A 230,686-nucleotide genomic window follows, 5' to 3' on the forward strand; every position below is an offset into this window, starting at 1 on the left:
CCTAGAAACCGAAGTAATTTTTCGTTTGATTTTGACCAGAGAATAAGTTTAAGTCTTTTGGCAAAAGTAGGAACCAGACTCCAAGTAAATGCAAACTACGACACGGAAAGCACCTTCGATTTTCAAAATCAAATAAAGTTAGAATACACACCAACCGAAGACGATATAATTCAAAAAATTGAAGTGGGTAACGTTAGTATGCCGCTCAATAGCTCGCTAATTCAAGGTGCGCAAAGCCTTTTTGGTGTTAAAACGCAGCTTCAGTTTGGTAATACAACCATTACAGGGGTTTTCTCAGAGCAAAAATCCGAAACCCGTACAGTTACGGCTGAGGGGGGTGCAACCATCACAGATTACGAGTTGTTTGCCTTAGATTATGACGATAACCGTCACTTCTTTTTAGGGCATTATTTTAGAGATAACTATAACCGTGCTTTGAAGCAATATCCGTTCATAAATAGTAATGTGCAAATTACAAGAATGGAGGTTTGGATCACCAACCGTACCAGTCGTACCGATAATGTTCGCAATATAGTGGCGTTGCAAGATATTGGTGAATCAGACCCAACAAATATTGGTTTAGACGTTCCTCCTGGTGGTTTTATACGAGCTAGTAGAAATGCATACCCAGATAATAACAACAACCTTTTTAATCCTTTCGGAATAAATGGTGGCCCCCCATCGTTGTTAAACCCATTAATCCGAGATGTTGCACGAGTACGCGACGGTTTTACGGGAGTTCAGGTAAATGAAGGAATAGACTATGTGACCCTCGAAAGTGCCAGAAGGTTAGATCAAGGGGAATATACGTTAAATTCGCAATTGGGGTATATTTCGTTAAATCAACGGTTATCTAACGATGAAGTGTTGGCGGTTTCCTATCAATTTACCGTAAACGGAAAGGTGTATCAGGTAGGTGAGTTTTCGAATGACGGGGTAGAAGCCAATGGTGGTATACAGCCCGGAAACGGTGGAGGTACAGGTAACCCGCCAGAACAAGAAACTGGACTTGCACAAAACTTAGTGGTAAAACTGTTAAAGAGTAGTATCACGAATGTAAATGAACCAATCTGGGATTTAATGATGAAAAACATCTATCCCATTGGTGGCTACCAACTAGAAAAGGAAGACTTCAAACTTAATATTCTTTATACCGATCCTTCCCCGTTAAATTATTTAACCGAAGCTGGCTCAGAACTGCCGCCAGACGTTAAAGACGAAATTCTTTTAAAAGTATTTAATCTCGATAGGTTAAACTTTAATAATGACCCACAACAAGGTGGCGATGGGTTCTTTGACTTTTTACCGGGCATAACCGTCGATGCACAAAACGGACGAATTATCTTTACAACCGTAGAGCCATTTGGAAAACACTTGTTTGATGAATTGAGCTTGCCTTCTGCACCAGCTAACTATTCAATGCCCGAAACCTATAACCCAAACCAGGCAAAGTATGTATTTAGAACGCTTTATACGGGAACAAAAACACAAGCAGAACAGGAAGAAAGTGAAAAAAATAAATTTCAATTAAAGGGAAGTTATAAATCTACGGGAGCAGATGGAATTCCTATTGGCGCTTTTAATATTCCACAGGGCTCGGTAACTGTTACCGCAGGTGGAAGAACGTTGGTTGAAGGGGTAGATTACACCGTAAACTATCAATTGGGAAGGGTTCAAATTTTAGATCCTGCCTTATTAAATAGTAACATACCAATTTCTGTAAGTACCGAAAATAATTCGTTGTTTGGGCAACAGAGCAAGCGTTTTACCGGATTGAATGTAGAGCATAAATTCAGCGATAAATTTTTAATTGGCGCTACTTACTTAAATCTTAATGAACGCCCGCTAACGCAAAAATCTTCTTATGGAGTTGAGCCTATTAATAACACTATTTTTGGAATGAATCTCAATTATTCAACCGAAGTGCCGTTTTTAACGCGTTTGGTGAATAAACTTCCAAATATAGATACTGATGTTGAATCTAATATTTCACTACGGGGCGAATTTGCCTATCTAAAACCTGGAGCTCCAAAAGTTTCGGATTTTGATGGAAAAACAACCGTTTATGTAGATGATTTTGAAGCGTCGCAAACAGGTAACGATATTAGTTCGCCTTCAAGTTGGTTCTTGGCAAGCACACCTTTAGACTATGGAGGTGAATTGGAAAATGATAATCTTCGGTATAATTACAAACGAGCCAAATTGGCTTGGTACACAATAGACCCAATTTTTTATAGTAGTCAGCGCCCCGAAGGAATTAATGATGAAGAACTTTCCTCGCCATTTACACGTCGGGTTTTTAGAGATGAAATCTTCCCGAATCAAGATATTATTCAAGGGCAAACACAAGCTTTATTTACCTTAGATTTGGCGTATTACCCTTCGCAACGTGGGGAATATAATTTTAATCCTGAGGCTGCCGGCACCAATATTCTTCCAAACCCCGAGGATAATTTCGGTGGAATTATGAGGCCACTTACCACTACAGATTTTGAACAATCTAATGTAGAATATATTCAATTCTGGGTAATGGATCCTTTTATTTACGAGGAAACGAGTGGTAATCAAGGTGGAAATATTAATTTTAACTTAGGTAGTATTTCTGAAGATATCTTAAAAGATGGTAGAAAACAATACGAAAATGGCTTGCCAGCAGATGGTGGAACAGCCAATACCACTTCAACCGCTTGGGGTAAAGTTCCTTTAAACCAATCACTGGTTTATACCTTCGATACACAAGGCCAAGAACGAATAAATCAAGATATAGGTTTAGATGGTTTAAATAATGCGCAAGAAATTGCAGAGTTTGGCGGTGAGTTTGGTGATGATCCTTCAAATGACGATTATCAATATTTTCTACAAGCCGAGGGAAGTATTTTAGATCGTTATTTAAAATACAACGGAACCGAAGGCAACTCTCCAGTAGAAGTTACCAATACAAATCGCGGAAGCACTGCACAACCCGATGTAGAAGATATTAATCGAGACAATACCATGAACACGATTAATAGCTATTTTGAATACAACGTACCTGTTTATCCTGGAATGAACAGAGATAATAACCGATATATTTCTGACGTAAAGGAATTGGAGGTTACTACACAAAATAATAACGTAATTCCAGTACGTTGGGTTCAGTTTAAAGTGCCAATTAGCAAGCCAGACCAAGCTAAAGGAGGTATCTCTGATTATAGATCTATTCGGTTTATGCGAATGTTCCTTTCACAGTTTTCAGAAAACACCGTTTTGCGTTTTGGAACCATGGAACTGGTGCGAGGCGATTATAGAAAATTCCAAAAAACTTTAGACGAGGTAACGTTTGAAGATCCCGCAAACGACGATACGCTATTTGAGGTGGAAGCTGTAAGTATTGAAGAAAACGAAAACAGAGAGCCAATTCCATACAGATTGCCTCCAGGGCTTGAACGCGAGGAATTAAACAATAATAACAATATTATTCGCGAAAACGAACAATCACTTTCGTTGCGGGTATGCGGGTTGGAACCTAATGATGGGCGAGCTGTTTATAAAAACTTTAATGTAGATATGCGCCAGTACAAAAATCTGGAAATGTTTATACACGCCGAATCTTTACAAAATGAAACCGCGCTAAGTGATGGGCAATTGGTGGCATTCATGCGGTTGGGGAATGACCTTACAAACAACTATTATGAAGTTCAAATTCCATTAAATCCGACTAATTTTGGGGCGAGAAGCGCCGAAGAAATTTGGCCAGTAGCAAATAGATTAAATCTTCCCCTGGCATTATTACAGGAGGTTAAAACTCGAACTCCATTAAACTCTACCGATGTTGTGTATTATACCCAATCGGAACTCGAGGGAGATCTGCCCGGTGGCGAAAATGAACTTACCATTGGAATTAAGGGTAATCCAAGTTTTGGAAACGTCCGTACCATCATGATTGGGGTACGAAACAGTACAAACAACGATTTATGTGGTGAAGTTTGGTTTAACGAACTTAGAATGTCTGAGCTTAAAAACGAGGGCGGATGGGCTGCGGTAGTTAGTATGGACGCTAACCTTGCCGATTTTGCTACCATTAGTGCCACAGGAAAAAGAAGTACCGTTGGCTTTGGTTCTATTGAACAAGGGCCGAACCAACGTAGCCGCGAGGATCTGCAACAGTACGATGTGGTTACCAATGTAAACCTTGGGCAATTATTACCAAAGAAATGGGGTATTCAACTGCCATTTAATTATGGTCGTTCGGAAGAATTAATTACCCCGCAATACGATCCGGAATTCCAGGATATCGAGCTCGATACCCGACTGGATAATACAGAAGATGAAGCCGAAAGAGATAGAATTAAAGAACAGGCCGTAGATTATACCAAGCGTCAGAGCGTAAACTTTATTGGGGTGCGAAAAGAGCGTACTGGTGAGGGCAAGCCCAAAGTTTATGATGTAGAAAACCTAACGGGCTCTTTCTCATACAATCAAACAGATCATCACGATTTTGAAGTGGAAGATGCTTTAGAGCAGAGCGTGCGCGCAGGTGCAACGTATAACTATAATTTTACGGCAAAGCCGGTGGAGCCATTTAAAAAGAACGACTCTCTATTTACAGGGAAGTATTGGCAGTTTTTAAAAGATTTCAACTTTAATTACTTACCGACAAATATTTCGGTTAGCTCTAATATTACGCGCCAATATAACGAACAAAAATTTAGAGAAATAAACTTACTTCCCGGAAATAAAGGATTGCCTGTTTTATATCAGCGCAATTATCTTTTTGACTGGCAATACACCATCAACCATAACTTGAGCAAATCGTTGCGTCTTAATTTTACGTCGTCTAACAATATGGTTGTCAATAATTATTTAGACGAAAATGGCGACGTTAATAATGAAATTGGCGTTTGGGATGGCTTCTTTGATGTAGGAGATCCGAACCAACATTTTCAGTCGCTTCAACTAAATTACGATTTGCCGTTTAGTAAATTTCCTTTCTTAAAATTCCTTCGAGCTACGTATTCTTATACTGGTGATTATCAGTGGGAGCGCGGTAGTATGCAATTCAACGAAATTGAAATTGAGCTAAGCGATGGTAGCAAAAATGTTTATAATCTGGGGAACTCTATCCAGAACGCAAGTACACATCAAATTAATTCTAGTTTAGATATGAACGGTTTTTATCGTTACATAGGGCTTACTAAAATTAGAAAAAGTAAGTCTAGAAGTGGCGGTGAAGAAAGAGGCGGTGCTAGCGGAGGTTCTGAAAGAGAGGGCAAAGCGAGCAGAGAAAGTAAGTTGGAGGCCGAGCAAAATAATACTCTGGCCGGCGGAAAATCGCGTGTGCCAAGTGTTTTAAGTGGTGGTGCAAATTCTGGCGGAGGATTAAATGCGGGAGATAAAGCCATTAATACCGCTATTGGTTTAGCAACAATGCTTAAGAAAGTACAATTTAATTATCAAGAAAATAACGGTATTTACTTGCCGGGTTACCTTCCATCAATTGGTTTTATTGGTACATTAAAGCCTACTGCAGGTTTTGTTTTGGGAAGCCAAGCCGAGGTAAGAGAGTTGGCCGCCCGCAAAGGTTGGTTAACTTTGTATCCCGAATTTAACGAACAATATACAGAAGTTGAAAGCCGACAAATGGATATCCAAGCTAATCTGGAGCCCATTAAAGATTTAACTATTGATGTAAATGGAAGCCGAATTTATTCTGAAAATTACTCTGAAAATTATATTGTTCAGAATGACCTCTACCAATCGTTAACGCCTAATACATTTGGTAATTTTAATATTTCGACCTTATTAATTAAAACGGCCTTTGGTTCAAGCGATGAAACAGGTTCGGCTGCTTTTGATGATTTCAGAAGTAATAGATTACTAGTTGCAAACAGGCTGGCAGAAGAGCATTATCAAGGCCGCGCAATACCGCGCGATTCGCTGGGCTTTCCTGTAGGTTTTGGTCGGAACAGTCAAGATGTTTTACTGCCTGCATTTCTGGCGGCGTATAAAGGCAGCGATGCTTCAAAAGAAAAAACCGGAATTTTTAGAGACATACCCCTTCCAAACTGGGATATAAAATATACCGGCTTAATGAACCTGCCTTGGTTTAAGAAAAACTTTAAACGTTTTTCACTAACGCACGGTTATCGCGCTGCATATACCGTAAACCAATTCCAGTCTAATTTAGATTACGATCCAAATACGCCTGAGGAGATAGATCAATCTGGTAATTTTAAGGTGAAAACATTATTGACCAATGTGAATTTAACCGAACAATTTTCACCATTATTGCGAATGGATTTTGAGATGAACAATTCGGTTAAAATACTTGCCGAAATGCGAAAAGATAGAGCCTTGTCAATGAGTTTCGCAAACAATCTACTTACAGAAATAAAAGGAAACGAATACATAATCGGGTTGGGCTATCGAATAAAAGATCTTAGGATTTCAACCAATTTTGGCGGGAAAAAGTCGGTTATTACTAGCGACTTAAACTTTAAGGTAGATCTTTCTAGACGCGATAACATAACTATCATTAGGTATTTAGATATTGAAAATAACCAAACCACAGCGGGTCAAACCATCTACGGGGCGCAACTTTCTATAGATTATGCGCTTAGCAAAAACCTAACCGCGTTGTTCTACTACGATCATACCTTCTCTGAATACGCTATTTCAACGGCCTTTCCACAAACAACCATTAGAAGTGGATTTACCTTGCGATATAACTTTGGAAACTAAGAAATAAACACTTATATATTATTATTATGAATATACCATCTAATTTAAAGTACACAAAAGATCACGAATGGCTTAAGATTGAAGGCGATGTTGCCACCATCGGAATTACAGATTTTGCACAGAGCGAACTTGGCGATATTGTATATGTAGAAGTTGAAACCGTAGGTGATACTATGGATAGAGAAGAAGTTTTTGGCACGGTAGAGGCGGTAAAAACAGTTTCGGATTTATTTCTACCACTTACGGGCGAGATTATTGAATTTAATGAAAACCTAGAGTCTGAACCCGAAAAGGTAAACACTGATGCCTATGGAGAAGGTTGGATGATTAAGCTAAAAATCGCAAACCCAGACGAGATTGACCAATTACTTGACGATGCCGCTTATAAAGAACTTATTGGCGGTTAAAACCTTATTGTTTATTGCACTATTATACAGTATTGTAATAACCAGTTTGTTTTTTCTTTCGAGTCAAAATTTACCGAAAACCCAGATTTCAGAAGCCGATAAATTAGTTCATATACTCATTCATTTTATTTTAGTGAACCTTTGGCTATTGTACTTTTTTGTAAAGAATAAATTTCATTTTAAAAAAAATTGGATTTTAATAGTAGTACTTTCGGTATTGTTTTATGGCATAATAATTGAGATATTTCAAGAGCTGTTTACAGACTCTCGCAGTGCAGATATCCTAGATGTAGCCGCAAATTTAACAGGCGCCATTCTCGGAATCTTTTTTTTCAAAAACCTAAAACATAAATTAAAACCTAAATATTTTAATTAAGTTTTAAATTGAATGATAATTTCTATATTTTAGCATCACGATAAACCCACTATTATGGAACCTAAAAAAAATCCGAAAGCAGACGTAAGCCGAAAAAGCATGTTGTTTTTTCAGCTTGGAATGGTCTTAATGCTTTTTCTTGCATGGCAAGCTATTGAATGGAAAACTTACGACAAATCTGATATCGATTTCGGAAAAGTTGACGTAGGTGACGAACTTTTAGAAGAAGTTCCAATTACACAACAATTAACTCCTCCACCACCACCACCACCGCCACCACCGGCGCCAGAGGTTATTGACGTTATTGAAGACGAAGAAGACGTTGAAGAAACTATAATAGAATCTACCGAAACCAATCAAGAAGAGAAAATTGTAGAGGTTAAGGAAATTAAGGAAGAAGTGGTAGAAGAAGAAATTGCCGATGTACCATTTGCAGTAATTGAAAATGTGCCAGTTTATCCTGGTTGCGAAGGTGAAAAAACAAATGACGCGAAGAAAAAATGTATGTCGTCAAAAATAAGCGCCTTTATTAATAAAAAGTTTAACTCTAATCTTGCATCAGATTTGGGATTGGAAGGAAGACAGCGTATAGCCGTTCAGTTTAAAATTGATAAAAGCGGTAAAGTTGTGGATGTTCGTGCTCGAGCACCACACCCAAGACTTGAAAAAGAAGCGACAGATGTGGTAAATTCACTTCCGGATATGACGCCAGGAAAACAAAGAGGAAAACCAGTTGGTGTTCTTTATTCGCTTCCGATAGTGTTCGATATTCAATAAAATTGTAAATAAAATTTTTTTAAAAGCTCCGTCTTTATCAGTAAAGACGGAGCTTTTCGTGTTTTGGCACAACAGTTGTTGATTGTAAAGTAAGAAACCATTAAAAATACTTCAATATGAAAACAACTGTAAAAAATACCCAAAGCAAAAGAGAAGATAAAAAGCGTGTAAATATTGCGTGGAACTCACGATTGTTTTTTCAGATTGGAGTTATCGTTAGTTTGTTGGCCGTCTTCTTTATCGTTCAAACTGACTTTGAAATAAGTAATCCTACAATTAGTGTAAATACTTCAAAAGGAATAGAGGAACCTTATACCATTGCCTATGAATTGGAAATTGAAAAACCAACAATAGTAGCTCCTAAAAAAGATATAGTTAAAAAACCAACCCCTGTTAAAAGAGCGGTAAAAAGTCCAGTTTTTGATGTAAAACCTAATTCGGCTTCCGTTATTGAAACTCCAATTGCAAATACCGATGGCCCAGTAGTTGAAACTCCAATATCCACAAAACCAGCACTTGAAACACCTACGACTAACGAAGGCACAAAAACTGTAATGAATGTTGAATTTGTACCTGTGTTTCCAGGTTGCGAATCGCTACCCACAAACAATGAAAAAATTGAGTGTATGTCTTCAAAGATAAACGCCTTCATCAATAAAAATTTCCGAAAGGAATATTTAGAAAACCTAAATCCCAACGAAACGTATAGAATTTATGTAAATTTTAAAATAGATTCTAACGGTTTTATTTCAGAAGTAGTGGCAAATTCGCATAACGCCAATCTTAAAAAAGAAGCGCAACGAGTAGTTAATAACCTGCCAAAAATGAAACCTGGAAAGCAAGGTGATAAAAATGTAGCAGTTATGTACACCGTGCCAATTGTATTTGAGATTCAATAAACTTAAACGTGATTTTCATACAAAGCTCTCTGTAAAAAGGGGGCTTTTTTTGATTTCTGTCGTTATAAAAAAACTGTATCTTTCGGCCTCAAAGTAAATAGTTCCCGATGAAGCAGATTCTCTTACTTCTAGTTTTTTGTTTTTCAATAGTTTCTTTGGCTCAAATTTCGACAGCGCAGTATGAAAAGTATCCTGTTTTTCCAGAATGTGAAACAGTTTCGGAAGCATTGCTGGAAAACTGTTTTACCAATACCCTGCAACAATTTATTTTCGAGAATTTTGAAGTTCCCGAAATTGTGTTTACAAAAAATTATAAAGGCGCTGTAAATGTGCTTTTTGAAGTTACCAAAGATGGAAAATTCAAAGTACTTTATACCGATGCAATCTATGAAGAATTAAGAGCCGAAACGCTCCGTGTTTTTAATTCGCTTCCCACGGTTATTCCGGCAACCCATAACGGAAGGCCTACATATATTCAATTTACGCTGCCAATTGCTATTCCCTTGGTTGCGCCGGGCGATAGTATTATTCAAACTCCAGCTGAGGCTATTAACGAAAAGGATGGACTAACAACCGAATACGATGCCCTTGTTAACCTTCCCTATTTAAATGAAGAATATAATAGCAATATTAACATTCCGTTGTCGCACCATAATTATAGCGTATTCGACCCCGCATTAAACAGGGTGGGATTAAACAATCACACTGCGCAAAAACCATATATTTATTCCGAAGTAAATAGATATTACGATTTTCAGGCGGCGAATGCAGAAATAGCAAAAAGCGGAACTTCGTGGTTTAGCCGTAAATTATGGAACGAACATTTTGTTACCATAAAAGGAAAGGATTATTGGATTACACTAGACCCGGGTGTAGACCTGCAATTGGGTAAGGATTTAGATGCAGATATTAACACCTACAATAACACAAGACTGGTTTATCTTCAAGGAGGGCTGGGCGATAAAATTGGCTTTTTTGGAGTTGTTTATGAAAGTCAAGGACGTTTTGCAGATTATTTTAACCGCTATGCAGAATCCATGCGCCCCGATGGCGGTAATCCTGCAATAATTCCCGGACGGGGTATTGCGAAGGAATTTAAAACAGATTCCTACGACTATCCAATGACTACGGGTTACCTATCTTACACACCATCAAAATATTTCAATTTGCAGCTTGGCCACGGAAAATCATTTTTGGGCGATGGGTACCGATCGTTGTTAATGAGCGACAATGCAACTTCGTATCCATATTTTAAATTAAACACCACCTTCTGGAAATTAAAATATACCAATACTTGGATGTCTCTCCGCGATGTACGTCCGGAAGTTACAGCAGATGGTTCGTTTAGAACAAAATATGTTGCAAACCATTATTTAAGCTACAACATTACCAAAAAATTGAATGTGGGTTTTTTTGAATCTGTTGTTTGGGAGAACGACAATAATCGCGGCTTTGATATGAATTATTTAAACCCGATTATATTTTACCAAGCCATTCAATTTTCAACGGGTTCGCGTGGTGGCAACGCATTAATCGGACTTGCTTCAAAATATAAAGTGAACGATCGGGTCAACATTTATGGACAATTAATTATAGATGAATTTTCTAAAAGTGATGTTTTTGGCGGACAAGGAAGTTATAAAAACAAAACGGGCATTCAACTCGGTGTAAAGTATTACGACGCTTTTGGAATAAAGAATCTCTACCTGCAATCTGAGTACAATCGTGTACGGCCTTATACGTATTCGCACAATACCGTTGTGCTAAATTACGGGCACAACAATCAGGCGTTGGCACATACTTTGGGCGCTAATTTTTCAGAATTTATAGGAATTGCCCGTTACCAAAGGGGAAGGCTCTATGGCGATGCCAAAGTTATTGTCGCAAAGCGCGGTTTTGAGTTTAATACGCCGGAAGATTCCTTTTTTTACGGCGGAAATATTTACGGCACCGAAGATGATCGTATTTCGGACAATGGCAACGAATTGGCCCAAGGAAACACAACCAATTTCTTCCACGCCGAACTACAGGCAGGCTACATTATTAATACTGCCACGAATTTGAAGATCTACGGAAATTTTATATTTAGAAGTTTTGATCCCACGTTAAATACCCAAAGCGTTTTTAAAAATGAAACTACTTGGCTAAATTTTGGAATACGAACAGATTTATTTAACTGGTATTACGATTTTTAGAAGTAACTAATCCTTTTGTTTTTCTTCTCTATCCTTCATCATTTTATCGTATTTTTCTCTTGCGGCTTTGTTGGTTTCTTCAATTTGATCTATTGATGCGCGCTTCTTTTCAACTTCACTATAAAGCATTTTCACAAAAGCTTCGGTACTAATAAAACCATCGCCATATCCTTGGTCGTCATACATTTTAGTAATGTCGGACATGTTTAAAACTTCGGCTTCGGTTTTTCTGTTTACATAAGCGGTTGCAACACGGTTATAAAGCGTTTGGAGCATAATAATCGTGTCTTTCAAATCTTTAAAGGTTCCTAAATTTCCATGGCCAGGTATTATTTTTGTATCCTCATTTATAATTTTGGTTGCCATTTCCAGGGCAGCGATATAGCCTTTAACACTTCCTCCGTTCTCTGTGTCAATAAAAGGATATTTTCCATTAAAAAAAACATCTCCGGTGTGTAAAATGTTACTGTCGGTAAAATACACCATGGCATCGCCATCGGTGTGTGCATTGTGTACATGGAACACATAAATTTTTTCTCCGTTAAAGTGAAAGGTAAGGTCATCGTTAAAAGTAACCACAGGTAGGGCCACTTCCGATATTTTTGTGCTTTCTCTTTTAAGCATTTTTTGCAAGCGATCCCGTACGTTCAATTGCGAAAAAATAACCGTTCCAGTTTCAGCTAGTGCGGCGTTACCGCCCGTATGATCTCCGTGAAAATGTGTGTTTACCAGAAACCGGATGGGTTCTTTACTTATTTTTTTAATATCCTTTTGAATTTCTTCGATATCTTCCGCATATTGGTCGTCTATCATAAAAATGCCATCATTGCCAAAGCTTAGCCCAATATTACCGCCTTTGCCTTGCAACATGTATATTTTACTGGTTATTTTTAAAAGTTTTGTGTTGTTTTTCTCGCCGGTATCACTTTGTGAATACACGGTTAGCACCGAAAATAAAAGGAAGGTATTTAGAAATATTTTTGAGATCATATTTTTTAAATTTTAAATATTGGTTGAAATTACTAAAATTGCCGAAATAATGGCACAAGATTGTTTAAAATATATTGTAAAGAAAATACAGGAAGCGTATCTTTGCACCGCCTAAAAATAAGAACTTGTCTGTTTCTAATTCAAAGTCGATTCCCAACCAATCCCTCATTGGTACTTTCACCGAAATTACCAAATTTCGGCTTTCCGTAAGTGTCGTTTTTTCTTCGGTGGCTGGATATTTATTGGGTGCAGATTCCATTGATTTTTTCGTGTTATTTTTATTATGCGTTGGCGGCTATTGCATGGTGGGGGCTTCTAATGTTTACAATCAAATAATTGAAAAAGATTTAGACGCATTAATGGACCGTACCAAAAACAGACCCTTGCCGGCGGGGCAAATGACTGTTCGTTCGGCATTTATATTGGCTATTGTTTTAACCGTACTCGGTATTGCTGTATTGTACTCTATTAATCCAATAACGGCAATGTTTGGCGCCATATCTATTTTTATGTATGTAAGCCTTTATACTCCTTTAAAAACTAAAACTCCGCTTTCGGTTTTTGTAGGAGCTTTTCCGGGAGCCATTCCCTTTATGTTGGGGTGGGTTGCGGTAACTGGTGAATTTGGGATTGAACCTGGAACTTTGTTTATGATTCAGTTTTTTTGGCAATTCCCGCACTTTTGGGCAATAGGGTGGTTTTTATATGACGACTATAAAAAAGCGGGATTTTTTATGCTTCCAAATGGAAAACGCGATAAGGGAACAGCCATACAAGTAATTTTATATACAATCTGGACGGTATTAATTTCTTTGATTCCGGTATTAGGAATTACGGGAAAACTATATTTAACGCCCCTTTCGGCAAGTTTAATAGGTGTATTGGGCGTTGGATTACTGTATTATGCAATTAGATTGTATAAAGAAAAAACTTCGGTAGCTGCTAAGCAGCTCATGCTTGCAAGTGTAAGTTATATTACATTGTTGCAAATAATTTATGTGGCCGATAAATTTTTAAGATAACCGAAACAATATTGGTTTCGGAAAATATAAAAGAAATAAATAGGATGGATTTAACACAAGGTAATCAAGAGCTAAAAATAAACAGAGCGAAAAAAAATATGCTCTGGTTTGGCATTATAAGCTTAACAATGAGTTTTGCTGGCCTAACAAGTGCGTATGTAGTAAGTAAAGAACGCCCAGATTGGGTTGCATCTTTTGAAATACCTCCGGCCTTTTACATAAGCCTTGTGTTTATAATTGTTAGTAGTATTACAGTACATTTTGCACTTAGGGCGATAAAAAAGGAGAAAAGCGCGCGTGGTATGGTTTTATTGATTACCACTTTTGTTTTAGGACTTTTATTTGTAATTTTTCAATTTGTTGGCTTTGCGGAAATAATTAGAGAAGGTTATAATTTTACGGGGCCTACCAGTAGTATCACCACATCATTTATTTATTTAGTGGTGCTATTGCACGTTGCACACGTTTTTGCGGGGTTGATAACCCTTTTAATTGTAATTTATAATCATTATAAACAAAAATATAAAAACGGTAAAACCCTTGGCGTTGAACTGGCTGCAACTTTTTGGCATTTTATAGATATAGTATGGATTTACCTCTTTTTATTTTTATATTTCGTTAAATAAAAATTAAACGTATTTTTGAACCTTTATTTAAAACCAAACACTTTTTATGGAAGCTACTGTTGTTAAAACAGGTACCGAAGGAAAAACCTGGGGCGGCGGAAACGAACCCTTGAAAGCCAGTTATGGCAAAATGATGATGTGGTTTTTCATCGTTTCCGATTCATTGACGTTCGCAGGATTTTTATCTTCCTACGGAATGTCCCGTTTCAAATTTATAGACGCTTGGCCAATTGCCGATGAAGTCTTTACCCACTTTCCATTTTTACATGGGGTAGAAGCGCCCATGTATTATGTGGCATTTATGACCTTTATTCTTATCTTTTCTTCCGTAACAATGGTATTGGCGGTAGATGCTGGTCATAAAATGCAGCAAAAGAAGGTTATTTTCTATCTATTTTTAACCATTATCGGAGGTTTAATCTTCCTTGGCTCGCAAGCGTGGGAGTGGAATACATTTATTAAAGGCGATTATGGTGCCGTGGAAACTCACGGAGGGCAGATTATTCAATTTTTAGATAAAGATGGAGATCGTGTAGCACTAGCAGATTTTGCAGCGGTTGATAATGGAGCGCGTGTTGAGCAGACCAAACAACTTGGGGTTTGGTATCAGCAAGAATCAGAATACTTACCCACCGTTTCTTTTGAACAAGTAAAAGAAGGATTTTTAGCCAACGACAATCTTTTAATTAGGCTTCCGTACAAAGATGAGCACGGAAAGCATATAGTTTTAGGTAGAGAAGAGTCTATCACTAAGCTAGTAAACGATGGTAATCTGGTTGTGGAAGGGGCAAACCTTCGCCATAACGAATACGGCCATCCTTTGTTTGCAGATTTTTTCTTCTTTATAACAGGATTCCACGGATTTCACGTTTCCATTGGGGTATTACTTAATATTATTGTATTTTTTAATGTAATTATAGGTACATATGAGCGCCGCGGCCATTATGAAATGGTAGAAAAAGTAGGTCTCTACTGGCACTTTGTAGATTTGGTTTGGGTATTTGTATTTACATTCTTTTATCTTGTATAGATTTTCAATATTTAAAAAATGGCACACGAACAAGCACATAAACTAGCAATATTTAGAGGCAATCTAAAATTTAAATCCAACGTTAGCAAAATCTGGGGGGTATTTGTTGTACTTTCAATTATCACTATTATTGAAGTTGCTCTGGGTATTCTAAGACCGGATTTTTTGGTTACTCATAAATTTTTATCGCTAAACTTACTCAACTGGATCTTTATCCTGCTTACTATTTGTAAAGCCTATTACATTACTTGGGACTTTATGCACATGCGCGACGAAACCGTTGGTCTGCGAAGAGCTGCAGTATGGACAGGCGTATTTTTAATTGCCTATATGGTGCTACTTATACTTATTGAAGGCGATTATATTTATGAAGTATATAAAAACGGATTTATAAAATTCAACTTCTAAGTAGAAAAATTAAGTTATAAAAATGGCCCTCCTTGTGAGGGCTTTTTTTATGCGTGATATCTATAAAATTAACACCCAAAACATTGTCCAACCCCCTTTTACCCTGTATTTTTGCAAACTAGCAATACACGCTTTTTAAAAGGTGTAAAATTTGTAATAATGAAGAAGTATTTGGTTCTTGGCATCCTGTTTATTCTACCCATTACGGTGTATATTTTTTTCGCAATGAGTACCAGTTATTTTAAACCTTTGCCCATTTTAACCCCCTCGGTGGCCGAGCTGGATGGTTTTAAGGATCTCGATGGGAACTCCGTTCAACTCGAAAATAGAATATCGGTTTTAGGTTTTTTTGGAAGTAATCTGGAAGCACATAGAGCGTATGCCTATAATCTTGCCCAAAAAATATACAGCAAAAACCACGAGTTTAAAGAATTTCAATTTGTAATTCTTTTACCAGAAGGCACAGAAAAACAAGCCGAAAAAATTGAAGAAAAACTAAAGCAAATAGCACCCACAGATGCTTGGTTCTTTGCTTTTGGCACTACTGAAAATATTGAAAGGGTTTTTCATTCGCTTAATTCCAATCTGGTTTTAAACTCAGATTACGGTACTCCGTATGTTTTTATAATTGACAAAGAACGAAGCCTTCGCGGCCGAAAGGAAGATGAGGAAGCGGGTGTTATGTATGGTTTTGACGCTAGCAATATTGCCGAGATAAACAACAAAATGAGCGATGACGTAAAAGTACTTTTGGCAGAATACCGAAGAGCTTTAAAAAAGTACAACTCAAATAGGGAAATATAACCCGCTGCCAAGAATCCAGTATATTAGCGAGAATTAACAATAAATAATATTAAAAGTGAACAAGAATTATTCATACATAGGTATTTCATTTATCATCTTAGTTTTTGGTATTTGGGCAGTTCCTAAAATTGTAAAAACAATTTCAGAGCCAGATCTTGCTACCATTGGAACAGTGCCATCTTTTAATTTTACAGATCAAAACGGAAAGGAAATTACGAACAACACCTATAAAGACAAGGTTTATGTAGTTGAATTCTTTTTTACTACCTGCCCGTCTATTTGCCCAATTATGACCGAAAATATGATAAAAATTCAAAAGGAATTTTTCGGAAATCCAAAGGTAGGCATTGCGTCTTTTTCCATAGACCCCGAACACGACTCCGCTGCGATCTTAAAAGAATATGCCGAAAATAAAGGAATAACTAAGCCACAGTGGCATTTGTTAACGGGTGATAAAGAAAAGATTTTTAAATTGGCAAACGAAGGGTTTAACCTCTATGTTGGCGACGCTCCCGAAGTTGAAGGTGGTTTTGAGCATTCGGGCTATTTTGCACTCATTGATCAAGATGGAAATATCCGCTCTAGAATAGACGAACACGGCAACCCAATTATTTACTACGATGGGTTAGACGACAAGAACATTCAAATGCTAAAAGAAGATATTAAAAAACTATTGTAAGCCATGCAATCTTCTCCGCAAACCCCTAAAACTTACAATGTGTGGATATGGATACTCTCCATTGCTATTCCGGTGGCAGTGGCGGTTTTATTCACCGTAAAAATTCCGGGAGTAGAGCGTTTGGGTTTTTTACCACCCATTTACGCAAGCATTAATGCACTTACCGCAGTTATATTAATTACCGCCGTTTTTCAAATTAGAAAGGGAAATAGGAAACTGCACGAACGCCTTATGAAAACTGCGATTGTGTTTTCGGCATTATTTTTAATAATGTATATGGCGTATCATATGACCTCAGATTCAACGCCCTTTGGTGGGGAAGGTTTTATTAAATATGTATATTATTTTATACTTTTAACACATATTTTGCTGTCTATTATCGTTATCCCTTTTGTACTGATAACCTTTGTGAGGGGCGTTACAGGACAGTTTTATAAACATAGAAAAATTGCGCGAATTACATTCCCGCTTTGGTTGTATGTTGCAGTTTCCGGCGTTGTTGTTTACCTATTGATTTCGCCTTATTATTAAATAGAAAAATACAACGGGTGAATTTTTTTCACCTATAATTTTTCAGAATTTGTTTTAACATGAATACAAAAATTCTTCTCATAATATTAGTTGCCTTTCTGCTTATTGCAACTCCTGCCGAAGCTCAATGCGCCATGTGTCGCGCAGTTTTGGAAAGTGAAGAAGGCGGTCAAGCAGCAAAAGGTATTAACAACGGCATAGTTTATCTAATGATTTTTCCGTATTTGTTGGTGGCCGGTATTGGTTACGCAATTTACCGAAGCCGCAAAAAAGCCCGCGCAGAAAATACACTCTAGATTTTTAAAAGAATTTGTAACACTTTCCCACAAATTGAGTCTTATAAAAAACTGGTATTACTTTATTTTTAAGTCTTAACAAGAATTTCACATTTGGGAGAGGATTCCCTTGTAATTTGCAAATCAACAATTTTCAGAATGATAGAGATTAAAAATCTGCACAAATCGTATCACATGGGCAAAAATTCGCTTCATGTTTTAAAAGGAATAAATTTCTCGGTTTCTGAAGGCGAAATGGTTTCCATTATGGGGTCTTCCGGCTCGGGAAAATCAACCTTGCTAAATATACTTGGTATTTTAGATGAAGCAGATGAGGGAACTTACAATTTAGACGGCACGCTTATTAAAAATTTAAATGAAAAAGTAGCCGCCCGATATCGTAATAAATTTCTTGGTTTTATATTTCAATCTTTTAATCTTATAAATTATAAATCTGCCATAGAAAATGTGGCGATGCCGCTATACTATCAAGGTGTAAAACGAAATATTCGAATAGAAAAAGCTATGCATTACTTAGAAAAAGTGGGCTTGGCAGATTGGGCTGCGCACCTTCCCAACGAACTTTCTGGAGGACAAAAGCAACGAGTGGCAATTGCGCGAGCCCTTGCTAGCGACCCCAAAGTGCTATTGGCCGATGAACCTACCGGAGCTTTAGACACTAAAACGTCGTACGAGGTAATGGAACTTATTCAAGGCATTAACGACGAAGGAAAAACAATACTCATTGTAACTCACGAGGAAGATATTGCGCATATGACCAAACGTATTGTAAACTTAAAAGACGGCCTAATTATAGACGATTCGGTTGTAAATCAAGTTAGAGCAAAAAGCGAAGTTTATGTTTAGTCTCGAGCGCTGGCAAGAAATTTTTGAAGCGATTCGTAAAAACAAATTGCGTACTTTTTTAACAGGGCTTTCCGTGGCTTCGGGAATTTTTATTTTGGTTATTCTTTTGGCAATTGGGCAAGGCATGTCTAATGGTGTCGCTAAGCAATTTGAAAGCGATGCAACTAATCGTATTAGTGTTTGGACAAATGTTACTTCAGTAGAATACAAAGGAATGAACCCAGGCCGCAGAATAGAAATTGACAATCGCGATTTTGATATGGCGGTTAAAAAAAACAGCGAGAAAATAGAACTTAAATCTGGAGTGTACAGCAGATGGGGGCAATTAACTACATATAAAAAGGAAAGCGGAAGTTACCGAATTGAAGGCGTTGGTGGCGATTATCAATTTCTTGAAAACGCAACCTTGGTGGCGGGTAGATATATTAACCAAATAGATATAAATGCTTTCGAAAAAAACGCCGTAATAGGAAATCAAGTTTATTTAGATCTGTTTAAAGGAAAAAATGCCATTGGCGAATACCTTGATATTACTGGAATTAAGTTTAAAGTAGTAGGAATTTACACCGATCCAGGAGGAGAGCGCGAAGAAACGCGAATCTTTATTCCATTAACAACGGCACAACGTGTTTATAACGCAGGCGATAAACTTAGATCTATTGCCTTTACCCTTCAAAAGCACGATAAATACGAAGATGCACTAGCGGCTTCTGAAGCTTTTTCGGCCTCATTAGAAGCAGATTTAAAGGCCAGACATACAATTGCACCCGGTGATACCAGAGCAGTAAACGTGAATAACACTTTAGAACGAGCTAAGCGTTTTTACGACCTTAACAATATGATCCGATGGTTTTTCTGGGGAGTGGGAATCTGTACCATCATTGCTGGTGTTGTGGGGGTAAGTAATATTATGTTAATTATTGTAAAGGAACGCACCAAAGAAATCGGAGTTCGTAAAGCAATTGGCGCCCAACCCTGGTCTATTATTGGTATGATTCTTCATGAGTCTATTTTTGTAACTGCAATTGCAGGTTTTGTTGGCTTAATTTTTAGTCTGGTACTGTTACAAATAGTGGGGCCCTTTATTGAAACGGAATACATTAGAAATCCGTCCGTAGATTTTTCGGTAGCAATTACCACCGTAATTATTCTTGTAGTGGCTGGGGCCGTAGCTGGATTCTTTCCCGCCTACCGAGCTGCAAATATTAAACCCATAGATGCTTTGCGCGATGAGTAAACTATTTAGTAGAGACAGTTGGGCCGAAATAATTGAAGCCCTTAGCAGCAATTGGTTCCGGACCGTAATGACGGCTTTTGGAGTGCTTTGGGGGATTTTTATTTTGGTGATTTTATTGGCTGCAGGTAATGGTTTGGAGAATGGTATTAAGCAAGGATTCAACGGAATGGCTACTAATTCAATGTTTATGTGGTCGCAAACTGCCTCACAACCCTATAAAGGTTTGCCTAAAGGGCGCAGATATAACTTTAAAACAGACGATATTGCTGCTATAAAACAAAATGTGCCAGGCTTGCGCTTTGTTTCGCCCAGAAATCAATTGGGAGGTTTTCGCGGAAGTAACAATGTTGTGCGCGGACTTCAAACGGGGGCATTTAATGTTTATGGCGATTATCCCGAAATAATTGAGCAACAACCCATGGACATCACTTCCGGCCGATTTATAAATTATTCAGATATAAACGAAAAACGCAAAGTGGCAATTATTGGCAGTGGTGTTCAGAGCGCATTGTACAATCCCGGAGAAGAAGTTATTGGCTCCTACCTCAAGATAAATGGTGTAAATTTTATGGTAATCGGCACCTACAAAAAGAAAGGCAATAACGGTGATCCCGAAGAAATGCAAAAGGAAATTTATGTTCCGTTTACTTCCTTCTCCCAAGCCTTTAATATGGGCGATATTGTAGGATGGATGGCTATTACTGCTCAAGATGAATTTTCTATTACCGAATTAAAATCGCAGGTTTTTGATGTTATTAAAACCCGGCACACTATAAATCCGAACGACGATCGCGCCATAGGAAATTTTGATTTGTATCAAGAATTTAGCAAGATAACTGGGCTGTTTACCGCACTTAACTTTGTTGCCTATTTTGTTGGTATTTTAGTGCTGCTTTCAGGAATTATAGGCATTAGTAACATTATGCTAATTGTTGTAAAGGAGCGAACAAAGGAAATCGGTATCCGCCGTGCACTGGGGGCAACACCGTGGAGCATTCGATCGCAAATATTATTGGAATCTATTTTCCTAACCATCGTTTCGGGTATGGCAGGCATTGTATTGGCCTCGGGTGTACTATGGCTTGTAAATTATAAATTGAATGAGATGGACACCAGCGAAATGATGTTTATTAATCCATCGGTAAATATTGGCGTTGTATTTATTGCGCTAACAATATTAATTGTATCAGGACTTTTGGCGGGTTTAATTCCGGCACAGAACGCTATTAAAATTAAACCCGTAGAAGCATTACGTACAGAATAAAACTATTTGAAAACTGAATATTTCTTATAAAAATGAAAAAAACAAAAACCATAATCATTCTCGCCACAATTGCAGTGCTATTTACAGTTTCTATGTATTGGCTTTATTCAAAAAATATTGAAGATCCAATTGTTTACGAAACACAAACCCCGGCAATGGGCACGGTTGTAAAAAAAACAGTAGCCACCGGAAGTATTGTACCAAAAGAAGAAGTACTTATTAAACCAAATATTTCGGGAATTATAGACGAAATATTTGTAGAAGCTGGCGAAATTGTAAAAGCTGGTGACCTTATTGCTAAAGTAAAAGTGGTGCCCAATGTTTCCTCTTTAAATAGTGCCAAAAACAATATTAATAGTGTACGTACTCAAGTAGAAACTGCGCGACTAGCATTCGAAAATCAAAAAAGCATTTACAACCGCCAAAAGGAATTGTTTGAAAAAGGAGTAATTTCTGCCAATGAATTTGATAATGCCCAACTGTCTTACAATCAAGCCGAACAACGATTAAAGCAGGAGAAGGTAGGGCTTACAGCTGCCAGCCAAAATTACGATATCGTAAAAACCGGAACCACCAGTGGCATGGGTGCATCGGCAAATACCGAAATTCGGGCCACAGTATCTGGAATGGTACTCGACGTTCCCGTTAAAACCGGAAACCAAGTAATTGAGGCAAACAATTTTAACGACGGTACTACCATTGCAACCTTGGCCGACGTAGATAAAATGATTTTTGAAGGGAAAGTAGATGAAAGCGAAGTGGGCAAAATAAAAGAAGGCCTTCCGTTAGAAATAACCGTGGGTGCGCTGCCAGATAATTCATTTAATGCCCAACTGGATTACATTGCGCCAAAAGGAGTGGACGAAAATGGCGCAATCCAATTTGAAATAAAAGGGACGATGAAAAATTTAGATACCACCACTACTTTTATTCGTGCGGGGCTTAGTGCCAATGCTTCTATTATTTTGGCAAAAGCCGAAAACGTATTAACCATTAAAGAAGCACTGGTGCAATTTGATCCAAAAACCCAACAGCCTTTTGTTGAAATTTTGGTTGGCGACCAAAAATTTGAAAGACGAGATATAACATTGGGCGTAAGCGATGGAATAGACGTTGAAGTAAAAAACGGCATTTCTAAAGACGATAAAATCAAGGTATGGAACCAATTGAAACCGGCAACTGCAACTAGTAGCAGAGGCTAGCACATTTTTTTAAGTAGCGAACAAGTTTCAATTAAAAATTAAAATTCTAAAAACTTGTAACGCAACCACAAAGCAAAAGACTTATTCAATAATAGTAAAACGTATGAAGAAGCTAATAATTCCTTTCTTTTTTTTAATACTAAGTGTTTCCTTACACGCACAAACTAAAAAGTGGACCCTTCGAGAATGTGTAAATCACGCCTTGGAGAATAATATTTCGGTAAAACAGAGCGAATTAGATTTAGAAAATAGCGAGATAGATAAAATGGAAGCCATTGGTAATTTTTTACCTTCCATTAACGGAAACGCGAGTGCCTCAAAAAATACCGGTTTAAGTTTAAACCCTACAAACAACCAGCTGGAAAACACAACTTTTGGATCTGCTTCAGGATCAATTAATGTAGGATTAACGCTTTTTGACGGGCTAAGAAATGTGCGCCAATTGCAGCGATCTAAGTTATCGCAACTGGCAGCCCAATACCGTTTAGATAAAATGAAGGACGATATTGCACTTGCAGTAGCAAATTCGTATTTGCAAGTTTTATTGAATAAAGCAAATTTAGAAGTTGCTCAATCACAAAATTTAGTAACCCTGCAGCAATTAGACAGAACAAATGATTTGGTAGATGCCGGAGTGCTTCCGAGGGGAGATCTTTTAGAAATAAAGGCCACGGACGCTGGCGAAAAACAACGAATTGCCGTAGCCGAAAACACAGTAAAAATATCACTAATTAGCTTGGCACAGCTATTATTAATTAAAGATTATGCAAATTTTGACATTGCCGACGAAGAATATAATATTATAGACGGTGGCATTGCAGAAAAGGATGTTTCTGAAATTATAGCTAGCGCAAAGGAAACGCGTTCGGAAGTAAAAATAGCGCAGGAAAACGTGGCTTTGGCCCAAAAGGATTTGCAGATTTCACGCGGGGCATATTATCCAACACTTTCAGCATTTTTTGGCTACAACACCCGGTATGCAGATAACGATCCGCTGGATAGAGAATTTGTTGAACAACTGTATTTAAATGATGGTATTGGTTACGGTTTACAGTTAAATGTGCCTATATTCAACGGTTTTGCAGTTCGAAGCAGCGTAAAGAGAAACAAGATAAATCTAAAAAATACCGAGTACCAACTTGAGCAAGCACAGCTCGATTTAGAATCAAATGTTTATCAAGCATACGTAGATGCTAAAGGAGCATTAAAAGCATATGAGGCGGCTACCGTTGCGCTTGAATCACAAGAACTCGCATATCAGTATGCCAAAGATCGTTACGATGTGGGACTTACAAATGCTTTCGACTTTAGCCAATCAAAATTGCGCTATGACAATGCTAAAATTGAAGAAAACAGAACTAAATTTGAATATATTTTTAAATTGAAGGTTTTGGAGCTATATTTTGGTGTTCCGGCGAGCGAATTAAAATTTTAAATATGAAGAAAAAAACACTCCTTTGGGTTATAATTGGCTTTGCGTTGCTAATTGTACTATTGATTGTGGGAAAAAAAGCGGGCTTGTTTGGCAAAACGGGCGATTTTAAAGAAGTTGAAATCACCCAAATTGCGCCAATAACTATTATTGAAACCGTTGCCGCTACCGGAAAAATTCAACCTGAAGTTGAAGTTGCCCTTTCTTCTGAAGTTTCGGGTGAAATTATTGAACTTCCCGTTAAGGAAGGTCAGACGGTACAAAAAGGCGATCTTTTGGTAAAGATAAACCCCGATCTTATTCAAGCGGCAGTTAGCCAATCTCAAGCTGGTTTGCAAAACGTTCGTGCTCAATTAACACAAGCAGAAGCCAGTGAGCAAAACGCAAAACAAAATTTTGAACGCAACAAAATACTTTTTGAAAAAGGGGTTATTTCTAAAGCCGAGTGGGATAAATCTGTCACCGACTACAATATGGCCAAAGCAAACTCAAAAGCGGCCTACTTTAACGTTCAGAGTGCTTCGGCAAATGTAAAACAGTCTGTAGATAATCTTGCACGAACTACTATTTATGCGCCAATGAGCGGTACTATTTCAAAACTTTCGGTAGAATTGGGCGAACGTGTGGTAGGAACTGCACAAATGGCGGGAACCGAAATTGTTCGTGTTGCAAACCTTCAAAATATGGAGGTTGAAGTTGATGTAAACGAAAACGATATTGTAAAAGTAGCCGTGGGCGACTCTACTATTGTGGAAGTAGATGCGTATTTAAAACGCGAATTTAAAGGAATAGTTAGCGAAATTGCAAACAGTGCCGAAAGTGCATTAACCGCAGATCAGGTTACGAACTTTAAAGTAAAGGTGCGAATTTTGCCCGATTCGTATAAAAACTTAACCGAAGGAAAACCCGAGAGTTATTCGCCGTTTAGACCAGGTATGACCGCTACTGTGGATATTATTACCAATACCAAAAAAAATATTATCGGTGTGCCAATCAGCGCCATCGTAATTAAAACAGATACCACAGATACTAAAAAATCGTACCTGAGTGAAACCACAACCGCCACGGACCAAAAATTTGAAGCCGTTTACCTAAAAGAAGGCGATGAAGCCAAGTTACGCGTCGTAAAAACTGGTATCCAAGACGATTCCAATATTGAAATAATTTCTGGTTTAAAAGAAGGCGAAACAGTTATTATCGGTCCTTACAACACTGTAACAAAACAGCTTAAACAGGGCGATAAAGTAGAAGTTATCGAACCTAAAACAGATAAAAAATAAGACAATGGCTGTAATTCTTTGCCTTGAAACGGCTACCACCAACTGTTCTGTTGCTATTGCAGTTAATGGGGAGGTAAAGGCTATTCGCGAAGAGAACAATAAAAAGTTTTCACACGCCGAAAAGCTTCACGTATTTATTGAAGAAGTTTTAGCAGAAGCCAAAATAGATAAAAACACATTAGACGTTATAGCCGTTAGCAAAGGACCGGGGTCATATACTGGGCTCCGAATTGGCGTTTCGGCTGCAAAAGGACTGTGCTTTGCTTTAGACATTCCGTTGCTTTCAATTTCAACATTAGAAATACTGGCGCGACAAGTAAAACAATCAGATTGCTATATAATTCCGCTATTAGATGCACGACGGATGGAAGTGTATGCCGCGGTATTTAATTCTGAAAAAAAACAAATAAGGGATATAAAGGCTGAAATTGTAAATGAAAATTCTTTTAGTGAATATTTGGAAGAGCGCAAAACCATTTTTCTCGGCGATGGCGCTACTAAGTTTAAAGAACTAACGAGCCATAAAAATGCATTTTTTTTAGAGAATAATTATCCTTCGGCTGCTGGAATGGCAAGTTTGGCAGAAGCCAAATACAAAATAAGCGACACAGAAAATGTCGCTTATTTTGAACCTTTTTATTTAAAGGAATTTATGTTGGGATAATTACAGAATTGAGTCAAAATAGCTAATCGTTTTTATTAAATCGGCTTCTTTGTCTAAATCAATATCATTGTCTTTAATAAAACGTTTCATTTCGCTTTTCTTCTTATCCATCATCTTTAAAATTTTAGACTTGCTGCTTGGCATTTCTAAAAAAGCACCATTCTGAACTAAGTAGTAAGTTACGGTTTTTGGAAACGATGGCGGAGAATCTCGTTGATAGCTAGTCTTTGCTTTTTGTGGTTCTCTAAAAACCGCTTTCGTTTTCTTGTACAGGTCGTATGTTTTTCCATCGGTGAGTACATTAAAATAGCCGCCTTTTGCATTGCTTCCTTCAAAAGGGATAAAAACGTAAATATCTCTAAACATTTTCACATAAATGTCTGGAGATTTCATCAAGGCGCCATAGCTTACATCGGATGCAGATTTCTTTATTTCTATTTCATCTGCAAAGGCATTATACCGCATTGGAACGTCGTCTTTTATTAATTGATCGTCCTGAAAAATCTTTCCTTGTACAAAATTAGGGTTTGCATAAGCTTCATCCTTAATAGATTCAAATTGTGCTTCCGTAAGTCCGAATGCCAAAGATTTTTGGTTTAAATCTATGGTACGGTCGTAAATACTGGTATAAGAGCTTTGTCGCTCCTGAGAAAATAGCGAAACCGTTATTAGGGCAAATGCCGCTGTAAATATTAATTTTTTCATCGCATTTATTTTTTTGTTAAAATAATTATAATTTCTACAAATTTAAGAAATTATTTTTGGAGTTTTTCCAAATTGAAATGGTGAACATCACGCTGTGGAAATGGTATTGAAATACCTGCAGCTTCAAGCCTTGCTTTCCCTTCTTCCAAAATTAACCATCGGAGCGTCCAAAAATCTTCATTTTTGGCCCAATAACGCAGGCTGAGGTTTACCGAACTGTCGCCCAATTCGGCAACGACAATCATTGGGAGCTTATCTTCAATTTTAAGTACTGGTTCCTGTTCATTCACTAAATTTAAGAGTATATCTTTTGCCAGCTTAATATCATCATCATACCCTATGCCGAAAGTTAAATTTTCTCGGCGAATGCCTTCAACTGTATAATTAATAATATTGTCGTTACTCAATTTCCCATTGGGAATAATAGCCAGCTGATTGCCAAAAGTGGTGAGTTTTGTATTAAAGATTGAAATATCCTTTACAGTTCCATCTACGCCTTGGGCACTGATAAAATCGCCAACTTTAAATGGTTTAATGAGTAAGATTAAAATACCTCCTGCAAAATTTGCAAGCGAACCCTGCAAAGCCAAGCCCACCGCTAAACCAGCTGCACCAATAATCGCAACCAACGAAGCAGATTCTACGCCAAGTTGGGTAATTACCAATACAAAGAGCACGATTTTTAATCCCCAGTTTATAAGGCTCGCAACAAAATTTTCTAAAGTGGGATCGTAATCTTTTTTGTCGAAAAACTTTCTTGTATATCTATTTATGATTTTAATTAACCACCAACCAAGTACCAACATTAAAACTGCGGCAATTACGCTTGGTAGAAAATCTATTAATTTTTGACCATATTCTTCAATATAAATATCTAAGTCACTAAATTTATCCATAAAAACTTATTCTTTTTTGTTTATTAATTCAATTGCAATTTTTGATTCTGTTACGGGTAATTTGCAAGTGTTATTCTCGCAAACGTAAATAAGGGTTTCGCCGGACACAAATCTGTTTGTGAAAAGCGGGTTGTTTTTTTCGGTTTTGGTGCCAGCTATAATACAATTTGGCAAATAGTTGGTGTTGAGCTCTGTTACTATTTTTGGTGCATCTGCGCCCACAACCACAACTTCATAAAAGCTGTTTTTAAAGTTGAGCAACAAATCTAACCAATTTGAAAATCCGCTAGGATACTGTTCTATTTCTCCAGAAACGTTTTTCAACATTTGATGCGAAATTTCAGCATAGCCCGTTTCTTCAAAATATTTTGAAAGCAGAAATAAATTTTTTGCCATTACAGAATTTGAAGCGGGAATTACATTGTCGCGGTATTCAAAATTTCGGGAAACGATGGCCGGATCTTTTTTGGATGTAAAATAAAACATGTGTTTTTCCGAATCGAAAAAGTTGTTAATTGTATATTCTGTCATTTTTTTAGACAGAAGCAACCATTTTTCATCCAGTGTTATTTGGTATAAATCTATAAATGCTTCAATAGTGAAGGCGTAATCTTCCAAAAAGCCGTTAATGCTGCTTTTTTCGTTTTTATAATTGTGAAATAATGCTCCGTTTTTTTGAAGTTGTTTATTAGCAATAAACGTTGCATTTTTTACGGCCGCATCTAAATATTTGCGAGTGCCAAATGCTTTATAAGCATCGGCATACCCTTTTAGCATTAGCGCATTCCACGAGGTTAGGGTCTTGTCATCAAGCCTAGGTTTATCTCTTTTATTGCGATAGGTAAGCAGTGTTTTTTTCCAACCTTCTTTTTTCTGCCGTAACGTTTCAGTAGTAAGATTGAATTCTTTTTCAATTTCAGCATCCGTTTTCTTCCGAATTAAAACATAGTGGTTGTTTTCCCACTTTCCGTAGCTGTTTATATTGAAATATTCCTTAAAAATATTAAAGTCGTCTTGTAATAATTCCTGCAACTCTTCCAAAGTAAAAATATAAAACGCTCCTTCCTCAAGTTTGCCGTTTTCATCTAGGCTATCGGCATCGAGCGACGAGTAAAAACCGCCTTCTTCATTGGTTAAATCTGTTGCTATAAAATTTAAGGTTTCTTCTACTACTTCTTTATAAAGTGGATTTTTTGTAATTAGAAAAGCGTTGCTGTACAGACTAACCAGTTGCGCGTTATCGTAAAGCATTTTTTCAAAATGTGGCACGTGCCATTTTTCGTCTGTACTATAGCGAGAAAAACCACCGCCAATTTGATCGTAAAGCCCTCCATAGGCCATTTTATCTAAGGTTAAGGTTACAAACTTTAGCAGTTCGGTGTCGTTTTCTACCACTGCTTTTCGTAATAGAAACTGCAAGTTATTGGGCATCATAAATTTTGGAGCGCCACTAAAACCGCCATTTTCTGTATCGAATTTCCGCGCCCACGCTGCGACGATTTTTTCAGTAGGAAAATCTTTAAAGCTTATATCTTCGGTGTTTAGATTAATTAAATCCATGCTTTTAATTCCTTCTTCCAATCGGTTAGCGTAAGCAATTAATTTTTCTGGCTCGGAGCTGTAAACTTCCTGAATTTGTTCCAAAGCATTTATCCAATCGTTTTTTCTAAAATAGGTGCCGCCCCAAACTGGGCGCCCATCGGGAAGCGTTACTACATTTAATGGCCAACCCGCACTACCTGTCATTAACTGTACGGCATTTATATAAGTTTGATCTACATCGGGTCTTTCTTCGCGATCTACTTTTATTGAGATAAAATTTTTGTTCATTACCGCTGCAACGGTGCTGTCTTCAAAACTTTCGTGTTCCATAACGTGGCACCAATGGCATGCAGCATAGCCAATACTTATAATTACAAGTTTTTTTTCTTTCTTAGCCTGCTGAAGGGCAGCCTCGTTATAAGGTTTCCAATTAACTGGATTGTGGGCGTGCTGCAATAAATACGGGCTGGATTCAGTGATTAAATCGTTGGTGAAGCTGTGTGTTTCCAAAGTATTTTTTGTTGAAGAATTACAACATATTAAAATTTGTAATGTAAAAAGTGTAATTAATAATCGCATAGTTAGGCTTCCGGAAAACAAAAATACGCTTTTGAGGTGCCAAAAGCGTATTTATTGTACATTCTTAATTATTAGTTCACTTCAAAAGTGATTTTTACATTTACGCGAAATTGGGTAATATTATCGCCGCCATCTACAACGCAACTCTGCTCGTTAACATATACTGAACGAATATTTTTCACACTTTTAGATGCTTCTTTAACTGCGTTTCTGGTGGCGTCTTCCCAGCTTTTAGGTGAGCTTGAGAGTACTTCAATAACTTTTAATACTGCCATAATTTTTAGATTTTAAATTAAAAAAATGATTAACCCTCAAAGTACAACTATTAACGGTCAATTTTCTGAAAATTAAGTTAAAAGGAATTATTGATGTGTGTTCTGAACAGTTTATCCATTAATTGCAACTACCTCGTTTATTTGATCTGGAATCATTTGCTTTAACATAGTTTCAATGCCGTTTTTCAAGGTAATGGTAGACGATGGGCAGCCGCTGCAAGCACCTTGCAAAATTACCTTAACCGTCTTGGTTTCGCTGTTAAACGATTCAAAGCGAATGTTTCCTCCGTCTTTGGCAACAGCCGGTTTTACGTACTCGTCTAAGATTGAAATTATTTCCTTTTCAAGTGCTGAATAGCTATGTGTGCTGTTTTCTGAATAGTTTTCAGATAAATCATTATTTACTGCGGGATTTGCAGTGGCTGCGGTTTCTTCGTTTAAAACTGGTTTCCCTTCGTAGAGGTAAACTCTAATAAAGTCGCGCATTTCTGAAACGATGTCTTGCCACTCAACCATATTGTATTTCATTACTGAAATATAATTGCCGCTAATAAAAACTTCTTTTACAAAAGGGAAGTTAAATAACGATTTTGCCAAGGGCGAATTTGCTGCTTCGTCTATGTTTTTAAACTCTAAAATTTCAGATGATAAAGATTTATTTGCTACAAATTTCATTACCGAAGGATTTGGAGTGCTTTCGGCGTAGATTGCAACGGCAACTTTTTTGGGAGTGCTATCTTCAACAATTACTGATTTTCCCGTATTGAGGTATTCCAAAATAGAGTCGGCAACCTCTTCTTGCACATCTTGCCACTCAATAATATTATATTTTTCAATTGCGACGAAATTTTGCGAAATATAAACAGTTTTTACAAAGGGCAAGTAAAATAGCTGTTGGGCCAAAGGGCTCGGTTTTGCCTCGTCTATATTTTTAAATTCGTAGCTGGTAGAGCGGGTTAAGAAGGAATTTGCAACAAATTTTATGATATTTGGATTCGAGGTTTCTGAAATATCTATGTTAAATTGGGACATTAAGCTGTTTTTTTTGCGAAAATATAAAAAGAAAAACAATGTATTCAATATATTTGGCACTGTAATACCCAGATTTATGAAAAAATTAATACTTTTCTTTACTATAATTTTTCCCCTTTTTGTTTTTTCACAACCCATTGATCTATTTCAGCAATTTAATGGGAGGTATGATTTTACAGCTGTAGGAAATACCTTAAATGAATTCCCAAACTTTCCGGATAACAATGGTAATGTTTATTGTGGGCAGTTGTTACAGAGCAGTGCCACGTTAAATCTGAATCCGGGACAAACGTTTGTTTCTGCACATCTCTATTGGGGGTCTATTGGAACTGGCGATTTTGATGTTGCTTTAAACGGAACTGCTATTTCTGCCCAGCGAATTTTTAGCCATACCTTTAACGGCAATCCATATTTTTCTGCCTATGCGGATGTAACTGCCTTGGTGGGTGCTACTGGAAACGGCACCTATACCTTTTCTGATATGGATGTGCAGGCATTGCTTCCTCAGTATTGTGGTACTAATTTTGGTGGTTGGGCTATCTATGTAATTTTTGAAGATCCATCGCTTAGATTAAATCAGATAAGTCTTTTTGATGGTTTGGAAAGTGTTTCGGCTAATAACAATAATTTAAATATAACTTTAACCAATATTGAAGTAAGTTCCGATGTTTTGTCAAAGATCGGATTTTTGGCTTGGGAAGGCGAGGAAGAAATTGCAAATGGTGAAAGTCTGTTCATAAATGGAACTTTAATTTCAAATGCTTTAAATCCTCCAACCAATGCATTTAATGGTACAAATTCTTACATAGGACCGCCAGGTAATGCCCAAAACTATAATATGGATTTGGATTTTTACGATTTAACAGGAATCGTAGCCCAAGGAGATACGAGTATTCTCATTGAATTGGAATCTCACCAAGATTTTATAATGGTGAATAATATTATCACCAGCGTAAATTCTGAATTACCAGATGCTACCATAGAAATTGATGATCTTGGCGTACTTTGTGAAAACAATGATATTGATGTTGAATATACAGTTTACAATGTAAATAGTACGAGTCCGTTACCTGCCAATGTACCTATCGCATTTTATGCCGATGCAGTATTGATTGGCCAAACCACTACAAACAACATTATACCGATAGGTGGCTCTGAAAGCGGTACTATTACACTTAATATTCCCGTTGCCACCCCGAATAACTTTAATTTAAGAGCTGTAGTTGATGATATTGGGAATGGAACTGGTATTGTTTCAGAAACCAACGAGAGTAATAATGAAGACGTTTACCCCGTTGATCTTAGTGCAGCTGGTATTTTACTTAACCCAGGCCCAGCCTGTTTGGGGAGACCGGTTATTTTAGATTCTGGGGTTACAGATCCACCATTTAATATACAGTGGTTTAGAAATAATATTGCTATTCCTGGTGCTACAAACTCAACATTGGTGGTTACTACAGATGGTATTTATAGAGTGGAAGCGGTAGATGGTATCTGTAGGGTGGATAGTAATTCAGTGGTAATTACTTTTAGACCCCAGCCCACGGCCAACCCCCCGGTAGATCTCTACCAGTGCGACGATGGCACCACGGCAGGCGTTTTCAATTTAACGGACAACGACGCGAACATATTGGGGGCGCAGGACCCGGCGCAGTTCACGATAAAGTACTACCAGAGCTACCAGGACAGTTTTGACGACACCAACGAGATCCTTGGCGGGGTACATATTATAGTTCCCCCTTCGCCTCAGACGATCTATGCCCGTATCGAGGACAACAGCGGGAGCTGTTTTGACCTGACCGATTTTGAGATCTACTTCAGCCGCGCCATTGCCGGTCTGGTGCCCGCCACGGCCAGTTATTGCGATTCCGATGGCGATGGCGGGGAGTTCGTGGACCTTGCCACGGAGTTCAATTCCCTTGTCCTTGACGGCGAGCCCTCCTCGCGCTACAACATTACCTACCACGGCAGCCAGGCCGATGCGGACAACGATGCCAACCCGCACCCGAACCCGTATTTTGTAACCGCACCGGGCGAGACGGTCTATATCCGTTTGGAGAACCGCCATGACGCCAGCTGTTTTGACACCCGCCGCAGTATAGACCTGATCATAGACACCCCGCCGACAGTTAATGCGGCACCGGAAAACCTTGTAGAGTGCGATGTGAACAACGACGGCTTCGCGGCCTTTGACCTGACCCAGCAGGACCTGGTGATCACCCTTGGCGATCCCACATTGACGGTCACCTACCACGGCACGTTGTTGGATGCCCAGAACGGTGTACTGCCCTTGCCCAACCCCTATGTGAACGACCAGATCTATCTGGACGCCCCCATTACCGATCCCTTGGACCCTAACTATGGTACCGGCGGTGTTTGGGCGCGCGTTTCCAGCAGCACCAATAGCTGTACGGTCGTGGTCCCCTTTGCCCTGGAGGTGCGTTTTTCGCCCGTGGGCACGGAGCCAGCGGAGCCCCTGCGCCTGTGCGACGATGCAACGGCGGACGGATTTACGTTCTTCGACCTTACGGTAGTCGCGGCGGAAGTACTGGGCACTTTGGACCCGGCCGGTTTTGATCTTTATTATTACGAAAGCCTTTTGGACGCTACCATTGCTGGCGACAATGCGATGGACGCCCCGGACTTCTCGCAGGCCATCCCGGACCCGACGAACTTTTTGAACAGCACCAACCCACAGGACATTTACATACTGATAGTGGGCAACGGCACGGGCACCATCCCCCCGAACCCGAACATCAGCGAGGGCTGTTACGACATCGTGACCCTGACCCTTATCGTGGACCCGCGCCCTGCGGACCTGGGCCCCTTTGAGATGATGCTCTGCGATGATGAGCTGCAGGGCAGTACCCCGACCGATGAGATCTCCACTTTTGACCTTACCAGCCAGGACATTCTGGTGAGCGGCGGCGATCCCACCATTACGGTGGAGTGGTTTTTAAATCCGGCCGATGAGGCCGCGGGCATCCCGATCCCGAACCCGACCACCTTCCAGAACACGGCCACCCCACAAACGGTGATAGGGCGTGCGACCTCGGAGTTTGGATGCAGTACATTGGTCACTTTAACATTAACGGTATTGCCGAACCCGAACCCGAACACGGCCCCGGACCCGTTGGAACTTTGTGACGACGACGACGACGGTATCGTTGGCGGATGGGACCTGACCCTTGCCGATAGCGATATCATAGCGGGGGAGCCAGACGTATCCGTGACCTATTACGAAGATATGGGCGATGCCATAGCGGGAATTCCGGGCACGGAGATAACGATGCCCTACACCAATATAATACCCTTTGTTCAAACGGTATATGCCCGAGTAGAGAAGAACGTCCCCCCATCTACGGTAGGATGCTTTACTGTCGTTGAGTTAGAGCTCCACGTAATAGACCTTCCCGATATGCCCCTTATGCCGCCGTTCGCGGACCCCTTTATAGGTTGCGACGAGAGCGGCAGCGGTACGGCCATCTTCGACCTGACCCTTCAGGACGACGGTGTGCTTGGCACCCAGAACGCTGCGGACTTTTTGCCCATTAGATATTATGAGCTTGAGGCCGATGCCGATGCGGGCAATGCCAACTTCATACCCAATCCGGCCACCTATATAAGCGGGGGCGGCACAACGATCTGGGTACGCCTGGAGAGCCGCATCACCGGTTGTGCGAGGGTTACACCATTTGAACTGGAACTGGAACTGTTCCCAACCATTGGTGCAGGAAACGATCTGTCCAAGTGCGATGATGAAATAAACGGCAGTACGCCTACCGACGGGCTATCCACGTTCGACCTTACGGTAAACACGCCCTTGATCACCCTTGGCGACCCGGGCCTTGATATATTTTACTACGCTTCGGCAGCAGATCAGGTAAACAACAACCCGATTGCAAACCCTGCGGCCTATCAGAACGTGATCAGCCCACAGCAAGAAATATTCGTGACCGTCTACAGCGAGAACGGCTGTAGGGCGACCGGTAGCTTCTTTATCATCGTGGAGCCATTGCCGGTGGCGATATCGCCGGACCCATTTATCGCCTGCGATGCGAACAACGACGGTTTTGCACAGTTTGACCTGAGCACCCAGACCCCGATCATCACGGGGGGGGATCCGAACCTTTCGGTAACCTACCACCCAACGTTGACCGAGGCGCAGAACAACGGCATCCAATTGCCCAACCTGTACACCAACGACCAGATCTATCTCGACGTGCCGATCACCGATCCCGCGGACCCGGCCTATGGTACGGGCGGCGTTTGGGCACGGGTAACCTCTACGGCCAATGTCTGCGAGACCGTCGTGTCCTTTGCGCTGGAAGTGCATGCTTCCCCGGTGGCCACCGAGCCCGAGCCCTTTAGGAAGTGCGACGATGCGGTTGCCGATGGCTTCACCCTTTTCGATCTGACCGAAAAGGAGGCGGAGATATTGGGCACCTTGGACCCGAACGGATTTGACCTCTATTACTATGAGGACCTTGCCGATGCGCAATTGGCGGGCGACCTTGCGCTGACCGCACCGGATTATTCAGCTGCCATCCAAAACGCGGCGGCGTATACCAATACCGCCAACCCACAGGATATTTACGTGCTTGTGGTAGGGAATGCCAACAGTAGCATCCCGCCGAACCCCAACGGGGCAGAGGGCTGTTACGATATTGTTACATTAACCTTGATAGTAGATCCAATTCCGCTGGACCTTGGGCCTTTTGAAATGGTATTGTGCGACGACGAACTGCAGGGCAGTACCCCGACCGATGAAATCTCGACCTTCGATCTTACCACCCAGGACATTTTGGTCACCGGCGGCGACCTTACCTTAAGCGTACTTTGGTTCGAGACCCCGGCGGATGAAGCGGCGGGCAACCCGATCCCGAATCCGACAACGTACCAGAACTTTGCGACCCCGCAGACGGTGATCGGAAGAGTGACTTCAGAATTTGGCTGTTCCAATACAATTACCCTGACCCTAACGGTACTTCCAAACCCCAACGCGAACCCGGACCCGGAACCGATCGTTATCTGTGATGACGATGATGACGGAATCGTGAGCACCTTCGATTTAACGGATCGCGATGTTGAGATATTAAATGGCGAGACGGACGTTACCATTTTCTATTACGAAACCATGCAAGCGGCGATTGATGCTGCACCAGGAACCGAAATTGTAAGCCCGTATACAAACATAGTACCTTACAACCAGATTGTGTTTGCCCGCGTTACCAACCAAGTACCGCCAGAGCAACTACCGTGCTATACTATTGTAGAGCTGGAACTTGTTGTAGTAGCCTTGCCAGATGCGCCAGACGCTACCTTCCAAGACCCACTCTTTGCCTGTGATGAAGACGGCGATGGCACAGCCATTTTCGACCTTACCGTGCAGAATGATGCAGTTTATGGCGTACAGGACCCGGCGGACTTTGAGCCGGTCACCTATTACGAGAGCCAAGCAGATGCGGACCTCGGTATCAATGAAATAGATCCAGCGGATGCCTTCCAGAGTTCCGGACAGACCATCTGGGTCCGTTTGGAGAGCCTTGGAACGGGATGCGCGAGGGTAAGCTCCTTTGAGATAGAGATGGGCGACTTCCCGGGAACGGGTACTGCAGACGACCTGGTTCTTTGTGATGATGAAGTGAACGGCAGCACCAATGACGATGGTCTCTCAACCTTCGACCTGACGGTGAACACCCCTGTAATTACAGGAGGCGATCCCACGTTAACGGTGTACTATTACGCATCGCAGGACGACTTGGATAACGATATCCGTATAGCCAACCCTTCAGCGTACCAGAATATCATCAGCCCACAGCAGGAGATTTTTGTGGGCATAAGCGGGCAGAACAGTTGTGGGGCGGCATTGAGTTTCTTTATAACCGTTAACCCGAACCCGGAGCCCGTGGAGCCTACCCCATTGGTAGCCTGCGATGTGGACAACAACGGATATTCTTCTTTTGATTTGGAAAGTAAGACGGCAGAGATTCAAGGAGGCGATCCAACACTTATAATTACCTACCACGAAAACCTATTGGATGCCAGAACGGGCAATTTTCCATTGGCCAGTCCGTATGAGAATATAGTTGCCTTTAACCAGACACTCTATGTACGTGCAGCATACGATAGCCCACCAAATGGAACAGGATGTTACACGATTGTAACCTTGGAGCTACTGGTAAGAGAGTCTCCAGTAGTACCACAAGACCTACCAGATTTAGTAGCCTGTGACGACAGTGGTTTTGCGGAGTTCGACCTTACCCAGCAAGAAACCCTAATTTATGGCAACCAGTCTCCAGCGGACTATACCCTTACCTACCACCTGAACCAAAATGATGCCAATACGGGACTGAACTTTATTGTACGGCCGGAAGCCTATACCAATATCAGCAACCCACAGACCATCTGGGTCCGTTTGGACGACAACGCTACGGAATGCTATGCCGTTGGAAGCTTTGACCTGGTGGTGAACAGTGGCCTTCCGATAACCGATCCCACGCCATTGGAGTTATGTGATGATTTAGGTGAGGAAAACGATGGGATGACTGCTTTTGATCTTACCCAGAAAAACTCGGAGATAACCAACGGCGTGCTTACCCAGGGCGTAACCTACTTTTTAACCGAAGAAGACGCGCAAAACAACGAAAACCGTATCGATCCCGATACCGCTTATGTGAATGTGGACCCCAATGGCAACCCTGTTAATCCGCAGGTGCTTTACGTACGCGTGGAGGACGGCAACAGTGCCTGTGTTTCCTTTACCACCCTTACCATAAGGGTGATCAGCAATCCGAACCCGGTAACGCCGGACCCTATTGTACTGTGCGACTATAATGTAATAGTACCCCCGGGGCCCTATGACGAAGTGGAGCTGTTCGACCTTACGGTCCGCGAGGCACAGATACGCAACGGGAACAACTGGACCCTGGATTATTATGAGAGCTATGGCGATGCGGTAACGCAAACGGATGCCATTCCGGCAGCGGATGTTACCGCCTACCAGAACACGGGCAATCCACAGGTTGTGTACGTACGCGCCACGAGCCCTACGACAGGCTGTTTTGAGATAGTGGAACTGGAATTGATTGTGGAGCCATTGCCGGACGACAGTGCGACAGTGGAACCTTATGTGTACTGTTCGACCGATGGCACCGAGATAGGGGTCTTTGACCTTACCACCAAGATCGGCGAGATATTGGGCGGCCAGCCGGCCCCGCCGATGGAGGTGAGCTTTTACCTGACCGCGATCGATGCTGAGAACAGCACCAATGCCATCACCAATGTTACGGGCCACCGCAATATGGATGCGGGCAACAACCCGATAAACCCACAGACCATCTTCACGGGCATCACCAATACCGAGACCGGATGCTATATCGGCGGGGTGCAGAGCTTTGAGTTGATCGTCCAGCCGGGAGCCGTTGCGGTAGCGCCTGCGGAACCCTTTGTGATATGCGACAACCTGATGCCCAGCGACGGCTTTGCTGAGTTTGACCTGGAAGATATGAGCGACCAACAGGTCGTTGACCTTCGCGCGGGGATCTTGGCTGGGCAGGACCCGGCGGACTTCGGCATTACCTTCCACGAGACATTGGAGGGCGCTGAGGCGGGCACGGGGGCCATTGTGTTCCCGTACGTGAACATCATCAACCCGCAGCGCATTTATGTGCGCGTGACCAACCAGACGAACATCTATGAGCCGAGCTGTTATTCTGTAGTGGAAATGATATTGAAGGTAGAGCAGCTTCCCGATGTGGTGCTGGCCGACCAATACCGTCTCTGCGTGGACGGGAACGGCAACCCGATAGCGGCTGAGGAGGGCGGGCCCTCGCCACCGGTCATAGACACGGGCCTTGACCCGGCGCTCTTTACCTTCCAATGGGAGCTTGACGGGGTGATCGTCGCGGGGCAGACGGGCCCATCGATCATAGCGCTGGTACCGGGCACCTATACGGTGACCATCACCGAACTGTCCTCTGGCTGCCAGAGCACGGCCACCACCACGGTGATCGTTTCCTCGCCGCCCGAGACCTATGGGGCGGTCCTTGTGAACGGCGCCTTTGCGGAGGACCACACCATCGAGGTGACCGCCACCGGGCAGGGGACCTACCAGTACCAATTGGACGACGGCCCCTTCCAGGACAGCAACATATTCGAGGACGTGTCCCCGGGCAACCATACGATAACCATCCGTGATGCCAACGGCTGTGGCAGCGTGACCTTCGATGTGGGGGTCATAGACTACCCGCTGTACTTTACCCCCAACGGGGACGGCTACCACGACACCTGGAACATCATCGGCATAGCCAGTGGCGACCCTACGGCAAAAATATATATCTTTGACCGCTTCGGAAAACTGCTCAAGCAGCTCAGCCCGTTGGGCCAGGGCTGGGACGGTACCTTCGGGGGCAGGCCCATGCCATCGAGCGATTACTGGTTCCGAGTGGAGTACACCGAGAACGAGATCCCAAAGGAATTCAAAGGACATTTTACCCTAAAACGATAAATAGAAATTATGAACATTAAACAAATCTCCCTCATCCTACTTTTGTTTTCATCCATATATGGATATTCACAAGACGGAATACCTATATATTCAGATTATTTTTCAGATAATTTGTATTTGCTGCACCCTTCAATGGCTGGGGCAGCTACGCATAATCAAATACGTTTAACGGCGCGCCAACAATGGTTTGATCAAAATGAAGCACCAAATCTTCAAACGCTCAATTTTAATGCTCGTCTGGGCGAACAATCTGGCGTTGGGGTAATTGTATATAATGATAAAAATGGATATCATTCCCAAACAGGTGGTTATCTTACATATGCTCACCACATTATGTTTTCAAGAAGTGAAGCAGATTTAAATCAGCTGTCTTTCGGTTTAAGCGCTGGTTTAACTCAATCGCGTTTAGATGAAACCCAGTTTGATCTTTCGGATTTTGATCCAGTAATAGGGGGGATTATTCAAAGTACTTCATATTTTAATGTAGATGTTGGTCTGTCTTATAACTTTTTAGACTTTTCAGGACATTTCACCGTTAAAAATGTAATATTTCAGAATAGATCTATTTATAGTGAAGAGTTTGAATCTAATAACCAACGGAAGTATTTGCTTTCGGCTGCATATGCAATTGGACAATATGGGCAGGACTGGAGTTATGAACCATCGTTCCTCTTTCAATGGAGCGAGCGTACGGGAGAACAAGCAGTGGATATAAATTTTAAGGCTTATAGAAATATGGAATTCGGTAAATTATGGGGTGGGTTGTCCTATAGAAGAAGTTTAGATGGAGCCGAATTTCTTAACGGACAAGAAATTAAAGTGCAAAAACTGCAATATGTTACTCCGGTTTTGGGAATAAATTACAATAATTTTATGTTTGCTTATACATACTCCTATCAAGCTGGAAATGTAAAATTTGAAAGCGGTGGGTTTCACCAAATTACTTTGGGTTACGACTTTTTGGGCGGTAGAAAAGAACCGTACGATTGTAATTGCCCAGCAATTAATTAATGCGTTACAAAGAATAAAAATAGAGACTGTTTAAAAGGTGTAGTTTAGCAATGGCGCTAAATTTTTTAAACAGTCTTCTTTTTTAAATTTGGATTTACTGCCAAGTATAATTCTTTTTTTCAGCCTGTTTTTTTATGGCTTGTATCATGGCATTCTCCAATTCATTAGGTGCTTCTTTTGTGTTTTCTGCAAGATACTTTCGGCGTTGTTCGTTTAATGCTTTAATTTCACTTTGAATTGCCGCTCTTTCATTGCGTTTGGCTTCGAGATACTTCTTTATCTGCGTAGTTGTTTTGCCTTTTAACTCTTGGGGTAGGTCGTCTTTTTTCAACTGCTTAAAACTAAAATTGGCATCTTCTTCAGCATCTACCAAATCCCAAGTACTGTTATTGTAAAGGTGGCTTCCTTTTGAAACGGTTCGGCTAACGGCATTTGCTTTACTGTATTCTGCGGCATTATTGTCCTGAGTTTGTTGAATATGTCTTTTCGCAATTCCGTTGCTTCCGTAGGGTACATAGGTTTTATTTAGCTTACTGTTTAATTGGATTATAACGTCGTCGTACGGCGAAGAAACATATAAGGTTTGTTGGTTTTGATTTATTGCCATATAATCGCCCTTGGTTAGTTGGGCGCCGTCTTTCCAATAGCTATCTATACCGTGACTATAATTACCACAGAAAATAGTATTTACCACTACGCCGTTCTCCAGAGCATTTGCGGCAGCATCTTTGTAATTAATTGCACCCTGGTTGAAGGGTTCGTTGCCAGCAATAAATATTATTTTTAAATAGCGGTCTTCATTTCCCCAATCTAATTTGTTTAGCGATTCCTGAATAACGGCACCGCAATATTCGCTTCCCCCATTGGTTGTAAGTGAAAAAAGCTCTTTGGAAACATCGTCTAAATCTTCGGTAAACCCTAGGATTTTCCGAATGTAATTATCGCCGGCGCTCAAATTGTCATTGCCGTATTCATATAGAGCAATTTGCAGTTTCGGGCGCTCGTTTTGGCATTTGGCGTAGCTAAGCTCATTTACAATTTCCCAAAGCTGCGCCTTTGCTTGATTAATTAAGCCGTCCATGCTATTGCTGGTGTCCAATAGTAACGCTACTTTTATAAAATACTCGGCTTTAATATTGGACGCATCTACGGTCGCCAAAAATTTATTAGTGTGCTTTTTATTGTCTGCTTTACAAGCGAAGGTGGAAGTAAGAATAATTGCTAGTAACAATATTTTAAAAGTTTTCATGGCTTTATTTTTATGTAAACCTATGACCAACTTTTTTTAAATAAAACCTTGATTAAGTAATCGCTACGTTTCAGTTAGTTAAGGTTACTTTTGGATGAGCCAACTATTAATTTTGCGCTTTTTTTGAAACCTATTTCAGAAAAACGTAATTTTAGCTTCGCCTCAAAGTGCGTATGTTTACGGTTTTAAAATACAAAATGAAAAACCTTTTCTTTTTATTTTTAGCAGTTGCTTTTTTATGTTCAGCAAATAGCTTTTCACAAGTAAGACGGCAGTCGGAAAGCACCACATTTATGTTACGCGGTGAAGTAATTGACGGCGAAACAAATATGCCTATTCCAAAGGTAAATGTTGAAATTTTAGGCGGCCAATACACCACTACAAACTTGTCCGGAAGATTTGCAATTACCGCCCAAATGGGTGACGAACTTGTTATAAAAAGCGATGATTTTGTAACGGTTTATTATACTGTTTTAAAAACTGATTTTGTAACGGTTAGGGTTGAAAAAGCACCTGGACAAACTGCAGTGCCACTATCTAAAAACGCACAAAAAAGCGAACCTAATAACTTCAAAACTTATTTAGATTCGGCAAAATTCTTTTTGAAAAAGGACGCCCAAAAAAGTATTGAATTTGTAACCCGTGCATTGGAGCCAGGACATAATAAAAACATTTCTAAAAGTGAAAATAGTTTGGCTTTTGAAACGCTGGGCGATATAAATTTATTTTGGAACCAGCCCGATCTGGCTATAGACAATTACAAACGCAGTCTTCAAAATGCATCAAATCCTAATATTTCAATTAAATTGGCCAAGGCTTTTGCGCAAAATAAAAGCTATCAAGAAAGTATTGCAGCCTATCTTAATTTGCTGCAGGGCAGGCTGTCGCCGTATCAAAAAGTAGCTGTTTATGAAGGTTTGGGAGATACTTACAAAGCCATTGGCGATGGCGTTAAAAGTGTGTATAATTATCAAAAAGGGTTAGATGTTGCCAAGGAGAATAAAATCACACCAAAAATAACTAATCTAAATTCGAAAATTGGCGAGGCATACGCGCAAAGTGGGGCGCTAGTTGAAGCCGAAGTGTATTTTGACAATTCGCTTAAACTTGCCAAAAAGGAAAATAAAAAACGCGCTGTTTCAGAAAAAAATAAAGTTGCAGATTTTTACAATCAAAATCGCGAATACGAAAAGGAAATTAAGCTTCGCGAAGAAACGTTGAAAGAGTTGAACGCCATGGGAAAAGTGGTTACTGTAGAAGACGAAGCCTTGACTTCACAACGACAAAACTATAAAATTGCCAATGCTTTTGTAGCGCAGGAAAAATACAAACAAGCCATTCCCTATCTTGAAAAAAGTATTGCTGAAGCCAATAAAGCCGAAGATTTAGTAGTAAAAAAAGATGCGGTGCGAAAGCTTTCAGAAATTTATCGCGACATTGGTGAGTTCGATAAAGCTACCGAAAGCTATCAACGCTATGTAGAGGTAGTAGATGAGCTCTATGTAAAAAAAGAGCAGGAAATAAGTCAGGCGGCCCGTTTTAGTAAAGAAATTACCCAAAAACAAAATCGTATTGTAAGTCTTGAGAACGATCGAAAACTAAACGAGAGCAGATACAAGCTTGCTTTCGAAAATCAAGAGCTAATAGAAAGAAATAGCCAAATTCAAAAAGGGGTAATTATTTCATTGGGCGTGATAGTTTTACTGCTAATTTTTGCTGCTTATTCGCAGTACAAAAGTGTAAAGCAGCAAAAGTTTGCCAATAATGTTTTGGCGCTAAAATCGCTGCGGTCGCAAATGAATCCACATTTTATTTTTAATGCTTTAAATTCTGTAAACAGCTTTATAGCAGTGAATGACGAACGTGCCGCGAATAAATATTTAACCGATTTTTCACTTTTAATGCGTTCCGTTTTAGAAAATAGCGAAGAAGATTTTATTCCACTGGAAAAGGAAATAGAGTTGCTGGAGCTTTATACAAATCTTGAACATTTTCGGTTCAAGGACAAATTTGATTATACTATTTCAGTAGATGAAAATATAAATTTGAACAATTTTGTAATTCCGCCCATGTTGCTTCAGCCGTATGTTGAAAACGCAGTTTGGCACGGGCTTCGCTACAAGAAAGAAAAAGGTTTGCTTGAGATTAATTTTGAAAAAATAGATTCAAAAACAATTAAAATTTCAATTATCGATAATGGAATTGGCCGCGAAAAGTCAAAACAGTTTAAAACCGAAAACCAAAAGAAACAAAAATCAAAAGGGATGGGTAACACCCAACGGCGCATTGGTATATTAAATGCTATGTATAACGACAAAATAACTGTAACAGTGAAGGATGTTTTTGAAAATAATGAAGGCACCAAAGTAGAACTAATTTTGAAAAGAGACTGATGAAACTAAACGCAATAATTGTTGAAGATGAAGAAACAAGCCGAGAAATTCTACGAACATATTTGGCCAAATATTGTCCGAATATTCTTTTAAAAGGAGAAGCGGCAAATGTTGACGAAGCATTGCTATTAATACAAAATACTAATTTAGACGTAGTTTTTCTCGATGTTGAAATGCCTTATGGCAATGCCTTCGATTTGCTTGATAAAGTGGGCGACAGACAATTTGAAACTATTTTTGTAACGGCATATAACCATTATGCGATCGATGCGCTAAATGCCCATGCTTCGTATTATTTATTAAAACCAATTTCAATAGATAAACTTATTGAGGCTGTAGCCTATGTTACCGAAATAAAGGAAAAGGAAAATTCGCTTCAAAATTCAATTTTAAAACCCTTGCAGACTCAAGTAGCTGGAAAAATTACCATTCCGCTTCAAAATGGATTTGAGGTGCTTGAAATGGACGCTATCCTGTATTGTCAAGCAGATGATAATTATACGCAGATTTACTTAAAAAAAGGAAAGCGTTTGGTGAGTAAAACCTTAAAATATTTTGAAGATTCCCTTTCGGAATACGGCTTTGCGCGCGTGCATAAATCGTATTTGGTAAATGTGAACGAAATTACCGAATACAAAAAGGGAAAGGGAGGTAGTATCGTGCTTTCCAGCGGAAAGGAAATAATGGTTAGCCCTTCGCGAAAAAAGGAATTATTGGCTTATTTTGGGTGATTATAAAATATGAGACATTAGACGTGAAATTTTAGATATGAGCCCTTACTAAATTTTAATTCTAAACCTTGAAACAAGAAACCTGAAAAAACAAACTATGATTATAAAAGCTGTAAATGGAAAACATCCGCAGATTCCCGAAAATTGCTTTGTTGCCGAAAATGCTACCATCGTAGGCGATGTGGTAATGGGCAACGAATGTAGTGTTTGGTACAATGCGGTAATTAGAGGCGACGTTCATTTTATAAAAATGGGCAATAGGGTAAATGTGCAGGATGGAGCTGTAATTCACGCAACTTATAAAACTTCTCCTACCACTATTGGCAATAATGTGTCTATTGGTCATAATGCAATTGTGCACGGCTGTACAATACAAGACAGCGTTTTAATAGGTATGGGAAGCATTGTTATGGACGACTGTGTTGTGGAAAGCAATTCAATTATTGCCGCGGGCGCCGTAGTTGCAAAAAACACCCGTGTTGAAAGTGGAAGTATATATGCGGGCATTCCGGCGAAAAAAATAAAAGACATCAGTCCCGAACTCACAAAGGGCGAAATTGAACGCATTGCGAATAACTACGTAATGTATTCTTCTTGGTTTAAATAAATTTAAAACAGATTATAGGGGTTTTACATGTTTGAATTTTGGTAAATACTTCAAAAATCACAATATTCAACTACGATATTTGCACTGTATTTTTTCAAAAGAAATTTTAATGTATCGGTTTTTGAATTTGTATAAAATTGAAGTTTAGGTTGGGTGTTTTCTTCACGCAATAAATCTAAACTTTGTAGTACCGTTCTAGTTTGTCGGGCTACTGCTTCGCCAGAATCTATAATTGTTACATTTTCCGGGAGTATTTTTCGCAATTGCGGAATTATGTACGGGTAATGGCTACAGCCCAAAACCAGATAATCTATATTCGCTTCGAGCATGGGTTTGGTGTGTTTTTTTAAAAGTGAAGTAATTTCGGGGCCATCCAAGTTTCCTTCTTCAATTAAAGGAACGAGTCCTTCACCAATAATTTCTACCACACTTATATCTTTAGTAAATTCTCTTGCTGTAGCACTAAAAAGTGTGCTGCTCAACGTTCCTTTTGTCGCTAAAATACCGATGCTTTTGGAGATGGTTTTTAAGGCTGCAGGTTTAATAGCGGGCTCGATACCTATAATGGGAATATTGTAGTTTTGCCGTAGGATAGCTATGGCATTTGTAGTAGCGGTATTGCAAGCTACTACAATTAATTTGGCTCCAAAATCTAAAAGTTTTTGAGTGTTTTTTATACTGAGCGCGGTAATTTCTTCGGCAGATTTATTGCCATAGGGAGCGTTTTTGCTATCGGCTAAATAGATAGTGTGTTCGTGGGGTAAATGTTTGTGGATTTCTTGCCAAATGGAAGAACCGCCAACACCAGAGTCAAAAATACCTATGGGATTGTTTTTTTTCATCACGTAAATGTAGCCAAATACTTGAAATTAGGGTAAAAAAAAACTGCTCGTGTTAACGAGCAGTTTTTAGATAATTTGTTTTTAAAGAATTACATTCCTAATTCTTTTTTTACATCTGCCATTAGATCTTTACCGTCGGCAAGGATTACACCGCTACCCATAGTAGAATCTAAAACATATTGGTAACCTTGGGCTTTGGCCACTCTCTGGATTGTATTTTGTGCTTTTTCAAGAATAGGTTTAAAGATATCTGTTCTTTTCTTGTCTAAATCCTGAAGCGCTTGTTGTCTGTATGCCTGAATGTTGTTCTGCATTCCTTCAACTTCAGTAAATCTCTTTTGGTTTTCTTCGTTTGTTTTACTTGGAGCTTCACTGTCGTATAATTTCATTTTGGTTTCTAGCTCTTTTGCCATTGCCTTAATTTCAGTGTCATACGTTTTCTGCACTTTTTCTAATTGGCTTTGTGCCGCTTTGTATTCTGGCATTGCTTCAATTAATTCTTGTGCGTTAATATGTGCAATTTTAGACTGTGCGTTTACGAAACTTGTAGCTCCTACGAAAAGCGCCATTGCAACTAAAACTATTTTCATTTTTTTCATTGTAAGTGTATTTAATTTAAGTGTTATTCTTTTAAGCATTATTATTTATTAAAGTATGGTATTATTGTCCGTTGCCTTCTTCGCCTTCAGGTTGGTTATTTCTGTTTTGGCGTGCGTTCATTATCGAATCTCTTCTGCGCTCTCTTTCTTCTATTAAACGTTGTCTGCGAGCTTCGAATTCAGCTTTTTTAACTGCACGGATGGAGTCGCGTTCTTTTTGACGTTGTGCCATCATTTCTTCTCGTTCCGTTTTTTTGGCTTCTACTATTTTTTCGCGCTCTTCCTTCTTTTCCTCTATTGCTTTTTCTCTTTCTGTAATAGCTCCTTCTTCTTCCATTGAAAGACTTTCGCGTTTTTCAATTTCGCGTTTTTCTTTCTTATCTGCGGCTTGCACTCTTCTGCCGGCGCGCTCAATACTTCTTAGAACAATATCGCTGATGTCGTTTCTTTTTGCGGCGAAAAGCATAACCACGTCTGCAGATTTATCAAAAATGAAATCGTATTTTTTGTTTTCTGCAACTTCTTGTACAATATTGAAAACTTGATCTTGAATAGGCTGCACCAACTGTCTTCTTTGAATTATTAAATCGCCATTGGGACCAAAACGGTCTTGTTGGTATTGAAGCATTTCGTCTTCTTTAATTTTTATTTCCTCTTCCCTTTCATCTATAAGTTCTTTTGTAAGAAGTACTCTTTCGTTAGCGAGGTTTAATTTCATCTGATCTATCTCCTTCTGCTTTTTTTCGATGTCCTGCTTCCAACGTTGTACTTTGCCTTCCAATTGTATGGAAGCTTCTTTGTATTCAGGTACACTTTCCAGGATATATTCCATGTCTATATATCCAATTCGAACGCCTCTTTGCGCTTCAGCCATAAAGGTGAAGCAAAAAAGGGAAAGGGTAAAAAATAGTATTTTTTTTGTCTTCATATTAGTTGGTTGTTGTTTAAGAAAATATCGTGCCAATCTTTAAAATTGTTGTCCAATTATAAAATGAGTTTCCCATCCGTTCTTAGTAGTTCCACCCAAAACAGGATCAAAGCCATATCCAAAGTCTATACCTAGAAGTCCGAATGCTGGCATAAATATACGTAATCCTGCGCCAGCCGAACGTTTTAATTCAAAAGGATTATAGTTTCTAAATCCATCATAAGATGCTCCACCTTCTGCAAAGCCCAGTACATAAATAGATGCCATTTGTGCCAAAGTTACGGGATATCTTACCTCTAACGAAAATTTATTGTAAATCGTATTTCCGTCTTGATCTGAAAGCGATTGATTGGGGTACCCACGCATTTGGATTACTTCACGGCCATCTAAACTATACGCGCCAAGACCATCACCTCCAACAAAAAACCTCTCAAACGGCGGTACGCCACGGTCTTGGTTGTATGCTCCAAGAAATCCGAATTCGGTATTGGTGCGAAGTACCATTTTTCCAATAAGTCTGGTGTACCAGGTGCCTTTAAATTTTACTTTGTAGTATTCTAGCCATCCAAAACGTTCTTGATCTATTGCTGAAATTCGCTTGTTGTTATCTATATATTCGGGATCGTCGGGAAGTGTTTGCATTAATTCTGCTCTTTCCTCAGCTAATCCTTTGTAGTTTACACTATTAAAAGCAGAGTAGGGCAGTGTCATTTTTGCGGTAAGGCTAAATTCTGAACCTTGGGTTGGATAGATTGGGTTAGTTGCTGTATTGTTTCTGCTAATGCCAATAGTGTATGCCAAGTTGTTGGAATAGCCATCTCCGAAAGTAAACAGGCCCGTGTTATAATTATTTAAGTTGTAATGTTGAAAACTAATGGCATTAGACCATATAAAATAATCGTCCGGCCACTTAACTTTTTTGGCAAGACCTATAGATCCTCCCGTAATTGTAAAACTTCTTGATTTATCTGCCCGTCTATTTCTATAATCGTAGAAATTTTGAATTGTATGCGAAAAAGAAGTTGAAAATTGAACAGGCTTTTTACCTCCCAACCAAGGTTCAGTAAGCGATAAGCTATACGTTTGATAATAGCTACTTGCTTGGGCACGAATAGATAGTTTTTGGCCATCGCCCATAGGTAATGGTTTGTAAGAATCTAAATTAAAAATATTTCGAAGTGAAAAATTATTGAAGGAAAGACCCAATGTTCCCACGAAGCCACCGCCGCCATAACCTCCTTGTAGCTCAATCTGGCTGGAACCTTTTTCCACAACGGAGTATTCCAAATCTACCAAGCCGTTATTTTCGTCTACGGTTTTAAAATTTGGCGATAGTTGTTCTGGGTCAAAGAAGCCCAGTTGTCCTAATTCGCGGATGGTTCTTACCACATCTCTTTTGCTGTACTTTTGTCCGGGACGTGTTCGTAATTCGCGATATATAACGTGGTCGTTCGTACGGTCGTTTCCTACTACGGTAACATGATCAAAATAGAAAAGGTTGCGCTCCATGATTCGTATTTCAAAATCTATGGTGTCGTTGCGAACAGCTACTTCTACGGGGTTTATACGTGCAGCAAGGTATCCGTTATTTTGGTACAAGTTTGTAAGATCGTTCGCTTCGGGGTCGGTTTCGTCTGCAATACGTTCCTCAAGTAAGATGCCGTTGTAAACTTCCCCACTTTTAATACCGAGAATTTGACGTAATTGACTATCGGTAAATACACTATTTCCAATAAATTTAATATCGCCAAAGTAATATTTATCGCCTTCTTCAAGTGTTATATTAAGCGCCACATTTTGATCGTCTAAAACACGGAGGGTATCTTCAATGATGCGCGCATCTCTAAAGCCATTAGCTTTGTATTTCGTTAAAATAGACTCTCTGTCTTCTTCTATTCCTTCTTCAGTGTATTTAGAGCGTTTCCAGAAGCGAATGAAGTTTTTTCGTTTGGTTTTTTTCATGGCGCGGCGCAATTTGCTATCGGCAAAATGTTCGTTTCCAGTAAAATTTATTTCCTTCACCTTTACTCTATTCCCTTTATTGATGGTAATGGTCATATCTCTGGATATCTCGGTTCCCAGCGAATCGGTAACGGGTGTGGTGCTTATAATTACATCTGTATTAAAAAACCCATCTTTTTTATACTTGTTTTTAATGTAATTTTTAGTGGTTGCAATCAGGTTCTTGGTGATTTTCGTACCAGTTTTAAGGTCGTTGTCCTTAATTATTTCTTTTCTTTTAGATTTTCTAATCTTATCGCCTTTTAAGGTAACTTCGTTAAGTTTGGGCAATTCAACTATATAAAGCTCTAAATCTACATTGTCTCCCTCTATATTTGTAACATAGAAAGCGATATCGCTAAATAGGTTCTGTTCCCAAAGTTTCTTTGTTACTTGGCTGAGTTTTTCGCCGGGAATATAGATTCGGTCTCCTTTTTTTAAGCCGGTAAAAGCAATAACCGTTTGCTCATTAAAGTTTTGAGCTCCGGTAACGGTTATTTGGTTTATGGTGTATTTTTTACCGCTATCAAGTTCTTTTTGCTGCGCTTGTATTGTAAAGACGGAAAGTATTGTAATTAAAAAAATACAACAAGATTTTCTGTAAAGTTGCAATAGGAAACTATTGTTTAAGTTGTTCACTGGTTTTTCCAAATCTTCTTTCTCTGTTTTGATAATTTATTATTGCTTCAAAAAGATGGTTTTTAGTATAATCCGGCCAAAGTGTTTCAGTAAAATACAATTCGGCGTAAGCTATTTGCCAAAGTAGAAAATTACTAATGCGCTGCTCGCCACTGGTGCGGATCAATAAATCTACATCTGGTAAATTTTGCGTGTAAAGATGATTATTTATTACCGTTTCATCAATATCGTGCGGCGAAATTAGGTTATTTTTAACTTTAAGACTAATCTCTTTTATTGTTTTTATGATTTCTTCCCTTGAACCATAACTAAGTGCAAGGGTAACGGTCATGCGCTTGTTGTTTTTTGAAGCGTCTATAACATGGTGCAATTCTTTTTGCGCTTTTTTGGGTAAAGCTTCTATGTTGCCAATGGCGTTGAGTTTTATATCGTTGTCCTGCAACGTTTTTATTTCTTGTTTTAATGCCGAAACTAAAAGCTTCATTAATAGGTCTACCTCTAATTTTGGTCTGTTCCAGTTTTCGGTTGAAAAAGCATAAAGAGTTAAAAATGGAATGCCAATCTCGGCACAGCCTTCAATTATTTCACGAACCGATTTCGATCCATTTTCATGACCCTTGTACCTAAATAGACCTTTTTGTTTTGCCCAGCGTCCATTGCCATCCATAATAATGGCCAAATGTTGCGGCAGTTTGTTTGGGTCTATTTGGTTTTTGTAATCCATTTGTAATTTAAAAATTGCAGTAGCATGGCTTTCTTCCAAATGCAAAAGTAACAGTTATGCCAGTGAATACATACCAATCGTCGCTATTTGTGTTGCCAAACTTAAGGCTTTGGTCGTCGGCTAGATCTTTTACTGGGTTGCTACCGTCTAGATTATCTGTAAACGTATAGCGTGCGCCAATTTCAAAACCTACCATTGCGTTTACGCCCAAATTTGCCTTATACCCTACTACCATTGGTATTGCCACAGAGCCGGCGCCATCGTAATCGGTAATTCTATCACCTCTTTTATAGAGTGCATCGTACCAAAAGTAAGTAAGACCGGTATATAAATAAGGCGTAGAAATAGATCTTTGGCTATGAACATTAAACTCCCAAAAGGTGTATTCTATTCCGAGTGAGATTTCTTTAATAGTATTCTCAAAAGAATAACCGCGTTGCTGTCTGCGGCTGTTGTTGCTTTTTGCGTCGTCTCCTTTTATCCTAGCAATCATCACGGAGCCTCTAAAAGCGTGGCGCGTGCTTCGGTTCCACTTTATAACGCCGCCTAGTGAAAGGCTGTTTGGGTTAATATAATTGGTTTTTCCGATATCGCCAATATAATTAGTTCCCCCAAGCATTCCGCCTATTTCATAGGTTTGTGAATGCGCGTAGTACGCTGTGGAGAGTATAAGAAATACGGTCGCGAAATACTTCATATAATTTTAAAGTTTGCAAATATAACAATAAACTTGGCTTGACATTGTGAGATGGTAATTTGTCTCAGTTGATTAACAAAATTTAAGTAGATTTATTGTTTAGTTCCGCTTGTCTTCACCCCACAATAGTTTTTTGCGAAGCGTTTTAATAAAGCTGTCATCGTGCAGCTGAAGTAGTTTTATGGTAAAAGGAGCTTTCTTTATAATTATTTCGGTTTCGTTTTCTAAAGTGGCAATACGCGAATCCATAGACACTAAAAACGTATTTTCCCTACCCGAAACTTTTAGTGTTACAGTACTGGAATCTGGTATTACCAAAGGGCGTGCATTTAGGTTGTGCGGTGCAATCGGGGTGAGTAAAATGCTGTTGGTTGCTGGATCTATCACAGGTCCGCCACAACTTAAGGAATACCCGGTAGAACCCGTAGGTGTTGCAACAATAAGGCCGTCGGACCAGTAGGAGGTAAGGTATTTATCGTTTACGTGTGTTTCTACTTTTATCATAGAAGTAGTATTCCGACGGTTTACGGCAACTTCATTCAATGCAAAATTTAAAGGCTGAATTTCTTCGCTGTGCGGAGTTGTTTCTACGGTAAGCAAGCTTCTTTCAGAAATAGTGTATGCACCTTCTAAAATTTGATTTAGGCTTTCGGTAATTTCTTCTTTTTGAATTGTTGCCAAAAAACCGAGTCGCCCCGTATTAATGCCAACAATAGGAATACCCAAGTCTCCTACAAATGTTACAGACTTTAAAATGGTTCCATCGCCTCCTATGCTGAAAAATAGATCAAAGCTTTTATCTAATGTGGTAAAGGTAGAACAGCCAGAAAAGTTTTTTGTGATGTCTTGATTTCTGTTAATAATTTCCAGAAAATTTTTTTCTATTAAAACTTCGGCCTCGCGTTTTTGAAGCGCGTCCAACAACATCTGAATATAGATTTCTGCATTTTCGTGATAAAACTGTCCGTAGATTCCTATTTTCATAGTTGTTGTTTCTCTAATGTTGAATAGTTAAAATGAAAGCGAGCGGCAGGGAGTTATTTTTTAAATATTAAGGTACTTATCTAAATATTCCGATCGGTCTTTTAAATCTTCCATAAATTTATCTTCCTCGTGGTGGCTTATCACATTATAATTATACCTTCTAAAAGTTTGAACAATACTATTTAAAGCACTATGCCCAATTTTTAAGGTTATTTGCACGATTTCCTTTTCAATTTTTGAAATAAAAATCCCGAAAATTCGCGAACCGTTAGATTCTACTATTTGGCATACTTCACTAAAAGAATAATCTTGAATGTCTTTTTCAACTACTATTATACCACCCGCTTCATTTAAAAAAGGTGTATTGTTGAAAAGGCTCATAATATCGCCCAATTCATAATACCCTAAATACTTGTTTTCGGCACCTAATACCGGCATAATATTACTGTTGTTTAGGGCAAAGGCTTCCAAAATATCCAGCCAATTGGTGTCTTCGAGAACGTGAAATGGCTCCAAGGCATATTGAAAATCTACCAACAATTTTGTGTTGTCAAAACAATACGAATCGTTTTCGGAAACACAGCCTATATAATGGCCTTCTTTTTTAACGGGTACGTGCGAGTAGGTAAGCTGGTTGAAAACGGTTTGCACATCCTTTACTTTAGCCGAAATATCAAAGGGTTCAATATCGTTTATGATGTAATTAAGAGTTTGCATAGCAAATTATTTTTATCGCAAATTACTTAAAATAAAGGTTCATTTGCATCATGAAGGTTTGTATTTTTGTTAAAAATATAGCCGCTCTTGCTTCCATAGATGCAATTGGATTACATTTTTTGCCGTAGTAACGAATGGATTTATCGTACTGTTGCGATTTCCGAATAAACAAAAAATAATGACAAAACTAAGCGTAAACATTAATAAAATAGCCACTTTGCGCAATGCACGTGGTGGCAATGTGCCGGATCTTTTAAAGATGGCGAAGGATATTCAAAATTTTGGGGCGCAAGGAATCACAATTCATCCAAGGCCAGATGAGCGCCACATTCGTTACCAAGATGCATACGATTTAAAAGCTATTGTTACTACCGAATATAATATTGAAGGTAACCCAATGGATAATTTCACTAAAATGGTTTTGCAGATTAAACCTACGCAAGTTACGCTTGTGCCCGATGCTGTTGATGCAATTACTTCAAACGCTGGGTGGGATACCGTGAAACACAAAGATTATTTAAAGGAAATTATTGCCGAATTTAAACGAAACGATATCCGCACTTCAATATTTGTAGATCCAACTTTAAAGATGATTGAAGGCGCCGCCGAAACGGGAACAGATAGAATTGAGCTTTACACCGAAGAATTTGCCGATCAATTTACCTTAGGAAACAAAGAAGCCATTAAGCCATATACCGAATGCGCCATCCTTGCAAATAAACTTGGCCTCGGCATTAATGCGGGTCACGATCTTTCGCTGGATAATATTGAGTTTTTTAAAGAAAACATTCCAAATCTTTTGGAAGTTAGTATAGGGCACGCGCTTATTAGCGAATCGTTATATTACGGATTGGAAAAGGTAATTGCAGGCTATTTAAAAAAACTTAGTTCATGATTTTACACTCACAAATACTCGGCTCCGGCAAACCCTTCGTGATTCTTCACGGTTTTCTAGGTATGAGCGATAACTGGAAAACCCTCGGAAATCAATGGGCGGAATCGGGATATGAAGTTCATCTAATAGACCAACGCAACCACGGGCGCAGTTTTCATAGCGAAGAATTCTCGTATAATATCATGGCTCAGGATTTAGTGAATTATTGCGAAGAATACAACCTTACAGAAATAATACTGCTAGGCCATTCCATGGGCGGAAAAGTGGCGATGCAGTTTGCGGTTACCTACCCCGAAATGGTTTCGAAGTTGATTGTTGCAGATATTGGCCCAAAAGCATATCCGTCGCACCACCAAGATATTTTAAAAGCACTATCCTCTTTAGATTTTAAAAAAATAGATTCGCGCGGTGATGCGGAGGCTGTTCTTTCAGAATTTATTAAAGATAAAGGTACGCGGCTATTTCTTTTAAAAAATTTATATCGAAAAAATAAAAATGAATTTGCCCTTCGTATAAACCTTCCTGTACTTTCCAAAAAAATTGAAGAAATTGGTGTCCCGCTTCCTGAAGACACCATGTATAAAGGCGATACGTTGTTTTTAAGTGGCGAAAAAAGTGGCTATATCGAGCCAATGGACGCTATTTTAATTGAAAAACATTTTCCGAAAGCAAAAATTGAAATTATTTCCGGAGCCGGCCATTGGCTACACGCCGAAAATCCCGAAGAATTTTATGATAATGTTATGATTTTTTTATAATATTGTAGGAAAGTATCTTATGCGCGCATAATAAATTTTGTGTAAAAGACATAAATATCCTTAATATCTGAAATTAACTCTAAAGAAGTAAACTATGAAGAAAGTATTAGTACTCGCCGTTTTTGCACTTGCAAGTGCGGTGACTTATGCAGGCGGTTACCGTGTAAGCTTGCAGGGCAATAAAGCCTTAGCGATGGGCCACACCGGGGTCGCGGTAATAAATAGCAGCGAATCGGTATTTTTTAATCCTGCCGCTATGGTGTATTTGGAAGATAAATTTAATATCTCTGTTGGGGTGCATGGTGTATTTTCAAACATTGCCTATCAGGATACCCAAACTGGGGCCAATGCTCGCACCGATAGTCCAGTAGGAACGCCGCTTTATTTATACGCTTCGTACCAAGCTACAGATTGGTTGGCCTTTGGTCTTGGAGTTTACACGCCGTACGGAAGTTCGGTGGAGTATGAAAAAGATTGGGAAGGTTCGCATTTAGTTAATACAATTGATTTGCAGGCAATCTATATTCAGCCAACCGTATCGTTTAAAATAAACGATAAATTGAGTTTTGGAGGTGGTCCTATTTATGTTACGGGTTCTGTAAATTTTAATAGAAACCTTAACCGCACTCTTACAGATATAGACGGAAATCGTGCGAATGTAACTATTGATGCCAGCGGAGTAACAAGCTGGGGATGGGTTGCAAGCTCAATGTTTAAATTTACAGACAACCTTAGAATTGGTGCAACTTACCGCTCAGAAATTATTTTAGAAGCCGAAGAAGGTACCGCAGAATTTGAAAATATTCCTAATTCGCCCTTAACTCCTTTTCAAAATACAGCTATCGATGCTGCTATGCCATTACCTGCTGAAATGACTGTGGGTATGTCATACAATTTCTGTGAGAAATGGCTCTTTGCTTTTGATTTTAATCGAACTTTTTGGGATGCCTATGAATCATTAGATATCAATTTTGAAAATCCGGCTATTCCAGATTCCAAGAATGCACGTAATTATAAAAACGCTTCAGTATATCGTTTCGGTATGCAGTACGAAGCTACTAAAATGTTCACGCTAAGAGCAGGGTACTACTTTGATGAATCTCCAGTTCGCGAGGGTTATTTCGCACCCGAAACACCTCGAAACGATAGCAACAACTTTACTGCCGGACTTACCGTAAATCTTGGCGAGCACTTACAGATAGATGCCTCATTCCTATATTCACACTTTAAGGAAATAGATGCTTCGTACAACTATTATTTCGAAAATGGTCAGGCGGTTCCATTTAAAGGAACGTACAAAACCAATGCTTTTGTTCCGGGATTAGGGCTTACATATAAATTATAATCGAAAAAAATCTTAAAGATGAAAAATATACTTAAATATACATTCGCAGTTTTGGCCGTAGGCTTCGTAAGCTGCGAACCAGAATTTGATACGCCTGTAACAGACGAAGGTTTTTACACGAGCGGAATGGCAGATCTTTCAAAATATGTTTCTGTCGGAAACTCGTTAACTGCGGGTTATGCGGACGGTGCACTTTATATTACCGGGCAGGAAAATAGCTACCCAAATATTATGGCTCAGCAGTTTTCTTTTGCCGGTGGAGGTGAATTTAATCAACCATTAATGAATGATAATTTGGGCGGGTTGCTATTAGGCGGAACTCAGATTACTGAAAATAGATTAGTGCTTGCCGTAGATGCCAATGGAAATCCAGGACCCGTGCGTTTGGCCGGAACGCCAACAACCGAAATAACAAACAAATTAACTGGTCCGTTTAATAACATGGGGGTTCCCGGTGCAAAAAGTTTTCATTTGGTAGCACCAGGTTACGGAAATGCTGCGGGAGTACCAACAGGTGCGGCAAACCCTTATTATGCGCGTTTTGCAAGTAGTGAGAGTGCTACGGTTATTAGCGATGCTGCTACTCAAAATGCAACTTTTTTCAGTTTGTGGATTGGTAATAACGATATTTTAAGTTATGCAACTTCTGGTGGTTCTGGGGTTGATCAAACAGGTAATTTTGATCCAGCTACCTACGGAGGTAACGATATTACAGATCCAAATGTGTTTGCATCTGTTTACAGCCAACAAGTTGATGCCTTAACCGCAAATGGCGCTAAAGGTGTTTTGGTGAATATTCCTGAAGTTACATCTATTCCATACTTTACAACTGTGCCTACTAACGCAATTCCTTTAGATGCAGCTACTGCCGGTGCACTAAACGCGCAGTTTGCCGGTTATAATACGCAGATTTTGCCTGGCTTAGCGGCCATGGGCGTAATAACGCCCGAAGAAGCTGCCATGCGAATGATAAACTTTTCTGCAGGTCAAAACTTCCCAATTATGACCGATGATGATCTTACAGATCTAACGGTTATTTTACAAGGAGCTCCCTTTAGTTTACCGCAGGAATTGGCTGTTTTATTAGGGCAATTACGTCAAGTTAAATCTGACGATCTAATCGTACTAACCGCTTCTTCGATATTAGGGACTACGCCAGATCCAAACAATCCACAAGGAGTAATTGGGGTTTCCATTCCGTTAAGCGACCAATATGTTTTGGCCGTTTCAGAACAGGCTCGCATTACTGCGGCAAGTACAGCATATAACGCAACTATCCAAGCGTTGGCTGGGGCAAAAGGCTTGGCTTTTGTAGATGCCAAATCGGCATTGGCTAGTCTTGCCAATGGCGGAATTGCTTATGATGGTGGAGTTCTTACATCACAATTTGTAACAGGTGGCGCGTTCTCTTTAGATGGAGTTCACCCAACGCCTAGAGGTTATGCCTACACAGCCAACCTTATTATTAGAGCAATTAACAATACGTACGATGCAACAATCCCAACAGTACACATTGGCGATTACGGTACCATAACCGCTACGAATAATTAGTATTTTTTAAATTTAGTTAGTTTGTAAACCGCTCTCGCCTGAGGGCGGTTTTTTAGTATATTTACGTAAACTAATTTAATTTCTTCAAAAATGAAACTCATCATTAAATTACTTCTTACCGCGCTAGCAGTTGTTGTTCTGGCAAAAATTCTTCCGGGTGTTGCGGTAGCTGGCTACGGATCGGCAATAATCGTTGCTATTGTTATAGCTTTATTGCGATTGCTGGTTAAACCAATTTTAGTAGTATTAACGCTGCCAATAACAATTGTAACTTTCGGACTGTTTTTGCTTATTATAAATGCGGTTATTATTCTAATGGCGGCTTATTTTATAGATAGTTTTGCAGTTGCATCTATTTGGTGGGCACTACTTTTTAGCCTGTTGCTTTCACTTTTTCAAGCTGTGTTGTTTTCGCTCATAAAGGAGGACTAGCAATTTGTAGAACAACAGTTTATAAATGTTTGTTGGGTTGTGCAAAAAGCCGTACTTTTGCATCCCGAAATTCAGGAGAAAAATGAACATTACAAAAAAAGACATTGATAAACTAAATGCTGTTCTTACAGTTGAAGTTGCAAAGGAAGACTATTCTGCCAACGTAGAAAAAGTACTCAATAATTACAGAAAAACCGCGAATATCCCTGGTTTTAGAAAAGGCCACATCCCAATGGGAATGGTGAAAAAACAATACGGAAAGGCGGTTTTGGTAGAAGAAGTAAACAAATTACTTCAAGATGCGCTTCACAAATATCTTAACGAAGAAAAATTAGACGTTCTCGGAAATCCACTTCCAAAGAACGAAGCAGAAATTGATTGGAATGCAGATAACTATTCCTTTGAATTTGAATTGGGCCTTGCACCCGAATTTACCGTAGATGTAAACAACAAGGAAATTGTTCACTATAAAATTGTAGCAGACGACGAATTGCTAAACAATCAAGTAAAAACAATCCGCAAGCAGTACGGTAAATTAATTTCAAAAAACGAAGTTGAAAAAGGCGATGAAATCACCGGGACTTTTACTTCCGAAGAAAAGGAAATTGAAAAGAAAACAACCATTACCACTGAAGATATCGCAGGTAAAAAACAATTGGAAAGCCTACTTGGCGCCAAGGTTGGCGACACGGTAACCTTGAAAACAAAAGGAATGTTTGCCGATGATCACGACAATCAGAAATTTTTGGGTGTTGCGCACGATGAGGCCCACGGGTTGGATATTGAAGTTTCTCTAAAAATAGAAGAGGTAAATAAGCGCGAAATGGCCGAATTGAACCAAGATCTTTTCGATAAATTATTTGGTGAAGGCGTTGTTACTTCCGAAGCCGAATTAAAGGCTAAAATTAAGGAAGATGCCGAAGGACAATTTGCACAACAAAGCGACCAAAAATTGTTGAATGATGTAGTTGATTCGTTAATTGAAAATACAAAATTTGATCTTCCAAAAGAGTTTCTACAACGTTGGATTGCAATGACCGGCGAAAAGAGACTTTCCGAAGAAGAGGCAAAAGCCGAATTTGAAAGAAGTGAAAAAGGGCTTCGCTATCAGTTAATCGAAGGCAAACTTCGCACTGAAAATAATTTGCAAGTTACTTTTGATGAGTTAAAAGACCATTCAAAAAATATGATAAAAGCACAAATGGCGCAGTTTGGGCAAACAAACCCAACAGAAGAGGAATTAGAGTCTATCACCGCCCGTATTCTTTCTAATAAGGAAGAAGTAGAGCGTTTAAGCGAACAACTTAACTCGGCCAAATTGCTTAACTACTTTAAGGAAAACGCAAAGTTGAAGACTAAAGAGATTGCGTACGATAAATTCATTAAAGAAGCCTACGCATAATTCAGCAAAGAAATAGTTATCTTTAGGCGTTGAATTATTATAATTTAACGCCTTTTTAATTCGGCTTAAATAGTAGAACCACAAGTGAATTTTCGTAACGAATTTTCAAAAACTATTAAATTGAAATTTAAATACATTTATGAACTACAGTAACGAATTTAGAAACTTCGCCATAAAAGATCAAGGAATAAACAATATGTACTACGATAAAATTATCAGTAGTATGTATCCCACAAACTTGACACCAAATATTATTGAGGAACGCCAAATGAACGCAGTAGCGATGGACGTTTTTTCGCGTTTAATGATGGACCGCATAATTTTTCTCGGCACCGGAATTAACGATCAAGTTGCAAACATAGTGCAGGCGCAATTACTGTTCTTGGCCAGTACCGACGCATCACGCGATATACAAATTTATATTAATTCGCCAGGTGGTAGTGTTTATGCAGGTTTAGGAATTTACGATACAATGCAATTTATAAAACCGGACGTTGCAACTATTTGTACTGGTATGGCAGCCTCCATGGCCGCAGTACTATTATGTGCTGGCGAAAAAGGAAAACGCAGTGGCTTAACGCACTCACGCGTTATGATTCATCAACCTTTGGGTGGAGCACAGGGCCAAGCGAGCGATATTGAAATTACGGCCCGCGAAATAATTACCTTAAAAGAAGAGCTTTATAAAATAATTGCCAAGCATTCCGGTCAAACCTATGAAAAGGTTTATGACGATAGCGACCGCGATTATTGGATGAAAGCCGATAAAGCTTTGGAGTACGGAATGATTGATGAAATATTGACCCGAAGCTAAAAAAAACAGATTTTTTGAAAAAAAATAATATGTCGAAAGAAGATTTAGAATGTTCCTTCTGCGGTCGTAAAAAGGCTGAAACCAATTTGCTCATTGCAGGATTGGACGCTCATATATGCGATCGATGCATTGAGCAAGCCCACGGCATTGTGGTAGAAGAAGCCTTGCACTCAGGCAATACGGAACTGTCCAAAGATTTAATGCTGAAGAAACCAAAATTGATAAAAGCCTTTTTGGACGAATACGTTATTGGACAAGAATTTACCAAAAAAGTAATGTCCGTGGCGGTTTACAATCACTACAAACGATTGCTTCAGCCAAAAAGCGATGACGATATTGAAATACAAAAAAGTAATATAATTATTGTAGGGCAAACAGGAACGGGAAAAACATTAATTGCAAAAACAATTGCAAAAATGCTAAACGTACCTTTAGCCATTGTAGATGCCACTGTTTTAACCGAAGCTGGATATGTAGGCGAAGACGTTGAAAGTATTTTAACACGCTTGTTGCAAGCTGCAGATTATAACCTTGAAAAGGCAGAAAACGGAATTGTATTTATTGACGAAATAGATAAAATAGCCCGTAAAAGCGACAACCCATCTATCACACGAGATGTTAGTGGTGAAGGTGTACAGCAAGCCCTTTTAAAACTTTTGGAGGGAACTACGGTAAACGTACCGCCAAAAGGGGGTAGAAAACATCCCGATCAAAAATTTATTGAAGTAAATACCGAAAACATTCTCTTTATTGCTGGGGGTGCTTTTGATGGTATTGAGCGGCATATTTCAAAACGATTAAATATGCAAGCCGTTGGATTTACAGCATCTTTAAATGAAAATCAAGTGGAGCGCGAAAACATGCTTCGCTATATTATCCCGAAAGATTTAAAGGATTTTGGCCTAATTCCAGAAATAATCGGTCGTCTTCCGGTATTAACCTATATGAATCCGCTGGACAAGGAAACGCTTCGAGCTATACTTACAGAGCCTAAAAACGCAATTATTAAGCAGTACAAAAAACTGTTTGAAATGGACGGGATTGATTTTGTGATAACTGATGAAGCGCTAGATTTTGTAGTAGAACAAGCTATAAATTACAAACTTGGCGCACGTGGACTTCGATCGTTGTGCGAAGCCGTTTTAACCGATGCTATGTATGAAATGCCTGGCACAGACGAAAAAACCGTTCGCGTCACCAAACAATATGCCGAAGAAAAACTTAATAAATCATCCCTTAAAAAGTTGAAAGCGGTTTCTTAAGTTATACCTTCCTAAAAAGTAAAAACCTCGAGAGTATTATTCTCGAGGTTTTTTTTATGCGGGTTAGTTAGTCTTCTATGGAGATGCAATAATCGAATTATTCTTAGTATGTAGAATCTTATTTTGCATTTGTTCCTTTTTACATTTCAGATTGTATCCAGCTACTTCACCTTCGTTATTAACTGCGGTTGTGGTCGCGCAAGATGAAAGCGCCACACTAAAAATTAAAAGGATAACTATGCAAAAATTATTTTTCATTTTAAACCAATTTATTTGATTGACACAAAAATACGGGCAAAGCGCGACGCAAAAAAAAATTTTAGCCGAACGTCGAGGATAATCGATGAACTACATTTAAACCGATAAAATTTCGGTAAAACGCATTAAATCAACTATTTAAATTTGATTGAAATTCTTTATAGAAAGGCAGGTGGATTAGGTTATTTTATTTAATTGTAAAAGTTCTTCCAGTAGATCGCGTGTATTTGAAAGTCTCGGCACCTTGTGTTGCCCACCTAATTTGTTTTTATGCTTTAGCCAATCATAGAAAAGATTTTCTCTAGCATGATGCACTTTTGGCGCATTTAAGGTTGTATTGTTAAAGCGTTTTGCTTCATAATCGCTATTTAAATCTTGAAGCGCAGAATCTAAAAGTTCCGTAAAAGTATTTAAGTCTTGCGGAGGATTTTTAAATTCAATAATCCATTCGTGAGCCCCTTTGTCTCTACCATTCATAAAAATGGGCGCTGCTGTATAATCTACAATTTCGGCATTGGTTAGATGCGAAACTTTGCGGAGGGCAGTTTCGGCGTTTTCAATAATTAATTCTTCACCAAATACATTTATATGGTGTTTTGTTCTTCCGGTAACTCTTATTCGGTAGGGATTTGTAGAGGTAAAGCGAACGGTATCACCAATTTTATATCGCCAAAGACCTGCATTAGTAGTAATAACAATGGCATAATTTTTACCCTGTTCCACCGCACTCAAAGGGATTACCGTTTCATCGGAGCTTCCGTAACCATCCATTGGTATAAATTCATAAAATATTCCATAGTCCAGCATTAATAGCAATTCCTTATTCTCGTTGCGATCTTGTATAGCAAAGAATCCTTCGGAGGCATTGTAAATTTCGTAATATCGAAAATCGCTTTTTGGCAGTAAGTTATTGTACTGCTCTATATAGGGGTCAAAATTTACTCCGCCGTGAAAATAAACTTCCAAATTGGGCCAAACTTCAAAAAGATTATTTCTTCCGGTAGTTTCAATAACTTGGTTTAATAAAACTAGCATCCACGAAGGCACTCCGGCAAGACTGGTTACATTTTCTTTTATAGTTTCATTTACAATGGCTTGCATTTTTGTTTCCCAGTCGCCCATGAGCGAAACTTCGTTGCTAGGTGTACTGCTGTATTCGGCCCAAAACGGCATATTATCTATTAAAATTGCTGAAAGATCGCCAAACACGGTGCCATTTTCCTCGTACAATTGTTTGCTTCCACCAAGCCTTAAACTTTTGCCCAAAAACAAATTGGCATCGGGATTATTGTTTAAATACATACACAGCAGGTCTTTGCTGGCGGCATAATGACAGTTTTCTAAAGAATCGTTGGTAACGGGTATAAATTTACTTTTGGCATTTGTAGTGCCGCTAGATTTCGCAAACCACTTAATGGGTGTGGGCCAGAATATATTAGATTCTCCTTTGCGCGCACGTTCTATTTGTGGTTCGAAGTCTTCGTACGTAGTAATAGGGACTCGCGCCGAAAATTCGCGATAGGTTTTTATAGATCCAAAATCGTATGCTTTGCCAATTTCGGTATATTTTGCTTTTTGCAATAAATTAAATAGTAGTTCTTCCTGCACTTCAATAGGATACTTCAAAAAAAGGTCTATTTGATGAAATCTTTTTTTTAGAAACCACGAAGCAATAGAATTAACAATGGGGATTGGCATATTTTTCTGCTATCTTTATGCTATAAAAATAACCATTTTATAATTACGATTTCCTCTTTTTTTGAAGTGATATTTTACAAGATTTCTTTGGAAATGATTTCGACTTAACTTTTTTTAAATAAATGAATTACGAAGGCCTACTTACAAAAATGCAAACTGAAAATGGATCTCCCATTCAATACTACCTCGTTTTTGACAATGATTTTTTAAATGTAAACCAATTATTGAATAAGTTGGTAACTATTAATTTTCTGAATTATCAATGTTTAAATTGTGGCCTTCAAAAGAAAATCTATCGCCAAGGGTTTTGTTACGATTGCTTTTTTAAAATTCCACAAGCGGCAGATTGGATTATTAGTCCCGAAAAAAGCAAGGCGCATTTGGGCATCGAAGAGCGCGATTTGGCATACGAAGAAAAGGTACAATTACAACCCCACGTTGTGTATCTTGCCAATAGTAGTAGTGTAAAAGTTGGGGTAACGCGCAGATCGCAAATCCCCACACGTTGGATTGATCAAGGAGCGCACGAAGCAATTGAAATAGTAGAAGTGCCCAATAGATACCTCGCCGGAATTACAGAGGTTGCCCTTAAAAGTTTTGTTAGCGATAAAACCAACTGGCGGGCTATGTTAAAAAACGATATAAAGGACGAAGATCTAGTTGCGTGGCGCAACAAGTTAAAGCAGTACATTCCCGTGGAAGCTGCCGAATATTATTTGGAAAACAATACCGAAATAAATCTTGAATTTCCGGTTTTAACCTATCCCGAAAAGCCAAAATCATTAAACCTCGAAAAAAATCCTTTTTTCGAAGGCACTCTTAAAGGAATAAAAGGACAATACTTACTTTTTGAAGACAATACGGTATTTAACGTTCGCGGTAATGAAGGTGCGGTGGTGCGTATTACAGTAAACTAAATTCTAATTCCCAACTTTAGGGGTTTGGGATGCTTTGGTAGAATCTGCTCTCTTTTTTCTTCCGCCCAAAATTCCGCCCAGTACATCTTTAATTATTTGTGTGTTTTGCTGCTGGGTAGTTTGTTGCTGATTGTTAGTGTTCGTATTGTTTTTTGTAGAATCAGTCTTCGTTCCGCCAGAAAATACTTCTTCTAATAGTCCAGTTCCCTTATCTATCAATTTGTCTTTTTGCTTTGCTAAGATTTGCTTGGTTAGTGTATTTATTGCGTTTTCAGGATCAAGTGAAACTTGCGGATTTGTAAAGGTTCCTTTTAAACCAATGGGTAGCGCAACGCTCATGGCATCGGCTTCCTGCGGATTCAAATTTTGAAGCAGTTTTGTAACATCACTTCCCAAATATTTTGCGGGTACATCCATCGTTAGGTTGTAATCTATAGATTTGTCCAGCCCATGGGTTCCGGCCACCGCAACGTTAATTCCTTTAATATCAAAATCAAATGGTTTTACTTCTATTTTACCATTATTGAAGGTGAAATTTGTGCTCACGTCTCTTAAACTCAACCTGTCTAAATTTAAAAATGAAACTTTTTTGCCTAGGGCTGAAAGTAAGGGTGTTTGTTGCGGATCTACTTCGGCAGTGATGATTTGGGCCAGAGCAGTCCCCGCCAGTGTAGTTAATTTTGGTGAAAGATCGTTTGTAAGTTGGCCGTTTAATTCAAATTTTGTGTTTAAACTGCCTTGCAATGCTTTTGCAATTGGCACTAAATACTTAAACATTTCCAACTTTTCGAAAGATTGTTCAATGTCAATTTTGCTTAAATCCAAAACCATTGCGAAAGATGGAGTTTCACTTTTGGTAGAAACATTTCCTGAAAGCGCAATGTTTCCACCAAAAATATTTGAGGTAAAATTGCCGATGGTTATGGCTTCATTTGCAATTGTGGCAGTGCCTTTTGCATCTTTTAATTCCAAGTTGTCATAAATTAAGTTATTGGCCTTAAAATTTATTGAAGCATTCAAAAAATCTGGAATTTTTACACCGTCCGACCTTGCAGTTTTTTGAGAATTATCGCCGCTTTCTTCTAAATTATTTTTAGATGAAGAGGAATCTGAAGCCATAAAATCATTCACATTAAAAGTGTTTGATTGCACGTTAAACTGACCTTTTAAATCTTGTTTGCTCATTAAAAATGGAATGAGGTTTTTAATATTTCCCGAAGCTTTAATGTCAGTTTGGCCGGTTGATGCGTTTAATTCTTTTAATGTAAAAACACCTGGTTGTAGCGACAAATTTGCGTTGGCCACATTTAATTTGTTTTTAAAACCTGCATCGTATTTAAAATTATTCAGGCTCGCGGTTCCGCGGGCATCTATCTTATCATAATGCTCCTTTTCAACCGATTCCATATCAAAATTCGCGATAATATCTGCTTTAAAAATGCCGCTGAGTTTTTGTTCCATTTCAACAGGCAGGACCTTTTCAATATTCGCTAAATTAAGTGTGCCCTGCATTTCTAAATTAACTAGTGGATTTTCGACCATATTTTTTATACTTCCCTTCAGTCTAAAAGGTTCGCCATCTATCATAAAGTTGAAGGTTGAAATATCTAAAAAAGTATCTTTTAGTAATCCAGTTTCGTTTTTTAATTGTACGTCTATGGTTATGTTTTCAACAGTTTTTGGCAGCTCTGGATATTTAAAGGAAGCGTTGTTGCTCGCTATTTTTATATCCATTGTCGGAATGTGTGTGCTATCAACAATTCCTTTTAACATACCATTTACGGTGAAATTCCCTGTAGTTTTTACATGGCTTATTTGCTTCACATACGTTTCTGGAATAACGGCCAGGAAATTTTTAAAGTCGGAAGACGGCGTTTTAAAAGTGAGATCTATTTGGTTGTTAGCCTCGTTCACTTTTACAAAACCGTTAAAAGTTAATGGCAGCTCATTGATTTTGGCTTCGTTTTCAAGAAAAGTGTATTTCAGGTTTTTTAAATCTATTTTAAAGATGGCGTCGAGTGAAAGTCGGTTTTTAGTCAAATATTCGGTATTGTCCATCCGGAACGAGGCAAAAGCTTCAGTCTGGGTATCTAGATTGCTAATTTCCTGCGAAAGATCGCCGCGGCCCGTGTGTTGTACGTTGGTGAGAGTTAAAAAAGTTTTGTTCCCCACATCGGCATAATGAACACGTGAGTTTTTTATTTCGTATTTTTTTAAATCGAATGTAAATCCACCATTTGTTTCTTCTTCGCGCGTAGTTGCCGGTGCATCTTTTTTAATGGCGATATCGTAATTGGTATTTCCGAGTGAATCAATTTTAATGTTTACAAAAGCTTCATCAAGAAATAGGGCGTCCACTTTAATGGTTTCAGTGCTGTTTTTAAAGAGTTGCATAATGCCCATATTCAGGGAAAGCGATTTGCCACTCGCCAAGGTATCGCCTTTAAATGGTGCGTTATTAATAATGCTGAAATTATTTACTTGCAACGAAGCATCGGGAAAACTGCTAAAAAAACTCAAATCTAAATCACTCCACGATACTGTAGCGTTGAGGTTTTCATTAATAGTACGCTTCAACATTTTTTCAAGACTGCCTTTAAAAATAAATGGTGCCGCAACTAACAATAACAGTAAAATACCGAGTATAATTCCTATGATTTTAAACGCTTTCTTCATAAAAGATTTTGAAAATTTATTTTTGATAATTGCTTTTAAAACAACTTCTTAAAAAGCCGCTGTCACGCAAAATTTATATCTGGACGCAAATTTACTTGGTAGTCTTTTTCTTTTCCTTAATTTCGTCTTAAATGTTAAAATTTGGAACCAATTAAACCTTTGCTAAACGTTTATCTTTCCCTTGGCAGCAACATGGGCAATCGTTTTGAGAATCTTCAAAACGCGGTTAATTTATTGTTTGAAGAATTGGGAAGTATCGTAAAGATTTCTTCAATATACGAAACGCCCGCAATGGGTTTTGACGGCGACCCATTTTTAAACTGTGCGGTGTGGATGCAAATAGATTTAAAACCTATCCAGATTTTAAAATCAATTCTTGAAATTGAAAAAAAATTGGGCCGAAAGCGAAACACTTCAAAAAGCTACACCGCTCGCCCCATAGATATAGACATTGTTTTTATTGACAATTTAATAATTGCAACAGATAAGCTTACCGTGCCGCATCCTGAAATGACAAAACGGAACTTTGTATTACAGCCCTTGGCAGATTTAAATTTGCATTTGGAGCACCCAATTTTGAATAAAACTATTGTTGAAATTCTGGAAGATACAACAGATACGAGCGAGCTTCAAAAACAGTCAAAATGGTTGAGCAATCCAATGCGCGAGTTTAATATTTCGCAATACAATTATATTGCCATAGAAGGTAATATTGGGGCAGGGAAAACAAGTTTGGCAAGTAAAATAGCAAACGATTTTAATGCGAAATTAATATTGGAGCGGTTTAAAGACAACCCGTTTCTTCCTAAATTTTATGAAGATGCTGCGCGTTATGCCTTTCCTTTAGAAATGTCCTTTCTCGCCGATCGCTACCAGCAACTGGTTGATGATATAACGCAATTCGATTTATTTAAAGAATCGGTAATTGCCGATTACGATGTAAACAAAAGCCTGATTTTTGCGAGTATAACGTTGCCTGAAGAAGAATATGCCTTGTATAAAAAACTTTTTCAAGTAATGCACAAAGATGTGCCAAAGCCAGATATGTATATTTATTTATATCAAAATACCGAGCGATTGCTTGCAAACATAAAAAAGCGCGGTAGAAAATACGAGCAAAGTATTGCGGCAGAATATCTTCAAAAGTTAAATGCAGGGTATTTGGAATTCATTAAAAACCAACATTCCGAAAACATAAAAATTATTGATATTTCTGAAATGGATTTTCTAAAAAACCGAGCAGATTATTTAAAGATTCTATCCGAAATAGTTTCATAAAAATGAAACAGTTAGCCGTTGCAATTGTCGAAAGTGTACAACATTTTATAAACTGCAAATGCCTACATTATTTCATTACCTTTGCAAAAAATTAATTATGAGCAGACAAGATAATAAAAGTAGTGGAAAAGCTTCGGGGCGAGGTGGAAATAACCAGCGTAATAGAAGTAGTGCAAGAGGAAATGCTCCATTAAAATCAGATTCTTCACCTAGAAAAACGGCTAGACAAGCAGATCCTTCGGCAAAACCAAAGTTGAGGTTCGATAAATCTGGAAAAGAAATAGGCCGAAGAGAAAGACCGGTAAAAGAAATAAAAAAGAGCAATCCTGAAGATGGAATTCGTTTAAATAAATACATAGCCAATAGTGGGGTTTGCTCGCGTCGAGAAGCCGATACATTTATAGCCACGGGCTTGGTTACCGTAAACGGAAAAATTATAAATGAAATGGGATATAAGGTTCAGTTATCAGACGACGTTCGTTTTGACGGTCGCCGCTTGAATCCGGAGCCAAATACTTTTGTTTTATTGAACAAACCCAAAGGCTTTGCCACAACAGACAGTAACTCCAAAGGAATGACAGTGATGGATTTGGTTGCCAATGCAACTACCGCTAAAATTAAACCTTTTGGTAGATTGGGAAGAAATGCCACTGGATTATTGCTCTTTACAAACGACGATGAGTTTGTACAAAAATTCTTGAAAAAAGGAATTCCAAGACTTTTTCATATTGAATTGGATAAAAATTTGAAAGCCGAACATCTGCAAAAAATTAAGGACGGTCTTACCATTGGGGGTAAAGAAATAGCTGTGGACCAAATAAGTTATGTTGACAATTCGCCAAAAAGTGAAATAGGTTTAAAAATCAGACATACTGGAAACAGTGTTATCCGAACGATCTTTGATCATCTGGGCTACGATGTAGTTCGTGTAGATTGTGTAACGCTTGGCCCATTAACAAAAAAAGATTTACCGCGCGGCCGATGGAGAACGCTTACTGAAAAGGAACTCAACATGTTTAGCATGTTATAAGCTAAAGTGAAAATTTTTCAGGTTTTGTAAATTATTAAACTTTTTTTGGCACATTTGTACTGTAAATATTTAGCAGATAGTATCTTTAAAATAGTTGGTTTTTGAATAATTTCAGAAACAAATTTATAAATGAACAACACCTTAGCGCTTTTAATTGCTACTTGCCATCCTGTTAAAGGTAAAGAACATACTTTACACACTTTGCCTATTCACATATAAAACTTCACGTTAATATTATGTTATACCTTCAGTTTTTTGGAGCATACGTAAGGAGATTTTTTTAATTTACACAATAGAACCAAAACTAAATAATGAATACTAAGTATATAGATTTAATAGACCAAACGTATTATTTTCCACAGGAAGAGTTTAAATTGGGCGACAATGGCCTTGAATTCCACGATGTAGATTTAATGGCGCTGGTAGAGCGTTATGGGGCGCCCTTAAAGTTTACCTATCTTCCAAAGATTTCGGAAAACATAAATTTAGCCAAAAATTGGTTTGCAAATGCTATTGAAAAAAACAATTACAAAGGCAGTTATAACTACTGCTACTGTACAAAAAGTTCGCATTTTAAGCACGTTTTAAACGAAGCCCTAAAAAATGATATTCATATAGAAACTTCTTCGGCTTTTGATATTGATATTGTAGAACGATTAAAGAAAACCGGGAAGATTACAGATAAAACTTATGTTATCTGTAATGGCTTTAAGCGCGAGCAGTATATTGCCAATATTGCACGACTGATTAATGATGGTCACGAAAACTGTATTCCTATTATTGATAATTACGAGGAGATTGAATTGCTTACTGACAGTATTGATAAACACTTTAGCGTAGGTATTCGCATTGCTTCGGAGGAAGAACCTAAATTTGAATTTTATACTTCCCGATTAGGAATTGGGTATAAAAACATTATTCCTTTTTACGAAGAGCAAATTAAAAATAACGAGCACGTAGATTTAAAAATGCTTCATTTCTTTATCAATACGGGTATTCGCGACACGGCTTATTATTGGAACGAATTGGTAAAGTGCTTAAAAGTGTATGTTCGACTTAAAAAAATCTGTCCATCGTTGGATAGTTTGAATATCGGTGGTGGTTTTCCTATAAAAAACTCGCTGCATTTTGAGTACGATTATCAATATATGGTAGATGAAATACTCAACCAAATTAATATTACCTGCGAAGAAGCAGATGTACCTGTACCGCATATTTTTACTGAATTTGGTAGTTTTACCGTTGGGGAAAGCGGTGGCGCTATTTATGAAATTCTCTATCAAAAACAACAAAACGACAGAGAAAAGTGGAATATGATAAACTCTTCATTTATTACAACTTTGCCAGACACTTGGGCAATCAGTAAAAAATTTATTATGCTGCCCATAAACCGTTGGAACGACGAGTATGAAAGAGTATTGCTGGGAGGGTTAACTTGCGATAGTGATGATTACTATAACAGCGAACAAAACATGGCGGCTATTTACCTGCCAAAGTTTAAAAAGGAAAAACCTTTGTATATTGGCTTTTTTAACACTGGGGCATACCAGGAAACCATTGGAGGTTTCGGGGGCTTACAGCACTGTTTAATTCCACAGCCAAAACATATTTTAATAGATAGAGATAAAAACAACACTATAACAACCGAACTTTTTTCTGAACAACAAACAAGCGAGCAATTGCTAAACATTTTAGGTTATGAGCACTAAGACGTATGCAGGAATCCCGCAAAAATATGCGGCCCTAGAAACATCAAAAATTGTATTGATCCCAGTTCCGTACGATGGAACCAGCACTTGGCAAAAAGGGGCCGACAAAGGTCCAGAAGCATTTTTAGATGCTTCGGAAAATATGGAGCTTTATGATATTGAAACCCAAACAGAGGTTTATAAACAAGGGGTTTACCTTGCCGATGCCATTACAGAAAATTCATCGCCCGAGGCTGTAGTTTCGGAGGTGCATAAAACCACGAAAGATTATATTAAACGAAATAAGTTCGTAACTATTTTTGGTGGCGAGCACAGCATTTCCATAGGAACTATTCGCGCATTTAACGAATGTTTCGATAATCTTACTGTCCTGCACATTGATGCACATGCAGATTTGCGAAAGGATTTTCACGGAAGCACTTGCAATCACGCCTGTGCAGTGTATGAAGCTAGCCAAACAACAAATTTGGTGCAGGTAGGTATTAGAAGTATGGATGTTGCCGAAACCCGTGTAATGGACGAAGAAAAAGTTTTCTTCGCCCATGATATGGCTAAGGATGAATACTGGATGGATAAAGTTATTGAAGCTTTAGGTGAAAATGTATTTATCACTTTTGATCTTGACGCTTTGGACCCTTCAATTCTTCCTTCAACCGGAACACCAGAACCGGGTGGGCTATTTTGGTATGAAACGCTCGATTTTTTAAAACAAGTATTTGAAGATAGAAACGTGGTAGGCTTTGATATTGTTGAACTTTGTCCGAACCCGGAAGAAAAAGCTTCCGATTTTGTTGCGGCCAAACTTTATTATAAAATGTTGACCTATAAATTTTCGGGAACTGAAGAAGGCGACGAATACGAAAGTAACTTTAACCTTTCCGCGCCACTCGATACAGGCAAAAAAGGAAATTCAAAATTTAACACAGAAGAAGATGAGTACTAACAAAGGATCCATTTCACAATTTATTGAAAAATATTACCTTCACTTTAATGCCGCAGCCCTTGTAGATGCTGCGAAGGGTTATGAAGCGCAACTTGCAAAAGGTTCAAAAATGCTCGTTTCTTTGGCTGGTGCAATGAGTACCGCCGAATTAGGGAAGATTTTTGCCGAAATGATTCGCCAAGATAAGGTGCAAATAATCTCTTGTACGGGCGCAAATCTCGAAGAAGATATTATGAATCTTGTAGCTCATAGTCATTATGAACGTGTGCCACATTACCGCGATTTAACTCCGCAAGACGAATGGGATTTATTGGAAAGAGGAATGAACCGGGTAACAGATACTTGTATACCGGAAGAAGAAGCTTTTCGAAGAATTCAAAAACACATAGTTAAACTCTGGAAAGATGCTGAAGCAAAAGGCGAACGATACCTCCCGCACGAATATATGTACAAGCTACTTTTAAGTGGTGTTATGGAGGAATATTACGAAATAGATTTAAAGGATTCTTGGATGTATGCCGCTGCCGAGAAAAATCTTCCGATTATCTGCCCAGGATGGGAAGATAGTACAATGGGTAATATTTTTGCGAGCTACGTTTTAAAAGGTGAACTGAAGGCTTCAACCATGAAAAGTGGGATTGAATACATGACATTTTTGGCAGATTGGTATACCGAAAACTCAAAAGACGGAATTGGTTTCTTCCAAATTGGCGGTGGTATAGCTGGCGATTTCCCGATCTGTGTGGTGCCAATGTTATACCAAGATATGGAACGCCCAGAAACGCCATTTTGGAGTTATTTTTGCCAAATAAGCGACTCAACTACTAGTTTTGGTAGCTATTCCGGGGCCGTACCTAACGAAAAAATTACTTGGGGCAAACTGGATATTAATACTCCAAAGTTTATAATTGAAAGTGATGCAACTATCGTAGCGCCATTGGTTTTTGCCTATATTTTAGATATGTAATCCAGTTAGCAAAATTAAATACGGCAATCCGCAGTTAATATTTCCCTACCAAATGATTAGGAGATTGGCTGCGGATTTTTCGTTTGATTCTCAAAAGTTAGGGAAGAAAGGCAACTTGCTTAAAAACTACTCACAAAATTCTTCATTTAAAAAACAATAAGCTTAGTTAAAAAACAAAATAATGGATCCACAGAAGATTGATAATATAGAACTAAAGTTTTTAACTCTTAAAGACTACGAAGCATTAAAGAATGCAACCATACAATCCTATGGCGGTATGCCAAATAGTTATTGGAAGATCAATGAGATTGGTAATCTGATAGATATTTTTCCCGAGGGGCAGGTGGTTATTATGGCCGATGGCGAAATAGCTGGCTGTGCCCTTTCCATTATTGTAGATTTTGATGAATTGGGTGAAAAGCACACATATCAAGATATTACAGACGATCCAACTTTTAAAATTCACGACCCCGAAGGCGATGTGCTTTATGGAATAGACGTTTTTATTCGTCCAGATTTTCGTGGTTTGCGTCTGGGTAGAAGATTGTACGATTATAGAAAGGAACTTTGCGAAAACTTAAATTTAAAAAGCATTGTTTTTGGGGGTAGAATGCCGAATTATCACTTACACTCAGATAAGCTTTCACCTAAACAATACATCGAAAAAGTAAAGCGCAAGCAAATTGACGATCCTGTACTGAATTTTCAAATTTCGAACGATTTTCACCCGGTGCGTGTGTTGAAAGGTTATTTGGAAGGCGACAAAGCCTCTGGCGAGTTCGCGGTTTTAATGGAATGGGACAATATTTATTATACAAAACCCGAAAAAAAACCAAAGCCTTCTGCTATTAAAAGTATAGTGCGGCTTGGACTTATTCAATGGCAAATGCGGAGCTATTCCGGAATGGAAGAATTAATGCACCAAGCCGAATATTTTATAGATAGCGTTGCAGGATATCGTTGCGATTTCGCAATGTTCCCTGAGTTTTTTAACGCACCACTTATGGCAAAATACAACCACATGAGCGAGCCAGATGCCATCCGCGAATTGGCTAAATACACTAAAGAAATAACCGAAAGATTGTCACAGCTATCTATTTCATATAATATAAATATCATCACGGGTAGTATGCCCGAAATGGTTCGTGGCAAACTTTATAACGTAGGTTATCTTTGTCGTCGCGATGGAAGCGTGGAGCGTTACGAAAAAATACATGTAACCCCGGATGAAGAGCGCGTTTGGGGAATGGTAAACGGAAATTCCCTAAAAACATTCGATACAGATTGCGGAAAGATTGGCGTATTAATTTGCTACGATTCTGAATTTCCCGAACTTTCCCGGTTGCTTTCTGATGAAGGAATGGATATACTTTTTATCCCCTTTCTTACCGATACTCAAAATGGTTATTCCCGAGTGCGTCTTTGTGCGCAGGCCCGGGCCGTTGAAAATGAGTGTTATGTTGCTATTGCAGGAAGCGTTGGAAACCTACCGAAAGTACATAATATGGATATTCAGTATGCTCAAAGTGCTGTGTTCACTCCATGTGATTTCTCCTTTCCAAACAACGGAATTAAAGCAGAAGCAACCCCAAATACTGAAATGATTTTAGTGGCCGATGTGGATATAGATTTGCTTCGTGAATTGCATACTTTTGGTGCGGTTCGAAATTTAAAAGATAGAAGAAAGGATTTTTATAGATTAGAACGGGTAAAAAAGTAATATTTTTAAATTATCACTGTCGTAAAATATATGCTGCTTATTGTTCTGTTCAATTTGTTTTAATCCTTAGGTCAAAAACAAAATCTTTAATCTCCAGTATTTTAAAACAGCTAATTTCGGCCAATGGATTTATAAGATAGTTAAATTCCTGCGGAATAATAATGGAAGGAATTTTTATGATTGGGTGTTTATCCTCTAACAATTTTGACCCAAAATCTTTAGTAGATTTCGGTGCTGGAGTTTCGCTCCAATTTCCTGGTAAATCTTTTATTTGAAGGGTATGAATTTGTGTTTCGTCAATTTCGAAAATGCAAAGGCTTAAAGCTCGTGGAATATAATCTAAATCTATATTAACAGCATATTCCAACACAGAGAGAGCCCGGCTCTCTGAAGTATATATACATGGCGTATCAACATGGTTCCAGCGGCCGCCAAAAAGTTTGGAGCCTGTTCCGTTTAAATCTTGGGCATATTGGGTTTTACCAATTCGAAAAACTTTCATCTTTAAGAGTAAACGCCATAAGCAATGCGGCCGATTAAATTTCTTATTTCCTCACGGCCAAATTGATTGTCCATAAGATCAAATGGCTTGGCCCCAGCAAGTGCTTGGTTGGGAGCGAACATCCAACGGTTGAACTTTTCCTTATCTTCAAAGACTCCATATCCAAAGGAATAAATTTCTGCTACCGCAATTATTCCTTCACTAATATGATCATTAAATTTTTGTTCGCCCCTTTTATTAATAAGCGTAGCTCGCGTAACGGAAAGTGCCTGCGCCAAAGCCTCATAATCTAGCGCGGTTTCTTCCTTTAGTTTTTTTAAATAGGCTTTGGTAATACCGCCACGCACAATTCGCATTTTTTGAATGGAAGTCATTTCTACCAATGGAACTGCCAAATTACCATCATAAAAATGGGTTGGCGCCTCTTCGGCAAAATGAAGGGTGGTAGGGGAATTATACTGCTTTTTCATGATAGTTTAAATTTATACTTACAATAGTATAAAAATAATCATTTTAAATTAGGTTTCAAAATATTTGGCCGCTTTTTTAAATTGAAAAGATCATTTTTAATTATTTCGAAAATGGCAAAACCAAATACCAAAATATATTCAACAGCCACCAGCCAAAGCTTTTCATCAAAACCGTTTTTTCCATAAGCGGAGTAACTTAAAACAATTAAAAAACTCCATACAATCGGGAATTTATATTTGGTAAAAACCGAAAGCAAAAGCGGCGTGGCAATGTACCAAGGATGAACGGTGGTTGACAGTAAAAAGTACACTGAAATTGCAAAAAGCATTGCGGTAATTAATTGTTGCGGTGTTTTATTTTTTCTGAATAGAGCAACCGCCAAAATATATAGTAAAACCAAAACTGGAAGAATTTTCCCCGCAGTTCCAATAATATTCCAACCCACAATTTGGAAACCAATCCAACGGATTATGTAATACACGCTCGCATTAAACTCAAAACTCTGAAACCAAAGAGAAATGGTTGCAGAGAAGTTTTGAATGAATTCCCAAGAAAGAAAGGGAAGAAAAGTTATTAAAATAGTTAAACCTATTACAGCATAAAAACTTAGGAGAGATGTTAGGTTGAGCGCAGTTGGAACCTCTTTTTTTGAAAACCATTTAAAAAACAATGGTAAGAACAACAAGGGAATCAACTTAACCGAAACTGAAACCGCTATTAAAACTGCGGCCCAAAACCATTTTCCTTTAAAAAGTAAATAAAGTGCCCAGATAAAAAAGAAAAGCATTACCCCTTCAAAATGCAGATTTCCTGTTAGTTCAATAATTATAAATGGATTGAGAAAATACCAAAAAATGTTCTTTACCGGAAGATTTATTTTCTCTAACAATCTTTTTCCGAAGTAAAGTATACCAATATCTGCTAGAATCATAATTACTCGAAAAACAATAACAGAGCCCAAAATACTCTTGCCTGAAATTAACGCTGCAACTGTATATAAGAATTGGTTTATTGGTGGGTAATTACTGAAATGACTTGCATTAAGCGAGCCCATCCCGTTAATCAATTCGGTTGATTGTTCTATTGTCACTCCGAGCGCAATCGAGGAGGCTGGTGTAAAAAGATACGGGCTTATGCCTTGCGCCAACAAGCGGCCATCCCACAGAAAGCGATAAAAATCCTGCGAAAGATTTGGGATTGTGGCCATAAAAACCAATCGAAAAATTATTCCTAAACAAGCTAAAAACCAAAAATTAAGTTTTAATCTTTCAATAAAAATATAGGCTATAAAAAATAGGGTAACGTATAGCGAAATCAATTTTAGAAAATCACTGCGCTCTAGATGGTATCCAAAACTGATGTAGAATACGATAGCGGCTATCGAAAAAAGTAAAGGAATTTTATAGCGTTCAATGAAATTCACAAACCGTAATAATTAATCGTTAAATAGAAATTCATGAAATCCAAAATCGTCAATCACCAATCATCAATCATCAATCGTTAATCAACAATCGTCAATCTCTTAATCCTGCCATTCCGCAATAAATAGATTGGTGTCGCGGCCGCCGCCATTGTTTCTATTGCTCGAGAAAGCCAATTTTTTTCCATCATTGGAAAAAACGGGAAAAGCATCAAAGGTTCTGCCGTGCGTAACACGCTCTAAGTTTTTACCGTCAATATCAATTAAATACAAATTAAATGGAAATCCTCTTTCGGCTTCAAAATTACTGGAGAACAAAATCTTTTCGCCCGATGGATGGAAAAATGGCGCCCAGTTTGCATTTCCTAAATGTGTTAATTGACGCAATTCGCTACCGTCGGCATTACAGATAAACAATTCCATTTCGGTAGGTTGTACCAATCCTTGCGCAAGCAAATCTTTGTACTCTTTAATTTCATTTTCAGTTTTTGGTCGCGATGCTCGGAAAATTAATTTTGACCCGTCTGGAGAGAAAAATGCCCCTCCATCGTATCCCAACTCATTGGTTATTTGTTTTACATTTTTTCCATCAATATCCATGGTGTAAAGCTCCAAATCGCCACTTCGCATAGAGGTGAAAACAATTTTATCTCCTTTGGGCGAAACGGTTGCTTCGGCGTCGTAACCTGGTTCATCGGTAAGTTGGGCGGTAACATTTCCTTCTAAATCTGCTACAAAAATGTCGAAGCTATCATATACCGGCCAGACGTATTTACCGTCTTTTTTCACCGGTACTTCCGGACAGTTTTCATCTTTTAAGTGGGTGCTTCCGTAAACAATATGTTTTCCGTCTGGCAGAAAATAGCTGCAGGTAGTTCGGCCTTTTCCGGTGCTTATCATAGGTGGTTGCTTGTCTTTAAAAGTTTCATCGGCATTCATTAAAAACATTTGGTCGCAGTTTACGCCCCAATTTTTAAAATTGCTTTGAAAAATTAATTTGCTGTCATCAAAACTCCAGTAGGCTTCGGCATTATCGCCGCCAAAAGTTACTTGCCGGATATTTTTAAAATGCTTTTCTTCAGAATAAATTAAGGTGTCTCCCGTTTTTTCATCCAGCACCGCTTCGTATTGGGCCGTGGCTTTCAGGGTTTCTGAAGTATTTTTGTCGCTATTCTTGCAAGCTGTTAACAGACAAAAGAGAAGGAGTAGATAAATGAATTTCATTTGTATTTAATTTTATTAGAAATTGAAATAAGAATCGTTACTATTAATATGCCATCGCAAAGCGCGGGTTACACCAAATGTTTCAATTTAATGTATTTTTGTGCAAAAATAACGATATGCGAACAATATTGATAGTATTTCTGGCACTTCTGGTTTTTTCGTGCAAACAAAACACATCTGTAAAGAAAGTTAGCATGCAGGAAGACGTTGCCATTTTAGCCAACGATAGTTTAAACGGAAGAAAAACAGGATCTGAAGGCGAAGGGAAAGCCGCAAAATATATTGCAAACAGGTTTGAAACTTTGGGATTACAACCGAAAGGAACTGAAAGGTTTTATCAAAAATTTACGTATAAGGCAAGTAAAAACCCACATCAAGAAGCGGAATTCACTACCGAAAATAACGATAGTACCCAAACGGGTAAAAACGTAATAGCATATTTAGACAACAATGCTGAAAACACGGTTGTTATTGGCGCGCACTACGACCATTTAGGAATGGGCGGTGAGGGTTCGCTTTACCGCGAGGGCGAGGCGATCCACAATGGAGCCGACGATAATGCCAGTGGTGTGGCGATGATGCTGCATTTAGCCGATTCGCTTCAAAAAAGGAATTCTCCAAAAGAAAATAATTATCTTTTTATTGCTTTTTCGGGAGAAGAGGAAGGTTTGTTGGGCTCAAATTATTTTGTGAAAAACCCAACAATCAATACAAAAAAGGTGACGTATATGATTAATATGGATATGGTGGGGAGATTAAATTCTGAAAAAACTTTGGCAGTTTATGGCATTGGCACTTCTCCTGTTCTAAAGCAAATAGTGAATGCAAATGCTGGCGATTTAAATATTGCCGAAAATGAAAGTGGGGTTGGCCCCAGCGATCATACCTCGTTTTATTTGGCCGATATTCCGGTGCTTCATTTTTTTACTGGGCAGCACGAAGATTACCACAAACCGAGCGACGATACCGAAAAGGTAAATTTTGAAGGAATGAAATTAGTTTCAAATTACATTTTCAGCATTATTAAAGATTTGGACAGCCAACCAAAACTTGTATTTAGAAAAACTAAAAATGAAAGCGAAGTGGTACCGGATTTTAAAGTAACTTTAGGAGTAGTACCCGATTATCTTTTCAGCGGCAAAGGCATGCGAATTGATGGCGTAAGCCAAGACAAGCCTGCCCAAAAAGCCGGTCTGCAAAAAGGCGACGTGGTAGTAAAAATGGGCGAGCACGACGTAACCGATATGATGAGCTATATGAAAAGCCTTTCCAAATTCGATAAGGGGCAAACGGCTACCGTAACCATTGATAGAAAGGGAGAGTTAGTAGAGGTTGAGGTTACGTTTTAAGAAATAAAAAAACCTAACAGGTCTCCAGTCTCGGGGACCTGTTAGGTTTAATTAAGTACTGAGTACAGACAAGGCATGCCTTATTCTGGGTTGAGACAAGGCATGCCTTATTCTGGGTTGAGACAAGGCATGCCTTGTCTCAACGATATCCTACATCATACCGGGCATTCCGCCACCCATTGGAGGCATTCCGCCACCGCCTGCATTCTCTTCTTTAATATCAACCAGAGCACATTCGGTAGTAAGAATCATCCCTGCAACCGAGGCAGCATTTTCAAGTGCTATACGGGTTACTTTTTTAGGATCTATAATTCCTGCTTTTAGCATATCTACATACGATTCGCTTTTAGCATCGTAACCAAAGTTTTTCTTGCCTTCCAAAACCTTGTTTATTACAACGGAGCCTTCACCACCAGCATTTTCAACAATTGTGCGGAGTGGAGATTCAATTGCTTTACTAACAATATTTATACCTGTTGCTTCGTCCAAGGTTTCAGTAGTAAGCTTTTTAAGCACTTCAATTGCGCGAACTAAAGCTACACCACCACCGGCTACAATGCCTTCCTCAACAGCTGCTCGGGTTGCGTGAAGCGCATCGTCCACACGATCTTTTTTCTCCTTCATTTCTACTTCGGAAGCAGCACCTACATAAAGAACCGCTACACCGCCAGCCAATTTAGCCAAGCGCTCCTGTAATTTTTCTTTGTCGTAATCGCTCGTTGTAGATTCTATTTGCGATTTTATTTGATTTACACGGCCTTTAATATCTTTTTTGTCACCGGCACCATTTACAATTGTAGTATTGTCTTTATCAATTGTTACGGTTTCCGCAGAGCCCAACATTTCGATAGTAGTGTTTTCCAAAGTGAAACCGCGCTCCTCCGAAATAACTGTACCACCTGTTAAAATTGCGATATCTTCAAGCATTGCTTTTCTTCTATCGCCAAAACCTGGTGCTTTAACAGCTGCAATTTTTAACGAACCGCGAAGTTTGTTTACTACTAAAGTAGCCAAGGCTTCGCCATCTACGTCTTCAGCAATTATTAAAAGAGATTTTCCTTGTTGCGCCACTGGCTCAAGAACAGGGAGTAAATCTTTCATTGATGAAATTTTCTTATCGTAAAGCAAAATCATTGGATTTTCCAATTCAGTTTGCATTTTTTCTGTGTCGGTTACGAAATACGGAGAAAGGTAGCCGCGATCAAACTGCATACCTTCCACAACATCAACGTAAGTTTCGGTTCCTTTTGCTTCTTCAACAGTGATAACGCCTTCTTTTCCAACTTTTCCGAATGCTTTAGCAATTAAATCGCCAATTACATCGTCGTTGTTTGCTGAAATTGAAGCTACTTGCTTTATCATTTCAGAAGAATTGCCAACTTTCGTAGTTTGCTTTTCAAGATTTGCAACAATGGCTTCAACGGCTTTATCGATACCGCGTTTCAAATCCATCGGATTTGCGCCAGCAGCAACATTTTTTAAACCTTCTTTTACAATTGCCTGAGCAAGAACGGTTGCAGTTGTTGTTCCGTCACCAGCAAGATCGTTGGTTTTTGAAGCTACTTCCTTCACCATTTGTGCGCCCATATTTTCCAGCGCATCTTCCAATTCAATTTCTTTTGCAACGGTTACACCATCTTTGGTTACTTGTGGCGCACCGAAAGATTTGCTAATAATTACGTTACGACCCTTTGGGCCCAAGGTTACTTTTACTGCGTTTGCCAATGCATCAACACCACGCTTAATACTGTCGCGGGCTTCTACATCAAATTTTATATCTTTTGCCATAAACTTTTGAATTTTATTATTTCCGCGAAAGCGGAAATCTCGTTATTAATATTTATAAATTTTAAATTTTTGCTTTTAAAGAAATTCCAAATTACAAGCACCAAATTCCAAATAAAATTCAGAAATCAATTTTAAAAAAAGTTTCGTATTGGGATTTATTTCTTTGGGATTTGGATTTTGCAATAATTGTTAAATTATTGCCAGAATGTCGTCCTCGCGCATAATTAGGTAGTCTGTACCGTCAAATTTCAATTCGCTTCCGGAATATTTTCCATAAAGAACAGTATCACCAACTTTTACGGTCATTTTGTGGTTTTCTTTTCCTTTTCCCACGGCTACTACTTTACCTTGTTGTGGTTTTTCTTTTGCCGAATCTGGAATGTACAATCCCGAAGCTGTTTTTGTTTCTGCCTCTTGAGGCTGAACCAATACGCGATCTGCTAATGGTTGAATTTTTAATGCCATATTAAAATTTTAATTTTATAATTCCCGTGAAGACGGGAATCTCGTTAAACTTATGTTTAAATGTTTTGTTTGCTAATTGGCAGAAATTGTGCCACTGCCCATAAACTGACAGTTTACAAAACAAAAATGTCAGCTTGTCAGAAGTCCGGAATAAATAGCCGAAAAATTAATAGGTTTATCTTTCAATATTGCTACCATCTCTATTATAAAAGGAAGGAGATTTTACTTTGTAAAGTGCTATTTATAGCTTTATATAATAGTAACACATTTAGAGTAATACAATTAGTTTAATGCAATAGTTATTTCCATACTTCAGCAATAAATTGAATGTAATTTAATTTTATAACTTTGATAGCGAAATCAAATTAAAGTAAATTTATGAGAACACATATTCAATTTTATATAATGGCACTAACTGTAATGATTTTACTATGGGGTTGCAAAAATGAAATGGTTTCTTCGCATTTTAAAGAAAATGCCGAAGATTGGACTATTATGGGTGATGCCCAAGGCGATATGGTTCAACCCACTTACACATCACAGGGTGGGGCTGTAGATGGTTATATACAAGCCAAGGACGATGCAGCAGGTGGTGTTTGGTATTTTTCAGCGCCAAAAAAGTTTTTAGGAAATAAAGAAAGTTACTACGGACGCACCCTTAATTACAGTCTATATCAAAAACCAGAAAAGAACAAACAATTTGATTCTCCAGACATTATCCTTGCCAGCGGGGAAAATCAAATTTTTTATTTGGTTGAAGATTCTCCAGATACTACTTGGACACAATATAGGGTGAAAATTGGCACGGATACAAATTGGTTTTATGGAAATTATAAGGATAAAAGTGAAGCTACGGAAGCGCAGATTAAATCGGTGCTATCTAATTTAGATAAATTTTGGATACGAGGTGAATATAGAACGGGGGATGATTATGGAGGTCTTGATGAAGTGGTTATTGAATAGCTAAACTATTCAATTCTAAAAATAGCTATTATTAAGAAATAAAAAATGCCAGCTTTATTGAGCTGGCATTTTTACATATATTTTAAAGAACTATTAGTTAGCCTCTTCTGGATTTTCCGTTGGCGTATCTGTAGTTGTAGGTACTGCTGGAATTGTATTTTGGATTGCATTTTCATCAAAAGTTTTTGATTGTAAACTATTGCCGCCCATAATAAAAACGTTAGATCCCAAAATAAGTGCAAGCATAATAGCAGCGAGGGTCCAAGTACTTTTATCTAGAAAATCACTAGTATTTTGTACACCACCAATTTGTGCACCACCGCCACCGCCAAATGATGAGGAAAGTCCTCCGCCTTTTGGGTTTTGTACCATTATAACTACGACCAATAAAAAGGCCACTATCATTATTAAAACTAAAAATATTGTAAACGTACTCATGATTGTTCTGTATTAATCAATTTTTCTATTGCCCGAATTTGGTCTGCAAAGAAACCACTTTTTTCGGGATTTTTCAAAATTAATATTTTATATGCTTGAATTGCTTTTTTATAATTTTTTTGTTGCAAATAAACTTTCGCCAAAGTCTCCGTCATCAGTGAATCAGAAGGTTGTGGTTGGGTGTTTTCTAAGGTAACATTTTCCTGTTTTGGTGCCTTTTTTTCTATTTCTGAAGGAATAATTTTAGGTTTTTCTTGAATAAATTTATCTATTAATTCAAATTTTCTTTCGCGTTCATCTTGATCGGTGATGTTTTCAGAAGTAAACGTTTTTTCCTTTTCGGAATCATTTTCAGCACGATTAATGGGTTTTGCCTTTGTAAGTTTTAACCATTCGGCAAACGAATGTGTGTCGTTTTTTGTAAACGCTAATGGTTTATTAGTATGCAAAGTTTCTTCGGCATTTTCGCTGTTTTGTTCGTCTTTCTTTTCAACTAATTTTGAAACAGAAGTTACTTTTCTTTGAAAAAGTTCGGGGTTTAAAATATCTTCGGCCTTTTGCATTTCGGCCTTTAGTTGTTTGTCTATTTCGAGACTAATTTGTTCTGAAACATTTTCGGCTTCAACTTTTATTTCGGCTACCGAAGGATCGTGCTGCAAAATGGTTTGCGAAATTTCATTTTGAATAAATTTTTCCGAAGTAATATATTCAAACAAAATATCGCGATCGGTTGTGTGGGCGGCAGTAAGTTTTAAAGCATCGTTGTATAGAAAGCTATCTTGATTTTTTAAACCTTTTAGCTGTAAAGCCCGTGCACTTTGAAAATATGGGTATTTTTTTATCAGTACACTTAATGCATTTAAATCCTCAGAAGTAACTTTCTGTGGATTGGCTAGGAGATATGTGTAATTTTCAATTTTCAAATTATATCAGGGTCTTTTATGTTTTTAAGACGTACTTTTTATTTGAACAGTTAAATAGTTACCAATTTGCAAGCGATTTATTAAAAATGTCTTGCGTTAAACGTTCAAAGATAATATCTACCGCGGCGTCTAGTTTTGAGCCAGTTAATTGTGTCTGGCCGTCGTAATCATAATAAAAGCTAAAGGGTTGCTCAAAATCTTTTAATGGTTCTTTTGTATTGTAAAAGCGTACGTTTACGGCAATTGTTAATCTGTTTTGCGCTGCGGTGCTGGTAGAAGTGGCGGTAATTGGCGCTATATAAAATTGGATGATTTCTCCTTCGTAAACCAGATCGCCGTTGCTGTTTACCAAATCTAAACTGGTTTGGTTTAAAAGCAAGTCCTGCAGTTTTTGCGTAAAATCGCGTGCAATTCCGGGTTCGACAATGGGAGCGTTATTCTGAAAATAATTAACCTGAACGGTTTTTGTGGTGCTGTAATTAATATCGGCACCGGTAAACGAATACGGTCCACAAGCTTGTAACGTAACAGTAAGCAAGATTACTACTAAAGCTGAAAATATTTTTGGCATTTATATTAATTTATTTTTTGCTATTGCTGGGCGCTATAGATCGTACTGTTTAATCTTTCGGTATAACGTTCGTTCGCTAATACCCAACTCGTCTGCGGCATCTTTTCGTTTTCCGTTGTACTTTTCGAGCGATTTTTTAATGAGTTCCAATTCTTTTTGCTGAAGCGATAGATTTTCTTCTTCTTCAATATCTTCGGCGTATTCGTACTTGTCATTTCGTTGTTCCGATGCGTGTTCCGGAATGCTAAAAACTTCTACGTCGTTTTGTGAATTGTTGTTTTCCTCTTCAATTATTGAAGCCAGTTCCTCTTCGGCATCATTGTCTTCGGCATAAATTTTATTAATGAGCGACGATTGCTCTTCTTTAACCTTTGCCGTATTGCCAGTTTTCATTAATTCTAAAGTAAGCTTTTTAAGATCATTTACATCTCGTTTCATATCAAAAAGCACTTTGTAAAGTATTTCGCGTTCGCTGCTGAAATCGCTTTCCGCTTTTTTCGCATTTATAACTGCCGGCAAATTACTGCCCATGTCTGGCAAATAATGCTTTAAAGTATTGTAATTAATTTCGCGATTTTGCTCTAAAACTGAAATTTGTTCGGCCACATTTCGCAACTGGCGTATGTTACCGCTCCATCTATATTGCAGCAGTAATGCCGTAGCGCGTTCGTCTAAGCGAATGGTTGGCATTTTATATTTCTGTGCAAAATCTGCCGCAAATTTTCGGAAGAGCAAATGTATGTCTTCTTGCCGTTCCCGTAAAGGTGGCAAATTAATTTCTACGGTACTCAATCTGTAATAAAGATCTTCGCGAAACTTTCCTTTTTCAATAGCTTCCACCATTTTTACATTTGTGGCGGCCACGATGCGAACATCGGTTTTTTGCACTGCGGAAGAACCAACTTTCATAAACTCGCCATTTTCCAAAACCCGAAGTAGTCGTACTTGCGTTGGCAATGGTAATTCGCCAACTTCATCTAAAAAAATTGTACCCCCATCGGCTACTTCAAAATACCCGCTACGGGTAGCGGTTGCGCCGGTAAAAGCACCTTTTTCGTGACCGAAAAGTTCGCTGTCAATGGTTCCTTCTGGAATGGCACCGCAGTTAACGGCAATATATTTACCGTGTTTTCTGTGGGAAAGCGAATGTATTATTTTTGGAATACTTTCTTTCCCCACACCGCTTTCGCCTGTAACCAATACCGAAATATCTGTTGGCGCAACCTGAATTGCTTTTTCTACGGCACGGTTTAATTTTGGATCGTTGCCTATTATTCCAAATCGTTGTTTTGTTGCTTGTATGCTTTCCATATTGTTATCCCCGCAACCGCGGGGATCTCATAATTTTAGTTTTAATAATACTCGTAGGTTAACTCTTTAATAATTACATCGTTCTTCTTAATTTCTGCACTTGTAGGATAACCCTCAGAATTATAAATTGTGGTTTTGGTCTTTACATAGTTTGAATCTGGCACTGAGCTATTTACAGTAACACGTGTGTAATTGTTTTTTGAAAAATAATTATGTCTGTTGAACAAACTAAGATGATCGCCAATGGTGGCGTTAAAATAATTATTTTCAACACATTCGTAGAGTGGGTTTATGCCTTCATCATATTCAAAAACATAAGTTTTTTCAAATCCATTATTTAGAGTTTCATTGATAGATTGAATGTTATCGCCGCTATATTCAATAATTTGGGTAGCTATTCCCGTATCTGTACTAACGTAGTTTTTTACAATCTTTCCCTCGGCATTGTAATAAATTTCGCCATACATAGAAGATTGCTGAAATGTAAGTTTTGTTGGTTCCATAGAATAATCACGAATTCCCACAACATCGCCGGTGCCACTCAGAAAAGTGATTTTGTCAATGTTGTTGTCTTGATCATACGCAAAAACATCTTGTCTGCCTAAAACATCATCCCCGTAAATAAAGCTTTTCTCGCTAATTTGTCCAGAATTATTGTAGTTGTATAACCAATACAAAGTCATATCTGAATGAATCGTGCTTTCGTGCGTAGTTTGTCCAGATTCATCAAACAGTCTTTCTAAGGTGTAATTGTCTGTACTTTGATCAAAAAAGAAATTTTGACTAAACTTCTTGATTTTAAATTCCTGAATTTCTTCAGGTGTGTTGTCATCGTTATTAGAGCAAGCTAAAAACAACAATGTTGTTGCAAATAAAAATAAAATACGTTTCATAACTTTTGATATTAAGATTAATAATATTCGTAGGTTAATTCTTCAATTAGAGTTCCGTCTTTTTTAACAACCGCACTGGTTGGGTAGCCATCTGTGTTATATTGAAATATTTTTAAAAGCGTATAATTATCCTCTGGGAATTGTGAATTTGTGTAAACCTCGCCCGTAAAATTATTAGGTGATAAAAATGGTTTCCAATAATTTAAGTTGAACCAATATTGCCCTAATAAATCCAAATGATTTTCATTAAAGGATGTATGGAGCGGATTTATTTTAGTATCGTATTGGTAGGTGTATTCCGATAAAATATCGGGTTCGCCGTAAATTCCGGTGTTACTTATACTAGGTCTTTTCATTATATTATTTACAGCATCATAGTATAAACTTTCAGTTGAAAATCCGCCCATGTCAATTTCGTTGTGTATAGAGGTAAGTATATTACTGTTATAATTTAATGTGGTATAAAAACCAGGGGATCTGTGTTCTATTGAAATTTTATTGGGCTGATGTGTCAATTGAAAATATATATCGGGAGTTCCCCCATCAAAAGATTCGGATATAAAGTCTAATTTATTTTCTGAATCATAGGTGTACTCAAGGGATCTATTTCCGTTAACTCCTTCAAAAATCATCACACTTTCCGTTAATCGTCCAAGTTGATTGTAGTTATAATTAATAATTCGGGTGTAATCTGAATTTGCTTCATCCTCTTTTTTTTGTGATAATCTGCCGTTTTCATCAAAAAAATATACAGTGCTGTTTCCTGTTGGATTTCCGTTGAGATCCACCGAGACCTTTGAAAATTTTTTGATTTTTAGTTCTTGTGGGTTTTCTGAACCGTTATTATCGTCATTGGAGCACGCCAAAAACAATAAACTTGCTGTAAAAAGAAATAGAATGCGTTTCATATATATTGGTTTTATGAGTATCCAACTGCTTCGCCAATAAGCGTTGCCGTAGTACAATCGGTTATTTTTACGTTTACAAAATCTCCCGCTTTATAATTTTTCTTCGGAAAAACCGCAACATTATTATGCTCGGTTCTTCCGCTCCATTCGTCTTTGTTTTTCTTCGATTCTTTTTCAATTAAAACGGTTACTGTTTTGCCTAAAAAAGAAGCCGTGCGAATAGCGCTATGACTTTGTTGAAGATCTACAATCTCTGTCAATCTTCGGCTCTTTGTGTCTTCCGGCACATCGTCTTCCAGTTTGCGGGCAGCAGCTGTTCCAGGTCGCTCAGAATATTTATACATATAACCATAACTGTATTTTACATATTCCATAAGGCTTTTTGTGTCTTCGTGATCTTCCTCAGTTTCTGTTGGAAAACCAATAATCATATCCTGCGAAATGGCGCAGCCGGGAATAATTTCCCAAATCCTGTCTATCAATTTTATATATTCTTCCCGCGTATGCTGACGGTTCATTTCTTTTAGAATTCGGGTGCTTCCACTTTGAACCGGAAGGTGAATATGGTTGCAGATATTTTTGTGTTTTGCAACAACGTGCAAAACTTCTTCGTGCATATCCTGCGGATTGCTGGTTGAAAACCGAATGCGCATTTTTGGATGTGCCGTCGCAACCATATCGAGCAATTGTGCAAAATCAGTCGCAGTTGCTTGTTGCATTTCCGAAGCATTTTTGAAATCTTTTTTCAGTCCGCCACCATACCAAAGGTAGCTATCTACATTTTGGCCTAGCAGCGTAATTTCTTTATAGCCTTTTTCATCCAAATCTCTCACCTCTTCCAGAATGCTCTGTGGGTCTCTACTGCGTTCGCGGCCTCTTGTAAAAGGCACTACGCAAAAGGTGCACATATTATCGCAACCGCGGGTAATGCTAACAAAGGCGGTAATTCCGTTTCCGCCTAAACGCACGGGCGAAATATCGCCATACGTCTCTTCTTTTGAAAGAATTACGTTTACGGCGTCGCGACCTTCCTCCACTTCTTTCAGCAAATTAGGGATATCTTTGTAAGCATCTGGGCCAACAACTAAATCTACTATTTTTTCTTCCTCAAGAAATTTTTCCTTTAAACGCTCAGCCATACAACCCAGAACGCCAACTTTCATTTTTGGATTGGTCCTTCTCTTTACAGCGTTGTATTTTTCTAAACGTTTGCGAATGGTTTGTTCAGCTTTATCGCGAATGGAGCACGTATTCACCAAAACCAAATCGGCTTCCTCAAGTATATTTGTTGTGTTGTAACCTTGGTCTGAAAGTATGGAAGCCACTATTTCGCTGTCACTAAAATTCATGGCGCAGCCGTAGCTTTCAATATATAATTTTTGAGAATTATCTGTGCGCGCCTCAAGTGTTAGCGTGTTGCCTTGCGTGCTTTCGTCTATTACTTTTTTCATAAAAATCAATCTACCTTCTAAAATTTGAAATCTTAGTTCTTGAATTTGCAAAGATACAATTAATTGCGAGCGGTGACAAAGTGGCAGATTGCTTTTAATAAAAATTATTTTAATTTTAAAAATTACACGAATGTGCTATTAAAAATATAGAAAAATTGGCGTTTTTGAATTGAATATCGGGGCGGTAGTTTTCAAATTTCACACCCGAAACCTTTGGTATTAAAAAATTCATATACTTTTGCACTCACAATAATAAAGGATATGGCAAAGAATTTAGTGATAGTTGAGTCCCCCGCAAAAGCAAAAACCATTGAAAAATTTCTTGGGAAAGATTTTAAAGTTTCTTCGAGTTTTGGGCACATTGCAGACCTTCCGTCCAAGGAATTGGGGGTAGATGTAGAAGGAGATTTCACACCTAAATATATAGTGAGCAGCGATAAGAAAAAGTTGGTCGCAGAATTAAAGGCACTTTCCAAAAAAGCCGATATGGTTTGGCTAGCAAGTGATGAGGATCGCGAGGGTGAGGCAATTGCGTGGCATTTGGCAGAGGAGTTAAAGTTGGATGATGCCAAAACAAAACGGATTGTTTTTCACGAAATTACAAAGTCGGCTATTTTAAGGGCTATCGAAAATCCGCGTCAAATAGATTATAATTTGGTAAACGCACAGCAAGCACGACGGGTTTTGGACCGTTTGGTAGGATACCAACTTTCGCCCGTACTTTGGAAAAAGGTAAAAGGAGGTCTTTCTGCAGGTCGTGTGCAATCTGTTGCCGTGCGATTAATTGTGGAGCGCGAGCGCGAAATTGAGGCTTTTTCACCTGTTGGGTCTTATAGGATTGATGCTGAATTTACTACGCTAGATGGCAGTAAGTTTAAGGCTAAACTTCCAAAGAATTTTGAAACAGAAGAAGAAGCCCGCGAGTTTCTTCGGAAGAATTTGGGCGCCGATTATAAAATTTCAGATTTAACAAAAAAACCAGCAAGCAAAAGTCCGGCGGCACCGTTTACCACTTCAACCTTACAACAGGAAGCCGCGCGAAAATTATATTTTTCGGTAGGAAAAACAATGACCATTGCGCAACGGCTTTACGAAGCAGGACTTATAACCTATATGCGTACCGATAGCGTTAACCTAAGTAAGGACGCTAAAAATGCGGCTCAAAAGGAAATTGAAAAATCATACGGGAAAGAATATAGCAAGCCCCGCGATTACAAAGGGAAAAGCAAGGGCGCGCAAGAAGCTCACGAGGCCATTCGCCCTACAGATATGACCCAGCACACTATTACGGGCGATCACGACCAAGCCCGCTTGTACGATTTAATTTGGAAACGAACCCTTGCTTCGCAAATGAGCGATGCGCAATTGGAGCGTACCAATGTGAAGATTGATGTAATTTCCAAAGAAAAAGTTTCTGAGAATTTTACCGCAAATGGTGAAATGATAAAATTTGATGGGTTTTTAAAAGTGTATTTGGAAGGAACCGATTTTGAGGAGGAGGAGCAAGAGGGAATGTTGCCAAATATGAAAAATGGCGATTCGCTCCAAAACAACTATATTACCGCTACAGAACGATTTACACGTCCTCCGTACAGATTCACGGAAGCCTCATTGGTAAAACAATTGGAAGAACTTGGCATTGGCCGACCTTCTACTTATGCACCTACTATTTCAACAATTATAAGTAGAAATTATGTAGAGAAGGGGACCGTGGAAGGTGTGGAGCGAAAATATTTGCAGCTTACCCTTCAAAAGGAAAATGTAAAAGACAAAACGTTGACCGAGACCGTTGGATCGGATAAAGGAAAATTGGTTCCCACCGACATTGGGATGATTGTAAACGACTTTTTGGTAGAGCATTTTGAAAATATTCTCGATTATAATTTCACTGCCAAAGTAGAGCAAGATTTTGACGACATTGCCGAAGGAAAGGAGGAGTGGACGAAAATGATGAAGGATTTTTACGACAAATTTCACCCGCAAGTGGAACATGTGGAGGAAAATGCAGACCGGGAAAGTGGCGAGCGTATTCTTGGCGAGGATCCAGAAACGGGCCGAACCGTTCTAGTGCGCTTAGGTAAATACGGGCCCATGGCACAAATTGGCGCGCCAGACGATGAGGAGAAAAAGTTTGCCAGCTTACGTCCAGATCAGCAATTGCATATGGTAACCTTTGAAGAAGTGATGGATCTGTTTAAACTTCCAAAAACGCTTGGCATTTACGATAATGAAGAAGTTGAGGTTAACAATGGACGATTTGGACCTTATGTTCGTTTTGGTAAAACCTTTATTTCACTTCCAAAGGGGATGGATCCGCTGGATGTAGATATGGCTTTCGCAAAGAAATTAATTGAAGAAAAAAAGAAAGCCGACGCACCTATATATATGTATGAAGATTTGCCCGTTCAAAAAGGGGTGGGGCGTTTTGGTCCATTTATAAAATGGAACAACATGTTTATTAACGTAAACAAAAAATACGATTTTGATAATCTCTCCGATCAAGATATTGTACAACTTATTGAAGACAAAAAACAAAAGGAAATTGATAAGTTAATCAACGAATGGCCGGAAGAAAAAATACGTATTGAAAAAGCGCGATGGGGCAGATTTAATATTATAAAAGGAAAAACTAAGGTGGAATTGCCAAAAGGCACCGAGGCCGACAAAATATCTTTAGAAGAAGCAAAAGCTTTGTTGGAGAAGAAAAGTCCAAAAAAGAAAACTGCAGCAAAGAAGAAAACCGCCGCAAAAAAGAAAACCACCACTAAGAAAAAAGCTACAGCTAAGAAAAAATAATGATAGCATTTTTATCTCCAGTTTCAAAAAAGGTGTTGGCACATCGCGAAATTCTACCTTTGGGAACCTTAGGAAAACAAATTGACCCCCATGCCGAAAAGGAGGAGCTGCCCAATTTAAAAGGTGTAAAGTTTGCCATTGTTGGAATTAAGGAAAATCGTGGCGATGTAGATTATATTGGCGAAGACCTCTGTTTTGATCGGTACCGGAAAGCATTGTATTCGCTTTATCCTGGCAATTGGAATTACAAAATAATAGATCTCGGCGATATTGAAAAGGGCAACACAGTAGAAGACACGCGTTTTGCAGCAAAGGAAGTTATTGCTGCCCTGTTAAAAAAACATATTGTGCCATTGGTGCTCGGTGGAAGCCAAGATTTGGCCTATGCACAGTATCGCAGCTACGACAATTTGGGGCCGATGGTAAATGTGGTTAATATAGATAATAGATTTGACCTCGGAAATGCTGAATTGCCAATTTCGAACAAATCGTATGTAGGAAAAATGGTAGTAGACCAGCCGTATAATCTTTTTAATTATAGTGCTCTCGGTTACCAATCGTTTTTTAATGCGCCGCAGGAAATTGCATTAATGGACAAACTTTTTTTTGATGCTTACCGCTTGGGCGAAATCACTGCTGATTTAACTACGGTAGAGCCTATTATGCGCGATGCAGATTTGGTAACTCTAGATGTTACAGCAATAAAAAGTTCAGAATTAAGTTATAAAAATAATGATAGCCCAAATGGTTTTGACGGCCGCGAAATTTGTGCAATTTCGCGATATGCCGGTATAAGCAATAAAGTTAAATCTTTTGGCGTTTATGAATTAAGTAATTCTATTGAAAGTAAGAGCGGTGCAATGCTTGTGGCGCAAATACTTTGGTATTTTATTGAAGGCTATAATTTTAGGGTTGCCGATGATGATTTTGACAACGAAAGTCTTTTTACCACCTATAAAGTACCCATTGAAGACCAAGTTTTAGAATTTAAAAAAAGTAATAAAACAGAAAGATGGTGGATTGTTTTGCCTTTTCTTTCAAATGTTAATAATAAATTAAAAAGGCGTACGTTATTACCTTGCACTTATGGCGAATATTTGGGTGCATGTAATCAGGAAATTCCTGAAAGGTGGTTGAAAGCCCGCTACAAGAATGAAGTATAACTTAAGTAAACAAGTAAAGGTAGGTATCAATGAATTTTCAAAAAAAAAAATTGTTTTTTTGGATTTTTATAGATACGTTTACGCCCTTGAATCTCAAAATTTAACCAAAATACCTATGAAGAAGTTTATTGCATTAACTGCGATCGTTGCCTTTTTATTCAGTTGTAACTCTGGAGACCGAGGCGAATTGGTTGGAGTAAAAGGTAAAAAATGGTATCCTCAAAAACCTTATGGAATGACTCTTATACCTGGTGGATCCTTCATTATGGGTAAAAGTGATGACGATTTTGTTGCGGTAAATGATGCCCCAACAAAAACGGTTACCGTTCGCTCATTCTATATGGATGAAACCGAAATTACAAATTCGGAATACCGTCAATTTGTAAATTGGGTAAGAGATTCTACCGTACGATTACGACTTGCAATTCAGGCAGACATGGTTGGGGCAACTCCTGGCGATGGCGGAATTGGTGAATTTGCATTTGTTGATCAGGAAAACGAAGAAATGACGCCGTACCAACAATATATGTACGATAATTATTTTGGGATGGGTGAAGATTACTACGCCGGTAGAAAACTGAATGATAAAATAGATATTATTTGGGATACTTCGGAATATCCAGACGAATACTATTCAGAAGTGATGGATACCATGTATATTCCAATTGAAGAATCGTACAACGGACAGCGTACTATAGATGTTAGCAAACTGAAATTCCAATATACTTACATGGATATTCAGGCTGCCGCAAGAGACAAAAGCAAACGAAGAAAAGATTTTATTAAAAAGGAAGAAATAAACATTTATCCAGATACAACCGTTTGGATTAGAGATTTCAACTACTCGTATAATGAGCCAATGCACAACGATTATTTTTGGCATCAAGCTTATGGCGATTATCCAGTTGTTGGGGTAAGCTGGAAACAAGCGAAGGCATTTACCGCTTGGAGAACATTATATAAAAACGCGTATCAAAAATCTAAAAACAAGAATTTCGTAAATTCATTCCGCCTCCCTGGAGAAGCAGAGTGGGAATATGCCGCTCGTGGCGGTCTTGAATCTGCAACCTATCCTTGGGGTGGTCCTTATGCAAAAAACGACCGCGGTTGTTTTATGGCAAACTTTAAACCATTACGCGGAGATTATGCTGCAGACCAAGCCTTGTACACCGTAGAGGCTAAAAGTTACGAACCAAACGATTTTAACCTCTATAATATGTCCGGAAACGTGGCAGAATGGGTGGCTTCTTCTTACGACCCCGCTTCCTACGATTTCAGTTCAACTATGAACCCGAATGTAAATGACGATGATAATATGCGTAAAGTGGTGCGTGGTGGTTCTTGGAAAGATGTAGCTTACTTTCTTCAAGTAAGTACCCGTGATTACGAATATGCAGACTCGGCAAGAAGTTATATAGGCTTCAGAACTGTTCAAGATTACATGGGAACAGACGTAGTTTTAAATCAAAACTTTGGCGACGCGCGCTAATACCCCATATTTACTAAACTCAATCAACCTTAACTAAAAACTCTCAATTAAAAATTAAGCATTATGGCACAATCAAAATCATCTAAAAAACTATTTAATATGGCCTATGGCCTTGGAGCATCCGTTGTTATTTTAGGAGCGCTTTTTAAAATTCTTCACTGGGAAGTAAACCTTGGGGTTTTTAATCTAGACGGAGGTCTTCTATTGGCAATCGGACTTATTACTGAAGCAATTATTTTCGCAATCTCTGCATTTGAGCCTGTAGATGACGATTTGGATTGGTCTTTGGTTTATCCTGAATTGGCTGGTGGTGCTAGTGCAAATAGAAAAGCTGTTGCAAAGGAAACCGAAGATGCGCAAGGGCTTTTGTCTAAAAAATTGGACGATATGCTTAAAGATGCGCGTATTGATTCAGAATTAATGAACAGCCTTACTACAAGTATCCGTTCTTTTGAAGGTGCCGCCAAAGGAATGGCTCCAACTGCTGAAGCAATGAATTCAACTAAAAAGTACAGCGAAGAAATGGCGCTTGCAGCTGCACAAATGGATTCATTAAATAGCTTGTATAAAGTTCAGATAGAGTCAACAAGCCGTCAAGCTGAAGCAAACAAAGAAGTTGCTGAAAATGCAGAACAATTAAAACAACAAATGCAGCACCTAGCTACCAACCTTTCTTCATTGAACGGCGTTTACGGAGGTATGCTTTCTGCAATGGGTAGTAAAAACTAAGATAGGGTTTCACCTTAATTATTAATCTTTAAAAAGGAATAAAAATGGCAGGAGGAAAACTATCCCCAAGGCAACGAATGATTAACCTGATGTATCTGGTTTTCATTGCAATGCTAGCACTTAACATGTCTAAAGAAGTATTATCGGCTTTTGGACTTTTAAACGAAAAAATATCCGAGGCGAATGTATCAACATCGCAGCGTAACCAACAATTTATGGAAGGTCTGGCTGTAAAAGCAGCTGACGAACCAGGTCAATATGCCGCAGTTGAAGCAAAAGCTAAGGAAATCTCACAAATATCGGATGAGCTGGATACCTACATTGCTAGTCTTAAATCGGCTTCAATGGAAAAAGTAAAAGATCCATCAGATTACGAAGTGATGGATAAACCAGATTATTTTAACAATCTGTTTTTTACAGGAGATAAATACAAAAAAGGCGGACAAGAATTTATTGATCAAATGGATGCTTACCGTACCGAAATGATTAAAATTCTATCAGATCCTGCCTTGGAAAAAGTTGCTGGTATTGAGGAAATAAAAAAATCTATTGAAGCTAACTTTTCAACCGCGGAAGAAACCAATCGCAATGGTAAAAAAGTAAAATGGTTAAATTATAACTACGAAGGCTTCCCATTGGTAGCTTCAATTACTAAGCTTACTCAGATACAAGCTGACGTTAAAACAACTAAAAGTGAAGTTTTACAAAGAATGTTGGCAGGACAACAAGCTGCAGCATTGTCTTTTAGCAACTACTCTACATTAATGGAAACTTCAAAATCTGCCTATTATGCAGGCGAAACTTTTGATGGAGCCATTGTTTTAGGACGTACAGATGAAAGCACTAAGCCAAAGAGAGCCGAATTAACCTTAGACGGAAGAAAACTTGAAGAAGGCAAAGATTATACCTTCGAAGGAGGTAAGGTAAAGCTAAGCGTTAGTGCAGGTTCTCCAGGTGATCATAAAATAGAAGGAACCTTATACTACGGTGAAGGTGGTGAAGAAACAGAAGTAGCGGTAGATAGATCTTTCGCTACAATTTCAATGCCTAACTCTGCAGTAATTGCTGCAGATAAAATGAATGTTGTTTATCGTGGTGTAGATAACCCAATGACGGTTTCTATTCCAGGTATTCCGGACAATAAAGTAAATGCCTCTGCACCTGGCTTATCTAGAGTATCGGGTAGTAAATATGTTATGCGTCCTGGTTCTGGTAGAACGGTTACAATTTCGGCAAACGGAACATTGCCAGACGGCAAGCCAGTTGGCTCTAAATCTGAATTCCGTATAAAGGATATTCCTGCGCCAGTGGGTGCCATTCGTGGCGAAACCGGAATTGTGCGTATGGAACGCGGCGGTCTTGAAATTTCATCGGTATCGGCAGTATTGCCAGATTTCGATTTTGATGTAAACTTAAATGTTTCCGGCTTTAGTTTCAAAGTTTCTGGGCAACCAACAGTACGTGTAAACGGAACCAAATTAGATGCAGCTGCAAAAGGCGCTCTAAGAAGAGCGGGAAGAGGCGAAACCGTACAAATTTTCGATATAAATGCGAAAGTATCAGGAAGTGGCGTTATACTTAAGAAAACTTCGCCAGTAATTATCGAATTGACAAACTAATTTTAGAATAAAACCCCTATAGGTATGAATTTGAAAAATGTTGTTTTATGTGTTTTGGGTTTAGGAATGGCAGCTAGCGCCTCTGCGCAAGTAAATATTCTTAATGCCAAAACCCCAGAGGATATAGGCAAAAAGACCGAATCGCAAATTGCTTATGATAATGATAAACCGTTACCGTATGGGTACACGGACGAGCGTGATGTGTTATGGTCTAAAACCACGTGGGAAATTATTGATCTAGACGAAAGAGTTAATTTTCCTTTGTACTACCCTATAGATACAAACAATATTGGCGCAGATAGACGTTCGCTTTATGATGTTTTAGTGAAAAACATTAAAAACGGAAAGATTGATGGCGTTTATGCCGATTCATATTTTACCGAAAAAAGAACCTTAAAAGATATTGAAGCTTCTTTGGTTTATAGCGATACTACAGATTTAGGTATTGAGCAATACAATGCCGAGGGTGTAGTAGATCCACAATATGTACGTCGCTTTGCACTAAACGCTGGCGATATTGAAGCTTGGCATATTAGAGGCTATTGGTACTTAGACAAGCGCCAAGGCGAATTAAAATACCGTTTGCTCGGTCTTTGTCCTGTGGCAAACGAAGCGCGTTCTAAAGCTTTTCCAGAAGATGGAGTTGATGCTAAAGTGGAACTTTTTTGGGTATGGTTTCCGGGAGCTCGGGAGGTTTTACACGAAGCAAAAGCCTTTAACCGAAAAAATACTTCGCAGCCAATTTCATACGATCATCTACTAAATTCAAGACGCTTTAATGCCGTGATTTACAAAGAAGATAATGTATATGGCGATAGAGGTGTTGATGATTACATTAGCGACAATGCACTTATGCAATTGCTTGAGTCTGATAGAATAAAGGAACAAATACGTAATATAGAAATTGATTTGTGGAATTATTAATAATTCAATAAATCTAAAAATTGAAATAAAGCCCTTCAAGTTCCATTTTGGAATGTGAAGGGTTTTTTTATTGCTAATTGTAAATTATTAAACCAAAGAATGTCATTTCACAAAAAATTGAAACGTACAAATGAAAAAGGTTGATTATATTGTTGTTGGTCTTGGAATAGGTGGCATTTGTTTGTGTGAGCAGCTTAAAAAGCAAAACAAAAGTTTTGTAACTATTGACGGAGGGAGTAAAGGGGCAACCGCAAAATCTGGGGGCGTTTTTAATCCAACGGTGCTTAAGCGCTTTACCGCAGCTTGGAATGCTACAGCTTTTTATCCTGCGGCTATTGATTTTTATACCGACCTCTCAAAAGAATTAAATGTTGAATTTTTTACCAAAACACCAATATTTAGAATTTTTAAAAGTATTGAGGAACAAAATAATTGGTCCGTAGCAAGCGACAAAATTGAATTACGGCAATTTCTTTCTTCAAATTTTTTAAAAAATACCAACCCATCTATTAATGCTGCTTTTGGTTTTGGTGAAGTATTGGGAACCGCAATAATAAAAACCGAAATATTACTTTCGCATTACCGTGATTATTTGCAGGCTGAAAATATATTGCTATCTGAAAATTTTCAATATCAATTATTGGAGCAGCAGGAAAATGGGGTTTGCTATAAGAACATTTCAGCTAATAAAATAATTTTTGCGGAAGGTGCCAGCGCAATTAATAATCCATTTTTTCCGAAACAAACAATTGTTGGCAATAAAGGCGAATACCTGTTAATTCAGGCGCCGGAATTAAAGTTAGATACGTTGTTAAAGGGCGCATTTTACGTAATTCCCCACGGAAATGGTATATATAAGGTGGGTGCAACTTTTAACCGAGATGACTATACAGACCATCCCACAGAAACGGCAAAGGCAGAAATTCTGTCAAAATTAAAAACCTTTATAAACTGTCCGTTTAAAGTAGTCGAGCAAACCGCGGGGGTTCGGCCTACCACCAAAGATCATAGACCTATTTTAGGAAGTTTAAACAATCATCCAAACCTTGTGTTTTTTAATGGCTTGGGCTCGCGAGGTTTTTTGATGGCACCTCTGCTTTCGGAAATACTTATTAATGTGCTGGAAAAGGAACAACCCCTTCCTAAGGAAATGGACATTAAAAGACTCTTGTAAGTTCAATAGCCTATTATTTTGCTTTTTCTTCGTTATAATCTACAAAAAAATTAATCCAGATATTTCTTGAAACCCTTACAATGGGAGGATAGAGTATTACTAACAAGAGAATTATGACCCCAAACGTATAATTTCTGTCTAACCCAATAATAAAATAGGTTATAATAAAGGCGGCAATTGCCAAGGCACAACCCACGCCGTAACTAACGTACATTGCACCAAAGTAAAACGACGGCTCTATTTTAAATTTTTGCCCACAATGACTGCAAGTATCGTGCATTTTCATGATTTTGGAAACTTTATACGGATTTTTTTCCAGATACATTTCGCCTTTATGGCACACCGGGCAAGTGCCGGTAAAAATACTATAGAGTTTAGAACCTTTGAGGAATTGCATTATAGGCTTTTTTAGCACTGCAAAAATAAGCATCTTTGCAGATATTTCAGCGGTAATACACAAATCATCATTCCGAATTTATAAATGATAAATATCCACAATCTTTCGGTTTCCTTTCAAGGCGACTATTTGTTCGAAAAAATTACATTCCAGTTAAAGCCGGGGGATCGCGTGGGCTTGGTTGGTAAAAATGGTGCAGGCAAATCTACCTTGCTCAAAATTATTGCCGGAGAACAGGAATATGACAGCGGCCAAATTGCAACCGATAAAGAAATTTCCATCGGCTTTTTAAAACAGGATATAGATTTTGAAAAAGGTCGTTCGGTTTTAGAAGAATCTTACGAAGCCTTTACCGAAATAAAAAAACTTGAAAAAAAGCTTGAAGAAATAAACATTCAACTCGCTGAGAGAACAGATTATGAGAGTGATGGCTATCATCAACTTATGGTAGATTTAAATGATGTCCAGCATCAGTACGAAATTCACGGTGGATATAATTACCAAGGAGAAACCGAACGTATTTTGCAGGGGTTAGGTTTTCAAAGAGAAGATTTTACCAAGCGTACCGAGACTTTTTCCGGTGGTTGGCGGATGCGTATTGAATTGGCAAAATTGCTGCTTCAAAATAACGATATTCTGCTGCTGGATGAACCTACCAACCACTTAGATATAGAGTCTATTCTTTGGCTCGAAGAATTTTTAAAAAGCTATGCAGGGGCTGTTGTTATCGTATCGCACGATAAAATGTTTTTAGACAATGTTACGAACCGAACTATTGAAATTTCCCTTGGAAAGATCTACGACTTCAATAAGCCATATACGCAGTATTTAGTTCTTCGGAATGAATTGCGCGAACAACAATTGGCATCCCAAAAAAACCAACAAAAACAAATTGAACAAACTGAAAAGTTAATAGATAAATTTCGCGCTAAGGCCAGTAAGGCAACCATGGCGCAATCGCTGATAAAAAAACTAGATAAAATTGATAGAATTGAAGTAGATGAAGACGACAATAGTGTAATGACACTGCGTTTTCCCGTTTCAATTACTCCCGGAAAAGTAGTAATTGAGGCTGAAAATATTTCAAAAAGTTATGGAGACAATAACGTTTTAAACAGCGTAGATTTATTGGTGGAGCGCCAGAGCAAGATAGCCTTTGTTGGTCAGAACGGTCAAGGTAAATCTACATTGGCAAAAATTATTGTTGGCGAAATTGAACACGACGGTAAAGTGCTTTTGGGCCATAATGTGCAAATAGGATACTTTGCCCAAAACCAGGCCGATTATTTAGATGGCAGTAAAACGGTGTTGGATACAATGATAGACGCTGCCAACGAAAAAAACAGAAGCAGAGTACGCGATATTTTAGGATCGTTCCTTTTTCGTGGCGATGAAGTTGAAAAATATGTTCGTGTACTAAGCGGTGGCGAGCGCAACCGTTTGGCCTTGGCTAAGCTATTGTTACAGCCGTTTAATGTTTTGGTTATGGATGAACCCACAAACCATTTAGATATAAAATCTAAAAACGTTTTAAAAGATGCTTTAAAAAACTTTGAGGGAACGTTGCTTTTGGTTTCCCACGACCGTGATTTTCTACAGGGATTAACCAATAAAGTTTACGAATTTAAAGATCATCACATCAAAGAATACTTGGGCGATATTGATTATTTCCTCGAGCAACGGAACCTTGAAAACCTGCGCGAAGCCGAAAAACGTACAGTAGTTGCCGAAACCAAAGTGAAACGAACGGCGGGCGAAGAATACGAAATTCAGAAAAAATTGAAATCGGTTAAAAATAAATTGAGCAATGTGGAATCTACCATTTCTTTTTTGGAAAAGGAGATTGCGAATATAGACACCGAGCTTCTAATTAATTATGAAGAAACCATTGCTAAGCCACACTTTTTCGACAAGTATCAAGAAAAGAAAAAGAAGCTTAAAAATTTGATGGAAGAATGGGAACTGCTTCAAGAAACGCTAGATTCTTTATCATAAAAACCATAAAATTTCTGAAAATTCGCTACATTTAGTATATGCACGAGCACTTTTTTCAATGCCCACATTGCTGGGAAGAAATTTCGATGTTGCTGGATACTTCTGTGCGGCAGCAAACCTATATTGAGGATTGTGAAATTTGTTGTAATCCAATTGAAATAGCCGTTAGTTTTCAAAATGCCGAATTAACTGCATTTACAGCGCACCCAATCGGACAGTAAGTTTGAAGAGGACGTAGCTCTGCAATTATAAAAAATTATTCACAACGTAAAATAGTTTGTGATATAGGAAATTCCAAACTGTAGTTTTATTAGCTCACATTCAAAATTTTAAATCATAATTTTGGTTAGTGCAGCTTTTATGCTAATCCAAAGAAAATTAAACACCGATTTAGATTTATCTCTCTTTGCTTCGGCTACCCCTTTCTTGTAGGAATCTCCATTTTCAGTACTGTTTTTTGATATAAATATATTGGCAATTGCCGAGAGTACTGTGTTCTTTTTTCTTCCGTCTTGCTGAAGAATTTTCACCTTAAAATCAGAATAACTAATTTTCATATTAGTGGTAGAAGTACTGTTGTTGCCATCAATGGTAAAAAAGGTTTTATTGGTTTTTCCTTCCAGTCTCACTTTTAAATTTGGTTCGGTAAAGTTGTTCATTTTATTTGCTGCAAGTGTTCCTAAGGTTCCTTGAAACAAAAATGCGTCTTGTTTATTATTAACGTCAAAACTCCAATCTACCGAAATGGGCGTACTATCCATAAAGTTTGCTTCAATTTTAATTGTGGTTTTTTCAGGACTTTTATAGGTGTTGCTCAAGTTGGAAATGGCGGCGTTTAAATTATTAAAAGTAATTGAACCGCCCATGTTTTCGGCTTTTACGCGTTCTTCATATTTAATTTTTGCATCTTCAATTCTTAAGGAATTTACCGTTAATTCAAAAGGTAGCTCACGTAGCATTTTACTGTAAAGTGGTTTTGTTTTTAAATCGTCAGCTGCCAATTTATCGCGATATATTTCTAATGAAGGCGCAGTTAAAGACACTTTTTTGCTTTGTGCAAAAAACTGGCGATTATTAAATCCGAAATTAATTCCCTCAACGGTTACTTTTTTTAAAGTAAGGTCGTAGTGATCTCGTTCTGTGGTTATAATTTTTGAAAGTTGCGTTTTTGAATACTTCGTGTGCAGTCTAAGATTTTTAAAAATGGCAACTGTATTTTCTAGGGCAAAATCCTTTACGGTTAAATTTTCATAAGGACTCACTTTTACAAATACGGAATCGCTGGTTGCTTTGTAATTGTCAAAAATCATGGGGATTTTTCTCCGTACGGTATTCTTGTCTATTTTAATTCCCGTAACCGCTACGGACAGTCCTTTGGTGTATAGTTTTGTAGAATCTTTACCTTTTTCATAAATAACAAACTTACTATTGTCAATTCGAATATTTTTTACAAAAATGGGTTTGTAGATATCAATAATTCCTTTGTTAACCGTATCGGTACTTGGCACAACACGATCTTTATAATAAGCCATTATTGGGTTTTCAACAGAAATAGTTTCAATGTGTATTTCGTCTTTAAACAAATAATCCCAATAGCTAATGTGTGAAATTTTCAGCTTTTCAACATTTATAAATGTGTGTTTTAGACTATCTGTTTTATTCTTTATTATAAGCGAAGCATTGGTTATTGATAGCGAGCCCCCAAAAGATTCTACGGTAATGGCATCGTAGGAGCGAATCATGTTTTTAGGTAAACGTTCATTTACAAATGATTCCAATTTATTTTTTAAGAAAATATTTATGGAGATGGTAGCAATAATAAAAACGATACCTAAAGTAAATACAATATAGAAAGCCCTCTTTATTTGTTTGTTCATAAATTAAAGATAGGCAAAGATAATAACGCAAAAACAACTTTATATAATACTTTGCAAAATTTAATGAAGGAGCGCTTGTGGAGTCGAAAAAGCTTCTTATCTTTGCAGTCCAATATTTCTGTCGGCATTATGAACCGAAAAGTTAAAAGCTACAGTTGAAATATTAAAAACCCATATCGCGGGATAGAGCAGTAGGTAGCTCGTCGGGCTCATAACCCGAAGGTCACAGGTTCGAGTCCTGTTCCCGCTACTAGGAAAATCAAGCCTTCACAGAAATGTGGGGGCTTTTTTTATGGAGTGGGTACAGAATAGGTACAGAATATAAAAATGGATCAAGACCAATTGTTGTGTTTATGCAAAAATTGTGGTTAATCTATAAAGGAAGAATTCTACATTTTTGACTCCTCTAAACTGCGCTCTAAAAGCTTTTATTTTTGCATTGAATGATTCTGCTGATGCATTTGTACTTCTGTTTATAAAATAGTTTAAGATTGATCTATAATTGAGTGTTATGGTATTTGCAATTGTGTTGAACGCTCTAAAGCCTGTGTTTTCTACATCTTTGTACCAATGAGCCAGTTTTGTATAGGCTGTTTCTATGGATGTTGCCGTATTGAATATATTCCGAAGTCCTTGAACTAGGTCAAAAGCAATTTTTATATCGGGATATTGATTGAACAATATCTTACTTCTGCGGTACTGATTTTCAGTCCAGTTTGATGGCGCTTTGTATAGTAAGTACCTACTTCTGGCCAACAGTTGTTATGCCCAGTTTTTATCTTTTCTTCGTGTAGTTAAAGTTTAATCCAAGCGAGTAATGGCGCTACTCTGTAACCTATCAATCTAAATACATTAACTTGGCTGCTTCTTCAATTTCCTTATCTATATCTGAGTCAAATTTAAAGCTGTAAAGAATCCAGGTTTGGTCTGGTTTATAGAATTGGAATGTATATCGAATGGGTTGCCGGTCAAATTTTACTAGATAGCTTAATAGTACATAGCTTTCCGCGAGTTTTTTCTCGCCTATTAGCTCATAGCCGTAATATTGTCCCACATAATTTTCGTTTAAGCCCTCCAATTTATTTTTTAAATTGGTAATTGCCTCTGTAGCCTGTTCCATCCATTTGTTGCTGGAATACAATTTATCTATTGCTATGGAAGCTCCTTCGTTTTGGTAATTCACAAAAAACGTTGCGGCCATTTCTTTAGGCGAGTTCTGGGCTACCATAAATTGTGATGCCACCAATACTAAAATAATTAAGCTCTTTTTCATCATTTTTCTTGAAATTTTTATTTAAAATTATGTGTTTTAACGATATCTAGTTTCTTAAGTTTTAACGCAAATTAGTTTATTTTAAATTTGGGAATGGCAATCGATACGAAACTGAAAATTTTTTACCGTTCAATACCACTGCTTGATTTTCTTCTAGTGAATTCAATAAGGTTAAAAATTCTTCAAAATTTGATTTTGATAAATAAACACTGTATAGAAATTCGCTTCTTCTAATTGTGGTTTCACTATCTAAATTAGGCCAGTTTTCGGGCCAATTCTTTGGTGTTTCAACAGAGTGGTTGTAATCTGTTAAAAGCACTTCAATTGTTTCGGGGAGCCATTCAGTAGCTTTTTTATTTTTGTAGTTAATTAATTTGTCGAAAACGTTTAAAAAGTAGCTTGGAGTTTTTGCTCTAGCTGCATTACTGTTTCTTAAATCGCCATACACCCCTTTTGTGTTGGGCTGATCAAAATTTAGAATTAATTCGTTTGTAGGTTGATCCGTTAAACTCGTTGTTTCTACATATGCTGTCATTTTAGAAAGACTATCTGTTATTCCCAAACTATTGATTAAGTTTTGAGTCTGAATTGAATCTAAGTTTACCGTATAAAATTTTGACATTTTCTTTTTTGGTAATTGATATATAATATTACCACTTTTGTAAATGGCTATGGTAGGTACATCAGAACCAATAACCATTTCCCAAGGGTTATATTCGGTTAAAACCACCACGGGCGATCCAAATTGGCTATTCCATTCTTGCGCGAATGAGAGGTTTAGCATAAAAATTAAAAATAGCGGAATTAAAGTTTTCTTTACCATCTTATTATGTTTAAGGCTTATATTGTATGCGTTATTTATTGCGTAAACCGCTATTTTGGGATAATACAATTGAAAATTCTTTTAATAAATACAGGCATTGTAAACCTCCATGAACCAAACATGGCCTGAGGATATACAATGTAGTGGGGAGGGTAAAGCACTAAGCTTCATTCCAAATGTATTAAAAATGGCTGAGTTATCTTTATTTATTGTTAAAAATTATTAAGGGTACCAATGGGTGCATTTTACCATGAAGATTGGGTAGCAACCACGTACTTTCACGATTTCGCTATGTTTTAAAAGTTTTAATATGTTTTTTAGTTAAAAGCGGCCTCGGAAAGAATACGCTAGAATAATCCCACGGCGATAATAAAACTTACGGTGCAGAAAATTAACCGTATCTTCGCCCCTTATTAAAACCGTCTTCTTAGTTTTAATGGTTTTTAAAAAGACCGAATTCTAAAAGCGCCGCGATATACTATCTCCAAGCGCAGCGGTCTACATCTTAAAATAATTTATGACATTTAAATCTCTTGGGCTTTCCGATGCCCTGCTAAAAGCAATTAGCAAAAAAGGATATGAAACGCCTTCGGCAATTCAACAAAAAGCAATTCCCTTAATTTTAGAAAGCAAAGATGTGTTGGCATCGGCACAAACGGGAAGTGGAAAAACCGCTGGTTTTGCATTGCCCATTTTACAAATTTTAAATAGTGAACCCGCTTTTCGGAAAAGACCCGTTAGAGCATTAATACTTACCCCAACGCGCGAACTTGCGGCGCAAGTGCAGGATGAATTTAAAGAATATAGCGAATATACAGACCTGCGTTCTACCGTTATTTTCGGTGGCGTGGGTGCAAATCCACAAATTAGGGCATTGCGAAATGGGGTGGATATATTGGTAGCCACACCCGGTAGATTGCTGGACTTGGAAAATCAAAATGCGCTTTCCCTTTCAAAAGTAGAAATTCTTGTATTGGATGAAGCCGATAGAATGCTCGATATGGGTTTTCTGCGCGATATTAAAAAAATTCTGGCGCTACTTCCTTCTAAAAGACAAAATTTGCTTTTCTCCGCAACTTTTTCAAAAGAAATAAAAAAACTGGCAAATGAATTTCTTCATCATCCTGTTTTAGTTGAAGCTACTCCAGAAAATACAACCGTTGAAAAAATTGATCAGACCGTATATCGGGTAGATAAAGCACAAAAAACAGAATTAATCATAAAATTAATTTCGGAAGGAAACTGGAAACAAGTACTCGTTTTTACACGAACCAAGCACGGTGCCAATCGTTTAAGTGAAAAACTTGAAAAGGTGAAAATTACTTCTGCCGCTATTCACGGTAATAAAAGTCAAGGCGCGCGAACACGAGCGCTTTCTGGATTTAAAGAGGGAAGAATACGCGTTTTGGTAGCAACCGATATTGCAGCTAGAGGGTTGGATATTCCATTGTTGCCACACGTAATTAATTATGAATTGCCAAACGTTTCCGAAGATTATGTGCACCGTATTGGCCGTACCGGAAGGGCAGGGGCCAGTGGTGAAGCACTTTCATTGGTAAGTCTAGATGAGGTTGGCTATTTAAAGGATATTGAAAAGTTGATTGGCGAACGGCTGCAGCCCAAAACCCTTCCCGACTTTCAACCCACAGAAACCATGGCCGATGTAAAAGCTGCTGAGGAAGAAAAGAAACAACAAAGGGCAAATCGTCACAGTCGTGGGAGGAATGCACAATCTAAAAAATCCGCCCAAGGCAAGAAACAGAATAGTGGCAGAAATAGAGGTAGAAGGTAGTTCAATCTGCCTTTAATCTGAACCCAGTTTAAAATGAAACCGTCTATTTACGCGCAATTGATACAATTGAACACGTAAATAGACGGTCTTGTTTTTTTAAATTTTAGCGAGTGTAGATAAATAGTTTGTTTATTTCTTCGGTGGAATTGGTGGCGGTACGAGATTTTTCACGGGTTTTATCGTTTGTAAATATGCAAACATTGCTTTTAAATCAGATTCAGGTAATTGTGAAATGGTTTGCCATGGCATTGGAGGTAAAAGGTTTCTCCCGTTTTCCATGCCTTTGTACTTACCGTGTTTGATTGATGTTAAAAACTCCTTTTCCGTCCACCCTCCAATACCAGTATCGTCCGGAGTTATATTTGCTGCAAAAGAGGTGCCCCAGGGTCCCACGGATGCAGTAAGACCAGGTGTAAACAATACAAAGTTTTTAGCGGTTTCAAGGTCATAGTTTGGTATTGCCTCATCTGCGGGATGCCCCGAAAGAAGTAGATCTGGATGGAGAATGGGGCCGCGATCGGTCATTTTTTTAGGCGAATGACAATCGTGACAACCCACTGCACTTATTAAAAGTTCGCCCCGTTTTATAGCAGATTCTATAATTTCTGTTTCTTGGGCTTCGTACAATTTGGGTTCAGCCTCGTCCTTTTTTTTGTCGCAAGCAGTAAGCATGCAAATCAATGCTAGACTTAAAAATTGATTTTTCATAATGTTTGTTGATTTGATTAAGCAATAAAATTAAGAAATATTCTTTTTCAATTTTTAAAACAATCGCTATTTTAATCTGATAATTAATGGGTTACATCTATTTTTCTATTTAAACACATAGTAGATTACTGTGCAAATTTATGGCGCAATATCTCAACCTAAAATGAAACGCTGTACCGTGCTTATGCGTAACTTTGCGCTTCATTAGGTATGAAAAACAGCATTATTAAATTTATTGATTCCTTCTATTTTTTGTTTCGGTGGTTGTTACCTTTAAAAACTTATAGATATGCAGCTTGTGGTGGTGGCAACCTTGTTTTCGATACTTTGCTGTATTTTATTAGCTACAATTTCATCTTTGCCAAAAAGAATCTGGATCTGCATTTTATAGTGCTTAGTCCACATATTGCCTCCCTGTTTTTGGTATTTCCGATAACATTCGTTACGGGTTTTTTGCTTCAAAAATACGTTACTTTTCAAGCTTCAAATTTACCTTGGAAAACTCAGTTTATTAGATATTTTATGGTAGGTATGGGAGCTCTGGTGCTAAACTATATCTGCTTGAAAATTTTCGTAGATGGTTTTGGTTTTTATCCTACGCCGTCAAAGATTTTAACAGCTTTTATTGTTGTAGCCTATAGCTATTTACTTCAAAATAAATTTAGTTTTAAAAGAATTTGATATTTATTGTTCGCGCAATTCACGCCGATATTCTTCACTCTTAGCTTCCAAAAAGTCTATTATTTCTATAGTACTTTGTTTCATGACTGTTTGATATTTGGGATCGTCTTCACAGAAAAAAATAAATGAATAGATGTTGAGTTTTCCTATTTTTAATCCATCGATAAAATAACTTTCGGGAAACTTTTCCAATAAACTTAGGGTCAACGCGGCAGTTTTTTCAAATTCCAAATGTTTTTTCAGCATTTTGGTTCGCCCAGAAATCATATTTAAAAGTGCATCTACTGGCCCGGAGGTTGCGGCGTATAATTGGCGTCGGGTTTTGGAGAGCTTTGGCAAATCTGCATTTGGCAAGCCAATGGAGGTGGCGGTTATAGGGGCTTCAATGGGTATTATATTCGCGTCGCTGCCTATATAGCCGGTGAGTGGGCGCCTTAGAGTTACGGTACTTAGTTGGTTCATTTTTTCGCTCAGATTAATGCTGATTTTTTTGTTGAGTAGTTGCTCTTCCCCTATAACAAGCGTTGTGTTTTCAATCTGTACAGCCGAAACCGAAAGGGTATCGTTTACCGCAACCGCAATTTTAAAGTTTCCAGCCGCATCACTTATGGTACCTTTGTTTGAAGATATGTTAAAAACAGTAACTCCTTCAACATCAATTGCGTCTGCGGTGCTAATTTTTCCGTCCAATAGCAATCGTTGCGAAAACATATTACTGGAAAGTGAAATGGCAACAAGTGCCAAAAGCGTTTTTAAAATTTTAGTTGAATCGCGGAAGCGATATGTAAATAAAAGTTGCGCCATTTTTAATTTTAACCAAGTGTAGAAAAAAAGCGGCATATATAAATATAACTTGACGTAACCTTAACATTCATGATTGCAAAATTTACCTTCCGGACTACCTAATAACCTCGGAATTATAATTTTCTGAAATTATCACAATTCACTTTTTGTAAAATATTTCTTCCGTAACCAAAAAGAAACCCGAACTAATAAAATAAGTGCCGGTACTTCTACCAAAGGCCCAATTACTCCCGTAAATGCTTGCCCCGAATTTAATCCGAATACAGCGATAGCCACGGCGATTGCCAGTTCAAAATTATTGCCGGCAGCCGTAAAAGCAATTGACGCAGTTTTGTTATAAGTGGTTCCTATTGCTTTAGAAAGGAAAAAACCAATAAGAAACATTATTATGAAATAAATTAATAGTGGTACTGCAATTAGGAGTACATCCAAAGGAATTTCTACAATCAATTCACCTTTTAACGAAAACATTACAATGATTGTAAATAGTAAGGCTATTAGTGTAAGAGGCGAAATAGCAGGAATAAATTTGGTAGTGTACCACGTTTCTCCTTTCCATCGCACTAAAATTACCCTGCTCAATATGCCAAGTAAAAATGGAATTCCTAAATAAATAGCGACACTTTCGGCTATCGTAGCTATTGAAATATTTACAATGGCACCCTCAAAACCAAAATATGGTGGCAGTACAGTAATAAAAAGCCAGGCATAAAAGCTATAGGCAAATACCTGAAAAATACTGTTAAGCGCTACCAATCCTGCTCCGTACTCGCTACTTCCTTCCGCTAGATCGTTCCAAACCAATACCATTGCGATGCACCGTGCCAGACCAATTAATATAAGCCCTACCATATATTCTGGATAATCGCGTAAAAATGTAATTGCTAAAACAAACATTAAAACAGGACCGATAATCCAATTTAATATTAATGAAATTGAAAGCACTTTAACATCCTGAAAAACCTTGGGCAAAAGGACGTAATTAACCTTTGCCAATGGCGGATACATCATTAAAATTAAACCGATTGCAATAGGGATATTTGTACTGCCACTATTGAAAGAATTCAAAAAATATGGAAAATTTGGAGCAAAATAGCCAATGCCTACTCCTAGGGCCATGGCAATGAAAATCCAAAGGGTGAGGTAACTGTCTAAAAAATTTAATTTCTTAGGATGGTTCATTTTATAAAGCGATTTTTGAAAATATATATTTCATCTCTGTAGCAATCTGCTCGCTGCGTTCTTTATAAACTCGCTGTTGCTGCGGTGTGCCATCAGAAATTTTCGGGTCTTCATATAATAGCGGAAATCGCTTTTCCGATCCTGCTACAAAGGGACAACCAGCATCGGCTTGCCCACAGGTCATTACCGCCGCAAAGTGGCTTTTGGGGTTAGGAGCATCACTGTATTTTTTCGAGAACGCAAAAATAGGTGGCGCAGTTTCAGAATAGGTAATTTTAAAAAGTGGATTACTGAGCTTATTTTCTTTAGAGATTTTAAAACCTGCATTTTCTAAGGTAGATATCACCATGGGATAAACAGCGGTGACTTCCGTACCTCCAGAATAACAAAAAACCTCGTCTATATTAAAATAGGCTGCCGCAGTTTGCGCCCAGATTTGGGCCAAATGGCTCCGTCGCGAATTGTGCGTACAGATAAAATTGAGCCGAATAGCGTAGTTTGCGGCAGCCTTACTTGCAATATATTCCGTTATCGGGTTTAAAAGCAATTTGCGTTCTTCAGAGAGGTTTGCTGTCTCTAACTTTTCGAAATACTCCTGAAGCTCCCAGAATAAGCCTGTGTTTTTATGTGTTAGCAACACCCGGAATTTGGAGTACAGCTAGAACCTTCTTCCTGCAAATCAACCATTTTTAATTTTGGTTTTTCGGTTTTTGTTCCAGGCTTTTCGGCATACACTGTAATGCTAAAAATACCTGTGCCAGCATTGTTAAAACCCTTTACTTCTTCAGCAGAGAGATATTTTTCAAGAATGTCATTCGGAATTACGATTGGCTTCTCTTTTTGAATAACAATGTTTTGAAACCCTGCTTCTTTAATGTATTGTAAATATTCGGTTTTTTGAATGGCCCCTGCCACGCATCCGGCGTACATTTCGGCGTCTTCTTTTAGGGCATCGGGAAGGTTTCCTTCCAAAACAATATCAGAAATACTAAAGTGTCCGCCTGGTTTTAAGACTCGGCTAATTTCGGTAATAACTTTTTGTTTGTTCGGAACAAGATTTAAAACACAATTGCTCACTATTACGTCTGCAACGTCGTTGCTTACGGGCATTGCGTCTATGTCTCCTTCGCGAAATTCTACATTGTTGTACCCCAATTTTTCGGCATTTGCTCGCGCTTTTTCAATCATTATTGGTGTAAAATCTATACCAATTACTTTTCCTTCAACGCCAGTTTCGTGTCTTGCAACAAAGCAATCGTTACCGGCGCCGGAACCCAAATCTATTACGGTATCGCCTTTATCAATCTTGGCAAATTGCGTCGGCAGGCCACAACCCAATCCTAAATCGGCGTCTTCCATATATCCGCTCGTTTCCGAATAATCGTCCATCATTATGTTATAAACTTTATTCGAAGGAGTAGTTGCACCACAACAGGAAGCTGCATTTTCAGCCTTTCCCTGCTCGGCTATTTTGGCATATCGGTTTTTTACGATATCTTTTAATTCTTGCTCGTTTTTCATTTTGAATTTCTTTAAATTGAATTTTTCAGTTAAAACTTAGCAGCATTTTTCAGTAGAAACATCTTGGTCCAAAAACTGAAGCATTACTTCCTTCATATTTGTCCAATTATCTGTATTAATACAATAACAAATACTGGTGCCTTCAATACTGCCTTTAATTAAACCTAGGTTTTTAAGTTCCTTTAAATGCTGACTGATGGTGGGTTGCGCCAAGCCAATTTCTTCTACCAAATCGCCACAAATACAAGCGTTTATTTTAAATAAATGTTGAAGAATAGCCACTCTTGCCGGATGCCCGAAAGCTTTGGCAAAGGTTGCAATCTGGTTTTGTTGCTCGGTAAATATTTCAGTTTTTGTAATTCCCATGATAGCTTTATAAGTTCATTGCAATATTACGATTAAACATTTAAAACGCAATAGATTTTAAAAAAAAATTGATATTTTATTAATTGGTTTTTGAAACTTTCTTTTTATATAGCCATTCTGCTATAAAGCAGATACAGATAATTGTCAAGGAAATAGACACACCCAACAAATTAGAATTACTTTGCTGGATTATCAACACTATAAAAGCAATGGCAGAGAGGATGGCTCCTATTAAACTAATGGTTTTGCTGGCATTTATTTTTCCGGCTTTTTTAAAACTCACATAATTTACAACAGCAAAGATTAGCAGAAAACCAGCACTGCCTGAGGTTGAAATACTTTCAAGATTGAGAAAGTTGGCGGTTAAAAGTGTAAGTATAACTGTAATTAATAGGCCAATAGGCTTATTCCAAAATTGGTCTGTAAAGGAGTGCGGCAATTCATCGTCTTCCGCGAGTTCATAGCTCACGCGACTCCCTCCGTATAAGCTGGCATTAATTGCTGAAAATGTTGAAATCAATGCTGCAATGGTCATTATGGTAAAACCAATTTGGCCAATCATCGGTTTCGCCGCGGCTGCTAAAACGTAATCTTCTGCAGCTGAAATTTTATCAAAACTCAAAGAACCTACGGTTACTATAGCAATAAGAATATATAATAAAACCACAAATCCCACAGAAATAAAATATGCGCGGGGAACATTTTTCTCGGGACGTTTTAAGTTGGGAACGGCATTGGCAATTAGTTCGAAGCCTTCGTAGGCTACAAATATTACCATTCCTCCGGTAAGAAGCTGCAACGGTCCCTCCCAATTTGCGGGGTTAAGTTGACCGAGGTTTACATTGCCAAAAAGTCCGTAAACTCCTAAGCCAGCAAAAGCTAAAAGGATAAATAATTTTACAAATACCGCGAGACTTTCAATCTCACCCACAACCTTTAAACTATAATAATTTATTATCGTAGCCAATAAAACAACACTACTTATAAAAATATGGGTGTCTATCTCTGGGCTGCCAGTTACAGCGATTAAATTTGGCGCGTAAGACCCAAACGCACTGGCGTACAACGAAAGCATAATAATATAGCTTATCCAGAGTACATTGTTAATGCCGCCGCTAAAAATACTTCTACCAAAACCCTCGTTTACAAAACGCACAGTACCGCCTCTGTCGGGAAATGCCAATGATAATTTAGAATAGCTGTAAGCGGTAAATAGCGCTATAATTCCGGCAAAAAGAAATGCCACGGGCGTACCTCCTTTTGCTAAAGAAACAGCCAAGCCTAAAACTGCAAAAATTCCACCCCCAACCATTCCACCAATTCCGATGGCTACGGCATCTTTTAATTTTATGGAATCGTTTGAGTTTTTCATTCCGGTTTATAAATTTAATAGTTTTTCAAAAATTTCGAAATGGTGTTTATCGGTTCGTAAGGAAATTAGAAGGCTGTCATTTTTAATATGTATTGAATAAACTTCTCCAGAAATAAAGAGGGGCTCTAAGTTTGTATAGAGTTTTTTTAGAAGTGTTGTATTCGATTCGCCATTTGTGATAATATATTTATTTGAATAGAGAAAGTCATTTGTATCACGATTTAATGGTTTTTTTAAAAAACTTCCACTGTTTTTTCTATTAATTGAGAAATTGGAACTTGTCGATAACTGCCACGGAGAGGACCATTCAACCATTGTTAGCAAATTTTGCTTTTTTGAAGAAAGCAACAGGTTGCCAGCAGAAGTGTATGTAGCTTTTTTATATTTTAAATACCAAGACTTTGGACTCGTAATTTTGCCTTCAACTAAATAGGACCACGCATTGTAGTTGCCTTTTACTTTACCATTTTTTGTGGCAATGTATTTTTCAAATTCGCTACAGAATTCTGCATTTATTTTATAAAACGGCGATGAAAGCTCGTTGGATGTTGCGTTCGATTTTATTTTCATTTGTATAGCTTAATTCAGGATTTTTTCAAAACAGATACTTGTAGCAACCTTACTGTATTGCCCGTAATTTTCGGTTATGGTATAGTTGCATTTTTTGTACAGGGCAATGGCTTCGGGTTGGTTAATACCCGTTTCCAAAATACATTTTTTATTGCCCAATGCAGCTGCCCAGATTTCCAGATGGTTTAAAATTTTGCCCGCAATTCCTTTGCCCCGTTGCTCCAATAAAACAAACATGCGTTTTACTTCCATTACATTTGGAGCATATTGTTTGATAGCGCCACAACCCACGGCTTGCCCATCTTTATTAAAAGCAACAACGGTGTGCTTTATTGCGTCTAATTTATTGAATTGATCGTAAAAGGCGTGATCATCGCCATCGCGAATAGAAAGTTCCTTATCGAGCAATAAAATTAATTTAATAAAATCCGGATTGGTGGAATTTGTGCGTAATAGATTCATTCGGTTTAAAAAATATACCAAGTGAAGATAGCAAAAACGTGCTGAAGTTTCATATTAAAAATTCAACACGTTTACTAATAAACCAACATTTAGGAACAGAAGGTTTTTAATTAATTATTACTTTTTGCGAAGTAATTTTACCATTGTTACTAATTTTTAAAACATATGTTCCGGGGCTTATATGGCTAATATCCATTTCTATAGAAGCTGCACCTGAATTAAATTTTTCCTTTACTTTTCTTGCGTTTATATCGAAAATTTCAACCTTTGAATAAATTTCATCTTTTCGAAAATTGATAACCAAAACATCATTTGCCGGCGTGGGATAAATAACAAAACCGTGTTTTAATTGCGTGTTTGTTCCTAACTGAATTCCATTGCCTTCAATTACTAAGTACGTGTTGTTTTCGTCAATATCGGTAAAAGTTTCCACGGCTCCCGATGGCCAATATATTTCAATTTCATCAACATTTATTGCATCCCCCAAACCAAAATGATTTGTAAAACTGTTTTGACTGCAATAGCCACTTGCAGCTTCAATTTGGCGGGTTTGCCATACTTGGGTGCCGTTTATTGTAGCTTTAATGCGAACTTTTGCCCCCACTGCCGAATTATTTGAAGGGCTACCAACACAGCGAATTTTAATCCAGTTATTGCCACTTCCCGTATTCGTAAATACCGAATTGTTTTGGTTTTCGTTTAAAGTATTCGCCAAAATCACATCTAGCCAACCATCGTTGTTGTAATCGCCAAACGCACATCCAAAAGTATTACCTTGATGGTTTGCCAAACTGCTGCTCGTATCTTTGTGAAACGTACCAGTTCCGTCATTTATAAAAAGCGAATTTGTTTCTTGCCCCGAAAAATAGGCGTTGCATACTAAAAGATCCAAATCGCCATCGTTGTCAACATCGGCGAAGGCAGAACCAAAGGAGCTTCCCATTTCCAAAGCAATCACAGAACTTGTTTGCTCTATAAAAGTTCCGTTTTCATTTATAAAAAGCTGGTTATTCTGTCCGTTCCAATTGGCAATAAACAGGTCGAAATCGCCATCGTTGTCAATATCTGCCCACGAGCTACCTGCAGAATTTTTGCCATTTTGGGTAATGGAAAGATCTGTAATTTTTGTAAAATTATCGGGGCCATCATTTCTAAAAAGTGAATTGTTTGCATTATTTTCATTCGCTACAAATAAATCGCTGTCGCCGTCGCCGTCGTAATCTATCCAATTTATAGATCGTGAGGCAAGCGTTTCGCTGGTTATAGATAAGCCGGTAACCGCTTCAAAAGAACCATTTCCTTGGTTTTCAAAATACAGATTTCGAGTGGAAACCACACTATTTGTAATATAAGTATCCAGGTATTGGTCGTTGTTGAGGTCTATCCAATTCGCCATTTCAGAATACGTTAGCGGAATTCCGATGGCGTTATCAGGCTCGTAGGTAAAAGTGCCATTGCCATTGTTTCGGTAAAAATAGTTTTTCTTGCCCGTGCCGTTTCTTCCGTACGTTACAACCAAGGCATCTAAATCGCCATCATTGTCAACATCGGCAAAACTCGCTCCGTCCGAGCGGTCGTTGTCCAAGACAATATCATCGGCGGTTACCGTGGTAAACGTATTATCGCGGTTATTTAAATATAGCATATTATTTTGCCCAGCAGTTGGCCCATTGGTAAAAAATATATCGTCCCAGCCATCGCCGTTTACATCAATAAAATTGGCACTTCGCGAGGCGGAAGGCGTTGTGGTAATGTCTGGAAAAGTGGTTTCTTCAAAAGACTGCGAAGCGCTTTTTTCAATAACTAATATGGAAATGAAAATACTGAGAAATTGTAATGATTTTATCATACTATTGAATTTTTAAATTTGGTTTTCAAGCTGAAAATTAATTTAAAATAGTGCTGAATTGGTCGGAAATGTGTTGAATGAAAGAATAGTGTTTTGAATAACCTAAATTCTGCTTTGGAATGATTGTTTTCCAAATTTTTTATTCGGCAGGCATAAAACCATTTTTTGAATTGAAGCCAACTTTGGAATTACACACGGGTTAAAATTCAAAATAACTATATTACAGAACCAGCAGTAGTATATACATGGAACTGCGAAATATGATTGCCAACACACAGGATTATTACGCGAATTTGCAATGTTGAAGTTGCACTGCTGCCAAATCAAAAAAAGTTGAATTTCTTTTTACATTGATTATCGCGTATGGTCAAAAGTTCCTTTTACAGTCTTAAACCGAAGAATACTAAACCCAATAATTGCGGAAAGAAAGGAGCCTATTAAAATACCGATTTTAGCCGAATCTATATACTCGGGGCTACTGTTAAATGCGAGTCCGGCAATAAATATGGCCATTGTAAAACCTATACCGGCCAAGAAGGACACCCCGATAATTTGTTTGTTGGTAATATCTGCGGGTACTTCTATAATTTTTAGTTTTCTGGCAACAAAAATAACTGTAGAAATACCTATACTTTTCCCTAAAATTAAGCAAATAATAATGTTAATAACGAGGGCAGATTCTAAATCCATGCTGCCATTACTATTAAGTGCCACACCTGCATTGGCAAGCGCAAAAACAGGAATTACTAAATATGCCACCCAATTGTGAAGCTTGTGTTCTAATACTTGTAAGGGAGAGCGGTACTTATCGGACCAGTCTTCTAAATCGTCAATTAAATCTAATTGCTCTGCCGAAAGCACAGGTTTTTGAAGAATGTTGCTCTTTTTTAAATTACCCACAATACTGTCTAATTGATCGGTAAATTCAAATGTGCTAATTTTTTGGCGCACCGGTACGGCAAAGGCCATTAAAATTCCGGCCAGGGTAGGGTGAAGGCCAGCTTTCAAAAATAAAAACCAAACCACAAATCCTGCAATAATGGTTAAAAACTCAAAGTATAAACCTTTATAGCTTAAAAAGTAAACAATTGCGAGCAATCCTAAGGCGGAGCCCAGCATTAGCATATCTAAGTCGCCGCTATAAAATACAGCAATTACCAATACCGCGCCCAAATCGTCTACAATTGCAAAGGCTGTTAAAAATATTTTTAAGCTTAAGGGCACTCTATTTCCGAGAACTTTTAAAATTGCCAACGAAAATGCAATGTCTGTGGCCATCGGAATTCCCCAGCCTTTTAGCGTTTCGGGGTTTTGGTTTAATACAATATATAAAATTACAGGAAGTGCAATCCCACCAATGGCGCCAAAAAGAGGAAACATTACTTTTTTGGTAGAATTGAGCTCGCCAATTAAAAATTCACGTTTTATTTCTAGTCCAATCAAGAAAAAGAAAATGGCCATTAACCCATCGTTCACCCATAGTAGAAGGGGTTTTCTCAATTCAAAACCGTCTGTAACAATTCCGAGTTCGTATTGCCAAAAATCTTGGTAACTATCGGCAAATGCCGAATTTGCCCAAACTAATGCAATAATGGTGGTTGCCAGCAATAAAATTCCTGTGGAACTTTGAAGGTTGACGAACTTCTGAAACGGAGAGAGTATTTTTGATTTTACCATATAATTTTTAAGAGCTGGCAAGATACCAAAACCATGACATAATTTAAAAGGCACAAGATACTTACCATCTCGTTTTATGAAATATTTGTGAAAATTGAACTTTTATCGATAAATTTTCCCACTATAGAAGGGGTGTTTTACTGAATGGTAAAAAAACACTTTGTAGAGCGTAGCTAATACAATGATTACTGCCTTCTTTTTTTTATCTTTGCACCTCGTAAAAAGAAAGGAAGATTATGTTCGACAATTTAAGCGATAAGCTAGATAAAGCACTGCACGTACTAAAAGGTCACGGCAGCATTACCGAAGTTAACGTAGCCGAAACTTTAAAGGAAGTACGCCGCGCACTTTTAGATGCCGATGTTAACTTTAAAACTGCTAAGGAATTTACCAATACTGTAAAGGAAAAAGCATTGGGTCAAAACGTGCTTACCACCCTACAGCCCGGCCAGCTAATGGTAAAATTGGTAAAGGACGAATTAACCGAATTAATGGGCGGTGAAACTGCCGGCATCAATTTAAGCGGTACACCAACCGTTATATTAATGTCTGGTTTGCAAGGTAGTGGTAAAACTACTTTCTCTGGAAAGCTTGCGAACTACCTAAAAACCAAAAAAACAAAAAAACCACTTTTGGTTGCCTGCGATATTTATCGTCCTGCGGCAATTAACCAATTGCACGTGGTGGGCGATCAGATAGGGGTTGAGGTTTACAGCGAACCCGAAAATAAAAATCCAGTTCAGATTGCACAAAATGCAATTGCACACGCTAAACAGAATGGTTTTAATGTGGTAATTGTAGATACCGCCGGACGTCTTGCCATAGATGAAGCGATGATGACCGAAATTGCAAACGTACATAAGGCAATCAATCCGCATGAAACATTATTTGTAGTAGATGCCATGACGGGGCAGGATGCTGTAAATACGGCAAAAACCTTTAACGAGCGATTAAATTTTGACGGAGTTGTACTTACAAAATTAGATGGTGATACCCGAGGTGGAGCTGCAATTTCAATAAAAAGTGTTGTAGATAAACCTATTAAATTTATTGGTACAGGCGAAAAGATGGATGCGATTGATGTATTTCATCCCGCACGTATGGCAGACCGAATCCTTGGTATGGGAGACGTTGTTTCGCTTGTAGAAAGGGCGCAAGAACAATTTGATGAAGAGGAAGCGCGAAAACTTCAGAAAAAAATTGCAAAAAACCAATTCGGTTTTGACGATTTTCTGAGCCAAATTCAACAGGTGAAGAAAATGGGTAGCATGAAAGATTTGGTGGGAATGATTCCCGGAGCTGGAAAAGCATTAAAAGATGTTGACATAGACGATGATGCTTTTAAAGGTATTGAAGCCATTATTCATTCTATGACTCCCACTGAAAGAACGCAGCCGTCAGTAATAAATGGCAGCCGAAAAAAGCGAATTGCCAAAGGTAGCGGTACGAGCGTTCAACAGGTAAATCAGCTTCTTAAACAATTTGACCAGATGAGTAAAATGATGAAGATGATGCAAAGTGGCGGCGGAAGAAAGATGATGCAGGCAATGGGGAAGATGCGTTGAAATAAGTAGCAGTATTCAGTAGTAGTAGGCAGTTGTTTCAATTTTAAGTTTAGTTAAACTTGAGTTTCAAAACTTTATTGGCGTATCAAAAAGGATTTGCACTTTCAATGGAAATTTTTGAAATCTCCAAAACCTTTCCCAAAGAGGAAACTTATTCACTTACTGACCAAATTCGAAGAAGTTCACGTTCTGTCTGTGCCAATATTGCTGAAGCTTACCGAAAAAGAAGATACGTAAAGCATTTCATCAGTAAGTTGACCGATAGCGATGCAGAGAATTCTGAAACACAAGTTTGGCTACAATTTGCTATGTCTTCAGGCTATATTTCAGTTGAAATAGAAACTGATCTCAATAAAAGAAGTGAAGAAATAGGCAGGCTAATAAATTATATGATTGATAATCCTGGCAAATTTGGAGTTTGAATTTCTGCAAACTGCAACTGCCACTGAATACTTTTACAAATGACAATACTAGACGGAAAAAAAGTTTCAAACGACATAAAAAATGAAATTGCTGCAGAAGTAGATAAAATGAAGGCCAACAGCGAAAAGGTGCCTCATCTTGCAGCAGTTATAGTAGGTAACGACGGGGCTAGCCTTACTTACGTTGGCAGTAAAGTTAGAGCTTGCGAACGTGTTGGTTTTGAATCTACCCTTATTAATTTGCCCGAGACTGTTAGCGAATTGGAGTTGTTAAAAACAATTAAAGATTTAAACGAAGACGATGCAATAGATGGTTTTATTATTCAGCTTCCATTGCCGCCTCAAATTGATACACAGAAAGTACTTTTAACTGTAGATCCTTCAAAAGATGTAGATGGATTTCATCCCGAAAACTTCGGCAAAATGGCTCTGGATATGAGTACATTTATTCCCGCAACCCCTTTCGGGATATTAGAATTGCTTCAACGATACGAAGTAGATACCAAAGGCAAACACACGGTTGTTATCGGGAGAAGCCATATTGTAGGTCGCCCCATGAGTATTTTGATGAGTCGTAGAGGGTGGCCGGGAAACAGTACTGTAACGCTTACCCATAGCAATACAAAAAACATTGCGCAGATAACTACGCAAGCAGATATTATTATTTCGGCATTGGGGGTTCCCAATTTCTTAAAGGCCGAAATGGTCAAAGACGATGCAGTTATTATTGACGTTGGAATTACGCGAGTTGAAGATCCAACGCATCCAAAAGGGTATGTAATTACTGGCGATGTAGATTTTGAAAATGTGAGCAAAAAAGCGTCTTTTATAACGCCCGTTCCGGGTGGCGTAGGGCCAATGACCATTGCCATGCTTTTAAAAAATACATTGCTTGCAAGAGAACAGCGAAAGGCTTAAGCTTCTTTTTCTTCAGCTAAGCGCCAATCTAGATACTTGTGTAAATCGGTTTCTATCCATCCCATTCCAATAGAAAGAACAGCCAAATCGTCAATATAACCAACGCCTGGAATAAAATCTGGAACTAAATCCATTGGGTTTAATATGTAAAGTAAGGCTACCGCTACCGTTGCAATGGTAAACCAAGGCATATTTGGATAGGTGCCGTTTTTTACGTCTTTTAACATTGCGAACATGATTTTTCCAAGTTCTTTATATTTTTTCAACGGACTGGCGCTACTCAATTTCTTTGAAATGGCTTCTTCATTATCCATTACCAATTCAACATCTTCATCTTTTATTTTTGTGACTTTTTCTTCCACAAAATCTTCGTTTACCTTAGAGTCCATCATAGCAATGTTAGACGATTTCTTATTTTTCTTTTTTCCGAAAAGCATACGTTTTTATTTTTTCTGTTTTAAAAGTAATTAATTGTAAACCGAATACTTTTAAAATTTTGTTATAAATACTTTACGAGCAATTATATTTTAAAAATTGTGACTTAAAATGAAATTTTAGAGTTTTTCTTCTGAATCGTAAACATCGGTTTTTCCGTATTCTGTTCTGTAAATTCTAACGATAACCATAAAGAGGCTTATGAGCAGTGGCCCAAATATTAACCCGATGAAGCCAAACAATGGAACGCCCACAATTACTCCTATTAAGGTAACTAAAGGATGTACATTATCTAACTTTTTGAGTACATAAAGACGAATAATGTTATCTGTTGAACCTACTACTACAAAGCCATAAACAAGTATCCCCCATGCCTGAAAATCGTGGCCGGTTGAAAGTGTAAGAACGAAAACCGGAAGAATTCCCACCAAAGTTCCAACAAAGGGAATCATACTGCCAATAGTAACAATTACGAACCAAAAGAAAGGATCCGCAATACCAAAAATCAAAAAGCCTATTAAGGCTACGAATCCCTGTGCTATGGCAACCAACGGAATTCCCAAGGCATTTGAACGCACCATGGCCTGAACTTCTATGCCTATCTCTTTTAAGTTGCCCCTGTCCATTGGGATGTATTCTTTTAAAGAAGCTCTTAAATCTTTGCGATTGGTTAGCATGTAATAGAGCATAAAATACATAAGCCCGATGGCGATAAACGCATTAAAGGTACCTCCTGCCAGACTTTGTAGATTTTCTGAAAGCCAACCCGTTATGGCAGAGGGGTCTATTTGTGAATTAAGATCGTAACCTACGCTGTCTTCAATCTTGCCTAATTGTTCCTTTAGTGCTCTGATTACGGCTGCCGAATTTTGTACGGCATCGCCAATTTTATTTGTAAGCATTAAGATTATACCTGCAATGGGTATAAGAATGCCAACAAACGATAAAAACATTAAAAATGCGGCGGCTAACGAAGAATTCCACTTTTTAACTTTCACCAACTTGGTCATCCATTTGCGCATTAAAACATAAATCGTGATAGCTCCTAAAACCCCCGTTAGATATGGTAATAGCTCTCTAAAAATAAGACTGCCCATAAATAAAATGAGCAGGATTACAAATATTTGACGAATAATTTGTGGTGGTATTTGCTTGTTCATTTTGCGAATAATTGGGTTGCGTTTGAAAAAGCTTTAAACTCCAAAGCATTTCCTGCAGGATCTTTAAAAAACATGGTGGCCTGTTCGCCAACTTGTCCTTTAAATCGTATATATGGTTCAAGGATGAAGGTAATGTTTTTTTGAATTAGTTTTTCAGAAAATACCTTAAAGGTTTCCATATCCAGCACAACCCCAAAATGGGGAACGGGCACTTGTTTACCATCAACAGGGTTTGCCGATTTGTATTCCTGGACGACCGTATCCTTTAAATGAATGACTAGCTGATGTCCGAAAAAATTGAAATCAACCCAATGATCGCTACTGCGTCCTTCAGTAAGTTCTAGTGTATTTTTATAAAAGTCGCGACAGCGTTCTAGATTATCTACCGGAATTGCGAGATGGAAAGGCCGTAGTGTATGGGTCATTAATTGTTTCTTAATGCGTGGATTAATTCTTTTTTATTCATCTTTGATCGGCCTTCAATTCCAACATTCTTAGCCTGTTCGTACAGCTCATTTTTGGTCCATTCTTCATAGGGTTCAGATTTTCCGCCCTTTTTTCCGGCATTTTCAGTATTAGCAATACGAGCGGCTTTTTCTTTACTATACCCTTTATCGCGAAGTGCTTCGTATTGGTCTTCGTTTTTAATTCTTGAATCTGGCATAACAGTTTTTTTAAAAAATAAAACCTTTTGCACAGCAAAAGGCTTTTAATATTTATTGATTATTATGTTTGGTCTGTGTCTTTTTTATTTTTTAGCAAACCAATTCCGGCGAAGAAGAAAACTATTCCGAGAATAATTAGTGCCCATGGGCTCATGCCAACTTCCATACTGCCAAATACGCTCAGTATCCCTAGAATAAGGCCTATTCCGCCTGCAATGGTTAAAATAAATCCTAAAATCTTAATCATAATTTAATTGTTTTGATGGTTAACTAGATTAAAATTAAAGGAAAAGGTTTGTTCAGTAATGAACCTTAACAAAATCTTTGCAGGAAAATCTATTCGGTAGAAGGTTCCCAGCCAATCATAAAATATTTAATTGGAGCCTCATCAGGAATTTGATTAGCTTCTACTTCTAGATTCATATCGTAACGGAGTTCTTCCGAAAGGCTTTTTTTATCAATGGTTAAATACACGTCAGTTTCCTTTAAAAATATAACCACAGCGTTAATTGTTGTTTCTATATTGTCTATGGTGTAATTGGCCTTTACATCTTTAAAAGTACTTGCGGTAGATAAGCCTTTATCAGTTTTATAACGAGGATCCAAAACCTGAATATTGGTTATGGGTGAATTAGGATCGTTTTCCTTTTGAGGTGAAAGCAGTAATAATTGTTTTCCGCCATTTTCATAAATTGCAACTTCACCTTGAGTTTCGAGAGCATTGGGCGAGGAATTTATCTTTACAATAGAATCTGAGGCAAAAATTGAATCTACCTGCTTTATTTTAATTTCCTTGGTTAAATTGCCAATGGCGCCATTTTGAATTAAAAATGGATCACTGTCTTCTCCACATTGAATAAAAGCGAGGCTAACAAGGGCTATAATCAGTAGTTTTTTCATTGTATTTTTTATTTCTATTAATTGTTAAATATTTGATTGATATGTGTGGATAAAACGACGTAAAGTTACCGCATCATTTTCCCCAATATCCCTAATACACTACGTATTACGGTAGGACTGGAGAGGGTTTTTATCCACGGATTTACAGTGCTTCGTCGGCGAGAGGTGCTTCGTCTATTGCTAGAAGTACTTTTTCTGGCGGCTTCTTTTTCTTTTTCAGCTTTTTCTTTTGCTTCTTCGCGATTTGCTTCTTCAATTTTCTCTGTTAGCATTTCATAGGCGCTTCTGCGATCTATAACTTCGTTGTATTTCGGAATTAATTTCGACGTATTTAATAGGCTTTTTAATTCCGTATCTGTTAAAATATCCATACGGCTCATGGGTGCCCGGAGCATAGTGCGTGCCAGAGGCGTTGGAATTCCCTTTTCGTTTAGGGCGCTAATTAATGCTTCTCCAATTCCCAAAGAAGTTAAAACTTCGTCGGTTTTATAATATTCTGAAATAGGATAGTTCTCGGCAGTAAGCTTAATTGCTTTTCTGTCTTTTGCCGTGAATGCGCGGAGGGCATGTTGAATTTTTAACCCGAGTTGACTCAGCACTGCGTCTGGAACATCTGTTGGGTTTTGCGTTACAAAATAGAGCCCCACACCTTTAGAACGTATAAGTTTTACAATACTTTCAATTTGGTCCAGTAACGAACTGCTCGCTTGGTTAAATATTAAATGGGCTTCGTCTATAAATATAACGAGCTCTGGCCTGCCGCTATCACCCTGTTCGGGGAAAGTTGCATAAATTTCTGCCAACAGGCTGAGCATAAATGTTGAAAAAAGTTTTGGCCTATCCTGGATATCGGTTAAACGAATAATGTTTATAAAGCCTCTTCCGTTTTCATCTATTCGAAGCAAATCGTCCGTATTAAACGATTTTTCGCCAAAAAACAAATCGGCGCCTTGCTGTTCTAATTCAACTATTTTTCGAAGAATTGCACCGGTGGAAGAAGATGAAATCCTGCCGTATTCGCTCGCAAATTCTTCTTTGCCTTCATCGGTGGTGTACTGTAATATTTTTTTGAAATCTTTTAAATCCAGTAACGGCATTTTGTGGTCGTCACAATATTTAAAAATTACCGAAACAATGCCCGATTGTACGTCGCTCAAATCTAAAATTCTGGAAAGTAAAACAGGGCCAAATTCACTAACGGTTGCACGAAGGCGAACGCCATCTTGGTCTGACAGGGTTAATACTTCAACTGGAAAGTTTTTTGCTTCAAACGGAAAACCTATTGCATTATGGCGCTCCTGGATTTTTGGATGGTCTGCACCCGGTTGCGCAATTCCGCTAAGATCGCCTTTTATATCCATCAACAATACTGGAATTCCTTTGTCAGAAAGGTTTTCTGCAATAATTTGAAGGGTTTTGGTTTTTCCAGTTCCAGTAGCACCCGCAATGAGCCCGTGACGGTTTAAAGTTTTTAACGGAACTTTTACATAAGCATCTTTTACAGTTTCGCCGTTGAGCATTGCGGCACCGAGATTTATGTAGTCTCCTTTGGTTTTATAACCATCGTTGATATAATCAAAAAAAACCTGTTTGTCTGCCATGGAATTAAGTTTTGCGCAAAAGTAACGAAATATAAATTCCAAATCTCTAAATACTAAATTTGAAATAAAAAACAAATTGAAATTTTTTTGAATCAGGTTACTTGTAACCAGCATTGAATAAATGTAACTGGCGTTTGTTTTTTAACTTTTTGCATATTCAAATTAATTTGCAATTTGGTGCCTGAGTTTCTGAGTTTTCAATTACAATTAAAGTATTTTTGCAGCGATGACAGAAGAAGTTCAAAAATTGGTAAATAAAGGGGTTATGCTTCCGTTGATGGAAGAATTTTACACCATTCAGGGCGAAGGTTTTCACAAAGGAACCGCCGCGTATTTTATTCGTGTTGGTGGTTGCGATGTAGGCTGCCATTGGTGCGATGTAAAAGAAAGTTGGGATGCGGAATTACACCCGCCTACGCCCATAGGTCAGATTGTTGAAAATGCAGCAGAATATTCAAAAACAATTGTAATTACGGGAGGCGAGCCGCTTACTTGGAATATGGACCCACTAACTAAGATGCTAAAAGCACAGGGAATGCAAATTCATATTGAAACTTCTGGCGCCTATAAATTAACAGGTACCTGGGATTGGATATGCCTTTCTCCCAAAAAAATGAAACTACCCACAGAAGCGGTCTATAAAGTTGCGAACGAACTGAAAGTAATTGTTTTTAACAAAGATGATTTTCGGTTTGCGGAAGAACAAGCTGCAAAAGTAAATGAAAACTGTATTTTGTACTTGCAGCCAGAGTGGAGCAAACGCGAAAAAATGAGTCCGTTAATTGTAGATTACGTCATGCAAAACCCAAAATGGAAGGTTTCGTTACAAACGCATAAATATTTGAATATTCCGTAAAAAACATTTAATTCCCAAAACACAAATCCCAAATTTATAATTTCGTGAATTTAGAGATTGTAATTTCTTTGGAATTTGGTGCTTGTGATTTGGAAATTGAAATTCCTTTTAAGAAAGTCCTCAGGCTTTTTTGAAAGGAATTTCCACATAATGGTCGTCCCAACCAATTAATAGGGTTGTTCCGTTATTTTCGGGCCTAAATATCATAGATAATGATTCAATAGGGGCGGCGGCATCTTTGCATTCAACTGTTATTCTAGCCACGTCTTTTTCTTTTTTATAGCTATACGCACCCCAAACATTGGTGTCGCTATTAACAATAATAGTCCATTGGTCTTCGCCGGGTATGGTATAAAGTGTATATGTGCCGGGGGTTAAAGTGGTTTTACCAAATTTTAGCGGGGTATAAATAGTAAGTTCGGTAGCCTCATTTGCACCTGTTCTCCATACCTCATCATACGGTACCAAATCGCCAAATACATCACGTCCCTTTTTCTGGGGGCGGCTGTAAATTACTCTTGCAATTGGCGGACTATTTTTGTCGGGTCGTGCCATTGCAAGATCCATTGGCGAGGCGTCCATTTGTGGAAAACTCTGTGCATTTAGATTTTGAAAGGCGATAGAAAAGATTGCAAAGCAACTAAATAGAAATATTTTTGTCATTGTTATTTGGTTTAAGAATGTTAGAAAAATACAACTTTATTGGAAATTCAAAAAATGAAATGTAATCCAATACTTGTCTTTTTAATTTTTAAATATTTTAAGTTAAAAACGTTTAATTGGTCGAAAATAATACACAACTATTACACCAAAATATGAAGCCGGTGCGAACCGCTTAAAAAAAGGCGTTTTTTCACAGATATTTGTTAATAACTTATCGCTTATAAATTACGCAAACCCTTAATTTTATTGGTGATTTGGTTATATTTGTTCGTTACGAAAAATACTGAAAATCATTCAAATTAATATATGAGCGAAGAACAGAAAAAAGGTAGTTACGGCGCCGATCAGATTCAAGCGTTAGAAGGAATGGAGCACGTGCGCATGCGCCCCTCCATGTATATTGGCGATGTAGGCCCACGCGGGTTGCACCATTTGGTTTATGAGGTGGTAGATAACTCTATAGATGAAGCTATGGGAGGTTATTGCGATACCATTGAAATGTGGATAAACGAGGATAATTCAATTACCGTAAAAGATAACGGTCGTGGAATACCGGTAGACACTCATAAAAAGGAAGGCGTTTCGGCACTGCAGGTGGTAATGACCAAGATTGGAGCAGGTGGAAAATTCGATAAAGATTCGTATAAAGTTTCTGGTGGATTGCACGGAGTTGGAGTTTCTGTTGTAAACGCACTTTCTGGACATTTGACCGCAACAGTGCATCGCGATGGCAAAATATGGCAGCAGGAATACGAACGCGGTAAGGCTATGTATCCTGTAAAATCTATTGGTGAAACCGATTTTAGAGGAACCATAGTTAACTTTAAGCCAGACCCCGAAATTTTTAAACAAACACTCGAATTTAGTTACGATACACTTGCGAGCAGAATGCGCGAGCTTTCGTTTTTAAATAAAGGCTTGACCATTTATCTAACCGATAAGCGCCAAACAGATGATAAAGGCGAATTTGTTAGCGAGAAATTTCACAGTAAAGAAGGTTTAAAGGAATTTATCCGCTTTTTAGATGGAAACCGCGAGCCCATTATTGCCGAAGTAATTTCAATGGAAGGCGAAAAGAATGATATTCCTGTTGAGGTTGCTATGGTTTACAATACTTCTTTTAACGAAAATCTTCATTCGTATGTAAATAATATTAACACTCACGAAGGAGGTACTCATCTTTCTGGGTTCCGTGCTGGGCTTACGCGAACTTTAAAAAAATACGCCGATGCTTCTGGAATGCTCGATAAATTAAAATTCGAGATTGCGGGCGACGATTTCCGTGAAGGCTTAACGGCCATTATTTCGGTGAAAGTTCAAGAGCCACAATTTGAGGGACAAACAAAAACCAAATTAGGTAACCGTGAAGTAACTGCAGCTGTAAGTCAAGCAGTGTCTGAAATGCTCGAGAATTATTTGGAAGAGCATCCTAACGATGCAAAAACCATAGTCCAAAAAGTAATTTTAGCGGCGCAAGCGCGCCACGCAGCGCGGAAAGCACGCGAAATGGTACAGCGCAAAACTGTTATGAGCGGTGGTGGTTTGCCAGGAAAACTTTCAGATTGCTCCGAACAGGATCCTGCAAAATGCGAAGTATTTCTCGTAGAGGGTGACTCTGCAGGGGGAACGGCCAAACAAGGTCGCGATCGTAATTTTCAGGCTATTTTACCGCTTCGAGGTAAAATTCTTAACGTGGAAAAAGCAATGCACCACAAAGTTTTTGAAAACGAAGAAATCCGAAATATTTATACTGCCCTCGGGGTTACTATTGGAACCGAGGAGGATAGTAAAGCGTTAAATCTTGAAAAATTACGATATCATAAAGTAGTAATTATGTGTGATGCCGATGTGGATGGTAGTCATATTGCAACTTTAATTTTAACGTTCTTCTTCCGTTATATGCGTGAGCTGGTTGAAGCGGGTTGTGTTTATATAGCTACGCCGCCTCTTTATTTAATAAAAAAAGGTGCCAAAAAAGCATATGCTTGGAGCGATAAAGAACGCGATAGGCTGAACGAAGAATATGGAGGTAGTGCTTCCATTCAACGTTATAAAGGTCTGGGTGAAATGAACGCAGAACAACTTTGGGACACCACAATGAATCCCGAATTCCGCACATTACGCCAAGTTACCATTGATAACGGAACTGAAGCGGATAGAATTTTCTCAATGCTTATGGGCGATGAAGTTCCACCGCGACGTGAGTTTATTGAGAAAAATGCAATTTATGCGAATATTGATGTGTAACTAAGTATATATACTTTTAAAGGCCCATTTCTGAATTATTTAGAAATGGGCTTTTTAGTTTTTAACCCTTTATTTTCATTATTTTAAGTAGATAATAGTACTTTTGTGCTAAGCTTAAAATGAGCTATTAAATAAACAATAACAGATTCCCGCCTTCGCGGGAAATACTTTAAACAATAAACATTTATTATGAAAGTAACAGTTGTAGGAGCAGGTGCTGTTGGCGCAAGTTGTGCTGAGTACATTGCCATCAAGAATTTTGCAAGCGAAGTAGTTTTGTTGGACATTAAGGAAGGATTTGCCGAAGGAAAGGCGATGGACTTGATGCAGACTGCTTCCTTAAACGGGTTCGACACAAAAATAACGGGCGTAACCAATGATTATTCAAAAACTGCAGAAAGCGATATTTGTGTAATCACTAGCGGAATTCCGCGAAAGCCGGGGATGACACGCGAAGAATTGATTGGAATTAATGCCGGCATTGTTAAGGATGTTTCTTCAAGCCTGGTTAAGCACTCTCCAAATACTATTATAATTGTAGTGAGCAACCCGATGGATACTATGGCATATTTGGTTCATAAAACATCCGGATTAGATAAAAATAAAATTATTGGAATGGGTGGCGCATTAGATAGCGCACGTTTTAAATATCGTTTAGCAGAGGCCTTGGGCGCTCCAATTAGTGATGTGGACGGAATGGTTATCGGTGGCCACAGCGATACGGGAATGGTTCCTTTAACGCGTTTGGCAACTAGAAATAGTGTGCCCGTTAGTAAATTTATTTCTGAAGAAAGATTAAATCAGGTAATGGAAGATACCAAAGTGGGTGGAGCTACGCTTACTAAATTATTGGGAACTTCGGCCTGGTACGCTCCGGGAGCAGCGGTTTCTGGTTTGGTACAAGCTATTGCGTGCGATCAAAAGAAAATGTTCCCTTGCTCGGTAATGCTTAATGGCGAGTACGGTTTAAAAGATATTTGTATTGGCGCTCCAGTTATTTTGGGTCGAAACGGTATTGAAAAAATAGTAGAACTTGAATTAAGCGATGCTGAAAAAACACATATGAAACAAAGTGCTGAAGGCGTTCGTAAAACGAATGATTTGCTGGAACTTTAATTTCAAGTTTAATTGAAAAATAATCAGACCTGTCAGGTTTTCAAAACCTGACAGGTCTTTTTTTATTCAAGGCACATCTTGCTGTCAATCCTTTGTATTTCTCCATTTACATTTAGAGTTGATTTTATATACATACATTTTCCATCTATTTTAATAAGCTCAGTTAAAATACCATTATTATCATTTAAGAATTGCTGATAATCAGAAAGTTTCATTTTTGTTTCGTCGTATTTTAATCTGTATGTGCAATCGTCAATCCATTCAATAATTTCATAGGAGGTTTTATTAAAATCTTCTCCTAATTTATTTTCTGGATCTTGCACAATTTCAATTTGGCTCGTTCCCTCTCTAATAATTTTATAGCCAACCGGGATATATTCGTCAGGATCAACATAAAACGTTCCATTTTTAAAATCTGAACAAGTTAAGTCTTGTGAAAAACTACAGAAACTAATTAAAAGGGATATTATTAAAATTACTATTTTCATATGTTAAATTTAACAATAAAACCCCAACGATTGAAAAAAAGTCATTGGGGTTTTCAGTAAAAATCTAAAAGCGAAACAGTCTCACGCCTCACCTCTCACGTCTATCTACCCACACTTAGAAGATCCACAATCTTTGCAAGTCAGGCAGCCTTCTTGGTAAATAAGCGAAGTGCTATTACAGTTTTCACACTTTTGTTTTTTTGCTTCGGTGCCATCGGCAACGTAGCGCTTTAATGCTCGCGCAACTCCGTTTTTCCAAGTGTTGATGCTTTCGCTGTCAAGTTGCAGGCTGTTTATCAAGTCTACCACTTTTTCAATTGGCATGCCGTGGCGGAGCGTGCTGGAAATCAGCTTCGCATAATTCCAAAACTCTGGGTTGAATTTGTGCGAAAGCCCTTCAATAGTGGTTTTGTAGCCTCTTTTGTTTTTATACTGAAAATCGTAACGCGAGGTTCCGTCTTCATTCCGGTTTTTAATAATTAGTCCTTCATTTACCCAACGTGGAATTAAAATTCCATCCTCGTCATCTGCAAAACCTGTGAAAATTTCATAAGGTTTTTCGTCAATCAATCCAATAAAAGCAATCCATTTGTCTTTGCTGTTTTGAAAGCGTACTACGTCGGCTTCCAGAATTTCTGGACGTTTTGTAGGGAAGGCGGTTAAGGTTTCGTTTTCTTCTTCTTTCTTTTCTTCGTTAGAGATTAAAACGCCCGAGCGTGAGCCATCTCGGTAAACAGTAACTCCTTTGCAACCCGCTTGCCAAGCTTCTAAGTAAAGCTTGCCAACCAACTCTTCGGTAGCGTCATTTGGTAAATTAATAGTTACCGAAATAGAATGGTCTACCCATTTTTGTACTGCGCCTTGCATACGTACCTTGCTCAACCAATCTACATCGTTAGATGTGGCTTTAAAATACGGCGATTTCTTAACAATTTTATTCAGTTCTTCTTGGCTGTAATTTTTGTCCGTAGCAATGCCATTCACCTCCATCCACTCCTTAAAACGGTGGTGGAACACTACGTATTCTTCCCAACTATCGCCTACTTCATCAACAAAATCAACGCGTACATTTTTATCGTTGGGGTTTACTTTTCTTCTTCGTTTATATACTGGAAGAAACACTGGTTCAATTCCCGAAGTAGTTTGCGTCATTAAACTGGTGGTGCCGGTGGGCGCAATGGTTAAAAGTGCAATATTTCGTCGGCCGTATTCTAACATGTCATAATACAGCTTTTCATCGGCTTCTTTAAGGCGTAAAATAAATGGATTGTTTCGCTCTCTTTCGCTGTCGAAAATTTTAAAGGGACCTCTTTCCTTAGCAGCATATACCGATGCTCGATATGCTTCTAAAGCAAGTGTTTTATGAATTTGTACTGAAAATTCTGTACCTTCCTTGCTGCCGTACTTAATGCCTAGCGCAGCAAGCATATCGCCTTCTGCGGTAATTCCAATACCGGTTCTTCGGCCTTCTTCGGCCTTGTGTTTTATATTTAACCAAAGGTTTTTTTCAACAGATTTAACCTCGTCGCTCTGTGGGTCGGCATCAATTTTAGCGATGATGGCATCTACTTTTTCAAGTTCTAAATCTATTATATCGTCCATTATTTTTTGAGCAATACCGATGTGTTTTTTGAAAAGTTCAAAATTGAAAGAAGCGTTTTTGGTGAAAGGTTCTTCAACATAAGAAAACAGGTTTATCGCCAATAAACGACACGAATCGTAAGGGCAAAGCGGAATTTCGCCACACGGATTTGTAGAAACGGTTTTGTAGCCTAAATCGGCATAGCAATCCGGAACCGATTCTTTAATTATGGTGTCCCAAAACAGAATGCCGGGTTCGGCAGATTTCCAGGCATTGTGTACTATTTTTTTCCAAAGTTTTATCGCTTCAATCTCTTTGGTGTTTTTCGGATTTTCACTAAAGATTGGGTATTTCTGTATATAGTTTTTTTCATCTTTTACCGCTTGCATAAAATCGTCGTCCATTCGTACAGAAACATTGGCGCCCGTAACTTTTCCCTGTTCCATTTTTGCATCGATAAAATCTTCGGAATCTGGGTGGTTAATAGACACCGAAAGCATTAAAGCTCCGCGCCTACCATCTTGCGCTACCTCGCGCGTTGAGTTTGAATAACGTTCCATAAATGGTACAATTCCCGTGGAAGTCAACGCCGAATTTTTCACTGGGGAACCTTTTGGCCGAATGTGCGAAAGGTCGTGACCAACACCTCCGCGGCGTTTCATTAATTGTACTTGTTCTTGGTCTATTTTCATAATTCCGCCGTAGGAGTCGGAATCGCCATTGTTGCCAATTACAAAACAGTTTGATAGAGAGGCGATTTGGTATGGATTGCCAATTCCCGCCATAGGACTACCTTGTGGCACAATGTATTTAAAATCTTTTATAGCATCAAAAACCTCTTGTTCGGTTAATGGATTTGCATAACGTTGCTCCACCCGTGCAATTTCCTTTGCAATGCGTTTGTGCATGTCGTTGGGTGTTTTTTCGTATATATTCCCATCGGAATCTTTTAAGGCATATTTATTTACCCAAACGCGGGCGGCAAGATCATCGCCTTTAAAATATTTAACTGAGGCTTCAAAAGCTTCATCCTGTGTGTAGGTAATTGGGGCGGAGACGGCATTTTTTATTTGCATAATCTGAAATGGGTTTTTTGGATGGTTTGAAATTCAATTTTAAAGTAGGTAAATATAACCAATTAGTAATCTCATTTTTTAATGAAAAATTAAAGTTGTCAAGAATTGATTGTTAATATATTGAAAAACAAGACTATAAAAATTTATCAACACTAAAAAGTTGACAAATTTTTAAATCTTCAGTTTTACATTATTTGTTATCGTATAGCGTACTTAAACTTATTTAAGTGGGCGAGGTAAAATGTGATAATTGTCATTTATAAAAGTTTTTTTACGGGTTATCTTTGTACTGTGAAAAACACAATACTCATACTGGCCTCTCTTATTATCCTCATAAAACCTTTGTGGCCGGTGGTAGATTATATTGCAAATTATGATTATATAGTCAATGTGTTGTGTGAGAATAAGGACAAGCCCGAAATGCAGTGTAACGGTAAGTGTCATTTATCTAAAGAATTGGCAAAAGAAGCCGGAGCCGAAGATGAAAATCCGTTTAACAACAAAACTTCCAAAATTGAAATTCAACAGTATATAATTTCAGAAGATATTTCGGAATATATATTTGCTTCCGGAAATGAGTTATATGATACCAAAATAATTGGTTACAGACCAAAATTGAATACTTCACTTTTTACTTCCAAAATTCTTCATCCTCCGCGGTTGGGATAATTTATTAGCAGGTGTTTGTTCTGAAATTTCGATTGAATATTTCAGAAGCATCAGACTTTTTTAATTATCAAAACTATTACAAAATGAAAGCATTTATAAGTGTATTTCCTGTAAAGGGAATGCGTATGGGGTGTGTTTTGGGTGTAGTGCTAGGCGGTATTTTAACTTCGCATGTTAACGCTCAGGAATATCCCGCAGATAGCCTGAAATTAATAAACCTTAACGAGGTAATTGTTATTTCAACGGCCAAACAATTAGATCATCAAAAACAGCGCAAACCGCTATCTACCTTAGACGAATTTTTAGAGTCGTCGCGCAGTATAAAAATGGTAAAACGGGGTGCCTATGCTTGGGAGCCAATTATGAACGATATGGCTTCCGAAAGATTGGCGATAACCATAGACGGAATGCAAATTTTTGGTGCGTGTACCGATAAGATGGACCCTATTACTTCGTATGTAGATGTGTCCAACCTCTCCGAGGCCCAAATAGGTTCCGGGCAACAAGGCGCAGCTTTTGGCAATACCATTGGTGGCGGTATAAATTTAAAACTAGACAAAAGTAATTTTAAATCTACTGGTTGGACCGGCTCTTTGGAAAGTGCTTTTGAAAGCAACAACGCAATGCGGGTTTTTGGTGGTGAACTAAATTATTCTGATAAACAGTTTTACCTAAACACCGATGCAATTTATAGAAAGGCCGATAATTATTCGGCTGGAGGCGACGAAGAAGTGCAATTTTCGCAATTTGAAAAATATAACTTTTCCGTTAATGCGGGTTATAAATTGGCCGAAGACAAATCTGTTGCCGCTACCTTAATATACGATGAGGCAAAAGATGTGGGATATCCTGCGTTAACGATGGATGTTTCCTTGGCACGTGCGGTGATTGGGTCGGTGAGTTTTAATCAGGATACACTGTTTGGCAATTTGAGCAATTGGGAATCTAAATTGTATTACAACACAATAAAGCATACCATGGACGATACCAAACGGCCCGATGTGCCAATACATATGGATATGCCCGGATGGAGTGAAACTGCAGGTTTTTATTCGCAGGCTAATTTTAACAGCGCGCAAAATCATTTCCTTTTTAAAATGGATGGATTTTATAACAAGAGTTACGCAGAAATGACCATGTATCCAAACAACAGCAACGAGCCGCTAATGTTTATGTTAACTTGGCCAGATGTGCGCACTAAAGATGTAGGTTTTTATGCAGAAGATCATATTCAATTTAAGAAGGCATCGTTAAAGCTATCCACGCGATTGGCATACCATTCCAATACGGTTGCCGATGATTTTGGGCTTAACAGCTTAAAAATTTTCTATCCTGAAATGCAAAAAACGAACACCCGATTTTTAAAAAGTTTTTCGGTTCAGTACCACGATATGTGGAAGGATTTTCACTTTAATACAGGTGTTTCATACGGCGAGCGCGCACCATCTGTTTCGGAAGGGTATGGTTTTTATTTGTTCAACAGTTTTGATAATCACGATTATATTGGCGATCCCGGTTTAAATACCGAAAGTTCTACCGATGTAAATCTTTCGGTAACCTTTAAAAAACCAATTTTTGAAATCGCGGCAACTGCAAATTATTTTCATATTTACAATTATATAATTGGGGTGGTAGATAGTTCGCTAAGCACTATGACCATTGGCGCCGAAGGGGTTAAAATTTATACCAATCTCGCGTACGCGCAGCTTTTTAACACATCGCTTTCTGGCCGATATAATATTTCGAACGCTTTTAAGTGGACAGGCCAAATATCGTATCACCGGGGCATTGACAACGATGGCGAAAACTTGCCATTGATTAGCCCAGTTTCGTACAGAAGTGCAATAGATTTTTATAAAAACCAGTTTTCGGCATCGCTGTCTGTAGATGGCGCTGGGGAGCAGACCAATTATAATGCTGCGTATGGTGAAACAAAAACCGCTGCATATGCAACGCTTTCGGCGAGTTTTGGGAAACGTTTCTTCGTAAATGAAAACGACCTTTTTGTAAAAGCCGGAATTGAAAACCTGCTCGATACCAAGTATTCTTCGTACACCGATTGGAATAATATTCCGAGAATGGGGAGAAACTTTTATTTAACTATTTCTTATTCAATAAATTAATTAAAAATTATAAAAATGAAAACACTAACATATATATTTACTATTCTTTTTCTTTCAGTTTCATTCGTAAGTTGTTCGGACGACGACGATAATACACCGGTAGAGGTAAATCCGGTTGAGGGTTTAGCCATGCTTTATAAAGTTGAAGCTGCAGACCATACAGTGCAATTCTATTCAGAAAAACAAAATCTTGAAGTAGGGTACAATGAAATTTATATCAGAATAAAAGATTTGGCAGGCAACACCTATGTATCAGATGCTGCTCCAAGTTGGATGCCTATGATGCATATGGAAACAATGGAGCACAGTGCGCCGCATACTTCGTTAAACAATACCGAAGAAAGTAGCGTTTATAAAGGTCATATTGTTTTTCAAATGCCAAGCAACGAAACAGAATATTGGGACCTAACGCTAAACTACACTTTGAAAGGTGAGGCAAAGCAAGAAGTGTTGCGCGTAACGGTAGCGCAACCTGCAGACGGTTTAAAAAAAACAAGCGTTTTTACAGGAAGCGATGATGTACGTTATATTTTGGCGTATGTAAATCCGAAGGAGCCTAAAGTTGCAGTAAACGATATGCAGGCCGTATTGTATAAAATGGAAAATATGATGAGTTTTCCTGTCGTGGAAAATTATACCATTACTGTAGATCCACGAATGCCGGGTATGGGCAATCACGGTTCTCCGAACAACGAAGATTTAGTTTACATGCCGTCATCAAAATTGTACAACGGAAAGCTGTCGTTAACCATGACGGGCTACTGGAAAATAAATTTAAAATTACTAAATGCCAATGGCGAGGTTTTAAAGGGCGAAGACGTAACGGAAGCCAACCCAGAGAGTAGCCTATATTTTGAGCTGGAATTTTAAACCAACAGATTTTTACATATTGTTTAAAGACTGTAGCGATACAGTCTTTATTTTTTTTATATTTGGCGCGTGAATTGTAAATGGTACATTCCTGTTTTTATTCTGGCCCTGGCTTTCTTTGGAATAAGCTTGGAGCAAACTACTTTGCCCAATCAGGAAATTGTAGTTGAGTTTAATACAGATAGCGTAAGTGCTTCTGAAGCAGAGCAAGCAATTGCAAGTGTTACCTCCCAATTAAAATCTATAGGAATAGCCCATATTTCTGTATCTGAAATTCACGACGGAAAACTAAAAGTAACATATTATAGCGAAACCGATGTTGCCACAGTAAAAGGACTATTTAGTAAGCAACACCAATTTCAACTTGCAGATACCGGGTTAAATACAACCGATACTTCGTCAAAAAATCCTGTAAGTAACGATTCGCATATTTATAAACTGAACGTAGTAACAATTCAGAAAGACTCTGGTGCCAATCTTGGTTTAAAAGGTGTATTAGTAGTTGTAAAATCTGCAAAAGATCAATACTTAAAACCGTTTAGTACAGTTGGTGTTTCTGAAACCAATATTGCTTCAAATCAATTTTTTGAAATAGTTGTGTATAAAAACTATCGCACTGTTTCGCTTTTAATAGATCACACTTCCTATAAAATTCCCGAAGTAAGAGCGGGGCCTATATCTTAATAAATACTTCGCAATAAATTTTTAAGGTGAAATACTTCGCTTTAAAAATGGTTTTGGAATATTCAAATATCTAAAACTACTAAAAACATATTTTAATAACCTCGATAATTGTTAGATAGAGCGGCAAATGATATATTTGCGCCCCCATTGCGAAATTTCGAAATTGGGATTAAAAAATCTGACCAAAATAATTAAACATGCAAAACAAAGGACTAGTAACCGTATTTGCCATCCTCTTTGGATTGGTAAGTATTTACCAGCTTTCATTTACGTTCGTAGCGAACAAAGTAGAAAGCAGTGCAAAGGAATTTGCGCAAAGCAAATTTTCTGAAAATGAACCTCACAAACGCGACGCAGCAGAAAATCGCTATCTTGACTCTGTAGCAAACAATCCTGTATTTTTAGGAATTGACTACAAAACAGCTAAAGAAAAAGAGCTTAACAAAGGGCTTGACCTTAAAGGAGGTATAAACGTAATCCTGGAAGTGTCTGTAAAAGATATTTTAAAAGGGCTTGCAAACAATACAAAAGACCCTGCGTTTAACCAAGCTTTGGAGAATGCAAAGGAACTTCAAAAGACGAGCCAAGACACTTACTTAGAGTCTTTCTTTAAAGCATTTGAAGCGCTTCCGGGCGAGAACGAACTTGCTTCGCCAGACATCTTCTTCAACAAGAATTTGGAAGACGTAATTAACGTGGGAATGACCAACGCACAAGTTAAGCCAGTTATTGAGAAGAAAATTGACGAATCTATTACTTCGGCTTTTGAAGTATTAAGAAAGCGTATCGATAAATTTGGTGTAACGCAGCCAAACATTCAGCGTTTGGGTAAATCTGCAAGAATTCTTGTAGAACTTCCCGGAGCAAAAGACGTTGATAGGGTTAAGAAACTACTCCAAAGTACTGCCCAATTAGAATTCTGGGATGTGTATAAGTTTGAAGAAGTAGCAGGTTTCCTTCAAGCTGCCGATACAAAAGCAGGTGAAATAGCAATGGCGAAATCCTCTTCTGAAACAACCGAAACAGAAGCTGCTACAGAAGCAACGGAAAAAGTAGCCGATTCTTCAAAAACCGAAGAAGATGACGTTAGCAAACTTTTGGGCGGGCAGGATGTTAGTGATTCATTAGTAGAAGATAGTAAGGCAAACCCAATACTTTCAAAAATGATTTCTTTGGGGAACCAAGGAGGTCCTGTAATTGCTACTTTTAGATTAAAGGATACTGCGGCCATTAACGGCTATTTGCGCAATCCGCAGATAAAATCGTTGTTGCCAAATGATATGCGATATGCAAAATTTGTTTGGGGTTTACCAGAAGTGGCGCCAGATTTAAACGGAGAAGAAATAACAGCACTTTACGCGCTTAAAGGTAACCGTGGTAATATTCCACCACTTGGAGGAAGTGTTGTTGTAGACGCCAGACAGGAATACGACAACTTAAGCCGTGTAGTGGTGGCTATGCAAATGAACGGTCAAGGCGCCAAGGTTTGGGAGCAACTTACAGGAGCTGCCTACGAAAACCAAAGCCAAATAGCAATTGTGCTTGATAACATTGTGTATTCTGCGCCAGGTGTAACTTCAGGGCCTATTGCAGGTGGACGTAGCCAGATTTCTGGAGACTTTACCGTAAATCAAGGGCAGGATTTGGCAAACGTACTACGTGCAGGTAAACTTCCGGCATCTGCAGAGATAATTCAAGGAGAGGTTGTTGGGCCAACATTAGGGCAAGAGGCCATTAGCAGTGGTATTATGTCATTTGGAGTGGCATTGTTAATTGTTCTTTTCTGGATGATTGGTTACTATGGAAGAGCTGGAGCCTATGCAGATATTGCTTTGCTGGTTAACATTCTTTTTATCTTCGGTATATTGGCCGGTCTGGGAGCCGTGCTTACATTGCCCGGTATTGCAGGTATTGTGTTAACGGTAGGTATGTCAGTAGATGCTAACGTACTAATTTTTGAACGGATTAAAGAAGAACTCGCTAAGGGCAAGGCACAAAAAGATGCTGTTAAAGATGGTTTTAATAATGCGTTGTCTTCTATACTTGATGCCAACATTACAACGGGTCTTACCGGTTTAATACTATTAGTTTTTGGAACTGGCCCAATTCAAGGTTTTGCAACTACATTGTTAATAGGTATTGCAACTTCGTTATTTACGGCAATTTTTATTACAAGATTGTTTATAGATAAATATACGCGTAACGGAAAATCATTACCGTGTTCTACATCTATTACTAAAAACTTATTTACCAATGTACACGTTCAGTTCCTGAAAAAGCGCAAAGCAGCTTATGTGTTCTCTGCAATTATGATTACTATAAGTTTAGGGTCATTATTTGTAAATGGTCTTAACCAAGGTGTAGATTTTGTGGGAGGACGAACATATACCGTGCGATTTGCAAAAGATGTTAATTCAGTTGAAATTCAGGACGATTTAATTGAAACCTTCGGAAGTGCCGAAGCCAAAACCTACGGCGGCGAAAATCAGTTAAAGATTACCACTAAGTACAAAGTAGATGAAACTGGAACTGATGTTGATGAAGAAATTGAACAAATGCTTTTTGAAACTGTTAAAAAGCATTATCCAGCTGGAATGACTTACGAAGATTTTGTTGGCGACGGCGAAGGTAAAACCATCGGAAGAATGGAGTATTACAAAGTAAGTCCTACCATTGCAGACGATATTAAAAAAGATTCGTTCTGGGCGGTATTTGGTTCTTTGGCAGTAGTATTCCTGTATATCTTACTTAGATTTAGAAGATGGCAATTTAGTTTAGGTGCTGTAGCTGCAGTATTCCACGATGTACTTATAGTATTGGGTGTGTTTTCACTTACGTATAAATTTATGCCGTTTAGTATGGAAATAGACCAAGCGTTTATTGCGGCAATACTTACGGTTATTGGATACTCACTAAACGATACCGTAATTGTATTTGACCGTATTCGCGAATACTTTGGCGAACACCCAAGTTGGAAAATGAATAGAATTATAGACTTAGCTTTAAGTAGTACCCTAAGTAGAACGTTAAATACCTCTTTCACTACTCTTATAGTATTGTTGAGTATGTTCTTCTTTGGAGCGGAATCTATTCGCGGACTATTATTTGCAATTATTGTAGGTATTGTTGTAGGTACGTATTCATCTTTATTTATTGCTACACCTATAATGTACGATACGGTAAAACGTAAAAAACTAGAGGATTTAGTTGGTAAAAAAGAAGAAGAGGCAGCTTTAGAAGCATAATATCTCGCAATTCTTAAGTAATAAAAAAGACCTTTCCAGATACGGAAAGGTCTTTTTGTTTTTAAGCATCCTTTAAAGTTGTTTATAACTCTAAATATTGGTTATTCTTGGTTTGTAAATTTTATGAAATCGCCTTTTTTAAGCGCCCATTTGTCTGCCAAGCCACCGTTTACTTCCAGCACATATTGCGAAGGAGCTTCCGAGGGCAGCGAAGTTTCGTTTAAGGGTTTCGCGTTTTTTTGAATGCTAACAATTTTTTTATCAGAATTCAAATAAATAATATCTAAAGGAATATACGTGTTCTTCATATAAAAAGAACGCGGCTGCATATTGGGGAATACAAACAACATGCCTTGGTTTTCGGCCATTGAATGACGGTACATAAGGCCTGTTTCAGTCTGGTATTCATCATCTGCAATCTCAATGTCCAACTTCGCGATAATAGAATCGTTTTCCGCTTTTAAAAGTTGAAGCTCACCTTCTTTGGTGAATGTAATTTCTTTGGTAAGACTTTCACCTTCAGAAGTAGTAGTGTCTTTGCAATTATAAAACGTGAACATTGAAGCAACTAAAGCTGCGGAAATAAGTATTTTTTTCATTATAAGAAATATTAAAGCCACGGCAACACGAATATTTTTTAAATATTAATTCGAGTAATCGCGGCAATTTTTTTATACAACAATAGGTTTTTTTGAAGCTTTCCACATAATGTAGATTCCGGCAATTATAAAAGGTACGCTTAGCCACTGCCCAGTAGAAAGTAATCCTAAAGCAGATTCAAATCCGCCTTGACTTACTTTTACAAACTCTACTAAAAAACGAACTGTGAAAAGTAGTATTAAAAACACGCCAAAAATGTAGCCTATTTGCCTTCTGCGCTCGGTTTTCCAATACAAATACCAGCACACCAAAAATACAATTACATAACCTGCGGCTTCATAAAGCTGTGCCGGATGACGAAAGGGAACGCTGTTGAGGAAATCTACGAACTGTGGGTTGTGTATAATTGCGTCATAGGCAGCTTTCGGATTTTGAATTCCTGTTACGTTCACTGCGTCTTGTTTGTCAATTCCATCGTGCAGAAACCGAACCCCCAATGGAAAATCGCCAGATGGTTTCCCGATGATTTCAGAATTCATAAAATTGCCGATTCGTACAAAAATACCGCCCGCGGCAACGGCAATTACTATGCGGTCCATAATCCACAAAAACGGTTTTTTGATAACATTTTTTGTGTAATAATACATAGCAATTAAAATAGCGATTGCGGCACCGTGACTAGCCAAGCCCTGAAATCCCGTGAATTCAAACTCGGGAACCGTGCTTATAGGTAGAAATACCGAAAGTGGGTCCTCTGCAAAAAGCTCGGGTTGGTAAAAAATCACATGACCCAAACGCGCACCCACTAGTACGGCCACAACCATATAAATAAAAAGACTGTCCAGTTTTTCCTGCGACAGTTTTTCGCGTTCGTAAATCTTTTTAGTGAGTATCCAACCCAGCGTAAATGCCACAACAAACATTAAACTGTAGTAACGGATCATAAAAAAGCCAAGATCAATCCCTTCAGAAGGATTCCAGGTAAAACTTAAGTAGTGCATAGTGGGAGTTTTATTAAGCAGCGTAAAGATACTAAAAGCGAAAAAGTATAAAGTAATATAGTATTAATTCTTTTTTGGAGGAACTGGGTCATAACCAGAGCCGCCCCACGGATTACAGCTTGCAATTCGTTTTACGGCAAGCCAACCTCCTTTTAACAAGCCGTGTTTTTGCAAAGCTTCTACGGCGTAATGCGAACAAGTGGGGGAGTAGCGGCAGGTATTGGGCGTAAAAGGCGAAATAAAATTTTGATATCCCTTTATCAATAAAACAAAAGGATATGTAAGTATTTTTTTCAAACTTAGATATTAATTAAGTGAAAAAGTTGTTCCTTCTTTTCCGTCCTTTAACTGAATTCCTTTGGAGGCAAGCTCGTCTCTAATTTTGTCGCTCATGGCAAAATCTTTGTCTGCGCGCGCTTTATTTCTTAATTGAATAAGAAGTTCCACCGCAGCCGAAAGTTTTTCGCCATCCTGTGAATTTTCTGAAATGCTATCTTCCAATCCCAGAACATCGAAAAGAAAATCTTCCATCGTTTGTTTTAGCAATTCCAAATCTTCTGCGGAAATGGTTTCTTTTCCCTCTTTTATTGTATTTGCAAATTTTACGGTTTCAAAAAGATGCGCAATTAAAATGGGGCTATTAAAATCGTCGTTCATAGCGTCGTAACACGCTTTTCGCCAGTTTTCGACATTTATGCTGCTTTTTTCGGAAATGTTTAAATCCGCCAGCATTCGGTACGCGTCCATCAATCTGTTAAACCCTTTTTCTGAAGCTTCCAACGCATCGCTGCTAAAATCTAAAATACTTCGGTAGTGCGCCTGATACATAAAAAATTTGGTAACCGTAGGCGAAAAGGGCTTGCTTAAAATATCGTTTTTACCCGAAAACATTTCATCTGGAAGAATATAGTTTCCGGTAGATTTCGACATTTTTTTGCCGTTGAGTGTAAGCATATTGGCGTGCATCCAGTAATTTACTGGCGTTAAATTATTACAGGCTTCGGCTTGTGCAATTTCGCATTCGTGGTGCGGAAATTTTAAATCCATTCCCCCGCCGTGAATATCAAACTGGTTGCCTAAATATTTAGTGCTCATTGCGGTGCACTCCAAATGCCAGCCCGGAAAACCGTCGCTCCACGGCGAAGGCCAGCGCATAATGTGCTGCGGTTCGGCTTTTTTCCAAAGTGCAAAATCCTGTGGGTTTTTTTTATCGCTTTGAGCTGCAAGTTCGCGCGTATTGGCGATCATATCTTCAATTTGCCTACCGCTTAATTTTCCGTAATTGTTTGTTTCGTTAAACTTTAAAACATCAAAATATACCGAGCCGTTTTTTTCGTAAGCAAAGCCTTCGTCAATAATTTTTTCAACTATAGCAATTTGTTCGTAGATATGCCCGGTAGCCGTAGGTTCAATGCTTGGAGGCAAGGCGTTGAATTTTGCCATTATGGTATGAAAATCTACCGTGTATTTTTGAACCACTTCCATAGGTTCCAATTGCTCCAATCGTGCTTTTTTCAAAATTGGATCATCTCCGCTCTCGCCGTCGTTTTCCAAATGGCCAGCGTCAGTAATATTCCGAACATAGCGCACTTTGTAGCCTAAATGTTTTAAATAGCGAAAAATTAAATCGAAAGAAAGGAAAGTTCGGCAGTTTCCCAAATGTACATTGCTGTAAACAGTTGGGCCGCAAACATACATGCCTACTGCACCTTCGTGAATGGGGGTAAATTTTTCTTTACTTTTTGAAAGAGAATTGTAAATGTATAAATCTGACGATTTCAAATTTTTTAATTTAGATGGAATAATTACTCATTTTGGAAATTGTTCTTAGCGCAGAAATATCAGAATTGAAATTTCTTATCAAAATTCAGTGTCTAGCTTTATATAATCTAAAAACTCCCTACGCGTTTCAGAATTTTTAAAAGCCCCACCAAATTCGCTGGTAACAGTGCTGCTGTCAATATCGCGAATACCCCGGGAATTTACACAAAGGTGTTTGGCATCAATTACGCAAGCTACATCTTCGGTGTTTAAAACGTTTTGTAATTCTTTTACAATTTGCATTGTTAAACGCTCCTGAACTTGTGGGCGTTTTGCGTAATAATCTACAATGCGGTTCATTTTTGAAAGTCCAACTACGGTGCCGTTAGAAATGTACGCAATGTGTGCCTTTCCGACAATGGGAAGCAAATGGTGTTCGCAAGTAGAATAGAGCGTAATATTCTTTTCCACGAGCATTTCCTGATATTTATATTTATTTTCAAAAGTAGAGGCCTTAGGTTTTCTATCTGGATGAAGTCCGCCGAAGATTTCCTGAACAAACATTTTTGCCACACGCGTGGGAGTGCCTTTTAAACTATCGTCATTAAGATCGAGACCCAAGGTGTGCATAATATTCTGAACGTCCTTTTTTATGCTTGCAATTTTTTCTATATCGCTAAGCTCAAAAGCGTCAGGACGCATGGGAGTTTCTGTTGAGCCGGCTATGTGATCAATGCCCATAGCTTCTATTTCCTTAAGTTGTTTTTCTAAATCCATTTAATAAAATATGTAATAAGGCTGCAAAGATACGCAATAGGTTGGTGGTACTAAAAAAGGAATGTTCTTATTTTGGCAAATAGAATCGGGATGTTTCATAAAATTTTCTTAATTTTCGCCGCAATTATTTCCCAAAAACTATGAAAAAGAATTATTCCCCAAGCATTTTATATTTTATATTTTTAGTATTCATGCTTCCGTTGTCGGGTTTTGCTCAAGGTCCGGGCTCTTTATTTGTTAATGCTGGTGCCGATGTGGTAGTAGATTGTACTACGGGTTGTACAGATTTAACTGCTACGTTTTTAGAGACCTTTGATACTTCGGGAAGCACTTACACAGTGTCGTCCATACCATTTGTGCCGCCATTTCCTTTTAATGGACTTGCCAACCCGCTAAATCCAGATATTGATGATGCTTGGTCTCCTGTAGATAACTTGCCTTTCGATTTTTGTTTTTTTGGAAATACCGAAACCCAATTTCAGATTGGGTCTAACGGCGTGGTTCGTTTTGATGTAGATCCCGGAGACACTGGCGGGGGGTCCAATGCATGGTCTTTTGATGCAAATATTCCTAATAATTTTGAAGAGGCGCTGGGGGAAGCTAACATATTATTGCCTGTTCATGATATGGATCCAACCGAATCTAATTCTGAAGAAATTGGATACGAAGTGATTGGTGCTTATCCAAATAGGGTACTTGTAGTGTCTTACTACGAAGTGCCAATGTATTCTTTTAGTTGTAACAATTTACTTGCAACACAAATGGCAGTTTTCTATGAATTCTCCAATGTAATAGAAATGTATGTTTTAAACAAACCGTCTTGTCCTTCATGGAATGATGGTAATGCAGCCATGGGGATTCAAAACAATGCTGGAACAATTGGATATGTTCCTCCGGGAAGAAACACTTCAGACTCTCCTTGGACTACGACCGATGAAGCATGGCAATTCTCACCCAGTGGTACTCCTACATATGTTTTTGAATGGCTTGATCCAGCAGGAAATGTAATAAGTACAAACCCAACCATAAATGTGTGTCCTTCAGGAACTGAAATCTATACAGCACGAGTTACCTATACTAATAGTTGTAATGGCGATGTAGTTGTTTTAGAAGATGAAGTTGAAGTTTCGCTCCAAGCCAACTTCACAGTAGATTTAGGTCCCGATGTAGAAACTTGTAACGGAGGTTCTGTTGTATTAGATGCAGATACCGGAATTCCGACTGTAACCTACGAATGGTTTCTAAATGGAGTGCTTATTCCCGGTGCAACCAATCCAACTTACACTGTAAATGCTCCAAACTCTGGAACATATACAGTTGAAGCTACAGATAATGGTTGTACGGTAGCCGACAGTGTAGATATAAACTTTTACGAGCAGCCAGTAATTGCAAACCAACCACAAGATCTTGCCATATGCGATGATGGTACAACGCCGCCTATATTCGATTTAACGCAAAATGATAATGTAGTTCGCGGTGGGCAGAATCCTTTATTTAATATAACATATCACCACAGCCAATTAGATGCAATTAATGATGCTAATGAAATTGTTCCTGCCAATGCTTATTTATTAGTTGGTACTTCTGAAATTATATGGGTGAGAATTGAAGACCAAAGTGGAACTTGTTTCGCAATTGATTTTTTTGAAATATTCTATTCATCGGCTACAGCAACGCAACCTGCTAGCCCACATAGGGTTTGCGATATCGGCCTTGATGGCGCCGAAGATTTAAACCTGAATAATGTTTTTGATGCCGTAATTTTAGGAACTCAGGATCCAACAGAATTTACCGTTACCTATCACGATAATCCTGCCGATGCTATTGCGGGTATTAATGCTTTACCACAGCCTTATACTGTTACTGGTTCGGTTTTTATTTTTGCGCGAGTTACAAATAATACTAGTTCTGGATGTTTTGCCACAACGCAATTCAATTTAATATTAACACCCCAACCCACGGCCAACCCACCTGTAGATCTCTACCAGTGCGACGATGGCACCACGGCGGGTGTCTTCAATTTAACTGACAACGACGCGAACATATTGGGGGCGCAGGACCCGGCGCAGTTCACGATAAAGTACTACCAGAGCTACCAGGACAGTTTTGACGACACCAACGAGATCCTTGGCGGGGTACATATTATAGTTCCCCCTTCGCCTCAGACGATCTATGCCCGTATCGAGGACAACAGCGGGAGCTGTTTTGACCTGACCGATTTTGAGATCTACTTCAGCCGCGCCATTGCCGGTCTGGTGCCCGCCACGGCCAGTTATTGCGATTCGGATGGCGATGGCGGGGAGTTCGTGGACCTTGCCACGGAGTTCAATTCCCTTGTCCTTGACGGCGAGCCCTCCTCGCGCTACAACATTACCTACCACGGCAGTCAGGCCGATGCGGACAACGATGCCAACCCGCACCCGAACCCGTATTTTGTAACCGCACCGGGCGAGACGGTCTATATCCGACTGGAGAACCGCCATGACGCCAGCTGTTTTGACACCCGCCGCAGTATAGACCTGATCATAGACACCCCGCCGACAGTTAATGCGGCACCGGAAAACCTTGTAGAGTGCGATGTGAACAACGACGGCTTCGCGGCCTTTGACCTGACCCAGCAGGACCTGGTGATCACCCTTGGCGATCCCACATTGACGGTCACCTACCACGGCACGTTGTTGGATGCCCAGAACGGTGTACTGCCCTTGCCGAACCCCTATGTGAACGACCAGATCTATCTGGACGCCCCCATTACCGATCCCTTGGACCCTAACTATGGTACCGGCGGTGTTTGGGCGCGCGTTTCCAGCAGCACCAATAGCTGTACGGTCGTGGTTCCCTTTGCCCTGGAGGTGCGCTTTTCGCCCGTGGGCACGGAGCCAGCGGAGCCCCTGCGCCTGTGCGACGATGCAACGGCGGACGGATTTACGTTCTTCGACCTTACGGTAGTCGCGGCGGAAGTACTGGGCACTTTGGACCCGAGCGGTTTTGACCTTTATTATTACGAAAGCCTTTTGGACGCTACCATTGCTGGCGACAATGCGATGGACGCCCCGGACTTCTCGCAGGCCATCCCGGACCCGACGAACTTTTTGAACAGCACCAACCCACAGGACATTTACATACTGATAGTGGGCAACGGCACGGGCACCATCCCCCCGAACCCGAACATCAGCGAGGGCTGTTACGACATCGTGACCCTGACCCTTATCGTGGACCCGCGCCCTGCGGACCTGGGCCCCTTTGAGATGGCGCTCTGCGATGATGAGCTGCAGGGCAGTACCCCGACCGATGAGATCTCCACTTTTGACCTTACCAGCCAGGACATCCTGGTGAGCGGCGGCGATCCCACCATTACGGTGGAGTGGTTTTTAAATCCGGCCGATGAGGCCGCGGGCATCCCGATCCCGAACCCGACCACCTTCCAGAACACGGCCACCCCACAAACGGTGATAGGGCGTGCGACCTCGGAGTTTGGATGCAGTACATTGGTCACTTTAACATTAACGGTATTGCCGAACCCGAACCCGAACACGGCCCCGGACCCGTTGGAACTTTGTGACGACGACGACGACGGTATCGTTGGCGGATGGGACCTGACCCTTGCCGATAGCGATATCATAGCGGGGGAGCCAGACGTATCCGTGACCTATTACGAAGATATGGGCGATGCCATAGCGGGAATTCCGGGCACGGAGATAACGATGCCCTACACCAATATAATACCCTTTGTTCAAACGGTATATGCCCGAGTAGAGAAGAACGTCCCCCCATCTACGGTAGGATGCTTTACTGTCGTTGAGTTAGAGCTCCACGTAATAGACCTTCCCGATATGCCCCTTATGCCGCCGTTCGCGGACCCCTTTATAGGTTGCGACGAGAGCGGCAGCGGTACGGCCATCTTCGACCTGACCCTTCAGGACGACGGTGTGCTTGGCACCCAGAACGCTGCGGACTTTTTGCCCATTAGATATTATGAGCTTGAGGCCGATGCCGATGCGGGCAATGCCAACTTCATACCCAATCCGGCCACCTATATAAGCGGGGGCGGCACAACGATCTGGGTACGCCTGGAGAGCCGCATCACCGGTTGTGCGAGGGTTACACCATTTGAACTGGAACTGGAACTGTTCCCAACCATTGGTGCAGGAAACGATCTGTCCAAGTGCGATGATGAAATAAACGGCAGTACGCCTACCGACGGGCTATCCACGTTCGACCTTACGGTAAACACGCCCTTGATCACCCTTGGCGACCCGGGCCTTGATATATTTTACTACGCTTCGGCAGCAGATCAGGTAAACAACAACCCGATTGCAAACCCTGCGGCCTATCAGAACGTGATCAGCCCACAGCAAGAAATATTCGTGACCGTCTACAGCGAGAACGGCTGTAGGGCGACCGGTAGCTTCTTTATCATCGTGGAGCCATTGCCGGTGGCGATATCGCCGGACCCATTTATCGCTTGCGATGCGAACAACGACGGTTTTGCACAGTTTGACCTGAGCACCCAGACCCCGATCATCACGGGGGGGGATCCGAACCTTTCGGTAACCTACCACCCAACGTTGACCGAGGCGCAGAACAACGGCATCCAATTGCCCAACCTGTACACCAACGACCAGATCTATCTCGACGTGCCGATCACCGATCCCGCGGACCCGGCCTATGGTACGGGCGGCGTTTGGGCACGGGTAACCTCTACGGCCAATGTCTGCGAGACCGTCGTGTCCTTTGCGCTGGAAGTGCATGCTTCCCCGGTGGCCACCGAGCCCGAGCCCTTTAGGAAGTGCGACGATGCGGTTGCCGATGGCTTCACCCTTTTCGATCTGACCGAAAAGGAGGCGGAGATATTGGGCACCTTGGACCCCAACGGATTTGACCTCTATTACTATGAGGACCTTGCCGATGCGCAATTGGCGGGCGACCTCGCGCTGACCGCACCGGATTATTCAGCTGCCATCCAAAACGCGGCGGCGTATACCAATACCGCCAACCCACAGGATATTTACGTGCTTGTGGTAGGGAATGCCAACAGTAGCATCCCGCCGAACCCCAACGGGGCAGAGGGCTGTTACGATATTGTTACATTAACCTTGATAGTAGATCCAATTCCGCTGGACCTTGGGCCTTTTGAAATGGTATTGTGCGACGACGAACTGCAGGGCAGTACCCCGACCGATGAAATCTCGACCTTCGATCTTACCACCCAGGACATTTTGGTCACCGGCGGCGACCTTACCTTAAGCGTACTTTGGTTCGAGACCCCGGCGGATGAAGCGGCGGGCAACCCGATCCCGAATCCGACAACGTACCAGAACTTTGCGACCCCGCAGACGGTGATCGGAAGAGTGACTTCAGAATTTGGCTGTTCCAATACAATTACCCTGACCCTAACGGTACTTCCAAACCCCAACGCGAACCCGGACCCGGAACCGATCGTTATCTGTGATGACGATGATGACGGAATCGTGAGCACCTTCGATTTAACGGATCGCGATGTTGAGATATTAAATGGCGAGACGGACGTTACCATTTTCTATTACGAAACCATGCAAGCGGCGATTGATGCTGCACCAGGAACCGAAATTGTAAGCCCGTATACAAACATAGTACCTTACAACCAGATTGTGTTTGCCCGCGTTACCAACCAAGTACCGCCAGAGCAACTACCGTGTTATACTATTGTAGAGCTGGAACTTGTTGTAGTAGCCTTGCCAGATGCGCCAGACGCTACCTTCCAAGACCCACTCTTTGCCTGTGATGAAGACGGCGATGGCACAGCCATTTTCGACCTTACCGTGCAGAATGATGCAGTTTATGGCGTACAGGACCCGGCGGACTTTGAGCCGGTCACCTATTACGAGAGCCAAGCAGATGCGGACCTCGGTATCAATGAAATAGATCCAGCGGATGCCTTCCAGAGTTCCGGACAGACCATCTGGGTCCGTTTGGAGAGCCTTGGAACGGGATGCGCGAGGGTAAGCTCCTTTGAGATAGAGATGGGCGACTTCCCGGGAACGGGTACTGCAGACGACCTGGTTCTTTGTGATGATGAAGTGAACGGCAGCACCAATGACGATGGTCTCTCAACCTTCGACCTGACGGTGAACACCCCTGTAATTACAGGAGGCGATCCCACGTTAACGGTGTACTATTACGCATCGCAGGACGACTTGGATAACGATATCCGTATAGCCAACCCTTCAGCGTACCAGAATATCATCAGCCCCCAGCAGGAGATTTTTGTGGGCATAAGCGGGCAGAACAGTTGTGGGGCGGCATTGAGTTTCTTTATAACCGTTAACCCGAACCCGGAGCCCGTGGAGCCTACCCCATTGGTAGCCTGCGATGTGGACAACAACGGATATTCTTCTTTTGATTTGGAAAGTAAGACGGCAGAGATTCAAGGAGGCGATCCAACACTTATAATTACCTACCACGAAAACCTATTGGATGCCAGAACGGGCAATTTTCCATTGGCCAGTCCGTATGAGAATATAGTTGCCTTTAACCAGACACTCTATGTACGTGCAGCATACGATAGCCCACCAAATGGAACAGGATGTTACACGATTGTAACCTTGGAGCTACTGGTAAGAGAGTCTCCAGTAGTACCACAAGACCTACCAGATTTAGTAGCCTGTGACGACAGTGGTTTTGCGGAGTTCGACCTTACCCAGCAAGAAACCCTAATTTATGGCAACCAGTCTCCAGCAGACTATACCCTTACCTACCACCTGAACCAAAATGATGCCAATACGGGACTGAACTTTATTGTACGGCCGGAAGCCTATACCAATATCAGCAACCCACAGACCATCTGGGTCCGTCTGGACGACAACGCTACGGAATGCTATGCCGTTGGAAGCTTTGACCTGGTGGTGAACAGTGGCCTTCCGATAACCGATCCCACGCCATTGGAGTTATGTGATGATTTAGGTGAGGAAAACGATGGGATGACTGCTTTTGATCTTACCCAGAAAAACTCGGAGATAACCAACGGCGTGCTTACCCAGGGCGTAACCTACTTTTTAACCGAAGAAGACGCGCAAAACAACGAAAACCGTATCGATCCCGATACCGCTTATGTGAATGTGGACCCCAATGGCAACCCTGTTAATCCGCAGGTGCTTTACGTACGCGTGGAGGACGGCAACAGTGCCTGTGTTTCCTTTACCACCCTTACCATAAGGGTGATCAGCAATCCGAACCCGGTAACGCCGGACCCTATCGTACTGTGCGACTATAATGTAATAGTACCCCCGGGGCCCTATGACGAAGTGGAGCTGTTCGACCTTACGGTCCGCGAGGCACAGATACGCAACGGGAACAACTGGACCCTGGATTATTATGAGAGCTATGGCGATGCGGTAACGCAAACGGATGCCATTCCGGCAGCGGATGTTACCGCCTACCAGAACACGGGCAATCCACAGGTTGTGTACGTACGCGCCACGAGCCCTACGACAGGCTGTTTTGAGATAGTGGAACTGGAATTGATTGTGGAGCCATTGCCGGACGACAGTGCGACAGTGGAACCTTATGTGTACTGTTCGACCGATGGCACCGAGATAGGGGTCTTTGACCTTACCACCAAGATCGGCGAGATATTGGGCGGCCAGCCGGCCCCGCCGATGGAGGTGAGCTTTTACCTGACCGCGATCGATGCTGAGAACAGCACCAATGCCATCACCAATGTTACGGGCCACCGCAATATGGATGCGGGCAACAACCCGATAAACCCACAGACCATCTTCACGGGCATCACCAATACCGAGACCGGATGCTATATCGGCGGGGTGCAGAGCTTTGAGTTGATCGTCCAGCCGGGAGCCGTTGCGGTAGCGCCTGCGGAACCCTTTGTGATATGCGACAACCTGATGCCCAGCGACGGCTTTGCTGAGTTTGACCTGGAAGATATGAGCGACCAACAGGTCGTTGACCTTCGCGCGGGGATCTTGGCTGGGCAGGACCCGGCGGACTTCGGCATTACCTTCCACGAGACATTGGAGGGCGCTGAGGCGGGCACGGGGGCCATTGTGTTCCCGTACGTGAACATCATCAACCCGCAGCGCATTTATGTGCGCGTGACCAACCAGACGAACATCTATGAGCCGAGCTGTTATTCTGTAGTGGAAATGATATTGAAGGTAGAGCAGCTTCCCGATGTGGTGCTGGCCGACCAATACCGTCTCTGCGTGGACGGGAACGGCAACCCGATAGCGGCTGAGGAGGGCGGGCCCTCGCCACCGGTCATAGACACGGGCCTTGACCCGGCGCTCTTTACCTTCCAATGGGAGCTTGACGGGGTGATCGTCGCGGGGCAGACGGGCCCATCGATCATAGCGCTGGTACCGGGCACCTATACGGTGACCATCACCGAACTGTCCTCTGGCTGCCAGAGCACGGCCACCACCACGGTGATCGTTTCCTCGCCGCCCGAGACCTATGGGGCGGTCCTTGTGAACGGCGCCTTTGCGGAGGACCACACCATCGAGGTGACCGCCACCGGGCAGGGGACCTACCAGTACCAATTGGACGACGGCCCCTTCCAGGACAGCAACATATTCGAGGACGTGTCCCCGGGCAACCATACGATAACCATCCGTGATGCCAACGGCTGTGGCAGCGTGACCTTCGATGTGGGGGTCATAGACTACCCGCTGTACTTTACCCCCAACGGGGACGGCTACCACGACACCTGGAACATCATCGGCATAGCCAGTGGCGACCCTACGGCAAAAATATATATCTTTGACCGCTTCGGAAAACTGCTCAAGCAGCTCAGCCCGTTGGGCCAGGGCTGGGACGGTACCTTCGGGGGCAGGCCCATGCCATCGAGCGATTACTGGTTCCGAGTGGAGTACACCGAGAACGAGATCCCAAAGGAATTCAAAGGACATTTTACCCTAAAACGATAAATAGAAATTAATCAGTAATAAAAAAGAAACCCCACATTTTTGTGGGGTTTTTTGTTTTATAGTATTGAAAACACTCAAAATACCTTAGAATCTATAGATGATTATTGATAAGAGTTATTATAGAAATTTTTAAATTAAGTTTAGGTCAAGATTGAAGGAGGGGCATTCATTCAGAATTATGTTTTTGTCAACCATTCTTTTTGCCTTTTTTTGATTTTTATTAAAATCACTCCGTTTTTTACATCATTGCCATATAAATACTTGGCGCCTAAATCATCTTTTTTAAAGACTGCATAAATTGAATCAATATCTTCTTTATATAAATTCAATTTACATTTTTTTAAGGACTCGTACGTTATGAGTTCACCGTTTAAAACCAACGAAGGTCTGCCGTTAATAAGGCCGGCTCGCTTCAAATTTTTTATATGTTCAATGAGAAAAGTTTTGTCCGGATTATTATCATTTAAAAGATATGGACTGTTGTTGCAACTCAAAAAAGTTAATAGAATAAAAACAAAGCTTAGCTTCTTCATAAGGTGCTAACATTTTAGCTTAAAATTCAACATAGATTTAAAAATTAAAGCCAAGGGACAAAACGAAATTGTTGTAAACCGAATTAATTTCAGCAGTATCGGTTAAACCAATTGAATATAATTGCTGATTTCTTTTTTGTTCAGAACGCGAGTAGGCGAGATCGCCTGTAAAGCTTCCAAAATTATATCCCGCTCCTAAGGAGAAACCGAATACATCACCCAAAATTTCAGTATTTTTGTACGGGCTTTCTTCGTAATGAATACCACCCCGCAAACTTAACTGATTAACGCGATATTCGCCACCAGCTCTGTATTCAGACGTTGCTTTTAGGGTGTTCTCAACAGTATTGTTTAAATCTCTAAAAAACGAATCGTGCGTAGGACTATATTTAATAGATCCATAGTCCTTAAAGGAATAATCGAAACTAATTAAGCCGTTTTGACCAAAAATATACGCAGCACTTGCCGTGGCCTTCGCAGGGGTTTTTAAAGTATAATCTTCAAATACATTTATTACTCTAGGATTAATAATTTGAGTGGTGGATTGTCCTTCAAAAACACGGCGACTTTCGAGGTATTGAGTAGTTTCTTCCGAAATTTGATACCACGTAGGAGTGTCAAAACTCAACCCCAAACGCAGATTGTTTGCTACTTTTGCAATGGCCCCAAATTGTGCAGAAATTCCAGCGCCATTTACCGTTAAGTTATTTTCAAAGCCAATGCTATTAATTGTTGAACCGCTATTATTGTTGGTTTCCAATAAAAACGAACTTTGATTAAAAAAGATTGTATGCGTATTTACATTCACCCCAAAATATAAATGGTCGGTAATTTGAGATGCGAGATTGACTGTAAATTTACTGTTATAACCTTCTGATAGATAGGCGTATTGCTGTTTAAAACTGCCATTTGCAATATTAGACACATAATCTGTATTGGAAGGATTATTGGGGTCTACGGCATCAAAAAGATATGCCTGATACCCAAGAAATGCATTTTGGGCGGTAGTCCCTTTAGATTCTCCCAAATATTGGTAAAGGCTAGAAATTGTTTCAATACCCTGCAATTGTAATAAGTTTAAGGGGAGTCCTTGTGCTTGTTGTAAGAAAAAATCGCCTATAGACGTATTGCCAGTTCCCTCAATATACAATTGGTTTTCGAAGTTTTTAGATATGTTATAATTGAAACCAATGGCCAACTTTTTAAAATCTGATTCTTCGTTTGAATTATTAATTATAAAAACACCGCCTAACTGATTTAACTGGAAATTATTAGCTAAACTTTTTGTGTTGTTGTTGAAATAATTAGATTCATTTTTAATATCGAATAAAGAAGCTGAAAAAGTAAGTGAAGAATTGAGAAATACCGCGCTTCCGGCCGGATTTACGTCAAGTGCCGAAAAATCGCCACCCAATGCTCCCATCGCACCACTTAGTGCGGTATAGCGGGCGGTGCCAATATTTTCCCCAGTACTGTATCGCAAACCGTCGGTTATGTTTTGGGCATTAGAAAATGCCACTGTAAAAATAGTTGCCAATAAAATGGAAATTCTTTTCATTTAATAAGTTCTTTTAAATAATTATGCCCAAAGCTATCATTTCGAATTATTGAGAAATGGCCAATGGGCACAAAGTTGATTTTTTGTAAATATAAAATTATATTATAGCTGTTAACCACGTCCTCCTCGGCCGCTGCTACTACTTCGTCCGCCGCTACTTGAGCGAACACTGCTACCGCTGGAACGTCTGTTACTGCCGGAACTTCTGATAGTGCTATTGCTATTGCTCCTTGTAGGAGAAGAATATGTACTATTTCTGGTGCTATTATTACGTGTAGGTTGTGAGCTGCTATTATTTCTAATTCGTGAGTTAGATCGGGTATTTCTAATTGTATTATTAGAATTGCTGCGTGTGTTTCGCACCGTACTACGTGTGTTTCGCGTAGTTGTATTATTGGCGCGTACATTATTTCTGTTTACACGTCTAGAAAGTTCAGACCGACTATAGGAGCTTCTGCTTGTAGCATTGTTAGATCTACCGCGGGTACTGGTTCTGGTGTAATCTGTGTTTCTTCTACCTCGATTATACGACACGTTATTATAGTGCGAATTGTAATAATAATTGGAATTGTAATAGTGGTGCGAATTGTAAAATCCGTAACCGTAATAAGGATAACCATAGCCGTAACCATAGCCGTAATATGGGTAGCCCCATCCAAAACTCATGCCCCAATACGGAGTGTAGTAATTATAATATGGGTAGCTCCAATATCCCCCATACCAGTAAGGTCTATGGTAAAATCCATACCCATAACCACCATAATTATAAACGTTTACGGTAATATCTTCAGAATTACTCCCCCATGGGCCGTAACCTTCGTCCTGATAATTTTCTTCAATTATAATGTTTCCATCCTCATCTAATCTTTCAGAGGTGGAATAAGCATCAATATCTGTAAAAATAGCGCCGTCTTCTGGGAGATCAGAATAGGCTTCAGATTTACTTCTAAAATATTGCTGGTAGTAGTTCGCTTTGTCGCTATCGGAACCGTTATCGCTGTATTCTTCTTCTGAATATGAATTATTTGAAGAAGAATAAATACCATCATTTTGATTGTAACCTTTGTTATACGTTCCACAAGACGTTAGCATGAAGACGAAAACGCCTATAAATGCTAAAGGAATGAAACGTTTTATATTTGTATTATTGGTGTACATATCTCTGGTAATTTTATTGTTGGACATCATAAAAATAAGTAGTTTTGCGGACAATAACTAATCATTTAACATAGACACAACATTTGTGCCAAAAACCCAGTATGGCAAAGAATATTACAACAAGAGCAGAAGATTATTCTAAATGGTATAACGAGCTAGTAATCAAGGCAGATCTTGCCGAGAATTCTGGTGTTCGTGGCTGTATGGTCATAAAACCATATGGTTTCGCCATTTGGGAACGTATGCAGGCTGAATTAGACAGAATGTTTAAAGAAACTGGACATCAAAATGCTTATTTTCCGTTGTTCATTCCTAAATCATACTTTAGCAAAGAAGCTAGCCACGTTGACGGATTTGCCAAAGAATGTGCAGTTGTTACTCATTACAGGTTAAAAAATGCCGAAGATGGCAGTGGCATAGTTGTAGATCCCGATGCTAAGTTGGAAGAAGAATTAATTGTGCGCCCAACCTCTGAAACAATAATCTGGGATACATACAGAAAATGGATCCAATCGTATCGCGACTTACCGCTATTAATTAATCAATGGGCAAATGTGGTGCGCTGGGAAATGCGCACCCGTTTATTCTTGCGTACAGCCGAATTTCTGTGGCAAGAAGGTCATACGGCCCACGCTACTAAAAACGAGGCAATTGCTGAAGCAGAGCAAATGATGAATATCTATGCCGAATTTTCTGAAAATTATTTGGCAATACCGGTACTAAAAGGAACAAAAACCGAGAGTGAACGATTTGCCGGCGCATTGGAAACTTATTGTATTGAAGCTTTAATGCAGGATGGAAAAGCCTTGCAGGCAGGAACCTCACATTTTCTTGGTCAGAATTTTGCGAAAGCTTTTGATGTTAAGTTCGCCGCAAAAGATGGCAAGTTAGATTACGTATGGGCAACTTCTTGGGGCGTTTCCACAAGATTAATGGGCGCTTTGATCATGACCCATAGCGACGATAACGGATTGGTTCTGCCGCCTAATTTAGCGCCAGATCAAGTAGTAATTGTTCCTATATATCGTAAGGAAGAAGAGTTTGAAAAGGTAAACGAAGTAGCTCTAGAATTGGTTAAAAAATTACGTTCTAACGGCATTCGTGTAAAATACGATAACCGCGACACGCACAAACCAGGGTGGAAATTTAACGAATACGAATTAAAAGGCGTGCCCGTGCGAATTGCTATTGGTCCAAAGGACGTTGAAAAAGGCACCGTAGAAATGGCACGCAGGGATACACTCACAAAAGAGTTTGTTTCTAACGAAAATGCAGTTTCTAAAGTGCTTTCACTGATGGAAGAAATTCAGGCCAATCTATATACCAAAGCTTCCTCATATAGATCGGAACATACTACCGAAGTTGCTTCATACGAAGAGTTTAAGGAGGTGTTAGAAGGTAAAGGTGGCTTTATATTAGCGCATTGGGATGGTACACCAGAGACTGAAGAGCGAATTAAAAATGAAACAAAAGCCACAATTAGGTGTATTCCCCTAGAAGGTGATAATACGCCGGGAAGCTGTATTATTACTGGGAAACCTTCAGAGCGGAAAGTGGTTTTTGCCAAGGCATATTAATTTATTTTTAAAAAAGTTATTTTAGATTTGCTTCATTCAAAAAATATTGTATTTTTGCATCCGCATTTGAAAATAAACAATGGTCCGTTCGTCTAGGGGTTAGGACGCCAGGTTTTCATCCTGGTAACAGGGGTTCGATTCCCCTACGGACTACAAAATTTAGAATTTAATAAAATAGAAATGGCAAATCACCAGTCAGCATTAAAGAGAATTAGAAGCAACGAGGCAAAGCGCTTGCGTAACCGTTACCAGCATAAAACTGCCCGTAACGCCATGAAGAAGTTTCAGGAACTTTCTGATAAAAAGGAGGCTGAAGCAATGTTTCCGAACGTTATTTCAATGATTGACAAATTGGCTAAGAAAAACATTATTCATTCCAATAAGGCGTCCAATTTAAAATCGAATATGGCAAAGCACGTTGCTGCGTTATAATTCTTTTTAAAAACAATTTTTAAAGCCCTTTCAGGAAACTGAGAGGGTTTTTTTGTTTGGGGCGCCTATTATATTCGTACAGACGAAGGAACCAAATAAGTGTAATCGCCCGCGTTTCGCATAACATCGCGTACAATCGTAGAAGATATATTTGAAACCTCCGGCGCACATATTAGGAAGATAGTTTCAACTTTTGCCATTTTGTAATTTGTCTGCGCTATGGGCTGTTCGTAATTTAAATCGGTGGTGTTTCGCAAACCGCGAACTATAAATTGTGCCTCTTCCGAAATGCAATACTTGGCAGTAAGACCGGTATAACTTTTCACCTTCACCTTTGCTTCATCTTTAAAGGTTTCTTCAATAAAATTAACCCGTTCTTGTAGGCTGAACATTGTTTTTTTATCGGCATTTACGCCTATGGCAATTATAAGCTCGTCGAAGAGGGGAAGTGCGCGCAATATAATATCTACATGCCCAAGGGTTATAGGGTCGAAAGTACCGGGAAAAACTGCGCGTTTCATAATTTTTTTACTTATAGGTTAAACTGTATGGTTTATTGTGGCAATAATTTGCAACCATTAAACACGACTAAGTTACTGAGTTATTGGGAATAGACGCTTCATTTTATAAAAATTTTGAAATCAATACGGCGATAGCGGCCAGTACTGTGGCCAGAACTACTCCTCGTGCTCTGTAATATTGGTTCTTTTTTAAAAATATAAAAAACACTATAAGGTTTAAAATTGCGCCTAAGGCAATTAAGCTTCCTAGTAGGTCGTTTGCCCTAGCGTCCTTTAGTGTAACCTCTAAACTGCTATCGGAAAAAAAGAAAATATATAAATAAGTCCCTGCCAAATTAGCTAAAACTCCAATTATAAATCCTTTTAAAATTTCTGCTATATGTGGCTTCATATTTATAATTTCTATTTTATTGGTGTCACTTTAAATTTGTGTGTTAACCTAACTACTTTAACTCCCAGGAATTTAATTCGTCCATAGCGCGATATGCTGTAAGGTCAAATTGCACGGGAACTACCGAAACATACCCATTGCGCAGTGCCCACTCGTCAGTATCTTCGCCTTCATCATCATTTACAAACTCGCCTGAAAGCCAGTAATAATCGCGACCCACTGGGTTGGTGCGTTTGTCAAATTTTTCTTCCCAGTGCGCATTTGCTTGGCGGCAGATTTTAATGCCATTAATTTCCGAAGCATTTAATTTTGGAATATTTACATTTAATACAACCCCTTTTGGCAATCCGTTTTTAAGTGTTTGCTGCGCAATGGCTTTTACAAACTTTTTTGAAGGTCCAAAATCTGCTTCTAAGGAATAATCTAAAAGAGAAAACCCAATAGAAGGTATGCCTTGCGTTCCTGCCTCTACAGCAGCACTCATTGTCCCGCTGTAAATTACATTTATAGACGAATTGCTTCCGTGATTAATACCACTAACACACAGGTCCGGTTTGCGTTTTAAAATTTCGTTTACTGCTATTTTTACGCAGTCAACCGGGGTGCCGCTGCAACTGTACTCTTTATGTGGAGCATCTTTAATTACATTTATACTATTGCAGTACAAAGTATCGTTTATAGTTATTGCGTGGCCCATGCCACTTTGGGGAGAATCCGGTGCTACTACCATTACATCGCCTAAAGTGTTCATGACTTCAATTAAAGCACGAATTCCAGGAGCATTGATGCCATCATCGTTTGTTACCAGAATTAACGGTCTGTTTTCTGACATATTCTTTGAATTTTAAAGGGAAACAAAAATACATTTATTAATCCTGAATACAGAATTTGCTTACGAATAACAGATTCTGCTGTTTAACAAAATATTAGTACCAGAATGCTTTAATGGCACGGTTTTTTGTATAATTTAGGCACTTATAATTAATACCACAACTATGCGAATAATGAAAAAGAATTTTAAAGTTTTGTTTTTGGCGGTTTTCGTTTCTGTGGCTTCTTGCAGTTTTACTACAAAGGAGTTTAATGACCCCAATAAAGACAAGCTTCTTTTGGACTTAATTACCTACGTTATTCAGAAAGGTCATTACGATCCTAAAGATATCAATGATGAATTTTCTATTGGCGTTTACGACAAATTTATAAAAGGTCTCGATCCGTTAAAAAGATATTTTTTGGCATCAGACATTGCTGAATTCAGCAAATATAAAACCGAGATAGACGACCAAATAAAAAACAAGGATCTCTCGTTTTTTGATTTGGTGTACAGTCGCTTTCAAAAAAGAATGGCAGATGTACAAAAGATCTATCCTGAAGTATTAGCTAAACCTTTTGATTTTACTGAAACCGAAACCATAAACGTAGATTACGATAAATTAGCCTATGCTAATTCCCCAAAAGAGTTAAGATCGCGGTGGAAACAACAATTAAAATTCACAACTCTGGCCAGTTATTACGATTCGGTAGAGGATCAAAAAAACAGGGAAAAGGGTGTTTCAGATTCTGATACAAACACAGATGAAGAGGATGAAACAGAATTTCAAGATGCTGCTAAAAATGATTCATCTAAAAAAGAAGAACCTTTTGTACGCAAGTCTTTAGCCGAATTGGAGCAGAAAGCGCGTGAAGCTGCTAAAAATTCGCTCGATGAATATTTCGACTTTACAAAGGATTTACAGCGTACGGATTATTTTGCAATTTATTTAAATACCATAGTTGAAGAATTTGACCCGCATACCAATTATTTTGCCCCACCCGATAAAGATAGGTTCGACCTAAGAATGTCTGGTAAGCTGGAGGGTATAGGAGCGCGACTTCAAAAAAAGAACGATTATATTACCGTGATTGAGGTAATTAGTGGCGGCCCAGCATGGCGTAGTGAAAAAATAGAAGTGGGCGACGCAATTCTTAAAGTAAAACAAGAAGACGAAAAAGATGCCGTTAGTATCGTGGGCATGCGTATAGACGATGCTGTTAAATTAATTAAAGGTCCAAAAGGAACTAAAGTTACCTTAACCATTAAAAATGTTGACGGCACGGTATCAGATAAAGTGCTTACCCGCGATGTGGTTGAGCTTGAGGAAACCTACGCAAAATCTTCCTTGATAGAAACATCCGATCGAAAATTTGGACTAATAAATTTGCCGCAGTTTTATTTTGATATGCAGAACTATAAAGAACGAAACGCTGCAACCGATGTTAAAAAAGAAATTATCCGTTTAAAAGAAGAAGGAATGGAAGGCCTTGTTCTGGACCTTCGCGATAATGGGGGCGGTTCTTTGAGAACAGCCGTGGATATTGCAGGATTATTTATTAAAAAAGGCCCCGTTGTGCAAGTGGCATCAAACGGAAATAAAGAGGTACTCGAAGATAAAGACAGCGAAATTGTTTGGGACGGGCCGCTTGTAATCCTGGTGAATGAGTTATCTGCCTCTGCTTCAGAAATTTTAGCCGCTGCTATGCAAGATTACAAACGCGCAATAATTATAGGAAGTGCGCAAACGTACGGAAAAGGAACTGTACAGAACGTAATAGACCTAAACCAATGGCTTCGTAAAAACGATTTGGGCGATATGGGCGCGCTAAAAATTACGTCGCAAAAATTTTATCGAGTCAATGGCGGTTCTACACAATTGGAAGGCGTAAAGAGCGATGTTGTAATGCCAGACCGATATAGCTATATAGACGTAGGCGAAAGAGATTATGACAATCCATTACCCTATGATAAAATTGATGCGGCCAAATACAATATTTGGGACGGATATATAGATTATGACGAAACAATTGAGAAGAGCAATGCACGGATGGAGCAAAACGCACATTTAAAATTAATTGACGACAACGCTCGTTGGATCAAAGAACGCAGAGACGAAAAAACGGTTAACTTAAACTATAAAATGTACAGTGCCGATATTGCTCAGCGTAAAGAAGAAACCAAGCGTTTTGATGCTATAAACGAATACGATAACAAGCTTACATTTAAATCATTGCCTTATGAAACTGCGCTGATGAAACAAGATACTACACTGTCAGAAAAACGCAAAAGATGGCATAAAAACCTGAGTAAAGACATGTATATTGAAGAAGCTGTGCACGTATTGGAAGATTTAAAACTCAGTAATATAAAAGCGGGAAAAGTTGCCGATATTAAAAATTAGTATTGCATAAACCGGATGCTTGTTTCTATTTAAAACACACTAAATTTTACTAAATTTGAAGTGTGAAAAATTCCACTTCATTAAGCAGAATAGCGCTCCAGAAGTTTAAAAAAAACTTTTGGGGCGTTTTCAGTTTTGGCTTCTTAATACTTTGTGTGTTCGTGGCAATTTTTGCATACGCTTTAGCGCCAGATAATTCGCAGAATGCCAATCAGATGCATTTATCTGTCCATTCAAAAAATCCAGGATTTTCGGCGCAAATGCTTACTATTCCTGTAGCCGTTGAAAGGCAAAATCCTGTTTCAGTTTTCTTCTTCGGAAAAAAGAATGCAGATACAGAAATTCCAATTTCGAAGTATTCTTTAACCGAAAACTCAATAGCAATAACGGAATATACCCCCGACGGAACTGATGGACTGCAGAAGGAATATGCGCTTTCGCTATTCCCCAATGTTACTACCATAGAGGAAATTCCCCAAAAATATATTTCAGGAAAAAAATTCCTACTAGGCACCGATAAATACGGCCGAGATCTTTTAAGCCGAATGCTTATCGGAATCAGAATTTCGTTGGCCATTGGCTTTGTTGCTGTATTTATTTCGTTGGTTATTGGTATAACTATGGGAGCCATTGCAGGATATTACGGCGGACGGGTAGATGCCGCAATAATGTGGCTTATTAATGTTACGTGGTCCATTCCAACCTTGCTTTTGGTAATTGCCATCACTTTGGCGCTTGGCAAAGGTTTTTGGCAAGTTTTTATAGCTGTTGGACTCACAATGTGGGTAGAAGTTGCGCGCGTGGTCCGCGGGCAGGTTATGGGCGTAAAACAGATGCAATATGTAACTGCCGCAAGAGCTTTGGGGTTTAATGATTTCAGAATAATTGTAAAACATATTTTGCCCAATAGTATGGCACCGGTAATCATTATTTCCGCAGCCAATTTTGCGGGAGCTATTCTTATTGAAAGCGGACTTTCGTTTCTGGGAATTGGAGCTCAACCCCCAATGCCCAGTTGGGGTGGTATTATTAAAGACCATTACGCATATATAATTTTAGGAAAGCCCTACTTAGCACTAATTCCCGGATTGGCTATTATGAGTCTCGTAACCGCATTTATGTTAATAGGAAATGCCCTGCGCGATGCAATGGACGTGCGGAATGATTAATAAAATTTAAATAACGAAGTATTCGTATATTTGAAATACATTAAAAATTTGCCAACGATGGATATTACGGAAAGAAAATATAGGTTGATTCAACATTGTATGGGTATTTCGACTGTTGAGGAAATAGAACGTGCAGAATATTTTTTTAAGCACGAAATAGAAACAATTGATTTTTGGGATAACTTGCCCGAACAGGTTCAAAAACTAGTACAAAAAAGCAAGGAGCAGAGTAAAAATGATTTGGTAATGCCTCACGAAACAGTTATTGAAAAAGCCCGAAAAAAAATTAAACAGTCTTGATGAAAGTGTTTTGGACACAACTTGCCGATATAACTTTTGAAGACGAAATTGAATTTATCCTGCGCAAGTGGAACAATGCCGAAGCCGAAAAGTTTATAGATTTGGTTGAGGATTTTAAAAAAGCGTTATCTACAAATCCATATATGGGCAAATTGTCTGAAAAAAGTCAAGTTAGAATGTTTGTTTTATCCAAATAAACCACTGTTTTTTACGAATTTTTTAATGATAAAAAACGTATAGACCTTCAGCTATTTTGGAACAACTCCAAGGATACAAAGGAGCTTGATAAGTATTTGTGAAAAACCATTTTACCACTTTATCACAGTGCTTGATAAGATTATTAGTCAATTTAGAGCTGATAATGTTATCAATTAGACCCGTAATCTTATGAAAAAATTATTTGGGAACTCACAAATCTTGGTTTTGGCTTTTAGTTTGTCTATGTGTAAGGGCAAAATTTCACCACAAAAAACTTATAAGTCTGAAATAGTGAATCCCTATAGATTTTCCAATTATGTTGATGGTTTTTAACAATAATGAAGAAATTAAAAATGAAGCAGTGCCGCTGGATATTGTGGAAATAAAAAACAAAAAGGCGAAGGCTACCCTTGTTTTAAAAATTGCAACTATGTTATCAAAGCGATTAACAAAAAGAATAGCTATCAATTGTTAGAAATAACGGTGGACTAAAAAATATTATTTCTACCTAAATCACTTTTTTTACTGTTGAACCATGAACCGAAAATACCTTTATCCCATCCTTATTATCCTCGTTACCGTTGTACTGTACTATGGTGATGAATATGTGGATAAACTGAACAGTCCAGCAAATAAAACACTTTCAAATCCCGAAAGAAGCGGTGCGGAATTTAACGATACATTCCTCCCCGCTTCCACCACGGGTGAAATTGTAAAGCACAATTTTTATACGCTTTCCTATTCTGAAGAACACGAACAAGCAGAATGGGTTGCTTATGAATTGAAAAAAAGTGATCTTTCAAAAAGCGAATTTGAGCGCCCTTACTTTATTGAAGACAAAAAGGTAGAAACAAGGTCTGCAGATTGGCGCAACTATAAAAACTCCGGCTACGATCGTGGTCATCTTTGCCCCGCTGGCGATAGAAGAATGTCATTTGAGGCGTATAATGAAACATTTTTAACCAGTAATATAAGTCCGCAAGATCATGATTTTAATGCGGGAATTTGGAACCGTTTGGAACAGAAAGTACGCTATTGGGCTAGAAAATATGATGGTGTTTACGTCGTGACAGGCGGTGTTTTAAAAGGCGACTTAAATACTATTGGACACGAGAATGTTTCTGTTCCCAATAAATTTTATAAAATTGTAGTAGATTTTTTAGATGAAAACTATAAAGCCATTGCTTTTTTAATTCCGAATAAACCTTCACCTGAAAGTTATTTCGAATACGCCGTTTCTATCGATGAAATTGAAGATGCAACGGGAATCGATTTTTTTCCACAATTGCCAGATTCCATTGAAAACGAAATGGAACAGACCATTAATCTAAAAGTTTGGGGAAAGAAATAAGTGTGCAATGTATGGTTTTGGGCATACGGTAGAAAGCACCGAGCTAATTAAACTAAAATTTTCATTTCAACTTCTATCTCCTACGAATAATGAAAATTTGCTCCATCTAATTTCACAAAAATAAAGAGTAAAATAGTGAAGCCCCAAAGTGCGGAACCTCCGTAACTAAAGAAGGGCAGTGGGATTCCGACGGTTGGAAAAATTCCTGTAACCATGCCAATATTTACGAAAAAGTGAAAAAATAGAATTGCGGCAACACTGTACCCATACACTCTTCCAAACTGGTTTTTTTGCTTTTCAGCCCTAAAAATAATTCGGGTTATTAATCCTACAAAGAGCAAAATAACTACCATGCTCCCTAAAAACCCCCATTCTTCGCCCACTGTACTAAAAATATAATCTGTGTGCTGTTCGGGGACAAAATTACCTTTGGTTTGCGTTCCTTGAGTCCAACCTTTTCCGAGCCAACTACCGTTGCTTATAGCAATTTCACTTTGATTTGTATTATAACCAATACCACGAGCATCAACTTCTTTTCCTAATATAATATTAAAACGATCGCGATGGTGTTGTTTAAAGACGTTGTTAAAAATATAGCTTACAGAAAATGCAAAGCCAATTGAAGCCACAACAACGAAAATATATTTAATAATATTGGGTCTTTTTTTTCTATTTCTAAAAAATAATAATCCCGCAATAAGTAAAATTCCGGCAGCTACCCAAATTGTACCAAAAGCAAGTGTAGATACAAACAAAACAATTGCAAACAGTGCTAAAAGTAAATATACTCCGTGTAAACCCTCGCGATAAAGAGGAAAAACGAATGCCGCATATATTAAAACACTTCCAGGATCGGGCTGCAATATTATTAAAATAACGGGTAATGCAAGTATAATGAATGCACCAATCTGGTGCTTAAAATCTTGCATGTTCGTTTGAATATCGCTTACATATTTTGATAGGGCAAGGGCAGTAGCCGCTTTAGCAAATTCACTAGGTTGTATGCTGAAACCACCAAAGTCGTACCAGGCAGTAGTGCCTGCAATAGTTCTTCCAAATATAAATAGCCCGACAAGCGAAATTAATGAAGCTATATAAATAACGCTCGCAAAGCGTTCGTAGAACTTAGATTCTATGGCAAGTACGAAAATTATTAAGACAATACTCAGGCCAATCCATAGCATTTGTTTGCCATAAATTTGGTTGAAATCAAAATAGCCTTTTGCTGCATCGCTTAGCGAGGCGGAGTATATATTTATCCAACCCATTGACACCAATGCAATATAGATGAATATAATTAGCCAATCAAAACGTACGTAACTTTTGGTAGCTGCCATTATCTATTAATTGAAAAAGGTTCGCCACTGTACTGTTTGGCATATTCTGCTTCGAGGCTTCCTTGCAACACAAACTTTTCCATATCGGTTCGGGTAATTTCGCCTTTAAGATATTTTTCAATCATGAGTCCGGCTATTCTTCCAGCCCAGCGGGAGCCCCAGTAACCATTTTCAACGAACACGGCAATGGCAATTTTAGGATTGTCTTTGGGTGCAAATGCTACAAAAATAGAATGATCGGTAAGCTGCACGCGTTTACCATCTATTTTTGTGTAGTTTTCTGCAGTACCTGTTTTTCCACAAACTTCAATCCCGGGAACTCTTATTGAGGCTGCAGTACCACGTTCATAAACTTGAAACATACCTTCTACTACTGGTTCAAAATATTCGGGTTCAACAGTGGTGTGGTTTTTCACTTTAAATTTTTGCGGAATGGTGTCCGGGCCAATTATATTTTTTATGATATGCGGCGTGTAATAATAGCCTCGATTAGCAATAGCCGCAGTAAAGTTTGCCATTTGGATTGGCGTTAATAAAACTTCACCCTGCCCAATAGCATTTGAGATGGTTGCCAGCGAAGACCATTTATGCTCCGGGAATTTGTGTATTTTATTATAATATGCCGATGTTGGTATGTTTCCTCTTTTACCACTCGGAAGATCGTAGCCCAAAAAATCGCCTAATCCAAAACTCATAAGATCTTTTCGCCAAGCATCTATGCCTTCTTGAGGGGTAGGATAGGTGTCCATCATCTTTTTATAAACAGTACAAAAATACGTATTACAGGAATTGGCAATCCCTGAAACCATAGCAACTGGCCCGCTATGGTGGCATCGTAAAACTCTTCTGCCAAAATGAAAGCCGCCACTACAACCTATTACGTCGTCTGTTTTAATAGCGTGTTCATGTAATCCAACCAATGCGGTTAACGCTTTAAATGGTGAACCTGGCGGATATTCACCCATTAGAACCCTATCGTATAACGGTTTGGCAATAGTGTCGTACCATAATTTTGTAAAATTTTTTGAACGTTCGCGACCCACCAAGAGTGAAGGGTCGTAACTAGGTGCTGTTACCAAAGCAAGTATTTCGCCGGTATCGGGTTCAATAGCAACTATACCACCGCGTTTATGAACCATTAATTCCTGTCCGTACTTTTGGAGCGTGGCATCAATAGTTAGTTGTATATCTAGGCCTCGTTCCGGCAAAGTATCAAAAATACCGTCTTTATACGGGCCAATATCTCTATTAAAACGATCTCTTTGAATGTATTTTACACCTTTTACACCGCGAAGAACTTCCTCATATTCTTTTTCTACACCTGCCGTACCAATGAGTTCGCCCATTTGGTAATATGGGTTTTTTTCAATGATGGCATTGTTTACCTCGGCTATGTAACCCATAACGTTCGCCGAATGGTCTACTTGATATTCGCGAAGGGAACGACGCTGAATATAAAACCCTTCGTATTTATACATTTTTTCTGAAAGGGAGGCGTAATCTGCTTTGTTAAGTTGTGGAAGTACTACCGATGGAAGTCTTGGTGAATACACCCGTGCCTTGCGCAATATTTCTTTAAAATCTTCTTTGGTTATTTTTAGCAATCTACAAAATTCTAAGGTATCCAAAGGTTTTACATCTTTTGGGATAACCATAACGTCGTACGACGGTTGGTTTGAAACTAAAAGTTTGTTGTTTCTATCAAACATGTACCCGCGCTGTGGATAGTCGTACATTACTTTTATGGCACTGTTTTGTGTGAGCGAATCTGATGAAGCATCGTACACCTGCAAATAGAAAAGCCGAGCGGCAAAAAGCACACCGCTCATCAAAACCAATGCTATGAGTACAATTTTTCTCATTGTGATTTCTTATTAAAAATTATCATTGTACAGACAATAACAATTATAGTAAACAATCCGGAAAACAGGGTAGATTTTAACAGCAACAATGTATGATTGAAGCTAAAAATTTCTAGTGAAAACATAACAAAGTGATGCATTAAAACCAAAGATGCAATGTAGGTAAGCCTCTCCATGGGATCGGCTTTTTTAATTTTCACACTGTTGTATTCGTAGCTTACACCGAAGGAATATTTTAATACTACCGGACGAATATATGCCACAAAAGCACAAGCAGCCGCATGCACTCCGCCCGAGTCTTCAAAAATATCGATGGAAAGCCCTAATAAAAAACCGAGAAAAATCAAAACACTTTTATCGCCGTCCAGTGGGTAGAGTACTATAAACAAAATATAGAGATAGGGGTTTATATATCCTCCCAAATTAATATTGTTAAGCACCAGCACCTGCAGAAAAACCAGCAGTACAAAACGACCTATGTTTATTAATATATCACTGTTCGACATCTTCTACTCCTTTCTCTAACTCTAAAATTTCTTGAGCTTCATTGTTTTTTATTAAATAAACGTTTTCCAGGCTCGTCATATCGTTAAACAAGGTTACGTTTACGTAATAATAGTTATCATCATTATCCAAATGAAAATCTTTTACCGCCCCAATTAAAATGCCTTCGGGGAAAATTGTCGAGCGTCCGCCCGTAATAATGGTATCGCCTTTTTCTATTTGCGCCAACCGCGGAATATCTATTAATTGCACCACGTTGGGATCTTTCGTATTCCAGATGAGCGATCCAAAATGACTCGATTTTTTTAGCTTTGCGTTAATGCGGCTTTTTGTATTTAAAATAGATTGTACGGTGGCGTAATTTTTTGAAACATCACTAACTATGCCCACAACTCCTTTAGACGAAATAACGCCCAAATCTATTTTTACACTATCTCGCTGGCCCTGATCTAACGTAAGTTGATTCTTCGTTTTTGAAAAATTATTATTGATTACCCGCGCCGTATAATATTGAAATTTACTTGGAAGAATAGTGCTATCTAGTTTTTCAATTGAAATGGCCTCTTCCAAATGCTCCATTTTTTTCCGAAGCATTAAGTTTTCCTGCAATAACTGTTCGTTCTCTTTCGAAAGATTAAAATAATCGGTTATATTATTTCGAAATGTATAAACACCACCCGAAATAAAGTTGGCAGAACTCACAAATTTATTGTTGTGGTAATTATGAGTTTGAATAGTAAGTGCAACGGAAATCGTGAAAAGCACGGCAAACAACAAGAAATTTTTATTCCGAATGAAGAAAAATATAATCTGCTGCATTGCTTGTTAGGGTTAAAATATTCTGTTTCTTGATGGGAGCAACGCCATAAATGGGCAACTATTCTTTTTAAATTATTTTCAGTATAATAATTTCTATCGAAAAATTACTTAATCAAAACGCTTTTGTACTTATTTAAGTTTTTTAAACAAATACCGGTGCCACGTACAACTGCCCGCAACGGATCTTCGGCAATATACACAGGCAAGTCGGTTTTTTGCGAGAGCCTTTTGTCCAGTCCGCGAAGCATGGATCCACCGCCGGCCAGGTATATTCCGGTGTTGTAAATATCGGCGGCAAGTTCGGGTGGCGTTTGTGAGAGTGTTTCCATTACCGCATCTTCAATTCTAAGAATCGATTTGTCCAATGCCTTTGCTATTTCTCTATAGGAAGTTTGTACTTGTTTTGGTTTTCCTGTTAACAAATCGCGCCCTTGTACGTCCATTTCATCTGGAGGTAACTCTAAATCTTCGGTAGCGGCTCCAATCTGTATTTTAATTTTTTCGGCGGTACGTTCCCCCACATAAAGGTTGTGTTGGGTACGCATATAATATACTATATCGTTTGTAAAAACGTCGCCCGCAATTTTTATAGATTTGTCGCAAACAATTCCGCCAAGTGCAATTACTGCAATTTCGGTAGTTCCGCCTCCTATATCTACAACCATATTTCCTTTGGGCTGCATAATATCTACACCAATACCAATTGCTGCGGCCATGGGTTCATGAATTAAATAAACTTCTTTTCCGTTAACTCGCTCTGCACTTTCTTTTACCGCGCGCATTTCAACTTCAGTAATTCCGCTGGGAATACAGATTACCATTCGCAATGAAGGTTTTAGCCAGCGTTTTTTTAAGGCCGGAATATCATTGATAAACATGTTTATCATTTTTTCACTGGCATCAAAATCTGCAATTACACCATCCTTCAAAGGCCTAATTGTTTTTATGTTTTCATGGGTTTTTCCCTGCATCATGGCAGCTTCGCGCCCTACAGCAATAATTTTGCCGGTAGTACGATCTCGTGCTACGATTGACGGGGCGTCAACAACTACTTTGTCGTTGTGAACAACCAAGGTATTTGCAGTACCCAAGTCAATGGCTATTTCTTCAGTTAGGAAGTCAAAAAATCCCATAATTTATTTTGTTGGAGTTGAAGGTTAACGTGTCTGCTTAATTTTAACAAATGTAATAAATTTTAATGCTTAAAATGGCGTGTACCTGTAAATACCATTGCCATTTTATGTGTATTGCAATAATCTATGCTCAACTGATCTTTTATAGAACCTCCAGGCTGTATTACTGCGGTAATTCCTGCATTATCGGCAATTTCCACACAATCTGGAAACGGAAAAAAAGCATCACTTGCCATAACAGCACCATCGAGATTGAACTTAAATGATGTTGCTTTTTCAATTGCTTGTTTTAATGCGTCTACTCGGCTGGTTTGGCCGGTTCCGCTAGCGCAAAGTTGTTTGCCCTTTGCCAAGACAATTGTATTGCTTTTTGTGTGTTTGCAAATTTTAGATGCAAACAACAGGTCTTCTAACTCCTGAGCACTGGGTTTATTGTCCGTAGCGTGCGTTAAAATTTCGGCAGTATCGGTAATGTTGTCTTTATCTTGAACCAAAACACCGTTCAAACATGTTCTTACGGTTTTTGAAGGTAATCCGGCTTCTTTCTGAATTAGTAAAATTCTATTTTTCTTTCCTTCTAAAATTTCTTGTGCTTTCGCCGAAAAAGAAGGCGCAATAACCACTTCGCAGAAAAGGTCGTGAATTTCGTTTGCAGTAGCTTCATCAATTTCTACATTGCTAATTAATATACCGCCAAATGCCGATACGGGATCACCTGCCAATGCTGCTAAATACGCTTGTTGTACGGTTTCGCGTTGCGCAATTCCACAGGCGTTATTGTGTTTTAAAATTGCAAAAGTGGGTGCTTCCCCTTTAAATTCGTTCATTAAATTTACGGCAGCATCAACATCCAAAAGGTTGTTATAGCTTAATTCCTTGCCGTGAAGTTTGGTGAACATTTCATCAAAATTTCCGAAGAAAAAACCTTTTTGATGTGGATTTTCGCCGTAGCGTAGCTCCTGGCCGTTAACCGCACTTATTTTATACGCTGGCAATTTTTCTTCTATATTGAAATAATTAAAAATTGCAGTGTCGTAATTAGACGAGACATTGAACGCTTTAGCGGCAAAGCGCTTGCGGTCTTTAAGGGTAACTTCTCCGTTGTTTACGGAAATCACTTTCAAAAATTCGGCGTAATCATCAACCGAAGAAACGCAAATGGTGTCTTTAAAATTTTTAGCGGCCGCGCGAATCAACGATATACCGCCAATATCTATTTTTTCAATTATATCTGTTTCCGAAGCTCCGGAGGCAACCGTTTTTTCAAAAGGATATAAATCTACAATTACCGCATCTATCTGCGGAATGTTGTATTGTGCCATTTCGGCAACATCACCTTGATTGTCCTGTCGGTTTAAGATACCGCCAAAAACCTTCGGGTGAAGCGTTTTTACACGACCGCCCAAAATTGAAGGGTAATCGGTAATATCCTCCACGGCGGTTACTTCAATTCCAAGATCTTGAATGAATTTTTCGGTACCACCGGTTGAGTAAAGTTTTACGTTTTGTTCGTGCAGTTTTTTAACAATTGGGGCGAGGCCTTCTTTGCTAAAAACAGAGATTAATGCTGAGGTAATTTTTTTGGAATTGTTCATTATTGAAAATTAAGGTGCAAAAGTACATAATTGCATAGTAAATTTGTAACATAAGCAGTGAGAAAACGTCTTACTTTTTATAAATTTATCAACCCCTTTTAATAGCGAAATCGAAATCGAAATCGAAATCGAAATTGAAATTGAAAATTTGAAATCGCCAAACCTTAACTTAAAATCATAAATGCTAATATACCTTCGCGTTTTAAAGGAAAGTTTCAATTTTGCTCTCAGTGCGCTTCGGAACAATAAATTAAGAACCTTTCTTTCATTGGTTGGTGTTACAATCGGTATTTTTTCAATCATAGCGGTACTCGCCGCAGTAGATTCCTTAAAACGCGAAATTGAAGGCAGCATTAGTGGTCTAGATAATAGCACCATAATTGTTATGCGTTTTAATTTTGGTCCGACCGATATTCCACGGTGGAAATGGCAACAATTTCCCGATGTTACCTTTGATGAATATCAGTATATTGAACGAAATACCCCAAATATTGAAGCAGCAACCTTTACGCTGAACGTTCCAAACGAAACCATAAAATACGGAAACAACCAAGTAGACAATGTTCCTATTGGTGCGGTAACCGATAGCTACTACCATATTGAGGCATTGCAGTTATCGGAGGGCAGGTTTTTTAATGGTTCCGAATCCAATAGCGGTTCTATGGTTGTGGTTCTGGGAAATGAAATTGCATTACAATTATTTGGGGGTGCTGCAAACGCTATTGGAAAACAAGTGCGTATTTACGGAAGAAAATTTAATGTAATTGGTGTTTTGGAAAAAGAGGGTGCCGGTTTATTTGGAAACTCAAAAGATACATCGGTTTGGATGCCCGTAAATGTGGTTCGCAGAATTTACGGCGACAACAATAAAACTACCTTTCCGCAAATAGTGGTAAAACCTAAAAAGGAAGTGGACCAAGCCGAATTTATTGCTACACTTACACAAAAACTTAGGTTAAAACGTGGTTTAAAACCCGATGAGGTGAGCAATTTTTTTATTAACCAAATGCAGGGTTTTACAGATTTTATTGATGAAATAACCGGTAGTATGAATATTATTGGGCTTATTATCAGTGGTTTTTCACTATTGGTTGGTGGTTTCGGAATTGCCAATATTATGTTCGTAAGCGTAAAGGAAAGAACCAATTTAATTGGTATTCAAAAATCGTTGGGAGCCAAAAATAAATTTATACTTTTTCAATTTTTATTTGAAGCTGTAATTCTCGCAATAATTGGAGGCTTAATTGGTCTGTTTTTAGTATTTATTGCTTCTCTACTTGCTTCACAATTTACGGGCGATTTCAATTTTATCCTGTCTCCGTTTAATATGTTTATCGGCACTGCAATTTCGGCGGCAATTGGTTTAATTGCAGGAATTATTCCGGCTATTTCCGCTTCAAAATTAGATCCGGTGGAGGCGATCCGCACGGGAATGTAAGCTTCGTAAATTCCAAGTTACAAGCACCAAATTCCAAATAAATCTCAAAAAACAGAAGGTAAAAGATAATAAACAGTTACTTCTTCCCCTTGAAAAGGCTGGGGTGGGACTTTTGGAGTTTGAAATTTAAAATATTGGAATTTTCGAAGAAGTGGCTGCAAAAAACTTAATTTAAAGAACTAAAGTATCTTTGCAACTTCTACGTTTACCCATTCCAAAAAGCGTTCGTCTTCCAGCGAAAAAGGATCTGCTACGTGCGAATCAATATCTATTTGGCCAATATTTTTTCCGTCTTTGAAAAGCGGGATTACAATTTCAGATTTTACGGTAATGCTGCACGCAATGTAATTGTCCTGTGCTTTTACATCGGGCACTACAAAGTTTTTGTTGCTTACCGCCACCTGCCCGCAAATTCCTTTACCAAAAGGTATAACGGTGTGGTCTGTGGGTTCGCCTGCGAATGCTTTTAAGTGAAGCGTTTCTTGAGCCGCGTTCGCAAAGTAAAATCCAACCCAATCGTAATAGCCTATAGAGGTTTGGAGAAGCTCACAAACCTCGGTTAAGCGTTGTTCGGTACTTTCGCTATTATTGGCAAGAATGGTAGTTATTTTGGGTTTCAGTTTTAAGAATGACATAATTTTACAGCTAAATATGAGTTGGCAAAAGTATTTTAAAACCCTTACAAACGCCAAAAACAAATACTGTATTTTTGTTAAATACAAAAATTTCAAATACTGTAAAAAGTTGAATATGTTTGAAACAGTAAGTAAGAAATAATTTTTGAAAGAACTTTTTAAAAAATACCGAACCGTTGTTCAATTCATCATCCTATTTTTGGGCACATATTTGTTGCTTGGCGTTGTATATTCACTTTACTTAAAGGCGTCTGCGAGTGGCTATTTTTTTCCGGATTATCTTTCAAATCTCGTTGCAAATCAAAGCAGGGCTGTGTTAGAGTTTTTGGGTTATACTTCTACTTTAAAACCCAATATATTGGAACAGGGAATTTCGCTAACAATAAACAATGCCTATTCTGTTAGTATTGTTGAGGGTTGCAATTCTGCCAGTGTTATTATTTTGTTTGTGGCTTTTATTATTGCTTTCGCAGAAAATTTCAAAAAAACGCTTTTGTTTCTTTTGGCGGGTGCGGTTTTAATTTACAGCGTTAATTTACTGCGAATCGTAATTCTTATTATCGCACTTTACAAATTTCCGCAGTATGAAAATGTGCTTCATTCGGTAGTATTTCCAGGTATAATTTACAGCGTGGTTTTCGTGTTATGGATGATTTGGGTTAAAATGCTAAAATCGAATACGCCGTAATGAAAAAGTCGTTAAACATAGTAAGTATAGTTGTTCTGGCGGGTTTTTTAGTTCTTATTCGAGCTTTTGAACATACGTTGTTTTACGATCCGCTTTTATCTTTTTTTGAAGTTGACTATAAAAGTATGCCGCTGCCACAAATGGACACGTTTGCGTTACAAACCGGGGTTGCGCTCCGATTTTTATTAAATACCATTATTTCCCTCGCAATTATATGGCAGGTATTTAAGGATAAAGAAATTATAAAGTTTTCACTCCTTCTTTACAGCCTTCTTTTTGTGCTGTTTTTTATGATCTTCAGCTTTATAATTTTTACTTCGGAAGAAAGTAGCGGCCACTTTGTATTGTTTTATGTTAGAAGGTTTTTAATTCAACCCTTATTTCTACTTTTATTAGTGCCAGCATTTTATTTTCAGAAATACAAAACTCGATGATTTTTTGATACCTTTGTCTATCTAAAATTTAACTGAAAATGAAAAAATTATCACTTATTTCCTTAGCAATTATTGCATTAAGCTTTTTATCTTGTAAAGACACGGTTAAACAGACCGAGCCCGAAGTTGTTACGGTTGATAATACTGAAACCAAGACTTACGAAATAGCCGTTCCTGAAGTAGAATTCAACGATCCTAATGTTGAAGCAATATTTAATCAATATTTACAGGTAGAAGCAGCTTTAGTAAATACAAATGCCACCAAAACGGCGGAAGAAGCTGCAAAACTTGAAAAACACTTAAAGGAAATGAATGCCGAAGAAACTGTACAAACTGCAGTTTCCGCTATGGCTGCATCTGACGATATTGCTGTGCAGCGCCAAAATTTTGAAACCTTAAGTAGTGCAATGGAAAGTATGTTGCAGGGCGCGTTAAAATCCGGAACATTATACAAACAATACTGCCCAATGGCCTTTAATAATAAAGGTGCCTATTGGATAAGCAGCAGCAAAGATATTTTAAATCCATATTTTGGCGATAAAATGTTGAAATGCGGCAGAGTAGATGCCGAGATAAATTAATTTAACAAAGCCTTCCATTTTAGTGGGGGGCTTTTTTTTGTATTTTTGCAAAAGCGTGAAAAAAACCATTTCCATATTTTTATCTATCCTAATGCTCGTTAGTAGTTCTGGAATAGCCTATGCGCAGCACTTCTGCAGTGGGATGGAAATGATGGCTGAGGTTACCTTGGGCGACAAACTTCTTTCCTGTGGAATGGAGGAAGACGCCCTCGCTACAGATTGCGACGATAAAAACTTGGCTCCTGAAGCACACGATTGTTGTAAAAACCACATTACCAAAATACAAACTGACGAAAATTTTGCCAAGGCTTCGTTCGATTTAAAATTGAATAAAACCTTTGTAGCTACTTTCGTTTCTGTTTTTGTATTGCAGGAAGTAGAAATCGCTTCCGCAGAAAAAATCTTCTTCGCGGATTACAGTCCGCCACCCCTCGAACAGGATTTGAACATTCTGTACGAGACTTTCCTGATTTGATTTATACCCCGTGTATGCGGGTATTTCATGACTTAAACCCCAAATATTTATGGGGTAAGAACTCATATTTAATCAAATTATAAAAATGAAACACACATATAAAATACACGGAATGACCTGCAATGGCTGCCGAGGCCATGTGGAAAAGACTTTAAGTGAAATTGAAGGCGTTTCCCAAGCATCGGTAAACCTTGAAAAAGCCGAAGCGGTCATCGAAATGGAAAATCACATTCCATTAAAAGTTTTTGAAAAAGCGTTGGAAGACGACGGCGGAAGCTACAGTATCTCTCTTCCCGATGATGCTGAAGCTGCAGAAAAACATCAAAAGAAAAAAGAGGAAAAACGGGCAAAACAAAGCAGTTCGGGTACGTTTTATTGCCCGATGCACTGCGAAGGCGAGAAGACTTACGACAAGCCTGGCGATTGCCCCGTTTGCGGAATGGATTTGGTAGAAGAGGCAAAAACTTCAACAAACTCGGCAACGGAGTATACCTGCCCAATGCATCCCGAAGTAATTCGCGACGAACCGGGTTCGTGCCCAATCTGCGGGATGGATTTAGTGCCAAAAGAGGCCGACGAATCTGCCGAAAACAAATCGTATAAAAAGTTGCTGAAAAAGTTTTGGATTGCCGTAGCCTTTACGCTACCCATTTTTATAATCGCAATGTCTGAAATGATTCCAAACAATCCGTTATACGATTGGATGCCGATTGTTACTTGGAATTGGATACAATTCGGCCTGTCAATTCCGGTGGTGTTTTACGCCACTTGGATGTTTTTTGAACGCGCCTATCGCTCCATTAAAACCTGGAATCTCAATATGTTTACCCTTATCGGGATAGGGGCTGGGGTGGCTTGGCTTTTTAGTATTTTTGGGTTGTTGTTCCCCGACTTTTTTCCTCCACAGTTTAAGACCGAATCGGGAACTGTGCACGTTTATTTTGAAGCGGCCTCGGTTATACTCACCCTAGTTTTAATGGGGCAGGTTTTGGAAGCGCGCGCGCACAACCGAACAAATTCTGCTGTAAAGGAATTGCTGAAACTGGCGCCAAACAAAGCAGTTCGAATTGTTGACGGAAAGGAAGAAACCATCGCCATTGATAAAATTGAAGTTGGCGATAAACTCCGTGTAAAACCCGGAGAGAAAATTCCTGTGGACGGCAGCATTTTGGAAGGCGAAAGCTCCATTGACGAATCAATGATTACCGGCGAACCTGTTCCCGTTTCAAAAGCGGGGGGCGATAAAGTAAGTTCCGGAACCATAAACGGCAAACAAACTTTCGTAATGAAAGCCGAAAAAGTGGGAAGCGATACTCTGCTTTCCCAAATCATTGAAATGGTGAACAAAGCAAGCCGAAGCCGCGCTCCAATCCAAAAATTGGCCGATAAAATTTCTAGATGGTTTGTGCCAATCGTGGTCTTAGTTTCAATAATCACTTTTATAGTTTGGGCAGTTTTTGGTCCTGAACCTGCTTATGTTTATGCCTTGGTGAATGCCATTGCCGTTTTGATTATCGCGTGTCCGTGTGCCCTTGGGCTCGCCACGCCAATGTCTGTGATGGTTGGAGTGGGGAAGGGCGCCCAAAACGGAGTGCTCATTAAAAATGCCGAAGCGCTGGAGACACTCAACAAAATAGACGTTTTGATTATTGATAAAACCGGAACAATTACCGAAGGAAAACCTTCCGTTGAAAAAGTGGGCGCTGCCGACGGTTTTTCGGAAGAAAAAGTGCTTCAATATATTGTTTCGCTCAATCAAAACAGCGAACATCCATTGGCTGATGCTACGGTTAAATACGGAAAGGAAAAGAATTCCGAAGTTTTAAAAGCTACCGATTTCAATTCGGTTACCGGAAAAGGGGTAACTGGAAATATCAATGGAGAAAAAATAGCACTCGGTAACGAAAAGATGATGCAGGAAGCAGATGCAGACATTTCCGAAGAACTTCAAAAGCAAATTTCAGAAGAACAGAAAAAGGGCAAGACCGTACCGATGCTTTCCGTAGCTGGAAAAGTGGTGGGTTACGTTGTGATTGCCGATAAAATAAAGGAAACCAGTAAAAAAGCAATCAACGAACTTCAGAAAAAGGGAATTCAGGTTATAATGCTAACAGGCGATAACCACGACACCGCAAAAGCTGTTGCTTCCGAATTAAATCTCGCCGAATTTAAAGCTGAAATGCTTCCGCAGAACAAATTGGAAGTAGTCGAAAAATTGCAATCCGAAGGCCAAAAAGTAGCCATGGCTGGCGACGGAATAAACGATGCCCCCGCTTTGGCAAAAAGTGATGTAGGAATCGCGATGGGCACAGGTACGGATGTAGCGATAGAAAGTGCCGGCGTTACCTTGGTAAAAGGCGATCTGCACGGCATTGTGAAAGCGTTCCATTTAAGCGAAAAAGTAATGCGTAACATTAAACAAAACCTGTTTTTTGCTTTAATTTATAACGTGTTCGGCGTGCCAATAGCCGCCGGGGTTCTCTTTCCAGTTTTTGGACTATTATTATCGCCGATGATTGCCGCACTGGCAATGAGTTTTAGCTCTGTTTCGGTAATTACAAATGCATTGCGATTGCGCGCTGCAAGAATTGATTAAATGAAAAATGACATAGGACTTTTAGACATAAGACGTATGAAGAATATAAAATTTTCTCCTACGTCTTATGTCCTACCGTCTTAAGTCACAGAATAAAAATTTATAACATTATATGAAAAACTACATATTTATAGCCTTTTTATTCCCACTCAGTGTTTTTTCACAGGAAAAAGTAACGGGAAAGATTACTGATAATATCAATAACAAAGAAGTTTCGTTAGCAGGTGCAAACGTTTATTGGCTAAACACTCAAGTGGGAACCGTAACAGATTTTGACGGAAATTTCGAAATTGCGTATAAGCCCGAATACAAAAAAATGGTTATCAGTTTTGTGGGTTATAAAACCGATACTATTTCGGTGAATTCGCCCAAAAGAATTACGCATTCTTTAACTTCTACCGCCAATCTTGATGAGGTTACGGTTACCGCCCGGCAGAAAGCCACGTCGCGTTCCTTCATTCAAGCAACCAATGTTCTCAATGTAAGCAGCGAAGAACTTCTAAAAGCGGCGTGCTGTAACCTCGCGGAAAGCTTTGAAACCAATCCCTCGATTGACGTAAATTTTTCTGATGCCATTTCGGGCACGCGACAGATTAAAATGCTGGGATTAACGAGTCCTTATATTTTAATTACAACTGAAAACGTACCGAGTATTCGCGGGGCTTCGCAAGCGTACGGCTTGAGTTTTATTCCCGGTACTTGGGTGGAAAGTATCCAAATTACCAAAGGTGCGGGAAGCGTTACAAATGGTTTCGAAAGTATCGCGGGACAAATAAATGCCGAACTGCAAAAACCAACATTGGATGATAAGCTTTTTGTAAATGCCTACGGCGCCGGAAATGGACGTTTTGAGTTGAATACGCATTTAAATACAAAAGTTACCGACCGCTGGAGCACGGGGCTGTATATTCACGGGAATATGCGGGATACGGAATTTGATAAAAATGACGACTCCTTTCTCGATGCACCGCTGATGCAGCAAGTAAACGTGATGAATCGCTGGCAATACACCGACACTGAAAACGGGTATGTTGGGTTTTTCAATGTTCGATTTTTAAATGATGAGAAGCAAACCGGACAGATTGGTTTTGATGAAAAGAAGGACCGAGGCACCACAAATGCTTGGGGTAGCGAAATTAATACGCAACGTTTTGACCTTTCGGGGAAATTTGGTTTCGTAAACCCAGATATTCCTTGGCGAACTGGTGGTTTGCAACTTGCTTACAGCCATCACAACCAAGAGTCTTTTTTTGGGTTGAACGATTACAATATTGAGCATAATAGTTTATATGCGAACTTTCTGTACAACTCAATAATTAGTGACTCGCGCCACAAAATTAAAACTGGGGTGAGTGCAACTTATGACGGTTATGAAGAATTGGTTTTAACTGAAAATTTCAGCAGAATTGAAAATTCGGTCGGGGCTTTTTTCGAATATAATTTTGACAATCTGGGCGATCTTAATTTTACGGCTGGTATCCGTGGCGATATTCACAATAGATTGGGAGCGTTTATCACGCCGCGTTTTCATTTGCGCTACACGCCTTGGGAAAAATCTGCCTTTAGAATTTCCGCAGGAAGAGGAAAGCGCAGTGCGAATATTTTTACCGAAAATCAGCAGCTTTTTGCTACTTCTCGCGATTTAAAAATTTTAGGCAACGGAGGCGAAATTTATGGGTTGAATCCCGAAATTGCTTGGAATTATGGGGCTTCGTATATGCAGGGTTTCAATCTTTTTGGAAGAAGGGGCGATGTTACTTTCGATTTTTATAGAACTGATTTTAAGAACCAAATTGTTGTGGATTGGGAAAATCCTTCGGAAATTAATTTTTACAATTTGGATGGAGAAAGTTTTTCGAACAATTATCAATTAGAATTTAATTACAATCCTTTCACCCATTTTGATGTGCGATTGGCATATAAATATTACGATGTGGAAACTACCTATTTAAGTGGAAAGAAGCAAAATCCGTTAACGCCAAATCACCGATTTTTTGCAAATGCTTCTTTTCAAACCCATCAAACACAAAAGGGCGGTAACTGGAAGTTTGACGCGACCTTCAACTATTTGGGCGAACAGCGATTTTCCGGCTCAGAAAATTATTTGAATACCATTGGCCTTTCAGAATTTTCACCATCGGTTTCAACACTGAATGCACAGATTACTAAAGTTTTTTCATCTAATTTTGAAATCTATGTGGGTGGTGAAAACATAACCAATGTAAAACAACCTAACCCAATTGTGGGAAGTGATACTCCGTTTGGAACTACTTTTGACACAACATACGTTTACGGCCCCATTTTTGGAAGCTCGTATTATGCGGGATTACGATATAGAATAAATTAATGATGTTGCGATTTTAATTTACCGCAAAATTAGAAGCCATAAGGCATAATTATAACCCTAGAAAATAGATAGAAATGAAAAAAGCAATTTTAATTATTAGCGTATTATTTATCGGTGCAACCGGTTTTGCCCAAAACAAAAATGCAAAAGCTACCATTGAAGTAGATGGTGTTTGCGGAATGTGCAAGGATCGAATTGAGAAGGCATCCATTCAGGCCAAAGGCGTAAAGTCGGCTATTTGGAATGTAGAAACCCATCAATTAAACTTGATTTATAATGAAAAGAAAACCGATCTAGCCACCATTCAGCAAAGTATTGCCGATAGCGGCCACGATACCCAGGACATTGCTGCCAAGGACGAAGTTTACAATCAAATAGATCCTTGCTGCAAATATCGCGACCAACAAGTAATTGACGACCACAAGCAAGGCGGACATTAATTTTAGGAGGATTTTATAATTTTCTTAATAGTTAGTACGCGTCGATTTTGGTAATTTGATTTCATAAAAACAACAATTATGAAAAACGAAAAATTAATTCACGCTTTAGGCAACTGCATTAATCATTGTAATTACTGTGCAGACGCCTGTCTTGACGAAGAAAATGTAAAAATGATGGTGAGCTGCATCCGAACCGATAGGGTTTGTGCAGAAGTCTGCAGTACGCTTAACCAACTTTTGGCCATGAATTTTGGCGATGTGGACGATCTTGTAAGGTATTGTGCAAAAATATGCGAAGCCTGTGCAGACGAGTGTTCGCAACACGAAGCGCAACATTGCCAAGATTGTGCAGAAGCTTGCAGAAAATGTGCAGCGGAATGTAGAGCGTTCCTTGCATAAAATTGGCTGTTAAATTTTAGCCAACGAGAGAATAATTTAACAGTGGCGTCTTTTACCTTTATATTGTTAATTTAAAAAAGTAATTGTTATGCCACAAAATCAGCAAAGCAAAAAGCCGCAACCTGCTAAAGGGCCACAAACCAAAAAGCAGGATAACAAAAAGGCTTCGCCAACTGCTCCTAAAAAGAAGTAGTCCGCGATTGGTTAATAAACCAAGGAAACCATCCCGCGAAAGTTGGATGGTTTTTTCATTTTGGCAACTTTCTGTTTGGAGGTAGAATTTCGGCTATATTTTATATTTTTAGCCTTTTCAAAATTCAAATAAAAAATAGATGAAACAAATTTTAGGAATAGGATCCCGAATCAACCACCCTGAATACGGGAAAGGGGTGGTTACTAATGTTACGGCAAAAATGTATTGGGTAACTTTTATTGACAATGGTCTTGAAACAATTACGCCCGACGACGATTTTGAAATTATTGAGGCTGCTGAGGATGAGGTAGATACGGTAAGCTTTTATGAGGTAGAAAAGAGCCTTCGCAACATTCTCAAGAAATGGAATGGATTTAGTGAGATAGTGCCAATTGCCGATAAATGGAAAGGCGGCACTATTGTTTTAAAACCAGGCGATTCTAATTTAGCTTCAAAGGAAATACCCATTGACACATTTTTCCATAAAATTGTAATGTTGCGTGACCGACTGCGCGTGATGGAGCAAAAAATTAATTCGAGTAAAGAATTGGGAGAACAGGATAAAATAGATTTACAACAATATATTACGCGTTGTTATGGCAGTTTAACCACTTTTAATGTGTTATTTAAAAGTACTTCGCAACATTTTAAGGGAGAGGGTTCTGCAAAATAAATAAGCAAAATACAGTTTAAGCCAGTTTGCGAAAATTTTATGATTTATTAGTGTTTTAACACCTTTTATAGTAGTGTGTTTTAACGCTGAAGAAAATGTGAAATAAAATATGTTAAAACGCTCCAAAACGCCATGGATTGTAATGTTGGGGCAATTGTTTATAAACTGTTAGAAAAAAAAGTGTTTATTTTTTAAACACTTTTTTTTATTCAGCAATAATTTCCTACGCTCCGCAAGCATAAGAAAACCAAGTCTTTGCAAATTTTTGGGTTAAATTTTAAAGAAAAACTGTTTTTTTAAAATAACTTTTTGATAATATTTTCATAATCTACTTACTATAAAAGTTGGAATTGTAAGATTTTATTGGCACTTTTGGGGTGCTAATTCAAACAAACAAAAAAATGAAAACAAAGTTTAGTGGAATTTTAACACTATTATTAGTGTTAGTTGTGCAGCTCGCTTTTGCACAGGAAAAAACAATTTCCGGGACGGTAACTGATGACACAGGTTTACCGCTTCCAGGAGTTAACATAATTATAAAAGGTACAAGTACTGGAACGCAGTCTGATTTTGATGGTAATTATACCATTGATGCTGCTACTGGGCAAACACTTGTTTATAGTTATGTAGGTTTTGAGACCCAAGAGATTGCTGTTGGGGCCTCAAATAAGATCAATGTTACTATGCAAGCTGGTTCTATGTTGGACGAGGTGGTAGTAACTGCACTTGGTGTATCTCGTGAAAAACAATCATTGGGGTATTCAACACAAGAAGTAGATGGAGAAGATATCTCTACAGTTAAGGGCAACAACTTTACAAACGCTCTTTCTGGTAAAGTATCTGGTCTACAAATTAGAAGAAACAACAACCTTGGTGGTTCTACCAACGTAGTTATTAGAGGTAACACTTCTTTAACGGGAGATAACCAAGCGTTATTTGTTGTTGATGGTGTGCCAATCAGTAACAGAAATACCAACGATGCTGCTCAAGCTCAAGCAAGAGGTAATTACTACGATTACGGTAACGCTGCTGCAGATATTAACCCAGACGATATAGAATCTGTAAACGTGCTAAAAGGAGCGGCTGCTTCGGCACTTTATGGTTCACGTGCGGCTAACGGTGTTATTATCATTACAACTAAAAAAGGTAAAAAATCGAAAGGTATTGGTGTAACTATTAATACGAACGCTACCGTTGGTTTTATTGACAAGAGTACTTTTGCTGAATACCAAACTCAATATGGTCCAGGTTATGGCGATTACTTTACGTTTGAAGATATTAACGGCGATGGTATTGACGATCAGGTAGAGAATTATGTAGATGATGCGTCTTACGGACCAGCTTATGATCCTAATTTATTCATTTACAAGTGGAATTCATTTGATCCTTCGTTACCAACATATTTGCAAAAATCTGCTTATGTAGCTGCTGCAAACGGTCCTTTGAACTTTTTTGAAACTCCTATTTCACTTACCAACTCTATCTCTATTTCAAATGGATTAGAAGGTGGTTCATACCGTATGTCTTATACAAAATTAGATCAGTCTGGTTTAATGCCAAATAGCCAATTAGATCGCCACAACTTTATTTTCAGTGGAACCTACGATGTAACTGAAAAGTTAACTGCAAGCGGTTTTGCGAACTATATTAAAACTGATGCATTGGGTCGTAACTCTACAGGTTATAACGATAACGTTGTAGGTAATATGAAACAATGGTGGTCAGTAAGTACTGATGTTAATGAGCAAAAAGAAGCTTACTTCTTAACTCATAGAAACGTTACTTGGAACCCAGGTAGCGCTACACCGGGTGCTGCTCCTCTATACTGGGATAACCCATATTGGACACGTTATGAAAATTATCAGAATGACGGTAGAAGCCGTTTTATTGGAAACTTTGAGTTAAACTACGAGCTTGCTGATTGGGTTAATGTAACAGGTAGGGTTTCTACAGATACATATAGCGAAAACCAAGAAGAGCGTAGAGCTGTTGGTTCTGTAGCAACTTCATTTGGTGTTTCTCGTGGTAACGTAGATTCTGGTTACCTAAGAAGAGATATTACTGCAACTGAAACAAACTACGATTTAATGTTTAACTTCAACACTGATATTTCAGAAAACTTAAGTTTTGCTGGTATTTTGGGATCAAACATTCGTAGAAGTGAATTTAACTCATTAACATCTTCTACTGCTGGTGGATTAGTGGTTCCTGGTCTTTACTCATTACAGAATGGTGCATCACCACTTCCAAACCCAGTTGAACAAGCTGAGAAAATTGGTGTTGATGGTGTTTACGCTAGTGCATCTTTCGGATTCGCAAACGTTGTTTTCTTAGATGGTACAGTTAGAAGAGACCGTTTTTCTACTTTACCTAAAGATAACAGTGCATTCTACTATCCTTCTGTTTCTACTAGTTTTGTATTTAGTAAATTACTAGATGTTAATGCTATTAGCTTTGGTAAACTTCGTTTAAACTACGCTGAGGTAGGTAATGGAGCTCCGTTTGATAGATTGAGAGATACATACGTTATTAATGGTGATATCGGAAACTCTATTCCTAATACTGCCAATAACCCGAACCTAGAACCAGAACGTACCAAGAGTTACGAAGCAGGTTTAGAGATGCGTTTTGCAAATAACAGATTAGGTTTTGATGTGTCTTACTACAAATCTAACTCTATTAACCAAATTGTAACTGTTCCAATTTCTCCAACTACCGGTTATACTGGTAAATTGCTAAATGCTGGTGAAATTGAAAACAAAGGTATTGAGGTTTCATTAAATGCAATGCCAATCAAGAATGACAATTTTACTTGGTCTCTTAGCGCTAACTGGTCTCAAAACAAGAGTGAGGTATTAGAATTGCCTGACGGAATTAAGAACCTACAATTAGGTAGATTCCAAGGTGGTGTTTCTATAAACGCCGAATTAGGTCAGCCATACGGTGTAATCTACGGTCAAGATTTTGTTTACTTAAACGGTGAGAAAGTTGTTGATCCAGATAGTGGAAGATACCTTAAAACTCCGGTTTCTAACAATGTACTTGGAGATACTAACCCAGATTGGTTAGCTGGTATTACCAACACATTTACTTACAAAGATCTTTCTTTCAGTTTCCTAATTGATATTCAAGAAGGTGGAAGCCTTTTCTCTCTTGACCAGTATTATGGTGAAGCAACTGGTATCTATGCAAACACTGCATTTACCAATGATTTAGGAAATCCTGTAAGAAGCCCGCTTGATGAAGGTGGTGGATATATTAACCCAGGTGTTAATCCTGATGGGTCAACCAATACAACTAGAACTGATGCAAACGGATTTAGTGGATTTGGATACGCTGCTTTACCAGCTGCTGCATTTGTTTATGATGCGAGCTACATAAAACTTCGTCAAGTTTCATTAAGCTATAATTTGCCATCTAAATACCTTGACAATACCTTTATGACTGGTTTATCTTTTACCCTTTCAGGTTCTAACTTATGGATAATCAATAAAAACTTGCCATACGCTGACCCTGAAGCAGGTTTGAGCTCTGGTAACCTTCAAGGTTATGTTACTGGTTCATTGCCAACTACCCAAGATTACGGGTTTAACATTAAAGCACAATTTTAATATATAAAAAAATGAAGAAAATATTTTTAATCCTAACTGCGGCAGTTATGGCCGTGTCGTGTTCAGACAATCTTGAGGACCTGAACCAGAATATAAAAGATCCTACTGCGGTGAGTGGCGAAAGTTTGTTCGCTTCTGCTCAAAAGCAGTTGGCCGATCAAGTCGTTACTCCGAACGTTAACCTTAATAACTTAAGGTTATGGACGCAGCAATTACAGGAAACTACGTATACAGACGAAAGTCAGTACGATCAAATTACGCGTGCAATTCCTGATAACCACTGGAGAGAAATCTACAGAGATGTACTAAAAGATCTTGATGAAGCTGCTCGAGTAATTTCCGAGACAGATAACGATCTTACTAATGCACTAAAACCTAATAAGCTTGCAATTATTGAAGTGCTTACGGTTTATGCTTATAGTAACTTAGTTGAAACTTACGGAGATGTTCCTTACAGCGAAGCTTTAGATATTGACAATTTGTTGCCAGCGTATGATGACGGACTTACTATTTATAAAGACTTAATTGCGCGTCTTAACTCTGCCATCGGTGGAATGAATACGGGTGTTGGAAGCTTTAGTAGTACAGAAGATATGATGTATAGTGGCGATGTTTCACATTGGAAAAAATTTGCTAATTCTTTAAAACTAAGAATGGGAATAATGCTTTCTGATGTAGATGCTGGACTTTCTAAATCTACTGTTGAATCTGCAGTTACAAGTGGTGTATTTACAAGCAATGCAGATAACGGAAGTTATATGTATTCAGCTGCTGCACCTAACAACAACCCTATGAACGATAACCTTGTTCTTAGTGGACGTAATGATTATGTTGCTGCTGTAACAATAATTGATATAATGAACGACCTAGAAGACCCGAGAAGACCCGTTTACTTTACTGATGTAGATGGCGAATATATTGGAGGTGAAATAGGTGAAATATCTGCATATCCAGATTACTCTCACGTTGCTGATCGTTTGGTAGATCCAACTGAGCCTGGTGTGTTACTTTCGTATGTTGAAGTTAGATTTTTAATGGCTGAGGCTGCTGCAAGAGGATACTCTGTTGGTGGCGATGCTGCAACTCACTATGCTGCTGGTATTACCGCATCATTTGATTACTGGGGTGCAGAAGATGTTGCTGCTTACTTAGCTAAACCAGAAGTGGATTACGCTAGTGCATTAGCTACAAGTACTTCTTCGCCAGCTTGGAAACAAGTAATTGGTACACAAGCATATTTGGGTCTTTACAATAGAACCTTTGCAAGCTACCTTTCTATTCGTCGTTTGGATTACCCAATTTTAGCAGAGCCAACAGGCGCTGAATCTGGTTTCCCAACACGTTACTTGTATCCGGTAGGAGAGCAAACATTAAACGAAGATAACTATAACGCTGCTTCAACTGCCATTGGTGGTGATGCTCCAGAAACTAGATTATTCTGGGATAAGTTTTATACTTTCGACTTTTAAGAAATAGCTAACAAAGCAATTTCAATTATAGAAAAATCCTCGGCCATATGCCGGGGATTTTTTTATTGGGCCATAAAAAATTAATTGGTTGTTACTACTCTATATTACTTATCTGAAGCTTGTGTTATCGTAGCACCAAGGCAATTTGCGCAGAACTACTATCTCTTAATTTGAAATAATTTTGTTGGTTGGGACCCGTATTTTAACTGATAGGAAGATATAAGTTTAAGAAACTTTATTTTTCACAATGTGTTGAATAATCATCGGGGCGTGTATTCTAGAATTTTCAATAAACCATTTGTGCGTTTCCATACCCCCACAAATAACACCTGCTAAATACAGCCCTTTTACGTTACTTTCCATAGTTTCGGTATTGTAGGTAGGAAATTTGTTTGCGTCTTCGCTAAGGGTAATGCCGAGAGTTTTTAGAAAGTCGAAATTGGGTTTATAACCAGTAAGTGCCACAACAAAATTGTTTTCGAGCGTTACTAACCCTTTTGGAGTTTTAATTTTTACGGAATCTTGAGTTATTTCAGTAATTTCAGAATTAAAGTACGCCATAATGCTGCCTTCTTCAATTCTATTTTCAATATCGGGCTTTACCCAGTATTTAACGCGATCACCTATTTTAGAACCTCTAACCACCATGGTTACGTCGCCCCCTTTACGCCATATTTCCAAAGCCGCATCAACCGAAGAGTTGCTCGCACCAACAACAATTATCTTTTGCATTACAAACGGATGCGCTTCTTTGTAATAATGGGTTACTTTTGGTAAGTTTTCGCCAGGTACGTTGAGCATTTTTGGAATGTCGTAAAATCCAGTACTTACAATTATGTTTTTTGCACTGTAAGTTTTTTTATTTGAAGTAATTTCAAAACTGCTTTCAACCTTTTCAACCGAAATAATTTCTTCGTATAAATTAATATTTAATTCATTTGAAGTTGCAACACGCCGATAATATTCTAAAGCCTCGTTTCGGGTTGGCTTGGGGTTATTACTTATAAAAGGGATACCATCAATTTCCAGTTTTTCTGAAGTGGAAAAAAACGTCATATTAAGCGGATAGTTGTACAATGAATTGGTGAGCGTTCCCTTTTCAACCACTACATAATTTAAGTTGCTTTTTTTGCATTCTAGCGCGCACGCAATACCAATAGGGCCCGCGCCAATAATTAGAACGTCTTTTGTAGAATTCAAACTTTTGCTTTTAAGGCAAATTTAAATAAAAAAGAATCGGTTATGCCAATTGAAGTTTGCAGTTTAGTTTTTTACCAACTTTATGGTTTTGCTTTTTGTGTCTGATGATAATTTGCAAAAATACAAGCCACTGCTTTGATGGGATAAATCTATTGTTATGGAATTCTTGCCTATTTGCGTGCTTTCGTGGGGAATGGTTGTAACCTTTCTCCCCAAGATATCGTATATGTTAATTGTGATAGGGCCTAAATCTTCGGAAATATATTCAATTGTAGTAGTTGTGGAAAAGGGATTTGGATGGTTATATGCCGTTAATGAATAATCTTGATTATTGTCTGAAACGCTAAGTATTCGTTCCAGCGTGTGATCTATGCATTCAAAACCGTCAATGCCGTTGGGATTATAAATACTGAAACCTTCGCTTTGGGTCAATGCCCAAATATTACCGAAACTATCTACCGCTATATCTTCAACTTGTTTATGTGCCAAAGGTGAGCTTCCGTCTAAAAAAGTTGTAAAAGTATTGCCTGTGCCATTAAAATAAGATATGCCGCCGTAATAAGGCCAAATGTATGTATTGTGGGCGCTTAGGTAGATAGTATCGTTCGCATCAATGTCTATAGCGGTAACATGATTTGCGGCTATGTTGCTGTTTGTTTCGTTCCAATTAGTCCAAGTACTACCGTCGTATCTCCATAATCCCTCCTCCGTGGCAAGCCACATAGTATTATTGCTGTCAAATTTTATGTCGAATACATTTGTGATGTTTTGGGCGGTGAGGTCCATGGTGGTCCAGATGCCATTTTCATAGATATCAATTCCTTCATAATTGCCAATGTACATTGCATTTCCATGGGCAGAAAGACATCTGGGCGGACCCGTTAGGCCGTTATTATAGCCCCATTGAGTCCAGGTATTGTTGCTTTTGTCGTACATAGCCGTATTGTATTGGCTGCCTCTTATAAATACTTTTCCATCGTTAGTGGCTTCTATCTCTTCCGGAAATTGCAGACCGGGATAACTATTGGTATTGTCCCAAATAACCCAAGAAGCATAATCTTGGTAGTTTCCATCTGGTATTTGAATGGCATAACCTGAAGTACCATCAAAAGTAAACCAAATATCGCCGTCTGCATCTTCTGAAATTGAACTGCCAATAGTAGTTTGATAAAGCGGTTGGGGGTTGGGGTAGAGGCCTTCGTTGTTGGGGCCATAAACTTCCCAATTTGGGCAGTCAAAAACTTGAATGCCACCGCTACCATTGGCGAACCACTTGCGTCCTTGGCTGTCTATAAAAATATCGTTGTTGAAATTATCCGGAAGCCCTGTGTTGTATTGGGTATATTTTGTATAATCAGTTCCGTCAAATTTTGCTACTTTGCCTGAACCCGAAACCCAATAATTATTTTCAGTATCTATATAACAATCGTACATAGAAAAGCTTGTATATTCTGAAAACCATTCTGTGCCGTCAAAATAAACAATTGTAGTATTGCTGCCCGCTAAGAGAACTTTGTCTTCCCGAATATCCATGGAATATCCATAAAAGTTTGAGATTGGCCAGTCGTTTTGGTTTACTTGAGTCCAGGTTGTGCCATCAAAAATATCGATTGCGTTTCCTACCAACGACCAGATTCTGTCTTGGTTATCTATAGAAATTTCTAAGATATTATCTTCAGAAAGGCCACTGTTTGTAGTTGTATAATGTGTCCAATCTGTACCATCGTATTGTACTAACCCGATATCTGTAGCTATCCATTTAGTATTATTGGCATCTATCTGAATATCCTTTATTTCATTTACATTGGGAAAGTTAGAATTAGCACTTGTGAAAAATTGCCAAGTAGTGCCATCAAAATGTGCTATTCCCGCCTGCGATGGATTGTTATCTGAAATAACTGCCCAAATGCCATCATTATTGTCTATTGCTAATGATGGGGTTACATTGGCTAAAATAGGTGTGTTAGAGGTGTCGTAGAGTTGCCAAACAAGACCATCTTCCGAAGTAACAATACCAAGTTCTGTTGCAACCCAAATTATTCCGGTACTGTCAAAATCCACATCAAAGATAAATCCGTTGGGAAGATAATTTTCATTATAGGTCGCCCAATTGGTATAGATTGTGTCGCTAGTTTTAATACGTACCAAACTGCCTTCATTGGCAGAAGAAGAATAACCTCCTGTCCAAATATTGTTGAAAGCATCTCCGGCAATTGTTGTGTGCTCGAGGCTACCAATACCAGTATTATCGCGCCTTATATACGTCCAGTTTGGATCCTGTGCATAGAATTGTGAACTTATTAAAAACAGAACTAGACTCGAAAGTAAGGTTATCTTCATGATTTCGCATTTTAGATATAACAAATGGAATTGGGAATACCCTACCCCAATATGTATAAATTTATCAAAAAAAATGCAAAACCTCTTATGTTTTAAGGTTTGTATTGTGCAAAATAAAATTTAACTCGTAAGTTTCACTAAATCTGAAATAGTCTGGGTTGGATTGCTCGCACTAAATACATAACTGCCCGCCACCAAAACATCGGCTCCAGCATCTACGAGCTGTTTGGCGTTTTTATTTGTTACGCCGCCATCTATTTCAATTTTGGTTGAAGCGCCATTTGCCTCAATAATTTTTCGGAGCTGCTTTACCTTTTTATAGGTATTCTCAATAAAACTTTGTCCACCAAAACCTGGGTTTACACTCATCATGCAGACCAAATCAATATCATTGATGGTGTCTTCTAAAAGTGAAACGTTGGTGTGGGGATTAATGGCAACTCCAGCTTGCATTCCTTCCGCCTTTATGCCTTGAAGAGTGCGGTGAAGGTGTGTGCAAGCTTCAAAATGAACGGAAAGCACATTTGCTCCCAAATCTGCAAACGTTTTTATGTATCTGTCTGGATCTATTATCATTAAATGTACATCCAGCGGTTTTTTGGCGTGCTGGGCAATACTTTTTATTACAGGCATTCCGAAGGAAATGTTGGGTACAAAAACACCGTCCATTACATCGAGGTGAAACCAATCCGCCTCACTGTTGTTAATCATTTCTATATCGCGTTGTAGATTTGCAAAATCTGCGGCCAGAATAGATGGGGCTATTATTGTATTTTTCATTAGCACTTAAAGTAAAAAAGGTTCAATAAGGGTTTTAATATTTTTTGAATATTTGTCTTTAAAGTTTTCGTTAGAGAGATAGGTATTTAACCGTTCAATATCTTCCTTAGACTTTAAAACACTAAAGGTTGCTTCGTAATGATTAAAAATGCGATTTTCAATTTTTTGGTTCAAGATTAATAATATGTTTTGGTGCCTTTTATCTTTTCGAATATCTGCAAATAAATTCTGTATGGTGGTTTTGTCGCCTTCTAATACTTGAAGAAAAAAATTATTGTTATGCAGCAGTACACCAGAAATATTTAATGTGGGATTGGTCTTTACAACGAACTGAAACAATTGTTTGAGCATTCTAGTGGTCAATGATTCTTCCTGCTTACTTATATAACAAATGGTGTGGTCCATACGGGTGCAAAGATAGAAAAAAACCTCCGGTAATCAGCCGGAGGTCATTCATCAATCAAAAAACGAACAGTTTCGTTCCTGTTTTAGCAGGAAACTCATACTGTAAGTTATCTTTATGGGAATATATTTTAAATAGGCTCCGCTCAACATGTTAGCTGAGCGTAGTTGAAACTATCCCAAATAGGTCATCAATATTTTACTTCGCGAAGTATGCTTTAATCTGCGGATTGCCTTCTCCTTAATCTGTCTAACGCGTTCTCGGGTAAGATCAAAGGTTTCGCCTATTTCTTCTAAAGTCATTGGGTGCTGATCGCCAAGCCCGAAGTATAAACGAATTACATCGGCTTCCCGTGGTGTTAGGGTTTCCAAAGCACGTTCAATTTCTGTACGTAGCGATTCGTGTAATAGCGTACGATCTGGGTTTGGACTTTCACCACTTCGCAATACATCGTACAAATTACTGTCCTCTCCTTCTACAAGTGGTGCATCCATGGATACGTGACGGCCCGAGTTTTTCATGGATTCCTTTACGTCATTGATAGTCATATCCAACTCCTTCGCAATTTCTTCGGCAGAAGGTGGGCGCTCATTAGCTTGTTCAAGATAAGCGTACATTTTATTTATCTTGTTGATGCTTCCAATTTTGTTCAATGGTAAACGCACAATACGCGATTGTTCGGCCAAAGCTTGCAAAATAGATTGACGAATCCACCAAACAGCGTACGAAATAAATTTAAAACCACGTGTTTCATCAAAACGTTGTGCGGCTTTAATTAGGCCCAGATTGCCCTCGTTTATAAGGTCCGGCAGTGTTAGTCCTTGATTTTGGTATTGCTTTGCCACCGATACAACGAAGCGTAAATTAGCTTTGGTTAATTTTTCCAAAGCTCTGTGGTCACCAGCTTTAATACGCTGTGCCAATTCAACTTCTTCGTCTGCGGTGATTAAGTCAACTTTACCAATTTCTTGAAGATACTTGTCTAAAGAAGCAGTTTCCCTGTTGGTAACCTGCTTTGTAATTTTAAGTTGTCTCATTTAAGGTTTGTCCTGTAGATTAAGGTTTAAACTTGTGTGTTAGGTTATACGTAACAAGTTAGAAAAAGGTTACAAAAATTTTACAATTAATTTAATACAGAACCTTTCTAAACTACAGTTTGCCTTCTTTTTTAGTTTAAAGTGTCTTTCTTATTGAGGTTTGTAGAATCAATTTCTTTTTTAAACCGTGTTGCCAAACTATCTATTTCGTTTTTATTTTCGGTTACTATTTGCTTTCCATCGCTACTGTTGTAGTAGTAATATTTTTTTGAAACCTGAAAAGTTTCATCAATAGTATTCTTTTTTGAAGCTGGAATTGGTGAATTTTCTGAAATTTTCCTTGAAATTTCTACTTGCTCAATTGAATCTTTTTCAACAGTATTTACCTCAAGCATCTTTTTGGTCTTTGTTAATTCAAGTCCTGTAGAATCTACATTTATCTTTGAAGAAGACTCTTCGTTTTTAAAGTCTTGATTATTGTTTATTTCAGTTTTTACGCTTTGTGTGCTCGGATTAATTGGCGGCATCGGGGTAGTAAATGAATTTCCAAATAGTATCCAGAAACCTATTAAACTAAAAATTCCGAGGCTCATAGTCCAATAGAAGAGTAGTTTTTTCTTTTTGCGTTCTTCTTTTTCTAACGAAGTATCTATTTTTTTCCACAGATTGCTGTTTGGCGATTGCTCTCCTTCCTTCAGCTTGTTTTCAAAAAGCGTTCCTATGTCGTTCTTTTTTGTCATTTTTTAGTGGGCTTTTGGATTAAGAGATTGATTAATTGCAATTAGTTTTTCGCGTAAAATTAGCTTTGCACGATGGTAATTAGATTTTGATGTGCCTTCTGAAATATTTAATAATGAAGCAATTTCTTTATGTAAAAATCCATCCATTTGGTACAAATTAAATACAAGCCGGTATTGATCGGGTAGATTTTGAACAAGTTGAAGAATTTCGTTTAAGGAAATATTTAACCCTTCTTCGGTTTCAACTGTATCTTCGAGTAAATCGTCGTTTATTTCGATATTAACTGGCTTATTGACTTTGTACTTATCAATTGCTTTATAAATGGTTATCCGTTTCATCCAACCTTCAAAGGAGCCTTTGCCTTTATACGTTTTTATCTTTTTAAAAATGGTAATAAAAGCATCGTGCAGATTATCTTCGGCATCTACTTCGTTTCTGCAATATTTCAGCGAAATAAAGAAAAGAGTATCCTTATACTTCCGGAATAGTTCATTTTGAGCCGTCCGGTCGTTTTTACTACACAGTTTTATTAATTCTTCTATTTTCAAATAGTTCTTTGTATTTTAAAATGATCTTATTGGCCTCACTTTGGCATCACTACCTTTACTTGTGAATAGATTTCGATTATCTGGAAATACCGGGGTGTTCGAAAAATCGTATACTTGATAGTTTAAATATAAAAATCCGCCATCTCCATCATTGGTACCCCAACCTTCAGAAGAACTTGCATAGACATAAAAGCCGTCTTCATCTGGTATATTATTTAAATCTGGAAAGCCGCCAATTAAATCTCTGTGTTCATAGATTAAAGCTAATTCATCGATGGAAGGTAAATACCAATCATCGTAATCATTTCCACTTAAATCATAGGCTAGTCTTGCGGCAATGTCTAGCTCATCGCAGTACTCCAATATAGCAAGTGTATTTTGCAAACCAAACCCTATGCCGTCATTTTGAGCAATTGGAACGGTTGGAGGTACGGGGTCGGGTTGATGAAAACAACCCCACGGCGCATCTGCTAGGTCGTTGGGATACGCTATAAGTCCGTGTTCGGAGGTATCGTCTAGGTAAAAGATTATTCCACCTTGATATTCCTGCCCTATCTCAAAGATTAAAGTTTCTTCTGGAGTGTCGTCATTACTACTGCAAGAAAGAATAAAAAAAGATGCTAAAAACATTAAGGTATTAAAGTAGTATGTTTTCATAATTTGTAAGTTTTAACAGTTAATCACTTTTAAAATTATTGGTAAAAATGCAACCATCTCTCCTGTATTTACATCGTCAAATCTAATATAAATAACTTGTGGGTTGATGGAATTTATATAAAGTAAATTTTGAATAGGGTTGGTGCTGGTCATCATATTTTCATAGGTTTCAAAATAGTGTATTTTTACTGTTGAAGGATCTTCAATTTGCGTTAAAGGAAAGAAACAGTCAAAATAGCTTTCTAAATCAAAAACAGCTGTTTGGGAATCTGGTCGTATTTCGCATTCCTCAAAAAGAAATTGCTTGCAAGGTTCAGCGCATTCTTTGGTGAGTAAAAAACGGTCAATACCGTTTGTAATTTCCATTTGCGTTTCGTCAAAACGCACCACTTTCCAATCAAAATTCCAGTGGTCGCTTACGGTCTGATGGCCAATTAAAAAAATGTTTAAATGTAATTCGTCTTCAATAAAATAGGTAACCCAAGTTCCTCCGTATGCATTGTCTTTATAATTTAAACCCACATTGCCAGTGGCGCACACTTGAAAATACGCTCCGTCATAATGACTATTGGGTCCCTCAAGGTGAGTAATGTGCCAAATGCAAGTGGTTTCTGTAAGAATGTTGTTGCAAGTGGTAACGGTATCTGCCTCTATACATCGATCTATTGCTTCTTTTAACTCTTCGTTGTTATTGATTACATACGATTCGCCGCTCTCTAAAACACTTGTAATTGGATAACTGAGACTTATTGATTGGCTTTCTTCCAGCGTGGTTAAAAACTCGCTAAATTCAAGATCGCTTTTTATAACTTGGTAACCAATTATATCCATTTCTTCATTATAAATTACTAGAGTGAAGGCGTAGTTAAAATCTATACAGGTTATTTCGTTTTTAAAATCGTTACCAGCGGCTTTTTCAATTAAATTATAAAGTTCAGAATCTACTTGAATTACCTTCGACGGATCTGCTTTTCCGAGTGATTCTGTTTCACAGCCACTAAAACAGATAATTGCGAGAATAAGCAGAAGCCAAAAATTTTTCATTGTGAAGATTATTTTAGTTGTTTCCCTATAGTCTGTGAATTTTAAAAAGGTTGCGTGTACTATTATTTAAATATTGAAATAAAAAAACGCCTTCTTCCAAAAATTTGAAGAAGGCGTTTTTTATTTTGAAATTACTACAACATTAAACGCGAACGTGCCCATCGCCATATACGTAATATTTATTGGTAACCAATTGCTTTAGGCCCAACGGCCCGCGATGGTGCAATTTATCTGTACTAATGGCCAGTTCTGCGCCAACGCCCATTTGGCCGCCGTCTGTAAAGCGGGTAGAGGCATTGTGGTAAACAGCAGCACTATCTATATTTTCCATAAATTGTGCAGCTTTTTCTGGGCTTTCGGTGAGAATTACGGTGGAGTGTCCGCCACTGTACTTATTTATTTTTGAAATAGCTTCATCCATATTGCCTGCCGCGCCAATTGCAATCTTCATGGCTAAAAACTCTTCAAACCAAGTGTCTTCATTTTGTATTAATTCCGAAGAAGTAAGTGTTTCTTTAACTTTAGAATCTACAAGAATATCAACCTTTAAGCTTTCGAGCACTTGTTTTAATTCCTTAAGCTTGGACTCGTAATTTGTAATGTTTTTATCAACTAAAACTTTATCTAAAGCGTTACAGCCCGAAATTTTATCGGTCTTCGCATTAATAATTACTTCGAGTGTTTTTTTCCAATCGGCATCTTCGGCTACATATAAAAAGTTGTTTCCGCGACCGCTTATTAATACGGCACAGCTGGCATTTTCCTTTACAAATTGAATTAATCTTTCACCACCACGCGGAACAATTAAATCGATTGATTCATCAGGATTTTTTAAAAATGCCTGTGTTTCATCGCGATTTAGTTCCAGCATTCTGATCCAATCTGTTTTAAGATTGTTTTCCTGCAAAGCTTGGTGCCAGAATTTTACTAAAATTTTATTGCTGTAATAGGCTTCTTTTCCACCTTTAAGTAGAATTTTATTGTTTGCCTTGAATGCGAGTACGGCAGCTTCAATAGTTACATCGGGTCTGGATTCGTAGATTATCATTATCGTACCAAATGGTGCGGTTTTATTAACAATGTTAAGACCGTTGTCCAAGGTGGTATTTGAGATTTCCTGATTTACCGGATCATCTTGTTGGCGGACTTCGGAGATAGCCTGAATCATTCCGTCTATTTTGGAATCATTAACTACTAATCTATCGTATAATGCTTGATCGTCTTTTTTAAAATTTTTTAAATCTTTTTTATTAGCTTCTAAAAGGGCAGCGCGATTTTGCCCTATTATATTTATCATAGAATCTAATACGTTGTTTTTTAAATTTTTGTTTATCAATTTCATAATATCTCTCTTCAATTTAAATTATTATTTATGCGTAGAATTTTGTTCCAATTTTTTTTCCGTCCAAAATATCTACAATTACATTTTTCTGTTTTCCGTTGGCGATATACGTTGGAATATTTTTCTTAGCCGTTTGTTTGGCAATTTTTAATTTAGATTTCATGCCGCCGCGTCCTTCACCTTCACCCTTATTTGAAGCTTGAACAAAATGTTCTACAGCTTCTTCGTGATGAACATTGCTGAGTCTTTTTGAATCTTCGTCATCGGGATGCCCGGTATAAAGCCCATCGGTATCGGTTAAAATTACCAAGGCATCGGCATCAATAAGTTCTGCCACCAAGCTTGCCAATTCGTCATTATCGCTAAACATAGACATTGTTAAGGACACGGCATCGTCTTCATTTGCAATTGGCACTATACCTTCGGCAAGTAAACCTTCGTAACAATTAATCATATTTTCACGATGTTTTCCAGGGGTAAAATCGCGTTTTGTTGCCAGAATTTGTGCACAACGCATGCCGTGATTGTGGAAGAGGCTATAGTAGTGCCGCATCATTCGGGGCTGTCCTACGGACGAATAGATCTGCCTTCTGGTTGCATCGTCTTTTGCCAAGCACTCTCCAAGTACTTCCATTCCTGCAATAGCAGAGCCGGAGGATACTAAAACCGGGGCATAGCCATCTTCGTACAAGGCTGCAATTTGTCTTACCAATTCGTCTAAAATTGGACCGACAATGCGATTGTCTTTATTAGTCATAACGTTGGTTCCTACTTTTATAACCACTCGTTTTTCATTCATAATTCTTTATTTTCTATTTTTATTTTCCTAATTCTGTTGCTCTGTTAAAAGCTGCGTAGGCGGCTTCTTTTATTAATTCGTTTACATTATTATCTTCCATAGAATCTAGTGCAGCTCGCGTTGTACCGCCTTTAGATGCTACCATTTCCATCCAACGGTTTGGCGAAATATTAGCTTCGGTAAATAGTTTTACAGCCCCCTCAAAAGTTTGAGTAACCAATATTTTTGAATCGTTTTGAGAGAAGCCCATTTTTAGAGCGGCTTCCATCATAGATTGCATAAAGTAGAACACATAGGCTGGGCCACTTCCAGAAATACCTGTAGAGGCATTTATAAAATTTTCGTTTTCTACGTGAATGGCTTCACCCGTTGTATCTAATAGATTGCGCACCATTAATAGCTCTACGCGGGTAACGTCTTTAGATTCGGTAAAAGAGGTTACTCCCAAACCAACTTTTGCGGGTAAATTGGGCATAGCGCGAATTACCTTTTTGGCATTTAAGCTATTTTGAATTGTTTCTATAGTAACGCCTGCCATTAATGAAATAAACACTTGGTCTGGATTGACCATCTGCTTCATTTTTACAAATAACTCGTCACTGTGGTATGGTTTTACCACTATAAAAACAATATCGGCCTGAGGGAGACAATCCTCTAAATTATCAAACACATCGAAGTGTGAAATTTTTTCTAAACTTGAAATTTTTTCTGCTGAAACATCGTAAATCATTAAATTTCTACGATTTAATAGTGGCGATTTTGCCATTCCTTCGGCATACGTCAATCCCATATTTCCTGCGCCAATAACTAGTACTTTCATAATTTGTTTTATTGTTAAGTGTTATTAGGTGCAAGTACTATGCAATGGAGCCAGAAATATGAATTAATTCTGAAATGTGAAGCAAACCCCTTTGTTAACGTACTAATGATAGTGGCTAAGGGCTATTTTGAAGTATGGAATTTTAAAATATACAAAGGTGACAGTTTTGCGTATTTTGAAAGAATTCGGTAAATATGGCATAGAATCCTAAATGCGCCTAGAAGTTTAAAGGTGTACAAATCCATCAAAATTGTACAGTTCCAAATTAAGTCCTCGCGGTGAATTGATTCGATTTAAAAAAAAAGTCAGCCGTCAATTCTTCCACTTGAATTTTTCCGAATGGACGACTTTTTTAAGTTAGATTATTTGTTTGGAAATATTGTTTGAGCAATTACATGTAGCGGTTTTGTGTATGATTTCGTTGCGTGTTGAAGCAATTGATTTTATGCTCTGTTGTGTTTGGTGCTTTTTCCGTTATTGTTAGACTGTATTTATTTTTGAATTAAAAGCGCTTTCTTGTTTACAGTCAAGTCAATTCCATTTCTTTTTTTGTAAAGTACAGTTAGGATAATAACCAGTCCAATAGTCACGAATCTGAATACATTTGCGTAAAACCCTCCGAGTGCATTGTCGCTCACAGAGAATAATTCCCACGCCAAATTCATTAGCATATGCAGAAAAACGGGAACCCAGATGTTAAAATTCCATTCTGCATACACCCAAGCAAATAAGATGCCTCCCAAAAATGTAATCAGAAATATACCCAATAACTCGTTAAATTCAGTACTTTGGTATAGATGCAAAAGGCCAAAGTATAGAGCTCCGAAGAATATGGAAAGTATAAATCCTAGTTTCGTTTTTCTAAAAGGTAATCCGAATAAGAATCCTCTGTAGTACAGTTCTTCGAAAAAGCCAGCAGCAACAACTCCAATTAAAATTGTATTTATCTTGATATTTGCATTGAATTCAAATAATATACTAAATCCAATATACATTGGCAAGGTGCAGACCAGGGCAAAAAGAAACCCTTTGATTATTGACTTGTCGAGTCCTAAATTTTGAAAAAAGTCCGTTTTTTTTCCAATAAGTAGAGTTCCTATAAATAAAGGAACACCAGTAATTAAGTATGAAATAATATGACTTGTTCCTAGTTGATTGGTGAGGTCAAAAAACCATCTTCTAATGTCTTTGAATAAAATATCATCAAAAATAAAATACAGTCCGAATGATATTAGGATAGTTATTAGGACTTTGGTTGACTTATTCATTTTAAGTTTAATTTTCGGTTCTATTTACATAGACGAAAAATTTGAATAAAAGGTTGCCTGTAGATTTTATCGATGTGATTTTACATTACACAACGGTTTGGTTAGTCTCTATTTATAATTAGTTGAGTGGTCTGGCACTTGTCTTTGCAAGTACACACCAAACTGAAAATCCGCGAGGATTTTCAGAAGTAGGAGAGAACAAGCAATTACTTATAGCTATTGTTGTGTGTAGTTTTTATTATTCGGTTATTCTCCTTTTCAAATCCATTCGTTCGTGTAAAATTCTCGTGATTTCGATTGGATTCACTTCTGATTTGCGATAGAATATTACGTGTCGATTTGCTTTTAGTCCGAAAAGGTCTGATTTAATTCCTTCATAATTTTTTCCAATTTCTGGATTGTCAGCAATGTCTTGGCAAATATCCAGAAGCATATCGTAATATCTGTCGGCTTGATTTTCAGACCAATTTTCAACTGTATATTCCCAAATTCCATTTAAGTCAGCTACAGCCTTATTGGTCAATTCATATTTAGCCATTCTGTCTGCGTTTAGCTTTTAATTCCTCAAGATTTTTTTTAGGGTCGAAATCGTGAGCAATTCCGCTATCTATTCCTTCTTGAATAGCATTTTTTAACGCAATAACTTTACTTTCTTCATTTTCCAATAAACGAAGTCCAGCTCTGATTACTTCACTTACATTTTTGTAACGTCCAGCAGAAACCTGAGTTTGTACAAACTGGTCAAAATAATTTCCGAGCGATATTGATGTATTTTTCATTCCGTTTTAATTTTAATCAAATATACCAATTTTTGGTAAAATAATTAAATTTGTAGATTTATCCTCAAATTACACCCAACGGTTTTGCATATGATTTATGGCGTATGCAAGCACTAAATTTAGCAAACAAACACCAAATAGAAAGTCCGCGAGGATTTTCGTAAGTAGGCTAGAACTAGCAATAAATTATATACGGCTTAAGTTTGATTTTCACTAAATAAGTTAATTTTAAGTATTAATCAGAAAGAACAAAAGAGCGGAGTAAGGTTACTATATACGGTGAAGCTTTAGACTTCGACAACATTGATAATCCCCGCTCTTTTACTACTTAAATCACGTTCAGTTCTGTGAGGCCTAGACCTCGTTTTCAAGTTGTTGTGACCCAAGTAGCTGGTTCTTTCATAAAATCAGTTCCTATGAATAAATATAAGGAAACTTTCGGAGTTGACATCAGTAAGAATGTCTTTGATGTATTCGGTAGTACCAGTGGCCACAACCAGTTCAATAATGATGAAAAAGGATTTAAATCTTTTTTGAAGATACTTTCTAATAATTCAATTGTAGCTATGGAAGCAACGGGTTACTATCATTATAGGCTTGCACAGTTTCTTTACAAAAACAATGTGGCGGTGTCTGTTGTAAATCCTTTATCTGTAAAACGTTTTATACAGATGAAGCTTGCCAAGGTAAAGACCGACAAGAGTGATGCAAAAGCCATTTGCGAGTATTCCCTCGCCAATGACGTTCCACTTTACAATGCCTTTACAGATGTACAGGCCGAGTGCTTGCAACTGTTTCGTTTGATGGACAGTTACCTTAAAAAACGTACCGCTACTAAAAATAAAATGCACGGTGAGGAAACCTTGGGCATCCCGTCAAAGTTCGTGTATCGTTCATTAAAGCGCGATAAAAAACACTTGGACAAAGAGCTTGCTGGAATAGAAGAACGCCTGCTTGAATTGGTGAGGCAAGAGCAGCAACACCAGCTAACGCTTTTGCAGACTGTTCCTGGCATTGGAGCCAAGACAGCTTTGTTTTTAATTGTGGTAACCGATGGCTTTTCCAAATTTGAAACGGGGGCGCAGCTTTGCAGTTATGTGGGCATCACACCTACCACTAGGGAATCTGGAAGTAGTGTACGTGGTCGTAGCAGAATTAGTAAGGTTGGCAATAAGAAACTCCGCAATCTATTATTTCTATGCGCCTTCAATGCCTGTAAGTACAACAGGGCGTGCCAAGCGCTTTATCAGCGCATCGTAAATAAAGGGAAGAGTAAAAAGCTCGCGCTTATTGCGGTTGCTAATAAACTTTTGAAACAGTGTTTTGCTATCGCAAAATCAGGCCTACCATATGATGCCGATTTTGTTTCAGTACTTGCAGAAAAATAACCAAAATCTAAATAAAAAAACAGCTTATAGATCCATCTTTCAATCTGTAAGCCTAGAATAATAATGTCAAAAATTAATGAAGAAATATGTTGTTTTTTACCTCAGTTCTTTGTTGCCAACAGTACTTATTTCCACTTTTCTATTAATTCTATCACACCTTTTTTAATTCCGCTATAAAATTCTCCGTTTTTAAATTCAGGTATTATTTTTTCTTCAATTACTTTTTTACAAATTTCATCAGTCAAAATCAATTCGGTTCCAGTTCCTGTTGCAATTCCGATTTGTCTGCAAGGATTACACACAACAATTGTCAATCCGTTATTTTTTTCGGCAGTTCCAACTCCCCAAGTTTGTCCTAAATCCGTTGCGTATTTTTGGATGTCGTTATAAGGTTTTATGCTGTCAATTGTAACCACCACAATTTGTCTTGTCGTTTCAATATCGTAATCATAAAGAATTTTTGATAGTTCAGTTCGTTCAGATTCCGTAAAAATTTGTCCGTAATCATTTATAATTCCAATTGGTTTCGGAATAGAACTTTTTTCCTTGTCCGAAAAATCAATTTCAGTTATCGGTTTTTTAGTTTCTGTTTCTTGAGCAATTCCTTTGCAAGAAAGAAAATTTAAAGTCAAGAAAAGGATTAATATTTTAGTTCCGATTTTCATTTTTCGTATTGTTGGCAACTGTTTTGTATAACGCACGATGCGTGATGCACTGACTAAATTACATAAAAAATACCTTATTTCCCGCCCGGGCGATTTTTCCGATAAGGAAAAATTGAGCATTGGGCGTTATGCGTTGTTACCTGTTTTTGCGACACACAACAGTGGCACGATCGGCTTTTCCGCAATCAAGTCGGCGTAATATTCCACGCAGTTTGTCAAAAATCGATTCGATTCGGTTTGAGTGGGCAAATCTGTCAAAATTGTTCGGTTCCGAATTAAGTCCGCGTTTTGGGTTTTTCCGCTTTTGAGCAAAAAGTCAACCGTCAATTCATCCGCTTGAATTTTTCTGAATAGACGTCTTTTTTAGTCAGATTATTTGTCTGGAAATTTCGTCGGAGCAATTACAGGTAACGGTCTCGGCTATGAGTAGTTGCGTGGTTTTGCGATTATTTTTGCAAGTACACACCAAACTGAAAATCCGCGAGGATTTTCAGAAGTAGGCGAGAACAAGCAATTACTTATAGCCATTGTTGCCAGTAGTACTTATTATTCAGTTGTTAAATATCCATTGATAATTTCAGACTTCCGCCTAATCCTTCTCGAATAATTCGCATTAAAGTCGAAAGTCGAATATCACTTGCGTTATTCTCGATTCGAGAAATATAGTTTTTAGTCGTTCCAACTTTTTCGGCAAGTTGTTGTTGGGTCAAATGTTGTTTTTTTCTCGCCTCTTGAATTAAAACTCCAATTTTAAATGTTTCAAATTCTTCTTGAAATTCATCACGAGATTCAGTTCCGATTTTTCCGTACTGTTCGTCCAAATGGTCATCAAAGGATGTAATTCTTTTATCTGTTTTCATAATATTCCTTTTTTAATCGTTCCGCTTTTTTAATTTCTTTCTTGGGTGTTTTTTGTGTTTTCTTTTGAAATCCACTCAATAGAATTATTAAATTCCCTTTGTCGAAAAAGCAAAAAATTCGGAATATTCCATTTCCTGCTGAAATTCGCACTTCCCAAAGTCCGTCAGTATTCGTAAGGTTTTTTAAAAACTTTTCTGGAACAATTCGAGTATTTCTCAAAAGTAAAAGTGTCCAGTCAATTTTCTTACGAACAACGAGCGACTGTTTTAAATAGAAATCTTTAAAGTGGTTTTCGTAAAATCCTATTTCTCTTTTAAATTCGCTCAATTGATTAGTCGTTAAATTCAGAACAAAGTTACCTAAAAAGGTAACAATCTCCAAATTTATGAATGATTTTCAATATGAAAACGGATTTTCACGTATTACTGGCAACGTGTTTGTATAAGATTAGTTGCGTGATTTAAGCACTAAAGTTAGCAAATAAATCACAGATAGAAAGTCCGCGAGGACTTTCGTAAACTGGCTAAAACTAGCAATTAATTTTATACAGTGTTGGGCGTAGTTTTTTTAATTCATTATTCCCCATACGATTCCGATTATTGTTGCAATTCCGACTATCAAAGCTATTATTACGTTAGCTTTATTCCAATTCGATTCTTTAGGCTCTTTTTCATTTCCAATCGATTGATTTTTGATTTTACTCTTTTTATTTATAATTACGTTTTCCGCATTTAGGATGCTCTTTTTTTCTTCCTTAACTTTCATTTTCTCATTTACCCAATCGATTAATATTTGTTCCAAACTTTCATAGTCAAAGTCTTTCTTTTTTGATTCCTTTCGTTTTTTGACTACAGATAAAATTTGGTATTTAATGTGTTTGTAAAATTCCGTTTTGTTTCCTTTGAAATAGTAAAGATGGTATTCAATAAAACTTGTGCATTTATATAAAGGATTAAATCTTTCTAAATAGTCAACGAATGAGCTGTCTAAAAAATCGTTTATCATTTGAAACTTCTCATTTTCTGAGTAGTTTAGTTTGTTTCCAGCGTAAATAATAGAAGGATATAAACTTATTTCAAATTTGTCGGTTTTAGGATTTTTCGGTTCGTAATCTTTTGTCCATTTTCCCTCTGAAAACAGATAAAACTCTTCCATAAGAATTTCGGCAAGTTCATTTTCGTCTTTGCCTTTATATTCTTTTTTAGGCAAGTGAACTTTAAAAAAATTATGGTGTTTTATCATTCGGATTTTCGTTTTTCAAATTACGCCCAACGGTTTTGTATAACAATCAGTTGCGGATTGTTTAAAAACTAAGATAGCTAAAATTACTGACTTTTATGCTTGCGCGGTTGTGTCCGCAGGACACAAAGCCGCAATTGTTGTTATACGGTGTTAGCAGTTGTTTTTATTCTGATGTTTTTATTTTTTTCAATTCAATTAGTAGACTGTCTTGACTTTTCGATTTAGCCAGATTACTTTTCTGTAATGATTTTATACTTTCATTCAATTCCATCAACGCATTTATTTGATTTTGTTCCCAAACTTTATCTCCTTCATAATCTTTCAGGGCGAAAAATAAAGCAATTCCAGAAATTAATGTTGAAAATATTACAAGTCCAATTGAAATTCTTGTGTTTTTAGTTGCCGAAATGGCATTGCGTTCAGATGCTGTTCTAAACAACACTATTTCTTCGTTAAGCTTGTGTATAAGTTCTCCGAGAAAATCAAGTCTAAATTCTTGTTGTTGGGAACTACCAGTTAACGATGAAACTTCAGAATTTAAAGTTTCTAAAGAGCTGTCAAGTCCTCCAAGTGAAGTTAATTGTTTATCAGAAAAGTGGGTTGTTATCTTACTTAATAAATTTATTTCTTTATTAAGTCCACCAATCAGATTATTGAGTTCGTTTTGTTTTCGGTTTTGTAATTCTGTTAATCCGATAGTAATTCGTCCAGAATATTTCGCTGCAGCAGCTGGTGTCAAATCTTTTTTCATTAAATACTTTGATTGAGAATTTATCTTTTCGATAATTTCCTCATTCGTATATTCAATAGGGTATTTTTTTTCTGACATAGGTTGGTTCAAATAACTGCTAACGTGTTTGTGTATGATTAGTGGCGTGTTTAAGCACCTAAATTAGCAAATAAAAACTGAATAGAAAATCCGCGTGGATTTTCGTAAGTAGGCGAGAACCAGCCATTAATTATACACTGTGTTGCCATTTCGTTTTTTCAGTTCCGAACGTTTTTTAATGCCCATTTTATTCCGATTATGAACAATCGAAATGGATAAGCTAATATCAATAATCCTATTATTATCGAGTAAAAAAGATTATTAATGTCTATCGAATGGTTACTATTCTTAATTTTATCGGCTATATCAATTCTCTCGTTTTTTATTTGCTCAATTTGTTCAAAATCAGATTTCTTATTTGAGGTTAATTGACTATCTTTTAATTGAATTATATTCTGATGTTTTATTGGTGTCAAATATTTTTGGTCAAGCAAAGTATCAAATCGTTTACCATATTTATCCATTAATTCCGTTGCTTTGACTTTTGAGCCATTTGGGGTTTCGTAAACATTGTTAAATCCTAAATTCTCTTCAAATTCCTCAAACGTTCCTAAATCGTAGTCTTTTTTTACTCCTTGATACAATATTTCTCTTTTGTCAGACTTATACATTTTGGTGATATATTCATCGAAAGTCCCAACATCATATTTTTGGTTGATTTTTTCATACAATTTTCGTAGTTCAACATTTGGGTTTTTTACAATAATTCCATAATCAGCATCAAATTTATTTTCTTTTTCTCTAATTTTATTTGAAAGAGATATTTCTTGTTTTTTTAAATTTTCAAATGTTTCTTGCTTATGATTTTTCCATAAGTGAAGGATTCCATAAGTTATTAGACAAATAACAATAATAGAAGATAAAATCAATATTTCTTTAGCAATTATCTTTTTCGATTTCTGTTTCATTTAATGTTCTGTTGTTCGTCTCAAAATGAATGGCAACGGATTTGTATAACGCACGATGCGTGATGCACTGACTAAATTACATAAAAAATACCTTATTTCCCGCCCGGGCGATTTTTCCGATAAGGAAAAATTGAGCATTGGGCGTTATGCGTTGTTACCTGTTTTTGCGACACACAACAGTGGCACGATCGGATTATCCGCAATCAAGTCGGCGTTATATTCCGCGCAGTTTGTCAAAAATCGATTCGAGTCCGTTTAAGTGGGCAAATCCGTTAAAATTGTTCGGTTCCGAATTAAGTCCGCATTTTGGGTTTTTCCGCTTTTGAGCAAAAAGTCAACCGTCAATTCTTCCGCTTGAATTTTTCCGAATAGACGTCTTTTTTAGTCAGATTATTTGTCTGGATATTTCGTCGGAGCAATTACAGGTAACGGTCTTGTATAACGCACGATGCGTAATGCAAAGACTAAATTACATAAAAAATACCTTATTTCCCGCCCGGGCGATTTTTCCGATAAGGAAAAATTGAGCATTGGGCGTTATGCATTGTTATGTTTAGTGCCGACGCATAACAGTGGCACGTCCGAGTCAGAAATCCAAGTCAAAATTTACAGTTTCAGTTTATGATTTTTGTCGAAATTTATTTTTTCCGCCAAACAAGTCCGATTAAAATTTTGTGCAATAATTCCGAAACTCAATTTTGTGTTTAAATAACCGATTGGTACTGTCCGATGCAAGTCCGCTGCATTTTATTCAGCTTGTTTTTTTGTCAATTGGGCTGCGTTAATTTCCAGTCATAATTCGCAAATACGCCCAAATTAAATGCCTCCGAATTAATTCGCAAGAATTCAATTCGGAGGCATTGAACATAACGGTCTTGTATAACGCACGATGCGTAATGCAAAGACTAAATTACATAAAAAATACCTTATTTCCCGCCCGGGCGATTTTTCCGATAAGGAAAAATTGAGCATTGGGCGTTATGCATTGTTATGTTTAGTGCCGACGCATAACAGTGGCACGTCCGAGTCAGAAATCCAAGTCAAAATTTACAGTTTCAGTTTATGATTTTTGTCGAAATTTATTTTTTCCGCCAAACAAGTCCGATTAAAATTTTGTGCAATAATTCCGAAACTCAATTTTGTGTTTAAATAACCGATTGGTACTGTCCGATGCAAGTCCGCTGCATTTTATTCAGCTTGTTTTATTGTCAATTGGGCTGCGTTAATTTCCAGTCATAATTTGCAAATACGCCCAAATTAAATGCCTCCGAATTAATTCGCAAGAATTCAATTCGGAGGCATTGAACATAACGTGTTTGGCTATGGTTTCGGCGTGGATAAATCCGCAGGATTTGTCCGCAGAGAAATCAGCTTGGTTAAATTAATATATTTTTCAAAATAGTTCATAAGCCACGCTGAATTATAGCCAGTGTTGTGTGCAGTATTTTTTATTCGCTAATAATTTTTTTAATCAATGCAATTTGTCCTAAATGATAATAACTATGTTCTATCATTCCGTCGATGTTTCTCAAATAATTTCCATACTTTTCATCAACGAAATTTTTATCAAGTTGTTCGTCAGTCAGTTTTTCTATTAATTCAGCAAGTTTTTCCGTATCGCTATAAAATTTATTTTGAAATTCTTTCCATTCGGTTTGGGACTTAATAGGAGGAAAGTCAAAACTATATCTATCGCTAATTTCAAGTTTTCCATTAATAATCGCGTTTTTTATTCCGTCAATATAATAATGGATATGTTGCGCCAAGTCCGAAATTGTATTTAGTGATTGGTGCTTTTTGATTGCAATTTTCCAATCCAAACTTTCTAATTGGCTTTTAAAATTCGTATTCGCAATCCAAGTTCCGTTTAATATTACTTCTCGAAGTCGGCTTGCCAATTGTTCACTTTTTGTCATTTAAGAAATTGTTTGGTGATATTGCACACAACGGTCTTGTATAACGCACGATGCGTAATGCAAAGACTAAATTACATAAAAAATACCTTATTTCCCGCCCGGGCGATTTTTCCGATAAGGAAAAATTGAGCATTGGGCGTTATGCATTGTTATGTTTAGTGCCGACGCATAACAGTGGCACGTCCGAGTCAGAAATCCAAGTCAAAATTTACAGTTTCAGTTTATGATTTTTGTCGAAATTTATTTTTTCCGCCAAACAAGTCCGATTAAAATTTTGTGCAATAATTCCGAAACTCAATTTTGTGTTTAAATAACCGATTGGTACTGTCCGATGCAAGTCCGCTGCATTTTATTCAGCTTGTTTTTTTGTCAATTGGGCTGCGTTAATTTCCAGTCATAATTCGCAAATACGCCCAAATTAAATGCCTCCGAATTAATTCGCAAGAATTCAATTCGGAGGCATTGAACATAACGTGTTTGTATAAGATTAGTTGCGTTGTTTAAGCACCTAATTTGGCAAATACAAACCGAATAGAAAATCCGCAAGGATTTTCGTAAGTAGGCTTGCACTAGCAATTAATTTTATACAGTGTTGTGCATAGTTTTTTTAATTCAGAATAAGAGGTGTCATTTCAGATTTCAATTTGTCATAATCCGCTTGAGTTATTACTCCTAATTCTAATAATTCTTTTGCTTCTTTCAATTTAGCAATAGCTTCTTCTTTAGTTAATTTTCTGTTCGGGTTTTTTATTTCTCCAACCTCCAACGCTGTGTCATAATCTATTAAAACAGGAATTAGTCCATAACCTTTAAAATGTGCGTATAATTTATATCCGTTTTTTTTAGTTCCGTAAGTTTTTAATTTATCCACAACAACTTTTTTATCAGCTAAAGTATTAGAAACTCTTTGTCCTCCTTGCGAAATATAAGTGAATCCTAAATCAGAATTAGGAATTCCAATAGTCAAAGTATCTCCGACTTTTAAAGAATCTCCAATCTTGGTTATATAAATTTTATATTCAGATTTTTTTGTCAATTTTCCATATTCCGCTGTTTGGGAATAGCCAATCGAAAAGCAAAAAAATAGTAAAAAAGTAAATATTCTCATTTTTGGTCAAATTATGCACAACGGTTTTGTATAACGCACGATGCGTGATGCACAGACTAAATTACATAAAAAATACCTTATTTCCCGCCCGGGCGATTTTTCCGATAAGGAAAAATTGAGCATTGGGCGTTATGCGTTGTTACCTGTTTTTGCGACACACAACAGTGGCACGATCGGATTATCCGCAATCAAGTCGGCGTTATATTCCGCGCAGTTTGTCAAAAATCGATTCGATTCCGTTTGAGTGGGCAAATCCCTCAAAATTGTTCGGTTCCGAATTAAGTCCGCGTTTTGGGTTTTTCCGCTTTCGAGCAAAAAGTCAGCCGTCAAACTTCTGCTTGAATTTTTCCGAATAGACGACTTTTTTAGTCAGATTATTTGTCTGGAAATTTCGTCGGAGCAATTACAGGTAACGGTCTTGTATAACCGTCAGTTACGGCTTAAAGTTAAACAATCTTTCAGCAGAGACCGACGGTAGCAATTCCGCGTGGATTCGGACGTAGTCGAATCCGCCGTAATTGCGGTTATACATTGTTGGCAACTGGCTTTTTATTTATCAGTTTTATAGTCCAAATCAGATTGGTGATTCCAATACCTATAATTCCAAAAGTCGCAATGAATTGAATTGGTGATTCTTTTCCGATTGCGAGTAATGTCAAAATCAGAAGAGGAATAAATCCAATTCCAATTTTCAGAGTCAAATTCCGCACCTTTTGTTCAATCAATCGTAATAAAATTCCGTTCACGATTGCCAAAATTAAAGCAGGTACGAAATACAGCATTATCAAAAAGAAAATTTCTCCATATGGGTGATTTTCATATAGAAGAGGCGCAATAAAAATTCCGATAATGCAGAATAGAAATCCAATTATGATATTAGTTTGTCGTTCCATTTCGGTTTTTTCAGCTTGTTGCCAACGGTCTAGGCTATGAACAGTTGGGGATTTTACACCCTAACTTTTCGGTTTGGCACCGACCTTTGTTTTTATGTTTATAGTTTCGTTTTATCACTTTCGCCCCAATTGTTTATAGCCAATGTTGTATGCTGGCTTTATTTGTATGTTTTTCTAAATTCATCTCGTACAAATCCATAATCTATAAAATTAGCAATTAATTTATTTACATTCTTGTCGTTCCAAACAAATGGTTTTGAATTGTCAATTGTTCCTAAATATATTTTGTCGTTTTTTATTAAATGAGGACTATGAATTTTAATGAAATCTATTACGTTTTTATTTTTAGCACGTCCTTTGTTTCCAACCGTTAATGTTCCATCGTGCCAAAATGAGTATTGATTGTCATTTATTTCTACAAATCTGTCAATCGAATATTCAAGTGACATATGACTGTTTTCAAAGTCGTCTATTGCTACATTAAAAAGTGTAAATCCATTACTGTTTTTCCATTTTGGGTGGTTTTTTGTCGAAATCTTTCCCATAATTGAAATACTTACCAATTCGGTTTCGTGGTTGTCATTCTCAACAATGAAGTATCTATATTCTCCTGTAAAACTTCCTCCTGCTGCATTTCCAAACGTTGTAAATCTTATTCCACCATCGCTAATAAAAGTTTTATTTTTTAAGTGAAGTTGATTAGCTTTTTCGCTGTCATCATAAATCAGTCCGACCAAGTTTGTTATGAAAGGAACTAATTTTATATCGGTATCTTCTCCAAGATTATAATCAGCTAACAATATTTGTCGGTTTTTTTCAATATTGTCTTTATGATTGGGTCTTTTCCATTCGTTAACTATTTCTTCTTGAAATTCAATTCCTTTACCTTTGATTAAGTCAGAATATTTTGGAATAGAAATGATTTCTCGATAATCCTTAATCTCATAATCCCAACTGTAACAAATAGTTTCGTGTCCGTTGGTCATTGCCATTATTTCGGGTTCTAAAAATTCATCATAGTGCATAGTTTGCTCAAAAACTTTGTCGGTCAAATAAATTGTCGGTGCTTTACATTCAATGACGATTAAAGGAATTTTTTTAAAATTTTCTTTGTCAAAGCCAGAAACAATAATATCGGCTCTTCCTCTTTTTCCTTTTTGATAATAAGATAATGGAACTTCTACGTCAATCATTTCGATTGGAACATTTAAATCGGAAATTAGTTTTGACACAAATTCCTGTCGAATTATTTCTTCAGGTGTTATTTGTATCAATTTTTTTCTTGAATGGCAGAGAACGCATTCTTTTCCGTTTTTAATATACTTTTTCAATTCCGATTTTGTTTTTTCAGCTTGCACACAACGGTCTCGGCTATGAGTAGTAGCGTGGGTTAGCAATTAACTTTGCAAGTACACACCAAACTGAAAATCCGCAACGATTTTCAGAAGTAAGCGAGAACAAGCAATTACTTATAGCCATTGTTGGCGGCTGGCTTTTTCCCCTCACTGGCAAATTTCTTTCTTAATTCATTAATATTTTCTTGAGTTAGAGGTGGATATTTTGGAGTTTTCTTTTCGATTAATTTTATTTTCTGGTTTTTTCCTTGATAAATAGAAGTGTAGATTATTTCGATATCAATATTGTAGAGGTTGGTAATAATATTTTCTCGTTTTATAGAATCTAATTCAACGAACCTAAATGATAGTAATCTGATTGAATTATTTGGGAGTATTATGGATCCTTTTCCTAATGAAGTTCCATTTATTTCCCTTTTAATATTCTCTTTATAAGTTGCTTTATCAGCAGCCAGACTTATCAATGAAGCTTGATGTATACCATATTCCTTTGAAGTTATTTCTACTGAATCGTATAAAATTTTGTAGCTTTTAATTATAGCTGGTCCCAATCCGTCATTCCCAATGCTAATTTGATAAACAATGTTACCATCATTTTCATAAGGCAAAGGGCCGGAGGTAAAATGCAAAATCGGTTTGACACTTAATTTATTGTGATTTCTCGTTACAATACCTTGCCAAATGGAAATACCCAAAGCAATTATTGCGATTATAGTAGCAAAAACTCCAATAATTGTGTCTGAACTTATATCAAAAATACAACTCATATTAATAATTAGGACTTATTTATTGCTTGCCGCCAACGGTTTTGTATAACGCACGATGCGTGATGCACAGACTAAATTACATAAAAAATACCTTATTTCCCGCCCGGGCGATTTTTCCGATATGGAAAATTTGAGCATTGGGCGTTATGCGTTGTTACCTGTTTTTGCGACACACAACAGTGGCACGATCGGCTTTTCCGCAATCAAGTCGGCGTTATATTCCACGCAGTTTGTCAAAAATCGATTCGAGTCCGTTTAAGTGGGCAAATCCGTTAAAATTGTTCGGTTCCGAATTAAGTCCGCATTTTGGATTTTTCCGCTTTCGAGCAAAAAGTCAGCCGTCAATTTATCCGCTTGAATTTTTCCGAATAGACGACTTTTTTAGTCAGATTATTTGTCTGGAAATTTCGTCGGAGCAATTACAGGTAACGGTTTTGTATAACGCACGATGCGTGATGCACAGACTAAATTACATAAAAAATACCTTATTTCCCGCCCGGGCGATTTTTCCGATAAGGAAAAATTGAGCATTGGGCGTTATGCGTTGTTACCTGTTTTTGCGACACACAACAGTGGCACGATCGGCTTTTCCGCAATCAAGTCAGCGTTATATTCCGCGCAGTTTGTCAAAAATCGATTCGAGTCCGTTTAAGTGGGCAAATCCGTTAAAATTGTTCGGTTCCGAATTAAGTCCGCGTTTTGGATTTTTCCGCTTTCGAGCAAAAAGTCAGCCGTCAAACTTCTGCTTGAATTTTTCCGAATAGACGACTTTTTTAGTCAGATTATTTGTCTGGAAATTTCGTCGGAGCAATTACAGGTAACGGTTTTGTATAACGCACGATGCGTGATGCACAGACTAAATTACATAAAAAATACCTTATTTCCCGCCCGGGCGATTTTTCCGATAAGGAAAAATTGAGCATTGGGCGTTATGCGTTGTTACCTGTTTTTGCGACACACAACAGTGGCACGATCGGATTATCCGCAATCAAGTCGGCGTAATATTCCACGCAGTTTGTCAAAAATCGATTCGATTCGGTTTGAGTGGGCAAATCTGTCAAAATTGTTCGGTTCCGAATTAAGTCCGCATTTTGGATTTTTCCGCTTTCGAGCAAAAAGTCAGCCGTCAATTCTTCCGCTTGAATTTTTCCGAATAGACGTCTTTTTTAGTCAGAATTATTTGTCTGGATATTTCGTCGGAGCAATTACAGGTAACGGATTTGTATAACGCACGATGCGTGATGCACTGACTAAATTACATAAAAAATACCTTATTTCCCGCCCGGGCGATTTTTCCGATAAGGAAAAATTGAGCATTGGGCGTTATGCGTTGTTACCTGTTTTTGCGACACACAACAGTGGCACGATCGGCTTTTCCGCAATCAAGTCGGCGTAATATTCCGCGCAGTTTGTCAAAAATCGATTCGATTCGGTTTGAGTGGGCAAATCTGTCAAAATTGTTCGGTTCCGAATTAAGTCCGCATTTTGGGTTTTTCCGCTTTCGAGCAAAAAGTCAGCCGTCAAACTTCTGCTTGAATTTTTCCGAATAGACGACTTTTTTAGTCAGATTATTTGTCTGGAAATTTCGTCGGAGCAATTACAGGTAACGGTCTCGGCTATGAGTAGTTGCGTGGTTTAGCATTAAACTTTGCAAGTACACACCAAACTGAAAATCCGCGAGGATTTTCAGAAGTAGGCGAGAACAAGCAATTACTTATAGCCATTGTTGCCATTAGTTATTTTATTTCGGTTGTCAATTTTTTAATTCGTTCAATTAATTCAGTTTTTAATTCCACTTTTTCGTCTTCTTTAGTATCATTCGCCAAACTTATAAGTGAATATCCTACTTCTTTAAGTCTATCCATTTTACTTCCAGATTTAGGTGACCAAACTGTTCCCGTTTTTAAAGGTCTATCAGCTACTGAAAAATAATAATTAACTCCATCTAGTCCCATTATTTCTTTGTCAGGATACTTTCGGTGTGTTATTGCTTTTTTAAAAAGCTCTTTGTATAGTTTCATATCAGATTCCGATATTTCAACTTTCTTCTTTTTTACTTTAATTTTCTCCTTGTTTTTATCTGTATACCATATACTCTTTGACATTTTATGATGTACAATAAAGTATTTTTCGTTTTCTTTTTCAATTGCAACTACTTCTTCAACAGAAAAGGATGGAATTATTAAAAATCGAACTTCAGGATAATCAGACATTCCGTTCATTAATACTTTTCTAATGAGAGAATAGTATTCAAATTGGAAGTCATAATCATCGAATATACTTTCAACTGGTTCCAAATTGTCATTTTGAGCATTCACATTTGGAATACAGAATAAAAGTCCAAATAATATTATCAGAAGTCTGTTTTTCATAATTAATGGCAACGTTTTTGTATAAGATTAGTTGCGTGGTTTAAGCACTAAATTTAGCAAATAAATCACAGATAGAAAGTCCGCGAGGACTTTCGTAAGTAGGCTAGAACTAGCAATTAATTTTATACGTCTTAAGTTTGATTTTCACTAAATAAGTTAATTTTAAGTATTAATCAGAAAGAACAAAAGAGCGGAGTAAGGTTACTATATACGGTGAAGCTTTAGACTTCGACAACATTGATAATCCCCGCTCTTTTACTACTTAAATCACGTTCAGTTCTGTGAGGCCTAGACCTCGTTTTCAAGTTGTTGTGACCCAAGTAGCTGGTTCTTTCATAAAATCAGTTCCTATGAATAAATATAAGGAAACTTTCGGAGTTGACATCAGTAAGAATGTCTTTGATGTATTCGGTAGTACCAGTGGCCACAACCAGTTCAATAATGATGAAAAAGGATTTAAATCTTTTTTGAAGATACTTTCTAATAATTCAATTGTAGCTATGGAAGCAACGGGTTACTATCATTATAGGCTTGCACAGTTTCTTTACAAAAACAATGTGGCGGTGTCTGTTGTAAATCCTTTATCTGTAAAACGTTTTATACAGATGAAGCTTGCCAAGGTAAAGACCGACAAGAGTGATGCAAAAGCCATTTGCGAGTATTCCCTCGCCAATGACGTTCCACTTTACAATGCCTTTACAGATGTACAGGCCGAGTGCTTGCAACTGTTTCGTTTGATGGACAGTTACCTTAAAAAACGTACCGCTACTAAAAATAAAATGCACGGTGAGGAAACCTTGGGCATCCCGTCAAAGTTCGTGTATCGTTCATTAAAGCGCGATAAAAAACACTTGGACAAAGAGCTTGCTGGAATAGAAGAACGCCTGCTTGAATTGGTGAGGCAAGAGCAGCAACACCAGCTAACGCTTTTGCAGACTGTTCCTGGCATTGGAGCCAAGACAGCTTTGTTTTTAATTGTGGTAACCGATGGCTTTTCCAAATTTGAAACGGGGGCGCAGCTTTGCAGTTATGTGGGCATCACACCTACCACTAGGGAATCTGGAAGTAGTGTACGTGGTCGTAGCAGAATTAGTAAGGTTGGCAATAAGAAACTCCGCAATCTATTATTTCTATGCGCCTTCAATGCCTGTAAGTACAACAGGGCGTGCCAAGCGCTTTATCAGCGCATCGTAAATAAAGGGAAGAGTAAAAAGCTCGCGCTTATTGCGGTTGCTAATAAACTTTTGAAACAGTGTTTTGCTATCGCAAAATCAGGCCTACCATATGATGCCGATTTTGTTTCAGTACTTGCAGAAAAATAACCAAAATCTAAATAAAAAAACAGCTTATAGATCCATCTTTCAATCTGTAAGCCTAGAATAATAATGTCAAAAATTAATGAAGAAATATGTTGTTTTTTACCTCAGTTCTTTGTTGTGCGTTCGTGCTTTTATTTATTTTCGTTAATTAAATTTCCTATTTTTTTAGAAAATATCGTTGAACCTCTTTTATTCATATGAGAAGAATTATAAAAGAATTTTCTGCCGTAACACAAAGAATCATTAGAGAAATTTATATATTGGATATGTTCATTAGTTGAAATGTTTTTCAAAACACTATCTATATATTTTTTATTGAATGATTGATAAGTATGAGATTCATAGTATGAAGGAGACCAAACAAAATACATTTTAATGTTATTTTTTTTACAATCTTTAATTATTTCTTTTAAGACAGAAAGACCTTGTTTGTAAACTTTTAAATCATATTCAGTTTTAGTTTTATCTTTTTGAAGTATTTTCTTGAAATTAAGGTAGTCTTTATCTATCCAATCTATATCGTGTTCGACATATCCGTTTATTGTGTTTGAACAAATAGAACGATTTTTTAAAGATTTTATTTGTTTAAAAACACTCATTTCATAGCCTCTATATTTATAGAGAGGAATATATTTTTCGAAATAGAAGTCAGCATCATTTTCTTTTGCAAACGATTGGTATTCTTTTGAGTAAAAGAATGGTAAGTATTGAAATTTACCAAAGAGTGTTTTTGAATTTTGAAGACTTGATGCATCAATATCTATAATTAAAATTTTAGGTTTTTTATTTCGGTTAAAATAAGATTCCCATCTAATTTTAAGCACTGAATAAGGGGTTCCGCTAATTCCTAAATTATAAGTTTTTAATCCAGTTATTTTATTAATAATTTCTGTATTGTAATGTGTTTCTGCTCTTGATGTTCCTATTATTGCTATGTCTGTGTCTAATTTTCCTTTAAATATTTTATGCCAAGTATTATTATTACAACTATTTTCTTTTGATAAGTAATAATCAAGAATAAAATGTAATCCAAATAATGCTACATATATTATTAAGAATGTTTTTGTCAGTTTTAATGCGAACTTTCTCATAATTAAAATTGAAAATATATGAAGTTAGACGCTTGATTTTTAATAGAAAATATAATACTAATTATAGTAAATAGATATATTATGTATTTAAAGATTATTGTACTCTTTGTCAAATTATGGTTTGTAAAAACAATCTCTTCATTTCTATAATACCAGTCAACAATTATGAAAAAAGTTAGATAAATGATTAAAGGTCTAATATCTAGTTCATAGGTTTTAGCTGTTTGCATTTTAAAGAAATTATTTTGATTAAATATTCCTTTTATATACTCAAAAGCATCAGTTAAAGTTTTAGACCTAAAAAATATCCAAGCAAATGCAGTAATAATAAATGTAAAAAACATACTATTAAGTTCTTTAAAACTTGGAATAAATTTATTTTTTGTTGTTGTATTAAGATGTTTTCTATTTTGCTTCATTAAAAATATAGGTAAAAAATAAAAAGCATTTAAGCTTCCCCAAATTATATATGTCCAATTTGCTCCATGCCAAAATCCACTTACTATAAAAATTATAAAAATATTACGAACTGTTAATATTTTGGATGTTTTTGAACCTCCTAAAGGAATATAAACATAATCTCTAAACCAAGTAGACAAAGAAATATGCCATCTTCTCCAAAATTCAGCTATATTTCTTGAAAAGTACGGAGTTCTGAAATTTGTCATTAATTTTATTCCAAATAACTTCGCTGTTCCAATTGCTATATCTGAATAACCAGAAAAATCACAATAGATTTGAAATGAAAATAAAATTGTACCAACAATTAAAGTTCCTCCAGAATAGTTCATATAATTTTGAAATATATCATCTACAAATATTGAACAAGTATCTGCAATTACTACTTTTTTAAATAATCCCCAAAGTATTAGTCGCATCCCATCAATAGCTTTTGAGTAGTCAAAATTTCGTTTTGCATAAAATTGAGGAAGCAAATTAGTTGCTCTTTCAATTGGTCCTGCGACTAATTGAGGAAAGAAACTCACAAAAGCAGAAAAAGCAATAAAGTCTTTAGTTGGTTCAAGTTTTCGCCTATAAACATCTATAGTGTAGCTTAACGTTTGAAACGTGTAAAAACTAATTCCAACGGGTAATATAATGTTTAGGGAATTTGCATTTATTTCAGTTCCAAAAAACGAAAAAGCTGTAATAAAATTATCAAGAAAAAAATTGTAGTATTTAAAGAAACCGAGAAACCCAAGATTAACAAAAATACTTGTCCAAAGTAGTAATTTTCTTTTGGTTTGATTCTCTTGTTTTGAAAGTTTAATTCCGATGAAATAATCTACAATTGTACTAAAAAGAATTAATGATAAAAACCTCCAATCCCACCAACCATAAAAAATATAACTTGATATTACAATTAATAAGTTTTGTAATTTTAAATTTTTATTAGTGACGAACCAATATAGAATAAAGATAATAGGCAAGAATATTGCAAAGTCGATAGAGTTAAATAGCATTTTTTATTCTAAATGTTCAATGTTTTCGGGGTTTTTTCGCATGACGCACAACGTGTTTGGCTATGGTTTCGGCGTGGATAAATCCGCAGGATTTGTCCGCAGAGAAATCAGCTTGGTTAAATTAATATATTTTTCAAAATAGTTCATAAGCCACGCTGAATTATAGCCAGTGTTGTGTGCAGTATTTTTTATTCGCTAATAATTTTTTTAATCAATGCAATTTGTCCTAAATGATAATAACTATGTTCTATCATTCCGTCGATGTTTCTCAAATAATTTCCATACTTTTCATCAACGAAATTTTTATCAAGTTGTTCGTCAGTCAGTTTTTCTATTAATTCAGCAAGTTTTTCCGTATCGCTATAAAATTTATTTTGAAATTCTTTCCATTCGGTTTGGGACTTAATAGGAGGAAAGTCAAAACTATATCTATCGCTAATTTCAAGTTTTCCATTAATAATCGCGTTTTTTATTCCGTCAATATAATAATGGATATGTTGCGCCAAGTCCGAAATTGTATTTAGTGATTGGTGCTTTTTGATTGCAATTTTCCAATCCAAACTTTCTAATTGGCTTTTAAAATTCGTATTCGCAATCCAAGTTCCGTTTAATATTACTTCTCGAAGTCGGCTTGCCAATTGTTCACTTTTTGTCATTTAAGAAATTGTTTGGTGATATTGCACACAACGGATTTGTATAACGCACGATGCGTGATGCACTGACTAAATTACATAAAAAATACCTTATTTCCCGCCCGGGCGATTTTTCCGATAAGGAAAAATTGAGCATTGGGCGTTATGCGTTGTTACCTGTTTTTGCGACACACAACAGTGGCACGATCGGCTTTTCCGCAATCAAGTCGGCGTAATATTCCGCGCAGTTTGTCAAAAATCGATTCGATTCCGTTTGAGTGGGCAAATCCGTTAAAATTGTTCGGTTCCGAATTAAGTCCGCATTTTGGATTTTTCCGCTTTCGAGCAAAAAGTCAGCCGTCAATTTATCCGCTTGAATTTTTCCGAATAGACGACTTTTTTAGTCAGATTATTTGTCTGGAAATTTCGTCGGAGCAATTACAGGTAACGGCTACGGCTTTGAGAAGTTGCGGCCGGTAGTTCCAAAGCTAATAAAACAAGATGGATTTTCAATCACCTGAGTACTCTCTGAAAGCGCACAAAACCAGCAATTTTTTAAAGCCGAGGTTAGGTGCTGCCCTTCTTTTCTGTCTTGTTGTTGTCTGTCCATTTTACTCCTGCTTGGTGCGTTGGCTTGGTGGCTCTTTTGCAAAACTTGGCTTTGGCCTTTGCCTGTGCGGTTTTGCAAATGTGCCACCAAATGCGTTGGCTAAATATTAATGAACTGTTGTTTGAATTTTACAACACATACTGTACAAGATAGTTTAAAATATCAAATGCGTAAACAATTCTTTCTGCTCATTCAGATGCTGATAATTTATTTTTTTAGTTTTCATTTTTTGTTCCATACTATCTAGATCTGAGCTGTGTTTTAATTCTACTCCAACAACCGCTGGGCCTTCTTCTCTATTATTTTTTTTGGTAAACTGGAAATAAGTAATATTATCATTTTCTCCTAAGACATCATTTACAAATTCTTTTAATGCACCTGGTCGTTGTGGAAAGTTGATGATGAAATAATGCTTCAATCCTTCAAACATCAAGGATCGCTCTTTTATTTCTTCCATTCTTGTAATGTCATTGTTGCTTCCACTAACAATGCACACCACATTTTTGCCTTTGACTTGGTCTTTATAGGAATCCAAGGCTGCAATACTCAATGCACCAGCTGGTTCTACAACAATGGCTTCTTCGTTATATAATTGTAAAATTGTGGTGCAAACTTTCCCTTCGGGGGCTAAAACGATATCATCTAAAGAGTTTTTACAGATTTCAAATGTTTTGTCGCCCACTCGTTTTACTGCCGCTCCATCTACAAATTTATCAATGTCCGTCAATGCAGTATTTTTACCGTTTTCCAACGATGTTTTCATAGAGGCTGCTCCTTCTGGTTCTACGCCGATAAGTTTAGTTTCGGGACTCAATTGTTTAAAAACCGAAACGACTCCTGCAGCCAAACCGCCACCACCAATTGGAAAGAATAAAAAATCAATCTTACATTTGCTGTCTTCCACAATTTCCAATCCTACAGTTCCTTGTCCGGAAATAACCAATTCATCATCAAACGGATGAACGAAAACCGCCTTATTCTTCTGGCTGAAAAGAAGGGCTTCATTGAAGGCATCATCAAAAGTATCACCTTTCAACACAACCTCTACATTTTCTTTTCCAAAGAGTTTTACCTGCTTTATTTTTTGTGCAGGCGTAGTAATAGCCATATAAATAACGGCTTTTATGTTTAGTTTTCTACACGCAAAAGCCACTCCCTGAGCGTGATTTCCGGCACTTGCACATACCACGCCTAGTTTTATATCATTTTCGGAAAGCGAACTGATTTTATGATACGCACCACGCAATTTATAGGATCGTACAGGTTGTAAATCTTCCCGTTTCAAATAAACCTGAGCAGCAAATCGCTCGCTCAGGTTTTCGTTTTTTACAAGAGGCGTATGCACCGCCACACCTTTCAGATTTTCGGCTGCCTTTTGTATTTGTGCTAAATGTATCATTTGGTTTGAGGTCTTAATTTTCGTACTTGCATTCCAGTTTGCCACAACTCACTTTGTTGTATTTCTTTAAGTTCTGCGTTGAGTTTTTCTCTGTAATCAGGCTTGCTGTTGGCTTCGATAACGATGGCTGCTTCTTTACCTGAAAGCACGTCATCATACAGTTCATTAAAAACAGGCGTGGTAGCTTCTCTAAATTTACCTTTCCAATCCAATGCTCCTCGTTGTGCAGTGGTACTGCAATTGGCAAACATCCAATCCATTCCGTTTTCAGCTACCAAAGGCATTAAACTTTGGGTCAATTCTTCTACGGTTTCGTTAAACGCTTCACTTGGCGAATGTCCTCGCTGACGAAGCACATTGTATTGTGCTTCAAAAATACCTGCGATAGCTCCCATCAAAACGCCTCGTTCGCCAGTCAAATCGCTGTACACTTCTTTTTGAAATGTGGTTTCAAACAAATAGCCAGAACCGATAGCGATGCCTAATGCCAATGCTTTTTCTTCAGCTTTTCCGGTTGCATTTTGAAAAACGGCATAACTGGAATTTAAACCCTGCCCTTTTAAAAATAATGTTCTTAACGAAGTTCCCGAACCTTTGGGAGCCACCAAAAACACATCTACATCTTTAGGTGGCACGATACCTGTTTTTTCATGAAAAGTAACGCCAAAACCATGTGAAAAATACAGGGCTTTTCCTGTTGTCAAATTTTTTTTCATCGTTTCCCATGCTTGTATTTGCCCTGCATCTGATAATAAATTCATGAGTAAAGTGCCTTTTTCGCAAGCGGTTTCCACTTCGAAAAGGGTTTCATTTTCTACCCAACCATCAGCAAGTGCTTTGTCCCAACTCTTTGTCCCTTTTCGTTGTCCTACAATTACTTTTACGCCATTATCTTTCAAATTTAAGGCTTGTCCCGGACCTTGCACGCCGTATCCAATGACTGCAACAGTTTCGTTTTTTAATATTTCTCTTGCTTTCTCTAATGAAAACTCTTCTCGTGTTACGACATTTTCCATTACGCCGCCAAAATTTAATTGTGCCATTTTTTATTGTATTATTTGTTTATTATTTTTTTTCAAATTCTTTTAAATAAGAAGTTAAGTCTTTCATAGGTTTGGTAACTGCCACTCGACCTGAACGGGCAAATTCCAGAATGCCAAATGTTTTCAGTTTTTCAAACAAAACTTGTATTTCTTCTTTGTGCCCTGTTTTTTCAATGACGATAAAGTCGGGATCTACGGTGAGAACTTTGGCATTATTTTCTCTAACCACTTGCTCTACATTGTTAGATTTAAGTTCTGTTGTTTTGATTTTATATAGCGCAATTTCCTGATGTACTACTTCATTATCTTCATGTACAAAGGCTTTCAGAACATCAATTAATTTGTCGATTTGCCCAACAACTTTATCTATTTGTTCTCTGTTTGTTCTCAAAACGATAGTGTAACGATGCACATTTTTAACCTCTGTTTCAGAAGCTGTGATGCTGTCAATATTCAAATGTCGTCTTGTAAATATGATGGTGATACGGTTGAGCATTCCGATTGTATTTTCCGTAAATATGGATACGGTAAATGTTGTGTCAATTGTTTTCATTTTTTATTTTTAATTATTGCAATCGTATTTCAGCGACCGAAGCTCCTGTGGGAATCATTGGGAATACATTGTCTTCTCTAGCCACTTTCACTTCCAACAGGTACGCATTTTCTGTGTTTAAAAGTTGGTCTAATGCGTTGTTCAACTCCTCCTGTCTTTCAACTTTTTGACCTTTGATATTGTAAGAGGCTGCTAATGCAACAAAATCAGGACTTTGTATGTCGGTAAACGAATATCTTTTTTCAAAGAACATTTGTTGCCATTGCCGCACCATTCCCAAGTAGCCATTGTTCAAAATAATGATTTTAACGCCAATGTTATTTTGCATCATCGTTCCCAATTCCTGCAAAGTCATTTGGAAACCACCATCGCCAATAATGGCCACCACTTGTTTTTCGGGATTAGCCATTTTCGCTCCAATTGCTGCCGGTAGCGCAAAGCCCATCGTTCCCAATCCACCAGAAGTAACATTGCTTTTGGTTTGGTTATACTGATAGAACTGTGCCGCCATCATTTGGTGTTGCCCCACATCGGTTACAACGATTGCATTGCCCTTGGTTTTTTGAGAAAGTAAATCGATCAGCAAATCCATTCTAAGTTCATCTGAAAATTCTTTTTCTCTATTTTCTGAAAGTACCTTCAATTCATTTTGCTTAGCCTGATGAAATTCATCCAACCATTGTTGATGATTTTGTTTTTCTACCAAATCCGTTAAAACGGTTAGTGCTTCTTTGGCATCGGCTACAATAGGAGCATCGGCTTTTATGATTTTATCGATTTCGGCAGTGTCTATATCAACATGAACCACTTTTGCTTGTGTTGCATACCGGGAAACATCACCTGTAACACGGTCGTCAAAACGCATTCCCACGGCAAGCAACACATCGCACTCATTGGTTTTTACATTGGGTGCATAATTGCCATGCATGCCTACCATTCCAACAAATAAAGGGTGATGACTTGGAAAAGCTCCTAATCCCAAAAGCGTAGAAGCCACCGGAATACCCGTTTTTTCAACAAAATCCAATAGTTCTTCTTCCGCATTGGAAAGCATAATTCCTTGTCCGACAATCATCAAAGGTTTTTTTGCCTCGTTCAATAAATTTGCCGCCACTTGCACTTGTTCTACATTCAATTTTGGTTTTGGCTGATAACTTCTGACAGAGTTACATTTCTGATAAGAAAACTCAATCGCTTCAAACTGAGCATCTTTGGTGATGTCCACGAGTACTGGACCAGGACGACCAGATGAGGCAATGTAAAATGCTTTCGCCAATGTTGTTGCTATGTCTTCTGCTTTAGTTACCTGAAAATTCCATTTGGTTACTGGCATCGAAATACCCATGACATCGGTTTCCTGAAAAGCATCCGTTCCCAAGAGGTGAGAAGCCACTTGTCCGGTGATGCAAACCAGTGGCGTAGAATCGATTAAAGCATCGGCTAAACCTGTAATTAAATTGGTAGCTCCAGGGCCCGACGTAGCAAATACAACCCCTATTTTCCCTGAGGTTCTGGCATATCCTTGAGCTGCGTGTATAGCACCTTGCTCGTGTCGTGTCAAGATGTGATTTACTTCTTCAAGATGATGAAACAAGGCATCATAAATTGGCATGATAGCACCGCCCGGATAACCAAATATCGTTTTTACTCCTTCAGCTTTCAGGCTTTGTATCACCGCTTCTGCACCTGTTATTTTTAATTCCGTTGTTTTCATTTTTTAATTATTTATCGGTTACACACCCCAATGAAGCACTCGAAACGCATTGTGCATATTTGTACAAAACCCCTTTACTTGCTTTCAATGGAGGTTGTTTCCATGCTGCTTTTCGTTTTTCCAATTCCTGTTCAGGTACTTTTAAATTGATGGTATTATTTTTGGTATCAATCGCAATTAAATCTCCATCATTTACCAAGGCAATGGTTCCGCCTACAAAAGCTTCCGGCGTGATGTGTCCTACCACAAAACCGTGTGTTCCACCCGAAAATCTACCATCGGTGATTAAAGCCACTGAATTTCCCAATCCTGCACCCATAATGGCGGAAGTAGGTTTTAGCATTTCGGGCATTCCCGGTCCGCCTTTTGGTCCACAATAACGGATTACTACTACATTACCGGGTTTTACTTCTCCGTTTCTCACACCATCAATCACTGCATATTCATCGTCAAATACTTTGGCTGTTCCTTCAAAATAATCGCCCTCTTTGCCACTTATTTTAGCTACACTTCCCTCGGTAGCTAAATTTCCGTAGAGCATTTGCAGATGTCCATTTGCTTTCACTGGATTTTCCAATGGAAGAAATACTTCCTGACCTTCGGTTAAATCTTCCACAGTTTCCAAATTTTCAACAATTGTTTTTCCTGTAACAGTTAAACAATCTCTATGTAATAAGTTGTGTTTCAATAAATATTTCATTACTGCTGGAACACCACCTGCTTCGTGCAAATCTTCCATGAGGTATTTTCCACTCGGTTTTAAATCTGCTAACACTGGAACACGGTTACTTACCTTTTGGAAATCATCCAAAGTCAATTCCAAATCCACCGAATGTGCCATAGCTATCAGGTGCATTACGGCATTGGTAGAGCCGCCCAAAACCGTTACCATGGTCATGGCATTTTCAAAGGCTTTTCGGGTCATGATGTCTTTGGGTTTAATGTCTTTTTCCAACAACACTTTGATGGCTTTTCCTGTATCAAAACATTCCATTTTTTTATTGCTGCTCAACGCAGGATTGGATGAACTGTAAGGTAAACTCATTCCCAAAGCTTCAATAGCCGAAGCCATCGTATTTGCTGTGTACATACCGCCACAAGCACCCGCGCCAGGACAAGCGTTTTTGATTATACCTTTGTAATCTTCATCGGAAATGGTGTTGCTGAATTTTTTACCTAAAGCTTCAAAAGCTGAAACGATATTGAGCGATTCTCCTTTCCATTTTCCAGAATGGATCGTTCCTCCATAAACCATGATTGCAGGACGATTTAATCTTCCCATGGCGATGATAGAACCAGGCATATTTTTATCGCAACCTACTACCGCCAATACTGCATCGTACCATTGGGCACTCACCACCGTTTCTATGGAATCGGCAATCACATCTCTGGAAACCAAAGAAAAACGCATACCGTCAGTTCCGTTTGAGATACCGTCACTCACACCAATGGTGTTAAATATCAATCCTACTAAATCCTCTTGTTGCACACCAGCTTTTACTTCTTTAGCCAAATCGTTGAGGTGCATGTTGCAGGGATTTCCTTCGTAACCCATACTCACAATTCCCACTTGTGCTTTTTGCAAATCGTCTTCGGTTAAACCTATTCCATAAAGCATGGCTTGTGCTGCAGGTTGGGTTTCATCTTGTGTAATGGTTCTACTGTATTTGTTGAGTGTTTTCATTAGTTTAAATTGAGCTGTTTTAAAGGTTCTCGTACCAAAAGTGAATAAGCATCTTGAAGTTTTTTACCTAAGGAATCATTCCAGTTTTTTGGAAATTGATAAGTGTCCACCGATAATATACCCACTACCTCGGCAGCCGTTCCGCAGAAAAAGGCACTATCAGCTTGAAAAAGAGCTTCTTTGGTAAATTTTCCTTGATGCAGTTCCAGACCTAAT

Annotated in this window: 201 protein-coding genes and 2 tRNA genes (2 of these 203 cut by a window edge); 93 read left to right on the forward strand and 110 right to left on the reverse strand. The window is 38.3% G+C overall.

Annotated features, from left to right (window positions below; translation table 11 throughout):
- The 6 genes from sov to QCQ61_RS06380 form a co-directional block, all read left to right on the forward strand.
- Window positions 1-6,720 carry the 3' portion of a T9SS outer membrane translocon Sov/SprA gene (gene sov, locus QCQ61_RS06355; RefSeq protein ID WP_431605804.1) on the forward strand. 495 nt of this gene lie to the left of the window's left edge, so the window shows 6,720 of its 7,215 coding nt (coding positions 496-7,215); the start codon falls outside the window, past its left edge; its stop codon occupies window positions 6,718-6,720.
- 26 nt (window positions 6,721-6,746) lie between these two features.
- Complete coding sequence (gene gcvH / locus QCQ61_RS06360) at window positions 6,747-7,127, forward strand: glycine cleavage system protein GcvH (protein WP_279449931.1); 381 nt, start codon at window positions 6,747-6,749, stop codon at window positions 7,125-7,127.
- Entirely contained in the window at window positions 7,096-7,503 is a 408-nt protein-coding gene (locus QCQ61_RS06365; RefSeq protein ID WP_279449932.1) for a VanZ family protein, read from the forward strand. Before gcvH ends, QCQ61_RS06365 begins: the two co-directional genes overlap by 32 nt.
- Before the next feature lie 54 nt (window positions 7,504-7,557).
- Entirely contained in the window at window positions 7,558-8,280 is a 723-nt protein-coding gene (locus QCQ61_RS06370) for an energy transducer TonB (RefSeq protein ID WP_279449933.1), read from the forward strand.
- A gap of 116 nt (window positions 8,281-8,396) precedes the next feature.
- Window positions 8,397-9,179 (forward strand): energy transducer TonB, encoded by a 783-nt coding sequence (locus QCQ61_RS06375; RefSeq protein WP_279449934.1) that lies wholly within the window; start codon window positions 8,397-8,399, stop codon window positions 9,177-9,179.
- Window positions 9,180-9,286: 107 nt separating this feature from the next.
- Entirely contained in the window at window positions 9,287-11,374 is a 2,088-nt protein-coding gene (locus QCQ61_RS06380) for a gliding motility protein RemB (protein ID WP_279449935.1), read from the forward strand.
- 6 nt (window positions 11,375-11,380) lie between these two features.
- Here the strand turns inward: QCQ61_RS06380 and QCQ61_RS06385 are convergent, their stop codons facing one another.
- Window positions 11,381-12,364: an MBL fold metallo-hydrolase gene (locus QCQ61_RS06385; RefSeq protein WP_279449936.1), complete on the reverse strand. Its 984-nt coding sequence runs from the start codon at window positions 12,362-12,364 to the stop codon at window positions 11,381-11,383.
- 125 nt (window positions 12,365-12,489) lie between these two features.
- On the opposite strand from QCQ61_RS06385, the gene cyoE reads away from it, so the two are divergent.
- From cyoE to tsaB, 15 genes are all read left to right on the forward strand, one after another.
- Window positions 12,490-13,386, forward strand: a complete 897-nt coding sequence (cyoE, locus tag QCQ61_RS06390; RefSeq protein ID WP_279449937.1) for a heme o synthase — start codon at window positions 12,490-12,492, stop codon at window positions 13,384-13,386.
- A 44-nt stretch (window positions 13,387-13,430) separates the two neighbouring features.
- A complete protein-coding gene (locus QCQ61_RS06395) occupies window positions 13,431-14,012 on the forward strand; it encodes a cytochrome c oxidase subunit 3 (protein WP_279449938.1) in 582 nt (193 codons plus the stop codon).
- 46 nt (window positions 14,013-14,058) lie between these two features.
- Complete coding sequence (locus tag QCQ61_RS06400) at window positions 14,059-15,042, forward strand: cytochrome c oxidase subunit 3 (protein ID WP_279449939.1); 984 nt, start codon at window positions 14,059-14,061, stop codon at window positions 15,040-15,042.
- Between the two features lie 18 nt (window positions 15,043-15,060).
- Window positions 15,061-15,450 carry a cytochrome C oxidase subunit IV family protein gene (locus QCQ61_RS06405; protein ID WP_279449940.1) on the forward strand — a complete coding sequence of 130 codons (390 nt, stop codon included), beginning with the start codon at window positions 15,061-15,063 and terminating at the stop codon, window positions 15,448-15,450.
- Between the two features lie 159 nt (window positions 15,451-15,609).
- Window positions 15,610-16,254: a hypothetical protein gene (locus tag QCQ61_RS06410; protein WP_279449941.1), complete on the forward strand. Its 645-nt coding sequence runs from the start codon at window positions 15,610-15,612 to the stop codon at window positions 16,252-16,254.
- Between the two features lie 55 nt (window positions 16,255-16,309).
- Complete coding sequence (locus tag QCQ61_RS06415) at window positions 16,310-16,933, forward strand: SCO family protein (RefSeq protein WP_279449942.1); 624 nt, start codon at window positions 16,310-16,312, stop codon at window positions 16,931-16,933.
- A 3-nt stretch (window positions 16,934-16,936) separates the two neighbouring features.
- Window positions 16,937-17,464: a DUF420 domain-containing protein gene (locus QCQ61_RS06420; protein WP_279449943.1), complete on the forward strand. Its 528-nt coding sequence runs from the start codon at window positions 16,937-16,939 to the stop codon at window positions 17,462-17,464.
- 59 nt (window positions 17,465-17,523) lie between these two features.
- Window positions 17,524-17,760: a hypothetical protein gene (locus QCQ61_RS06425; protein WP_279449944.1), complete on the forward strand. Its 237-nt coding sequence runs from the start codon at window positions 17,524-17,526 to the stop codon at window positions 17,758-17,760.
- Window positions 17,761-17,898: 138 nt separating this feature from the next.
- On the forward strand, window positions 17,899-18,606 hold the full coding sequence (locus tag QCQ61_RS06430; RefSeq protein WP_279449945.1) for an ABC transporter ATP-binding protein: 708 nt from the start codon (window positions 17,899-17,901) through the stop codon (window positions 18,604-18,606).
- A complete protein-coding gene (locus QCQ61_RS06435; RefSeq protein WP_279449946.1) occupies window positions 18,599-19,843 on the forward strand; it encodes an ABC transporter permease in 1,245 nt (414 codons plus the stop codon). The genes QCQ61_RS06430 and QCQ61_RS06435 overlap by 8 nt, the downstream gene beginning before the upstream one ends.
- On the forward strand, window positions 19,836-21,107 hold the full coding sequence (locus QCQ61_RS06440; RefSeq protein ID WP_279449947.1) for an ABC transporter permease: 1,272 nt from the start codon (window positions 19,836-19,838) through the stop codon (window positions 21,105-21,107). Before QCQ61_RS06435 ends, QCQ61_RS06440 begins: the two co-directional genes overlap by 8 nt.
- Before the next feature lie 32 nt (window positions 21,108-21,139).
- Window positions 21,140-22,309, forward strand: coding sequence for an efflux RND transporter periplasmic adaptor subunit (locus QCQ61_RS06445; protein ID WP_279449948.1), 1,170 nt, complete (start codon window positions 21,140-21,142; stop codon window positions 22,307-22,309).
- Window positions 22,310-22,412: 103 nt separating this feature from the next.
- The gene (locus tag QCQ61_RS06450) at window positions 22,413-23,744 is read left to right on the forward strand and encodes a TolC family protein (protein ID WP_279449949.1); all 1,332 of its coding nucleotides are present in this window, start codon (window positions 22,413-22,415) and stop codon (window positions 23,742-23,744) included.
- 2 nt (window positions 23,745-23,746) lie between these two features.
- Window positions 23,747-25,021: an efflux RND transporter periplasmic adaptor subunit gene (locus QCQ61_RS06455; protein ID WP_279449950.1), complete on the forward strand. Its 1,275-nt coding sequence runs from the start codon at window positions 23,747-23,749 to the stop codon at window positions 25,019-25,021.
- 4 nt (window positions 25,022-25,025) lie between these two features.
- A complete protein-coding gene (tsaB, locus tag QCQ61_RS06460) occupies window positions 25,026-25,685 on the forward strand; it encodes a tRNA (adenosine(37)-N6)-threonylcarbamoyltransferase complex dimerization subunit type 1 TsaB (protein ID WP_279449951.1) in 660 nt (219 codons plus the stop codon).
- On the opposite strand, the gene QCQ61_RS06465 is transcribed toward tsaB, so the two are convergent.
- The 5 genes from QCQ61_RS06465 to QCQ61_RS06485 all read right to left on the reverse strand — a co-directional run bounded on the left by QCQ61_RS06465 (window position 25,686) and on the right by QCQ61_RS06485 (window position 30,714).
- Complete coding sequence (locus QCQ61_RS06465) at window positions 25,686-26,390, reverse strand: hypothetical protein (RefSeq protein WP_279449952.1); 705 nt, start codon at window positions 26,388-26,390, stop codon at window positions 25,686-25,688.
- A gap of 50 nt (window positions 26,391-26,440) precedes the next feature.
- Complete coding sequence (locus QCQ61_RS06470; RefSeq protein WP_279449953.1) at window positions 26,441-27,286, reverse strand: mechanosensitive ion channel family protein; 846 nt, start codon at window positions 27,284-27,286, stop codon at window positions 26,441-26,443.
- Between the two features lie 6 nt (window positions 27,287-27,292).
- Entirely contained in the window at window positions 27,293-29,407 is a 2,115-nt protein-coding gene (locus QCQ61_RS06475; protein WP_279449954.1) for a thioredoxin domain-containing protein, read from the reverse strand.
- 71 nt (window positions 29,408-29,478) lie between these two features.
- Entirely contained in the window at window positions 29,479-29,682 is a 204-nt protein-coding gene (locus QCQ61_RS06480; RefSeq protein ID WP_279449955.1) for a dodecin family protein, read from the reverse strand.
- 111 nt (window positions 29,683-29,793) lie between these two features.
- Window positions 29,794-30,714 (reverse strand): NifU family protein, encoded by a 921-nt coding sequence (locus tag QCQ61_RS06485; RefSeq protein ID WP_279449956.1) that lies wholly within the window; start codon window positions 30,712-30,714, stop codon window positions 29,794-29,796.
- Window positions 30,715-30,790: 76 nt separating this feature from the next.
- On the opposite strand from QCQ61_RS06485, the gene QCQ61_RS06490 reads away from it, so the two are divergent.
- Both QCQ61_RS06490 and QCQ61_RS06495 read left to right on the forward strand, forming a co-directional pair.
- A complete protein-coding gene (locus QCQ61_RS06490; RefSeq protein ID WP_279449957.1) occupies window positions 30,791-39,223 on the forward strand; it encodes a T9SS type B sorting domain-containing protein in 8,433 nt (2,810 codons plus the stop codon).
- Window positions 39,224-39,232: 9 nt separating this feature from the next.
- Window positions 39,233-40,234, forward strand: a complete 1,002-nt coding sequence (locus QCQ61_RS06495; RefSeq protein ID WP_279449958.1) for a PorP/SprF family type IX secretion system membrane protein — start codon at window positions 39,233-39,235, stop codon at window positions 40,232-40,234.
- 94 nt (window positions 40,235-40,328) lie between these two features.
- Here QCQ61_RS06495 and QCQ61_RS06500 read toward each other — a convergent pair whose 3' ends face one another.
- Window positions 40,329-41,483: a vWA domain-containing protein gene (locus QCQ61_RS06500; protein WP_279449959.1), complete on the reverse strand. Its 1,155-nt coding sequence runs from the start codon at window positions 41,481-41,483 to the stop codon at window positions 40,329-40,331.
- Between the two features lie 197 nt (window positions 41,484-41,680).
- Between QCQ61_RS06500 and QCQ61_RS06505 the strand changes: the two genes are divergently transcribed.
- From QCQ61_RS06505 to QCQ61_RS06515, 3 genes are all read left to right on the forward strand, one after another.
- Complete coding sequence (locus tag QCQ61_RS06505) at window positions 41,681-43,876, forward strand: histidine kinase (RefSeq protein WP_279449960.1); 2,196 nt, start codon at window positions 41,681-41,683, stop codon at window positions 43,874-43,876.
- Window positions 43,876-44,607: a LytR/AlgR family response regulator transcription factor gene (locus QCQ61_RS06510; RefSeq protein WP_279449961.1), complete on the forward strand. Its 732-nt coding sequence runs from the start codon at window positions 43,876-43,878 to the stop codon at window positions 44,605-44,607. Before QCQ61_RS06505 ends, QCQ61_RS06510 begins: the two co-directional genes overlap by 1 nt.
- A gap of 97 nt (window positions 44,608-44,704) precedes the next feature.
- On the forward strand, window positions 44,705-45,214 hold the full coding sequence (locus tag QCQ61_RS06515; RefSeq protein ID WP_279449962.1) for a gamma carbonic anhydrase family protein: 510 nt from the start codon (window positions 44,705-44,707) through the stop codon (window positions 45,212-45,214).
- Window positions 45,215-45,264: 50 nt separating this feature from the next.
- Here the strand turns inward: QCQ61_RS06515 and murI are convergent, their stop codons facing one another.
- The 8 genes from murI to QCQ61_RS06555 all read right to left on the reverse strand — a co-directional run bounded on the left by murI (window position 45,265) and on the right by QCQ61_RS06555 (window position 53,345).
- Window positions 45,265-46,056 (reverse strand): glutamate racemase, encoded by a 792-nt coding sequence (gene murI, locus QCQ61_RS06520; protein ID WP_279449963.1) that lies wholly within the window; start codon window positions 46,054-46,056, stop codon window positions 45,265-45,267.
- 89 nt (window positions 46,057-46,145) lie between these two features.
- Window positions 46,146-46,655, reverse strand: a complete 510-nt coding sequence (locus tag QCQ61_RS06525) for an OmpH/Skp family outer membrane protein (RefSeq protein ID WP_279449964.1) — start codon at window positions 46,653-46,655, stop codon at window positions 46,146-46,148.
- A gap of 61 nt (window positions 46,656-46,716) precedes the next feature.
- Complete coding sequence (locus QCQ61_RS06530; RefSeq protein ID WP_279449965.1) at window positions 46,717-47,583, reverse strand: OmpH/Skp family outer membrane protein; 867 nt, start codon at window positions 47,581-47,583, stop codon at window positions 46,717-46,719.
- Window positions 47,584-47,622: 39 nt separating this feature from the next.
- Window positions 47,623-50,235, reverse strand: coding sequence for a BamA/OMP85 family outer membrane protein (locus tag QCQ61_RS06535; protein WP_431605805.1), 2,613 nt, complete (start codon window positions 50,233-50,235; stop codon window positions 47,623-47,625).
- Window positions 50,204-50,947, reverse strand: coding sequence for an undecaprenyl pyrophosphate synthase (uppS, locus tag QCQ61_RS06540; RefSeq protein ID WP_279449966.1), 744 nt, complete (start codon window positions 50,945-50,947; stop codon window positions 50,204-50,206). The genes QCQ61_RS06535 and uppS overlap by 32 nt, the downstream gene beginning before the upstream one ends.
- Before the next feature lie 7 nt (window positions 50,948-50,954).
- Window positions 50,955-51,644 carry a type IX secretion system protein PorG gene (gene porG, locus QCQ61_RS06545; RefSeq protein ID WP_279449967.1) on the reverse strand — a complete coding sequence of 230 codons (690 nt, stop codon included), beginning with the start codon at window positions 51,642-51,644 and terminating at the stop codon, window positions 50,955-50,957.
- Between the two features lie 99 nt (window positions 51,645-51,743).
- The gene (locus QCQ61_RS06550) at window positions 51,744-52,628 is read right to left on the reverse strand and encodes an NAD kinase (RefSeq protein ID WP_279449968.1); all 885 of its coding nucleotides are present in this window, start codon (window positions 52,626-52,628) and stop codon (window positions 51,744-51,746) included.
- 60 nt (window positions 52,629-52,688) lie between these two features.
- Entirely contained in the window at window positions 52,689-53,345 is a 657-nt protein-coding gene (locus QCQ61_RS06555; protein WP_279449969.1) for a CBS domain-containing protein, read from the reverse strand.
- Between the two features lie 178 nt (window positions 53,346-53,523).
- On the opposite strand from QCQ61_RS06555, the gene QCQ61_RS06560 reads away from it, so the two are divergent.
- From QCQ61_RS06560 to clpX, 8 genes are all read left to right on the forward strand, one after another.
- The gene (locus QCQ61_RS06560) at window positions 53,524-54,240 is read left to right on the forward strand and encodes a pyridoxine 5'-phosphate synthase (protein ID WP_279449970.1); all 717 of its coding nucleotides are present in this window, start codon (window positions 53,524-53,526) and stop codon (window positions 54,238-54,240) included.
- The gene (locus QCQ61_RS06565) at window positions 54,237-54,998 is read left to right on the forward strand and encodes an alpha/beta fold hydrolase (RefSeq protein WP_279449971.1); all 762 of its coding nucleotides are present in this window, start codon (window positions 54,237-54,239) and stop codon (window positions 54,996-54,998) included. The genes QCQ61_RS06560 and QCQ61_RS06565 overlap by 4 nt, the downstream gene beginning before the upstream one ends.
- A 94-nt stretch (window positions 54,999-55,092) precedes the next feature.
- Window positions 55,093-56,343, forward strand: coding sequence for an OmpP1/FadL family transporter (locus QCQ61_RS06570; protein ID WP_279449972.1), 1,251 nt, complete (start codon window positions 55,093-55,095; stop codon window positions 56,341-56,343).
- Between the two features lie 18 nt (window positions 56,344-56,361).
- Entirely contained in the window at window positions 56,362-57,894 is a 1,533-nt protein-coding gene (locus QCQ61_RS06575) for a G-D-S-L family lipolytic protein (RefSeq protein ID WP_279449973.1), read from the forward strand.
- 90 nt (window positions 57,895-57,984) lie between these two features.
- A complete protein-coding gene (locus QCQ61_RS06580) occupies window positions 57,985-58,326 on the forward strand; it encodes a phage holin family protein (protein ID WP_279449974.1) in 342 nt (113 codons plus the stop codon).
- A gap of 82 nt (window positions 58,327-58,408) precedes the next feature.
- Entirely contained in the window at window positions 58,409-59,728 is a 1,320-nt protein-coding gene (gene tig / locus QCQ61_RS06585; RefSeq protein WP_279449975.1) for a trigger factor, read from the forward strand.
- 139 nt (window positions 59,729-59,867) lie between these two features.
- Entirely contained in the window at window positions 59,868-60,542 is a 675-nt protein-coding gene (gene clpP, locus QCQ61_RS06590; RefSeq protein WP_279449976.1) for an ATP-dependent Clp endopeptidase proteolytic subunit ClpP, read from the forward strand.
- 29 nt (window positions 60,543-60,571) lie between these two features.
- The gene (clpX, locus tag QCQ61_RS06595) at window positions 60,572-61,804 is read left to right on the forward strand and encodes an ATP-dependent Clp protease ATP-binding subunit ClpX (RefSeq protein WP_279449977.1); all 1,233 of its coding nucleotides are present in this window, start codon (window positions 60,572-60,574) and stop codon (window positions 61,802-61,804) included.
- Window positions 61,805-62,239: 435 nt separating this feature from the next.
- Here the strand turns inward: clpX and QCQ61_RS06600 are convergent, their stop codons facing one another.
- Entirely contained in the window at window positions 62,240-63,760 is a 1,521-nt protein-coding gene (locus QCQ61_RS06600; RefSeq protein ID WP_279449978.1) for a GH3 auxin-responsive promoter family protein, read from the reverse strand.
- Between the two features lie 122 nt (window positions 63,761-63,882).
- Between QCQ61_RS06600 and QCQ61_RS06605 the strand changes: the two genes are divergently transcribed.
- Window positions 63,883-64,677: a DUF2797 domain-containing protein gene (locus tag QCQ61_RS06605; protein ID WP_279449979.1), complete on the forward strand. Its 795-nt coding sequence runs from the start codon at window positions 63,883-63,885 to the stop codon at window positions 64,675-64,677.
- A gap of 3 nt (window positions 64,678-64,680) precedes the next feature.
- Here QCQ61_RS06605 and QCQ61_RS06610 read toward each other — a convergent pair whose 3' ends face one another.
- Window positions 64,681-67,353 carry an AsmA-like C-terminal region-containing protein gene (locus QCQ61_RS06610; RefSeq protein WP_279449980.1) on the reverse strand — a complete coding sequence of 891 codons (2,673 nt, stop codon included), beginning with the start codon at window positions 67,351-67,353 and terminating at the stop codon, window positions 64,681-64,683.
- A gap of 150 nt (window positions 67,354-67,503) precedes the next feature.
- On the opposite strand from QCQ61_RS06610, the gene folK reads away from it, so the two are divergent.
- The 6 genes from folK to QCQ61_RS06640 all read left to right on the forward strand — a co-directional run bounded on the left by folK (window position 67,504) and on the right by QCQ61_RS06640 (window position 75,000).
- Complete coding sequence (folK, locus tag QCQ61_RS06615) at window positions 67,504-68,631, forward strand: 2-amino-4-hydroxy-6-hydroxymethyldihydropteridine diphosphokinase (RefSeq protein ID WP_279450243.1); 1,128 nt, start codon at window positions 67,504-67,506, stop codon at window positions 68,629-68,631.
- A gap of 97 nt (window positions 68,632-68,728) precedes the next feature.
- A complete protein-coding gene (locus tag QCQ61_RS06620; protein ID WP_279449981.1) occupies window positions 68,729-69,661 on the forward strand; it encodes a pseudouridine synthase in 933 nt (310 codons plus the stop codon).
- A gap of 311 nt (window positions 69,662-69,972) precedes the next feature.
- Window positions 69,973-71,370, forward strand: a complete 1,398-nt coding sequence (locus QCQ61_RS06625; RefSeq protein ID WP_279449982.1) for an arginine decarboxylase — start codon at window positions 69,973-69,975, stop codon at window positions 71,368-71,370.
- A complete protein-coding gene (speB, locus tag QCQ61_RS06630) occupies window positions 71,360-72,313 on the forward strand; it encodes an agmatinase (protein WP_279449983.1) in 954 nt (317 codons plus the stop codon). The genes QCQ61_RS06625 and speB overlap by 11 nt, the downstream gene beginning before the upstream one ends.
- Window positions 72,303-73,280, forward strand: a complete 978-nt coding sequence (locus QCQ61_RS06635) for a deoxyhypusine synthase family protein (protein WP_279449984.1) — start codon at window positions 72,303-72,305, stop codon at window positions 73,278-73,280. The genes speB and QCQ61_RS06635 overlap by 11 nt, the downstream gene beginning before the upstream one ends.
- A 181-nt stretch (window positions 73,281-73,461) precedes the next feature.
- Window positions 73,462-75,000 carry a GNAT family N-acetyltransferase gene (locus tag QCQ61_RS06640; protein ID WP_279449985.1) on the forward strand — a complete coding sequence of 513 codons (1,539 nt, stop codon included), beginning with the start codon at window positions 73,462-73,464 and terminating at the stop codon, window positions 74,998-75,000.
- Window positions 75,001-75,049: 49 nt separating this feature from the next.
- Here the strand turns inward: QCQ61_RS06640 and QCQ61_RS06645 are convergent, their stop codons facing one another.
- The 4 genes from QCQ61_RS06645 to QCQ61_RS06660 all read right to left on the reverse strand — a co-directional run bounded on the left by QCQ61_RS06645 (window position 75,050) and on the right by QCQ61_RS06660 (window position 78,617).
- Entirely contained in the window at window positions 75,050-75,502 is a 453-nt protein-coding gene (locus QCQ61_RS06645) for an RES family NAD+ phosphorylase (protein ID WP_279449986.1), read from the reverse strand.
- A gap of 2 nt (window positions 75,503-75,504) precedes the next feature.
- Window positions 75,505-75,972, reverse strand: a complete 468-nt coding sequence (locus QCQ61_RS06650; RefSeq protein WP_279449987.1) for an Xre family toxin-antitoxin system antitoxin — start codon at window positions 75,970-75,972, stop codon at window positions 75,505-75,507.
- A 38-nt stretch (window positions 75,973-76,010) separates the two neighbouring features.
- The gene (locus tag QCQ61_RS06655) at window positions 76,011-77,396 is read right to left on the reverse strand and encodes an MptA/MptB family glycosyltransferase (RefSeq protein WP_279449988.1); all 1,386 of its coding nucleotides are present in this window, start codon (window positions 77,394-77,396) and stop codon (window positions 76,011-76,013) included.
- A gap of 99 nt (window positions 77,397-77,495) precedes the next feature.
- On the reverse strand, window positions 77,496-78,617 hold the full coding sequence (locus QCQ61_RS06660) for a TolB family protein (protein WP_279449989.1): 1,122 nt from the start codon (window positions 78,615-78,617) through the stop codon (window positions 77,496-77,498).
- 116 nt (window positions 78,618-78,733) lie between these two features.
- Here QCQ61_RS06660 and QCQ61_RS06665 point away from each other — a divergent pair, with 116 nt between their 5' ends.
- Window positions 78,734-79,966 (forward strand): M20/M25/M40 family metallo-hydrolase, encoded by a 1,233-nt coding sequence (locus QCQ61_RS06665; protein WP_279449990.1) that lies wholly within the window; start codon window positions 78,734-78,736, stop codon window positions 79,964-79,966.
- A 150-nt stretch (window positions 79,967-80,116) separates the two neighbouring features.
- Here the strand turns inward: QCQ61_RS06665 and groL are convergent, their stop codons facing one another.
- Both groL and QCQ61_RS06675 read right to left on the reverse strand, forming a co-directional pair.
- Complete coding sequence (gene groL, locus QCQ61_RS06670) at window positions 80,117-81,754, reverse strand: chaperonin GroEL (RefSeq protein WP_279449991.1); 1,638 nt, start codon at window positions 81,752-81,754, stop codon at window positions 80,117-80,119.
- A gap of 189 nt (window positions 81,755-81,943) precedes the next feature.
- Window positions 81,944-82,219 (reverse strand): co-chaperone GroES, encoded by a 276-nt coding sequence (locus QCQ61_RS06675; protein WP_279449992.1) that lies wholly within the window; start codon window positions 82,217-82,219, stop codon window positions 81,944-81,946.
- Between the two features lie 378 nt (window positions 82,220-82,597).
- On the opposite strand from QCQ61_RS06675, the gene QCQ61_RS06680 reads away from it, so the two are divergent.
- Entirely contained in the window at window positions 82,598-83,182 is a 585-nt protein-coding gene (locus QCQ61_RS06680) for a laminin B domain-containing protein (RefSeq protein WP_279449993.1), read from the forward strand.
- 93 nt (window positions 83,183-83,275) lie between these two features.
- Here QCQ61_RS06680 and secG read toward each other — a convergent pair whose 3' ends face one another.
- The 7 genes from secG to miaB are packed head-to-tail and all read right to left on the reverse strand — an operon-like array spanning window position 83,276 to window position 89,677.
- On the reverse strand, window positions 83,276-83,620 hold the full coding sequence (secG, locus tag QCQ61_RS06685; protein WP_279449994.1) for a preprotein translocase subunit SecG: 345 nt from the start codon (window positions 83,618-83,620) through the stop codon (window positions 83,276-83,278).
- Complete coding sequence (locus tag QCQ61_RS06690) at window positions 83,617-84,543, reverse strand: DUF8458 domain-containing protein (RefSeq protein ID WP_279449995.1); 927 nt, start codon at window positions 84,541-84,543, stop codon at window positions 83,617-83,619. Before QCQ61_RS06690 ends, secG begins: the two co-directional genes overlap by 4 nt.
- A gap of 58 nt (window positions 84,544-84,601) precedes the next feature.
- Window positions 84,602-85,114, reverse strand: a complete 513-nt coding sequence (locus tag QCQ61_RS06695; RefSeq protein ID WP_279449996.1) for an LptE family protein — start codon at window positions 85,112-85,114, stop codon at window positions 84,602-84,604.
- A 33-nt stretch (window positions 85,115-85,147) separates the two neighbouring features.
- Complete coding sequence (locus QCQ61_RS06700; protein WP_279449997.1) at window positions 85,148-86,425, reverse strand: sigma-54 interaction domain-containing protein; 1,278 nt, start codon at window positions 86,423-86,425, stop codon at window positions 85,148-85,150.
- Window positions 86,426-86,466: 41 nt separating this feature from the next.
- Window positions 86,467-87,318 carry a hypothetical protein gene (locus tag QCQ61_RS06705; RefSeq protein ID WP_279449998.1) on the reverse strand — a complete coding sequence of 284 codons (852 nt, stop codon included), beginning with the start codon at window positions 87,316-87,318 and terminating at the stop codon, window positions 86,467-86,469.
- 17 nt (window positions 87,319-87,335) lie between these two features.
- Complete coding sequence (locus tag QCQ61_RS06710) at window positions 87,336-88,226, reverse strand: hypothetical protein (RefSeq protein WP_279449999.1); 891 nt, start codon at window positions 88,224-88,226, stop codon at window positions 87,336-87,338.
- A gap of 11 nt (window positions 88,227-88,237) precedes the next feature.
- Window positions 88,238-89,677: a tRNA (N6-isopentenyl adenosine(37)-C2)-methylthiotransferase MiaB gene (miaB, locus tag QCQ61_RS06715; RefSeq protein WP_279450000.1), complete on the reverse strand. Its 1,440-nt coding sequence runs from the start codon at window positions 89,675-89,677 to the stop codon at window positions 88,238-88,240.
- Window positions 89,678-89,938: 261 nt separating this feature from the next.
- Here miaB and topA point away from each other — a divergent pair, with 261 nt between their 5' ends.
- From topA to QCQ61_RS06750, 7 genes are all read left to right on the forward strand, one after another.
- Window positions 89,939-92,473, forward strand: coding sequence for a type I DNA topoisomerase (gene topA, locus QCQ61_RS06720; RefSeq protein WP_279450001.1), 2,535 nt, complete (start codon window positions 89,939-89,941; stop codon window positions 92,471-92,473).
- The gene (locus QCQ61_RS06725; RefSeq protein ID WP_279450002.1) at window positions 92,473-93,636 is read left to right on the forward strand and encodes a formimidoylglutamase; all 1,164 of its coding nucleotides are present in this window, start codon (window positions 92,473-92,475) and stop codon (window positions 93,634-93,636) included. The genes topA and QCQ61_RS06725 overlap by 1 nt, the downstream gene beginning before the upstream one ends.
- A gap of 115 nt (window positions 93,637-93,751) precedes the next feature.
- Complete coding sequence (gene porK, locus QCQ61_RS06730) at window positions 93,752-95,125, forward strand: T9SS ring complex lipoprotein PorK/GldK (protein WP_279450003.1); 1,374 nt, start codon at window positions 93,752-93,754, stop codon at window positions 95,123-95,125.
- Window positions 95,126-95,188: 63 nt separating this feature from the next.
- Window positions 95,189-95,854, forward strand: a complete 666-nt coding sequence (porL, locus tag QCQ61_RS06735) for a type IX secretion system motor protein PorL/GldL (RefSeq protein WP_279450004.1) — start codon at window positions 95,189-95,191, stop codon at window positions 95,852-95,854.
- Window positions 95,855-95,898: 44 nt separating this feature from the next.
- Window positions 95,899-97,473 (forward strand): type IX secretion system motor protein PorM/GldM, encoded by a 1,575-nt coding sequence (gene porM / locus QCQ61_RS06740; RefSeq protein WP_279450005.1) that lies wholly within the window; start codon window positions 95,899-95,901, stop codon window positions 97,471-97,473.
- 24 nt (window positions 97,474-97,497) lie between these two features.
- Complete coding sequence (gene porN / locus QCQ61_RS06745; protein WP_279450006.1) at window positions 97,498-98,397, forward strand: type IX secretion system ring subunit PorN/GldN; 900 nt, start codon at window positions 97,498-97,500, stop codon at window positions 98,395-98,397.
- Window positions 98,398-98,527: 130 nt separating this feature from the next.
- Entirely contained in the window at window positions 98,528-99,571 is a 1,044-nt protein-coding gene (locus tag QCQ61_RS06750; protein ID WP_279450007.1) for an NAD(P)/FAD-dependent oxidoreductase, read from the forward strand.
- A 13-nt stretch (window positions 99,572-99,584) separates the two neighbouring features.
- Here QCQ61_RS06750 and QCQ61_RS06755 read toward each other — a convergent pair whose 3' ends face one another.
- Window positions 99,585-99,968 (reverse strand): DUF983 domain-containing protein, encoded by a 384-nt coding sequence (locus tag QCQ61_RS06755; RefSeq protein WP_279450008.1) that lies wholly within the window; start codon window positions 99,966-99,968, stop codon window positions 99,585-99,587.
- 84 nt (window positions 99,969-100,052) lie between these two features.
- On the opposite strand from QCQ61_RS06755, the gene QCQ61_RS06760 reads away from it, so the two are divergent.
- Window positions 100,053-101,963 (forward strand): ABC-F family ATP-binding cassette domain-containing protein, encoded by a 1,911-nt coding sequence (locus QCQ61_RS06760; protein ID WP_279450009.1) that lies wholly within the window; start codon window positions 100,053-100,055, stop codon window positions 101,961-101,963.
- A 38-nt stretch (window positions 101,964-102,001) separates the two neighbouring features.
- On the forward strand, window positions 102,002-102,184 hold the full coding sequence (locus QCQ61_RS06765; RefSeq protein WP_279450010.1) for a CPXCG motif-containing cysteine-rich protein: 183 nt from the start codon (window positions 102,002-102,004) through the stop codon (window positions 102,182-102,184).
- A gap of 108 nt (window positions 102,185-102,292) precedes the next feature.
- Here QCQ61_RS06765 and QCQ61_RS06770 read toward each other — a convergent pair whose 3' ends face one another.
- Complete coding sequence (locus tag QCQ61_RS06770) at window positions 102,293-103,840, reverse strand: AsmA family protein (protein WP_279450011.1); 1,548 nt, start codon at window positions 103,838-103,840, stop codon at window positions 102,293-102,295.
- 177 nt (window positions 103,841-104,017) lie between these two features.
- On the opposite strand from QCQ61_RS06770, the gene QCQ61_RS06775 reads away from it, so the two are divergent.
- Window positions 104,018-104,090, forward strand: a tRNA-Met gene (locus QCQ61_RS06775).
- Between the two features lie 101 nt (window positions 104,091-104,191).
- Here QCQ61_RS06775 and QCQ61_RS06780 read toward each other — a convergent pair.
- From QCQ61_RS06780 to QCQ61_RS06790, 3 genes are all read right to left on the reverse strand, one after another.
- Window positions 104,192-104,596: a transposase gene (locus QCQ61_RS06780; protein ID WP_279450012.1), complete on the reverse strand. Its 405-nt coding sequence runs from the start codon at window positions 104,594-104,596 to the stop codon at window positions 104,192-104,194.
- A gap of 82 nt (window positions 104,597-104,678) precedes the next feature.
- On the reverse strand, window positions 104,679-105,116 hold the full coding sequence (locus QCQ61_RS06785; RefSeq protein ID WP_279450013.1) for a hypothetical protein: 438 nt from the start codon (window positions 105,114-105,116) through the stop codon (window positions 104,679-104,681).
- Window positions 105,117-105,189: 73 nt separating this feature from the next.
- The gene (locus QCQ61_RS06790) at window positions 105,190-105,936 is read right to left on the reverse strand and encodes a hypothetical protein (RefSeq protein ID WP_279450014.1); all 747 of its coding nucleotides are present in this window, start codon (window positions 105,934-105,936) and stop codon (window positions 105,190-105,192) included.
- A 517-nt stretch (window positions 105,937-106,453) separates the two neighbouring features.
- Here QCQ61_RS06790 and QCQ61_RS06795 point away from each other — a divergent pair.
- Window positions 106,454-107,728 carry a DEAD/DEAH box helicase gene (locus tag QCQ61_RS06795; RefSeq protein WP_279450015.1) on the forward strand — a complete coding sequence of 425 codons (1,275 nt, stop codon included), beginning with the start codon at window positions 106,454-106,456 and terminating at the stop codon, window positions 107,726-107,728.
- 129 nt (window positions 107,729-107,857) lie between these two features.
- Here the strand turns inward: QCQ61_RS06795 and QCQ61_RS06800 are convergent, their stop codons facing one another.
- Window positions 107,858-108,436: a diheme cytochrome c-553 gene (locus tag QCQ61_RS06800; RefSeq protein ID WP_279450017.1), complete on the reverse strand. Its 579-nt coding sequence runs from the start codon at window positions 108,434-108,436 to the stop codon at window positions 107,858-107,860.
- Window positions 108,437-108,646: 210 nt separating this feature from the next.
- Between QCQ61_RS06800 and QCQ61_RS06805 the strand changes: the two genes are divergently transcribed.
- Window positions 108,647-109,117: a GtrA family protein gene (locus tag QCQ61_RS06805; protein ID WP_279450018.1), complete on the forward strand. Its 471-nt coding sequence runs from the start codon at window positions 108,647-108,649 to the stop codon at window positions 109,115-109,117.
- Window positions 109,118-109,120: 3 nt separating this feature from the next.
- On the opposite strand, the gene QCQ61_RS06810 is transcribed toward QCQ61_RS06805, so the two are convergent.
- From QCQ61_RS06810 to nhaA, 10 genes are all read right to left on the reverse strand, one after another.
- A complete protein-coding gene (locus QCQ61_RS06810; protein ID WP_279450019.1) occupies window positions 109,121-109,921 on the reverse strand; it encodes a carboxypeptidase-like regulatory domain-containing protein in 801 nt (266 codons plus the stop codon).
- Window positions 109,922-110,053: 132 nt separating this feature from the next.
- Complete coding sequence (gene arsB, locus QCQ61_RS06815; protein ID WP_279450020.1) at window positions 110,054-111,103, reverse strand: ACR3 family arsenite efflux transporter; 1,050 nt, start codon at window positions 111,101-111,103, stop codon at window positions 110,054-110,056.
- 1 nt (window position 111,104) lies between these two features.
- Window positions 111,105-111,740 carry an arsenate-mycothiol transferase ArsC gene (locus tag QCQ61_RS06820; protein WP_279450021.1) on the reverse strand — a complete coding sequence of 212 codons (636 nt, stop codon included), beginning with the start codon at window positions 111,738-111,740 and terminating at the stop codon, window positions 111,105-111,107.
- Window positions 111,734-112,624, reverse strand: coding sequence for an arsenite methyltransferase (locus QCQ61_RS06825; protein ID WP_279450023.1), 891 nt, complete (start codon window positions 112,622-112,624; stop codon window positions 111,734-111,736). Before QCQ61_RS06825 ends, QCQ61_RS06820 begins: the two co-directional genes overlap by 7 nt.
- Window positions 112,625-112,660: 36 nt before the next feature.
- Window positions 112,661-112,990, reverse strand: coding sequence for an ArsR/SmtB family transcription factor (locus tag QCQ61_RS06830; protein WP_279450024.1), 330 nt, complete (start codon window positions 112,988-112,990; stop codon window positions 112,661-112,663).
- A gap of 79 nt (window positions 112,991-113,069) precedes the next feature.
- On the reverse strand, window positions 113,070-114,362 hold the full coding sequence (locus QCQ61_RS06835; RefSeq protein ID WP_279450025.1) for an APC family permease: 1,293 nt from the start codon (window positions 114,360-114,362) through the stop codon (window positions 113,070-113,072).
- 6 nt (window positions 114,363-114,368) lie between these two features.
- Window positions 114,369-114,932 (reverse strand): hypothetical protein, encoded by a 564-nt coding sequence (locus QCQ61_RS06840; RefSeq protein ID WP_279450027.1) that lies wholly within the window; start codon window positions 114,930-114,932, stop codon window positions 114,369-114,371.
- A 9-nt stretch (window positions 114,933-114,941) separates the two neighbouring features.
- On the reverse strand, window positions 114,942-115,394 hold the full coding sequence (locus QCQ61_RS06845; protein WP_279450028.1) for a GNAT family N-acetyltransferase: 453 nt from the start codon (window positions 115,392-115,394) through the stop codon (window positions 114,942-114,944).
- Between the two features lie 106 nt (window positions 115,395-115,500).
- The gene (locus QCQ61_RS06850; RefSeq protein ID WP_279450029.1) at window positions 115,501-117,243 is read right to left on the reverse strand and encodes an FG-GAP-like repeat-containing protein; all 1,743 of its coding nucleotides are present in this window, start codon (window positions 117,241-117,243) and stop codon (window positions 115,501-115,503) included.
- A gap of 354 nt (window positions 117,244-117,597) precedes the next feature.
- The gene (gene nhaA / locus QCQ61_RS06855; protein WP_279450030.1) at window positions 117,598-118,920 is read right to left on the reverse strand and encodes a Na+/H+ antiporter NhaA; all 1,323 of its coding nucleotides are present in this window, start codon (window positions 118,918-118,920) and stop codon (window positions 117,598-117,600) included.
- 236 nt (window positions 118,921-119,156) lie between these two features.
- Between nhaA and ffh the strand changes: the two genes are divergently transcribed.
- The 3 genes from ffh to QCQ61_RS06870 are packed head-to-tail and all read left to right on the forward strand — an operon-like array spanning window position 119,157 to window position 121,825.
- A complete protein-coding gene (gene ffh / locus QCQ61_RS06860; protein ID WP_279450031.1) occupies window positions 119,157-120,485 on the forward strand; it encodes a signal recognition particle protein in 1,329 nt (442 codons plus the stop codon).
- A 59-nt stretch (window positions 120,486-120,544) separates the two neighbouring features.
- Complete coding sequence (locus QCQ61_RS06865) at window positions 120,545-120,907, forward strand: four helix bundle protein (protein ID WP_279450032.1); 363 nt, start codon at window positions 120,545-120,547, stop codon at window positions 120,905-120,907.
- A gap of 39 nt (window positions 120,908-120,946) precedes the next feature.
- Window positions 120,947-121,825: a bifunctional 5,10-methylenetetrahydrofolate dehydrogenase/5,10-methenyltetrahydrofolate cyclohydrolase gene (locus QCQ61_RS06870; RefSeq protein WP_279450033.1), complete on the forward strand. Its 879-nt coding sequence runs from the start codon at window positions 120,947-120,949 to the stop codon at window positions 121,823-121,825.
- Here QCQ61_RS06870 and QCQ61_RS06875 read toward each other — a convergent pair.
- The 7 genes from QCQ61_RS06875 to QCQ61_RS06905 form a co-directional block, all read right to left on the reverse strand.
- Complete coding sequence (locus QCQ61_RS06875) at window positions 121,822-122,262, reverse strand: YkvA family protein (RefSeq protein WP_279450034.1); 441 nt, start codon at window positions 122,260-122,262, stop codon at window positions 121,822-121,824. The two genes, QCQ61_RS06870 and QCQ61_RS06875, sit on opposite strands and share 4 nt — an antisense overlap.
- A gap of 117 nt (window positions 122,263-122,379) precedes the next feature.
- Complete coding sequence (locus tag QCQ61_RS06880; RefSeq protein WP_279450035.1) at window positions 122,380-123,420, reverse strand: AI-2E family transporter; 1,041 nt, start codon at window positions 123,418-123,420, stop codon at window positions 122,380-122,382.
- Window positions 123,417-123,845, reverse strand: a complete 429-nt coding sequence (locus QCQ61_RS06885) for a VOC family protein (RefSeq protein ID WP_279450036.1) — start codon at window positions 123,843-123,845, stop codon at window positions 123,417-123,419. Before QCQ61_RS06885 ends, QCQ61_RS06880 begins: the two co-directional genes overlap by 4 nt.
- Complete coding sequence (locus QCQ61_RS06890) at window positions 123,845-124,084, reverse strand: DUF7218 family protein (RefSeq protein ID WP_279450037.1); 240 nt, start codon at window positions 124,082-124,084, stop codon at window positions 123,845-123,847. The genes QCQ61_RS06885 and QCQ61_RS06890 overlap by 1 nt, the downstream gene beginning before the upstream one ends.
- A 62-nt stretch (window positions 124,085-124,146) precedes the next feature.
- A complete protein-coding gene (locus QCQ61_RS06895; RefSeq protein WP_279450039.1) occupies window positions 124,147-124,332 on the reverse strand; it encodes a hypothetical protein in 186 nt (61 codons plus the stop codon).
- Between the two features lie 89 nt (window positions 124,333-124,421).
- On the reverse strand, window positions 124,422-124,985 hold the full coding sequence (locus QCQ61_RS06900; protein WP_279450040.1) for a hypothetical protein: 564 nt from the start codon (window positions 124,983-124,985) through the stop codon (window positions 124,422-124,424).
- 65 nt (window positions 124,986-125,050) lie between these two features.
- Complete coding sequence (locus QCQ61_RS06905; protein ID WP_279450041.1) at window positions 125,051-126,586, reverse strand: helicase HerA-like domain-containing protein; 1,536 nt, start codon at window positions 126,584-126,586, stop codon at window positions 125,051-125,053.
- 226 nt (window positions 126,587-126,812) lie between these two features.
- On the opposite strand from QCQ61_RS06905, the gene QCQ61_RS06910 reads away from it, so the two are divergent.
- The gene (locus QCQ61_RS06910) at window positions 126,813-127,442 is read left to right on the forward strand and encodes a 7-carboxy-7-deazaguanine synthase QueE (protein ID WP_279450042.1); all 630 of its coding nucleotides are present in this window, start codon (window positions 126,813-126,815) and stop codon (window positions 127,440-127,442) included.
- Between the two features lie 120 nt (window positions 127,443-127,562).
- Here the strand turns inward: QCQ61_RS06910 and QCQ61_RS06915 are convergent, their stop codons facing one another.
- The gene (locus tag QCQ61_RS06915) at window positions 127,563-128,105 is read right to left on the reverse strand and encodes a DUF2911 domain-containing protein (protein ID WP_279450043.1); all 543 of its coding nucleotides are present in this window, start codon (window positions 128,103-128,105) and stop codon (window positions 127,563-127,565) included.
- 306 nt (window positions 128,106-128,411) lie between these two features.
- Here QCQ61_RS06915 and gyrB point away from each other — a divergent pair, with 306 nt between their 5' ends.
- Both gyrB and mdh read left to right on the forward strand, forming a co-directional pair.
- Window positions 128,412-130,352 carry a DNA topoisomerase (ATP-hydrolyzing) subunit B gene (gene gyrB / locus QCQ61_RS06920; RefSeq protein ID WP_279450044.1) on the forward strand — a complete coding sequence of 647 codons (1,941 nt, stop codon included), beginning with the start codon at window positions 128,412-128,414 and terminating at the stop codon, window positions 130,350-130,352.
- Window positions 130,353-130,541: 189 nt separating this feature from the next.
- Entirely contained in the window at window positions 130,542-131,468 is a 927-nt protein-coding gene (gene mdh / locus QCQ61_RS06925; protein WP_279450045.1) for a malate dehydrogenase, read from the forward strand.
- Window positions 131,469-131,530: 62 nt separating this feature from the next.
- On the opposite strand, the gene QCQ61_RS06930 is transcribed toward mdh, so the two are convergent.
- Complete coding sequence (locus QCQ61_RS06930) at window positions 131,531-131,956, reverse strand: hypothetical protein (RefSeq protein WP_279450046.1); 426 nt, start codon at window positions 131,954-131,956, stop codon at window positions 131,531-131,533.
- 105 nt (window positions 131,957-132,061) lie between these two features.
- Window positions 132,062-134,614 (reverse strand): adenosylcobalamin-dependent ribonucleoside-diphosphate reductase, encoded by a 2,553-nt coding sequence (locus QCQ61_RS06935; protein WP_279450047.1) that lies wholly within the window; start codon window positions 134,612-134,614, stop codon window positions 132,062-132,064.
- Between the two features lie 291 nt (window positions 134,615-134,905).
- On the opposite strand from QCQ61_RS06935, the gene QCQ61_RS06940 reads away from it, so the two are divergent.
- The 5 genes from QCQ61_RS06940 (at window position 134,906) to secDF (ending at window position 142,205) form a co-directional block, all read left to right on the forward strand.
- The gene (locus QCQ61_RS06940; protein ID WP_279450048.1) at window positions 134,906-135,283 is read left to right on the forward strand and encodes a hypothetical protein; all 378 of its coding nucleotides are present in this window, start codon (window positions 134,906-134,908) and stop codon (window positions 135,281-135,283) included.
- Between the two features lie 83 nt (window positions 135,284-135,366).
- Entirely contained in the window at window positions 135,367-137,406 is a 2,040-nt protein-coding gene (locus tag QCQ61_RS06945; protein ID WP_279450049.1) for a TonB-dependent receptor, read from the forward strand.
- A 15-nt stretch (window positions 137,407-137,421) separates the two neighbouring features.
- A complete protein-coding gene (locus tag QCQ61_RS06950) occupies window positions 137,422-138,276 on the forward strand; it encodes a hypothetical protein (protein ID WP_279450050.1) in 855 nt (284 codons plus the stop codon).
- 69 nt (window positions 138,277-138,345) lie between these two features.
- Window positions 138,346-138,960 (forward strand): hypothetical protein, encoded by a 615-nt coding sequence (locus QCQ61_RS06955; RefSeq protein ID WP_279450051.1) that lies wholly within the window; start codon window positions 138,346-138,348, stop codon window positions 138,958-138,960.
- Between the two features lie 197 nt (window positions 138,961-139,157).
- Window positions 139,158-142,205, forward strand: a complete 3,048-nt coding sequence (gene secDF / locus QCQ61_RS06960) for a protein translocase subunit SecDF (RefSeq protein WP_279450052.1) — start codon at window positions 139,158-139,160, stop codon at window positions 142,203-142,205.
- Between the two features lie 101 nt (window positions 142,206-142,306).
- Here the strand turns inward: secDF and QCQ61_RS06965 are convergent, their stop codons facing one another.
- The 5 genes from QCQ61_RS06965 to folE form a co-directional block, all read right to left on the reverse strand.
- Entirely contained in the window at window positions 142,307-142,804 is a 498-nt protein-coding gene (locus QCQ61_RS06965; protein ID WP_279450053.1) for a DUF192 domain-containing protein, read from the reverse strand.
- Window positions 142,805-142,876: 72 nt separating this feature from the next.
- Window positions 142,877-143,806 carry a prolipoprotein diacylglyceryl transferase gene (gene lgt, locus QCQ61_RS06970; protein ID WP_279450054.1) on the reverse strand — a complete coding sequence of 310 codons (930 nt, stop codon included), beginning with the start codon at window positions 143,804-143,806 and terminating at the stop codon, window positions 142,877-142,879.
- A gap of 63 nt (window positions 143,807-143,869) precedes the next feature.
- Window positions 143,870-144,103 carry a membrane protein insertion efficiency factor YidD gene (yidD, locus tag QCQ61_RS06975; protein ID WP_279450055.1) on the reverse strand — a complete coding sequence of 78 codons (234 nt, stop codon included), beginning with the start codon at window positions 144,101-144,103 and terminating at the stop codon, window positions 143,870-143,872.
- A gap of 9 nt (window positions 144,104-144,112) precedes the next feature.
- Window positions 144,113-145,588: a cysteine--tRNA ligase gene (cysS, locus tag QCQ61_RS06980; RefSeq protein WP_279450056.1), complete on the reverse strand. Its 1,476-nt coding sequence runs from the start codon at window positions 145,586-145,588 to the stop codon at window positions 144,113-144,115.
- Between the two features lie 78 nt (window positions 145,589-145,666).
- Window positions 145,667-146,344 carry a GTP cyclohydrolase I FolE gene (folE, locus tag QCQ61_RS06985; protein ID WP_279450057.1) on the reverse strand — a complete coding sequence of 226 codons (678 nt, stop codon included), beginning with the start codon at window positions 146,342-146,344 and terminating at the stop codon, window positions 145,667-145,669.
- Window positions 146,345-146,484: 140 nt separating this feature from the next.
- On the opposite strand from folE, the gene QCQ61_RS06990 reads away from it, so the two are divergent.
- Entirely contained in the window at window positions 146,485-155,268 is an 8,784-nt protein-coding gene (locus QCQ61_RS06990; RefSeq protein WP_279450058.1) for a T9SS type B sorting domain-containing protein, read from the forward strand.
- 176 nt (window positions 155,269-155,444) lie between these two features.
- Here QCQ61_RS06990 and QCQ61_RS06995 read toward each other — a convergent pair whose 3' ends face one another.
- The 3 genes from QCQ61_RS06995 to QCQ61_RS07005 all read right to left on the reverse strand — a co-directional run bounded on the left by QCQ61_RS06995 (window position 155,445) and on the right by QCQ61_RS07005 (window position 158,547).
- A complete protein-coding gene (locus QCQ61_RS06995; RefSeq protein WP_279450059.1) occupies window positions 155,445-155,597 on the reverse strand; it encodes a hypothetical protein in 153 nt (50 codons plus the stop codon).
- A 241-nt stretch (window positions 155,598-155,838) separates the two neighbouring features.
- The gene (locus QCQ61_RS07000) at window positions 155,839-157,359 is read right to left on the reverse strand and encodes an OmpP1/FadL family transporter (RefSeq protein WP_279450060.1); all 1,521 of its coding nucleotides are present in this window, start codon (window positions 157,357-157,359) and stop codon (window positions 155,839-155,841) included.
- 111 nt (window positions 157,360-157,470) lie between these two features.
- Window positions 157,471-158,547, reverse strand: coding sequence for a hypothetical protein (locus tag QCQ61_RS07005; RefSeq protein ID WP_279450061.1), 1,077 nt, complete (start codon window positions 158,545-158,547; stop codon window positions 157,471-157,473).
- A gap of 71 nt (window positions 158,548-158,618) precedes the next feature.
- Between QCQ61_RS07005 and proS the strand changes: the two genes are divergently transcribed.
- From proS to rpsT, 3 genes are all read left to right on the forward strand, one after another.
- Window positions 158,619-160,094: a proline--tRNA ligase gene (proS, locus tag QCQ61_RS07010; RefSeq protein WP_279450062.1), complete on the forward strand. Its 1,476-nt coding sequence runs from the start codon at window positions 158,619-158,621 to the stop codon at window positions 160,092-160,094.
- 81 nt (window positions 160,095-160,175) lie between these two features.
- A tRNA-Glu gene (locus tag QCQ61_RS07015) sits at window positions 160,176-160,247 on the forward strand.
- Window positions 160,248-160,274: 27 nt separating this feature from the next.
- Window positions 160,275-160,526 (forward strand): 30S ribosomal protein S20, encoded by a 252-nt coding sequence (rpsT, locus tag QCQ61_RS07020; protein ID WP_279450063.1) that lies wholly within the window; start codon window positions 160,275-160,277, stop codon window positions 160,524-160,526.
- A 68-nt stretch (window positions 160,527-160,594) separates the two neighbouring features.
- Here the strand turns inward: rpsT and coaD are convergent, their stop codons facing one another.
- The 3 genes from coaD to surE all read right to left on the reverse strand — a co-directional run bounded on the left by coaD (window position 160,595) and on the right by surE (window position 162,270).
- Window positions 160,595-161,047 (reverse strand): pantetheine-phosphate adenylyltransferase, encoded by a 453-nt coding sequence (gene coaD / locus QCQ61_RS07025; RefSeq protein WP_279450064.1) that lies wholly within the window; start codon window positions 161,045-161,047, stop codon window positions 160,595-160,597.
- Window positions 161,048-161,150: 103 nt separating this feature from the next.
- A complete protein-coding gene (locus QCQ61_RS07030) occupies window positions 161,151-161,438 on the reverse strand; it encodes a hypothetical protein (RefSeq protein WP_279450065.1) in 288 nt (95 codons plus the stop codon).
- A gap of 52 nt (window positions 161,439-161,490) precedes the next feature.
- Window positions 161,491-162,270: a 5'/3'-nucleotidase SurE gene (gene surE, locus QCQ61_RS07035; protein WP_279450066.1), complete on the reverse strand. Its 780-nt coding sequence runs from the start codon at window positions 162,268-162,270 to the stop codon at window positions 161,491-161,493.
- Between the two features lie 172 nt (window positions 162,271-162,442).
- On the opposite strand from surE, the gene QCQ61_RS07040 reads away from it, so the two are divergent.
- From QCQ61_RS07040 to QCQ61_RS07060, 5 genes are all read left to right on the forward strand, one after another.
- The gene (locus tag QCQ61_RS07040; protein ID WP_279450067.1) at window positions 162,443-164,653 is read left to right on the forward strand and encodes a carboxy terminal-processing peptidase; all 2,211 of its coding nucleotides are present in this window, start codon (window positions 162,443-162,445) and stop codon (window positions 164,651-164,653) included.
- Between the two features lie 62 nt (window positions 164,654-164,715).
- Window positions 164,716-165,822 carry an ABC transporter permease gene (locus QCQ61_RS07045; RefSeq protein ID WP_279450068.1) on the forward strand — a complete coding sequence of 369 codons (1,107 nt, stop codon included), beginning with the start codon at window positions 164,716-164,718 and terminating at the stop codon, window positions 165,820-165,822.
- A 57-nt stretch (window positions 165,823-165,879) separates the two neighbouring features.
- On the forward strand, window positions 165,880-166,122 hold the full coding sequence (locus QCQ61_RS07050) for a hypothetical protein (protein ID WP_279450069.1): 243 nt from the start codon (window positions 165,880-165,882) through the stop codon (window positions 166,120-166,122).
- Window positions 166,122-166,319, forward strand: coding sequence for a type II toxin-antitoxin system RelE/ParE family toxin (locus QCQ61_RS07055; protein ID WP_279450070.1), 198 nt, complete (start codon window positions 166,122-166,124; stop codon window positions 166,317-166,319). The genes QCQ61_RS07050 and QCQ61_RS07055 overlap by 1 nt, the downstream gene beginning before the upstream one ends.
- A 536-nt stretch (window positions 166,320-166,855) precedes the next feature.
- Window positions 166,856-167,671 (forward strand): DNA/RNA non-specific endonuclease, encoded by an 816-nt coding sequence (locus tag QCQ61_RS07060; RefSeq protein WP_279450071.1) that lies wholly within the window; start codon window positions 166,856-166,858, stop codon window positions 167,669-167,671.
- 80 nt (window positions 167,672-167,751) lie between these two features.
- Here the strand turns inward: QCQ61_RS07060 and rodA are convergent, their stop codons facing one another.
- From rodA to purH, 6 genes are all read right to left on the reverse strand, one after another.
- On the reverse strand, window positions 167,752-169,008 hold the full coding sequence (rodA, locus tag QCQ61_RS07065; RefSeq protein ID WP_279450072.1) for a rod shape-determining protein RodA: 1,257 nt from the start codon (window positions 169,006-169,008) through the stop codon (window positions 167,752-167,754).
- Window positions 169,008-170,870, reverse strand: coding sequence for a penicillin-binding protein 2 (gene mrdA, locus QCQ61_RS07070; protein WP_279450073.1), 1,863 nt, complete (start codon window positions 170,868-170,870; stop codon window positions 169,008-169,010). Before mrdA ends, rodA begins: the two co-directional genes overlap by 1 nt.
- On the reverse strand, window positions 170,867-171,376 hold the full coding sequence (gene mreD / locus QCQ61_RS07075; RefSeq protein ID WP_279450074.1) for a rod shape-determining protein MreD: 510 nt from the start codon (window positions 171,374-171,376) through the stop codon (window positions 170,867-170,869). Before mreD ends, mrdA begins: the two co-directional genes overlap by 4 nt.
- Window positions 171,363-172,193, reverse strand: coding sequence for a rod shape-determining protein MreC (gene mreC / locus QCQ61_RS07080; RefSeq protein WP_279450075.1), 831 nt, complete (start codon window positions 172,191-172,193; stop codon window positions 171,363-171,365). Before mreC ends, mreD begins: the two co-directional genes overlap by 14 nt.
- A gap of 104 nt (window positions 172,194-172,297) precedes the next feature.
- A complete protein-coding gene (locus QCQ61_RS07085; protein ID WP_279450076.1) occupies window positions 172,298-173,326 on the reverse strand; it encodes a rod shape-determining protein in 1,029 nt (342 codons plus the stop codon).
- Window positions 173,327-173,388: 62 nt separating this feature from the next.
- Window positions 173,389-174,921, reverse strand: a complete 1,533-nt coding sequence (purH, locus tag QCQ61_RS07090) for a bifunctional phosphoribosylaminoimidazolecarboxamide formyltransferase/IMP cyclohydrolase (protein WP_279450077.1) — start codon at window positions 174,919-174,921, stop codon at window positions 173,389-173,391.
- 181 nt (window positions 174,922-175,102) lie between these two features.
- On the opposite strand from purH, the gene QCQ61_RS07095 reads away from it, so the two are divergent.
- Complete coding sequence (locus QCQ61_RS07095; RefSeq protein WP_279450078.1) at window positions 175,103-176,359, forward strand: ABC transporter permease; 1,257 nt, start codon at window positions 175,103-175,105, stop codon at window positions 176,357-176,359.
- Window positions 176,360-176,538: 179 nt separating this feature from the next.
- Here the strand turns inward: QCQ61_RS07095 and QCQ61_RS07100 are convergent, their stop codons facing one another.
- On the reverse strand, window positions 176,539-176,994 hold the full coding sequence (locus tag QCQ61_RS07100; RefSeq protein ID WP_279450079.1) for a GAF domain-containing protein: 456 nt from the start codon (window positions 176,992-176,994) through the stop codon (window positions 176,539-176,541).
- A gap of 145 nt (window positions 176,995-177,139) precedes the next feature.
- Here QCQ61_RS07100 and xrtF point away from each other — a divergent pair, with 145 nt between their 5' ends.
- From xrtF to QCQ61_RS07155, 11 genes are all read left to right on the forward strand, one after another.
- Window positions 177,140-177,682, forward strand: a complete 543-nt coding sequence (xrtF, locus tag QCQ61_RS07105) for an exosortase family protein XrtF (RefSeq protein ID WP_279450080.1) — start codon at window positions 177,140-177,142, stop codon at window positions 177,680-177,682.
- Window positions 177,682-178,116 carry an exosortase F system-associated membrane protein gene (locus QCQ61_RS07110; RefSeq protein WP_279450081.1) on the forward strand — a complete coding sequence of 145 codons (435 nt, stop codon included), beginning with the start codon at window positions 177,682-177,684 and terminating at the stop codon, window positions 178,114-178,116. The genes xrtF and QCQ61_RS07110 overlap by 1 nt, the downstream gene beginning before the upstream one ends.
- Window positions 178,117-178,154: 38 nt before the next feature.
- Window positions 178,155-178,697 (forward strand): DUF3347 domain-containing protein, encoded by a 543-nt coding sequence (locus tag QCQ61_RS07115; RefSeq protein WP_279450082.1) that lies wholly within the window; start codon window positions 178,155-178,157, stop codon window positions 178,695-178,697.
- Between the two features lie 55 nt (window positions 178,698-178,752).
- Entirely contained in the window at window positions 178,753-179,172 is a 420-nt protein-coding gene (locus tag QCQ61_RS07120) for an HYC_CC_PP family protein (RefSeq protein WP_279450083.1), read from the forward strand.
- Window positions 179,173-179,257: 85 nt separating this feature from the next.
- Window positions 179,258-181,768: a heavy metal translocating P-type ATPase gene (locus QCQ61_RS07125; RefSeq protein WP_279450084.1), complete on the forward strand. Its 2,511-nt coding sequence runs from the start codon at window positions 179,258-179,260 to the stop codon at window positions 181,766-181,768.
- 112 nt (window positions 181,769-181,880) lie between these two features.
- The gene (locus tag QCQ61_RS07130; protein WP_279450085.1) at window positions 181,881-184,115 is read left to right on the forward strand and encodes a TonB-dependent receptor; all 2,235 of its coding nucleotides are present in this window, start codon (window positions 181,881-181,883) and stop codon (window positions 184,113-184,115) included.
- A 74-nt stretch (window positions 184,116-184,189) separates the two neighbouring features.
- Entirely contained in the window at window positions 184,190-184,555 is a 366-nt protein-coding gene (locus QCQ61_RS07135) for a heavy-metal-associated domain-containing protein (RefSeq protein ID WP_279450086.1), read from the forward strand.
- A 78-nt stretch (window positions 184,556-184,633) separates the two neighbouring features.
- Complete coding sequence (locus tag QCQ61_RS07140) at window positions 184,634-184,954, forward strand: four-helix bundle copper-binding protein (protein ID WP_279450087.1); 321 nt, start codon at window positions 184,634-184,636, stop codon at window positions 184,952-184,954.
- Between the two features lie 332 nt (window positions 184,955-185,286).
- A complete protein-coding gene (locus tag QCQ61_RS07145) occupies window positions 185,287-185,820 on the forward strand; it encodes a DUF8685 domain-containing protein (protein ID WP_279450088.1) in 534 nt (177 codons plus the stop codon).
- Between the two features lie 401 nt (window positions 185,821-186,221).
- A complete protein-coding gene (locus tag QCQ61_RS07150; RefSeq protein WP_279450089.1) occupies window positions 186,222-189,431 on the forward strand; it encodes a SusC/RagA family TonB-linked outer membrane protein in 3,210 nt (1,069 codons plus the stop codon).
- 47 nt (window positions 189,432-189,478) lie between these two features.
- The gene (locus QCQ61_RS07155; RefSeq protein ID WP_279450090.1) at window positions 189,479-190,900 is read left to right on the forward strand and encodes a SusD/RagB family nutrient-binding outer membrane lipoprotein; all 1,422 of its coding nucleotides are present in this window, start codon (window positions 189,479-189,481) and stop codon (window positions 190,898-190,900) included.
- A 225-nt stretch (window positions 190,901-191,125) separates the two neighbouring features.
- On the opposite strand, the gene QCQ61_RS07160 is transcribed toward QCQ61_RS07155, so the two are convergent.
- The 15 genes from QCQ61_RS07160 to QCQ61_RS07230 all read right to left on the reverse strand — a co-directional run bounded on the left by QCQ61_RS07160 (window position 191,126) and on the right by QCQ61_RS07230 (window position 204,658).
- Complete coding sequence (locus QCQ61_RS07160; RefSeq protein ID WP_279450091.1) at window positions 191,126-192,100, reverse strand: YpdA family putative bacillithiol disulfide reductase; 975 nt, start codon at window positions 192,098-192,100, stop codon at window positions 191,126-191,128.
- A gap of 63 nt (window positions 192,101-192,163) precedes the next feature.
- Complete coding sequence (locus QCQ61_RS07165) at window positions 192,164-194,440, reverse strand: T9SS type A sorting domain-containing protein (RefSeq protein WP_279450092.1); 2,277 nt, start codon at window positions 194,438-194,440, stop codon at window positions 192,164-192,166.
- Window positions 194,441-194,560: 120 nt separating this feature from the next.
- On the reverse strand, window positions 194,561-195,220 hold the full coding sequence (gene rpe, locus QCQ61_RS07170; RefSeq protein ID WP_279450093.1) for a ribulose-phosphate 3-epimerase: 660 nt from the start codon (window positions 195,218-195,220) through the stop codon (window positions 194,561-194,563).
- Window positions 195,221-195,226: 6 nt separating this feature from the next.
- Window positions 195,227-195,625, reverse strand: coding sequence for a BLUF domain-containing protein (locus QCQ61_RS07175; RefSeq protein ID WP_279450094.1), 399 nt, complete (start codon window positions 195,623-195,625; stop codon window positions 195,227-195,229).
- A 171-nt stretch (window positions 195,626-195,796) separates the two neighbouring features.
- Window positions 195,797-196,660, reverse strand: coding sequence for a sigma-70 family RNA polymerase sigma factor (locus QCQ61_RS07180; protein WP_279450095.1), 864 nt, complete (start codon window positions 196,658-196,660; stop codon window positions 195,797-195,799).
- A 131-nt stretch (window positions 196,661-196,791) separates the two neighbouring features.
- Complete coding sequence (locus QCQ61_RS07185) at window positions 196,792-197,400, reverse strand: hypothetical protein (protein ID WP_279450096.1); 609 nt, start codon at window positions 197,398-197,400, stop codon at window positions 196,792-196,794.
- A 3-nt stretch (window positions 197,401-197,403) separates the two neighbouring features.
- Entirely contained in the window at window positions 197,404-197,949 is a 546-nt protein-coding gene (locus QCQ61_RS07190; protein WP_279450097.1) for an RNA polymerase sigma factor, read from the reverse strand.
- Between the two features lie 15 nt (window positions 197,950-197,964).
- Window positions 197,965-198,606 carry an Lcl C-terminal domain-containing protein gene (locus tag QCQ61_RS07195; protein ID WP_279450098.1) on the reverse strand — a complete coding sequence of 214 codons (642 nt, stop codon included), beginning with the start codon at window positions 198,604-198,606 and terminating at the stop codon, window positions 197,965-197,967.
- 12 nt (window positions 198,607-198,618) lie between these two features.
- A complete protein-coding gene (locus tag QCQ61_RS07200; RefSeq protein ID WP_279450099.1) occupies window positions 198,619-199,650 on the reverse strand; it encodes a hypothetical protein in 1,032 nt (343 codons plus the stop codon).
- A gap of 142 nt (window positions 199,651-199,792) precedes the next feature.
- Window positions 199,793-200,992, reverse strand: a complete 1,200-nt coding sequence (locus QCQ61_RS07205; RefSeq protein ID WP_279450100.1) for a glutamate-5-semialdehyde dehydrogenase — start codon at window positions 200,990-200,992, stop codon at window positions 199,793-199,795.
- Window positions 200,993-201,020: 28 nt separating this feature from the next.
- Window positions 201,021-201,791 (reverse strand): glutamate 5-kinase, encoded by a 771-nt coding sequence (proB, locus tag QCQ61_RS07210; RefSeq protein WP_279450101.1) that lies wholly within the window; start codon window positions 201,789-201,791, stop codon window positions 201,021-201,023.
- A 19-nt stretch (window positions 201,792-201,810) separates the two neighbouring features.
- Window positions 201,811-202,611, reverse strand: a complete 801-nt coding sequence (gene proC / locus QCQ61_RS07215) for a pyrroline-5-carboxylate reductase (RefSeq protein ID WP_279450102.1) — start codon at window positions 202,609-202,611, stop codon at window positions 201,811-201,813.
- Between the two features lie 491 nt (window positions 202,612-203,102).
- Entirely contained in the window at window positions 203,103-203,879 is a 777-nt protein-coding gene (locus tag QCQ61_RS07220) for a CPBP family intramembrane glutamic endopeptidase (RefSeq protein WP_279450103.1), read from the reverse strand.
- A gap of 238 nt (window positions 203,880-204,117) precedes the next feature.
- Window positions 204,118-204,417, reverse strand: a complete 300-nt coding sequence (locus tag QCQ61_RS07225) for a type II toxin-antitoxin system RelE/ParE family toxin (protein WP_279450104.1) — start codon at window positions 204,415-204,417, stop codon at window positions 204,118-204,120.
- Window positions 204,410-204,658, reverse strand: coding sequence for a type II toxin-antitoxin system ParD family antitoxin (locus tag QCQ61_RS07230; RefSeq protein WP_279450105.1), 249 nt, complete (start codon window positions 204,656-204,658; stop codon window positions 204,410-204,412). The genes QCQ61_RS07225 and QCQ61_RS07230 overlap by 8 nt, the downstream gene beginning before the upstream one ends.
- A 416-nt stretch (window positions 204,659-205,074) precedes the next feature.
- Between QCQ61_RS07230 and QCQ61_RS07235 the strand changes: the two genes are divergently transcribed.
- Window positions 205,075-206,046, forward strand: coding sequence for an IS110 family RNA-guided transposase (locus QCQ61_RS07235; RefSeq protein ID WP_279450106.1), 972 nt, complete (start codon window positions 205,075-205,077; stop codon window positions 206,044-206,046).
- A 125-nt stretch (window positions 206,047-206,171) separates the two neighbouring features.
- On the opposite strand, the gene QCQ61_RS07240 is transcribed toward QCQ61_RS07235, so the two are convergent.
- Complete coding sequence (locus QCQ61_RS07240) at window positions 206,172-206,711, reverse strand: TPM domain-containing protein (protein ID WP_279450107.1); 540 nt, start codon at window positions 206,709-206,711, stop codon at window positions 206,172-206,174.
- Window positions 206,712-206,748: 37 nt separating this feature from the next.
- On the opposite strand from QCQ61_RS07240, the gene QCQ61_RS07245 reads away from it, so the two are divergent.
- Window positions 206,749-206,910, forward strand: coding sequence for a hypothetical protein (locus QCQ61_RS07245; RefSeq protein ID WP_279450108.1), 162 nt, complete (start codon window positions 206,749-206,751; stop codon window positions 206,908-206,910).
- A gap of 358 nt (window positions 206,911-207,268) precedes the next feature.
- Here the strand turns inward: QCQ61_RS07245 and QCQ61_RS07250 are convergent, their stop codons facing one another.
- From QCQ61_RS07250 to QCQ61_RS07295, 10 genes are all read right to left on the reverse strand, one after another.
- Window positions 207,269-207,571: a helix-turn-helix domain-containing protein gene (locus QCQ61_RS07250; protein ID WP_179005741.1), complete on the reverse strand. Its 303-nt coding sequence runs from the start codon at window positions 207,569-207,571 to the stop codon at window positions 207,269-207,271.
- Window positions 207,558-207,899 carry a type II toxin-antitoxin system RelE/ParE family toxin gene (locus QCQ61_RS07255; RefSeq protein WP_279450110.1) on the reverse strand — a complete coding sequence of 114 codons (342 nt, stop codon included), beginning with the start codon at window positions 207,897-207,899 and terminating at the stop codon, window positions 207,558-207,560. Before QCQ61_RS07255 ends, QCQ61_RS07250 begins: the two co-directional genes overlap by 14 nt.
- A 240-nt stretch (window positions 207,900-208,139) precedes the next feature.
- Complete coding sequence (locus tag QCQ61_RS07260; protein WP_279450111.1) at window positions 208,140-208,814, reverse strand: hypothetical protein; 675 nt, start codon at window positions 208,812-208,814, stop codon at window positions 208,140-208,142.
- Between the two features lie 163 nt (window positions 208,815-208,977).
- Entirely contained in the window at window positions 208,978-209,643 is a 666-nt protein-coding gene (locus QCQ61_RS07265) for a hypothetical protein (RefSeq protein WP_279450112.1), read from the reverse strand.
- Window positions 209,644-209,801: 158 nt separating this feature from the next.
- Window positions 209,802-210,551 carry a hypothetical protein gene (locus QCQ61_RS07270; protein ID WP_279450113.1) on the reverse strand — a complete coding sequence of 250 codons (750 nt, stop codon included), beginning with the start codon at window positions 210,549-210,551 and terminating at the stop codon, window positions 209,802-209,804.
- Between the two features lie 1,448 nt (window positions 210,552-211,999).
- A complete protein-coding gene (locus tag QCQ61_RS07275; protein ID WP_279450114.1) occupies window positions 212,000-212,467 on the reverse strand; it encodes a DinB family protein in 468 nt (155 codons plus the stop codon).
- 607 nt (window positions 212,468-213,074) lie between these two features.
- On the reverse strand, window positions 213,075-213,575 hold the full coding sequence (locus tag QCQ61_RS07280; protein WP_279450115.1) for a hypothetical protein: 501 nt from the start codon (window positions 213,573-213,575) through the stop codon (window positions 213,075-213,077).
- A gap of 524 nt (window positions 213,576-214,099) precedes the next feature.
- Window positions 214,100-214,468 (reverse strand): hypothetical protein, encoded by a 369-nt coding sequence (locus tag QCQ61_RS07285; protein WP_279450116.1) that lies wholly within the window; start codon window positions 214,466-214,468, stop codon window positions 214,100-214,102.
- Between the two features lie 158 nt (window positions 214,469-214,626).
- Window positions 214,627-215,799 carry a type I restriction enzyme HsdR N-terminal domain-containing protein gene (locus tag QCQ61_RS07290; protein WP_279450117.1) on the reverse strand — a complete coding sequence of 391 codons (1,173 nt, stop codon included), beginning with the start codon at window positions 215,797-215,799 and terminating at the stop codon, window positions 214,627-214,629.
- A gap of 134 nt (window positions 215,800-215,933) precedes the next feature.
- Window positions 215,934-216,590: a hypothetical protein gene (locus QCQ61_RS07295; protein ID WP_279450118.1), complete on the reverse strand. Its 657-nt coding sequence runs from the start codon at window positions 216,588-216,590 to the stop codon at window positions 215,934-215,936.
- Window positions 216,591-217,824: 1,234 nt separating this feature from the next.
- Between QCQ61_RS07295 and QCQ61_RS07300 the strand changes: the two genes are divergently transcribed.
- The gene (locus QCQ61_RS07300; RefSeq protein ID WP_279450108.1) at window positions 217,825-217,986 is read left to right on the forward strand and encodes a hypothetical protein; all 162 of its coding nucleotides are present in this window, start codon (window positions 217,825-217,827) and stop codon (window positions 217,984-217,986) included.
- Window positions 217,987-218,326: 340 nt separating this feature from the next.
- On the opposite strand, the gene QCQ61_RS07305 is transcribed toward QCQ61_RS07300, so the two are convergent.
- Window positions 218,327-218,962, reverse strand: a complete 636-nt coding sequence (locus QCQ61_RS07305) for a hypothetical protein (RefSeq protein WP_279450119.1) — start codon at window positions 218,960-218,962, stop codon at window positions 218,327-218,329.
- A 350-nt stretch (window positions 218,963-219,312) separates the two neighbouring features.
- Between QCQ61_RS07305 and QCQ61_RS07310 the strand changes: the two genes are divergently transcribed.
- Complete coding sequence (locus tag QCQ61_RS07310) at window positions 219,313-220,284, forward strand: IS110 family RNA-guided transposase (protein ID WP_279450106.1); 972 nt, start codon at window positions 219,313-219,315, stop codon at window positions 220,282-220,284.
- Window positions 220,285-220,412: 128 nt separating this feature from the next.
- Here QCQ61_RS07310 and QCQ61_RS07315 read toward each other — a convergent pair whose 3' ends face one another.
- From QCQ61_RS07315 to QCQ61_RS07325, 3 genes are all read right to left on the reverse strand, one after another.
- Window positions 220,413-221,372: a hypothetical protein gene (locus QCQ61_RS07315; RefSeq protein WP_279450120.1), complete on the reverse strand. Its 960-nt coding sequence runs from the start codon at window positions 221,370-221,372 to the stop codon at window positions 220,413-220,415.
- Window positions 221,373-221,374: 2 nt separating this feature from the next.
- Window positions 221,375-222,835, reverse strand: coding sequence for an MBOAT family O-acyltransferase (locus tag QCQ61_RS07320; RefSeq protein WP_279450121.1), 1,461 nt, complete (start codon window positions 222,833-222,835; stop codon window positions 221,375-221,377).
- A 188-nt stretch (window positions 222,836-223,023) separates the two neighbouring features.
- The gene (locus tag QCQ61_RS07325; RefSeq protein ID WP_279450114.1) at window positions 223,024-223,491 is read right to left on the reverse strand and encodes a DinB family protein; all 468 of its coding nucleotides are present in this window, start codon (window positions 223,489-223,491) and stop codon (window positions 223,024-223,026) included.
- 50 nt (window positions 223,492-223,541) lie between these two features.
- On the opposite strand from QCQ61_RS07325, the gene QCQ61_RS07330 reads away from it, so the two are divergent.
- Window positions 223,542-223,703 carry a hypothetical protein gene (locus QCQ61_RS07330; RefSeq protein WP_279450108.1) on the forward strand — a complete coding sequence of 54 codons (162 nt, stop codon included), beginning with the start codon at window positions 223,542-223,544 and terminating at the stop codon, window positions 223,701-223,703.
- A gap of 265 nt (window positions 223,704-223,968) precedes the next feature.
- Window positions 223,969-224,187, forward strand: a complete 219-nt coding sequence (locus tag QCQ61_RS07335; protein WP_279450122.1) for a hypothetical protein — start codon at window positions 223,969-223,971, stop codon at window positions 224,185-224,187.
- Window positions 224,188-224,231: 44 nt separating this feature from the next.
- Here QCQ61_RS07335 and ilvA read toward each other — a convergent pair whose 3' ends face one another.
- The 6 genes in view from ilvA to QCQ61_RS07365 are tightly spaced (at most 22 nt apart) and all read right to left on the reverse strand, a layout consistent with a single transcriptional unit that may run on beyond the window.
- Window positions 224,232-225,476: a threonine ammonia-lyase IlvA gene (gene ilvA, locus QCQ61_RS07340; protein ID WP_279450123.1), complete on the reverse strand. Its 1,245-nt coding sequence runs from the start codon at window positions 225,474-225,476 to the stop codon at window positions 224,232-224,234.
- Complete coding sequence (ilvC, locus tag QCQ61_RS07345; RefSeq protein WP_111410142.1) at window positions 225,473-226,519, reverse strand: ketol-acid reductoisomerase; 1,047 nt, start codon at window positions 226,517-226,519, stop codon at window positions 225,473-225,475. Before ilvC ends, ilvA begins: the two co-directional genes overlap by 4 nt.
- Window positions 226,520-226,541: 22 nt before the next feature.
- Complete coding sequence (ilvN, locus tag QCQ61_RS07350; RefSeq protein ID WP_279450124.1) at window positions 226,542-227,072, reverse strand: acetolactate synthase small subunit; 531 nt, start codon at window positions 227,070-227,072, stop codon at window positions 226,542-226,544.
- Between the two features lie 13 nt (window positions 227,073-227,085).
- Window positions 227,086-228,786, reverse strand: a complete 1,701-nt coding sequence (gene ilvB, locus QCQ61_RS07355; protein WP_279450125.1) for a biosynthetic-type acetolactate synthase large subunit — start codon at window positions 228,784-228,786, stop codon at window positions 227,086-227,088.
- 7 nt (window positions 228,787-228,793) lie between these two features.
- Entirely contained in the window at window positions 228,794-230,470 is a 1,677-nt protein-coding gene (ilvD, locus tag QCQ61_RS07360) for a dihydroxy-acid dehydratase (RefSeq protein WP_279450126.1), read from the reverse strand.
- Window positions 230,470-230,686, reverse strand: partial view of a branched-chain amino acid transaminase gene (locus QCQ61_RS07365; RefSeq protein ID WP_279450127.1) — the end only. The gene runs 671 nt beyond the window's last position; only the last 217 of its 888 coding nucleotides appear in the window; the start codon falls outside the window, past its right edge; it ends in the stop codon at window positions 230,470-230,472. Before QCQ61_RS07365 ends, ilvD begins: the two co-directional genes overlap by 1 nt.

Source organism: Aequorivita marisscotiae, from assembly GCF_029814825.1.
GTDB classification, from domain to species: domain Bacteria; phylum Bacteroidota; class Bacteroidia; order Flavobacteriales; family Flavobacteriaceae; genus Aequorivita; species Aequorivita marisscotiae.

What these genes read in the sequence shown, in the direction of transcription:
- QCQ61_RS06580 (WP_279449974.1), top strand. Translation starts at nt 57,985, where the DNA reads ATGAAACTCATCATTAAATTACTTCTTACCGCGCTAGCAGTTGTTGTT.
- QCQ61_RS06885 (WP_279450036.1), bottom strand. Translation starts at nt 123,845, where the DNA reads ATGACCCATACACTACGGCCTTTCCATCTCGCAATTCCGGTAGATAAT.
- QCQ61_RS06420 (WP_279449943.1), top strand. Translation starts at nt 16,937, where the DNA reads ATGCAATCTTCTCCGCAAACCCCTAAAACTTACAATGTGTGGATATGG.
- mreD (WP_279450074.1), bottom strand. Translation starts at nt 171,376, where the DNA reads ATGTCGAACAGTGATATATTAATAAACATAGGTCGTTTTGTACTGCTG.
- QCQ61_RS06725 (WP_279450002.1), top strand. Translation starts at nt 92,473, where the DNA reads ATGATAGCATTTTTATCTCCAGTTTCAAAAAAGGTGTTGGCACATCGC.
- QCQ61_RS07125 (WP_279450084.1), top strand. Translation starts at nt 179,258, where the DNA reads ATGAAACACACATATAAAATACACGGAATGACCTGCAATGGCTGCCGA.
- QCQ61_RS06560 (WP_279449970.1), top strand. Translation starts at nt 53,524, where the DNA reads ATGACAAAACTAAGCGTAAACATTAATAAAATAGCCACTTTGCGCAAT.
- QCQ61_RS07265 (WP_279450112.1), bottom strand. Translation starts at nt 209,643, where the DNA reads ATGTCAGAAAAAAAATACCCTATTGAATATACGAATGAGGAAATTATC.
- QCQ61_RS06445 (WP_279449948.1), top strand. Translation starts at nt 21,140, where the DNA reads ATGAAAAAAACAAAAACCATAATCATTCTCGCCACAATTGCAGTGCTA.
- QCQ61_RS06385 (WP_279449936.1), bottom strand. Translation starts at nt 12,364, where the DNA reads ATGATCTCAAAAATATTTCTAAATACCTTCCTTTTATTTTCGGTGCTA.
- QCQ61_RS06530 (WP_279449965.1), bottom strand. Translation starts at nt 47,583, where the DNA reads ATGAAGACAAAAAAAATACTATTTTTTACCCTTTCCCTTTTTTGCTTC.
- porL (WP_279450004.1), top strand. Translation starts at nt 95,189, where the DNA reads ATGGCACAATCAAAATCATCTAAAAAACTATTTAATATGGCCTATGGC.
- QCQ61_RS06900 (WP_279450040.1), bottom strand. Translation starts at nt 124,985, where the DNA reads ATGAAAAAACTACTGATTATAGCCCTTGTTAGCCTCGCTTTTATTCAA.
- QCQ61_RS06790 (WP_279450014.1), bottom strand. Translation starts at nt 105,936, where the DNA reads ATGGTAAAGAAAACTTTAATTCCGCTATTTTTAATTTTTATGCTAAAC.
- QCQ61_RS06640 (WP_279449985.1), top strand. Translation starts at nt 73,462, where the DNA reads ATGGATCCACAGAAGATTGATAATATAGAACTAAAGTTTTTAACTCTT.
- QCQ61_RS07240 (WP_279450107.1), bottom strand. Translation starts at nt 206,711, where the DNA reads ATGAAAATCGGAACTAAAATATTAATCCTTTTCTTGACTTTAAATTTT.
- QCQ61_RS06475 (WP_279449954.1), bottom strand. Translation starts at nt 29,407, where the DNA reads ATGCGATTATTAATTACACTTTTTACATTACAAATTTTAATATGTTGT.
- QCQ61_RS06470 (WP_279449953.1), bottom strand. Translation starts at nt 27,286, where the DNA reads ATGGATAAATTTAGTGACTTAGATATTTATATTGAAGAATATGGTCAA.
- QCQ61_RS06600 (WP_279449978.1), bottom strand. Translation starts at nt 63,760, where the DNA reads ATGCCAATCCCCATTGTTAATTCTATTGCTTCGTGGTTTCTAAAAAAA.
- QCQ61_RS07040 (WP_279450067.1), top strand. Translation starts at nt 162,443, where the DNA reads ATGAAAAAGAATTTTAAAGTTTTGTTTTTGGCGGTTTTCGTTTCTGTG.
- QCQ61_RS07110 (WP_279450081.1), top strand. Translation starts at nt 177,682, where the DNA reads ATGAAAAAGTCGTTAAACATAGTAAGTATAGTTGTTCTGGCGGGTTTT.
- purH (WP_279450077.1), bottom strand. Translation starts at nt 174,921, where the DNA reads ATGAACAATTCCAAAAAAATTACCTCAGCATTAATCTCTGTTTTTAGC.
- QCQ61_RS06400 (WP_279449939.1), top strand. Translation starts at nt 14,059, where the DNA reads ATGGAAGCTACTGTTGTTAAAACAGGTACCGAAGGAAAAACCTGGGGC.
- QCQ61_RS06935 (WP_279450047.1), bottom strand. Translation starts at nt 134,614, where the DNA reads ATGCAAATAAAAAATGCCGTCTCCGCCCCAATTACCTACACACAGGAT.
- QCQ61_RS06455 (WP_279449950.1), top strand. Translation starts at nt 23,747, where the DNA reads ATGAAGAAAAAAACACTCCTTTGGGTTATAATTGGCTTTGCGTTGCTA.
- QCQ61_RS06405 (WP_279449940.1), top strand. Translation starts at nt 15,061, where the DNA reads ATGGCACACGAACAAGCACATAAACTAGCAATATTTAGAGGCAATCTA.
- QCQ61_RS07235 (WP_279450106.1), top strand. Translation starts at nt 205,075, where the DNA reads ATGAATAAATATAAGGAAACTTTCGGAGTTGACATCAGTAAGAATGTC.
- QCQ61_RS06785 (WP_279450013.1), bottom strand. Translation starts at nt 105,116, where the DNA reads ATGATGAAAAAGAGCTTAATTATTTTAGTATTGGTGGCATCACAATTT.
- QCQ61_RS06825 (WP_279450023.1), bottom strand. Translation starts at nt 112,624, where the DNA reads ATGAAAAACGAGCAAGAATTAAAAGATATCGTAAAAAACCGATATGCC.
- QCQ61_RS06515 (WP_279449962.1), top strand. Translation starts at nt 44,705, where the DNA reads ATGATTATAAAAGCTGTAAATGGAAAACATCCGCAGATTCCCGAAAAT.
- QCQ61_RS06800 (WP_279450017.1), bottom strand. Translation starts at nt 108,436, where the DNA reads ATGAAAAATCAATTTTTAAGTCTAGCATTGATTTGCATGCTTACTGCT.
- QCQ61_RS07155 (WP_279450090.1), top strand. Translation starts at nt 189,479, where the DNA reads ATGGCCGTGTCGTGTTCAGACAATCTTGAGGACCTGAACCAGAATATA.
- QCQ61_RS07305 (WP_279450119.1), bottom strand. Translation starts at nt 218,962, where the DNA reads ATGAAAAACAGACTTCTGATAATATTATTTGGACTTTTATTCTGTATT.
- ilvD (WP_279450126.1), bottom strand. Translation starts at nt 230,470, where the DNA reads ATGAAAACACTCAACAAATACAGTAGAACCATTACACAAGATGAAACC.
- rpsT (WP_279450063.1), top strand. Translation starts at nt 160,275, where the DNA reads ATGGCAAATCACCAGTCAGCATTAAAGAGAATTAGAAGCAACGAGGCA.
- QCQ61_RS07230 (WP_279450105.1), bottom strand. Translation starts at nt 204,658, where the DNA reads ATGAAAAATACATCAATATCGCTCGGAAATTATTTTGACCAGTTTGTA.
- QCQ61_RS06965 (WP_279450053.1), bottom strand. Translation starts at nt 142,804, where the DNA reads ATGAAAAAAATACTTATTTCCGCAGCTTTAGTTGCTTCAATGTTCACG.
- mdh (WP_279450045.1), top strand. Translation starts at nt 130,542, where the DNA reads ATGAAAGTAACAGTTGTAGGAGCAGGTGCTGTTGGCGCAAGTTGTGCT.
- QCQ61_RS07320 (WP_279450121.1), bottom strand. Translation starts at nt 222,835, where the DNA reads ATGCTATTTAACTCTATCGACTTTGCAATATTCTTGCCTATTATCTTT.
- QCQ61_RS06365 (WP_279449932.1), top strand. Translation starts at nt 7,096, where the DNA reads ATGCCGCTTATAAAGAACTTATTGGCGGTTAAAACCTTATTGTTTATT.
- QCQ61_RS06570 (WP_279449972.1), top strand. Translation starts at nt 55,093, where the DNA reads ATGAAGAAAGTATTAGTACTCGCCGTTTTTGCACTTGCAAGTGCGGTG.
- QCQ61_RS06695 (WP_279449996.1), bottom strand. Translation starts at nt 85,114, where the DNA reads ATGCCAAAAATATTTTCAGCTTTAGTAGTAATCTTGCTTACTGTTACG.
- QCQ61_RS07085 (WP_279450076.1), bottom strand. Translation starts at nt 173,326, where the DNA reads ATGGGATTTTTTGACTTCCTAACTGAAGAAATAGCCATTGACTTGGGT.
- QCQ61_RS06750 (WP_279450007.1), top strand. Translation starts at nt 98,528, where the DNA reads ATGAAAAAGGTTGATTATATTGTTGTTGGTCTTGGAATAGGTGGCATT.
- QCQ61_RS07205 (WP_279450100.1), bottom strand. Translation starts at nt 200,992, where the DNA reads ATGAAATTGATAAACAAAAATTTAAAAAACAACGTATTAGATTCTATG.
- QCQ61_RS06910 (WP_279450042.1), top strand. Translation starts at nt 126,813, where the DNA reads ATGACAGAAGAAGTTCAAAAATTGGTAAATAAAGGGGTTATGCTTCCG.
- QCQ61_RS06835 (WP_279450025.1), bottom strand. Translation starts at nt 114,362, where the DNA reads ATGAAAAACTCAAACGATTCCATAAAATTAAAAGATGCCGTAGCCATC.
- QCQ61_RS07325 (WP_279450114.1), bottom strand. Translation starts at nt 223,491, where the DNA reads ATGACAAAAAGTGAACAATTGGCAAGCCGACTTCGAGAAGTAATATTA.
- proC (WP_279450102.1), bottom strand. Translation starts at nt 202,611, where the DNA reads ATGAAAGTACTAGTTATTGGCGCAGGAAATATGGGATTGACGTATGCC.
- QCQ61_RS06605 (WP_279449979.1), top strand. Translation starts at nt 63,883, where the DNA reads ATGAATTACGAAGGCCTACTTACAAAAATGCAAACTGAAAATGGATCT.
- QCQ61_RS07000 (WP_279450060.1), bottom strand. Translation starts at nt 157,359, where the DNA reads ATGAAAAGAATTTCCATTTTATTGGCAACTATTTTTACAGTGGCATTT.
- ilvC (WP_111410142.1), bottom strand. Translation starts at nt 226,519, where the DNA reads ATGGCACAATTAAATTTTGGCGGCGTAATGGAAAATGTCGTAACACGA.
- QCQ61_RS06430 (WP_279449945.1), top strand. Translation starts at nt 17,899, where the DNA reads ATGATAGAGATTAAAAATCTGCACAAATCGTATCACATGGGCAAAAAT.
- tsaB (WP_279449951.1), top strand. Translation starts at nt 25,026, where the DNA reads ATGGCTGTAATTCTTTGCCTTGAAACGGCTACCACCAACTGTTCTGTT.
- QCQ61_RS06645 (WP_279449986.1), bottom strand. Translation starts at nt 75,502, where the DNA reads ATGAAAGTTTTTCGAATTGGTAAAACCCAATATGCCCAAGATTTAAAC.
- ilvA (WP_279450123.1), bottom strand. Translation starts at nt 225,476, where the DNA reads ATGATACATTTAGCACAAATACAAAAGGCAGCCGAAAATCTGAAAGGT.
- QCQ61_RS06675 (WP_279449992.1), bottom strand. Translation starts at nt 82,219, where the DNA reads ATGGCATTAAAAATTCAACCATTAGCAGATCGCGTATTGGTTCAGCCT.
- QCQ61_RS06410 (WP_279449941.1), top strand. Translation starts at nt 15,610, where the DNA reads ATGAAGAAGTATTTGGTTCTTGGCATCCTGTTTATTCTACCCATTACG.
- QCQ61_RS07150 (WP_279450089.1), top strand. Translation starts at nt 186,222, where the DNA reads ATGAAAACAAAGTTTAGTGGAATTTTAACACTATTATTAGTGTTAGTT.
- gyrB (WP_279450044.1), top strand. Translation starts at nt 128,412, where the DNA reads ATGAGCGAAGAACAGAAAAAAGGTAGTTACGGCGCCGATCAGATTCAA.
- gcvH (WP_279449931.1), top strand. Translation starts at nt 6,747, where the DNA reads ATGAATATACCATCTAATTTAAAGTACACAAAAGATCACGAATGGCTT.
- porN (WP_279450006.1), top strand. Translation starts at nt 97,498, where the DNA reads ATGAATTTGAAAAATGTTGTTTTATGTGTTTTGGGTTTAGGAATGGCA.
- QCQ61_RS06380 (WP_279449935.1), top strand. Translation starts at nt 9,287, where the DNA reads ATGAAGCAGATTCTCTTACTTCTAGTTTTTTGTTTTTCAATAGTTTCT.
- secG (WP_279449994.1), bottom strand. Translation starts at nt 83,620, where the DNA reads ATGAGTACGTTTACAATATTTTTAGTTTTAATAATGATAGTGGCCTTT.
- QCQ61_RS06755 (WP_279450008.1), bottom strand. Translation starts at nt 99,968, where the DNA reads ATGCAATTCCTCAAAGGTTCTAAACTCTATAGTATTTTTACCGGCACT.
- QCQ61_RS07310 (WP_279450106.1), top strand. Translation starts at nt 219,313, where the DNA reads ATGAATAAATATAAGGAAACTTTCGGAGTTGACATCAGTAAGAATGTC.
- QCQ61_RS07250 (WP_179005741.1), bottom strand. Translation starts at nt 207,571, where the DNA reads ATGAAAACAGATAAAAGAATTACATCCTTTGATGACCATTTGGACGAA.
- QCQ61_RS07275 (WP_279450114.1), bottom strand. Translation starts at nt 212,467, where the DNA reads ATGACAAAAAGTGAACAATTGGCAAGCCGACTTCGAGAAGTAATATTA.
- QCQ61_RS07180 (WP_279450095.1), bottom strand. Translation starts at nt 196,660, where the DNA reads ATGAGACAACTTAAAATTACAAAGCAGGTTACCAACAGGGAAACTGCT.
- ilvB (WP_279450125.1), bottom strand. Translation starts at nt 228,786, where the DNA reads ATGAAAACAACGGAATTAAAAATAACAGGTGCAGAAGCGGTGATACAA.
- QCQ61_RS06990 (WP_279450058.1), top strand. Translation starts at nt 146,485, where the DNA reads ATGAAAAAGAATTATTCCCCAAGCATTTTATATTTTATATTTTTAGTA.
- QCQ61_RS06795 (WP_279450015.1), top strand. Translation starts at nt 106,454, where the DNA reads ATGACATTTAAATCTCTTGGGCTTTCCGATGCCCTGCTAAAAGCAATT.
- QCQ61_RS06810 (WP_279450019.1), bottom strand. Translation starts at nt 109,921, where the DNA reads ATGGCGCAACTTTTATTTACATATCGCTTCCGCGATTCAACTAAAATT.
- QCQ61_RS06500 (WP_279449959.1), bottom strand. Translation starts at nt 41,483, where the DNA reads ATGAAAACTTTTAAAATATTGTTACTAGCAATTATTCTTACTTCCACC.
- groL (WP_279449991.1), bottom strand. Translation starts at nt 81,754, where the DNA reads ATGGCAAAAGATATAAAATTTGATGTAGAAGCCCGCGACAGTATTAAG.
- QCQ61_RS06830 (WP_279450024.1), bottom strand. Translation starts at nt 112,990, where the DNA reads ATGGGAATTACAAAAACTGAAATATTTACCGAGCAACAAAACCAGATT.
- QCQ61_RS06510 (WP_279449961.1), top strand. Translation starts at nt 43,876, where the DNA reads ATGAAACTAAACGCAATAATTGTTGAAGATGAAGAAACAAGCCGAGAA.
- ffh (WP_279450031.1), top strand. Translation starts at nt 119,157, where the DNA reads ATGTTCGACAATTTAAGCGATAAGCTAGATAAAGCACTGCACGTACTA.
- QCQ61_RS06915 (WP_279450043.1), bottom strand. Translation starts at nt 128,105, where the DNA reads ATGACAAAAATATTTCTATTTAGTTGCTTTGCAATCTTTTCTATCGCC.
- rpe (WP_279450093.1), bottom strand. Translation starts at nt 195,220, where the DNA reads ATGAAAAATACAATAATAGCCCCATCTATTCTGGCCGCAGATTTTGCA.
- tig (WP_279449975.1), top strand. Translation starts at nt 58,409, where the DNA reads ATGAACATTACAAAAAAAGACATTGATAAACTAAATGCTGTTCTTACA.
- QCQ61_RS06480 (WP_279449955.1), bottom strand. Translation starts at nt 29,682, where the DNA reads ATGGCAGTATTAAAAGTTATTGAAGTACTCTCAAGCTCACCTAAAAGC.
- QCQ61_RS07100 (WP_279450079.1), bottom strand. Translation starts at nt 176,994, where the DNA reads ATGTCATTCTTAAAACTGAAACCCAAAATAACTACCATTCTTGCCAAT.
- QCQ61_RS06760 (WP_279450009.1), top strand. Translation starts at nt 100,053, where the DNA reads ATGATAAATATCCACAATCTTTCGGTTTCCTTTCAAGGCGACTATTTG.
- QCQ61_RS06950 (WP_279450050.1), top strand. Translation starts at nt 137,422, where the DNA reads ATGAAAACACTAACATATATATTTACTATTCTTTTTCTTTCAGTTTCA.
- secDF (WP_279450052.1), top strand. Translation starts at nt 139,158, where the DNA reads ATGCAAAACAAAGGACTAGTAACCGTATTTGCCATCCTCTTTGGATTG.
- QCQ61_RS06870 (WP_279450033.1), top strand. Translation starts at nt 120,947, where the DNA reads ATGACAATACTAGACGGAAAAAAAGTTTCAAACGACATAAAAAATGAA.
- coaD (WP_279450064.1), bottom strand. Translation starts at nt 161,047, where the DNA reads ATGAAACGCGCAGTTTTTCCCGGTACTTTCGACCCTATAACCCTTGGG.
- QCQ61_RS06435 (WP_279449946.1), top strand. Translation starts at nt 18,599, where the DNA reads ATGTTTAGTCTCGAGCGCTGGCAAGAAATTTTTGAAGCGATTCGTAAA.
- QCQ61_RS07140 (WP_279450087.1), top strand. Translation starts at nt 184,634, where the DNA reads ATGAAAAACGAAAAATTAATTCACGCTTTAGGCAACTGCATTAATCAT.
- QCQ61_RS07060 (WP_279450071.1), top strand. Translation starts at nt 166,856, where the DNA reads ATGAACCGAAAATACCTTTATCCCATCCTTATTATCCTCGTTACCGTT.
- proB (WP_279450101.1), bottom strand. Translation starts at nt 201,791, where the DNA reads ATGAATGAAAAACGAGTGGTTATAAAAGTAGGAACCAACGTTATGACT.
- QCQ61_RS06845 (WP_279450028.1), bottom strand. Translation starts at nt 115,394, where the DNA reads ATGAATCTATTACGCACAAATTCCACCAATCCGGATTTTATTAAATTA.
- QCQ61_RS07225 (WP_279450104.1), bottom strand. Translation starts at nt 204,417, where the DNA reads ATGGCTAAATATGAATTGACCAATAAGGCTGTAGCTGACTTAAATGGA.
- QCQ61_RS06450 (WP_279449949.1), top strand. Translation starts at nt 22,413, where the DNA reads ATGAAGAAGCTAATAATTCCTTTCTTTTTTTTAATACTAAGTGTTTCC.
- QCQ61_RS06945 (WP_279450049.1), top strand. Translation starts at nt 135,367, where the DNA reads ATGAAAGCATTTATAAGTGTATTTCCTGTAAAGGGAATGCGTATGGGG.
- QCQ61_RS07315 (WP_279450120.1), bottom strand. Translation starts at nt 221,372, where the DNA reads ATGAGAAAGTTCGCATTAAAACTGACAAAAACATTCTTAATAATATAT.
- QCQ61_RS07030 (WP_279450065.1), bottom strand. Translation starts at nt 161,438, where the DNA reads ATGAAGCCACATATAGCAGAAATTTTAAAAGGATTTATAATTGGAGTT.
- QCQ61_RS06370 (WP_279449933.1), top strand. Translation starts at nt 7,558, where the DNA reads ATGGAACCTAAAAAAAATCCGAAAGCAGACGTAAGCCGAAAAAGCATG.
- QCQ61_RS06555 (WP_279449969.1), bottom strand. Translation starts at nt 53,345, where the DNA reads ATGCAAACTCTTAATTACATCATAAACGATATTGAACCCTTTGATATT.
- QCQ61_RS07295 (WP_279450118.1), bottom strand. Translation starts at nt 216,590, where the DNA reads ATGAGTTGTATTTTTGATATAAGTTCAGACACAATTATTGGAGTTTTT.
- QCQ61_RS06770 (WP_279450011.1), bottom strand. Translation starts at nt 103,840, where the DNA reads ATGAACAAACAAATAAAGAGGGCTTTCTATATTGTATTTACTTTAGGT.
- QCQ61_RS07005 (WP_279450061.1), bottom strand. Translation starts at nt 158,547, where the DNA reads ATGATGTCCAACAATAAAATTACCAGAGATATGTACACCAATAATACA.
- QCQ61_RS06635 (WP_279449984.1), top strand. Translation starts at nt 72,303, where the DNA reads ATGAGTACTAACAAAGGATCCATTTCACAATTTATTGAAAAATATTAC.
- QCQ61_RS06765 (WP_279450010.1), top strand. Translation starts at nt 102,002, where the DNA reads ATGCACGAGCACTTTTTTCAATGCCCACATTGCTGGGAAGAAATTTCG.
- QCQ61_RS06850 (WP_279450029.1), bottom strand. Translation starts at nt 117,243, where the DNA reads ATGATAAAATCATTACAATTTCTCAGTATTTTCATTTCCATATTAGTT.
- QCQ61_RS06625 (WP_279449982.1), top strand. Translation starts at nt 69,973, where the DNA reads ATGAATACTAAGTATATAGATTTAATAGACCAAACGTATTATTTTCCA.
- QCQ61_RS06705 (WP_279449998.1), bottom strand. Translation starts at nt 87,318, where the DNA reads ATGAAACGTATTTTATTTTTATTTGCAACAACATTGTTGTTTTTAGCT.
- surE (WP_279450066.1), bottom strand. Translation starts at nt 162,270, where the DNA reads ATGTCAGAAAACAGACCGTTAATTCTGGTAACAAACGATGATGGCATC.
- QCQ61_RS06880 (WP_279450035.1), bottom strand. Translation starts at nt 123,420, where the DNA reads ATGAACAAGCAAATACCACCACAAATTATTCGTCAAATATTTGTAATC.
- QCQ61_RS07055 (WP_279450070.1), top strand. Translation starts at nt 166,122, where the DNA reads ATGAAAGTGTTTTGGACACAACTTGCCGATATAACTTTTGAAGACGAA.
- QCQ61_RS06840 (WP_279450027.1), bottom strand. Translation starts at nt 114,932, where the DNA reads ATGAAAATAAAATCGAACGCAACATCCAACGAGCTTTCATCGCCGTTT.
- mreC (WP_279450075.1), bottom strand. Translation starts at nt 172,193, where the DNA reads ATGCAGCAGATTATATTTTTCTTCATTCGGAATAAAAATTTCTTGTTG.
- QCQ61_RS06660 (WP_279449989.1), bottom strand. Translation starts at nt 78,617, where the DNA reads ATGAAATTCATTTATCTACTCCTTCTCTTTTGTCTGTTAACAGCTTGC.
- QCQ61_RS07095 (WP_279450078.1), top strand. Translation starts at nt 175,103, where the DNA reads ATGCTAATATACCTTCGCGTTTTAAAGGAAAGTTTCAATTTTGCTCTC.
- clpP (WP_279449976.1), top strand. Translation starts at nt 59,868, where the DNA reads ATGAACTACAGTAACGAATTTAGAAACTTCGCCATAAAAGATCAAGGA.
- QCQ61_RS06895 (WP_279450039.1), bottom strand. Translation starts at nt 124,332, where the DNA reads ATGATTAAGATTTTAGGATTTATTTTAACCATTGCAGGCGGAATAGGC.
- QCQ61_RS06505 (WP_279449960.1), top strand. Translation starts at nt 41,681, where the DNA reads ATGAAAAACCTTTTCTTTTTATTTTTAGCAGTTGCTTTTTTATGTTCA.
- QCQ61_RS06395 (WP_279449938.1), top strand. Translation starts at nt 13,431, where the DNA reads ATGGATTTAACACAAGGTAATCAAGAGCTAAAAATAAACAGAGCGAAA.
- QCQ61_RS07175 (WP_279450094.1), bottom strand. Translation starts at nt 195,625, where the DNA reads ATGGACCACACCATTTGTTATATAAGTAAGCAGGAAGAATCATTGACC.
- QCQ61_RS06465 (WP_279449952.1), bottom strand. Translation starts at nt 26,390, where the DNA reads ATGAAAAAATTAATATTTACAGCGGCATTTGCCCTAATAACGGTTTCG.
- QCQ61_RS06665 (WP_279449990.1), top strand. Translation starts at nt 78,734, where the DNA reads ATGCGAACAATATTGATAGTATTTCTGGCACTTCTGGTTTTTTCGTGC.
- QCQ61_RS07220 (WP_279450103.1), bottom strand. Translation starts at nt 203,879, where the DNA reads ATGAATAAGTCAACCAAAGTCCTAATAACTATCCTAATATCATTCGGA.
- QCQ61_RS06610 (WP_279449980.1), bottom strand. Translation starts at nt 67,353, where the DNA reads ATGAAGAAAGCGTTTAAAATCATAGGAATTATACTCGGTATTTTACTG.
- QCQ61_RS06650 (WP_279449987.1), bottom strand. Translation starts at nt 75,972, where the DNA reads ATGAAAAAGCAGTATAATTCCCCTACCACCCTTCATTTTGCCGAAGAG.
- QCQ61_RS06375 (WP_279449934.1), top strand. Translation starts at nt 8,397, where the DNA reads ATGAAAACAACTGTAAAAAATACCCAAAGCAAAAGAGAAGATAAAAAG.
- QCQ61_RS06680 (WP_279449993.1), top strand. Translation starts at nt 82,598, where the DNA reads ATGAGAACACATATTCAATTTTATATAATGGCACTAACTGTAATGATT.
- QCQ61_RS06485 (WP_279449956.1), bottom strand. Translation starts at nt 30,714, where the DNA reads ATGTCCCAATTTAACATAGATATTTCAGAAACCTCGAATCCAAATATC.
- folE (WP_279450057.1), bottom strand. Translation starts at nt 146,344, where the DNA reads ATGGATTTAGAAAAACAACTTAAGGAAATAGAAGCTATGGGCATTGAT.
- mrdA (WP_279450073.1), bottom strand. Translation starts at nt 170,870, where the DNA reads ATGAGAAAAATTGTACTCATAGCATTGGTTTTGATGAGCGGTGTGCTT.
- QCQ61_RS07330 (WP_279450108.1), top strand. Translation starts at nt 223,542, where the DNA reads ATGCGTGATGCACTGACTAAATTACATAAAAAATACCTTATTTCCCGC.
- QCQ61_RS07260 (WP_279450111.1), bottom strand. Translation starts at nt 208,814, where the DNA reads ATGATAAAACACCATAATTTTTTTAAAGTTCACTTGCCTAAAAAAGAA.
- QCQ61_RS07200 (WP_279450099.1), bottom strand. Translation starts at nt 199,650, where the DNA reads ATGAAAAATTTTTGGCTTCTGCTTATTCTCGCAATTATCTGTTTTAGT.
- QCQ61_RS06905 (WP_279450041.1), bottom strand. Translation starts at nt 126,586, where the DNA reads ATGGCAGACAAACAGGTTTTTTTTGATTATATCAACGATGGTTATAAA.
- QCQ61_RS06495 (WP_279449958.1), top strand. Translation starts at nt 39,233, where the DNA reads ATGAACATTAAACAAATCTCCCTCATCCTACTTTTGTTTTCATCCATA.
- QCQ61_RS07130 (WP_279450085.1), top strand. Translation starts at nt 181,881, where the DNA reads ATGAAAAACTACATATTTATAGCCTTTTTATTCCCACTCAGTGTTTTT.
- arsB (WP_279450020.1), bottom strand. Translation starts at nt 111,103, where the DNA reads ATGAACCATCCTAAGAAATTAAATTTTTTAGACAGTTACCTCACCCTT.
- QCQ61_RS07135 (WP_279450086.1), top strand. Translation starts at nt 184,190, where the DNA reads ATGAAAAAAGCAATTTTAATTATTAGCGTATTATTTATCGGTGCAACC.
- porM (WP_279450005.1), top strand. Translation starts at nt 95,899, where the DNA reads ATGGCAGGAGGAAAACTATCCCCAAGGCAACGAATGATTAACCTGATG.
- QCQ61_RS07245 (WP_279450108.1), top strand. Translation starts at nt 206,749, where the DNA reads ATGCGTGATGCACTGACTAAATTACATAAAAAATACCTTATTTCCCGC.
- QCQ61_RS06620 (WP_279449981.1), top strand. Translation starts at nt 68,729, where the DNA reads ATGAGCAGACAAGATAATAAAAGTAGTGGAAAAGCTTCGGGGCGAGGT.
- rodA (WP_279450072.1), bottom strand. Translation starts at nt 169,008, where the DNA reads ATGGCAGCTACCAAAAGTTACGTACGTTTTGATTGGCTAATTATATTC.
- QCQ61_RS06875 (WP_279450034.1), bottom strand. Translation starts at nt 122,262, where the DNA reads ATGCTTTTCGGAAAAAAGAAAAATAAGAAATCGTCTAACATTGCTATG.
- miaB (WP_279450000.1), bottom strand. Translation starts at nt 89,677, where the DNA reads ATGAAAAAAGTAATAGACGAAAGCACGCAAGGCAACACGCTAACACTT.
- QCQ61_RS07185 (WP_279450096.1), bottom strand. Translation starts at nt 197,400, where the DNA reads ATGACAAAAAAGAACGACATAGGAACGCTTTTTGAAAACAAGCTGAAG.
- QCQ61_RS07165 (WP_279450092.1), bottom strand. Translation starts at nt 194,440, where the DNA reads ATGAAGATAACCTTACTTTCGAGTCTAGTTCTGTTTTTAATAAGTTCA.
- proS (WP_279450062.1), top strand. Translation starts at nt 158,619, where the DNA reads ATGGCAAAGAATATTACAACAAGAGCAGAAGATTATTCTAAATGGTAT.
- QCQ61_RS06440 (WP_279449947.1), top strand. Translation starts at nt 19,836, where the DNA reads ATGAGTAAACTATTTAGTAGAGACAGTTGGGCCGAAATAATTGAAGCC.
- QCQ61_RS06700 (WP_279449997.1), bottom strand. Translation starts at nt 86,425, where the DNA reads ATGGAAAGCATACAAGCAACAAAACAACGATTTGGAATAATAGGCAAC.
- QCQ61_RS06490 (WP_279449957.1), top strand. Translation starts at nt 30,791, where the DNA reads ATGAAAAAATTAATACTTTTCTTTACTATAATTTTTCCCCTTTTTGTT.
- lgt (WP_279450054.1), bottom strand. Translation starts at nt 143,806, where the DNA reads ATGCACTACTTAAGTTTTACCTGGAATCCTTCTGAAGGGATTGATCTT.
- speB (WP_279449983.1), top strand. Translation starts at nt 71,360, where the DNA reads ATGAGCACTAAGACGTATGCAGGAATCCCGCAAAAATATGCGGCCCTA.
- topA (WP_279450001.1), top strand. Translation starts at nt 89,939, where the DNA reads ATGGCAAAGAATTTAGTGATAGTTGAGTCCCCCGCAAAAGCAAAAACC.
- ilvN (WP_279450124.1), bottom strand. Translation starts at nt 227,072, where the DNA reads ATGAAAACAATTGACACAACATTTACCGTATCCATATTTACGGAAAAT.
- porK (WP_279450003.1), top strand. Translation starts at nt 93,752, where the DNA reads ATGAAGAAGTTTATTGCATTAACTGCGATCGTTGCCTTTTTATTCAGT.
- porG (WP_279449967.1), bottom strand. Translation starts at nt 51,644, where the DNA reads ATGAAGTATTTCGCGACCGTATTTCTTATACTCTCCACAGCGTACTAC.
- QCQ61_RS07115 (WP_279450082.1), top strand. Translation starts at nt 178,155, where the DNA reads ATGAAAAAATTATCACTTATTTCCTTAGCAATTATTGCATTAAGCTTT.
- uppS (WP_279449966.1), bottom strand. Translation starts at nt 50,947, where the DNA reads ATGGATTACAAAAACCAAATAGACCCAAACAAACTGCCGCAACATTTG.
- QCQ61_RS07145 (WP_279450088.1), top strand. Translation starts at nt 185,287, where the DNA reads ATGAAACAAATTTTAGGAATAGGATCCCGAATCAACCACCCTGAATAC.
- QCQ61_RS06425 (WP_279449944.1), top strand. Translation starts at nt 17,524, where the DNA reads ATGAATACAAAAATTCTTCTCATAATATTAGTTGCCTTTCTGCTTATT.
- nhaA (WP_279450030.1), bottom strand. Translation starts at nt 118,920, where the DNA reads ATGGTAAAATCAAAAATACTCTCTCCGTTTCAGAAGTTCGTCAACCTT.
- QCQ61_RS06710 (WP_279449999.1), bottom strand. Translation starts at nt 88,226, where the DNA reads ATGAAACGCATTCTATTTCTTTTTACAGCAAGTTTATTGTTTTTGGCG.
- QCQ61_RS06575 (WP_279449973.1), top strand. Translation starts at nt 56,362, where the DNA reads ATGAAAAATATACTTAAATATACATTCGCAGTTTTGGCCGTAGGCTTC.
- QCQ61_RS06565 (WP_279449971.1), top strand. Translation starts at nt 54,237, where the DNA reads ATGATTTTACACTCACAAATACTCGGCTCCGGCAAACCCTTCGTGATT.
- QCQ61_RS06890 (WP_279450037.1), bottom strand. Translation starts at nt 124,084, where the DNA reads ATGCCAGATTCAAGAATTAAAAACGAAGACCAATACGAAGCACTTCGC.
- murI (WP_279449963.1), bottom strand. Translation starts at nt 46,056, where the DNA reads ATGAAAAAAAACAATCCCATAGGTATTTTTGACTCTGGTGTTGGCGGT.
- clpX (WP_279449977.1), top strand. Translation starts at nt 60,572, where the DNA reads ATGTCGAAAGAAGATTTAGAATGTTCCTTCTGCGGTCGTAAAAAGGCT.
- QCQ61_RS07280 (WP_279450115.1), bottom strand. Translation starts at nt 213,575, where the DNA reads ATGAGAATATTTACTTTTTTACTATTTTTTTGCTTTTCGATTGGCTAT.
- QCQ61_RS07300 (WP_279450108.1), top strand. Translation starts at nt 217,825, where the DNA reads ATGCGTGATGCACTGACTAAATTACATAAAAAATACCTTATTTCCCGC.
- QCQ61_RS07195 (WP_279450098.1), bottom strand. Translation starts at nt 198,606, where the DNA reads ATGAAAACATACTACTTTAATACCTTAATGTTTTTAGCATCTTTTTTT.
- QCQ61_RS06525 (WP_279449964.1), bottom strand. Translation starts at nt 46,655, where the DNA reads ATGAAAAAAATGAAAATAGTTTTAGTTGCAATGGCGCTTTTCGTAGGA.
- QCQ61_RS07285 (WP_279450116.1), bottom strand. Translation starts at nt 214,468, where the DNA reads ATGGAACGACAAACTAATATCATAATTGGATTTCTATTCTGCATTATC.
- QCQ61_RS06805 (WP_279450018.1), top strand. Translation starts at nt 108,647, where the DNA reads ATGAAAAACAGCATTATTAAATTTATTGATTCCTTCTATTTTTTGTTT.
- QCQ61_RS06930 (WP_279450046.1), bottom strand. Translation starts at nt 131,956, where the DNA reads ATGAAAATAGTAATTTTAATAATATCCCTTTTAATTAGTTTCTGTAGT.
- QCQ61_RS07335 (WP_279450122.1), top strand. Translation starts at nt 223,969, where the DNA reads ATGGATTTTCAATCACCTGAGTACTCTCTGAAAGCGCACAAAACCAGC.
- QCQ61_RS07270 (WP_279450113.1), bottom strand. Translation starts at nt 210,551, where the DNA reads ATGAAACAGAAATCGAAAAAGATAATTGCTAAAGAAATATTGATTTTA.
- QCQ61_RS06550 (WP_279449968.1), bottom strand. Translation starts at nt 52,628, where the DNA reads ATGAAAATAGGAATCTACGGACAGTTTTATCACGAAAATGCAGAAATC.
- QCQ61_RS07050 (WP_279450069.1), top strand. Translation starts at nt 165,880, where the DNA reads ATGGATATTACGGAAAGAAAATATAGGTTGATTCAACATTGTATGGGT.